This window comes from Micromonospora noduli (genome assembly GCF_003264475.1).
Classification (GTDB): domain Bacteria; phylum Actinomycetota; class Actinomycetes; order Mycobacteriales; family Micromonosporaceae; genus Micromonospora; species Micromonospora noduli.
The window spans coordinates 1-222,734 of record NZ_PYAC01000043.1; the positions used below are offsets into that span (position 1 = coordinate 1).

Consider the following 222,734-nt stretch of genomic DNA (forward strand, 5'->3'; position numbering starts at 1 on the left):
GCCGGCTGCGCGACCTGGACCAGCGGTTCCGGCCGCTCGGCCCGGACCGGCGGCGCCGGCTGCGCGACCTGGACCAGCGCCTGCCGAGGACGCGGTGCCGGCGGTGGTGGCGCAGCTCGCCGCGGCCGTCGACCGACGCGACCTGCCCGGCTACCTCGGAGCGCTGGCCGGCGCCACGGTGTGCGTCCCCCTCGCCGGAGAACCGACGCCGGACGTCGACTTCCCGTGGACGGTGGTCGGCGACGCGACCGGCGCGCCGCTGCTGCCGGTCTTCACCTCGCCGGGGGCGCTCGCCGCGTTCGCAGGGGACGGAGTGCCGTTCGTCGCGCTGCCCTGCGCCGAACTGTTCGAGGACTGGCCGGACCCGTCCTGGGGGCTGGCGGTCGACCCGGGCAGCCCCCGAGCGGTCGCCCTGGCCGCCCCGGCCCTCGCCGCCCTGCTGACGGCGAACGTCTCCACAGCCTGACGCCCTGTCCAGCCGCGACGACGCCCCCTCTCCCGCGATCTTGCAGTTGCTGTCGCGGCACAGGGAGCTTTCCACTCATCTCGGCGACAGGAACTGCAAGATCGGCGCGACGGGGACGCGGGGTGGCTCGGAGGGACGGGGCGGCACGAACCGCCCGCGGTGGCGTCGTTGGTCACTCCGGAGGGGGTGGCGAACGGCCGCTGGGCTGGGCAGCATGGAGGGCATGGACTACGAGTACGCGCCACTGCGGCTGCCGCCGAACGTCGACCGGTTGACCGCCGCGGCGCAGTTGGCGATCCAGGCGGAGTTCTCCGGATGGGAGTTGGCCCGGGTGCGGCTGTACCGGGACGGCACGCGGCAGGTGGTGCTGCGTCGTCGGCGCGTCAACCAGCCGCAGCCGGGTCTGTCGTACTGACGACCGGGCGGTGCCGCCCGAGGCCGGAGTCGGCCCCGGGCGGCACCCGGCCTAGTGCTGGTGCCCGGCGTGGTCGTGGTCGTCGTCGAGCTCCAGGAACGGGTGCTCGTCGAGCCGACCGACCAGCCGGTCGTCGGCAGCCGGCTGGAACGGGCCGACGGCGTCGTCGTCGTCGAACGACTCCAGGTCGACCGGGGTGCCCACCTCGCTGACCATGACCACCCCGTCGAGCGGCTCCAACTCGGGGACGTCCAACGCGCCGAGCGAGCCGTCACCGCTCTGCAGCAGCTCCAGCACCGCCTCGCCGACGCCCTCCACCGGCGCCGGCTCGTCGTCCTCCGGGGTGCCCTCGCGGCGGGCCGCCTCGGCCACCCGCAGCAGCGCGGCGACGCTCGGCACCCGGTAGTCACGACGCTGACGCACCGAGATCACCCGGGGGTGCGGGTCGCTGGCCTCGGCACCCTCGCCGCCGCCGAAACGTTCGTCGGCCTCGTCCGGGTCGATCGAGTCGACATCCCACGGCGTCACCTCGCCGAAGGCGTCGAGCAGTCGCTCGTCGTACGCGAAGGAGGCGTTGTTCAACGCCACGTACGCCTGCCAGACGTCGTCGTCGTCGACGCGGCCCTGCGCGGCGCGTACGGCGGCCAGGTGGTGGCGGGCCGCTTCGATCACCCGCTCGAGAGCGGCGTCCAGCTCACCATGCTGGTCGGTCATGTGGGGCAGTCCCTTCACGATGGGGAGGTTGCGCGCCGGCGGCCACCGCCGGACACGACTAGCAGGTGCGGAGGAACCGGTCGAGAACCCGCACGCCGAACTGTAGTCCGTCCACCGGAACGCGCTCGTCGATGCCGTGGAACAACGCCGAGAAGTTCAGGTCGGCGGGCAGCCGCAGCGGGGCGAACCCGAAGCAGCGGATGCCGAGCTGCGAGAACGCCTTGGCGTCGGTGCCCCCGGAGAGCATGTACGGGACGGGCCGCGCTCCCGGGTCCTCCGCGCGCAGGGCCGCCGACATGGCCTCGACGAGGTCACCGTCGAAGGTGGTCTCCAGCGCCGGCTGCCGCTGGACGTACTCGATCGCGATGTCCGGGCCGACCAGCTCGCGCAGCTGCCGCTCCAGCAGCTCGGACTGGCCGGGCAGGCTGCGGCAGTCGATGGTGGCGGTGGCCCGGCCGGGGATGACGTTGTCCTTGTAGCCGGCACTCAACCGGGTCGGGTTGGCGGTGTTGCGGATGGTCGCGCCGATGATGTTGGCGATGGGGCCGAGCTTCGCGATGGCCGTCTCCGGGTCGTCCGGGTCCAACTCGATGCCGAGCAGGTCGGAGACCTCGGTCAGGAAGGCCCGCACGGTGTCGGTGACCACCACCGGGAAGCGGTGCCGGCCGATCCGGGCGACGGCCTCGGCGAGCGCGGTGACGGCGTTGTCGTCGTGCATCATCGAGCCGTGCCCGGGGCGGCCCTTGGCGTGCAGCCGCAGCCAGTCGATGCCCTTCTCGGCGGTCTCGATGAGGTAGAGCCGCTGGTTGTCGTTGACCGAGTAGGAGAAGCCGCCGACCTCACCGATGGCCTCGGTGCAGCCGTCGAAGAGGCCCCGGTGGTTGTCCACCAGGAAACGCGCGCCGTAGTCGCTGCCCGCCTCCTCGTCGGCCGTGTACGCGAGCACGATGTCGCGCGGGGGTCGTACGCCGGTGCGCTGCCAGTGCCGCACCACGGCGAGCACCATCGCGTCGAAGTCCTTCATGTCGATGGCGCCCCGGCCCCAGAGGTAGCCGTCGCGCAGCTCGCCGGAGAACGGGCCCACCGACCACTCGTCGGCGTCGGCGGGCACCACGTCCAGGTGGCCGTGCACCAGCAGCGCGCCGCGGCTCGGGTCGGTGCCCGGGATGCGGGCCACCACGTTCGCCCGACCCGGCGCGGACTCGTGCAGGACGGACTCCACGCCCACCTCGGCGAGCTTCTCCGCCACGTACTCGGCCGCGCGGCGCTCGCCGACGCTGGTGTCGTTGTCACCGGTGTTGGTGGTGTCGATGCGCAGCAGGTCGCGGCAGAGGTCCACGACCTCTGCGGTGGGGTCGGGCAGGGCGGAGGCGGCATCGCTCGTCATCGCCTCTTCATACCAGCCCGGGCCGCTCGACAGGCCGGCGCGGGTGGGCGCATCGACGGGCCGGTTTCGCGTTGGTCGCGTTCGGGTACCGCCGCCCACGACCGTACGTCCCTGCCGGAGCTTCCGCCCGCCAGTCGAGGAGGGCACCATGTCCGCTGTTCCCCTGCCGCCGCTGCCGCCCGCGCCCGCACCCGATGAGGGTTACCGACCCGCCGGTCGCAGCATCGCCGACATCGTCGACCGGGAGCACCGGCAACTGCTGGCGCTGCTGGACCAGCTCTCCGGCCCGGACACCACGCCGCAGGAGGGGTTGGCGGTGCTCACCGCCGCGCTGTCGCGGCACCTGTCCGCCGAGGAGCAGTACCTGCTGCCGGCGGTCCGCGCGGTGCTGCCGGCGGCCACCGAGCGGGTGGACGCGGAGATCAACGCCGACGCGGCCCTGCTGAGCGCCCTGAAAGGGCTGACGGACGAGGCGCTGACCGAGATCGCCGAGCGGGTCCGCCGGCATGTCGACGGGGTGGGCGCGCTGGTCACCGAGCTGCGCGCGGTCGCGACCGAGGAGGAGCTGATCCGGCTGGGCAACCGGTTGGAGATCGCCGAGGAGGCCGCGCCGACCCGGCCGCACCCGGGCACGCCGGCCACCCCTCCATGGAACCGGATCGTGGAGCCGGCGGTCGGGGTGGTGGACAAGGTCCTCGACGCGGTGACCCGCCGGCCGACGTACCTGGCGGACCTGCCGGAGCCACCGCGCGACCGGTGACCGGCGCCCGCCGGCAATGCATTCATTATCACCGATCCGCTCGGGCTATTCCGCCAGCAGACACGTAGTCCTACCGTCACAATATGAACCTGGAGCTGCGTCACCTGCGGGTGGTCTGCGCGATAGCGGAGACGGGAAGTGTGACGAAGGCGGCCTCGGCTCTCGGCCTGGCCCAGCCGGCGCTCACGGCCCAGCTCCAACGCATCGAACGGACGCTGGGCGGCCCGCTGTTCGACCGGGACCGGCGCGGGGCTCGACCCACCGCGCTCGGTGAGCTGGTGCTGGCCCGCGCCCGGGTGCTGCTGCCGGCGATGAAGGGGCTGCAGGACGAGGCCGCCCGGCTGGCCGGGGCTGGCGACACACCGCCGTGCTACCGGTTCGGTGGGGTGAACAGCCCGATCCTGGGTCGGCTGGTGCACCGGTTGGCGGCCGAGCAGCCGCCCGCCCAGATCACCACGTACGCGTCCTGGTCGGTGGACGAGCTGGCGCAGTTGGTGGCCGGCGGTCGGCTGGACTTCGCGCTGGCCGGCGTGTGCGGCGACGCCAGTCCGTCGGCCGGGTTCGGGTTGAGCTGGCAGGAGGTCGCCGTCGACCCGGTGCTGGTGCTGCTGCCGGAAACCCATCCCCTCGCGGCGCAGGACGAGGTCCGCCTGGCCGACCTGCGCCACGAGCAGTGGGTCGCCGCGCCGGGTGACGGCTGCTTCGCCGACTGCTTCGCCGCCGCCTGCGCCCGCGCCGGCTTCACCCCCCGCAAGGTGTACGAGACCGACATCCGCGGCTGCGTCGACCTGGTGGAAGCCGGCGTGGCGGTGGCCCTGTGCCAGGCGACGTTCCGCCCCGTGAGCGGCCTGGTCACCCGTCAACTCGCCGGGACGCCGCTGCGCTGGCGGCTGCTGCTCGGCTGGCATCCGGACTCCCACGCCGCCCAGGGTGCGGCGCTGGTGCTGGAGACGGCCAAGGCGGCCTACGTCGACTCGTTGGCGCCGCACCCGGCGTACCTGGCCTGGCTGCCCCGCAACCCGGGGTTCGGCGTCCGGCACCCCACCGGGGTACGGCCGGGCTGAGCGGCCGGTATTCCCGGCCGCTGGCGGTGCGAACCGCCGTGGGCCGGGTATCTGGCGGACATGACCGACCTCTACCCGCCCGCCGACGACCGCGAACTGCTGCGCGAGGCGGCTGCCGCGCACACCGCCGCCACCCGCGAGGTGGAGGCTTTCCTGCGCCGCCTACCGGCGGTGCCCGACCCGGCCGACGTGACCGAGTACGCCAACCTGCTCACCCGAGAGGACCAGACCCGCGGTGACCGGGACGCCGCCGCCGACGCGGCGGGCCTGACCATCGCAAGCCTGGAATCCGACAAGGGCCAGTAGCAGGACGCCGAACGGTGCCGTCCCTGCCCGGGACGGCACCGTCGTGCGGTCGCTCAGCGTTCGACGAGCGGGTCGTGACCCAGGTCCAGCAGGGAGTGCCGCCAGCTGTCGTCGGCGTTGCCGCGCGACGGCTTGGCGTCCATCAGCTCGCGGATCCGCTCGACCGCCTCCCGCATCACCTCGATGTCCTCCGGGGTGAGGTCCACCTTGCGCTTGGTGAGCACCTTGAGGATCTCCCGGCCGGGCTGGGGCAGGTCGAGGTTCGGGTTCGGGCTGAACGACTCCTCTCCCGAACCCCGGGTCAGCAGCCACGTTCGCAGCTGCTCCGACGGGACGTTGACCTCGGCGTGGAAGTCCTCCCAGAGCACTTCCACCTCGGGGTCGAGCCGCGCTTCGCGTACCATCAGGTCTCCTCTCCGGGCGGCGGCCCGGACGTCTCCGGGTCGTCCTGGTCGGTCTTCGGATGCAGGCCCTCCGCGGGCACCCGCGTCCGGCGGGGGTTCGCGGTGGGCGGCGCCAGGATCGGGTCGGGATGGTCGTCCTCATCCCGGGGTTTCGCGGACTCCGCGGGCTGGTGCGGGTCCTCGTGTTCGTCCCTTCGCGCCGGCCCGCTCATCGCGGGTGTGTGGTCGTGGCGGCGGTGTACCCCCGCTCGCCCGCGGTCACGTCGAAGGTGAGTGCGCCGTCGCGGACGTCCACAGTGACCTTCTGCCCCGGCGAAATCGCCGACTCCAGCAGCATCCGGGACAGGTGATTGTCCACCTCCCGCTGGATCACCCGGCGCAGCGGGCGGGCACCGAACTCCGGCTGGTAGCCGTGCTCGGCGAGCCAGTCGATGCCGGCGGTGGTGAACTCCACCTGGAGGTCCTGGGCGTGCATCCGGCGGCGGGTCTCCTCCAGCAGCAGCGCGGTAATGTCGCGCAGCTGCTCGGCCTCCAGCCGGCGGAAGATGATGACCTCGTCGATGCGGTTGAGGAACTCCGGGCGGAAGTTCTCCTGCAGGCGGCGCATGAGCCGCTCCCGCAGCTCGTTGCTCTCCTGCTCGCTGCCCACGTCCCCGGTGCCGAAGCCGACCGAGCGCTGGGCGCCGGTGATCAGCTCGGAACCGAGGTTGCTCGTCATGATCAGGACCGTGTTCTTGAAGTTCACAGTGCGACCCTGACTGTCGGTGAGCCGCCCGTCGTCGAGCACCTGGAGCAGGATGTTGAACACGTCCGGGTGGGCCTTCTCGATCTCGTCGAGCAGCACCACCGCGTACGGGCGGCGCCGCACCGCCTCGGTGAGCTGACCGGCCTCCTCGTAGCCGACGTATCCGGGCGGAGCGCCGACCAGCCGGCTGACCGTGTGCCGCTCCTGGAACTCGCTCATGTCCACCCGGACCATCCGGTCCGCCTCGCCGAACAACGCCTCGGCCAGGGCCCGCGCCAACTCGGTCTTGCCGACGCCGGTCGGGCCGAGGAACAGGAAGCTGCCCATCGGCCGCTCCGGGTCGGCCAGCCCGGCCCGGGAGCGGCGCACCGCCTCGGCGACCGCGGTGACCGCGTCGTCCTGACCGACCACCTTCTGGTGCAGGTGGCCCTCCAGGCGCAGCAGCCGGTCGCGTTCCTCCTCGGTGAGCTGGCTGACCGGGATGCCGGTGGCCCGGGAGACCACCTCGGCGATCTCCTGCGGGCCCACCTCGGGCACCTGGGAGCCGGACGAACCGTCCTCGCCGTTCGCCCGTCGAATGTCCTCCTCCAACTCGGCGATCCGGTCGCGCAGCGCGGAGGCCCGCTCGTACTGCTCGTCGGTGACGGCCTGTTCCTTGTCCCGGCGTACATCGTCGAGTTCCTGCTCCAGCTCCCGCACGTCGGACGCGGGGGTGCGGGTGCGCAGCCGCACCCGGGCGCCGGCCTGGTCGATGAGGTCGATCGCCTTGTCCGGCAGGAAGCGGTCGGTGACGTACCGGTCGGACAGCTCGGCGGCGGCGACCAGCGCCTCGTCGGTGAAGCGCACCTGGTGGTGGGCCTCGTACCGGTCGCGCAGCCCGCGCAGGATGGCGATGGTGTCGTCGACGCTGGGCTCGGGCACCAGCACCGGCTGGAAGCGCCGGGCCAGCGCGGCGTCCTTCTCGATGCTCTTGCGGTACTCGTCCAGCGTCGTCGCGCCGATCACCCGCAGCTCGCCGCGGGCGAGGGCGGGCTTGAGCATGTTTGACGCGTCCATTCCGCCCTCGCTGCCGGCGCCACCGGCCCCGACCAGGGTGTGGATCTCGTCCATGAAGATGATCAGCTCGTCCCGGTGCGCCCGGATCTCGTCGATCACCTTCTTCAGCCGTTCCTCGAAGTCGCCGCGGTAACGGGTGCCGGCGACCAGACCGGCCAGGTCGAGCTGGACGACCCGCTTGCCGAGCAGGGTCTGCGGTACGTCGCCGTCGCAGATCCGTTCGGCCAGCCCCTCGACGATGGCGGTCTTGCCCACGCCGGCCTCGCCGATCAGCACCGGGTTGTTCTTGGTCCGCCGGGACAGGATCTCCACGGCCTGCTCGATCTCGTCGGCCCGCCCGATCACCGGGTCGATCTGGTCGTTGCGGGCCAGGTCGGTGAGGTCCTGGCCGTACTGGTCCAGGGTGGGGGTGCCGCGGTCCGGCTTCGGGCCGTTCATCGGCCCGCGCTCGGCATTGGCGGCCTGCAACGACTCCGGTTGGATCCGGCCGGCGGCCAGCATCCGCCCGGCTGGCGACTCCGGGTTGAGCGGCAGCGCCATCAGGATGTGCTCGGGGCCGATGTAGTTGGCGCCCATCGCCCGGGACAACTGATGGGCGTCGAGCAGCGCCCGCTTGGCGGCGGGGGTCAACGACAGGTTCGGCGGCACCTCCCCGCGCGGCGCGCCGTCGCCCTTTCCACCGAGGGCGTTGAGCAGGGTGTCCGGGTCAGCCCCGGCCCGGCGTACCAGGTCACGCAGCGGTTCGCGTTGCAGCGCCGCCCAGAGCAGGTGGTCGGTGTCCAGGTCGCTGCTCTGCCGTTGCGCGGCCCGCCGGGCCGCGTCGGCCAGCATCTCCCGAGCGTCGGCCGTCATCAGTCGGGTGATGTCGACCCGGTGCGGCGGTCGGCGCCCTCCCTCGCCCCGGCCGAAGTACCTGGCCAGGAATTCGTCCCACGGGTCGGAGCCGATGTCACCGGGTCCCATCATGTCTGTCCTCCGCAGTAGGGCTCGGCACGGTCGGCAGGGGCTACCCGGCGCGCGCCCCGACAAACGCCGCAGGTGGCGGAGGACCGGCGTTCCGGGAGTGGCGTCGGGTCAGGGCCGGCCGATGGTGGCAGGCTGACGGGATGGATGAGACCCCGCTGCTGATCGTGGATGGCGCCAACGTGGTGGGCTCGCGCCCGAACGGGTGGTGGCGTGACCGTGCCGGGGCCGCTGCCCGGTTGCGCGACTCGCTCGCCCCGGTGGCGACCATCGGGTTGCCGGCCCGGCTGACCGCCCCGGTGGAGGTGGTCCTGGTGGTCGAGGGTGCCGCGCGGGACGTGCCGGGCACCGAGGGCGTCCGGGTGGTCTCCGCCGCCGGCTCCGGCGACGACACTGTGGTCGAGCTGGTGAAGGGCGCGCCGCGACGTCGGCGGCTGGTGATCACCGCCGACCGGGAGTTGCGCGGGCGGGTGACAGCGCTGGGTGCCGAGGTGTACGGCCCGCGCTGGCTCCGAGAGAACCCGACCAGCAACTGAGAAATTCTCGCACTGGGACTCCCACAGATCGGACTCCCGGCACTTCCGAGGGCCTTCCGGACAGGCGGGCAGGAACACCGACAGGGCGGATGTTCTTTCGGAACCGCCGATAGGCTCTAATGGAGATCTCCCCGCCCCCAGGAGGTTCCGCCGTGGCGAGCGTCGCCGAGCTGAAGGCTGCCATCGATGTCGCCCTCCAACAGATCGGAGACGGGCAGACAGCCGTGCAGGCGGCCGGCGAGAAGCTCTCCGAGGCACAGCAGACCCTGGCCGGGGCGCTGGAGGGCAGCGGGCACGAGACGGTGGAGGCGGCCCAGGCGTCGCTGACCCAGGCCAGCCAGGAGCTGGATGAGTGTCTCGCCGCGACACTTGTCGCGGTGGAGCAGGCGCAGCTCTACGTCTCCACCCTGTAGGCCGCCATGTCCATCATCGAGGATGTCGGCGGGCAGGTCCGTGCCGCCACCGAGGAGTTCCCGGTGGCCCTGCTCGGGCAGGCGCTGGAGAAGTTCGGCCTGGCCGCGGAGCGGCTGCGCTGGGTACGACAGGAGTCGGCCAACCCGATGGGGGTGCCCGAGCTGTCCGCCGCCACCGAGCACGCCGAGAGCGCCGGCTACGCGCTGCGGGTGGCCCAGGAACAGCTGTCGGCCTACCTGACGGCGATCGGGCTCGGCGCGGACGGCGCCCCGGCACCCCGCCCCGAGCAACGCGCTCCCCGCCACGACACGCCACCGGCGTCCGGGCCCGCCACGGTCGCGCCGGAGCCGGCCGAGCAGGTGCGAATGCGCCGCTGGTGGTCGGTGCGGGTGGCCGAGCTGACCGGCGGGCGCGAGGGCACCGACGACGAACCCGACGAGCGGGTGGACGACTCCCAGGAGTTGCTGCGCCGAGTGGTGGGTGGTGTCCGCTCCGGCGACCGGGACCGGCTCCGCAGGGAGTTGCACCGAGCCCCGGCCGACGTGGGGCTGGGCCTGGCGGCGCTGGCACCGCCGCTGCTGCGCGAACTGGCCGGTGAGCTGCTCGGGCACCCGCCGCGCGCCACCGACCTCGGGCGGCTGCGCGGCGAGTTGGACGGACGCGTCCGCGACCTGCTGCCCGGGTTGCCGCCGCCGGTGCTGGAGACGCTGCTGACCCGGGTGTGCCGGATGCCGCCGCCGCGCGCCTCCGGGGAGCCGCCGCACGCCGCCGACTCCGCGGTCACCGCCGGGGTGGCGACCGGGCTGCTGCTCGCCCGCCTCGGCCGGGACCTGCCGGCCGGCGGGAGAGAACCGGCGGGCGCGGGGCAGCGAGGCGACGCGGGAAAGCCAGCGCGGGCCGGGCAGCCGGCAGGCGCGCAGGAACCGGGCGGGACCGGGCGACCAGGCGCGGCTCCCCGCGCCGGCGGTCCGGTGCAGCGGGCGAACACCGCCACCACGCAGCGCTCCGGTGGCCTGCCGCCACGCTCGGACGGGCCGCCGCCACGCCCCGGTGGGCTGCCCCCACGCTCGGGCAGCCCCTGGCGGGACGCGCCGACGCGCCGGGGCTCCGATGGCTGACCGGCGCGGTCAGCTGGCCAGCCGGGTCCGGGAAACCCTCGCCGAGGCGTTGGGCGCCACCCGTACCCGGCTGTCCGCCGCCCAGGCCGACCTGACCGCCGGGCGGGAACGACTGGCCCGGGTCCAGCGGGCGGCGGCCGCCGTACCGGCGCGGGTGGGCACCCAACGGGACCGCCGCATCGCCGAGATCGACGCCCGCTACTCCACCCGGATCGCGGAGCTGGCCCGGCGGGCCGCCGACGCGGCGCGGCAGGAGGCGCCCGGCTGCGCGGGGGCCGATTGGGCCGGGTGGGCGCCCACGCCCGCCCGCCGGGCCGAGCCGCCCGGAGCGCTGCGGATCGGCACGGTCCGGATCGACGGCGTCGACCCGGTGCCCGCGCTGGTGCCGCTGCTCGACGCCGGGCACGTCCACCTCTCCGGGGACGACCGCGCCGGCTGCGACGCGGTGGTGTCCGCGTTGCTGCTGCGCGCCGTCGGCCGCGCCGACCCCGGGGCGGTACGACTGATCGGGTACGACCCGGACCAGCTCGGCGGCGGACTGGCCGGGTTCGCTCCGTTGGGCACGGCCGGGCTGCTCACCTTCGTCGGGCCGGGAGGGCTGGGCCCACTGCTGGACGACCTGGTGGAGCAGATCCGCCGGATCAACGAGACGGTCCTCGCCGGCGAGTACGCGTCGCTGCGCGAACTGGCGGCGGCGACCGGCCGACGGCCCGAGCCGTGGCGGGTGGCGGTGCTGCTCGGTGGGGAGGAGCTGAACCGGCACGAGCGCGGGCAACTGGACCGGGTGGTGCGGGCCGGCGCCGCCTGCGGCGTACACCTGGTGGTGCGCGGTGTGCCGTTGCCGGAGGATCCGACGGTGACCCGGGTGGTGGCCGGTGTGTCCGGCGCGCGGATCGGCGGTTCAGCCGGGCTGCCGGTCCGACTGGACCCACCGCCGCCGGCGGCGCTGGTCACCGAGACCTGCCGGGACGTCGCCGCCCGGGTGAACGCGGGCCCGCCGCCGACCCCCTTCACCGACCTGCTGCCCCCGCCCGAGCTGATGTGGCGGGAGGACTCCGCCGACGGGCTGACCGCGCCGATCGGTGAGGGCCCACAGGGTCGGCCGGTGCGGTTGACGCTTGGCGACTATCCACCGCACGCGCTGATCGGGGGGCCGTCCGGCACCGGCAAGACCAACCTGATCTTCGCGTGGATCGGCGCGCTCGCGGCCCGCTACTCCCCCGCCGAGCTGGAGTTCTACCTGCTGGACTTCAAGGAGGGGGTCTCCTTCGCGCGGTTCGCGCAGGGCCGGCGCGACCCGAGCTGGCTGCCGCACATGCGGCTGGTCGGCATCAACGTCAACACCGACCGGGAGTTCGGGCTGGCGTTGCTGCGCTTCCTCGCCGAGGAGTTGCGCCGACGCGCCGACGCGGCCAAGAAACACGAGGTGACCAAGCTGGCCGAGCTGCGGGCCGTCGACCCGACCGGGCACTGGCCACGCATCGTCGCCGTGGTGGACGAGTTCCAGATGTTGCTGGCCGGCCGGGACGTGGTCGCCCGGGAGGCGGCCGACCTGCTGGAGGACCTGGCCCGCCGCGGCCGGTCCCAGGGCATCCACCTGGTCCTCGCCTCGCAGGACGTGCGGGGCATCGAGGCGCTGTGGGGCCGCCCCGCGCTGGTCGCCCAGTTCACCCTGCGCATCGCGTTGCCCAAGGCGCTGCGCATCCTCGCCGAACGAAACGACGCGGCGCAGTCGCTGCCGCGCTGGCACGCGGTGGTCAACGCCGAGTCGGGCATGGTGGAGGGCAACGAGGTGGCCCGCATCCCGTCGGCCAGCGACTGGGAGACCTGGAGCGGGTTGCAGCACCGGCTGTGGCGGATGCGGGCCCCCGACGCGGCGCCCGCCCGGCTCTTCGACGGCGACGCGATCCCCCGGCTGGCGGACGCCCCGGACTTCCGGGCGCTCGCCGTCCCTCCGGACGGGACAGCGCCCCGCAACCCGGTGGCCCTGCTCGGCGAGATCATCGACGTGCAGTCCCGCTCGGCGTCCCTGCGGCTGCCGCGTGCCCCGGGCCGCAACCTCGCGGTGCTCGGCACCCGCGTCGACGAGGCGTGCGCGGTGCTCGACGCGGCGGCCCGGTCGCTGGCCCGTCAGCACCCGCCGGGCACCGCCCGGTTCTCCATCGCCTGCCTCGACCCGGACGCCGACCCGATCGCCCGCGCCCTCTACGACGACCTGGCCGACGACGCCGCCTGGTACGACGAGGAGACCGTCGGCGAGCTGATGGCCGAGACGGCTGACGGGCTCAGCGGCCGGGCAAGCCCGCACTACCTGTTGCTGTTCGCTGTCGACGCGGCAGCGGGTGCGCTGGCCGCCCGGGTGGGTCGGCGCACCGGCCTGGAGCAGCTGCGCCGGATCATGCACGACGGGCCGGAACGACGCACGCACGTGCTGGCCTGGTGGCGCGGCGTCGCCCGGATGCGCGCCGACCTCGGTGGGCCGGCCGCCCGTACCGACCAGATCGGCGCCTGGGTGGCCCTGGACGCGCACGGCGGCGAGCTGGGCTCGTCGCTCTACCCGGGCACCGGGGGCCCGGACTGGTATCCCCGCCCCTGGCGGGGGCTGTTCTTCGACCGGGCGGTGCACCGCACCGGACAGGTGATCATCCCGTATGGACCGACACGATGAACGAACCGGTGACCAGCGAGACGTACGCGGCGCAGCTGCGGCGGCTGGCCGACCTCACCGCGCGGGTGCGCGAGCAGCGCGACGAGGCGCACACCTGGCACGAGCGGCAGTGCGTTGCCGCCGAGCGGGCCGTTGCCGAGGCGGCCGAGCAGCTCCGAAGCGCCGAGGAGGAGCTGGTCGCCGCCCGTGAGCAGCAGGAACGGGTCGACGCCGAGGTGGCCCACCTGTGGCAACAGGTCCGCTCGCGCCTCGGTGCCCGCCGCCTCGGCGCCCCGCCCGCCCCGGCGATCGGCATCGGGGCCACCGACCCGGTGCTGCTGCTCGCCAAGGCCCGTGACCTCCTCGACCGGGCCGGTCAGCCGGGCGAGCTGCCGGGCTCGGTCAACCCGCTGCTGGCGCTGTGCGGGGTGGCCGGCGGTGTGCTGGCGTACGCGCTGGGAGCCGGGGCCCGCGCGCTCGGCGTCGGGTACGGCGGGGACCTGGCGGTCGGACTACCGGTGCTGGCGCTGGTGGTGACGCTGCTCGGGCCGTTGGTCGGCCTGGTGCCGGCCCGGGTGCTGGCCGACCGCCGGCACGCGGTGCTCGGCCCGCGACCGATCACTGTGGTCCTGGGCGCCGGTCTGCTGACCACGGTGCTGCTGCTGATCCTGGGCCGCTGACCCATGCGCGGCGGGTCCCGCCGGCGCTGCCCTCTCGCCGCCTGCCGAAGGCGTGATCGACTTGGCTTCCTGGAAACCGCGCTGTCCCGGCCTCCCGGACACCGCGGTTTCCTGAAAACCGAGTCGATCAGCGCCGCGCCGCCGGTCAGGCCGGGACGAGCACGGCCTCGCGGAGCAGTCGGCGGGTCAGGGTGACCCGGTCGGCGTCGTCGGGCAGGCCGGGCAGGTCACCGACCCGGGTGACAGTGCCGGTGAGCAGCGCGCGGGCGGCCGGCTCGCAGCTCGCCGGAAGGGTGATGGTGCGGTCGAAGAGCCGCAGCGCCACCGTGTCGGAATCGTGCGGCACCAACTGCCAGCGCAGGCCGGGACGCACTGTGACCCGGGAGTCGGCGTCCAGGGTGGCCAGCGCGTCGGCCTGGGCGAGCGGTCGGATCGGCGCCGGGCGGGCCGCCGGCCAGGCCCGCTGCCGCAGTCGCGCGGCGACCGCGCCCGGGTCGGCGCGCAATAGCCAGTCCCGCAACGCCTCCACGGTCTCGGTCAGCTCCGGCTCGATGGCGTCCGGGTCGGCGACGTCGGTGCCGAACGGCAGGCTGGCCCGCAGCCGCTGGTCCTCGGCGGACAGCGCCAACAACTCCTCGACCAGGGCGTAGCGGGTGAGCGCGCGGATGCCCACGGTCAGGTGCAGGGAGCTGGCGTCCTGCGCCTGCGCGCTGTGCAGCCACCCCCGGGGCAGGTAGAGGGCGTCACCGGGGGCGAGCACCACGTCCAGCGCGGCCGGGCCCTGCGCGGTGGCACCGACCTCGTCGGCGCGACCACCCCACGGCTGCTTCTCCAGCGGGTCGGGCAGCACCGGCGGGTGGATCCGCCAATGCTTGCGGCCGTCGACCTGGAGCACGAACACGTCGTGGGTGTCGTAGTGGGTGGCGAAGCCCTGGCTGCCGGCCGGGGTCAGGTAGGCGTTGATCTGCAACGGCTGGTTGAGCGCGAGGCCCAGGTCGCGGGCGAAGTCGACGAGCGGCGGCCAGATCCGGTGCAGCCCCTGCAACACCAGTGTGGCCCCGGACGCGTACTGCTCCAGGACCCGCTCGTCGAGCACCTGGTCGCCGATTTCGGCGCCCGCGCCGCCGCCGCCGGTCCAGCGCGACGCCGCGACCAACTGGCCGTCCTTGGCGACGCGCAGGAAGGGGGTACGCAGGCCGCGCCGGCTCAGCAGCTCGTCGGCGTCGGCGGGGCTGAGCAGGTCGGTGAAGCCGGCTGGGTCGGGCAGTTCGGCGGCGCGGGACAGCAGCGGGGTGTGCCCCCAGTGCGCGGCGGCGAACTTGGCCGGTTCGACCGAGACGCAGCGGGCCAGCGCCGCGGTGGCCTCGGCGGACGGAACCGCCGGGCGGCCGTGGTGGCCGCCCGGCGGGTCGACGTAGGTCATGGCGAGCCGCTACCGGGCGCTGCCGTCAGCGCCACCGTCCTGCTGGCCCGGGGTGGCACCGCCATCGGCGGGACCCTCCGCGCCGCCATCGGCGCCACCGTCGTGCTGACCGGGAGTGGCACCGCCGTCGGCGGGACCCTCCGCGCTGCCGTCGGCGCCACCGTCGTGCTGACCCGGGGTGGCACCACCGTCGGCGGGACCTTCCGCGCCGCCATCGGCGCCACCGTCGTGCTGACCGGGGGTCGCGCCGCCGTCGGCCGGACCCTCCGCGCCGCCGCCGCCGGTGGTCTGCATGTCGTCATCGTTGAGTGCCATCGGTACTCCCTCGGGTGTGCCGCCCCGCCGTGCGCCGGGGTCCGTCGTGCTGCGGGTGGTACCCCACGCGCGATCTTCTCTAACCCTCACCGTAGACGCCGAACCGGGGCGACACGGGCAGTTCGCGAGCGGCGGCGGAGAGTGCCAGGATGGGGTGGTGATCCTGGTGGGCACGTCCGGCTGGCAGTACCGGGACTGGCGCGGCCGCTTCTATCCGCAGGGGCTGCCGCAGCGACTCTGGCTGGAGCACTTCGCGGCCGGGTTCGCCACGGTCGAGGTCAACAACGCCTTCTACCGGCTGCCCGAGCGGGACACCTTCGCCGCCTGGCGGGCGCGCACCCCGGCGGATTTCTGCGTGGCGGTGAAGATGAGCCGCTACCTCACCCACATCAAGCGACTGCGTGACCCGCAGGAGCCGGTGGCCCGGTTCCTCGGCCGCGCCACCGCGCTCGGTGACCGGCTCGGCCCGGTGCTGCTGCAACTACCACCGAACCTGCGGGCGGACGTCGAGGCGCTGGACGCGACGCTGCGACTGTTCCCGGCGCAGGTGCGGGTGGCGGTCGAGCCCCGGCACCCCTCCTGGTGGACCGACGCCACCCGGGCGGTGCTGGAGCGGCGTCGGGCCGCGCTGGTCTGGGCGGACCGGCTGGGCCGCCCGGTCGCCCCCCGCTGGCGCACCACCGACTTCGGCTACCTGCGGCTGCACGAGGGGCGGGCGCGGCCGTGGCCCCGTTACGGTCGGGCGGCCCTACGGTCCTGGGTGGGTCGGCTGACCGACGCCTTCGGCGCGGACGAGCCGGCGTACGTCTATTTCAACAACGATCCGGGCGGGGCCGCGATCGTGGACGCCGTGGCGTTCGCCGCGCTGGCCCGGCGGGCCGGGCACCCGGTGTCGCGGGTGCCCGCCGCCGCCAAGGCTGCCGACGACTGAGCCCGCCCGACGGCGGTCGGGCGGGCTCGCGGTGTCAGGCCGTCACGGCATCATCGTGGCGAGGTCCTTGGGCATGGTGTCCTTCACGTCCTGCCACTCACCCTGGGTGACATGGCGGCGCAGCGTGTCCAGCACCACCTGCGTCACCCGCTCCGGGCCGCCCTCCGCGTCGTACGGGAAGCCCTGCCGCACCTCGTAGAGGAAGTCGTCGCGGTTGAGCTTGATCGGCACGTCGGACGGCACCCAGCCGTCGAAGTAGATGCCCCGCACCAGCACCGGCAACTGCTGGGCGAACTCCACGCTCTCGCCCACCGGCAGCCGGTCGCGCAGCAGGTGCAGCACCGTGCGCAGGGCCGCGTACGACTGGTTGCGCCGTTCCTTCGGCCAGCCGTAGGCGTTCTCGATGTCCTTGAGAATGAGGTTCGTCTTGTCCAGCGAGGACTCGAACGCTGAAATCATCGAGTCAGCCATCGGTCGACCCCCGTTCCGTGGTGTCCCACCGTCGGTCGTCGGCGCGGCGCGGCGGCCCCACCGGGCCACGGCGGGCCCGCACCGGGCTGCCCTGCGGGGCGCGCCGGGCGTTGTCGGCCGTGCCGACCACGTGCAGGACGGCACCTCGCCGTCGATCCGTCACCAGTCGAACCGTCATCCCCGTCACCTCCGTGTCGTCTCCGGCGTCGGCCGTCCCCGGACGGCCGTACCCACCGCGTCCACCCTCCCCGCGGGTGGGGTGAGTCGTCCCCACCCTGATCGGGTGAGGTCAGCCGGCGTCGAGCAGACCCGCGAGGGTCTTCGCGTTGGTCTGCGCATAGTCCCGGTAGCAGTTGTTCATGAGCACGTGGGTCTGCCCGGCCTCGTCAGCCAGCTCGCGCAGCTTCGGCGCCCAGTCGGCCAACTCCCGCTTGGAGTAGTGGTAGCCGAACTTCTCGTGGATGTCCTTGCTGGTCCACTTGTCGCTGTGCCCGTGGAAACGCATGACCGCGAGGTCCGCGGTGGCGGCCAGCACCGGAGGCAGCGACGAGCGGTGGCCCTGCGGCATGTCCACGCAGACGTACGGCAGTTTGTGCTCGCGCAGGAAGGCCAGGGTCTCGTCGGCGTTGTCGCCGTCGAACCAGGAGGCGTGCCGGAACTCGTACACCGGGCGCAGCGGCGCGCAGCGCTTCGCCACCTCCAGCAGGTACTGCTTGTTGGCCCGCTTGATGGTGAACCAGGGTGGGAACTGGAACAGCAGCGCGCCCAGCTTGCCGGCCTCGACCAGCGGGTCCAGGGCGGACAGGAAGCGCGTCCACACCTCCTCGTACGACTGCGCGGGCAGGTCGTCGGGGTAGACGTTCTTCTTGTCGGTCTCCGGACGCAGGTCCTTGTAGAGCGCGCTGACCCGGGTGGGGTGCCCGGTCAGCAGGCTGAACGCCTTGATGTTGAAGGTGAAGCCGGCCGGGGTGCGCTCGGCCCACAGCCGTGCGGTCGCCTCGGCGGGTGGCGAGTAGTAGGTGGCATCCACTTCGACCAGCGAGAACTGCCGGGCGTAGTACGCCAGCCGCTTCTCCGGGGTGTCGGCGGTCTGCGGATACCACCCCGAGTCCAGCAGTGTGCGGTCGGTCCAGGACGCGGTGCCCACGAGGATGTCACCCATTGTGGAAGTCCATCGCGTCGCGGACCGACCGGCAACCGCTGGGGTGGCTCAGGCCGCCCGCCGCTCGCGAGTCTGCTTGCACGTCACACATGTGGTGGCGGACGGGAAGATCTCCAGCCGCTCCACCGGGATCGCCGCCGAGCAGCCCTCGCACCAGCCGTAGGTGCCCTCCTCGAGCCGGCCGAGGGCGTGCTCGTACTGGGCGCGGCGGTCGAGGATGGTGCGCAACAGGGACTGGGCGGTGTCCCGCTCGGCGGTCTTGGTGCCGCTGTCGGCCTGGTCGTCGCCGGCGGTGTCGCCGACCTCCACCAGCCGCAGCACCTGGCTCTGGAGCACCGCCTGGTCGTACTCCGCGGTCAGCTCGTCGTAGCGCGCCTGGAGCGACTGTCGGATCTGGTCGATCTCCGTCTGGGACCGGGTCGTACCGACCGTGTCGTGGACGAGCATCGCTGCCTGCCTTTCCTGGGCCTGTGGCTCAAGTGAACCGGGTGCCGGCGGCGCGGGGCCCCGGTCACGGTCGCGTTCGGTGCGCGGGCGATCACCAGCGCTCTGTGAGCCGGGCGAGTACCCGCCCGATCAGGCGCGCAAACCGACGAATTCTCGGTTGTTGTCAGTCGTTGCCGCCGGGCTCCACGAGCGCCGGGCGGCGGGGGTCGTCGGCGCGTACCACGACGTCGGCGAAGCTCGCCGGGACGACCTCCTCGGCGTACCGGTCGAAGGCCGGCAGCGCCCACTGCTGGGCCGGTTCGGTGCGCCGGCGCAGCGCCGCCGGGGACAACTCCAGGTGGACGGTCACGTCGAAGGGCAGGCCGCCGCCGAGCAGCAGCGAGCCGCTGACCAGGACAACGCCGCCGGGTGCCAGGTCGACGTAGCGGGCGCGGCTGGCCCGGTCGGCGTCGGCGTCCCAGAGCGACGGAAGCAGCCGGCCGCTGCCGCCGGGAGCGGCCGGGTCGAGCACCTCCCGGCGCAGCCCGGCCTCGTCGACCCAGGCCTCGTAGAAGGAGTCCGGGTTGGTGCGCCCCAACTCGAAGCGCAGCGACGCGGGGCGGAGGAAGTCGGTGGCGCGGACGTGCAGCACCGGGTGGCCCTGGGCGCGCAGCGGGTCGACCAGCGCCGCGGCCAGTTCGTCGACGCCGGCGGCGGGGGCGCCGTCCACGGCCACCCGCAGCCGCGCGGGCCCGGCGGCGGCGGTCGCGGCGCGGGTCGCCGCGTCGGCCAGCCGGCCGGTCAGCTCGGCGACGAGCAGATCGGGCGAGATGGGGCGGATGCGCACCGGACCATCCTGCCCCGCGCCGGGTACGTCGGTGCCGCCGGTCAGCCGCTGCGGTCGATGGTGACCCGGGCGTCGTCGGCCAGCCGGTAGCCGACGCCGTAGACGGTGGTCACCAGCGGCACGTCCACGCCGACCTTGCCGCGCAGCCGACGCACGTGCACGTCGACGGTGCGCACGCCGGCGTGCTCGTAGCCCCAGACGGCGTTGAGCAGTTGCAGCCGGGTGAACACCCGGCGCGGGTGGGCGACCAGGTGCAGCAGCAGATCGAACTCCAGCCGGGTCAGCGGCAGCGGTTCCTCGTCGCGCAGCACCGAGCGCGACGAGGCGAGGATGTGCAGGGCGGGAATGGTCGGGCTGATCGGGCGGGCCGGCGACCGGTTGGCGGGCGCCTGGTCGGGGCGGCGTTCGGCCGGTACCGAGCCGATGATCACGCCTTCGCCCCGCTCCAGCATCTCGCGAGCGGCCTCCAACAGCCGGCGCGCCGCCGGGGTCAGCGACTCCTCACAGGCCAGCGGGATGGACAGCGTCACGGTGAGCACGGGCGCGGCGGTGTTCGCCGGGCGACGCTGGCCGCCGGGAGGTCGACCGGGCACCGCGGGTTGGGACGTATGCCATCCGGCGCGCGACGAGGCGGGGCTGACCGACATGGTCCTCCTTGGGCTGGTCCGGGTATCTCCCCACGGCCCGGGACGCCGCTTCATCGATGCTTCCCGGCGCCTGGGCGAGGGTCAAGAGGCGGCTGCGTTGCATGAATGTGACAATTGACGAACACATCGGAGCCAAATGCTCGCTCTGCGTACGAGGCCTGATGATTACAGCAGAGTCGTCGAGATGCCCCGTTACGGGGGTCCCCGACCGGTTCACCAGGCGGTCACATCGCCGCCGGACCAGGGCTCAGCTGCTGTGATCCACGCTGATCGGGGCCTCGTCGGCCAGCCGGTAGCCGACGCCGTAGACGGTGGTGACCACCTCCGAGCCGGCCAGCTTGGCGCGCAGCCGGCGGACGTGCACGTCCACCGTCCGGGCCACCGCGTGCTCGTAGCCCCAGACGCTGGAGAGCAGTTGCAGGCGGGTGAAGACCCGGCGGGGCCGCTCGGCCAGGAACAGCAGCAGCTCGTACTCGATGCGGGTCAGCGCGATGACCCGGTCGCCCTGGCGGACCATCCGCGAGCCGGCCAGGATGCGGACGTGGTCCGGTGCGGCGGGCGGCACGACTGGGCGCGGAGCCGGTCGCGGCCCCGACGCGGGGTCCTCCACGGCACGCAGTTGACCCTCCCCCGACTCGGCCAGCTCGCCGAGCAGCTGCACCAGCCGGGCCAGCCGAGGGCTCAGCGGCCCGGGGACGAGATCGAGGGTGATGGTCAGGGTCGGGCTGGTGCGCGGACGGGCCGGCGGGCGCACGCCGGGGTGGCGGCGCGTGGGGATGGCGACGACGGACATGGTGCCTCCTGAGTGGCGGTACGCGCGCCACGCCGGGTGTGGCGTGACGGTCAGCGGCGCGCCCAGCCGGCGTTGACCGGGGACGCGAGGGGAGAGGGGTGGTGCAGTGGGGTCGGGCCGAGGGCCGGCAGGCCGGCGATCCGCCAGGCCGCGAACCCACCGACCACATCGGTGGCCCGGTGCAGGCCGACGTCCTGCAACGCGGCGGCGGCCAGCGACGAGGTGTAGCCCTCCTGACAGAGGATCACCACCGGCACGTCGTAGTCGACGGCCTGCGGCAGCCGGGCCGCGCAGCGTGGGTCGAAGCGCCACTCCAGCACGTTGCGTTCGACGATGAGCGAGCCCGGCACCACGCCGTGCGCGGCCCGCTGCGCGGCCGGGCGGATGTCGACCAGCAGCGCTCCGGCCCGGTACGCCAGGTGCGCCCGCTCCGGGTCCAGCCGGCGCAGCCGGGCCCGCGCGGCGGCCAGGATCTCGTCGATGCCCCGGGAGCCCGGTGGCGGCACGGGGGCGGGACAGTGCTCGGCGGTTATCTGCATTCTCGGTTCCTTCCGGTGACAGGGTTCGCGGTGGGCGCGGCTACCAGGACCGGCCGGCCTCGGCGACCTCGGCGACCCGCAGCCGCCCGTCCAGGAGGTGATAGCGGGTCATCCGCAGCAGCGCCGGCCGGTAGACGTGCACGCTGACCGCCGGCGCCGAGCCCCGGTTGGTCACCTGGTGCACGTGCCGGGGGCCGAAGCGGCGGCCCGCGCCGGCCGACAGCAGTCGGGGGCGCAGTCGACCGGCGCTGACCGTCTCCTCGGTGAGCACGCCGCCGACCACCCGGAACGCTCCGGAGGAGCCGCCGTGGTCGTGCAGGTCGGTGCCCTGCCCGGGCAGCCAGCTCAGCGCCCACACCTCGTGCTCGTCGCTGACGGCGAGGCGGGTGTACCAGCGCTCGGCTGGGTCGAAACGCAGCGCGACCGGCCAGCCGGCCGGGTCGGCCCATCCGGCGGCAACGGTGAGCAGGTCGGGCTCCGGACGGTGGTGCCTCATGGCGGTTCCTCGCGGTCGTTCGGCGGGATGCCCTCGTACTCTAGACGGCAAAGCCTATAGGTTTAGTAGGTAATTCCGGCTGGTGGGATGCAGAGCCAGCCGCTCGGGTGAATCAGCGCAGCACCGGCGGGTCCGCGCGGTAGCCCGGCAACGAGGGCCAGCGCACTGTCAACACCACCGACGCGCGCTCGGCGAACCAGGAATGGTCCACCCCACGGGCCCACACCACGTAGTCGCCCGGCGCGGCCAGCCGTACCGTCCGGTCCGGCAACTCCACCCGGAAACACCCCTCGACGAGTACGAGCAGAGTGGTGCGCACCTCACCGGTCGCCCACCGCGACCGGGCCTGCCCGGGCGGATGCACGCCCCACTTCACCTCGACGTCGGTGCTGTGCCGGATCTCCCCCGGCGGCGCGAAGTGCCCGAGCAGCCAACCGGCGTTGGCGGCGCCGTCGACGCCCGCGTTGCCCACGTACACCGTCTCACCCATCGGACCCCTCCCCCAGCGCGCCGGCCGAGCAACCTATCAGGACCGGTGTGGCTAACCTGGACCGGTGACCGAGAACCTCGACGCCGAGACGCTTGCGTTCGCGCACCGCATGTTCGACCTGGCCCGAGCCGGCGCCGCCGACGAGTTGGCGGCGCAGATCGACGCCGGCCTGCCGGTCAACCTCACCAACGACAAGGGCGACACGCTGCTCATCCTGGCCGCGTACCACGCCCACCCGGACACGGTGGCCGCCCTGCTCAGCCGCGGCGCCGACCACACCCGGGCCAACGACCGAGGTCAGACCGCGTTGGCCGCGGCGGTCTTCCGCAGCAGCACCGAGGCGGTCCGCGCGCTCCTCGCCGCTGGCGCGGATCCGGCACACGGCAACCCGTCGGCCGTCGAGACCGCGCGCTTCTTCGACCTGCCGGAGATGACAGAGCTGCTGCGCGTCGGCTGACACCGGCACGGCCGGCCGGTATACAGAGTCGGTGGAAGATCCTCTGCCGGAGCAGATGCGGGCCGCCGGCACCGCGCTGCTGACCGCGCTCGACCCCGCCACCCGCGAGAGCGCCGTGCACTCGTTCGACGACGAGGCGGCCCGACGCTGGCTGGAGTACCGGCCCCGACCCCGACCGGGCGTCTGCCTCGCCGAGCTCGACGTCACCGCCCGCAAGGCCGCTCACCGGCTGCTGGCCACCGCGCTCAGCCCCTCGGCGTACGCACAGGCGATGGCGATCATCTCGCTGGAGGAGGTGCTGGACCGGGCCGAGGGCTGGCAGCGCGGGCGGCACAGCGCCGACTATTGGGTGGCCGTGTTCGGCGACCCGGCGCGCGACGACCGTTGGGCGTGGCGACTCGAAGGGCACCACCTGTCGGTGAACATGACAGTGGTGGACGGTCAGGTCTCCCCCGCGCCGATCTTCTTCGGTGCCAACCCGGCCGCGGTCCGCTACGCCGGCCGGCCGGTCTCCCGTCCACTCGGTGTGGAGGAGGACCTGGCCCGAGCCCTGCTCGACGCGCTGGGCCCGGCCGAGCGGGCCGCCGCGATCATCGCCGACGAGGCGCCCGCGGACATCATCAGCGCCACCCGCGGGCGGGTCGACGCGCCGCTGGAGCCCCTCGGCGTACCGGCGGAGCGGCTGGGGCCGACCGGCCGCGCGCTGCTCGACCAGGTGGTCGCCCTCTACCTCGACCGGCTGCCGCCCGAGCTGGCCATCCGGGAGGCGACCCGACTGGACGCCGGCCCGCTGCACTTCGCCTGGGCCGGTCCGACCCAACCCGGGCGGCGGCACTACTACCGGGTGCAGGGCGACGACCTGCTGATCGAGTACGACAACACCACAGCGGACGGCAACCACGCGCACACCGTGCTGCGCCGCCCCGCCAGCGACTTCGGCGCCGACGTCCTGGCAACCCACCACCAGGCCCACCCCCACTAACCCCGCGCCCCCGCCCTCGCCGATCTTGCGGTTCCGGCGGTCGAGGTGCCCTGATAGGCGGCTTTGCGGGTGCCGAAAGTGCAAGATCGACGGGTGGGGGTGGCCGTCAGGGGCGGGTGGCCTCGATGAGGAAGCGTTGGGCGTGGGCGACGAAGGGGCCCTCGTTGGCGATGCGGTGGTGGAGGTCGCGCAGTGGTGCGCGGTAGCGGTCGACAGTGAACCCGGGCACCGTCCAGATCACCTTGCGCAGGAACCAGACCACCGCGCCGATGTCGGCGAAGGTCGCCCGCAGCGTGGCCCGGCGCAGGTCGACCACCCGCAGGCCAGCCGCTTCGGCGGCGGCGACCGCGTGCTCGGGGTGCCGCTGGGTCGGCGGCGGCAACGGCCCGAGGATCGCCTCACTGAGCTCCCGCATGGTGCCGGCCCCGATCTGCTGCGACAGGAACGTCCCGCCCGGCCGCAGCACCCGTGCCGTCTGAACCCAGTCGGTACGCACCGGATGCCGACTGACCACCAGGTCGAACGAGGCGTCGCGAAACGGCAGCGGCCCGTCCGGTGCGACCGCGACCACCGACGCGCCGACCCGACGCAGGGTCCGGCGGGCCACCTCCACGTTCGGCGGCCACGCCTCGGTCGCCGTCAGCAGCTTCGGTGGACGCGGCACTTCGGCGAGCACCTCCCCGCCGCCGGTGTCCACGTCCAGCGCCGCATCGGCCCGCGCCATCCGGTCGGCGACCAGCCGGGCGTACCCCCAGGGTGGACGCTCCTCGGTGGCCCGGCCGGCCAGCCAGTCGAAGCCCCAACCATCGACGGGCGCGGCGGCGGCCTCCGCGATCAAGTCCTCGGCGTCACGCTCAGCGGTCATGGCGGTCAGCTTCGCGGCCGGTCACCCGGCCGGCAACCCATTTGCCGCCGCCCGGTCGGGGTGTCCGCGGTGGATCTCAGCCGAAGCTCAGCCCGTGCTCTTCGAGGGCGGCCTGGAGGATCCCGAGCGCCTTCGGGCCCATGCCGTGCAGCTTGGCCAGGTCCGCCTCGGGAACGCCCGCGAGCTGACGCAGCGCGGTGTAGCCGGCACCCTGCAGGGCCCTGGTGGCGGGCGCGCCGATCTTCGGGAGCGTGTCCAGAGAGGAGGTCATCCCGGGATGGTAGACCGACCAGTCGCACGGATGCCGGCCCCGCGCACCAGGCGCACTTGCCGGCCGGACGGCGGGGCGGGCCAGGTCGGCCCCGTCTGGCCGGGTGGGGTCAGGGGCGAGTCCAGCGGGTCCGATCAGCGGGCCCGCTCGGCCGGTGGGGCCAGAGACGAGACCGCCGGCAGGTCGGGTCAGGGGCGGGCGATCTCGCCGGTGGAGCCGGCCAGCGCATCCAGGCCGCCGGACTCGGCGCGGCCGCTGTCGAACTGACGCATCAGCCGGGCGCCCAGGTGCACGCCGACCCCGCCGACGGTCAGCGCGACCAGTTCGGTGACCAGGATCGCGACCGACGCGCCGCGCTGCGGGGAGTGTGACCGGACCAGGCAGGTGAGCAGGAACATGGCGGCCATCACCGCGTTCACGAGGTTGAAGGCGACAGCGGTACGGCGGGTACGGTCGCCCGGCACGTCCCACAGGTCGACCATGCCGGCCACGGCGGTCAGCGCGGCGGCGACGAGGGCGGCGACGCCGGTCCAGTAGCCGACCTCGCCGAGGAACGCGGGCCCGCCGATCACGTCGGTGAGGTCGAAGACGGTGGCGCTGACGAAGAGCCCGAGCGGGAACGTCACCAGCATCGGTTGGATCGGGTGCCCCTGCACCCGCAGCCGGCTCTGCATCGGTCCTCCCCCAGGTCGGCGCAGCTCACCTGACCAGAGTGCTACCCGGGGCCGGTCGAGGCGAAACGATGCCGCCCGACTCGCCGCAGGCGGGGAGAACGGGCACCGTGGCCGCGCCCGTCGGCCGGATGGCCAGACCGGCGGGTGATCGACTCGGGCTTCAGGAAGTCGGGGCGTCCGCCGGCCCGTGACACCCCGATCTCCAAGAACCCGAGTTGATCACACCGCCGACGCGACCCGAGCCGCCCAGGCAGCCCACGCGGCGGACGCGACCCAGCGGCCGACGCGACCCCAGCGGCCGACGCGACCCCAGCGGCCGACGCGACCCCAGCGGCCGACGCGACCCCAGCGGCCGACGCGACCCAGCGGCCGACGCGACCCACGCGGCCTCGGCGGCCGGGGTCAGTTGTCGCGTTGGCGGGAGACCGTCCGGACCAGGCGCTCGGCCACCTCGCGCAGCGGGATGTCCAGCGACGAGGCGGCGGTCCGCAGCACGTCGAGGGCCTCGGCCGGCGGGCACCCGCGCTGCGTCATGATCACGCCGACGGCCTGACCCACCACCCCGTCGTGCAGGAGTGAGGCGTCCCGCTCACCGGCGAGGATGAGCTGTCGGTTGCGGTCGCGGACGGCGGCGAGCAGCAGGCCGGCGTGTTCGGCGAGCAGCATGGCGGTCAACTGGTGTTGCGGGGTCAACAGGTCCGGCGCGGCGGCGTACAGGTTGATCACCCCGATGACCTGGTCGTCGATGTCGACCGGTGCGGAGATCACCCCGCGTACGCCGAGGTCGCGGGCGTGCGCCGTCCAGGCCGGCCAGCGGAGCTCAGCGGTCAGGTCGGCGGCGAGGATCATCTCGCGGCGGTGGATCGCGCTCATCGCCGGCGTGTCCGGCCCGTGTCGCAGGTCGTCCAGCCCGGCCAGCCCCTCGTCGGAGGCTGCCACCCCGGCCGGCTCGCCGGCCCGCAGGGCGGTGAACCCGCACCAGCGCACCCCGGCGACGGCGTCCCGGGTGACCCGGACCAGGGCCAGCAGCGCCTCATCAAAGTCGGTCAGGGCGATCAGCCCTGCGGTCAGCTCCCGTAACAGTGCGGCTGCTTCCAGGACGCCGAGGGTGTGCACCACCGGTTCCCGCGTGTCGAGGTTCACCGGTTCGCAGCCTCCGTGCCGTCTCGCGCCTGCCCGGCAAGCATCGTCACCTGTGTCATCGTCTGCTCTCTCCCGACTCGACCGACCAGCCCTACTACCCTGGGAAACCTGGGTCGAAACGGCGTAAATCGGGGCCCCGGTCACGCGCGGAGGCGCGATCGGGGCCCCGACGGTCGGTACGTCAGCGCGAGGCGCCGCTGAGCCGCCGCCCGATCGACGCGATCAGACGGTCGAGCTCGGACCCGAACGGGTTGTCGTGCACGAGGTACGTCCAGGTGGCGGTGGGCCGGACCAGGGTGCCGTCGTCGGGCTGCCAGTCCTCATCGAATTCGGTCTCGTTGAACGTGGCGATGGTGCGGGCCTCGATCTCCGGGATCAGGTCGTTGAACGCCGGAACCGCGGCCCGGTGGAACTCGTCCAGCGGGTCGAGCCGGCCCAGGGCGCGCAGGTGCACGCCCTCGCGGACCTCCGACAGCTCGGCCAGGTGCTCGGCCCAGAGCCGGTCCAGGTGGTAGAGCGCGATCGACCGGGCGGCACGGGCGAGCAGGTCCTCGTCCATCTCGCTGGCCTTCTCGGGCTCCTTCTCCAACAGCATCACCGCGGCCACATCGCTGGTGAGCAGCCGCTCCCGGCGGGCGGCGAGGGCCTTGCGCTGCTGCTCGATCACCACGCTGTAGCGCCAGGTGTTGCGGTGGATCTCGTGGTTGACGCCCTCGGCGACCCGCTGGGCGTGCTCCACCGCGTAGTCGACCTGCTCGTCGGTCACCAGACCGTCGGCGTTCATCCGCGGCGAGGCCGGCACCGAGTCGGCGGCGTGCCGGACGACGAGGTCGTCCTCCAGGCTGACGAAGAAGACCGAGCCGCCCGGGTCGCCCTGCCGGCCGGCCCGACCGCGCAGCTGGTCGTCCACCCGGCGGCTGTCGTGCCGGCCGCTGCCGATCACGTAGAGCCCGCCCAGCTCGGCGACCCGCTCCTGGTCGGTCTGGTCGCTGCCGCCGAGGCGGATGTCGACGCCACGGCCGGCCATCTGGGTGGAGACGGTCACCGCGCCGTACGCGCCGGCCTCGGCGATGATCGCGGCCTCTTCGTCGTCGTTCTTGGCGTTCAGTACGACGCAGGGCACCCCGGCGGCGTTCAGCCCGGCGGCCAACCCCTCGGACTCCTTGACGTCCAGGGTGCCGACCAGCACCGGCCGCCCCTTGGCGTGCCAGCGCTGGATCTCGTCGATCAGCGCCTCGTCCTTCTCCGCCCGGGTGGCGTAGATGCGGTCCGGCTCGTCCTCGCGGATGCACGGGGTGTTCGGCGGGATCACCGCGACCTCGAGGTCGAAGAACTCCCGCAACTGGTCGCCGACCAGCACAGCGGTGGCGGTCATCCCGCAGACCTTCGGATAGAGCGCGATGTACGCCTGCATGGCGATGGTGCCGAGCACCTCACCCTCGGCGGTGGCGTCCAGCCCCTCCTTGGCCTCGACCGCGGCCTGGAGACCGTCCGGCCAGCGGCGGCGCTGGGCCACCCGGCCGCGCATCTCGTCGACAAGCTCGACGGAGCCGTCCCGGACGATGTAATCCACGTCACGGTGCAGCAGGGCGTGCGCGTGCAGCGCCACGTTGACAGCGGAGAGCTGCGCGACGTGCTCCTCGTCGTACAGGTCGATGCCGAGCTTGGCCTCCATGGCGGCCAGGCCGGCGGAGGTGAACGCCACGCTGCGCCCGTCCTCGGCGACCGTGTAGTGCTTGCCCTTGCGCAGGCCACGAACGAGCGCGGCGGCGGCGTGCACCGGGTCCTGCTCGCCCGGCACCGCGCCGGCCAGGACCATCGGCACCCGGGCCTCGTCGATCATGATCGAGTCGGCCTCGTCGACGATGGCGGTGGTCAGCGCGGGCTGGACCCGGTCTTCCACGTCGGTGACCAGTTGGTCGCGCAGGTAGTCGAAGCCCGCCTCGCTGACCGAGACGTAGGTGACGTCGCAGGCGTACGCGTCGCGCCGCTCCTGCGGGGTGGAGGCCTCGTTGACCCAGCCGACGGTCAGGCCGAGCAGGGTGTAGACCGGCTCCATCCACTGGGCGTCGCGGCGGGCCAGGTAGTCGTTGATGGTGAGCACGTGCACCGGGCCGTTGCCGAGCCGGACGTGCCCGTACGCGGCGATCGTGGCGGTCAGTGTCTTGCCCTCACCGGTGGCCATTTCGGCGACCTTGCCGGAGAGCAGCGACATCGCGCCGAGCAGCTGCACGTCGTACGGCCGCTGGTCGAGGCCACGGCGGGCGGCCTCACGGCCGACGGCGCAGATCTCCTCGTAACCGGCGGCGGCACCCGCGGCCGCGGTCAGCTCGGCCTCGTCGAGCGCGGTGAGCTCAGCCTCGCGCGCCTCGATCGCCGGGAGCAGTTTCTCCAGCGGAGCAAGATCCACGGTCGAGCCGGGGCGCTGGAGGAACCGCCGGAACTTGCTCTTGAACCGTTGCGACACACCCATGAGCGGCAACGGTACGCGATTCCGGGCGGCTCGCGCGGCCCGGCCGCCCGGCAAGTTGGCCTTCCTGGGGCGCGGTCAGCCGACCAGCAGCTGGTGGCTGGCGAGTTCCCGGTACAGCGGGTCGGTGGCGGTCAGTTCGGCGTGGGTGCCCACGGCCACCACCCGGCCGCCGTCGAGGACGACGATCTGGTCGGCGTCGACCACGGTGGCCAGCCGGTGCGCCACGATCAACAGGGTCCGGCGGACGGCCACGGCGTCGATGGCGCGGCGCAGCGCGACCTCGTTGCGGGAGTCGAGGTTGCTGGTCGGCTCGTCGAGCAGCAGCACCGGCGGGCCGGCGAGCAGCGCGCGGGCGATGGCCAGCCGCTGCCGCTCACCTCCGGAGAGCAGCACGCCACCCTCGCCCACCTGCACGTCGAGGCCCAGCGGGGTGCGCTGCGCCAGGTGGCCCAGGTTGACCTCGTCGAGGACGTCGCGCAATCGGTCGTCGGTGGCGTCCGGGGTGGTGATCAGCAGGTTCTCCCGCAGCGTGCCGGCCAGCACGGGAGCCTCCTGCTCGACGTAGCCGAGCCGGGCCCGCAGTGCGTCGCGGGGCAGGTCCCGTACGTCGGTGCCGTCGAGTCGGACCGCGCCGCCGCTCACCTCGTAAAAGCGCTCGACCAGGGCCAGCACCGTGGACTTGCCGGCGCCGGAGGGACCGACCAGGGCGGTCCGGGTGCCCGCGGGGACCGCGAAGCTGACCTCGTGCAGCACCGGCTCACCGCCCGGGTAGCCGAAGCCGACCCGGTCGAACTCGATCATCGGGGTCGGGCGGCGCGGAGTCGCCGTCGCGGCGGCGCGCGCCGGACTGTCGTCCGCGCCCTCCGCGGGCACGGCCAGAATCTCCTCGATCCGCTGGAGGGCGCCCAGGCCGGACTGCAACTGGGTGTACGCCCGCAGCACCTGACCCAACGGCAGCGCCAGCAGGAACAGGTACATGACGAACGCGACCAGGTCGCCGACGGAGATCGCCCCGGCGGCGACCCGTGCCCCACCGATGCCGAGCACCAGCAGGAACGCGCCCTGCACGGTGACCGAGCCGATCGGGCCGACCAACGCCTGCACCCGGGCCACCCGCAGTCCCGCCGCGTACGCCTCCCGGGCGCTGCCGGTGACGGTCTCCGTCTCCCGGGTCTCGGCGCGGCTGGCCCGGATGGTCCGGGCCGCCGAGATGGCCCGCTCCACCGCCGAGGTCATCTCGCCGATCCGCTCCTGGGCGACTCGGGCCAGCGCCCGGACCCGGCGGGCGAAGGTGGCGGCGAAGACCAGCCCCAGCGCCACCCCGAGCAGGGTGACGCCGAACAGCAGCGGGTCCAGCAGCACCATGGCCGTGCCGGCGCCGAGCACCGTCACCGCCCCGGTGACCGTCTCGAACAGCCCGGAGGTGACAACCGCGCGCAGCAGCGTGGTGTCCGAGCCGACCCGGGAGAGCAGGTCGCCGGTGCGTCGGCGGTCGTACTCGGCGATGGGCAGCCGCAGCAGGTGGCCGGCGAGCCGACGCCGGGTGCCCAGCACCACTCCTTCGGCGGTGCGTTGCAGCAGGTAGTCACGCAGCCCGCCGATCGCCGCGCCGAGCACCACGAGGGCTACCAGCACCGCCACCAGCCGGGACACCCCCTGCTCGGCGCCGATCCGCTCCAGCACCGACCGGGTGAGCAGCGGTTGCGCCAGCGACGCCGCCGAGCCGACCAGCGACAGCGCGCCGACCACGACGAGGGTGCCGCGGTGTTCCCGCAGGTACGGCAGCAACGCGGCCAGGCCGACCGACCGGCTCCCGGGGCTGCCGCCGTCCGGCCGGTCGGTCGAGGTGTCGCCGGAAACCGGCCGGTCCTGCACGGTGCTCATGTCGCGAACGGTAGCCGCCCCTGGCACGCGGCGAAGGCGGGTCAGGTCGCGAGCACCACCTGAAGCTCCTGGCGGCGACGGTCGGCCAGGTCGATGAGGAGGGCGGGCGCCTCGTCGAACGGCACCACCGCCGAGACGAGGTGCTTGCGGATCGCGTCGCCGTACGTCCTGAGCATGTCGACGGTCTCGGCGGAGAGCCGTTCGCGGTCCCAGGTGGGCGCCAGCCCACGCGGCACCCGGCCGATCTGGGCGCAGCGCAGCGACAGCCCGTTGTGGTGGAACTCCTCACCGAGGCGGACCGCGTCCGCGCCGCCCTGGTAGAAGGCGAGGTCGATGACGGTGCCCTGGGGCCGCAGCAGCCGAAGGGCGAGGTGCAGCGCCCACGCCTGCCCCCGGCACTGGAACACCACGTCGGCGCCCCGGTCGCCTGCGGTGTGCGCCCAGCGGGTCTTGAGCACCACCGCCGGGTCGTCCGCGTCGGGGTCGAGGGTTTCCAGACCGAGCGCCTCGGCTACCTGGCGGCGGTGCGGGGTGGGGTCGAGCACCACCACCGACGCGGCGCCGTTGTGCCGGGCGAACAACGCCGTCAGCAGCGCCACGACACCGGCGCCGACGACGGCGACCCGTCGGCCGCGTACCCCGTCGCCGAGCGCGCGGACGTCGGTGCCGTGCAGGTCGGCGGCGGCGTGCAGCAGACCGTTGGCGCAGATCGGGCCCATGTGGGCGACGTAGACGCCGAGCAGCGGGTCCAGGTCGTCGGGCAGCGCCACGAACCGTTCGGCGACCGGGTCGGCCAGCCAGCCGGTGCGGTGCCCGTACGTCATCGCGCCGACAGTGCCCACCGCGACGGCCGGGGTCTCGCTCTCCACCACCCGGCCGACCTGCATGTAGCCGAGTCGGGTCACCGGGTAGGGCGTGCTGGCGGCGCCCGGCTGGAACAGGCCCAGGTCGGCGTTCCAGGTGACGTTCAAATAGGGGTTCGTGCCCTTGACGTAGCTCAGTTCGGTGCCGGCGGAGACGCCGCTGAACAGCGTCTCGACCCGGAACGTGCCGGGGCGCAGCGGGGCGGCGTCCTGCTCGACGAGGTCGACCCGGCCGGGGCCGGTGACCACCACGACCTTGTCACGCATCGACCGTCACCCCGGTGGTGAGCGCCGCCGGCGTGGTCGCGGCGGCGAGCCGCACTGTGGTGCCGGTGCGGGCCGAGTCGGCCACCGCGAGGGCGAGCCGCTGGGTCGCGAGGGCCTCGGCGTACGGGACGCGCACGTCGTCGCCGATGCCGCGGACGGCGTCGACGAAGGCCCGGTCCACCGCCACCCGGGCGGCTTCCGGGTCGGCGGGGAGATGTCGTTCGCCGTCGGCGTCGCGGATCGACAGCCCGTCCTCGGTGATCGCGAGGGCCAGCCCGTCGGCGAGGATCTCCAGGCCGGCGCGGTGCTTCCAGCCGAGGACGCAGGCGGCGCTGAGCGTGCCGACCGCGCCGTCGGCGAAGCGCAGCGCGGCGGTGGTCACCGAGTCGATGTCGGCGCCGTCGACCGGCGGTGGTGTGCCGTTGCCGTACGCGGTGACCTCGGTCACCTCGCCGGCCAGCACACGGATCAGGTCGAGCACATGGGCGGCCTGCTCGACCACCGGGCCGCCGGAGCGGTCCCGCCGCGACCACCACGCCACCGGGGGCACCTTGTCCAGCCAGGCGCCGCTGACCATCCGCACCTGGCGGTCGGCGAGCAGGTCGCGGGCCTGGTCGAGCACGCTCAGGTAGCGCCAGTGGTGGCCGACTGCGGTGCGCAGGCCGCGCCGCGCGACCAGGTCGGCGATCCGCTCGGCGGTGCTCAGGTCGACCGCGACGGGCTTCTCCACGAACATCGGCACCCCGGCCTCGATCACCGCCTCCTCGGCGGGACCGTGCGCAAACGGTGGCACGCAGACGTACACGGCGTCCAGCTCGGTGGCCAGCAGCTCGGCGACGTCGGCGCAGGCCCGCCCACCGTGCTGTGCGGCCAGCGCGGACGCGGCCTCCGGCGCGACGTCCGTGACGCCGACAAGCTCGACGTCGTCGAACCCGGCCAGTACCCGCGCGTGGCGTTGTGCCACGCCGCCGGCTCCGACCAGACCCACCCGGCAGTTCCGCATTCCGACACCCCTTCGAAGACATTTCATGTGCGATGGGAGCAGTCCCCTGAGCTGTGCGCAATCAAACGTTCATCACCCGGGAACGCATTGTCGTCACCACTGTGATCAAGCTGTTGCCGAGAATGCGGTTAGCGCGTGATGAGGAATGGGAACAACCAAATTTGGTTTTTCCACGCACGAACGGAGGGGTGCCCGTGCGGGATACGACATCGAGTGTGTCGCCGGTGGTGGAGGCGTGGGCCACGTACCGGACGACATCGGCGGCGGACTGGCCGACCCGTCGGCTGTTGCGAGCCAAGGGTGAGACCCGGGTCAGCGTGGTGCTGCCGGCGCGCAACGAGGAGGCCACCGTCGGCGCGATCGTGTCGACCATCCGGGAGCACCTGATGGATCGGGTGGCCCTGGTCGACGAGCTGATCGTGGTGGATTCCCGCTCGACGGACCGGACCGCGCAGGTGGCCCGTGCCGCCGGCGCGGAGGTGGTCAGTCAGGACGCGATGACCCGGGGGTTGCCCCGGCTCACCGGCAAGGGCGACGCGCTCTGGGCCGGGCTGGCCGCCGCCGAGGGAGACGTGGTGGCGTTCATCGACGCCGACCTGCGGGAGTTCCGACCGCACTTCGTGAGCGGGCTGCTCGGCCCGCTGCTGACCGACCCGTCGGTCGACTTCGTGAAGGGCTTCTATCACCGGCCCCTGGTGGGCAGCGCCAGCGTGGAGCAGGACGGTGGGGGCCGGGTGACCGAGTTGATGGCCAGACCGCTGCTCAACCTCTTCTGGCCCGAGCTGGCCGGCTTCGTGCAGCCGCTCGCCGGCGAGTACGCGGCTCGCCGGGACGTGCTGGCCCAGGTGCCGTTCGTCTCCGGATACGGGGTGGAGACGGCCATGATGATCGACCTGCTCGAGCTGGTCGGCCTGGACGCGCTGGCGCAGGTCGACCTCGGTGAACGCAAGCACCGCCACCAGGACACCGCCGCCCTGGGCCGGATGTCCGCGCAGATCATGTTGACCGCCTGGTCCCGGCTGCAACGGCGCGGCTGGGCGACCCCCGGGTTCGCGCCGGAGTCGTTGCTGACCCAGTTCCGTCGCGGCGGTTCGGACACCTTGCCGAACCTGGACCGCGAGATCGTGGTCAGCGACGTGTCCATCGAAGAGCGCCCGCCGTTGGCCGAACTGCGCCACCGGGTGCCCCGCCGCCGGGTGGCCGCCGCGTGAGCACGAGGAGCCTCACCGTGCTGATGAACGCCGGCCCGTGGCTGTCCGTGCCACCGCCCGGCTACGGCGGCATCGAGAACGTCATCGCCACCCTGGTGCCGGAGCTGCGGCGACTCGGCGTACGGGTGGTGCTCGCCTCGGTGGGCAGCAGCACCCTGCCGGTGGACGAGCAGATCTCGGTCTTCGCCGACGGGCAGTTCGCCGCGTTGCAGCGGCCGTACAACCAGGTCTGCGGGATCGCCCAGGCGCACCTGGCCGGGGTGGTGCGGGAGTTGCACTCCCGCGACGACGTCGACCTGGTGCACGATCACGTCGAGGCGGTCGGGTTGGCCACCCTCGCCGCGATGGGGCCGGCCGGACCGCCGACCCTGCACACCCTGCACTGGGACCTGGCCAAGCACCCGGCTCTCTACGGCAGTCTGGACGGCGGCGACCGGGTCCGGGTCAACGGCGTCTCCGCGTCGCAGTTGGCCCGTGCCCCGCTGGCGCTGCGGGAGCACTCGGTGGGCCACGTGCACCTGTCCACGCCGCTCGCCGTGGACGCCGACCGGCGGCCCCGACCGGACAAGGGCGAGCACCTGCTCATCCTGGGCCGGATCAACCCGGGCAAGGGGCAGGACGTGGGTGCCCGGCTCGCGCACCGGGTCGGTATTCCGCTGGTGCTGGCCGGCCCCGTCGGCCCGTACCATCGGCCGGCTGACCTGGCCGCGGCCGGCGACGAGGCCCGGCAGAACCCGGACGTGCGGTTCTTCCTCGACGAGGTGGCACCGCACGTCGACGGTGACCTGGTCCGCTGGGTCGGCACCGTGGCCGGACAGGAGCGCGACGACCTGCTCGCCAGCGCCCGCGCGTCGCTGTTCCCGCTGCGGTGGGAGGAGCCGGGCGGCACGGCGGTCGTCGAGTCGCTCGCCCTGGGTACGCCGGTGGTGGCCACCGCCCGGGGCTGCCTGCCGGAGCTGATCGAGCATGGCCGTACCGGGCTGCTCACCACCGACGAGGAGGAGTTGGGCGACCTCGTCCTCGCCGCCGAGTTGCTCGACCCCGACGAGTGCCGGCGGGTGGCCGCGCAGCGCTTCACGCCCGCGGTGATGGCGCAGCGCTACGTCGAGCTGTACGAGCGGGTCCGGCAGTCGGCGAGCGCGCCGAGGTTGCTGCCGGCCTGACCGACGGGCGGGGCCCGGCCGGGGGTTTGCCGGTCGTGCCAGCGGGTAGCCGGCAGCGCTCATGCCCGCCGCGCGACGAGGAGCCGGGAATGGTCGGACCGATGGCGCACTCACGGGCCCGACCCAACCCGGCCGACGGCAAACCGCCGGTCCGTCGCGCGGCGGCGACGGTGGGGGTGCTGTTCCTGCTGATCGGCGTACTCGGCTTCGTGCCGGGGATCACCACCGGCATGGACGCGCTGCGCTTCGCCGGCCACGACTCGGGCGCGTACCTGTTCGGCGTCTTCCAGGTGTCGGTGCTGCACAACCTGGTGCACCTGGCGTACGGGGTGGTGGGTCTGCTGTTGGCCCGGACGGTCACCGGTGCTCGGGCGTTCCTGATCGGCGGCGGCGCGGTCTACCTGGTGCTCTGGCTCTACGGGCTGGCGGTGGACCACGACACCGGGGCGAACGTGCTGCCGGTCAACGACGCCGACAACTGGCTGCACCTGGGGCTCGGCGTCGGCATGATCGCACTGGGCGTCCTGACCGGCCGCCCCGTTGCTGACCGCCGAGCCCAAGCCTGACCTGCCGGGCCCGCCCCTGACCTGGGGTTGCGGGACGTGACCTGCCTCGCCCCGCTGTCGGTCCGGTTTGACCGGGAACGGCCTCGGGTAGTTGGCAGATCCCGACCCAGCAGCGAATTGAGGCGCCGATGTCGAGCGGGATCACCTGCGAGGTGCGCACCACCGCACCGGTGGCGGTCGTCCGGCTCACCGGTCCGCTGCATCTCGGCACGATGCGCTCCGTGCACCGGGCGCTCAGCGACGCGCTGGTCGACCAGCCGGAGGCGCTGGTGGTCGACATGGCCGGGGTGAGCGTGGAGGATCGGTTGGCGCTGTCCGTGTTCGCCGCGACCGCTCGCCGGGCCGAGGAGTGGCCGGCGGTGCCGGTGCTGCTCTGCTCCCCGTCGCCGGTCGCCGCACGATGGCTGGCCGAGTCGACGACGTGCCGGGTGCTCCCGGTGTCCGCGGACTGCGCGGAGGCGACCCGGTTGGCCGGCACGACGTCCACGCTGCGGATGCGGACCCGGCTGGAGCCGGTGGCCGGGGCCTGCCGGCGGGCCCGCGAGTTGGTCACCGAGGCGTGTGCGCGATGGAACCTGCCCGACGCGTCCGGCCCGGCCGCGTTGGTGCTCAGTGAGCTGGTGGGCAACGTGGTGCGCCACGCCGGCACGCCGATGCAGGTGACGGTGACCCTGCGCCGGCCGTATCTGCACCTCGCGGTGGTGGACGGCAGCAGCGCCCAGGCCCGTGCGGGCAGGACGGACCTGCACGCCGAGGGTGGGCGAGGGTTGATGCTGGTCCGGGAGCTGACCCAGCGGTGGGGCAGCGTGCCGGCCGGTCCGGGCAAGGCCGTCTGGGCGATGCTTCCGGCGACCTGAGCGTTCGAGGCGCTTGCGCCGGTACTGGCGATCTGACCGAAATTCCCGTCATTGGCTGGTTACATGGTGTGAGGGTGGGTAGAGCACGCCCGTCCTTTCTGCCGTCACGACGGGGTGAGCAGCCATGCCCAAGCGGGTAACCACAGAACCCGGTCGCGATCGGGGCCCGGCGATCCTGGCACCGGCCCGTTTCGGGGGGTTCCCGGGAGCGGTACGGACACCGGTCCCCGGCAACTCCCTGATCAAGTTCCTCGCCACGACCGACCACAAGCAGATCGGCCTGCTGTATCTGCTGACCTCCTTCGGGTTCTTCCTGCTGGCCGGCCTGGAGGCGATGCTGATCCGGGCCGAACTGGCCCGCCCGGGGATGCAGTTCCTCTCCTCCGAGCAGTACAACCAGCTCTTCACCTCGCACGGCGCGGTGATGCTGCTGCTGTTCGCCACGCCAGCGGCGTTCGGGTTCGCCAACTACATCGTGCCGATCCAGATCGGCGCACCGGACGTGTCGTTCCCCCGCCTCAACGCGCTCGCCTACTGGCTGTACCTCTTCGGCGGCCTCATGGTGGTCGGCGGGTTCCTCGCCCCGGGCGGCTCGGCGGACTTCGGCTGGACCGCGTACGTCCCACTCAGCAGCGTCGAGAACAGCCCCGGCGTGGGCGCGAACATGTGGGTGCTCGGGCTGGTCGTCTCCGGGCTCGGCACCATCCTCGGCGCGGTCAACCTGATCACCACGATCCTCACGCTGCGCGCGCCCGGCATGACCATGTTCCGGATGCCGATCTTCACCTGGAACATGCTGTTCACCAGCGTGCTGGTGATCCTCGTCTTCCCGCTGCTGGCCGCCGCGCTGCTGGCGCTCTCGGCCGACCGGTTGCTCAACGCGCACGTGTACGACGCGGCCACCGGCGGCCCGATGCTCTGGCAGCACCTCTTCTGGTTCTTCGGCCATCCCGAGGTCTACATCATCGCGTTGCCGTTCTTCGGCATCATCACCGAGATCATCCCGGTCTTCTCCCGCAAGCCGCTCTTCGGCTACACGGGGATCGTGCTGGCCACCATCGCCATCACCGTGCTGTCGATGACGGTCTGGGCGCACCACATGTTCGCCACCGGCCAGGTGCTGCTGCCGTTCTTCAGCATCCTGAGCTACCTGATCGCGGTGCCCACCGGTGTGAAGTTCTTCAACTGGATCGGCACCATGTGGAAGGGCCAGCTCACCTTCGAGACGCCGATGCTGTTCGCCATCGGCTTCCTGGTCACCTTCCTGCTCGGCGGCCTCACCGGCGTCCTGCTGGCCAGCCCGCCGGTCGACTGGCACACCCATGACAGCTACTTCGTGGTGGCGCACTTCCACTACGTGGTGTTCGGCACCGTGGTCTTCGCCCTCTTCGGCGGCTACTACTTCTGGTGGCCCAAGATGACCGGACGACTGCTCGACGAGCGGCTCGGCAAGGCGCACTTCTGGACCATGTTCATCGGCTTCCACGGCACCTTCCTGGTGCACCACTGGCTGGGCAGCGAGGGCATGCCGCGCCGGTACGCCGACTACCTGCCCACCGACGGCTTCACCACCCTGAACACGGTCTCCAGCATCTTCGCCTTCATCCTCGGCCTGTCCACCCTCTTCTTCATCTACAACGCCTGGAAGTCCTGGCGGTACGGGGCGATGGTGACGGTGGACGACCCGTGGGGCTTCGGCAACTCCCTGGAATGGGCCACCAGTTGCCCGCCGCCGCTGCGCAACTTCGACCGGATGCCCCGGATCCGCTCCGAGCGCCCCGCCTTCGACCTGAAGTACGGCCCGCTCGTCGCCGATCTGGGCCGCGACCTGCCGCAGCGCACCACCAAGCCGCCACAGCACTTCGCCGAGGAGTTCCGGATGGAGCATCACGCCCCGGAGTCGCCGTCCGCCGAGGGCGCGCACGGCGCACGCGACGCGGTCGACTACCAGCCGGCGCCGCGCTCCGGCGCCCGGCCGGTGGACGTGCCGGAGCCTGAGGGCGTCCGCCGGCCGAGCTTCGAGCAGAGCGACCCGCCGCAGGACGCCGAGGACGAGCCGAAGCCACACGAGCGCTGGCGCCACCCGCACAGCGACGGCAACCCCGAAGAGCACTGACCAGGGGTACGCGCAGAAGGGCCGACACCCAGCGGGGTGTCGGCCCTTCTGCCGTCCGTGTGCGTCAGTCCCGGGCCGGCGCCAGGCCGGCGGCGGTGAGCGAGCGGCGTACCGCGGGCTGGACCCGGGTCAGCCGCAGCGGCACCCCGGTCCGCTCCGCCGCGTCCCGACCGGCCATCAGCGCGGCGATCCCACCGGCGTCGAAGCCACCCGCGCCGACCAGGTCGACGACCACCTCGCTGGGCTGGCCGGTGACCGCCTCCAGCATGGCCCGACGCAGCTGGTCCGCGCCGTCGCGGTCGATCTCGCCGCCGACCTCGACCACCACCGAGTCGCCGTTCTGTTTGACCGAGATCCGGGTCTTGCCCGGGTCGGGTTCGGCGGCGCCGTTCTGCCACGGCGGCGGCGCGTCGGCGAGCATCGCCTGGCGCAGCCAGGTGAGCGCCCGCGACAGCAGCCGGGACACGTGCATCTGCGAGATGCCGAACCGGGCGGCGATCTCCGCCTGGGTCTGGTTGCCGTAGAAGCGCATCGCGAGGATCCGTCGCTCACGCCAGGGCAGTCGGTGCAGCAGGCCGCTCACCGTCACCCGGTCGTCGACCGACTCCAACGCGTTGTCCGACTCGCCGACCAGGTCCCCGAACTCGGCGGAGCTCTCCCCACCCACCGGCGCGTTCAGCGAGGCCGGGCTGTAGCCGGCCGCTGACTCCAGGGCGGCGAGGATCTCCTCCTCCGGGGTCTCCAGCCGGGCGGACAGCTCGGCCACCGACGGGGCCCGGGACAGCTCGCTGGTGAGTGCGGCGGTGGCCTGCCCCACCTCGAGGATCAGGTCTCGCAGCCGGCGGGGCACGTGCACGCCCCAGGTACGGTCCCGGAAGTGGCGTTTGATCTCGCCCACGATGGTGATCGCGGCGTACGCGGTGAACGAGCCCCGTTCGGGGTCATAGCGGTCGACGGCGTTGACCAGCCCCAGCCGGGCAACCTGCTCCAGGTCCTCCAGCGGCTCCCCCCGCCCCCGGTACCGACGGGCCAGCCGGCCGGCGAACGGCAGCGCGAAGCGCACCAGGTCGTCCCGGGCCTCCCCCCGCCGCTCCGGCGGCAGCCCGGCGATCCGGGCCGCGTACGCCATCGCTGCCGCGTCGAGATCCTCCAGACCTCGATCGGTGGGTGGTGGTGGGGTCGTGGTCGTGGTCGTGCTCGTCTGTCCGAACATCCGCGCCTCCCTCAGGAAGGTCCCCCGCCCGGATCGGGAAACCGGTCGTGCGCGTGGTCGAGCCACGCACCGGGCCGGAAAGTGGGTCAGTGACTGGGATGCCAGCGGGCGACACCGCCTCTACGCAGCGCAATCAGGCCGTCGCAGCCAGCGATGTTCCCGCTCCGTAGGTACTCAATCACGGGACCCGGGGTTCGCGAGGATGTTTCGGCGTGCTCCGTCTCAGGAGACCAACAACCCCTGGTGGCCGCCGCTGTCGCGGAGCACTGCCAGCGCCTCGGCGACCCCCAGCGGGGGCGGCGCGGGCAGGTCGTACGGCTGGGCGCGCAGCACCTCGGTGGCCCGACGGGTGGGCACCGAGGTGACCGGGTAACCCCGGGCGGTGGTGCGGTCCAGCGCCCGACGCCGCCGACCGAACCCGGCGACGGCCAGCCACTGCGGCAACCCGGCCAGCGCGGGTGAGCGCACCCCGGGCGGCTCGGGCAACACGTCCACCGAGCTGAACGCCTCGCTGCCGGCGAGCCACCACTCGGCCTCGTCGACGCTGCGGCGGGTGGCGTTCTCACACCAGTACGGCACCAGCCCCGCCCGCACCACCTGCCACGGGTCGAGCAGTCGACCGCACTCCACCACCAACCGGTCACCGGTCTTGCCGGCGCGCCGCAGCCACCGCCGGTACAGGTCGGCCACGCCCGCGCTCAGCGCCGCCGGCCGGGGCACCAACACCCGGTGCAGCGGGTGCTGGTGGCGGGCGGACCAGTCCCGCGCGGCCAACTCGAAGCCCGAGTCGACGCCGTGCTCGGCGTACGCCGACGGCACGGAAACCTCCGGCGGCTGCCACCGGGTCGCGTCGCCGCCGACGGAGCGCAGCACCTGCCGCAACGCGTGGCTGTCCGGGTGGAAGTCCACCGGGTCCAGCCCACTGCCCGGGCAGCCGACCTGGAAGCTGTGCCCCGGCCCGCGCTCCAGCACCGGCCAGGTGCGCGCGTCGCGGACCAGGAGCACTGGGGCGCCCGGCACCAGCAGGTCGGCCAGGAACCGCGCGTACGCGGCCGGCAGGGCCCTCCACGCGGCGGTCAGCGACACGGTCGCCCCGGTCAGCGCGCCACGGCTGGCCGGGCAGTGCACCTGGCGCAGGTGCAGGTCGGCGTTGCCGGCGAGCAACCGGGTGGCGAGTGCCGCGCCATGCTCCGCGGCGTCCGCCGGGCGGTCCACTCCGCCGTCGGACCAGTGCACTGTCATCTCGAAGCCCGACGGCAGCCACGGCACGCCGAGGGCCACCGCGAGGTGTGCGGCCGCGCCGTGCGGAGAGCCGATCAGCACCCCGGGGTAGCGCCGGCGGGGGTACTGGTCGACGAACCAGCGGGCCACCCTTGCGGCGTCCACCTCGTCGACCTGGGCCACTGTGAGCGCGACCCGGCCGGCGGCACGGGTGACCGCGGCACGGCGTACCGGCTCGGGGGCACCGGGGAACCGCGACGTCGGCCCGGTGTGCCCGAGGTCTGCGCAGTCGACCCCGCGTAGTGCCCGGGCGGTGGCGGCGACCAGCACCCGGGCGGAGCTGCCCGCGGCCACGACCCGGTCGCCGGCGAGACCGGCGCCATCGGCCGTGAGCCCCTTGTGCACCTTGTGCACCGGCCCCACCTTGCCTCGTTCGCTCACCACGCGGCCCGGCTTCCCGTCCCGATGGGGTTCAAACGGGGCATCACCCACCTGGCGGCACATTCCGCTGGTCAGCGGGGTGCCCCGGTCATCACCGGCGTTCGACGGCTCGGGTTTCGCCAGGGCCAGGGCGGGCACTTCCGGGGCCATGCGCACCGACGACACCAGCGAGCCCGCCGCCGCCACGATCACCCCGTACGAGGACGGACCGCTGCTGGTCCGCGGCGACTTCGCGTTGGTCACCCCGGACGGCGAGCGCATCGACGCACGGCGGGGCACTGTGGCGTTGTGCCGGTGCGGCAAGTCGGCGCTCAAGCCGTTCTGCGACGGCACCCACAAGGCGATCAACTTCCGCGCGGGCACCACCCGCGAAGGCTGACCCCACGTCGCCGCGTCGCGCAGCGAGAGGGCGCGGAGGGGCCGCACCAGAGGCTCCGCCCCTTTGATCAGACGAGCGCGGGCGGGGCCACCTCGGGTGCCGCGACAAGCGAGACCTTGGGCGGCACGGCCGGCGGGGCCGGTGCGCGCAGCGAGCTGCGGCCGGCGGCCCAGCTGTCCAGCAGGTGCGCGGCGAACAGCCGGTCCACCGCTAGCCCTGCCGCCGCGCCGAAGAGCACATCCGAGGCGAGGGCCGGCTCGACGCTTACCAGGCCACCGCACATGTCGTGTGCGGCGATCTGCTCGTGCACCGCGTCGGCCTCGACGTGCTCGTCGTAGAAGCGGGTGGCCACCTCATCGAAGCCGAGCCGGCGCAACCCGTTGCCGTAGCGACGGTTGGGCAGCGACGAGGTCATCTCGAACGCGGCCAGGTGCCCGAGCAGCGCGCCGCGCAGCCGTCGGTGCAGCCCGAACAGCGACATCAGGTTGTTGGTCGCCAACGTCACCGCCGGCGCCTCGGCGATGTGGGCGCCGTAACCGGTGTGCAGGCCCAGCCGGTCGAGGGTGCTCCGGAACAGCTCGGCGTGCATCCGGTCCAGCCGCCCGTTGCCGTACTCGTCGGTCTGGATCTCCACGAGCGCGGCCTTGGCCGGGCCACCGAGGCGGGGCAGCGCCCAGCTGTGCGGGTCCGCCTCCCGCAGGTGGTAGACGGAGCGGTGGACGACGAACTCGCGGAACTGGGTGAGGTTGGCGCGGCGTTGCAACGTCGCGGCCAGCGCCGGCCCGTCGTCGGCAGCGACCAGCTCGGCCAGGCCGGCCGCCACCCCGGCAGCGGGCACCGACGGCGCGCCGACCAGCCGACGCAGCGCCGTCTCGAATACCCGTTCGCAGCGGGCACGCACCGCCAGTAGCGTCGGCTGCCACTCCCACGACTCGTCCACCCCGAGCCAGCCCCGGTAGTGCAGCTCGTAGCAGAGGAACAGCGTCAGCTGCAGGTCCTCGTCGGTGATCGGGTCCGCCGGGTAGAGGTCGACGCCGAGATCGGCCGGCAGGTCGTGCGGCGTGTGCCGCAGAGCCTCCACGACCGCCGCGGAGAGCGGACCCCGTGCCGTCGGCAGGGTCGCGGGACCGTAGCGGCGGTCGGCGGGCTCGGACATGGGACCTCCAGCGTCGTCGGGCCGCTACTCATGCCCTGGTCCAGGGTGGCTAAACGAGGTCGTCAGCGTTCGCGGTGGCCTCCACCTGCTCGCGGACCTTCCGGGCCGGAGCGCCCTCGGCGTACAGGCCCCGCAGGTCGGCGAAAGCGGGCTCCGGCGGCGCCAGCGACACCGCCGGGTCGACGACCGCCTCCAGTACGCAGGGGCGGTCCGCGGCGAGCGCCTCGTCCCAGGCCGCGCCGACCAGCTCCGGACGGTCCACCCGCACCCCGTGCAGCCCCAGCAGCCGGGCCCACCCGGCGTACGGCACGTCGGGGCGGCGGCGGGTCGGGTCGGACGACGGTTGTCGCCCGCCACCCATGCCGTTCTGGTCCCTGTTGTTGAGCACCAGCACCACCAGCCGCGGGTCGCGCCACTGCTGCCATAGGTGCGAGACAGTGATCAGTTCGGCGAGCCCGTTGAGCTGCATCGCCCCGTCACCGACCAGCGCGACCACCGGCTGGTCGGGCGCGGCGAGCTTGGCCGCCACCGCGTACGGCAGCGCACAACCCATCGAGCCCAGGGTGCCGCACAACTGCGCGTTGACCCCCGGTGGCAGGGTGAGGTGCCGGGCGTACCAGTAGAGGACCGAGCCGACGTCGACGGCGACCGACCCGGTCCCGGGCATCCGGGCGGACAGCTCCTGGAGGACGAGCTGCGGGTTGACCGGGTCCGCGGCGGCGGCGACCCGCTCGGCGGCGACCTCCCGCCAGCGGTCCACCGAACTCTCCACGGTGGCCCGCCACTGCTGCTCGGGCCGACCACGTACCCGGCTCAGCAGCGCCCGCAGCGTCTCGGCGGCGTCACCGACCAGCGGCACGTCGGCCGGGTAGCGGGTGCCGATCCGGCGGCCATCGATGTCGATCTGGACCGTGCGCGCCTGCTCGGGCATCGGGAAGTAGTCGGTCCACGGGTCGTTGGTGCCGACCATCAGCAGCGTGTCGCAACCACCCATCAGCTCGGCGGCCGCCGGGGTGCCGACCTCGCCGAGCACCCCGGTGTGGAACGGCAACCGCTCGTCGAGCACCGGTTTGCCGAGCAGCGAGGTGGCCACCCCGGCGCCGAGCCGGTCGGCCATCTCGATGATCTCGGCGGCCGCGTCCCGACCGCCCTGGCCCACCAGGATCGCGGTCCGCTGGCCGCCGCCGAGCAGCTGCGCGGCGGCGTCCAGGTCCACGTCGTGCGGCAGGACCCGGGCCAGCGGTTCGCCGGGGGTCGCTGTGATCACCCCGGCGCCGTACGACTGCAGGTCGGGCACCAACGCCTCCTGCAACTGTCGGGGCAGCACCACGCACGTCGGGCTGCGGGTCGCCGCCGCCGTCCGGAACGCCTGGTCCAGCAGCGCCCCCACCTCGTCGGGACTGCGGCCGTACCGGACGAACTGGTTGCACACGTCCCCGAAGAGCCGGCTCAGCCCGATCTCCTGGTGCGCGCCGCCGAGCGGCCCGGAGATGTCCTCCCCGACGATGGCCACCACCGGCTTGCTGTCCAGCTTGGCGTCGTAGAGGCCGTTGAGCAACTGGACGGCGCTGGGGCCCTGGGTGGCGAGGCAGACCCCGATGCCGCCGGTGAACTTGGCGTGCCCGGTGGCCATGAACGAGGCGGTCTCCTCGTGCCGGGCCGGGATGAACGCCGGCTCGCCGCCGGTGCGGTCCAGCGCGTCGACCAGTGGAGCGATCGCCTCGCCCGGGTACCCGAAGGCGCGGGGCACCCGCCAGGCCAGGAGCCGCTCCACCACGACGTCCGCAACCGTTCGGTCAACCATTGCCGCGCCCCGGTGTGCTGGGGTCGACGTACCGCAGTACCGCGCCGACGCCGTCGGTGAGGTCGGGCGCCTCGTCGGCGCCGAGCACCGTCAGTGCCGCGTCGGTGCCCACGAGCGCCCGGACCAGTGCCGCGTCGGCGCGTACCCGCTGCGGGTCGGCCACCGACATGGCGGCCAACTGCCCCGGGTCGACGGCGATCTCGGTGGGTTGCGCGCCGATCCACAGCTCACCGTTCGCCGACGGGTCGTCCACGATGAGCATCATGTCGACCTGGTTGCGTTGCAGGGCCGAGACGACCGCGTCGAGCCCGCCGCCCACGTCCTCCTGCACGCCGAACTTGTCCAGCGCGGCGCTGATCCGCTGGTCGGCGATCTCCGCGATGGTCTGCACGGTGAGGTCGTCCAACATCGTCTGGTCGGCGCCGCCGGCCCGCGACCCGGCATCGGTACGAACCACCAGGTCCTGCCAGCGCTCCGGCATCTGGGCGGCGATCATTCCGGTGGCCCGGACGTCACCGGCGACCACCACCACGTCCGCGCCGACCCGGTCGGCCAGCTGCACTGTCGCCGCGGTGACGTCGCCGGCGTTCTGGTGCCACGCCTCCATGGCCGCCCGCTGGTAGCGCGACTGCGACCAGCCGCCGGGCTTCGCCCGCCGCAGCGGGTACTCGTCCCGCCCGGCGACGTGCGCTCGTCGGGGCACCCCGCCGGCGCTGACCGCCATCGCGTCGGCGCCGAGGCGGTCGGCGACCACACGTACCCAGGCCACCTGCTCGCCGCGTTGGGCGAGCAACGGCATCACGTGCGGCAGCGGCCCCACGTGGGCCAGGTCCCGCAGTGGCGGCGCGGACAGGTACTCGGAGAGCACCACCTGGCCGTGACTGGCGAAGAGCGCCAGGCCGTAGTCCCCGACCATCGGGTCATGACCTCGGACCACGCGGTCCAGCGCGGCGATGTTCGCCTCGTCGGCCCCCTGTTCGGCCAGGCTGCGCTCCAGGGCACGCCAGCGCAGATCCAACGCGGGATGGGCGTCCTCCGTGTCCGCGGAGGCGTCCAGATACACCGAGCACCACGGCCCGGGACGGTCGTAGAGCGGGCGCAGGAAGGACAGCTGCATGCTCGACCCCTTTCCAGCTCGGCCCCCCGCTTACCCGGGTCGCCGGGGATGTCACCTCGCGGCCGTGAGCCCGTGACCAGGTTTCATTCACGTCGTTCAACCGACGACGTCGATACGATCTGTGAACACAAGCGGACTCTCGGTGGTGGAAATGGACAGCGGACTCGATACCCGACGGATCGTGCACCCGACGGAACGAATCGTCACCGGGCGGCTGATCCGCCTGCTCGACGGCTACACCCGTGAGGTACGCATCGGTCAGCCGGTGCTGGTGGCGGTGCTCGCGGCGGCGGCCTTCGCCCGGCTGCCCGCCCTGCTTCTGCGCTCGCTCTTCTCGTTCGGCGGCGGCGGCACCCGCCGTCGCTGGAAGGAGCTGAAGCAGGGTCCGGAATACCTGGTCACCCCGGTGCGGCTACGCAACGCCGCCGGTCAGCTCTGCGAGGTGGAGCTGCACGGTCACCTGCCGCAGAGCGCCCTGCACCCGGCAGACCAGGTGCAGCTCACCCTGCGCCCGCAACGCGACCCGGAGCTGCCGCCCCGGATCGAGCGGATCGTCAACCTCACCACCGGGCAGCTGCTGACCCCGCGTACGGCGACGCTCTGGTCGCATCTCGGGCCGCCACTGCTGTTGCAGGCGTTCCTGGGCACGCTGCTGCTGGCCGGCGTCGCGGCCTGCTCCGCGCTGACCTGACCGGCCCCGGCGGGTCGGCGGTTCAGCCGACCGGGGTGGGTGTGCGGGTGGTTCGGCGGTTCAGCCGACCGGGGCGGGCTCGCGGGCCGGTTGCCGGTCGACGCCGAGCATCCCCCGGCGGCGGGCCCAGCGCTCGAAGGCCAGGGTGGCGAACGGCGGCACCGCGCTGGCCAGGGCCACCGCCGTGGCCAGCAGGCTCCACCGGTGCAGCCGGGCCACGGCAAGCACCAACAGGACGTACGCGACGAACAGGCCGCCATGGATCGGCCCGAAGATCTTGACGCCCAGCTCGTTGTCCGGCGGACCGTACTTGACCAGCATGCCGACCAGCAGGGCCAGCCAGGAGCAGGCCTCGGCGATCGCCGCCGCGACGAACAGCCGGGTCACCTTCTCGCGCATCCGCACGCCACCACCTCTCGGCCCGCAATGCTATCGGTCCGCTCTGGCTGGGCTAACAGGGCGGGCAGTTGGGTAGGAAAGGGTCCTCGGGTCTTCCCCCGCCCGCCGATCACGTGCGAGGTTAGGGGGACCAGCGGTGACGGGGTGGTGACCATGGGCGAGGACGTCGGCGTACGAACCTTCAGTCGAGAGGATCGAGCCCGGTACCGCGACAAGGTCCGCCGCTGTCTGGATGTCTTCGCCGAGATGCTGCGCGAGTCCCGCTTCGACCTCGACCGGCCGATGACCGGCGTGGAGATCGAGCTGAACCTGGTCGACGAGGCGTCGAATCCGGCGATGCGCAACGCCGACGTGCTGGCGGCCATCGCCGATGAGAGCTTCCAGACCGAGCTGGGCCAGTTCAACATCGAGATCAACGTGCCGCCGCGCCGGCTGACCGGCACCGGCACCGCCGACTTCGAGGAGTACGTGCGGGCCAGCCTCAACGCCGCCGAGGTGAAGGCCCGGGCGATCGGCGCGCACATGGTCATGATCGGCATCCTGCCGACGCTGCGCCCCGAGCACCTGACCGCCGAGACGCTGTCGGCCAACCCCCGCTACAAGCTGCTCAACGAGCAGATCTTCGCGGCCCGCGGCGAGGATCTGCCGATCGCCATCAGCGGGGTGGAACGTCTGGCGGTCACGGCCGACACGATCACCCCGGAGGCGGCCTGCACCAGCACCCAGTTCCATCTCCAGGTCAGCCCGGCCCAGTTCGCCGACTACTGGAACGCCGCCCAGGCGGTGGCCGGCATTCAGGTGGCGGTCGGCGCGAACTCGCCGCTGTTCTTCGGCCGGGAGCTGTGGCGCGAGACCCGCATTCCGCTGTTCCAGCAGGCCACCGACACCCGGTCGGAGGAGATCAAAGCCCAGGGGGTACGCCCCCGGGTCTGGTTCGGCGAACGCTGGATCACCAGCGTGTTCGACCTGTTCGAGGAGAACGTGCGTTACTTCCCGGCGCTGCTGCCGGTCTGCGATCCGGAGGACCCGGCGCAGGCCCTCGCGGCCGGTGAGGTGCCCAATCTGGCCGAGTTGCGCCTGCACAACGGCACCGTCTACCGGTGGAACCGCCCGGTGTACGACGTGTCGCGGGGCCGGCCGCACCTGCGGGTGGAAAATCGGGTGCTGCCTGCCGGCCCGACCGTGCTGGACACCATCGCCAACGGCGCCTTCTACTTCGGGTTGGTGCGCGCCCTCGCCGAGTCGGACCGGCCACTGTGGTCGCAGATGTCGTTCAGCGCCGCCGAGGAGAACTTCACCAGCTGCGCCCGGCATGGCATCGACGCGCAGGTCTTCTGGCCCGGTCTCGGCTATCTGCCCGTCACCGAGTTGGTGTTGCGCCGGTTGCTGCCGATGGCGCATCACGGCCTGGACCGGTGGGGGCTCGACCCGGCCGAGCGTGACCGGTTGCTCGGCATCATCGAGCAGCGGTGCCTGACTGGCCGCAACGGCGCGACCTGGCAGGTGGAGACTCTGCACCGGTTGGAGTCGGCCGACCACCTGGACCGGCCGGAGGCGCTGCGCGAGGTGGTCCGACACTACGTCGACCTGATGCACAGCAACCGGCCGGTGCACGAGTGGCCGATCCCCTGAGCACATACCGGATGGTCGGCCCGATCGGCGCGGGGCTCAGCCTCGCGGGGTGGGAACACCGAAGAGGTCGATGATGCCGCCGGGAAGCTGGGCGAGCAGGTCGTGCCGCTCGTCGTCGTTCAGCGCCTCGGCGACGGTACGCAACACCGCCTGGGCGTGTTGACGCACTTGGTCCGCGTTGGCGACCTGTTCGCGGTCCCCGACGTGCTTCAGGAACTCGCCGACGTCCCACCGGCGGCCCTGCGCGTTGCGGGTGACGGACCCGTTCAGCCGCTCCGGTAGCTGTGCCGCCAGGTGGTCCGCCTCCTGTCCGGCGAGCCGTTCACCGAGCACCGACAGGACGGCCTGTATGGACCGCACCGCCTCGTTCTCACCGAGGCCCGCGCGCTGTCGTACCGTGGCGATCATCTGCTCGTACTCCATGCCCCGCTCCTTCGGTCTCGTCGGCATGCCGTCGGGCCTGCCTGGGGACGAACGGGGCGAGTTCCCAGGCTCCCTGGTGACAAACGGGTCCTGCGCGGACCCGGGCTTTCCCACCGTCGGCGGGCGAGACCTCACAAAACATGCCAGTCGCGTCACCCGGGTCTCCAGCTGAGCCAGCTCGGGCCGTGTCGGAAGCCTGCCCGCTGATACAGGGGCACCGCGCGTTCGCTGGAGTGACCGTTGTCCCTTGTGGACCCCCACGCCGATTGATGCCTGTCGTAGGCTGTGGCAGCTCGCACACATCGTCTGAACACGATGAGGGGACGCCGGTGGCCACTTCTGACACAGACCCAGCCACGATCGAGGGGCCGGCGCGGGTGCCCCTGTCCCGTCGACACATGCTGCGGATGGGAGCAGCGGCCGCCGGCGGCGCGGTGCTCGTCGGCACGGCGGAGGCGACGTCGGCGCAGGCCGCGCCGGTTGGTGCGAAGCGCGTCCTGCGGGCACCGGCGCTGGCACCCGGTGACCGGGTCCGGGTCGTCTCGCCCGGCAGCACCCCCGACCCCACGAACATGGCCCGCGGCATCGAGATCCTGCGGAGCTGGGGCCTGGAGGTCGAGCTGGGCAGGCACGTCTTCACCAAATACGGCTATCTGGCCGGCACCGACGCGCAACGGCTGGCCGACCTGAACGCCGCGCTCACCGACCCGGGCATCCGTGCCGTCTTCGCCGCCCGTGGCGGTTACGGCACGCAGCGGATCGTCGATCAGATCGACGTTTCCGTTCTGCGCCGGGACCCCCGGGTGGTCGTCGGTTTCAGCGACATCACCAGCATCCACGGCAAGCTCTGGCGCGATACCGGCCTGGTCACCTTCTACGGCCCCATGGTCAACTGGAGTGACGACCGCACCGGCCCCGAGTCGGCGGAGGCGCTCCGCAGGGCGGTGATGACCACCGCACCCGTCACGATCTCCCGGGACCCGGCCGAGACAGCCGCTTCCGTTGTGGTGCCGGGGCGGGCATCGGGGCCCCTGCTCGGCGGCTGCCTGACGCTGATCTCCACCTCGCTCGGTGCGGAGGACTCCCCGAAGTTCGACGGCGCGATCCTCTTCTTCGAGGACGTGGACGAGGCTCCGTACAGCATCGACAGCATGCTGACCGAGCTGCGGCGGGTGGGCGTGCTGCGCAGGGTCGCCGGTGTGGTCATCGGCCAGATCACCAACAGTGTCGGTGAGCCGGGCGAGTGGGACGCGGCGGCGATGCTCAAGGACCGCCTGTACGACCTTGGCGTACCGGTCCTCGGCGGGCTACGGCTGGGGCATGGCGACGGGCAGCTCACCGTTCCGCTGGGCTCGCGCGCCACGATCGACGCCACGGCAGGGACCCTGACGGTGGAGCCGGGGGTCCGCCCACGCTAGGGGCTCAGACCTGCGTCGGGTCCCAGGGGGACGGGTCGTCACGCAACCGGCTGTACAGGTAGCCGTCACGCCATTGGCCAGCCCGAAACTCGCTGGCCCGCACGACGCCCTCGAGCTGGAAACCGGCCTTCTCCAGCGCCCGTTGCTCGGCGACGTTCTCCGGGTGCGTACCGGCCTGGATGCGCTGGGCGGGGCTGTGCTGGAAGAGGTAGTCGCAGAGCAACGCCTGGGCGCGCCAGCCGATGCCCCTCCCCCGCCACTGCGGCAGCAGGACGATGCCGATTTCCCAGTACGACGCCCGGCCGGCGTAACGCCCAGCGGTGTAGCTGACGACGCCGGCGGCGGCCTGCTCCTGCTCGACCTCCACGACGAGCCGTCCGTCGTCCTCGCCGAGGTAGCCGTCGACGGCGAACCGCCGTGCCGGCACCCCGGCGTCCCGGAAGCCGGCCCAGTCCAGACCGATCAGGCCCGGCTCGGTGCAGAACCGCCGGAACATCACCAGGTCGGGCTCGGCAACCGGCCGTAGCCGGACAGTGAGATCGGCCGAGACAGACATCGACATACCGCCACTCTCCATGGCGGACACGCTAGCTTGCGCAGAGCCAACGCTGGGTTCGACGCCGTGTGCACGCAGAGCGACCGGCGTTGATAGCCGAGGCTCTGGTCGGCTCCTTTGGAGCTGAATCGTTGGCGACATCACCTCCCGGCCACCCCCGCCACCCCGGCCACCCCGGCCCAGCCCGGCCCACCCCGGCCCACCCCGGCCCAGCCCGGCCCAGCCCGGCCCACGCCGGCCCACGCCGGCCCACGCCGGCCCACGCCGGCCCAGCCCAGCCCACGCCGGCCCACGCCGGCCCAGCCCAGCCCTGCCCGGCACAGCCCGGCACACGCCGGCCCAGCCCGGTCCAGCCGCCGGACTCCCCCGGCCCAGCCGCGCTGAATCGTTTGCGACATCAGCTCCAAAGGCAGCGCGCGAAGAACTCCCCCGCCGGCGGACCTGGCCGCCGGTCAGACCTTGAGCAGCACCTTCGTACAGTCGTCCTGCTTCTTCTGGAAGATCTTGTAGCCCTTCGGGGCGTCACGCAGCGGCATCCGGTGGCTGACAATGAAGCTCGGGTCGATCTCGCCGCGCTGGATGCGCTCCAGTAGCGGCCGGGTGTAGCGCTGGACGTGGCACTGACCGGTCCGCATGATCAGCGAGCGGTTCATGAACGCGCCCATCGGGAACTTGTCGACGAAGCCGCCGTACGCGCCAACGACCGAGACCACCCCGCCGGAGCGGCAGGCGAGGATCGCCTGCCGCAGCGCGAACGGCCGTTCCGTCTCGACTCGCGCGGCCTGCTTGGCCCGGTCGTACGCGTACATGGCGGCGTTGCCGTGGTGGCCCTCCAGGCCCACCGCGTCGATGCACGCGTCAGGACCCCGGCCGGCGGTCATCTCGTTGAGGGTGTCCAGCACGTCGGCTTCCTCGTAGTTGATCGTCTCGGCGTCGATGTGCTCCTCGGCCAACCGCAGCCGGTACGGGAACCGGTCGATGACGATCACCCGCTCCGCGCCGAGCAGCCGGGCGCTGGCCGCGGCGAGCAGCCCGACCGGCCCGGCGCCCCAGACGGCGATCACCTGCCCGGGTTTGATGTCGCACATCTCGGCGCCCATGTAGCCGGTCGGGAACACGTCGGCCAGCATGACCGCCTGGTCGTCGCTGATCTCGTCGGGCACCTTGACCGGGCCGACGTCGGCGAACGGCACCCGGGCGTACTCTGCCTGGCCACCGGCGTAGCCGCCGAGCAGGTGCGAGTAGCCGAAGATGCCGGCTGGCGAGTGCCCCATGATCTTCTCGGCGATGCCGGCGTTCGGGTTGGAGTTCTCGCAGACCGAGTAGAGGCCGCGCTGGCAGGACGAGCAGTGCCCGCAGGCGATCGGGAAGGGCACCACCACCCGGTCGCCGGGGGCGAGGTTGCGGACCTGCGGGCCCACCTCCACCACCTCGCCCATGAACTCGTGGCCGAGGATGTCGCCCTTGCGCATGGCGGGGATGTAGCCGTGGTAGAGGTGCAGGTCGGAGCCGCAGATCGCGGTGGTGCTGATCCGGACGATCGCGTCCCGGGCGTTCATGATCTTCGGGTCGGGTACGTCGATGACCTTGACGCTGTCGGTGCCCATCCAGGCGGTGGCCTTCATTCTCGGTCCCTTCGGAGAGCTCGGGCGGTCAGCGGCGGGACGCCGGCAGCGGCTGGGCGGGTCGCTGCATGGCCTGTTGGCGTACGGAGATGCCGTTGGGGCTGCCCTCGGAGCGGACGACCTCGCCGGTCTCCAGCACCTGCTTGAACCGGCGCAGGTCGTCGCGGACCTGCTGCTCGGGTTCCTCGCCGAAGAGCTTCGCCACCGCTCGGCCGAGCGCGCCGGCCGGCGGCGCGTAGCGCAGCTCCACCCGCACCTCGGTCCCCCGGTCGCCGGGGGCGGGCACGAACCGGACCCGGCCGGCGTTGGGCACCCGGGTCCCCGGCAGCGACCGCCAGGTGATCGACTTGTTCGGCTGGTCGTCGATGATCTCGGCGTCCCACTCGACGCGGTGCCCGGCCGGGCCACGGGCGATCCAGTGCGAGCGGCGCAGGTCGTCGGCACGGACGGACTCCAGGTGCGCCATGAACCGGGGCAGATTCTCCATGTCCCGCCAGAACCGGTACGCCTCGGCGGGCGACCGGTTCACCGTCACCGCGATCTGCATCCGGATCACCCGGGCGCGGGCCCGTCGAGCCCGCCCGACGCGCACGGCGGCGAGCACGTCGACGGCGGTGATGCCGGCGACGGCGAGGGTGGTCAGCGCGACCCGGCGGCGGCGTTCACCGCTACGGTCGGCGAGGGCCCGCCCAAGCAGTGTGAGGTCCATGGCGTCGCCGGCCACCCGGCTCCAGGCCCAGCCGGCCGGGCGGCGGCCGCTGAGCAGGCCGGCGGCGCTGCCCAACTCCCGCAGGCCGATGGCCGGAAGCACGGATCGCGCGGCCGGGGAGTCGTCCACCCCGGTCAGTCGCGCGACGGGTCCGGGCGCGACCAGCGCGCCCACTCCCAGGGCCAGGCTCAGCAGGCCGAGCGCGCTCGGCAGCGTCGCCGGCACCGGCCCGTCCAACTCCGGCAGGAGCACAGTGTCGACACGACTCATGTCCGGTCCCTTCCGGTGGGCGTCGCCGCCGGTCCGCCGGCGGGGGCGGCGGTGGTTTCCCCGCCCCCGTGACGCTATGTCGAACAGGTGCCGCGCGCGCCGGGTTCGGGGCAGAACGTCCGATGCGGGCGGTGTGAGCGGGAAAGCCTGCGGCAACGGTCGGCATCGCGACATTGACCGATTTGGATCACCTGAACGCCGTTACCGTCGGCCCAACTCGCCGCGCCGCCGGAAGGACAATCCCGTGAGCCGTGCTCTGCTGCGCCACCTGACCGCCACCATCGCCGTCGCACTGCTCGTCGGGGAGGCCGCCGCACCGGCCGCCGCGCGTACCCCCGGGTCGCCCGCGCCCGGCGGCGTCCGCACAGTGGTCCGCGACGCGACGACCGGCGCACCGGTCCCCCGGGCCTGCGCCAGGCTCGTCCCGGTGGACGCCGCTGCGTTGGCGGCGGTCAGCATCGGTGAGGACCAACTCGGACGGTACGGGGGTTGCGCCGACGAGCAGGGCGTCCTGGTGACCGGGGATGTCGCCCCGGGGAGGTACCGGCTGCTGGTGCACCCCTACGACAAGACGGCGCACGGCTTGCAGTGGGTCGGGCGGCACGGCGGCACCGGTGAGCGCGAGCGGGCACAGGTGATTCAGGTGCGGCCCGGCGTGGTGAGCAACGCGCCGGTCATCCGGCTCGACCCGCCGGGCACCGTCGTCGGAGTGGTGACCGACGCGGCGACGGGCGCGCCGATCCCCCGTGCGCTGGTCATGGTGGTGCCCTACGTGCCGCACCCGAAGTACGGCGACCACGGCCCGACCACCGACGACGACGGCCGCTACACGATCACCGGCCTCGGCCCGTACCACTGGCCCGTGCAGTTCGCCGCCGCCGGGCTGGCGACCGTGTGGTCCGGTGGGGTGGGCGGCCGGCAGCAGGCGCGGCCGGTGCGGGTCCGCGCCCAACAGACGGTGACCCTGAACCAGGCGCTGCCCGCCGGGACGCCGCTCAGCGGGACGGTACGGGTCGACGAGCTGATCACCTACGCCCAGGTGATCGCGTTCGACGCGGCCACCGGGGACCTGGCCGGTGCGGCGGACGTGGGCACCGGTTACGCCCTGCGCCTGCTCCCCGGGCAGCGGGTGAAACTGCGTTGCGACTGCGCGTACACCCCTCCGGTCTGGCACCGCGACGCCGCCGGCTTCGACGCCGCGACTGCCGTGCGGGTCCGACGGGCGCCGGTCATGGTGGACTTCAATCTCGGGACGCGCTTCTCGGCCGCACCCTGAACAGGGGCACCGCCCGGCGTTAGGAGTGCGGGGCAGCGGGTAGCCGGCATGCGCTCTTACCAGCGCCCGAGGAGGTGGGATGTCGGAGACCAGCGCCTTCTTCGAGCGGTTGACGGTCGCTGGCCAGGATCCACGGTTCAGCAAGGTCTGTGGCAGCGTGCGATTCGACATCCGCGACGACGGCAACCTGGAGCAGTGGCTGCTGGACATCGATCATGGCCGGATGCGGGTGACGCGAAGCGGTGCCCCCGCCACCACGGTGATCCAGGTGTCCGCGCAGCTCGCGGAGGCGATGGCGCGGGGCGAGGTGAACGGGCTGGCGGCGATCACCCGGGGCGAGATCATGGTCGACGGTGATCTCGCCCTGGCGTTGCGTATCGGGCGGCTGTTTCCGCGAGAGCCGGGGCGGCTTCAGCGTGAGGATCCCGACAGTGGGACGTGACCGATGAGAGACATCGCTGGCACCGTGGCGTGCATCGACGGGAACACCTTCATGGTGTCCGACGCCAGCGGCGACGTGGAATCGTCCCCGAGCACCCCGGTCGGCCTCTTCGCCGCTGACACGCGTTTCCTGTCCCGCTGGAGGCTCACCGTCAACGGCGAGTGCATGACCGCGTTGTCGGTGGACGACAGCCAGTACTTCGAGGTCACCTTCTTCGCGGTCCCGGGCGCGGCGGTGGACTACGTGGAGGCCGACGTGTCGGCCATTCGACGCAGGCGCATCGGCCCGGACCTCACCGAGTCGCTGACGATCTTCAATTACGGTGAGCGGGACATGACGCTCGACGTGCGTCTGGAGGTGGCCGCCGACTTCGCCGACATATTCGAGATCAAGTTCGACATCGGCGAGAAGAGCGGCGCGTACTACACAAACGTCGGCGAGAACGAGTTGCGCCTGGGCTACCGGCGCGGCACCTACCGACGTGAGGTCATCGTGTCGGCCAGCGAGCCCGCGGAGTTCGGCCCGGACGGCCTTGGCTTCGCGGTCCGGCTGCGCCCCGGGCAGCAGTGGTCCACCCGGTTGCAGGCCGTCATGTTGGCGCTGCGCCCGGACGGCGTCGACCTGCGCTCCGCCCTGCGGGCCCTACGGCCGGACGAGTCCACCCTGCCCACGAGCGTGCAGGCCTGGGTCGCGGCGGCCCCGACCCTGGACACCGACAGCGTCGGCCTCCAGCAGGTCTACCACCGCAGCCTGGTGGACCTGGCGGCGCTGCGCTTCGCCCCGCTCTCGCTCGGCGGGGCGAGCGTGCCAGCGGCCGGCCTGCCGTGGTTCATGACCCTGTTCGGTCGCGACAGCCTGTTGACCTGCCTGCAGACCCTGCCGGTCACCCCGTCGCTGACCCCACCGACACTGCGGATCCTCGCGTCGTTGCAGGGCACCCGGACCGACGACGTGTTGGAGGAGGACCCGGGCCGGATACTGCACGAGCTGCGCTACGGGGAGTCGGCCGCGTTCGAGGAGCAGCCACACTCCCCTTACTACGGCACTGTGGACGCCTCGCCGCTGTTCGTGGTGCTGCTCGACGAGTACGAGCGGTGGAGCGGCGACACCGCGCTGGTGATGGAGTTGGAGCAGGAGGCTCGCGCGGCCCTGGCCTGGATCGACAGGTACGCGGATCTGAACTCCACCGGCTACATCTGGTACCAGCGACGCAACCGGGCCACCGGCCTGGACAACCAGTGTTGGAAGGACTCCTGGGACAGCATCTCCTACGCCGACGGCCGGCTGCCGGGCTTCCCGAGGGCCACCTGCGAAACCCAGGGGTACGCCTACGACGCGAAGATCCGAGGGGCCCGGCTGGCCCGTACCTTCTGGGGTGATCCTGCCTTCGCCGAGCGGCTGGAGAGCGAGGCGGCGGCCCTGTACGACCGGTTCAACCGGGAGTTCTGGCTGGAGGACCGCGGCTTCTACGCCCTCGCGCTCGACCACGACGGCACTCCCGTGGACAGCCTGTCGTCAAACATCGGGCACCTGTTGTGGAGCGGCATCGTGCCACCGGAGCGGGCGCCCCGGGTGGTCGAGCACCTGATGGGTCCGGCGCTCTTCTCCGGTTGGGGGGTGCGGACGTTCGCCGAGGGGCAGCGCCGCTACAACCCGCTCGGCTACCACAACGGCACGGTCTGGCCGTTCGACAACTCGTTCATCGCGTGGGGTCTGCGCCGCTACGGGTTCGGCAACGAGGCGGCCCGCATCGCCGAGGGCATCCTTTCCGCCGCCACCTACTTCGAGGGTCGGCTACCCGAGGCGTTCGGCGGGTTCGACCGCGACACCACCAAGTTTCCGATCCGGTACCCGACCGCGGGCAGTCCGCAGGCGTGGTCCAGCGGAGCCTGCATGCTGCTGATCCGCACCATGCTCGGCATCAACCCGCACGAGGACCACCTGGCCGTGGACCCGGCGTTGCCCGCCACCTTCGGGCGGATCGCGCTCCTGGACATCCCCGGCCGTTGGGGCGAGCGCGACGCGTTCGCCCGCCAACGCCCCGACCAGCACTGACGGCACGGTCAGCCGACGGCTGGCCCGGTGGCCCGGAAGGTGCGCCGGTACGCGTCCGGCGGTACGCCGACGGTGCGGTGGAAGTGTCGACGCAGCGTCGCGGCGGTGCCCATGCCGGCCGCCTGGGCGATGGCGTCGATGCTGTCGTCGGTCTGCTCCAGCAGCTCCTGGGCGCGGCGGATCCGCTGCGTCGACAGCCACAGCAGCGGGGTGGTGCCGGTGGCCGACCGGAAGTGGCGAGCCAGGTTGCGAGAGCTCATGTTCGCCTGCCGGGCCAGGTCCTCGACGGTCAGCGGCCGGTCCAGGCGGGCCAGCGCCCAGGGAAACAGGGTGGCCAGCGGGTGGTCGTCGCGGGCCGGCACCGGGGTGGTGACGTACTGGGCCTGACCACCGGCGCGGTGCGGTGGCACGACCAGGCGGCGGGCGACCGCGTTGGCGACGGTCGAGCCGTGGTCGCGCCGGATCAGGTGCAGGCACAGGTCGATCGCGGCGGCCTTGCCGGCGGAGGCGAGCACGGTGCCGTTGTCGACGTAGAGTACGTCCGGGTCGACCCGTACCCGGGGATAGCGGGCGGCCAGCGCCTCGGTGTGCGCCCAGTGCGTGGTGGCCCGCAGCCCGTCGAGCACCCCGGCGGCAGCCAGCACGAACGCGCCGGTGCACAGCGAGACCATCCGGGCGCCCGCCCGGTGGGCCGCGCGGACCGCGTCGAGCAGGTCGGGCGGCACGTCCGCGTCGACGTCCTCCACCGACGGGACGATCACCGTGTCGGCTCGGGCGAGGCGGTCCAACCCGTCGTCGGGCGCCACCAGGAAGCGGCCGACCCGGACCGGGCCGGGGCCGCAGACCATTACGTCGTACCAGGGGTCGGCCAGGCCGGAGGGGTCGTGGGCGAAGACCTCGCAGGCCAGGGCCAGCTCGAAGTGCAGCATCCCGTCGGTGGCGGCGATCGCGACAAGGGCCATGTCCGAAACTGTACGGGGATTGGCGTTCCCGACACTGGTCGGCCGCCGACCGCTGCGGGAGGCTGGTCCCAGTCGATCTTTCGAGGGGGCAGCGATGGGTTACCGGGTGGCGGTGTTCGGGGCGTACGGGCACACCGGACGGTTCGTGATGACGGAGCTGCGCGAGCGCGGGTTCGATGCGCTGCCGGTGGGCCGCGACGCGCACCGACTGGCGGCGTTCGGGCTCGCCTACCGGGTGGCGTCGGCCGACGATCCGGCCTCGCTCGACGCGGCGCTGACCGGGGTGGACGCGGTCGTCAACTGCGCCGGCCCGTTCGCGGCGACCGCAGCCAACGTGATCGAGGCCGCGCTGCGCGCCGGGATCCCGTACGTGGACGTGGCCGCCGAGATCGAGGCCAACCTCGACACGTTCGCGCACTTCACCGAGCGCGCCCGCGCGGCCGGTGTGGCGGTGGTTCCGGCGATGGCCTTCTTCGGTGGGCTCGGCGACCTGCTCGCGACGACGGCGATGGGCGACTGGACGTCGGCCGACGAGGCGCACGTCGCGTACGGACTGAGCAGCTGGCACCCGACGGCCGGGACGGTCGCCGCGGGCGTCGTCTCCCGCGAGCGCCGCGCCGGCCGCCGGGTCCGCTACACCGGCGGCCGGTTGGAGTACCACCCCGGCGGGGAGCTGCCGAGGGTGGACTGGGACTTCCCCGCGCCGCTGGGCCGGCGCACCGTTTTCGGCGAGTTCAGCATGGCCGACGTCGTCACCATCCCCCGGCACCTGGCCATCCCCGAGGTCCGCACGTACATGACCGTCGACGCCGCCACCGACCTGGCCGCCGCGGCAGCGCCGGTCGCGGTCGACGAGCGGGGCCGGTCAGCGCAGACGTTCACTGTCGACGTCATGGTGCGTCGCGGCGACACGCACCGCCGCGTCGTGGCCAGTGGCCGGGACATCTACGCCGTCAGCGCGCCCCTGGCCGTGGAGGCGGTCGGACGCGTCCTCGATGGTCGGACGAGGACCAGCGGCGTCGCCTCCGCCGGCGAGATGTTCGACGCGCGGGCGAAAAATTGTCATCCGGAGCCGCCGTGCTGGCTGCCAGGGCACTTGTCGACCGGCCTCCTTAATTCTTTCCCCGCCAGTTGATGCAGGCCCTTGACGTGCACATACTCCTTCCGACAGAGCTTTATCGTCGACTCGAAGGAAACCACTGGTAATGCGGACTCCCCCCGCGCACGTCGCACCGCCGGATCGGGCGCGAAAGCGTCGTCGCCTCACTCGCATCACGCTCGCCTCAGCGGTCGTCGCCGCGCTGGCCGGCAGCGGCATCTACATCGCCGGCGCCCAGGCCGAAGAGGTCGCCGTGCCCGGCCGGGTGCAGGCAGAGGCCTTCGCGGCACAGTCCGGGGCGCAGACCGAGGGCACCGGCGACGCCGACGGCGGCCGGAACGTCGGCTGGCTGGCCAGCGGCGACTGGCTGCGCTTCGACGGTGTGTCGGTGACGGGCGTCGACCTGACGGCCCGGGTCGCCTCGCTCAACACCGCCGGCGGCAGTGTCGAGTTGCGCCTCGGCGCGCAGAACGGTCCACTGCTGGCCAGTTTCCCGATCGCGGGGACCGGTGGCTGGCAGAAATGGACCACCGTCACCGCGAAGGCGTCCGCTGTGCCGGCCGGCGCGCAGACCGTCTTCGCCGTCATGAAGAGCACCTCGACGTCGGACTTCGTGAACCTGAACTGGTTCACGTTCGGCCCCGCGACCGGCACGTCGCCGAGCGCCTCGGCCACGCCGAACACGTCGGCTGTCCCTTCGGCCACGCCGGGTTCCACCGCGTCCGCGTCCCCGTCGACGTCCGTCCCGCCGAGCGCACCGGCCGGCGGCTGGGTGCCCGTCGACCAGGCCAAGTGGAGCAGGGAACTGGCCGCCTTCAACGCCATCAAGCCGAAGGCGGTGCCGCCGGGCACCACCCGGGTGCCGGAGTTCCACACCGACTGCGGTGTCGCGAATTCCGCCCCGGACGACCCGATCGTCCTGCCGGGCCTGTCCGGCGCCTCGCACATGCACACCTTCTTCGGCCCGAAGATCGACGCCTTCACCACCACGGACAAGCTGTTCACCGCGGCGAACACCTGCAACGCCCCCGGAGACAGGAGCGCCTACTGGACCCCGGAGCTACGCAAGGACGGCAAGGCCGTACCGATCAAGAGCATGCGCATCTACTACGGCTCGCGGGTCAAGGATCCGTCGACCGTCAAGCCCTTCCCGCCGGGCCTGGTCGTGGTCGAGGGCGACGCCAAGCGGCAGGTCGACACTCCGAAGAACGCCGGTAGCAACCAGTTCTGGTGCGCGGGCAGCGCCGAGATCGGCCGCAGCGCCGACGGCAACTGGCCGAAGTGCGCCCCCGGCGGCAACCTGATCTTCCAGCTCGTGTTCAAGGACTGCTGGGACGGCAAGAACATCGACTCACCCGATCACAAGTCACACATGGGCGACCCGGTGAACGGCGTCTGCACCGGCAGGTACCCGGTGGCCGTGCCGGATCTCTCCTTCATGGTCAACTACGAGTCGCTGGGCGGTGACGGCCTCAGCCTCTCCTCCGGCAAGCCGTCATCCATGCACGGCGACTTCATGAACGCCTGGGAGCCGGAGCGTCTCGGTGACCTGGTGAAGTCCTGCCTCAACCAGAACGCCAAATGTGGCGTCGACACGACCTTCGCCGGCGGCTGACCACCGCCTCCGTCGTCGACGGACGGCCCCCGCTCAGGCGTGGGGGCCGTCCGTCATCGCATCACGTCAGTCAGAGATTCACGCTGACGCCGGCCGCCTTGCATGCGGCGTTGACGTCCTTGCCGGCCTTCTCGAAGGCCGGGTTGTCGGCGGCGGTCGCCGGGTCCGCCGCGGCCGCAGCCTTGGCCGCCTCGGCGGCGAACGTCCGCAGGGCGTCGGCCAGCTTGCCGTCGCCGGTCGAGGCGACAGTGGTCACCTTCTGCTCCAGCCCAGTAAGGATCTTCTTGAAGTCCGCCGCCGACGCGTCACCGGTCGTGGCGACCTTCACCATCTCGGTCCTCATCTCGTCGCTGGCCTTCTTCACCGCCTCGCAGAGCTGCTTGTCGGTCGCCGCGCCCGCCGCGGGTGACGAGGCCGCCGTGGCGGCGGCGGAGGTGGCCACCGCAGACGGGGCTGCGGAGGTGGGAGCGGGCGTGGTGGATCCGGCGGTCGTCGCCTTGTCGGCGTCGCCACAGGCGGCGAGGGCCGTCGAAACGGCAAGGATCAGCATGGCGGAGGCAAGACGGGAAGATTTCACGGACGCGGACGATAGTCGAAGTCCACACGGTGATCAATTCGCTCGGCGTCCGCCACTCCGCGTGCTGTCAGCGACGATTCACCGCCGCCCACTGGCCACCGCACGGCAACCACCTATGTGGACGGCGGGCTGGTAGGAAGAGGCGAGTTGCCTCACCTCAGGGAGATGATCGTGGCACGTTCCCACCTGTCCCGCCGTTCGCTGCTGACCGCCGGGGGCGCCGCCGCCGTGGCCCTCGGCGCGGCCGGGGCCAGTCCGTCCGCCGCCGCCGCGCCAGCCGACAACCCGGTCGATACGCCGGCCGAGGCGCTGCGCCGGCTGCAGGCCGGCAACCGGCGGTTCACCTCCGGGCACGGCCGGCACCCGCACCAGGGCCTGACCGACCTGCACCGGCTCGCCGCCGGTCAGCACCCGTTCGCCATCACCGTCGGCTGCGCGGACTCCCGGGTCGCCCCCGAGGTGCTCTTCGACCAGGGGTTGGGTGACCTGTTCGACAACCGGGTGGCCGGCAACATCGTCGACGACCTGCTGCTCGGCAGCGTCGAGTTCGCGGTGGAGGAGTTCGGCAGCCTGCTGATCGTCGTCCTCGGCCACGAACGCTGCGGCGCGATCACCGCCACCATCGACGCCATCCACACCGGCGGGACGGCGCCCGGGCACATCGGCACCATCGTGGACGCCCTGCGCCCGATCGTCGAGCCGGTGCTGGACCAGCCCGGCGACCCGGTGGAGAACGGGGTCCGGGCCAACATCGCCGCCCAGGTGCGGGCGCTCAGCGCACGCAGCACGATCATCGCCGAGAAGGTCCACGAGGGTGCGCTGCGCGTGGTGGGCGCCCGCTACGACCTGGACAACGGGCGGGTTTCCCTGGTGGCCTGAGGCCGTCACCCGATCCTGGGCCACCCGGACGGCGACGCTGGTCGGTCATCCACTGCCGCCGACCGGCGCCGCCGGTCGCGTCGCGGCCGACGGGTACGGCGGAAGTAGGACCAACCGGCCAACGGCAACGCGACCGCCCAGGCCAGCAGGAGCGGCAGGCCGATCAGGACGCCGGTCGGGGTGAAGATGTCATCCGCGCTGGACTCCCCCAGGTCAGCGGCGAACTGCCAGGGCAGGGTCGCCGAATAGCCGATCATCAGGGCGGACCCCAGCACCGTTGGCGTCAGCGGCAACCACTGTGGCACCCGACGTCCGCGCAGCCACGGCACCCACCGGGGGAAGACGAGCCCCCAGTCCTTGATGAGCCCCAGCGCCAGAACGCCGCCGAGCCCGGCGAGGACGCAGAGCAGGCCCAGGTAGAACGCGCCGGCCGGCAGACCCAGGAAACCGTCGACGGGGTGATCCCCCACTCCGGGCCCGCGACCGTGGTACCACTCGCGGAACGGGTCGGGATTGGCGAACAGCGGGATGCCGAGGATCCACGGCACGTGCAGCGGGATGAACCCCAGTACGGGGGCGATCCACGCCACGTGCCCGGCTCGGCGGGCCCAGGACGGCGGCGGTGCGGGCATGGCGTTCGTACGTGGTGTACGGGTCACGGCGTCGTCTCCATCAGTGGCGGGCGTTGGCACATCCGAGATCACCGTCGCGGAACGGCGCGACGAGCGGATCGCCGCGCGGAGGGAAATCGCCTCCCCCGCCGCAGGGATGGCGTCTTTTCGTCACGACGGTCCGTGTGACGAAAACACTTCACGGCGGCGGGTCACGCTCCGGAGGCTGGACACCATGAATGTGACAGGGCTCGACCGACCAGGCGACGGCCACCCACAGCCCCCGCCCGGGGACACCCTCGCCCGAATCACCGTCGTGGACGCACTGCGGGACAGCGCGCTGCTGCTCATCCTGCTGGTGAACATCGCGTTCTTCGGTTCCGGCTACGACTTCCACCTGGTCGACGATCCGACGCACGGCGCAGTCGACCTGCTGATCGCCGGCGCGGTGGAGCTGTTGTTCGCGATGAAGGCGTACCTGCTGTTCGCCTTTCTGTTCGGCTACAGCTTCACCCTGCAACTCGACTCCGCGGCACGGCGCGGAGTGGCGTTCCGCCCGGCGTTCCTGCGCCGGCTCTCCGGGTTGTTCGTCCTCGGCGCGCTGCACGCGGTGCTGCTGTTCCACGGCGACATCCTCACCACGTACGCGCTGCTCGGTCTCGTGCTGCTCGCGGTCCGGCGGATCGAGCCCCGCACCGCGCTGGTCGCGGCGGCGACCATCATCGGCGGCATCGCCGTCGTGGTCGGGATCGCCGCGGTCCTCGGTGCCACGCTGGTTCCGGACGAGGCCGCCGCGGTCAGCGCCGGTGCGCGTTCGACGCTGGCCCTGGGCGGCGGCCTCGGCGATGTCGTCCTGGAGCATGTGCGGTCGATGCCGGCGATGATCGGCGGTCTGGCCGTGCAGGGGCCCCTGGCGTTCGCGGCGTTCCTCGTCGGCCTCGCCGCCGGTAAGCACCGGCTTCTCGCCACCGTGCCCGCCCACCAGGACCTGCTACGCCGGTGCGAACGGGTGGGGTATCCGATCGGTCTGGCCGGCGCCGTCGTGTTCGCGGTCGGTGGTTCCACCGCGAACCTGACCGGGCTGATGGTCAGCATCGTCACCGCGCCGTTCCTGGCCGCCGCCTACGCCGCGACCCTGCTGCGCCTGTTCACGCGGCGGCCGCGCCTCGCGGGCGCGTTCGCGCCCGCTGGGCGGATGGCCCTGACGAACTACCTGGCCCAGTCGCTCATGTGCGTGCTCGTCTTCACCGGCCTCGGGTGGGGCCTGGTCGGCCGCACCGCGCCGGCACAGACACTGCTGATCGCACTGGTGATCTTCGCGGTGCAGCTGGTGGTCAGTTCGTGGTGGCTGCGGCGGTTCCGGTACGGCCCCGTCGAATGGGCGCTGCGCGCCTGGACCCACCGGGAGCGCCGCCCCAACTAGGGTGCTGACATGGTCGATCGGCACCAGGTGATGAACTTCCGGGTCCGGGCCCAGCAGCTCGACCGGGACGAGGGCACGCTCGCCGACACCGCCGTCCTGGACCTCGGCGTGCAGAACACCGGTCCGGACGGCGCCCGGTGGGCGCTGGCGGTACGCGGGGTCGACGTGACCGCGTTGTCCGACACCGATCTGGTCCTGCTGTGGACCGTCCGGGGCGCTCCCCACCTCTACCGCCGGGCCGACGTGGCGAAGGTGGCCGCCGCCGTCGAACCCAAATCCTCGGCCGACGCGGACAAGCGCATCTACGACGCCGCGAAACCGTTGAAGGCCGCCGGCATCGACACTCTGGCAGCCCTGGACGAGATCGCCGACCGGATGCGGGCCATCGTCAGCACGCCGACGGTCAAGGGGGACGTCTCCGGCCGCCTGGCCACCATGCTGCCCGAGCCCTACCTGCGGTTCTGCCGTCCGTGTGACGCCACGCACCTCTACGAGATGCCGTTCCGGCTCGCCGCCGTACGGGCCGGACTGGAGTTGCAGCTCGACACCTCACCCCCGGTCCTGCGGCGCATCACCGGGTTCAGGAAGGCAGCCGCTGCTGGTGACCGCTTCGACCTCATCCGCGCGTATCTTCGCCTGCTCGGTCCGGCCACCCCGAAACAGGTCGCCGACTACCTCGACGCACCGGTGAAGGACGTGAAGGCGCACTGGCCCGAGGATGTCATCGAGGTGAGGGTCGACCGCGAGGTGCGCTCACTGCTGGCCGCCGACGAGGGGGCGCTGGAGTCGGCCGACAGCACTGTCACCCGCCTGCTCGGCCCGTTCGACCTGTTTTTGCAGGCCAAGGACCGGGCAACGCTGGTGCCCGACGCCGCCCACGCCAAGGAGCTGTGGCCGGTGCTGGGTCGCCCCGGCGCCGTCCTGGTCGACGGCGAGTTGGTCGGCACCTGGCGTCCCCGCAAGTCCGGCAGGACGTTCACTGTCGCAGTCCAGCCGTGGCACCGGTTGTCGGACGCCACGCGTAAGGCCATCACCACGCAGGCCGAACACCTCGCCGCGTACCGCTCCGTCGCCCTCAGCGGCGTCGACTTCGGCAGCTAGTTCTCGAGGACGCTCACTCCACCGCCCAGGCGATGGCGGGCGGGTGCACCCGAGCGCAGATCGGCCCACCGACGGCATCGGTCAACCCGAGCCGGCCGACCAGCGTCCCGTTGCCCTCGTGGGCGGCGCGCAGCAGCTCGGTCGGCACGTCGGTGAACATCAACTTGGCTCGTCGGAACATCGCGAAGCCGTCCTGGGTCACCGCGCCCCAGCTCAGATAGAGAAACCGGGCCCCGGGGCGGCCGTGCACCCACGGGCCACCGACGTCGAGTGCTCCGTCGATCTCGCGGCTGGACACCTCGAAGGACCAGGTGGCGCTTGCCGCGTCGGCCGGCACCTGATCGACGACCTCGGCCTTGCGCTGAACCCCGACGTGCACGTTGCCCCGCCGCAGCGCGTCGGCCTCCGCACCGGGACGCTGACCTGGGAGATCACTGCCGTCGATCCGGATCCGCATGGCACCGACTCTAGTTAGTCGGCCGGTTGCTCGGCGGTGTCGTCGTTCTCGCCGTACTCGCCGCGGATGGGCAGGTAGTAGGCGGGCAGGAACGCGGCGATGATGACGACGCCGGCGATCGGCACGAACGCGCCGACGAGGATGCCGGAGCCGATCCAGACCAGCGCGAGCGCGAACCGGCGGCCGATGGCTCGCGCACCGAAGCGACCGAGGCCGGGGTTCAGCAGCTCGGCCCGACGGAGGTGTGCCCACACGATGTTGAAGAGGGCCGCCGCCGTCCACAGTGTGCCGCCGTAGACGACGACCGACGCACGCAGCCCCTGCTCCGCGCGCAGCGCTTCGGCGAGCAGTGACGTGGAGAACGGCAGGAACGCGATGACCATCAGGAGCAACGTGTTGAGGAACAGGACCCCCCGGTCGACATGCCGGACGCGGTCGAACATGACGTGGTGATTCACCCACACCTGCCCGATGAGCAGGAAGCTCAACGTGTACGCAAGGTACGACGGCCACAGCGCACCGAGCCCCTGGACGAGGTTCCCGAAGTCGTGGGGCGGTTGGATCTCCAGCACGAGGAGCGTCACGGCGATCGCGAAGACACCGTCGCTGAAGGCCAGCAATCGGCCCGGGTTACGGGTCAGCCGCGAAGTTTCCCTTTTGGGAGGCACGTAGCGAATTATGCAATAGGTCAGCTTTCGTCATTGGCGGAGCGGCGCCAGAACTGGCGTGGCGCGAAACCCTCACGTCGCAGCCAGTGCTCGGTGTAGACGATCCGATCCGCCTCGACGACCACGAGTGTGTCCTCGGGCGGCTCGGACAGCGCCCGCCCCCGCTCGGCGTGCTCGTTCTCCCACCGAACCGCCGCCCAGTAGTGCGCGCGGTCCGGATGCGCCGGCGAAAGCACCCTGGCCGTCCCGAACAGTTGGGCACCGCGGCTGCTGGCCAGTCCGACCAGCGGCGCGAAGATGCCGATGGACACGCGCGGGTCGGCGGCGATGTTGCGGATCTTCGGCGACCGTGGCGCGGCGGTGAAGAGCACCGCGAAGCCGAGCGGGTAGTACCGCACCGGGGTGGCCAGCGGCCCGTCCGGACCCGTTGTCGCGAGCACACACATGTTCTGCGACGACAACAGGTTGAGGAGGCGCTCCTCAAGCCGTTCACGATCGAGCCGCTTCGCTGGCATGGGCTCCGACAGCCACGGATTCGTCAACGGCATAGGACGTCCTCGATCATGGCGAGCACCCTAACCGGGTAACCCGCCGTCAAGATCGGCAGGGCGCGCCTACGCCGTCCTGCGCAGGTAGGTCTCGGCCAACTGCCGAAGGCGTGTCCGGTCGAAGCTGTCCCCGTGGCCGGGATGGACGACGGACACGTCGAGGTCGACGAGAAACTCCATGCTCCGCCGACAGCAGTTCGTTGACGTGCGGCTCCGAGATCCGGACAACGTCGCCGTCCACTTCGGCCCGCGAATACCAGTCGACCATGCCCGAGAGTGTGCCAGCGCGGCGATGCCTCTTCGACCCCGCGAATCACGGTCCGTGGTCGTCGCGATCGAGATGGAATCCGGCGGGTGCCAGGAGAAGTTAAATGATCAAGAAGAGACGGTCGGCGGGGTCCACGACCGCCGCCAGCACCGCGCCCGGTACGAGCGCCGGATCGTCCGCGTGGATCGTGTCCGCCTCGAACGGGGTGAACCCCGGCCCACTGATTCGCAGGCGGAGCTCCAGCCCGGGATTTTCGCCGTCCAGGTGGTTCGCCACCGCGAGAATCTCCGCCATCGCGGCGACGCCAGCCGCGGCCAGCCGACGCGCGTCACGGCGCGAGCGGCCCACCACCCGCCAACCGAAGACGCCGAACCCGACACCGATGGCTGTCGCCAGGACGCCACCGACCAGCAGACCCCAGAAGTCGCTGGACGATCGCGGTGGGTCCAGCGTCACGGCGGCGACGAGCAGGACCGGTCCGGGTAGGCAGATGGCCAGGAACACGAGTCGGCTGAGCAGCGCGCCGATCGGACCGACGCGCGCTTCCGCTTCGCGAGGGGCACTCGTCACCCTCGCACCGTAGTGCAGCGGCTGGCTGGTTCACTCCTCCGTCCGGGCAGGGTCGGGGAGGGTGAATCCGTCCGCGCCGGCACGCGGGAACGCCCGATCCGCCGATCTGAACGAGTACGCCATGAAAGACTCGCCCGGCTGGCGGAAGGGGCGGGGATGCAACCAACCTGGCTCGTAGCGCTCTCGTGGGCTTCGCTCGCGGTCGGCGTCGTCAGCTTCGCGGTCGTGCTGGCCGACACCTATCTCCGCGGAAACCGTCAGCCGGTCCGGGTCATGGAGATCGTCTGGCTGGTGACAGTCCTCTACATCGGCCCGGCCGCTGTCCGCCTCTACTGGAACTGGGGCAGACCTGAGGCGTTCTCTCAACGGCGGCAGGAGGATCAACCGCGACGGCCCCGCCGGGGCATCGTCGTCACCCACGTGTCCCGCTGCGGCGCGCACTGCGCTCTCGGGTTCATCGTCGCCGAGGTCGCCCTGTACGCCGTGAGATTCGACCCGGCCGAGGACCCGCTGTGGGTCGCCTACGCCGGCGACTACCTGACGGCGGTGACGATCGCCGTGCTCTTCCGGTACTTCGCCGGGCCGGGTCGCAGCCTGACGAAGGTCTGGCACGCACTGTCGAGCGTCGGCAGGATCGAGCTGCTGACCATCACCGTGTTCGAGGTGGCGTTGTTCGTGTGGCTGACCCTCGCGCATCGGGTGGTCTTTCCGGAGCTACACCTGCGACCCGACAGCCCGACGTTCTGGTTCGCCGGTCAGCTCGGGCTGATAGCCGGCTTCGTCGCGGCCTGGCCCACCGCCTCCTGGCAGCTCGGCCGAAGGCTGAGGTTCGAGCCGCGCCGACTCCCCTACGACTGAGCGGGGCCGGATCGCCGGCTCGGCTGCCCCGGCAAGGAACAAGCAGCACAAAAAACAAGCGGCAAGGAGATCACTCTCCCTGCCACTTCTAACGTATACCGCACCTGGGGGCTTGCGGCAAGACCCCGGTCGTGGCGCAGAATCGGCGGCCGGACCAGCACAAACGAGGTAACGGGGGCGCGACGTGGGTGTGTTGTCGATGGACGGGGACCGCGGCGACCGGGCAACGTTGTTGGATCTTCGAGAGGTCGACGAGACGCAGGTGTCGGTCGTCGGCGGCAAGGCCGCGCACCTGGGCGCGCTGTCCCGGATCGACGGCATCCGGGTGCCGGCGGGGTTCTGCGTCACGACGGCCGCCTTCGGGCGGATCATGGCGCAGGCGCCGTCGATCGACGATCGGCTCGATCAGCTGTCGCGCCTGAGCCCGGACGACCGGGAGGCGATTCGCACGCTCAGCGCGGAGATCCGTCGCAGCGTCGAGGAGGTCCCGGTTCCGGGCGACCTGGCGGCCGCGATCACCAGCGCGCTCGCCCGGTTCGGCGAGCAGGCCGCCTACGCCGTGCGGTCCAGCGCGACGGCGGAGGACACGCCCACGGCGTCCTTCGCCGGCCAGCAGGACACCTACCTGAACGTGGTGGGGCCGGAGGCGATCCTGCGGCACGTCAGCCGGTGCTGGGCGTCACTGTTCACCGAGCGGGCCGTCATCTACCGCCTGCGCAACGGCATCGACCACCGCAGCGTTCAGATGGCTGTCGTCGTACAGCAGATGGTTTTGCCGGATGCCTCCGGCATCCTGTTCACGGCGGACCCGGTGACGGGCAACCGGAAGGTCGCGACAGTGGACGCCAGCTTCGGCCTCGGCGAGGCCCTGGTGTCCGGCCTGGTGAACCCGGACGTCTTCACCGTGCGCGACGGCGAGGTCGTCGCCGGCACGGTCGCCGCGAAGCAGCGTGCCGTCACCGCGCTGCCCGGGGGCGGCACGCGAGAAGTGGCGATCGACAGGCAGCGGCAGGAGCAGCCGGCGCTGACGCAGGCGCAGGTGGTGCGACTCGTTCGGCTCGGGCGACGGATCGAGGCACACTTCGGCCGCCCGCAGGACATCGAGTGGTGCATGGTCGACGACGACTTCCAGATCGTGCAGAGCCGGCCGATCACCACGCTGTTCCCCATCCCGGCGGCCGATGACCAGGAGAACCACGTCTATCTCTCCGTCGGTCACCAGCAGATGATGACCGACGCCATGCGGCCGCTGGGTCTCTCCATGTGGCAGTTGACGGCCATCGCCCAGATGCTGGAGGCCGGCGGGAGGTTGTTCGTCGACGCCACCCGGCTGCTTGCCTCACCCGCGAGCCGCGCCGGTTTCCTGAACCTGGCGGGCAAGTCCGATCCGCTGATGAGGGACGCGCTGGAGACCCTGATCGACCGCGGGGACTTCGTTCCGACGCTCCCGGACACCGGCGGGCCCGGCAGGCCGACGACCGGCGGCGCGTCCACCTCGATCGAGACCGACCCGGCCATCGTCACCGAGCTGATCGAGCGCAGCGAGGCGTCCATCGCCGCCCTGCGGCGCGACATCGCGCCGGTGACCGGTACGGCGCTGTTCGACTTCCTGCTGGAGGCCTTCCAGGAGCACAAGCGGGTCCTCGGCGATCCGCTGAACATGCAGGCGATCATGGCCGGCATGGAGGCCACCTGGTGGCTCAACGACCGGCTGCACGAGTGGCTGGGCGAGAAGAACGCCGCGGACACCCTCACCCTGTCCGCCCCCGGCAACATCACGTCGGAGATGGGGCTGGCGCTGCTCGACGTCGCCGACGTGATCCGTCCGTATCCGGAGGTGGTGGCGTTCCTGCAAGGCGCACACGACGACTTCCTCGACGAACTGCCGAAGGTCGCGGGCGGGGCCGAGGCGCGCGCCGCCATCGAGGCGTACCTCGACCGGTACGGCATGCGTTGCGTCGGCGAGATCGACATCACCAGGCCTCGGTGGAGCGAACGCCCCGGCACGCTGGTGCCCGTGCTGCTGGACAACATCAAGCTCTTCGAGCCGGGCTCGGCCCGGCGGCGCTTCGAGCAGGGTCAGCAGCAGGCGCAGCAGAAGGCGCAGGAGGTGTTGACGCGCCTGCGGGCGCTGCCGGACGGGCAGCAGAAGGCCGACGAGACCGCGCGGATGATCGACCGGGTGCGGACCTTCATCGGCTACCGGGAGTACCCGAAGTACGACATCATCAGCCGCTACTTCATCTACAAGCAGGCCCTGCTGGCAGAGGCCGAGCGCCTGGTACGCGCCGGGGTGCTCACCGAGACCGAAGACGTCTTCTACCTCACGTTCCAGGAGTTCCACGAGGTCGCGCGCACGCACCGGGTGGACGATGAGCTGATCCGGCAGCGCCGGGACGCGTTCCGGTCGTACCAGGCGCTCACCCCGCCCCGGGTCCTGACCTCCGACGGCGAGGCGATCACCGGGGCGTACCGACGCGACGACGTGCCGGCCGGCGCCCTGGCCGGTGTGCCGGTGTCCGCCGGGACGGTCGAAGGACGCGCCCGCATCATCCTGGACATGGCGCAGGCCGACCTCGAAGCGGGTGACATCCTCGTCACCGCCCACACGGACCCGAGCTGGACGCCCCTGTTCGTCGGTATCGCCGGGCTGGTGACGGAGGTCGGCGGGTTGATGACGCACGGCGCGGTGATCGCGAGGGAGTATGGCCTGCCGGCTGTCGTCAGTGTGCTCGACGCCACCCGGCTGATCCGCGACGGGCAGCGGATCCGCGTGCACGGCAGCGACGGGTACGTCGAGATCCTGCCCTGACCGGCGGCGTTACAGGAGGAACGACGATGGCGGTTTCGGTCCTACGGCTGACGATCTGGGTGGCCACGGCGTCGACAGTGGTGTCGCTGGCGGGGTGCGGCAGCGGCGGCGAGGCGACCGGGGCGCGGACGACGCCGAGCCCGGAGGTGACGCTCGCCCCGTCGCTGGCCCCCGATCAGGAGTTCCGGCGGTTGGAGGAGCAGTTCGGGGCACGACTCGGGATCTACGCCGTCGACACGGGCACCGGCCGCACTGTGGAGTACCGCGCCGACGAGCGGTTCGCGTACGCCTCGACGTGGAAGGCTCTCGCTGCCGCCGAGGTGCTCGACGGCACCACCGACGCCCAACTGGATCGCGTGGTGCGGTACTCGACGCGGGACCTGGTGGCGCACTCCCCCGTCACGGAGAAGCACGTCGGTGAGGGCATGAGTCTGCGTGCCCTCGCCGACGCCGCCGTGCGCTACAGCGACAACACGGCCGGCAACCTGCTGCTGCGCCACCTTGGCGGACCGGCGGGGTTCGAGGCGAAGCTGCGCGCGCTCGGCGACACGGTCACCGACGTCGCCCGCTACGAGACCGCGCTGAACGAGGGAACACCGGGCGACAAGCGGGACACCAGCACAGCGCGGGCCCTGGCCGGCGACCTCCGGGCGTACACCGTGGGGGTTGCCCTGGAACCGGCGGACCGTGACGTGCTGCGCGCCTGGCTGCGGGGCAACACCACCGGCGCGGCGCTGGTCCGCGCCGGGGTGCCGGCCGGCTGGGTGGTCGGGGACAAGACCGGGACCGGCGGGTACGGCACCCGCAACGACATCGCGGTGATCTGGCCGCCTGACCGGGCCCCGATCGTGCTCGCCGTGCTGTCCAGCCGCGACAGGAAGGACGCCACCCCCGACGACGCCGTCATCGCCCAGGCCACCCGCGTGGTCGTCGCCCAACTGGGAGCATGAGCCCGTCAGGTCGCGGCGCGGCTGTCGTACGCGGTCTGGTGGCGGCGGATCTCGGCGTGGTGGTCGGCGGACCAGGCCGCCAGGGCCAGGACCGTGGAGAGTAGCGACCTGCCCAGGTCGGTGAGGGCGTACTCGACGCGGGGCGGCACCTCGGGGTACGACGTCCGGGTGACGAGGCCGGTGCGCTGGAGGTGTTTCAGGGTCAGCGTGAGCATGCGCTGGGAGATACCGGGGATCGCGTCGCCCAGGTCCGAGTAGCGGACACTGCCGTCGGCGAGCGTGCCGATGATCAGCACGCTCCACTTGTCGCCGACGAGGTCCAGGACCTCCCGGATGAAGTCGGCGTCCTCGTCGTTCCAGTGCGCGCAGGGCCCCGGAGCGGCTCGGACGTTGCCCCGGACGTTGGTGCGTCTGCGCCGAAGATCTCCTGCGCTCATCCCCTCACCCCTCCGCGTAGCCCGCGCTACGCACATGAATGTACCTTTTGTGGCCCTCCGATTCTGATGCATCATGGCGTTACGAACAAGAAGTGAGAATCACTGAGGAGCACCATGAAGATCGAGTTCTGGTCGGACATCGTCTGCCCGTACTGCGGGCTGATGGACCACCGGCTCCACCAGGCCCTGAACCGGCTCCCGTACGGCGATCAGGTGCGGGTGATCCACCGGTCGTTCCAGCTCCATCCCGACCTGCCCCGCGCGGGGGTCAGTCAGCGGGAGTTGATCACGATGGCGGGGGCTCCCGCGACAACCGTCGACCGGGTCCTGCGGCCCATCGAGCGGGCGGCCGAGGCGGAGGGTCTGACGCCCTACCACGCGGTGGACCGCACCCTCGGGCCGACGGATTTCGCCCACGAACTGCTCGCCTACGCGACCGACCAGGGGCGCGGCGCCGAGACCTGGACGGCGATGTTCCGCGCGCACTTCGGGCAGGCCCGCAAGCTGTGGACCGTCGAGGAGGTGCTCCACTTCGCCGCCGAGGTGGGCCTGGACCACGACGAAGCCGCCGACGCCCTGCGAAGCCGCCGCTACCGGGCCCGCGTGGCGGCCGACCAGCGCGAGGCACAGCGCCTCGGGGCACGCGGCGCGCCGTTCCTCGTCTTCGACGGCCGCTTCGCCGTTCCCGGGGCGATCGGCCTCGACGACCTGCTCGCGGTCATCGACAAAGCGTGGGCCGAGAGCCACCCGACGCCGCAGCCGCTGCCGGTTATCGGCGACACCGAGGGCATGTGCGCCCCGGACGGGTGCGCGGTGCCCGACCGCACCACCTGAGGTCCCGTTGCCCGGCCGGTGGCAGGAGATCGACTCGGGTTTCGTGAAGTCGGGGTGTCCGGGCTCCTGGGACACCCCGACTTTGATGAACGCGAGTGGATCGCCCACCCGAGCCTGGTGACGATGCTCGCCATGATCGCGGCGACGCTGGTCGGCACCGACAGCCGGGCGTCGGCCGGCACCACCGGCCCGTGGGTGATCCAGCCGTTCCGGGCCCCCGCGGTCCCGCCCGACTCTGTGACGGGTTGCCCGTCGGTGGCACCATCGGTCTGGTGAACGTTCGTCGTTTGGCGGCCGTCGACATGTACGGCAGCCGAGGAACCACCCGCCGACGGCGGATCATTCTGGCCGAATTCCTCGTCGGCGTGGTTGTCATGGTGACGTGGGGCGTCTGGCTGCTGTCGTCCTCGAACGACCTCGGCAGCCGAGCGTTCGGCCTGTGGCTGACCGGTGCAGGTCTCAACTACGCACCGCTGTCCACGTACGCGCTCATGCTGATGCGACGCGGCGCCCTCGACGCCGAACTGGCTGGCGTCGACACCGACCGGGAACTGCGCCGCTACACAGTGCTCCAGCTGTGGGTCTTCGTGCCGCTCTCGCTCGTCGTCTTCACCGTCCGCGACACACTGGCCCGGCGGAGGGCAGGGACGACAGCTCCCTGACCACCTGACCGCCGCCGCGCCGCCCGCCGGGCCGCCGCCGCCTGTGATCGACCACCGTCGCCAGCCCCTGCCCGCGCCCGGACCGCGTACCCGCGCCTGGCACGGTCACGCCGCGACGGCTGCCCTGCCCACCGGGAACCGCACGCCGGTGAGGTCTTCCGAGACAGCCCAGAGGCGTTGCTGCACGCTCACGTCGTAGGACTCGGGACTGGACGTGACAAGCCTCGGGTAGCCGCGCGACTCGCCCGGGCCGTCGGGGCCGTAGTACTGCCCGCCGAGGACGGACGGGTCGGTGGCGGCCCGCAGGGTGGGCAGCGCGCCCGCCGTCGCGGGCTGGGTGATCACGGGGGCGAGCACGGTCAGCGGTCCGCGGACGACCGCCGGGGCGTTGCGGGCCAGTTCGGTGTTGGAGATGCCGGGGTGCGCTGCCACCGCGGCGGTGGTGCCGTGCGCGGCGAGCCGGCGCTGCAACTCGTAGGTGAACATCAAGTTGGCGAGCTTCGACTGGCCGTAGGCGGCGACCCGGCCGTAGGACCGTTCCCATTGCAGGTCGTCGAAGTGGATGGCGGCGCGGATGCGGTGGCCGACGCTGCTGACGGTGACCACCCGGGAGCCGGGCACGGGCAGCAGCAAGTCGAGCAGCAAGCCGGTGAGCGCGAAGTGGCCCAGGTGGTTGGTGCCGAACTGCATCTCGAAGCCGTCGCGGGTGGTCTGCTTCGGGGTGTACATCACCCCGGCGTTGTTGATCAGCAGGTCGATCCGCGGGTGGGTGGCGCGCAGGCCGGCCGCGGCGGCGCGCACCGATTCCAGCGAGGTCAGGTCCAGTTCCCGTACGGAGACGTCGCCGTTGATCCGGGCGGCGGCGAGCTTGCCCTTCTCCGTGTCGCGTACGGCCAGCACGACCGACGCCCCGCGCTCAGCGAGCCGCCGGGCGGTCTCGAAGCCCAGCCCGGTGTTGGCGCCGGTGACCACGGCGACCCGGCCGTCCTGGCGCGGAATCTGCTGCTCGGTCCACTTCATCTCAAGCTCCTTAGGTACCGCCGGTAACTTATGCCTGAAACGATAAGGTACCGCCGGTACGCTGTCAAGGGACCGCCGGTACCTAAGCTAGGGTTGGTGTCATGACGTTCCAGCGGGCGCGCAGCGAGGAGCAGCGTGAGGTCCGACGCCGGGCCATCCTGGAGACGACCTCGGCGATGCTCGACGAGATGCCGGTGGCCGAGGTGACCCTGAACGAGCTGAGCCGGAGGGTCGGCCTGGCCAAGACGGCGGTGCTGCGCTATTTCGAGTCCCGCGAGGCGATCCTGCTCGACCTGCTGGACGACCGGACGACGACCTGGCTGACCGAACTGGACCAGGAGTTGGCCCACGGTGTCGACCTGAGCCGGCCGGCGATGGAACGGGCGGAGCAGACGGCCGACGTGCTCAGCCGGTCGCTCGCCGCCCAGACGGTGCTCTGCGATCTGTTCGGCGCGCAGGGCGGGGTGCTCGAACACAACGTCTCGGTCGAGGTGGTCCGCCGGCACAAGCGGGCCGCACTGGGCAACCTCGCGGTGATGGCCGACCTCGTCCGGCGACACCTGCCCGAGGTCGGCGACAACGCCGAACTGTTCTGCCTGAACGCCTTGATCATGGGTGGCGCGCTGTCCGCCTACACCGCGCCGCCGCCGAGCCTGCTCGCCGTCTACGAATCCGAGCCGGCGCTCGCGGTCCACCATGTCGACCTACGGACAGCCCTGCGGGTCTCCATCATCACGTCGCTCGTGGGCATGCTGCCGCGCTCCTGAGTCGGAAGCCTCTCGAGGTTTGACCGACGAGGAATTCGAGCACATCCGAGAGGGCCAGGTGTGAGTCCTCAAAGGAGTGAGGCCAGTGAAGCGACCGACTCTCGGCATACTCCTCATGGTCTTGGGCACCATCATCGGGTACGTGCTCGCCAGCACCGTCGGTGAGCGCTATCCAGACGCATTCGTGGGCACATCCGCCGCGATCATCGTCGTGGGCCTGGCTGCCGTGCTCGTGCACCTGCTGCGTCGGCGGCGGCAGCAGCGGGATTGGGGAAGCCGCGCAGGTTCGCAGGGGAGGTCACGATGCTGCGTCGTCAAGCAACAGGTGCGCTGGTCGTACTCGCATTCTTCGTGCTGATCATCGCGGCGCAGTTCGCCTGGCCGGATGTCCAACCGATCTTCCGGTACCTGGCCGGCGGGATGATCGTGGTCGGACTGCTCCTCGTGGCCGTGAGCTTTGTGCTCAGAGAAAGACGGCGACGCTCTGACGGCTGACGGTGGACGGGCTACGGCCACACCTCGTGGCACCTGGGTCGGTGCGAAACCCGGTGGCCATGAGGCTGATTGCGGTCTACCGTGGCCCGCCGTGCTCTCAAACGAACAGATAATCGGGCAGGCCCTGGACCGGATCGAGGCGGGGTACGTCTTTCCTGAGAAGGTAGCGGACATCGACGCCGCGATCCGGCGCCGTCTCTCGGCAGGCGAGTACGACAACCTGGACGGGCCGGCGCTCTGCGAGACGGTGACCGCTCACCTTCAAAAGGTGTGCCCGGACAAGCATCTGCGGCTGCTGTGGTCGGACCAGCCGCAGTCGCTGGATCCAGCCGACGAAGACGGCGGGCGGGCCGCGTTCCTCGCGCTGCTCAGGGCGGAGAACCAGGGGATCCGCCGGGTCGAGCACCTGGACGGCAACGTCGGGCTCATCGACGTGCGGCGCATCGCGTACGCCGACGAAGGCGCCGCCGCGATCGGCGCGGCCATGCAACTGGTCGCCCTCAGTTCCGCGCTCATCCTGGACCTGCGCGCCTGCTCCGGCGGAACACCGGAGGGAGCCGCGATGTGGTGCAGCTACTTCTTCCGCGACGACCAGGTGCACCTCAACGACTTCTACGAGCGGTCCACCGGCGCCACACGTCAGTTCTGGACGACCGCGCACCTGCCCGCGCCGCGCTACGCGGACCGCCCGGTCCACGTGCTCACCAGCGCGGTGACGTTCTCCGGGGGCGAGGACGTGGCGTACACCCTTCAGGCGCACGGCCGGGCCGTCGTCGTCGGTGAGACGACGCGTGGCGGCGCGCATCCGACGGCCCGCCACCCGGTCACCGAACACATCCTCGTGACCGTGCCGACCGCCCGGACCATCAACAGCGTCACCGGCACCAACTGGGAGGGCGTCGGAGTGGTCCCCGACGTACCCGTCCCGGCAGACCAGGCACTCGACACGGCACTCAAGGCCAGCTCGGGCGTGTAGGCGCGGCTGCTTCGGCGGCCGTCGCTGGTCCGCCGGCGGCAGCAGCGGGATCGCGTAGGCCACGCACTACTCTTCCGCCAAACCGCCGCGAGCCTGGTCTACTCGATGTCGACGGTGGCGCGCTGCCGTACGGCGGGACGCCGCTGCTGCCGGACAGTGCGCAGGCCGAAGTAGGCGACGCACCGGAAGCCAGGTACAGCAGGGCCTGCACGTTGAGCACGAGCACGACGCTGAGCACGTCGCCGAGCAGGCCGTGTCAGGCCGTTGCCATTCCTCGGGTGGCCAGCTCGCTGAGCGACGCGACGCCGTTGTCGCCGAGCGCCGCCCGAGCCACGGCGGGCTTGCCCAGCTCGAACACCTCGACGAGGAGCGTCGGCGATCCGGACCGGCGGCGAATCCCGTCGATCTCCTGCCGGTCAGGGTTGAACGGCAACGCCGACCATTGGTTGGCGGTCTCCTGCCAGTCGGACGAGACGGCCGCGACCAGGCCGTCCAGCAGGGTCGCGTAATCCTCCAGGCTGATCGCCCGACCCAACCCGTACCGTTCACGCAGAGCGAGAATCTCGGGCGTGGGCTTCTTGGAGGAGTAGCTGTCGTTGATTCCGAGCCACCAGTGGGCGAAGTAGGTGCCCTGGTAGCCCTGGGCAAGGTAGCGCGACCCGTCGTGGTGCACCTCGATGATGAAGTTGTGCACCTGCGGGAACTGGCAGTCGAGCAGCAGGACGGTAGCGGTGCCGACCGGCTTGACGAGCAGCGCCTTCTTGAGCGCGTCGCCGCCGCCAGTCCCGTAGGTCTCGCGCGACACGCTGGCCGGCTTTCCGCCCGCTGCGTGCAACAGCTCGCGAATCTGGAACGCCGCCATCCCGCAGTTCGCCCACCTGCGGCTCTCGTCGCGCAACGCGATCTGCGGGTCGCCGGTCTTGCCCGTACTCCCCACCGCCGCCTTGAGCTTGACCACCTCGTCGTCGTCGACGGCCTGGTCACGACGCCGCTGACTGTCGTCGGTCTTGAGCGCGGGGTCGCTATGTGCGTATCTGGTCGCGGCGGTGATGGCTTCGGCCCACGTACCGAAGCTCTGACCTGGCTTCAGCACGCTCTCCGACCAGGTCACCAAGGCACCGATCACCTCTGCCCGAAGGTCGGTGGGCAGGAGCGGTTCGATCCTGGTCAGGATGTCGCCGCACGCCTTCGCGTCGGTGTCCATGTTGGGGATCTGACCGTTCGGTGGGTAGGCGTCCTTCTCCTCCGCGATGATCAGCAACTGAGCCCTCCAATGTCCCCTGTGTACTGACCGCCCTGATGGCGAGCCGGCTTCCAGGTTGGACCCTGCGTGAGCGAGCGGACACCCAACGTCGGACTTCCGTCGGATCGCGGTTTCGCCGCTCTCCCGGTCACCGCCCCTGGCGGGCGGTCTCGCTAGAGAGGGATCGCGGGTACCGGAGGGCGCTCAGCAGGGCGGTGACGACAGCAGCCACCAGCAAGATCCTCACCACGTGGAACACCACCGCGTCGCCCGTGGAGTCCGGCGGGAAGATGTCCTTGACGAGCAGGCCGACGCCCAGTCCCAGCCCCAGGCAGGCATGCATCGCGGCCCGCAGGCGTGGAAGGGGCTGTCGGCGGCCGAAGATCCGGGGCACGGCCGTGCCCCCACGGCTCCTGACGAGCAGCACGGCGGCCATGGCCAGGTTGGCCGCCGCGCACACGACGGCCAAGACCACGTCCACGGGTTCCATGGGGCCGAACGCTAGCGCACCCATGCCCGCGCCAGCGACTGCCAACTCCGAGGCCGGCTCGCGGAAACACTGTGGCACAGCAACTCCTGCCCTAATCTATGGGTGTCGATTGCTGCCTCCAGCTCCATCGAGGAGAGGAATCCCGATCGTGAACGTCGGTAGCCGAACCCTTCCGCGACTCCTCTCCTTCCTGCTGGCCGTCGTGCTCACCACCGGCCTGTCCCTGCTCGGCGCCGCGCCGGCGGCGGCCGGGCAGACCGGCATGCGAGCCGCCGACCCCAGCGTGATCCGCGTCGGCGGCACCTACATCTCCGTCCAGTCGGTCAACGGCGGGATCGCCGTGCGGCAGGCGGCCTCTCCCGACGCGCTGGCCGCCGCACCCGCGCGGCAGGTCTGGACGGACAGCCGCAACCTCGGTGAGGTCTGGGCCCCGGAGATCGTCACCGATGGCGGCCGCTACTACATCTACTTCTCAGCGGGACGCGGCACCGCCCACCGCATGTACGCGATCCACTCGGCGTCACCGGCCAGCGGCTACACGGCCGAGCGGCAGCTCGCGCTGCCCGACGGCAAGTGGGCCATCGACGGCAGCCTGTTCACCTTCAACGGGCAGCGGTGGTTCGTCTGGTCGGGTTGGGCCGGGGACACCAACGTCGAACAGAACATCTACCTCAGCCGGATGAGCGACCCGCTCACCCCGACCGGTGGCCGGTACATCATTTCCCAGCCCCGCGAGAGCTGGGAGCGCGTCGTCGGCAACCCGTTCATAAACGAGTCACCCGAGGCGATCAGGGACCCCAACGGGCAGCTCCACATCGTCTACTCCGCCAACGGCAGCTGGAGCGACCAGTACTGCCTCGCCGACCTACGGCTGCGCGCCGGCGGCGACCCGACGTACGTGTGGGACTGGTACAAGTCGAACGGCTGCCTGTTCGGCTCGAACCGGGCCACCATGATGGCCGGCTGGGATCCGACCCTGCACGTGAACGGACCTGGTCACCACAGCTTCGTGCTGCTCAACGGCGACATCGCCACCAGCCCACCCGCCGGGCCGAGGTTCCCGCTGATGTACCACGGGGTGCCCAAGGGCACCGCGTACTCCTGGGCGAACCGCTACTGGTACACCGGCACCTTCTGCTGGTGGGGCAACACCACCTACCGCCGCGCCAACGTGCCCGGCCCGACGGCCGACACCGGGTTCAGCATCAAGTTCTTCGAGTGATCCGGACGTGAGTCTTCGTTCGTGTAGGGCTGAATCACCCACGGGCCGGAGGAGGCTGCCGCCGCCGGGCTGCCTGTCCCGCCGCGGTTCCGTGTTGCCGGCCAGTGGTGAGAGATCGACTCGGGTTCCGTGAAGTCGGGGTGTCCATGGAGCCGGGACACCCCGACTTCCGTAAAGGCGAGTGGATCGTGGGCGGCGCGCGAGTGTCAGCTGGGCGGCGGCGGACACTCCAGGACCGCGATGGAATTTCCGGCGAACAGTCCCAGGTGCGGGTGCCCGGAGAAGATCTCGACCGCCTCGTCGTGCGAGCCCGCTTCCACGATGGTGTAGGCGATCAGGGCGTCGGTGAAGTCCTCGACACCTCGCGCCGTGACCCGCTTCTTGGCGTTCACGGGAGCACCGGGGTCGACGATGGCCTTCTCGTTGGCCTGCGCCCATGACGCCCACGCGCTCAGGAACTCGGCCTGCTGCTGTTCGGTGAGTTCGGCCTTGTCGGCCTCGTCAGCCGCGCCGTTGAAGAGCGCCAGGAACCTGCCCACCCCGGCATCCTAGCGGCGGCCCGCGCAGGCCGCCGAGTCGCAATCACGACCCCGGCCGAAATGCCAGGTCGTTGACGCCTCAACAGATGGAGTACTTTCCGTCACAGGTGAAGCACTCTCTGCTTCCATACCCATCGGGCATCGTGAATGCATGAAGCTACGCATGCTCCTGATCGGGGCCTTCGCGGCCCTCCTCGCCACGCTCGCAGTGCCGTCGGCCGCCACCGCGGCCCCGGCCGACCATCCGATCGCTGGTGTCACGACGCAGTCAGCCAACCCGGCCAACGCGATCGCCTCCGACAACCCGAACGCCGGCATCAGCGGCGTCTCGTCCCAGGCTGTCGGCCCCTGCCCCTACACCGCCACCTGCGTCTACACCGACACGTACTTCGGCGGACGCATGTTCGTGCTGTACCAGTGTCGGTGGTACTCGCTCACCAACTGGAACGGCTGGGGTTCCATCTACAACAACCAGACCTGGGGCGCCTGGGCCGACATCATGGACCAGAACCGCAACCCGATCCGCGGCTTCAGCTCTGGAGTCGCCTGGGAAGCCGTCGACTTCTCGCCGGTCTGGTACATCCGGATGTGCTGATCCGCTTGCCGCGGGCGGGAGTCGGGGTTGCCCGCTCCCGCCCGCTGGGCGCTCGGCAAGCAACACCCTTCGACCGCGGCGGGACCTCTTCGGGTCCCGCCGCGGTTTCGCATTCCCGGCCGGCGGCGAGATCGACCCAGGCCTCTTCCAACCGAGCGTACCTTAAGAAAAATTAAGATCAGACTCTTGGAAGTTGAGGATTCTTAAGATACAACTTTAGGTATGACAGGACAGGCGATGGACTGGCAGGACCTGACCAGCCTGACGCGGGGGCAGCCGTTCGTCGTCGAGCGGGTGCGCCTGGCGAGCAACGGCGTCGCGATCGAGGGCGAGTTCGAGCCACCGCAACTGGCTCAGCTCAACGTCGATGATCAGGTTTTCGTCACGGCGTTCGTGCGCTGCCACGGTTCGATCAAGGAGATGGAACGCATCTTCGGGGTGAGCTACCCGACGATCAAGTCACGACTCAACCGGATCACGCAGATGCTCGACTTCGTCGAGACCGACCCGGCGCCCTCGCGAGCCGACATCATCGACCGGTTGCGCCGCGGTGAGATCACCGCACAGCAGGCGCTGGCTGAGCTGGGCGGCCCGACGTGATGCCGCAGCTGGTGACCGTCAAAGTCAACCGCCCGGACCGCCGGCCCATCCGCTTCTGGATTCCGGTGCTCCCCGTGGCGCTCGTGCTCTTCCCGGTCGTGGTCCTGGTCGTGCTGGCGGCGATCGTGGCCTGCGTCGTGTTCCGCATCGGTGTGGTGCGGGCACTCGGCGCCGCCTGGCGTGTCATCTCCGCGCTGCCCGGCGCCCGCTTCGACATCGAGCACTGCCGCACGGCCGTGCTCGTGGCTATCCGATAGGAGAGGTTCGAATGACCGAACAACGCAAGGACATCCTCGACATGCTGGCCGCCGGCAAGATCACCGCCGAGGAGGCGGAGCAGCTCATCACCGCACTCGAACGGGACCACGCATCGGCGACGGCGAGTCACGACGCCCGACCCAAGGGCAAGGTGAAGTACCTGCGGGTGGTGGTGGACGCCACCGACAACGGCGAGCCGTCGCGGGTCAACGTGCGGGTGCCACTGCAACTGCTGCGCGCTGGCGTACGGCTGGCGGCTCTGATCCCGCCGCAGGCCCTGGTCAAGGCCAACGCCTCACTCAGCGACTCGGGCGTGCCGATCGACCTGACGCAGCTCAAGCCCGAGCAGTTGGAGGCGCTCGTGGAGCACCTCGACGAGGTCACCGTGGAGGTGGATTCACCCGATGCCACAGTGCGGGTCTTCTGCGAGTAGGCGCCGTCCGATGGGACGGCCCCTCGAGAGGGTGCTGGAACACCCTCCCGAGGCTGCGCCCGCCGCAGCAGAGCACAGGTGAACTGCCAACCTGAAGTTTAGCCACTCACCAGCAAACCAGCGGAGGGACCACTCGGACGGGTGGTCCCTCCGCGCCGTCCCGCCGCTGGGCGGGGGTCAGGTCAGCGGGGACAGCCAACGACAGTGCGGCTACCCGGGTGGCTCGCACCGGCGGACGCGACGGTCCCGCCGGCCATCGCGAAGCTCGCCAGGATCGCGCCGGCCAGCGGCACGGCCACCGCGACGGCGAGGGCCCGCCGTCGATGCGACCCACCGGTCAGCACCACGATCAGCAGACCCAGCGCAAGGTCAATGACCGCGTTCCACCACGCGCCGGCCCCGTAGGTGGGGTCGGTCGCCTTGCCGGCGAACCGGGCCGCCTCCTCGAAGAACACGGCGGCCGGCAGCGCGACCCCGACGACCTGCCGCCACCCCTCACCACGCGCCCACGTCCCGCCGGTGCCGAATACCACACCGGCGAGCACGCCGAAGAACATCCAGACCAGCGACGACGGTGCCCAGAGCACCGCGAGGTCGTCGCCCTGCAGGAGCGCCGCCGCAAGGTAGTAGCTGGGCACCGCGACGACGAGCAGGACGGCAGCGCCGAGTGCGGCGCGCAGCCACCCGGACCGCACCCAGTACCCGAAGAAGAAGGCGGCCACCGCCCAGGTCGCGGTGGAGTTGCCGAGTTCCGCGACGGGATACGGCAGCCACTTGATCCAGCAGAAGTCGAGAAGGCCGAGCAGGAATCCGCCCACCACGGAGGCGAGCATCACCCCCCGGTCACCAGGTCGCATGGCCGCAGAGCATACCGAGTATGCCCCCACTGGCCTGGTCGGCCCCTCCCCACCAAGCGGCAGCCAGTCAGCCGTGCCCGAGTCGCTCTGCCCGCTGGCGAACCCGGCGTCGCGCTCCCCCGCTCCGCGCACGGTGGCCGAGGCGATGGAGATCAAGTGACATGGAGTGCTAAGCCGGCGGCGAACCGCCGCGCCTGCGGAAGACCTCACCGCAGACGTCGACGCAGTGCGCCAGCACCACGTCGGCGGTGAGCATCCCGGTCGTGGTGAACAGGAAGACCTCGCGGTCGACGCGTTCGACCGACTCGGTCCACGGCGCGGCGGTCAGCACCTGCTCGAAGACGTCAGTGCCGGGACGTGACAGGCCGAAGACGATGAGCATGCCGTCGTCGAAGCCGAGGGTCCACTCCCGGCCGTCTTTCGTGGCGACCGACAGATAGTCCGGCAGATCGTCCAGCACGGGGTCCTCTGGCAGGCGCGCGGCGGCCTCGACCGCTGCGGGCAGCCCGGTCAGAGCGTCGCCGGGGAAGACGTCCCAGCCATCACTGCTGCGCTGCGGCTCGACACCGTCGACAGCGTACGAAGGGCGGGAGCGCCGCAACCACCTCATGACTCTCACTATCGGGTAAGGGGCCCGGTTACGCCGAAGGCGGGGGTGCATGGAGCGCGTGCGGGCGCAGGCCGTCGAACAGAACGGCAAGGGTCCGGTCGATGACGGGGCTGGCGTAGTCACCGGTTTCCGCCGCCATGCTGGCGCCCCGCAGCAGGGCGAGTATCTCGGGCAGGTCGACGTCGGGGCGTACGGCGCCGACGCGTTGGGCGTCGCGCAGAAGGTCCGCCAACGCTTCGCGCATCTGCGCACGCTGGCCTGCCTGCTCTGCTTTGACATCGATCCCCGCGCTGTGCAACGCGTCCGTCAGAGTCTTCTTGCGCGCCGCGTCTGCGACGACCTGCGCGAAGAATCTGAAGAACCCGGTCTGTGGCTCCGCGGCGACGCGCAATCGGGCGGCCTCGTCAAGCAGCAGGTCCACCCGCGCCGAGACGATCGCCGCATAGAGGGCTTCCTTGGTGGCGAAGTGCCGGTACACGGTGCCGACACCCACTCCGGCTCGGCGGGCGATCTCGTCCATGCGGGCGGTCAGTCCCTGCTCGCCGAGCACGGTCTCGGCCGCCGCGAGTACCTTCGCGCGGTTGCGCGCCGCATCCGAGCGGATCATGCCGGCCTCCTCCGATCGAGCACCCTTGACGAGCGGAATCTAGGTTCCGTATCTTGAAGCGGAATGATGATTCCGATTGTACGGGGGTGGCATGCAGTACACGACACTGGGCCGATCCGGCCTCCACGTCTCCCGGGCCTGCCTGGGCACGATGAACTTCGGCACCGACCCGCAGGCACCGACGCCGGAACCCGAGGCCCGCCGCATCATCGGCGAGTTCCTCGACGCCGGCCACAACTTCATCGACACAGCAGACACCTACCGAGGTGGCACCAGCGAAGAGGTTGTCGGCCACGCCATCGCCCACCGCCGCTCCGAGGTCGTCCTCGCCACCAAGGGGGCGGCACCGCAAGGTGCCGGACCCAACAACCGTGGCCTGTCCCGCGCCCACCTGACTCGCGCCCTGGAGGCGAGCCTGCGCCGACTGGGCACCGATTACATCGACCTGTACCAGTGCCATGTGCCCGACCCGGACACCCCGATCGACGAAACCATGGCAACGCTCGATGGCTTCGTGAGCTCCGGCAAGGTCCGCTACATCGGCTGTTCCAACTTCACCGCCGCCGGAATCGTCAGCGCCCAATGGGCGGCGCAACGCCTCGGCGGAACACCCTTCATCAGCCTGCAAGCCAACTATTCTCTGGTCACGCGTGCCATCGAGGCCGAGATCGTGCCCACCTGCCAGCAACACGGGCTCGGCGTCCTCGCCTACAGCCCGCTCGGCAGCGGTCTGCTCGCCGGGCGATACCAGCGCGGCACCGCGCCGGCCACCGGATCCCGACTCGCCCAATGGGCGGCAATGCCCAGCCCGATGGCACGCGCATTCGTGACCGGTCTCCTCGCCGAGCGGCACTTCGACATCGTCGACGACGTCACCACCGTCGCCGCCGAACTGGGAACGACCACGCCAACCGTGGCGCTCGCCTGGCTCCGCAGCCGGCCCGAGATCACCTCGGTGGTCCTCGGCCCTCGCTCCGCCGACCAACTGAGCGCCAACCTCGCCGGCCTCGCATTCGAGCTGCCGGAAAGCGTCTCCACCCGGCTGGATGCGGCAAGCCAGTGCACCATCAGCCCTCCGGTCAACGGCCAGCACAACGCCGCCTGACTCAGCGACGAGACGCCCTCGCCATCCTCGCTCGCCTTCCGCCGTGGGAGGCCGTCGCGCCACCGATGTTAGGTTCGCTGACATGACTGGGCAGATCACGGCCGCGCAGTTCCACGCGGCCGACGGTGTCGAGGACTGGCGCTCCCTCTACCATCTGGTCTCGGCCTACTTCCCGACCGGTTCGCTGTCCAAGGGCATCGCGCTCGTCGATGAGATCGGCCGGCTCGCCGACGAGGCCCAGCAGCAACACCTCACCATCGACCTGCGCGACACCGGCGTCACGGTGAGCCTGAATCGGCGCGACGTCTCGTTGGCCCGGCGCATCTCGGCCGCCGCCAAGGAGCTGAGCCTCCCCGCCGACCCGACCGCCGTACAACTCATCAACGTCACCCTCGACGCACTCGCCGGCGCGGACGTGCTGCCGTTCTGGCAGGCGCTGCTCGGCTATCGGCAGATCGGCGACGACTACCTGTTCGACCCGTCGCGCCGCGGCCCGGGTTTCGGTTTGCAACCGATGGACGAGGCGCGCCCACAGCGCAACCGCCTGCACCTCGACATAGCTGTCCCGCACGATCAGGCAGAGGCTCGCATCGCCGCCGCCCTGGCCGCCGGCGGCCACCTGGTCTCCGACGCGCACGCACCCATGTGGTGGGTCCTGGCCGACGCCGAGGGCAACGAGGCGTGCGTCGCCACCTGGGTCGGCCGCGCATAGCAGGACGGCGAGCTTTCACCTCGTGAGCTCGACCAGCGTCGCCAGTCGCGCCACGCCGGCCGGCGCCGGCTGCGCGCGGGCAACATCGGCGATCACGGTACGCGCCAACGGCCGCCTACCGACCACCCCCGCGCGGGCTCATCTGGGCGCCCCTCACCAAACCCGGGCGGACCCTCAGCGGCAACCCGGGAAACGCCGGACAGGATCGAGATTCGAGCTGGTTCGAATGTCTCGGCTGCGCCGCTATCCCCAGGGTTGACTGACCTCGTCCACACCGGTGCCACCAGCACAATCACTCAGCTCCGGCAGAAGGATCCCCCAGCTAAGGAGACTCATGAAGCGACAAATCCTGGCGTTCTTCGGTGCGTTGGCGCTGGCGGCCGGCGGGCTCCTGGCCGTGGCCAGCCCGGCCCAGGCGGCGTCGTCGCGCAACGGCGTGTGCGAGAGCGGCGAACTGTGCATGTGGCAGAACAACGACCTGCGCGGCGGTCGCTACGACACCCTCTCGACCACTGCGGACTTTCGGCAATGGTCGTTCGTGGCTGCCTGCACCTCGGACTGTTCGCTGCAGGACAACGTCAGCTCGCTGCGCAACTACGACACGCAGAATGCCGTCCGCCTCTTCGAGCACGAGAACTACCGGGGCCTCTATTTCTGGCGTCAGAAGGCCAACAGCGGCCAGTCGGACGAGGCCTTGAACCTCACGCTGGACCGGGACCAGAACGGGAACAACTGGAACGACCGATTCAGCTCGTTCTGCTTCGTCTGGGCCGGCCAGCCGCAGACCCGCTGCCGGCCGTAGGACCGCATCGAGGGGCTCGCGTCGGCCGTGCAACAGCGGACAACGCGAGCCCCTCCATTCTGAGCGAGGTCTCCATGCCCACGATCCGTAGGCGATTCGCGGCCCTGGTGCTGGCCTGCCTGACCGTCGGTGCCGGTGCCGCCTGTGAACCGAGCGGGCCCGCCCAACGGCCCGCAGGGCCATCACCGGTGGCGACCATGAGCCTTCCGTTGGATCGACTGTTTCCGTCCGGGGACGAGGACCTGCTTCTCCAGCGGGCCGAGGCGAAACTTGTCGTGGCCTGCATGCGCCGGCTCGGCATCTCCTACCGGCCGCCGGAACCGCACCACACCGACCCGGCCGCCACACGGGACGGGTTGTACGGGGTGGTGGAGCACGACCAGGCGCAGCGCCTCGGTTACCACGCCGCACCCGGCGGTGACGCGGCTGAGGACAAGCCTCCACCGCCTCCGGAAAAGACGGCGCTGGCGCTGACCGGCACCCGGTTCGGCACCGACGGACCCGAGCCGGCCGGCGGCCGGATCCCTGAGGGCGGCTGCCTCGGCGAGGCGACCCGGCGCTTGGCCGAGGGCGCGCCACCGGTCGGCGAAACGCTGCTGTACGACCTGGCCGTGCGGGCCGGCCAACAGGCAGAGCAGGACGCGCGCGTTCAGGCCGGCTTCCGGGTCTGGTCGACGTGCATGGCCGGTAAGGGGTTCACCTACGCCGACCCCTGGCAGGCCAACGACGACCCCAGGTGGAGCACCGACCATCCCAGCGACGTGGAGCGCCGGACCGCGGTGGCCGACGTAGCGTGCAAGGACAGCACGGATCTCGTGACGATCTGGCAAGCCGCGATGGTGGACCACCAACAGCGCACGATCGCGAGCCGCTCCGCCGACATCGAACGCTACGAGCAGGCCAAGAGCGCCCGGCTCGCCAACGGCCGACGCGTGCTGGCCACGGGGTGAGGCCAGCCGCGACCGGCGGGTAGGTCGATCAGCGGGTGAGGCCGACCAGGTTGGCCAGTCGCGCCACACCGGCGGGCGCCGGGTGACCTCGGGCGACATCGGCGATCACGGTACGCGCCAACGGCCGGCACCGGACCTCAGCCGGCGCGACGCTGTCCGCGTCGACCAGCGCCGCGCACGTCACCCACTTGGAGGTACGCCCCGGGTGGAACCGCATACTAATGAACGGTCGGTGGGAAGGACTTACCCTTCTCCTTACTCCACTGCCACAGAGCCCTGTCCAAGGTCCTTAGGTCGGTCTCCACTCGGTCAGCTAGTGCGCTGCAAACCTCCAGGTACCGTGTGTAGCTCGACCTGCGACCCAACTCGCCATGAGCCCGTAGCGTCTCAATCGCCCGGTAGTCGATGACCGTGAACACCGATGGCTCGCAGACCGTGAGTAGCGCACTCGCTATCGGCACGCCGACACCATTGAGAAGGCTTAGGACTCGGTGCCGCAGCCGCTGAGGCGCCGCTAGCGCCATGCGCGTGACGTCTTCGATGTCGCTATCGCTGTTGCGGTCGACATACGTCGTCGATCGTGGGCTCTTCCAGCGGACCACTTCTAGAAGGTCGCGCCGGTTGTAGTAGCCCCGGTTGACCACAACGGGCCCAATCCGCCCGAAGACGTCAAACTCCCGCTGCTTCACCTGGTACCGGCCACTCCAGCGCTGCACGAACTCCTTGGTAATCGCCGCATCCGCGCTGGCGAGATCAAGCTGATGTACCGAGACCATCGTTGCTCCGTTGGTCAGTTGAGTGACAAGGGCCGCCCGACCGGGTCGGTTCGCGCTGGGCGACGTCCCGACAACCAGCCCGGAGCCTCGCCGCACGCCTGCGGCCAAGCGTGGCCCTACGACGCGCCGACCGTGAGCCCGGCCAGCATGTTCTGGTAGGCGGCAGGGTGGACGATCGGGATGCCGTACTTGCGAGCGACCGTGGCCTTACCTGACATGGTGTCCGGGTCCGCCGCGATGAGAAGCCGCGTCTTCTTGGTGACGTTGTCGCCTACGAGGAGGCCCGCCATTCGCGCCTCGTCCTCCCACTCAGAACGCGGTGGATCCATGGCACCGGTGAAGACGACTTTGTCGCCCGGCTGCAGCCGCCACTCGTTGGGACGCCGCTGGCGTGGGATGTCCGTCGCTGCAGCAGCCAACGCCTCATCGACATCTGACCGTTGGAAGCCGAGCAACTCGGCCACCTCATCCAGATCGTGTCGTTCAGAACCGGTCAGGACGCCGTCTTCGAGCGCGACTCCCGCCAGGCTCGCCAAATAGGCCCGGTGCAGGTGCTCGATGTCGACACGGGCGAGCCCGAAAGTCTCCGCCGTGGCGACAAGTGCGTCTGCTTCCGTAGCCGAGATATGCCGGTCGAGGAGCGCCTGGTCGAGGAGGGCCAGGTAGGCGTCGCTCTCAAGCTCGGGCAGCCGAGGCAGCCGGTCGACCAACCGAGCGAGGAAGTGCTGTTCCCGTTTGCCTGCTTCGCGGCGGTGAACGGCCACCACGGAATTGGCTGGTATCGGAGGCCACGGGAGACCTGCCGCTGCCATTGCTGTGGTCGCCCACGGCGGCGGGTTACCAGCCGCTTGCAGGTAATAGCTCATCAGTTGGGCGGCGGCGCGGGCGTCGTGCAAGGCCGAGTGCGCCTGGTGCGGCGGCAGTCCGGCGAGGCGACAGCAGTCGCCGAGGCTTCGACCGGCCGAAGGCAGGAAATGCGGGGCCAGCCGCATAGTGCAGAGGCCGGGTGCCTGGTCGATTGGCGCTTCGATCCCGACGCGTCGATACTCGGCATGCAGAAACGGTGCGTCGAAGGTCAAATTGTGAGCGACCAGGACCCGGCCGCGCAGCAGGCCGGCAAGGTGACCAGCCACTTGTTCAAAACCAGGTGCTCGCCGCGCTTCCGCAGCCGTGATGCCGTGGATGTGCTGTGGTCCGAGATCGCGATTCGGGTTGACCAGGCTGCACCACTCGCCGGTGGTCCGACCAGTCTCATCGAGGTGTACAACGGCGACTTCGACGATCCGATCGTGCCAACTGGTACGAAGACCCGTGGTTTCGAGGTCGATGACTGCATACATGAGTGCCCCCTACGCCGATACCGAGGAGTTGGTGTGGACGGCCTTCCGAAGCTGCGCCAACCACAGCGGCGGCAGCGGCTGCGGGTCGCCCAACGAACGCAAGTAGGTCCGGCGGTAGCGCGCCTGCTCGGTGTCCTGCCATAGCTGAGCGGTTCGTGCGACAGCGGCAGTCACTGCCAGAGCCGTCGCCGCGACCTGCGAGGCTGAGGCGAACCGGTCCTTGGCCGCCCACGCGGCTAGGTGCTCCTGGCCAGGTAACTGCGTGGGCCAAGCGAGCGGAGCAATCTTCGATTTGACGTGCGATCTGTGCTGTTCCACCGCGGTCGTGTAGGAGGACCGATGTTCGCTGATTTCTTCGAGCAGTTCAGGGATGGTGAGGATGGTGTCCTCAAGCTTTGAGAGCAGTTCGGCCGGGACGACCTCGGTAACCCTGCCGAGAACACCGATGGGTGTCTCGCGATCCCAGTCGATCAGGCATCGGTCCTGCAAGTTCCACATGATCCGACGAAGTTGCTCTGGGTTCCGTTCAATCTCGTCGAAACCGACCACCCATGCTCCGCCGGCTACTCCGGTGGGCCCCAGGCGCCACACCGCCAAGGCATCAGCACCTCCGCTGTCAGGGCCGACGGCCAAAACAGCATGACCTCGCACGCCGGGCACGTAGTCGATTGGTATGGACAGCTCGTTCTCGGACGCCTCCACCCCGATGCTCATGCACGTCCTCAGTCCTCGACAATGGGATTGTCAACGTAATCGCTCACGAGGACACCGGAAGTCAGCTATCTGGACCAAGTTGCTGTCCGGACCGCACATCGAATCGGCACTGCTGTCGACTCTCGACGAATGCCCGTTGTCCGAACGGCTACTAACGGCAGACGCCAGCCTGCGGTAGCTGTAGGTGGGATCCGGCAATATGCGGGACCGTTTTGAATCAGCAAGGATCCGTCGACACCGGCTCATCGCACGCCCGGATGCCCGCAGATCGGTCAGCGAGTCAGGCCGACCAGCGTGGCCAGTCGCGCCACGCCGGCCGGCGCCGGGTTCGCGCGGGCGATCTCGGCGATCACCGTACGCGCCAACGGCCGGCACCGAACCTCAGCCGGCGCGACGCTGTCGGCGTCCACCAGGGCCCGTGCGGCCCCGCGCAGGTCACCCACCTGGAGGTACGCCCGTGCGACATCGACCAGGTACGCGCCCCGATACTCGGCCGGCAACCGCCGGAACGCCTCCCGCCGAACCAATGTCGAGTGCCTGTGCAGCGCCTCGTCGGCGTCACCCCGTTGCGCAGCTGACAGCACCCGCGCCAGGTCGACGGCGATCGGACCGAAGCTGGTGCGGTGCGTGTCGTCGTGCCCCCGAAGGTTTGTGGCGACGCCCACGGCCCGGTCGGTCAGCTCGTCGGCGCGGCGGGCGTCGCCGCAGCCAGCGGCGGCCAGTGCGGCCTGCACCAGCAACGTCCCACCCACGGCCCGCTCCCCCTCCGACCACCCCCGGCCCTCGCCCCGATGATCATGACGTTGGCAGGTGGTTCGATCTCCAAGCGGCCCGTCAACCTCATGATCACCGGTGCGGGAGGGGGTCGGGTCGGTGGTGGGCGGGAGGATGCGGTTCGCGGCGGTGAGGGTCGCGGCCAGGGCCAGGCGGTCGCGGTTTGACGCGCGCAGCGCCTGGGCGACCGAGATGGCGGCCGTTGCCGCCAGGACCGGGTCGTCGCCGGCGGCGGCCATCGCCCGGTCGGCGGCCAGCCACCCGAGGTCGACCTCGCCGAGCTTCACCAGCAACGACGAGGTGATCCGGTACGCCTGCACCAGCACCTCCGCCGACCGCGCGCCCTGGACGGCGTCGAGCAGACCCGGCAACACCCGCACCAACTGCCCGTAGTGCGCGTGCTGGTAGGACAACCAGGCGTACCCGACCTGCCTCCTGACTTCCTCCATCGTCTGGGCCGGGGCCTGCGGGATGTCGTAGCGGGCGAGCACGGCCCGGATGTCGTCCACCCCGTCCGGAGGGCCGGCCGGCGTCGGCCGCTGCTGACCGAGCAACACCTCCGGGTCGACCCGCAGGACGTCGGCCAGTTCCTGGATCACCGAATACCGGTCCAGGGCGCGCACGCCCCGCTCCACCTTGTCCACCCAGCTCTTCGACCTGCGCAACCGGTCGGCAAGCATCTGCTGCGTCATCGACCGCCGCACCCGCCAGCGGGCCACCCGGCGACCGATCGGGAGGTCATCGTTGGTCACGCCGCCACCGCCGGTCCGGGACCGCGCGGGTCGTGTCGTCCACGGGTACGCGGTCCGCCTCGGCCTGGGCGAGGAGGCGCTGTTTGGCAGCCTCCCGCTCGGCCGCCTCGAACTGCTCGCCTCTGTTCGCTGACTCGTCGACCTGCATAGCCACCTCCGTCAACCCGGGGCGCGACGCTCAGGCTTCGCCGGCACCCAGGACACCTGCGATCAGCGAAGCGGGCTGCCGATCAACGGACCAGATGGCAAGCAGTGTGCTCGGTTGCGCTGCTCAGGACGTGGGTTGCGCAGGGTTGCGCGGGTCCCCATAGGACCGCAGCAGCCCATAGGCTCGTCACTGTTGGTAGTTGACTGATGCCTGGAGGCGGAACCATGGCGCGACCGGTGACGAACGCAGCGTTCGAGGGGCTGCTACTTGCCGCCGGCTACGGTAACGCTCACGCCGCCTTTGCTCGGCAGCTCAACCACGCCGGCCGCAATGAGGGCGCCTGGCGCTACGACGCTGCCAGCGTCTACTGGTGGTTGCGCGGTCGTCGGCCTGGCGAGCACGTCCAGGCCGCAATGGCTGAGACCCTAGCCCGCAAGCTCGGTCGCTCGGTCGGCGTGACCGAGCTGGGCTTTGGCGCGGCCGAGAGCATCAGCATGTGCGTCTACCCTGCGACCGTCGATGGGGCGATCGATACTGCCGAGCTGATCTGGACGAGGTTGGCCAAGCGCCTCAGCCAACAGGACAGCGGGGTGTTCGATAGCGGCAAAGCGCTAGAGGCGGCGCTTTGCTGGCGGTATGACCTGCCCGACAAAGCGGTCAGCCGGAGCGGCCGGCAACAGGTCACCTCCACCGACGTTCAATCGCTGTACGCGCTGGCGGACCACTTCACCGATCTTGACCGACGTCATGGCAGCGGCTCTCCGCGTACCCGTGCCGTCATGGCCGACTTCCTGGTGCGGCAGGTCTCGCCGATGCTGCAGGGGACCTACACCGATGCGGTGGGACGCGACCTCATGCGCGCAGCGGCAACACTCTCCGGCCAACTCGCCTTCATGTCGTACGACGCGGGCGAACATGCCGTGGCGCAACATCACGTGACCCTCGGCTTGCGGCTCGCCAAGGCCGCCCACGATCGGCTCTACGGCGCTCACCTGCTGGCGAACCTTGCCACCCAGGCTGTGTTCTTGGGGCACGCCCGAGAGGCGGCGCGGCTCGTCGAAGCAGCCATTGACGGGGCTAGCCGCGCACCGGCAGCCGTGCTCGCTCGGCTACATGCCACCGCTGCCACTGCCTATGGACAGTCAGGCGAGCGGCGTGCCTGCCAACTCGCACTAGCTAGGGCTGAGCGTGCTCTCGATCGGGCGGCCACAGATTCCGGCCCAGGCTGGGTGGGCTACTTCAGCCCTGCTCACCTGGCTGGAGCCGCGCTGAGGTGCCTCGGCGACCTGCATCTGTACACGCAGGCCCTTCGACACGCTCCGGACGCGCTCAACCTGGACAGCCAGAACACCCGGACGCGCGCCCTACACACCGCCCTCATCGCCATGACTCATGCCCGTGCTGGGGACACTGACGCCGCCTGCAATTGGGCCTCGAAGCTGGGGCAGCACGTTGTGGGCATCCAGTCGGCGCGCGTCCAACAACGCGTCCGCGAACTCGCTACTGCTCTCAGCCCGCAGCAGACATCGCCCCGGGTCAACGAAGTTCTGCATGCCCTCACGGGCGTGCCCGCAACCATTTAGAGCGCGAGCGCACCTGAACCTGTCCGCTAGCGTCACTGGGGTGACCTGGACGGAGCCCGCCACGTGGTACGCAAACCTGGCTTCCTTCTACGCCGCCGCCGCGGCCTTCATCACCGACCCGGCGGGCAACGTGCTGCTCGTTAAACCTACGTACCGCGATGGTTGGGCCTTCCCGGGTGGCTATGTAGACGAAGGCGAGTACCCGCATGACGCCTGCGCCCGCGAGATTCGAGAGGAGTTGGGGGTCACTATGGCGGTGGGAGACCTTCTCGTAGTCGATTGGGCATCGTCCGCCGGGCAGCGGCCGCGGGCGATAATCAGCTTTACGTTCGACTGCGGGTCCATCGCCAACCTCGAAGGCTTCGAAATACCGGGGCAGGAGTTGGACGACGTCGCCTTCTTCCCGCCCCAAGAGGCCGAACAGCGCCTTCCTGAAAGCGTCGCCACACGAGTTTATGCTGCAATGCGCGCCCGCGACCGACGCGCACCGGTATACCTTGCCGACGGCTCGGCTGTCCCAACGCCCCTCCGATGATGCAGCGGATTGCGCACCCCCTTCACGCTTCGCAGACGGGGCGCACACCCCGAAGTTATACCGCGACAATTGGAGGTTCCTCGATCATAAGGAACGAATGGAAGGCTCGATGAACTGCAAACCGCTGGTGATCGAGATTCGGCTGCAGTCGAACGGCTAAGGCCAATGCGCGCTCCATTGCAGTGCCGACCTCCGCAAACGAGAAGGTCTGAGGCCGGATCTCGACGCCCAAAAAATGAGGTAGCCACTAATTTCGCAAGTACTTGCACTCGACGCTCTTCTGAGAGTCCCGTGGATGCGAGCAAACTAAGGATTTGAGACCGCGTGAGGACTGGCCGGAAACCCCACTCAAGTTGTGCCAAGCTTCCTCGCCGTCGCCCATGGCCCTGTACTGCTCGTTATGGATCGAGCCGAAGACCTATACACGACGACCGGCGAGCAGGACCGACGTTCGAAGCGGGCAGTGCCTGTGGAGCGCCGGGACGTTCAGCAGTCAAGTCGACCAATTAGGCGATGTATTTCCTCGTAGCGTGGAAGCATGACAATTGGCTGGTCCAGTCGGTCATCATTGGAGCCGAAGAAGACTGGAACCATGAAGTGCTGAGACCGGCGTTCCAGTGCGTGTACCAGCGGTAACATCAGAGGGCCGTAATTGCTAGGCCAAAGGCAACCGACGTGTCCGACCCAAGTAACTAGCCCAACTAAGTTGTCGAGTTCGTATATTGGGTCCGGAGGTGCTGGGTAGAGTGCTGCCGCATACCATGGGTCTCCGTCAGGATCAAACCCGTGCGGCGATGTGGAGCAAAGGCGATAGATTCGTTTTTCGTTGTGGTGTGATCCGTAGATCCATCTCGCCTTTGCATCCCACCCGTCGATAGTCACGAACTCATTCGTGCTCGTGGTGGCTGCTATGGCTCGCTTGGCGCGTTTCCAGGTTATGTTAGGACCCTCCACCTTCTCGAAGGGTAGCCACGCTAGCTCAATAAATTCTTGGTCCACGCTAGACTTCCAGTCGTTGTCTATGTCTCGCATAGCGTCGTGGTGGCTCCTCCTGCTCCTGCACTCACGGTAGCCCATAGGTATAGGAGGAGTGGCATAGGCCTGGATTCCTGGCATCTTCATCAGGCTGCGCTGCGGCACCCCTTTTGGTCGGCTAGGGCACGACTCTGGCGCTTAAACCCGATAGATCGGAGTGTGCGCTTTAAGGAGCTACACGGCTGCCGGCCGCCGCGAAGCCCGGCCTACCGCTGGGTCGATTTCTAGCGGCGTTGGCAGGGCGAGCCGGTGCAGCAGACCCGATTGACCCCCTGTCCACGGGGTTGAGTCGCCAGGTGTCTCACTTCCGGCAGATGGTTGCCTGCAGTAGTTGATTGCGTGCATCCTGTTGGGCTGGGCGAGCCCGAGGAGGCACTGTGCCGGACCCCGTGTCCCCGACAAGTCCTACCGTCAGACGTCTGACCCAAGGTCTAGTAGCGCACCTGCTCGCGCAGGTCAAGAGCAGCGAGCGGCCGAATCGCGACGCGATCGACGAGGCCAACACCTACTGGTTTCGTAGGCTGCCCCAAGACAACGCGCGTTCCCGCGGACCGGTCATCATGCAGGTCGCCTACCCTCCGCCACCGGAACCACCTGTACCCCCAACAGCGCTTCGTGACCTGCTAGACGGTACGGAGTACGGCAATGCCGAAGGCCCGCCACTCCAGCTCGTGACGAACGACGGTGGGCGCGCAGCGACAGGTCCGGCAATCTCCGATTCCCTTCGGCGGGAGTACGAGGACTGGCTCGCCGTGTGGACGAAGTGGGCCGAGCAGGAGCGCCGCGTGGGGGAGCAGCGCGCCACCTACACCTACCTGGAGCGACTTCAGCGCCTGGCACAGCAACGCGGCGATACCGAGGAGCTTGTGCTCGGTGTCGGTCTCCTTACCTCCAGCGCCGCTGGCCGCTGGGCTGTTCGGCGGCACCTGCTGGTCTGGAACGCCGCCATCGTTGAGGACCCGGCGACCGACAGCCTGCAGGTCGCCTTGTCCCTCGACCAGCGGATGAAGATCGAGGACCAAGACTTTCTCATGTCTCAAGACGGATACCGCGCCAAACCCTTCGAATCTCCTTGGTTCGATACGGGAGCGCAGCTGCACCCCTTTTCGCCGGAGGTGGTGCGCCTACTGCAACTCTGGCGGCGCCGTTGCTGGGACCGTGCGCTCCACCTTGCTGACGACCGGTGGGAACCTCCGCTCCTCGACGAGGCCGACACGACACGGCTGACCCTCGCCCCAGCCCTGTTCCTCCGCCGCCGTGACCGCAAGGGACTGGAGCGGGTCTACCGCACCATCGCTGACAGCCTTGAGGACGCGGAATCTCCTACCCCCCTCGGGCTGGCGCAACTCGTGACCCCGATCGAGGCAACGGAACGCTGCAATTGGCTCAAGGGCGCGGGACGGGATCGCCCGGTCAACAGCGACGACCCGCTGTTTCCTCTCGCCAGTAACCGAGAGCAGCGCAGGGTGCTGGCCAAGCTCAGCGACGACACGACCGTCGTCGTGCAGGGCCCACCAGGCACGGGCAAGACACACACGATCGCCAACCTCATCTGCGCGCTGCTCGCCGACGGCCAGAGGCTGCTCATCACGAGCCAGAAGGACCAAGCGCTGCGCGTGCTCCGCGAGAAGTTACCCGAGTCGGTGCGGCAACTGTGTGTACTCATGACGGGCATGCAACGGACAGGAACAGACGAACTTGACCGCAGCATCACCGCGCTGTCGGAGCTGTCCTCCACGATCACCGTCGACGAGCTACATAGCGACATCACCCAACTTCGGCAACAGCGCGCCAGCCTGAGCGCTCAACTCGAGCAGACGATCCGGGGTTTGGGCGTGATCCGCGAACAGGAGTACACGATTCACCCGCCGATCGCCGCTGGCTATGGCGGCACGCTCGCGCAAATCGTCGAACAAATCAACGCCGGCCGCGATCAGCACGGCTGGATCGAACCCCTACCCACCGGCGCCTGCGGGGATGCGCCCCTGTCGAACGACCAGGCCCAACAGTTGTGGCAGCTTCTCACCTCCGCCACACCAGAACGCGCCGCACGAGCCCAGCAGTTCATTCCCGACCCCGACCAGGTTCCACACGCCGCGGACGTCGCCGCCACGATCGCCACCATCGCTCACGCTGAGCGGATCCTCGGCGCCGACCACACCGCCACTGCCTGGTCACTCACCACACTCGACGACGCCACCCTTGCTGAAATTCAGCGCCACGTCGCGGTTGCCACCGATGCCCTGGCATCCTGCGGCCTACCCGACGCGATCACTGACTGGGACCCCGCAGACTGGCGACGCAGAGCCGCGGAAGCGCTCCTAACCCGGCAAAGCCCGGCCTACTGGGAGGCCCTATTCGCCGAACTGCGAGAGGTGGAGCCCCACGTACGTGCCCTCACGGCGCTCAACGACTGCGACATCGACCTGGGCACCACACCCCTCACCGCAGCCCACCTCAGCCGCCTCTCGGGCCAGGCCAAGCGTCTGCGTAGGCACCTGGCCAATGGCCGACGCCTACGCCGCTACCTGCCCCCACGCGCCCAGCTCGACGCCACCGACCTGCTGCAAAGCTGCACGGTTGACGGCGCCCCGCCCGCCACCACCTCAGAACTGACCGCACTGTCCACCTTCCTTCAGGCCGAAACAGCCGTCACCACGGCTCTGGAAGCATGGGCCCAGGTCGGCGTTCCGACGTTCCACGGGCCGCTACGCCGTCGAGTCGCACATCTCCACGACATCTCACGCAACGCCTCGGCCCTGCGCACGCTCGCCGCAGCGCGGGACACAGTGGAGCGCCTTCTACGCAGCCACGGAATCCGCTTCGCAGTCCGCAGCCCGCAAGATTGGGACCTCCTCGTCCGCATTGGCCACAACCGAACGACTATCACCGGGGCACGGCAGGCGTCCGAAGCCATCACTGAGCTCACCAACAGAATGCAGAAATGGCGCCGGAACCCAGACGTCGCCCCCGAAGCCGCCGAGCTCAGCGTTGCTCTTGGAAGCAGCGACATCGACCGTTACGCGGCGGCCCGCCGACAGCTTGATCTGGCCAGGAGCGACAAGGACTCACAACAGCGCTGCGAACAGTTGCTCCAGAGACTCTCCGCCGCCCACCCGGCACTCGCCACCCAGATCAGCGAGAACCTCAACGATCCAACCTGGGGACACCGCCTCAACGACCTCGAAGCGTCGTGGGCCTGGAGCGCAGCAGCGGCCTACCACCAGATGATCCGGCCAACAGATACCGAGCAGATCCACGAGCAGCGCATCGGTGATGTTGAACTAGAACTCAACCGCGTGACCGCAGAGCTAGCTGGTAAACAGGCTCTGCATCACTGCCTGGAACATATAACGGAAGAACAGCGTCAAGCTCTCCAGTCCTACAAGACCAACATGGGCGCCTACGGCCGAGGGCAGGGCAAGAACAAGGACCGGTACCTCACCGCAGCGTTCGAGGCGATGAAGAACGCCCAGCAGGCCGTCCCCGCCTGGGTCATGCCCCTATCAGCCGTGATCGACACCATCACGCCACGACCCAACGCCTTTGACGTCGTCATCGTCGATGAAGCCAGCCAAGCCAGCGTCGACAACCTCTTCCTTCTGTGGCTGGCACCACGAGTCATCGTCGTCGGCGACGAGAAGCAGTGCGCACCCGGTGCCAACTACCGAAACAACGACTCCGAGGCCGTGCAAGAGAGCCTAGACCGGCACCTAGCCGACATGGCCTTGAACCTGCGCAACGGTTTCCTCCCCACCTCGAATCTCTACGAACTCCTAGCCACCCGCTTCTCCGATGTCGTTCGACTCTCCGAACACTTCCGATGCATGCCCGAAATCATCGGATGGTCCTCTGCGCAGTTCTACGACGGCAGACTTATCCCACTCCGTCAGTTCGGGGCCGACCGCCTCGATCCCCTCAGAGTCGTGCAGGTCAACGACGCCATGGAAGAGGGACAACGGGCAACCCTGCGCAATCAGGTCGAAGCCAGCGCCATCATCGATCACGTTCAAAAGATCATCGACGACCCGATGTGCCGCAACAAGACCATCGGTATCATCGCGCTGCAGAGCGGCAAACAGACTCAGATCCTTGAGAAGCTGCTCTACGAGCGCATCGACCCGGCCGACATACGCCACCGACAAATTCGAGTTGGCCAACCACCCGACTTCCAAGGCGACGAACGCGACATCGTCCTGCTTTCCATGGTCGTGACGAAGGCCAGAACGGCTCTCACCGGCCGCACCGAGCAGCGTCGGTACAACGTCGCCGCCAGTCGCGCCCGTGACCAACTCTGGCTGTTCACCTCGGTGCCCCCTAACAGCCTGAATCCCGCCGACCTTCGCCACTCCCTGCTGACCTACATGCTCCACCCTCCGGCGACCTTCACGGTCGATCCCGAGCTCGATGACGTCACCCCCGACACCCGCACCGAACCCTTCGCCTGCCTGCTGCAGCAACGCGTCTTCCTGGAGCTGCGGCGCCGCGGCTACGCCGTAGTCCCGCACTACCCCGTCGACCACCGAGCCATCGATCTTGTCGTCGTCGGCGACAACGGCCGGCTGGCCGTCGAGTGCGACACACCGTCGCGGTACCGACAACCCGAGCAGGTCCAGCAGGAACTACACCGCGAGCGAGAACTGCGCCGAGCCGGTTGGCAGTTCATTCGCATCCGGGACAGCGAATACCTGCACGACCCCGCTGCCGCCCTCGAACCACTCTGGCAGCAACTACAGCAACGAGGCATCGAACCTCGTTCACTGCCCGCAGCACCACGCCAGCAGCCACGTTGGAGACCCACAACGCTGTCCGATGACGAAGACGACCTCTAGGAGACCCGCGTGCTCGAGAGTATCGACGACAACACCCTCGATGAGATCGCCCGAATCGCTTGTGGCGGCGACGACTACCCCGTGTATCGACGTGGGGCCGAGCTGCCCAAGCTTCTCCAACAAGCCGGCTGGGAGAACGTCGCGCCCTACAACGGCGAACAGCGCCGAAGCTGGCTCACCAACCAGCTCCGTCAACGTCGAGACACACCCGGGGCCATCGATGCGCTCGTCTGCCGCCTTGCTGACCGACGTGAATACGTTCATCGCAACGAGCCCTTGGCCGCCGCCGAGGTCACCGAGCTACTCAACAGCATCCTCGCCATCGAAGGCTTCGAGATCGCACACAGCCAGGGGCGACCCGTCATTCGGCCCTACAAGCAGCCAGAGGACCAAGAGCAACAGTCACCAGACGTCATGCTCCACGTGGCCATGGCAGACATCGTCCGCGACGCCGACCTCGCGATCGTCCTTGAAAGTCGGCTCAACGAGGCACGTATCTGCGACCGCAACGGTGCCTACGCCAGCGCGATCATCATGCTCGGCAGCCTTCTGGAAGGCGTTCTCCTCGACGCCGTCAAGGCCCGCACGCCCAACGCACAAAAGCCTCTCGACAAGTGGACCCTGCACGAGCTGATCGAGACCGCCCACCATGAAAAGTGGATACAAGCCGACGTCCGCGGTTTCGCTGGAAAACTCCGCGAATATCGCAACCTCGTGCATCCCAACGCCCAGGTGAAGATCGGCCATGCTCCAGACCGCGATACTCTCAGCATGTGTTGGCCCGTGATCAACGCAGCCCTTAACGACTTGGCGGCCACCGCAACATGACACCGAGGCTGCGGCTGGCCGCTTGACGTACTCGACATGCCTCAAGAGATCCCGTGCACCAGCGAGCCCCAGCCGTCGTCGGCCGGCTGACCAGCGCAGACATCGAACCGAACGGAACTCGGAGCTACTCTGTCTCACCCCTTACGACCGTATGAGGTCATGCGAGATCAGAGCGCCACGATCGCCGCAGTCTCCGCCGGCAGCTGGATCCGGTCCCGCATCACCGTGACCCCCTCCCCCGTAGCCAACAACACCCGTCGAGCCACCCCAGGCAGCGAAACCCCCTGCCCCCGCCCAGCCAGGTTCGCCACCACAAGCGTGTCCCCCCGCCGCATCACCAAAAACTGGTCCCCGTGCTGCACAGAGACAGCGTTCAACCGAGGATCCGACAGGTCCGGCAGCGACCGCCGCAGCCCAATCAACCGCTGGTAAAAAGACAACATCTCCCGGTGCTCAGGCTTGTCCAGCTCGGCCCAGTCCAACCTCGACCGCACGAACGTCTGGGGGTCCTGCGGGTCGGGCACGTCCCCCTCCGGCCACCCGTGCGCAGCGAACTCCCGCCGCCGCCCGGTCCGCACCGCAGAGGCCAACTCCGGCTCCGGGTGCGAGGTGAAGAACTGCCAGGGCGTCGAGGCGGCCCACTCCTCCCCCATGAACAGCATCGGAGTGAACGGCGCCGTCAACAGCAGCACAGCCCCAACGCGGAGCAGCGAAGGCGAGAGAGAAGCCGAGATCCGATCCCCGGCAGCCCGGTTGCCGATCTGGTCGTGGTTCTGCAGGTACGCCACGAACCGGTGCCCCGGCACCCGAGGATCAACAGGTCGCCCATGGTGCCGGTTGCGGAAGCTCGACCAGGTCCCCGCGTGGAAGAACCCGCCGGTCAACACATCAGACAACGTCTCCAAGGACCCGAAGTCCCCGTAGTACCCCTGCCGCTCCCCCGTCAGCAACGTGTGCAGCGCGTGGTGCGCGTCGTCGTTCCACTGCGCGTGCAGCCCGAACCCACCAGCCTCCCGAGGCGTGATGAGCCGCGGGTCGTTGAGGTCCGATTCGGCGATCAGCGACAACGGCCGCCCCAGGTGCGTCGACAGAGACTCGACGGAAACCGCCATCTCTTCGAGCAGGGGAACAGCCCGCGAGTCGGGCAGCGCGTGCACAGCGTCCAACCGCAGCCCGTCGACGTGGTAGTCGCGCAGCCACATGAGCACGCTGTCGATGATGTAGCGGCGTACCTCGTCGGAGTGCGGGCCGTCCAGGTTGATCGAGCGACCCCAACTGTTGCTCTGCTCGGCGAGGTAGGGCCCGAACCGCGGCGCGTAGGCCCCGGAGGGCCCGAAATGGTTGTAGACAACGTCGAGGATCACCCCCAGACCGCGAGCGTGGGCGGCGTCGACGAACCGTTTCAGGCCGTCGGGGCCGCCGTAGGGCTCGTGTGGGGCGTACCAGCAGACGCCGTCGTACCCCCAGTTGTGTTCGCCGTTGAAGGCGTTGATCGGGAGCAGTTCGATCAGGTCGACGCCCAGCGACACCAGGTGGTCGAGGCGGTCGATGGCCGCGTCGAAGGTGCCTTCCGGGGTGAAGGTGCCGATGTGCAGCTCGTAGAGGATGCTGCCGGGCAGTTGCCGGCCGGTCCACGCGCTGTCGGACCACGCGAATTCGGCGTGGTCGTAGCGGCGGCTCGGCCCGTGCACTCCCGCAGGCTGCCACGGTGACCGGGGGTCGGGCAGTGGGGTTTCGTCGTCGTTCAGCAGAAAGGAGTAGTCGAGGCCGGCGTCGGGCACCTCGACCCGCCACCAGCCGTCGGCGGCGGCGCGCATCTCGTGGTCGGTGTCGCCGGCCAGGCGCAGCCGCACCCGCTCGGCGTCCGGCGCCCACACGCTGAATTCGGTCATCACGCAGCCTCCACGGAAGCGGTGGAAGGAGCCAGCAGAGCCACGGGATAGTCGGCCAGAAGGTCGTCCAGAGGGGTCTCCCCGCCACTGTAGACCCGGCCGGTGAACAGGTCCTTCATCTCGTGAACGGGAAGTGACAGAGCTGTGTCACACCACCCACCGGCGCGTGCCAGGCCCAGCGGCAGCCGGGTCGCCACGGCGATCGCGCCGCCCCGGTCGAAGGCCACCACGTGCCGGCCCACCCGCCCGTGCGCCGGCACCGGCCGGTAGGTGGTGAACAGCTCCGGGTGCGCCCTCCGCAGCCGCAGGGTCCGCGACACGACGAGCAGCTTCGCCGCTCCGTCAGTGTCGACCGGGGGACGCCAGCCGCCGTCGATGCGTGCCAGCAACTCTCGGCGTACGTCGAAGTCGACCGGGCGGCGATTGTCCGGGTCGACGAGGGAGTTGTCCCACAGCTCGGTGCCCTGGTAGGTGTCCGGCACCCCGGGCATGGTGAGTTGGATCAGCTTCTGCCCGAGCGAGTTGCACCAGCCGGCCGGGGTGATCGCGGCGGCGAGTTCGGTCAGCTCGTCGTGCAGGCTCGGGTCGTCGTACATCTGGTCGACAAGGGTGTGCACTGCCTGCTCGAAGGCCGGGTCGGGGTCCGCCCAACTGGTCGAGGCCCCGGCTTCCCGGGCCGCCTTCTCGACGTACGCGTGCAGCCGTTCCCGCTCGATCGGCCACGCGCCGACGGCGGTCTGCCAGAGCAGGTGGGCGAAGGCCGGGTCGGGCAGCGGCGCGTACTCCATCCAGGCTTTGACCTGCTCGGCCCAGCGGCCCGGGATCTCGCTGAGCACGGCGAGGCGGGCGCGGACATCCTCGCTGCGTTTGGTGTCGTGGGTGGAGACGGTGGTCATGCTGGCCGGCCAGCGGACCTGTTGGGCGGTGGCGAAGCGGTGGAACTCCGCGGGCGGCACCCCGAAGCGGGTGGGGCTGTCGCCGACCTCGTTGAGCGCCACGAACCGGGTCCACCGGTAGAACGCGGTGTCCTCCACGCCCTTGGCCATCACCGCGCCGGTGAGCTGCGGGAACCGCATGCCCAGCTCGTCGTTGGGGTTGCGCAGCCGGCGGGTGACAGCGTCCAGGGCGGCGGCCAGGTCGGGCCGGCGGCGGCCGGCCTCGGAGCGGGCGGCGGCGAGGTGCCGGGCGCCGTACGGCGGGTAGCCCCGGTAGACGTCGAACGCGGCGGCAATCTCGGCGAGCGCCGCGCGGGCCTGCTCGGTGGGCACCTCGGGGGCGAGGGCGGCCAGCCGGGTCAGCTCGGCGGCGAGCAGCTGGGTGGCGGCGGCCAGCTTGGTGGTGTGGGTCAGGTCCTCCCAGGAGGTGTGCTGCCCGGTGAGGCGGTTGTCCAGTGCGGTGAAGTCACCCTCGGCGTCGATGTCGATGAAGAGCCCACCGACCATGGCAAGGGCGTCGTAGCCAGTGGTGCCGTCCACCGGCCAGTCCGGCAGCTCCTCGCCGTACTCCAGGATCTTCTCCACCACGAGCCAGGCGTCCGGTGCGGCCTCCCGCAACCGGGCCAGGTAGCCGACCGGGTCGCGCAGGCCGTCCGGGTGGTCGACGCGGATGCCGTCGACCTCCCCGGCGGCGGCCCAGCGCAGGATCAGCTCGTGGGTGGCGGCGAAGACCGCCGGGTCCTCCACGCGCAGACCCGCCAGGCCCGCGATGGCGAAGAACCGGCGGTACGTCAGCTCGGCGTCACCGCGCCGCCACGAGACCAGCTCGTAGTGCTGCCGGTCGTGCACCTCCCGGGCGCTGCCGTCGCCGGTGCCGTCGGCGATCGGGAAGCGGTGCTCGTGGTAGCGCAGCTCCCCGTCGACCACCTTGAGGTCGTCGAGGGCGGCCGGGTCGTCGCCCAACACCGGCAGCAGCAGCCGGCCCCGGTCCCAGTCGATGTCGAACCAGTCGGCGTACGCCGAGTCGCGCCCTCGGCGGAGCACGTCCCACCAGGCGGGGTTGGCGGCCGGGACGGCGACCCCGGCGTGGTTGGGCACGATGTCGACGACCAGGCCGAGCTGCTTGTCGCGCAGGGCGGCCAGCAGCCGATGACGGGCGGCCTCCCCGCCCAGCTCCGGGTTGACGGCCCGGTGGTCGACCACGTCGTAGCCGTGCTGGGAGCCGGGGGTGGCGGTCAGCAGCGGGGCGCTGTAGAGGTGGCTGACGCCGAGGTCGTCCAGGTAGTCGACGATCGCGGCGGTGGCGTCCAGGTCGAAGCCGGGGCGGACCTGGACCCGGTAGGTGGCAGTGGGAGGGGTGGCCGGCATGTCAGATCGTCCTCTCCAGCACGACGAGGGAACGGTCCGGCACCCGGATGGTGCCGCCCGCGCTGATCACCGTGGCGTCGTCCGGCTCGGGTTCGGCGGTGCTGATCACCCGTTCCCACTTCTGGCCGTACTCGCTGCCGGGCATGACGAAGTCCAGCGGCGCGTCGTGTGCGTTGAAGCAGAGCAGGAACGACGCGTCGTGGTGCTTCTGGCCGTACTGGCCGCGCTCGCGGATGCCCTCGCCGTTGACGAAGAGCGCCACCGAGCGGCCGAAGTCGTTGCCCCAGTCCTCGCCGGTCATCTCCCGCCCGTCCGGGGTGTACCAGGCCAGGTCGGGCAGCGGCTCGTCGATGCCGCGCCCGTTCACCGGCAGCCCCGTGAAGAACCGGCGGCGGCGGAACACCTGGTGTCGTTTGCGGAACGCGGTGAGCGTGCGGACGAAGTCCAGCAGTTGCTCGTCGGCGTTGTCCCAGTCGACCCAGGCCAGCTCGCTGTCCTGGCAGTAGACGTTGTTGTTGCCGCGCTGGGTGCGGCCCAGCTCGTCACCGTGGCCGATCATCGGCACGCCCTGCGACAGCATCAGGGTGGCCAGGAAGTTGCGCCGCTGCTTGGCCCGCAGGGCGAGGACCGCCTCGTCGTCGGTGTCGCCCTCGACCCCGCAGTTCCAGGACCGGTTGTGGCTCTCGCCGTCGCGATTTTCCTCGCCGTTGGCCTCGTTGTGCTTGTCGTTGTAGGACACCAGGTCATTGAGGGTGAACCCGTCGTGAACGGTGACGAAGTTGATGCTGTGGAACGGTCGGCGGCCGTCGTCCTGGTAAAGGTCGGCGGAGCCGGAGATCCGGGACGCGAACTCGGCGAGGGTGGCCGGCTCGCCGCGCCAGAAGTCGCGCACCGTGTCGCGGTACTTGCCGTTCCACTCCGTCCACAGCGGCGGGAAGTTGCCCACCTGGTAGCCGCCGGGGCCGACGTCCCACGGTTCGGCAATCAGCTTCACCTGGCTGACCACCGGGTCCTGCTGCACCACCTCGAAGAAGGTGGACAGCCGATCGACCTCGTAGAACTCGCGGGCCAGGGTGGCGGCCAGGTCGAACCGGAAGCCGTCGACGTGCATCTCGGTCACCCAGTAACGCAGCGAATCCATGATCAGTTGCAGCGAGTGCGGGCTGCGCACGTTGAGGCTGTTGCCGGTGCCGGTGTAGTCGACGAAGTAGCGGCGGTCCTCCTCGCTGAGCCGGTAGTAGCTCGGGGCGTCCACGCCCTTGAAGCTCAGCGTCGGCCCGAGGTGGTTGCCCTCGGCGGTGTGGTTGTAGACCACGTCGAGGATGACCTCGATGCCGGCCGCGTGCAGCGCCTTCACCATGCCCCGGAACTCCTGCACCTGCTGGCCGGTCCGGCCCAGCGCCGAGTAGCCGTGGTGCGGGGCGAAGAAGCCGATGGTGTTGTAACCCCAGTAGTTGCGCAGCCCCAGGTCGACGAGGCGGTTGTCGTGGATGAACTGGTGCACCGGCATCAGCTCGATCGCCGTCACCCCGAGTCGGGTCAGGTAGTCGATCATCGGCGGGGAGGCGATGCCCGCGTACGTGCCGCGCAGCTCCTCCGGGATGTCCGGGTGGCGCATGGTCAGCCCGCGCACGTGCGCCTCGTAGATCACGGAGTGGTGGTAAGGGGTGCGCGGCGGCTTGTCGTTGCCCCAGTCGAAGTACGGGTTGACCACCACCGACTTCGGCATGAACGGCGCCGAGTCGGTCTCCGACATCCGCTCCGGCTCGTCCAGGTCGTAGTCGTAGACCGCCGGGTCCCACTCCACGTCACCGTCGATGGCCTTGGCGTACGGGTCGAGCAGCAGCTTGTGCGGGTTGCAGCGCAGCCCGTTCGCCTGGTCGTACGGGCCGTACACCCGGTAGCCGTAGCGCTGACCCGGCTCGATGCCCGGCAGGTACGCGTGCCACACGTAGGCGTCGACCTCGCGCAGCTCGACGCGGCGCTCCGCGCCGGTGTCCCACTCGTCGAAGAGGCACAGCTCGATCCGCTCGGCCACCTCGGAGAAGATGGCGAAGTTGGTGCCCATCCCGTCGTAGGTGGCGCCCAGGGGGTACCGCTCGCCCGGCCAGACCTGCATGTCGCTCCTTAGACCATGGTTATGTGCGCACCGGCCGAGATCGCCCGCGCGCACGCAGGTAGTGCCCCCGGCCCGGGCGCGCCAATCCATCCTTTCAGGCGGTGGGCGAAAACCGCCCGTCTGATGCGCGCTACACCGATCGGGTGTCCTCCGTCACGATGACCCTTTTCGAGATGCGTTCTCGGGTCCGATGCACTTTCCTTGACCGGGGACAAGCGTTCGCGCGTGCCCGCCAGGCCCTCGGCCACTCCTTACACCTCTCGCTCCGCCGCCACTGACGCCGGCGCGTACCACCATGCATGGACGGAGATTGATGTGACACTGCGGGTCGACGAGCAGCTCCCTGCCACCAAGGACCGGGCCCACCGGCCCACAGTGACCTCCCGGCCCCCCGCGCAGTCCGGTCCCACCGCGCAGCCCGGCACGCCCATGCCGGCGCAGTCCGGCCCCGGGGTGCCCCCGCAGACCCGCCGCATCCTCATGCTGTCCTGGGAGTACCCGCCGGTGCTCGTCGGCGGTCTCGGTCGACACGTGCACGCCCTCTCCGTCGCCCTCGCCGCCGCCGGCCACGAGGTCACCGTCGTCACCCGCCACAGCGAGGGCGCGCCCCTGGAGGAGTACGCCGACGGTGTGCGCATCCTGCGCGCCCCCGAGGACCCCGTCACCTTCCCCCTCGCCACCGGCTCGCTGCTGGCCTGGACCATGGCCTTCAACCACACACTCACCCGCACCGCCCTGCGCGCCACCCAGGCCGGCTCCTACGACGTCATCCACGCCCACGACTGGCTCGTCGCGCACACCGCGATGACGTTGCGCGACCACCTGGACATCCCGCTGGTCAGCACGATCCACGCCACCGAGGCCGGCCGGCACCAGGGCTGGCTGCCGGAGGAGATGAACCGCACCATCCACGGCGTCGAGCAGTGGCTCAGCAGCGAGTCCAACCGGGTGATCGTCTGCTCCGGTTACATGCGCGACGAGGTGAACGCTCTCTTCGGCGTACCGGCCGGGCGGGTCGACGTGGTCGCCAACGGCGTGGAGCCACACCGCTGGCGGGTGCCCGCGCGTGCCGTGGCCGCCGCCCGCGCCCGCTTCGCCGGGAACGGCCCGCTGGTCACCTTCGCCGGGCGCCTGGTGTACGAAAAGGGCGTCCAGCACCTGATCGCCGCGCTCCCCCGGCTGCGCGAGCGGCACCCCGGGCTGCGTGCCGTGATCGCCGGTGACGGCCCGTACCGCGCCGAGTTGGAGGCCGAGGTGCACCGCCGCGGCCTCGGCGGCATGGTCACCATGCCGGGCTTCCTGGGCGGCACCGACCTGCCGGCGCTGATGGCCGCGTCGGACTGCTTCGCCGTGCCGAGCATCTACGAGCCGTTCGGCATGGTCGCCCTGGAAGGCGCCGCGGCCGGCGCTCCCCTGGCAGTCGCCGCCACCGGTGGCCTCGGCGAGATCGTGGAGCCGGGCGTCACCGGGATGACCTTCCGCCCACACGACCCGGACAGCCTGACCGACGCCGTGGACGCGCTGCTGTCGGATGCCGACCGTTCCCGCGTCATGGCCCGCCGCGCCCGCCGGATGGTCCACGACCAGTACGGCTGGGCCGCGATCGCCCAACGCACCGCCGCCAGCTACGCCGCCGCCATCCACCACGACGCCGCGTTCACCGCCGAGCGCGCCGAGCAGCGGATGTCGCAGGGTCGCGCCCTTCCGGCGCTGCCCGAGGGCAACCTGCTCGCCGCCGCCGGCCTGCGCTGACCCTCGCCGTCCAGGCCCGATTCCGGCTCGGCCCGGACTCGGGCCTGGCTCCGGCCTGGCTCGGGCTCGGGCCTGGCTCCGGCCTGGCTCGGGCTCGGGCCTGGCTCCGGCCGGGCTCGGGCCTGGCTCGGGCCTGGCTCGGGCGGGGTTGATCGACTCGGCTTTCTTGAAATCGGGGTGTCCCGGTGCTGGGGACCCCCCGACTTGCGGTTGATCGACTCGGCTTTCTTGAAATCGGGGTGTTGCGGCGCTGGGGACCCACCGACTTCCTGAAAGCCGAGTCGATCATGTTGTGGCGAGCGCGCCGCGCTGCCCGGCGGGGACCGGTCGGGCCTGCCAGAATGTGCGGATGTCTCGTCCTGTCGACGCCCTGGATGCCAGCTTTCCGATCGCCGCCGCAATCGCGCTGGACCTGATCCGACGCCCCGAGGTGACCGAGCAGTGGCCGAGCCCGAGCGCGCTGCCACACCTGTCGGTGGGTGGCCTGGCGTGTCACCTGGGGCGTCAGGCGGTCCGTGCCGCGGAGCTGCTGCCAGCCCTGAGCGATCTGCCTACCCTGGAGTCGGCCGACAACCACTACGAGCGGGCCGCCTGGGTCACCGAGGGTTCCCCGGACAAGGCCTCCGTCGCCTCCGGCCCCGACGAGGCCGACGCCGCACGCGGGCCGGCCGACCTGCACGCCCGTTCCGCCCAGGCGCTGGAAGAGGTCAGCGACCTGCTCTCCCGGGGTGCCGCCCGTGACGTCGTGCCGATCCCGTGGCAGGGCTGGGCCCTTCCGCGCAGCGAGTTCCTGCTCACCCGTCAGTTGGAGATCGTGGTCCACTCCGACGACCTCGCGGTGAGCATCGGCGTACCCACGCCGGAGTTCCCGGCCGGCGTCTTCGACCCGGTACGCGACCTGCTGGTCCGCCTGGCCGTGCGTCGCAACGGCCAGTCCGCGCTGATCAGCGCGCTGAGTCGCAGCGAGCGAGCCCGGAACATCTCCGCCTTCTGACCGCCCGCCCCGTCGCCGACCAGCCGGCCCAGGACCGCTCGGGGCCCGGGGCCGCTCGGGGCCCGGCACCGCTCGATGCCCGGCACCGCCCGATGCCCGGCACCGCTCGATGCCCCGGCACCGCTCGATGCCCCGGCACCGCTCGATGCCCCGGCACCGCTCGATGCCCGGGACCGGGAGGCCTGGGCTCGGGGCCGCCCGGCGCTAGGGCTCGGGGCCTGCCCGGGCACCACGGGCCTGCCCCCCCCGGCGTCACCCCGCCCGTGATCGACTCGGCTTCCTGAAAGTCGGGGTGTCCCGGCCCGAGGAACACCGCGCCTTCAAGGAACGCGAGTCGATCACGGGCGGGACGGGGCAGCTCGGCGCGCGGAAACGCGGCAGGCCGCCGACCCGGAGGGTCGACGGCCTGCTGGCGAAGCGAGGAGCGGGTCAGCGCTCGCCGAAGGGGACGTAGTCCCGCTCGGCGGAGCCGACGTAGACCTGCCGCGGACGGCCGATCTTGGTCTCCGGGTCGTTGATCATCTCGCGCCACTGGGCGATCCAGCCGGGGAGCCGGCCGAGCGCGAAGAGCACCGTGAACATCTTGGTCGGGAAACCCATGGCCTTGTAGATCAGGCCGGTGTAGAAGTCCACGTTCGGGTAGAGCCGACGGGAGACGAAGAAGTCGTCGGCGAGGGCGATCTCCTCCAGCTCCATGGCGATGTCCAGCAGCGGGTCGGGCTTGGCCATCCGGCCCAGCACGTCCTGCGCGGCCTTCTTGACGATCGCCGCCCGCGGGTCGTAGTTCTTGTAGACCCGGTGGCCGAAGCCCATCAGCTTGACGCCGTCCTGCTTGTCCTTGACCTTGCGGACGAAGGACCGGACGTCGTCGTCGCCGGCGTGGATCTGCTGAAGCATCTCCAGCACCGCCTGGTTCGCGCCACCGTGCAGGGGGCCGAACAGCGCGTTCACGCCGGCCGAGACCGAGGCGAACAGGTTGGCGTTGCTGGAGCCGACCAGGCGGACGGTCGACGTGGAGCAGTTCTGCTCGTGGTCGGCGTGCAGGACGAAGAGCATGTCCAGCACCTTCGACATCACCGGGTCGACCTCGTACGGCTCCGCCGGCACGCCGAACGTCATCCGCAGCAGGTTGTCCACGTACCCCAGCGAGTTGTCCGGGTACAGCAGCGGCTGACCGATGGACTTCTTGTACGCGTACGAGGCGATGGTGGGGACCTTCGCCATCAGCCGGACAGTGGAGATCTCCACGTGCTCGGAGTCGAACGGGTCCAGGCTGTCCTGGTAGAAGGTGGACAGGGCGCTCACCGCGGACGAGAGCACCGCCATCGGGTGGGCGTCCCGGGGGAAGCCGTCGAAGAAGCGGCGCATCTCCTCGTGCAGCAGCGAGTGGCGCCGAATCCACTCGGTGAACTCGGTCAGCTGCTGCTCGGTCGGCAGCTCACCGTAGATGAGCAGGTAGGAGACCTCCAGGAAGGAGGACTTCTCGGCCAGCTGCTCGATCGGGTACCCCCGGTAACGCAGGATGCCCGCGTCGCCGTCGATGTAGGTGATCGCGGATGAGGCAGCGGCGGTGTTGACGAAACCGGGGTCGTACGTGGTCATCCCGGTTTCCTTCAGCAGCTTGCTCACCCCGATACCGGCGGGGCCCTCGACCGCAGGATGCACCGGCATCGACAGCTGCCCACCGGGGTGATCGAGCTTGACTTCCGTCATGTGGTTCCTCGCTTCGCCGGCAGATCTACGTTGAATTGCCTTCGCTTCTACCGTAATTGCGGCTCGGGGGACAACGCCCGCCGTGGTTCGGCGGTGAGGTATGCGTCACCCGATTCCCGACCGGGCGGCCGGGAAACCCGGTATCCCGTCAGACGGGACCGGACCGCACCGACCCTGGGAGCCAGGCCGGACCGACCCCGGAAGCCAGGTCACGACAGGGTGAGGCGTCGCAGCGTACCGTCCGTCGCGACCTGGAAGACGTCGAGCTGGTTGGTGCCGGCGTGGAACAGCTTGTCGTCGGCGAGCAGCGCGGCGAACCGGCGTCCGCCGGGGTCGGCCGGCACCACCGGGACGACGGCCCCGATGCGGCCGTTGACGGCGACGGCGAGGAGGGTGCCGTCCGGGATCCGGTCCGGGACGTCGCCCCAGACGAGTGCCGGGAGGGTGCCGGTGTCCGGGTCCGTGGCGGTGAACGCGGCCAGGTCGGCGACCCGGGCGCTGCCGGCGGCCGGGCCGGCGCGTACCTCGGTGCCGACCAGCGGGTGGGGTGTCGGCAGGGGCGGCGGGGCGGGCACGCCACCGGGGAAGGTGACCGGTTCGCCGGGGCGGTCGTAGAAGTGCTTCGTACCGTCGGTGCGGGGGGCCTGCCGGGCGGAGCGCCCGTCGACCCGCCAGGGCAACCGGACGCCGGCCTCGTCGGCCACGGTAGGCAGCAGGTCGACGTGTTCCCAGTTGCGGTCGTCCACCCGGCCGGTCTGCTGCCGGGGTTCCTTGACGAACGTCGGCACCCAGGCGACCTCGCCGGCGGCGGCCTTGATGGCGTCCATGCCCCGGCCCTGCGCGCCGGCGCGGAAGCTGACCCCGTGGTCGGCGGTCACCACGACGAGGGCCTGGTCGTAGAGGCCGTTGGCGCGCAGCGTCCGCAGCGTCTCGCCGATCAGCCGGTCGGTGTAGCCGAGTTGGGCGAGGTGCCGCTGCCGGGCCAGGTCGACCCACCCGGCGCCGTCGTTGGGCAGGTCCTCGGGGGCGTCGTAGCGCGCCCCGGACGGCAGGTACGCCCACGGTGAGTGCGGCATCAGCAGGTGCAGGAAGTGCAGGGTGGGCCGGGTTGTCGGCTTCAGCCCGGCCAGGAAGTTGGTGAACCGGGCCGGTTGGTTGTCGTCCAGGCTGTCCCAGCGGAACTTCGGGTCGGCCGGCACCGGTTCGGCGGCGTCCAGGCCGGCTTCGGCGCGGGTCTGCTCGCGGTAGGAGTCCTCCGGGTCGACGGCGCTCTCCGTCGGCCCGGCGACCCGGCCGAGCAGCTTGCCGGTCTCCCGGGCCAGCACGCCGAGCCCCTGCTCCGGGGTGACCGGCTGCTCGCAGCGACTGGGCGGGCAGAGCCGCGTGATGCTCTCCTCGGCTCGGATGTCGTACAGGCCGCCGAAGGCGGTGAAGATGTTGTCCGGGTACTGCGAGTAGTGCGGGGCGACCGGCTTGGCCGGGTAGCGGCCGGTGAGCATCGCCGGCAGCGCGTTGGGCGTCCACCCGCTGACGCCGGTGGAGTTGCGGTACCAGGTGGAGCTGCCGGCCAGCTCGGCGAAGTGCGGGTACCGCCCGGCGTCGATCTTCCCGTCCGCGCCGAGCAGGCTGACCAGTGGCAACTCGTCGAGGATCAGCATGACCACCGGCGGGTGCACGACCGAGCCCTGCGCCGTGCCGGCCGCGCCGCCGTCGCCACGCGGCAGGACCACCGCCGAGGTGGGCGAGGCGAGCAGGAAGAGTGCCACGAAGGCCACCGGGCCGGCGGCGGCCAGTCGCAGCACCCGGCCCGGCGCCCGCCACCGCCGGTGCGCGGCCGCGCCGGCGGCTCCGATCAGCACTGCCACCAGCAGCAGCGGTACGCCCCGAAGTGGCGTGACGTGTCGGCCCACCTGCACGGCGAGGGCGGCGACCAGCAGCCCGACCAGCGCGGTGTGGGTGAGGGCGCGGGCGGTCCGGCCGGCCAGTCGGCTGAGCCCGCCGAGCACTGCCACCGCAACTGTGGGGAGCACCGTCACCAGGGCGAGCAGCAGCAGGATCTGGGCCGGGTCGGCGCGGTGGAAGAGGAAGAAGTCGGGGCTGCGGCCGAGGACGTCCAGCAGTGGCTGGGTGACCACGAGACCGACCAGCGCGACGATCTCCAGCAGCCGGCCCAGCTCACCTCGCCAGCCCCGGTCCCACCGCGGTTCAGCCACCCATCACCGTCCGGTAGAGCGTGCGGGTGCCCGAGGGCAGTTCCAGCCGATCGGTGATCCGCCCTCGGGCGGCGAGCAACGTCTCGAAGGTGTCGCGTCGGTAGTCCGGGAAGAGACCGGCCGGCTTGTTGGCCAGCAGCCGCGTCGCCATCGGGTCCTCCGGGTGGACGAACTCCACCACCACCGCGCCGCCCGGCGCGGTCAGCCCGGCCAGCCAGTCGATGACCTCCGGCAGCGGCACGTTGCGCCCGATCGCGAGGTGGTGCACCACGGCCAGGGCGAGCACCACGTCGGCGGACGCCCGCTCGGCGAAGCCGGCCCGCTCGACGCCCCGCCAGCCGCCACCCGGCGAGGGGTCGGCCAGGTCCAGCACCAGCGGCAGGATGCGGCGCTGCCCCTCGGAGCGCAGCTGTCGGTACAGCTCGTCGACGACTGCGGGGTCCTGCTCGACGGCTACCACGTAGTCGGCGTGCCCGGCTGCCAGCCGGGAGTACCGGCCGTCGTTGGCGCCGAGGTCGAGCACCAGGCGGGGACGGGTGCCGGCGGCGACCGCGACGGCCACGAACTGTTCCTTCGCCACCCGGTCGCGGGCCGAGTAGCCGCACGTGCGTTGGTAGTCCGACCAGTGGCTCTCGGGCGGGCGGCGGTCCAGCTTGCGGACCAGTTTCTCGATGCCGCGTACGGTGGCGAGCAGCAACTCCCGGGAGAAGCCGGCGGCCCGCAGTTGGTCGCGTACGTCGGTGGTGCTCGCGGCGGCGTTGCTCTGCTGCATGGCGCCGTGCAGGTGCAGGTGGGTCAGCACGCCGGGGCGCAGCCGGCGGGCGCCGTTGAACAGTGGCCGCAACTCGTCGGCCTCGATGCCGTCGACCCGGGCGCGCAGCCACGGTTGGAAGTCGACGCCCAGGTGGGCGGTGAGCATCAGCGGGTAGAGCACGGTCTGGCAGAACTGCCGGTAGCCGGCCCACGGTTCGCCGTCCCGGACCGGCTCGAAGGAGCCGATGTCGATGAAGACCGGCTGGGCGCCGCGCCACTGGAGGTTGTACGCGGAGCCGTCCTTCGTGGTGAAACCCTCGCCGAGCGCGGCGGTCAGAATCTCCAGGTGCAGCAGGGCGGCGTCGCGCAGCATGCTGAACGACCACTCGTACGGGTGGGAGACGAACGGGATGCGCTCGTGGCGCAGCACGGCCGCCCACGGCGTTCCGGTCGCGGCCGGAACCAGGGTAGGCGGGGCGTCCTCGGTGGCGCAGACCTTGCGCGCGGCGACGAGCGCCGGGAAGAACGTGCTGCCGGTCAGTGCCCGCCAGTGCTCGGCGGCCTGGGGGTCCAGCCCGCGCAGCACCTCGTCGCCGACGTGGAAGACCCGGTTGGCGGGGTCGCGGAAGGAGGCCGGCTCCGGCCGTACCTCGGTGGGTGAGATCGCCATCGTCGTGGTTGGCCCGCTCAGCGCTGGTCGGTGGGTTGCCGGCGGAACCGGTCGACCAGCCGTCGCCAGTAGAGTTTCGCGGCGACCGCGGCGCCAGCCACCCCACCGACGACCGCCTGCACGATCAGGCTGCCGGACCCCGCGTCCAGGTAGGCCAGATGTTCCACCGATCGCTCCTTGCCCTCGCCGCCTCGACACCGGCGTCCCAGGGCGTACACCGATGAGGCTTTTGACCCAGAAAGCCGGACTTGTCCCTCACCGTACGCCGGTCGTCGTCGCTGTCGCGGGCACATCGGCGTACTCCCAGCCGCACCACAGAATGCGGCCGGGACGGCCGTCGACGCCGGTACGCTGCGCACGTGCCCTGGATGATCGTGGACGCGCCGCTGGACTCCTCCGGAGCCGGGCGCGGCGAGGAGCGGGCCCCGGCCGCGCTGCGCCGCGCCGGCCTGCGCGAGGCCCTGGCCGCCGACGACGACGGGCAGATCGACGAGGCGCGGTTGCGCGACCCGAACCGCGACCCGGCAAGCGGGGTGATCGGCGCGGCGGGCCTGGTCCGGGCCGGCGGCGCCATCGCCGCGCGGATCGGCGCGTTGATCGCGGACGGCCACCGGCCACTTGTGCTCGGCGGCGACTGCGCGATCCTGCCCGGCGTCTGCCGGGCCCTGCCCCCGGCGACCGACCTGTGGTTCGTCGACGCCCACCCGGATTTCCTCGACGGCACGACCTCACCGACCGGTGAGGCCGCCGACATGGATCTCTCGGTGGTCACCGGGCACGGCCCCGCCGCCGCTGTCGGCCCCGGCGGCGCGCTGATCGAGCCCGGCCGCGTCCACCTGCTCGGGCACCGCCCGGCCACCGACGAGAGCAGCCGGGTCGAGGCGGCCCGGATCGACCCGGCCATCCACCAGATCAACGCCGCCGAGTTGCGGCGCCGGGGCGCGGCGACGGTCGGCGCGAGCCTCGCCGCCGACGGGGACGGACCGGCCTGGCTGCACCTCGACCTGGACGTGGTGGACCCGCGAGACCTGCCCGCGGTGACCTACCCCGAACCGGACGGCCCGCGCTGGGCGGATCTGATCGCGCTGGTCACACCGTTGGCCCGCGCCGACCGGCTGCTCGGGATGAGCGTGACCGACCTGAACACCGACGAGGACCCCGACGGGCGGCACACCCGACGCGTCGTCGAGGTCCTCACCGAGATGCTGGTCGGCTGACCGGCACCGGTGTGCCGTGCGGCGACTATGCGTCAGCTGTGGGATTCGGCAGCCGGACGGTGAAAAGGGTCCGACCTGGACGGCTCTGCACCCCGACCGTGCCGTGGTGGGCCTCCACCACCGCCGCGACGATCGCGAGGCCGAGGCCGGTGCTGCCGTGCGCGCGGGATCGGGAACTGTCGCCCCGGGCGAACCGCTCGAACATCTCCGGTTGCAGCTCCACCGGCACCCCCGGCCCGTCGTCGGCGACGGTGAGCACGGCACTGGCGGCGTCGACGGCCAGTGTGGTGGTGACAGTGCTGCCGGGCGGGGTGTGCACCCGGGCGTTGGTGAGCAGGTTCGCCACCACCTGGTGCAGCCGGGCGGCGTCGCCCGGCACCCGGATCGCCACCTCGGGCAGTTCGAGCTGCCAGCGGTGTTCGGGACCGGCGACGTGCGCGTCACTGACCGCGTCCACCACCAGGGCGGTCAGGTCCACCGGTTCGACAGCCAGCGGCCGGCCGGTGTCGAGGCGGGCCAGCAGCAGCAGGTCGTCGACGAGGCTGGTCATCCGGGTGCTCTCCGACTCCACCCGGCGCAGCGCGTGCGCCACGTCGGCGGGAACCTCGTCACGGCCACGCCGGGCCACCTCGGCGTAGCCGCGGATCGCCGCGAGAGGCGTCCGCAGCTCGTGGCTGGCGTCAGCGACGAACTGGCGTACCCGGGTCTCGCTGGCCTGCCGGGCGGAGAGCGCGTCGGCGACGTGGCCCAGCATCCGGTTCAGCGCCACGCCGACCTGACCGACCTCGGTGCGCGGGTCGGTGTCGGCGGCCGGGACCCGGACGGCGAGCGCCACCTCCCCCCGGTCCAGGGGCAGCTCGGTGACGCGGGTGGCGGTGGCGGCCACCCGGTTGAGCGGTCGCAGGGTCGCCCGCACGATCAGCGCGCCCGCCACACCGGCGAGCAGCAGCCCGACGGCGGCCACCCCGACCTGTGCGGCGACCAGCGCCCAGACGGTCTCCTGGACGCCGGAGAGGGGGATCGCGACGACGCGTACCCGCCCGTCCCAGTACTGGCGGGCAACGGCCCGGTAGTCACCGCGATCGCCGAGGTCGACGGTGCGCGGTCTGGCGTCGACCGGTAGGTCCGCCAGCACGGCGACCTCCCCCACCGGGACGGACTGCTCGTCGGGGAACGGGTCGGCGCTGGAGGCGCTGTTGGTAAGGGTCCGGGCGCTGGCCACGCGGCCGTCGGTGATCTCGGCGACCACCGCGCCGGACGGCAACCCGCGCGGGATACCCGGTCCGTTGCCGGGAAACGCCGGCCGTCCCGGCCGGTCGCCCCGCATGGCCGTGGCGGGGGCCAACTGGGCGTCGAGCCGGTCGATCAGGAAGTGCCGCAGCGCCACAGTGGTCAGGCCACCGATGGCGACGCTGACCAACGCCAGCAGCGCGAGCAGGGCGAACACCAGTCGGGTACGCAGGGAGCGCCCGGCCAGCCACCGACGGGCGGCGCGCAGCGGGTGGCGCCTACTCGGCGGGTTTGAGGACATAACCCGCGCCGCGCAGCGTGTGGATCATCGGCGCGCGGCCGGCGTCGATTTTCTTGCGCAGGTACGAGATGTACAACTCCACCACGTTGGCCTGGCCACCGAAGTCGTAGTTCCACACCCGGTCGAGGATCTGCGCCTTGCTGAGCACCCGGCGCGGGTTGCGCATCAGGTAACGCAGGAGCTCGAACTCGGTAGCCGTCAGGGTGACGAGCTGGCCGGCCCGCCGAACCTCGTGGCTGTCCTCGTCGAGGCTGAGGTCACCGACGGTCAGCACCGCCTCCTCCCGGGCCGCGATCGCCAGCCCGGAACGGCGCAGCAGCGCGCGCAGCCGGGCGATCACCTCCTCCAGGCTGAACGGTTTGGTGACGTAGTCGTCGCCGCCGACGGTCAACCCGGCGATGCGCTCCTCGACAGCGTCGCGGGCGGTCAGGAAGAGCACCGGCACGGTGGGGGCGTGCTCGCGCAGCCGGCGCAGCACCTGGAAGCCGTCCAGGTCGGGCAGCATCACGTCGAGCACCACGGCGTCCGGCTGGAACTGTCGGGCGGTGCCCAACGCGGCCATGCCGTTGCCGGCGGTGCGGACCTGCCAACCCTCGTAGCGCAGGGCCATCGACAGCAGGTCGGTGAGCGTGGGTTCGTCGTCGACCACCAGCACCCGGACGGGTTCGCCGTCGGGGCGACGCAGCTCGATCCGGCTCGGCGCGGCCTGCCCGTTCATGACCATGGGCCCCATGGTGGCCGCCACGCCTGTGCCGCGCCCCTGCGGAAGCTGTGCGCGAGCTGTGCGGCCGGGCCGACGCGACGCCGGCGACGCCACCGGTCAGCCCCGCCTCGTGGTCACTCGGACACCCCGTACGCGTCCGTGCGCACGAACCGCATGCTCCAGCCGCCGGCCTCGTCGGGCCGGTCGCGCTCGTAGAGGTGGTCGGGGCCGGGCTGCACCGAGCCCGTGCCGTCCGGGTGACGCATGATCCAACGCTGGGGCGGGGCGCCGTCCGACCCGGCCGGCAGCAGCCGGACCAGGCCGTCCGCGGGCCCACCGACGAAGCGTACGGTGACCTCGCTCATCGCGGCGTCCCCTCGGGTGACCGTGCCGGCACAATCGGTGACACCGGCTCTGGCTCGCAAGCTACCGCACCCACCGCCGTGGCGCAGCGAGGTGCGGGGGGCCGTCCGCCCCGAATCGGGCTCCGGTTTGCCCAGCTCGGCGCTCGGGTACCGGCACCTCAGCACCCGCCGTCGGCGGGGCGAGGACGAGGAGCGGTCGATGCGGATGCTGGACGGGCGGTACCGGCTCGAACAGCGCATCGGTGTGGGCGGGATGTCCGAGGTGTGGCGGGCCTACGACCAGGTGCTGGACCGGCCGGTCGCGGTGAAGCTCCTCTCGCCCGGCCGCGACGATCGGGACGGCCCGGTGGACCGGATCCGGGCCGAGGCACGGTCGGCTGCCCGGCTGGAACACCCCAACGTGGCCAGCGTGCACGACTTCGGCACCTCCTCGACGTGGCCCGGCCGACCGGTGCCCTACATCGTCATGGAACTGGCCGAGGGCGAGACGCTCGCCGTGCACCTGCGCGCCGGTCCATTGGACTGGCAGATCGCGGTGCGGGTCTGCGCGGAGGTCGCCGCCGCGCTCGCCGCCGCGCACGCCGAGGGCATCGTGCACCGGGACGTCAAGCCGGCCAATGTCATGCTCACCCCGGCCGGGGTGAAGGTGCTCGACTTCGGCATCGCCATCGCCGCCGGTACGCCGGACCCGATGCCGACCGGGATGGTGCTGGGCACCCCGGCGTACCTGGCACCCGAACAGCTGGACGAGGCACCGGCCACCCCTGCCGCCGACATGTACGCCCTGGGCGTGCTCCTCTACTACAGCCTCACCGCCCGCCTGCCCTACCGCGCGGCGACCGCCAGCGAACTGCTGCTCGTCCGCCGCCGTCAGCCACCGGAACCGCTGCCCGACATCGCCGGGCTCCCGCCGGAGGTCGCCGAGCTGTGCCACTCCTGCCTCGCCGACGACCCCGAGCAGCGTCCGACCAGCCTGGTCGCCGCGCTGCTGCTGGCCGAGGCGGTGGACGCCCGGGTGTACGTGCCGATGACGATCCCGACGACCCGCCGGGCGGCCCCGACGTCGCCGTGGACCGAACGGGCCGCCGCGGAGGCCACCGAGGCGGTGGCGCTGGTGGACGAGCCGAACCTGCCCGCCGGGCGCTGACCGGACGACACACTGCGTTTCGCCGCGCGGCGAAGGGGTAGCCGGCCTGGTGAGCGACGGGAGAAACGCGATGCCGGATCAGAGTTCCTGGCTGCGTGAGGCCACAGCGACCGCCGAGGGCGGTCACGTACGCACCGACGATGGCGGGCTCTCCACCGCGCTGGCCTCACCGCTGGCGCCGCACTGCACCGGGCTGACCCCGGAACAGTTGCTGGCCGCGGCCTTCGCCTCCTGCCTGCATCACGCGGCGGTGGAGGTGGCCGGGGAGATCACCGACGAGGCACACACCGTGCAGGTCCGCGCGGAGGCGAAGCTGGGACGGGACAACGACGGTCGATACCGGGCCGACGTGCACGCGGAGATCTCCTCAGCCGGGCTGAGCCGAGATCAACTGGCCGACCTGGTCGAGTACGCCGACCGGCTCTGGCCGTTCTCCAGCGGCGACGCCAGCCGACACCGCCTGACCGTCACCCCAGCCGAGAACGGCCGACACTGACTCCACGCACGCCCCACCGCGCCGATCTTGCACCTTCGGTCGTCGATATGAGGGGCATGCCCCTATGTCGCGACAGCAAGTGCAAGATCGCCGAGGTGGGGGTACGGGGGCCGGTTGGTGGAGGCGTGCCTCGGTTGTTCGGCTGAGTCCTGAAGTTTGCCGGAGGTGCAGCTGGCGGAGTGGCGGGGCGACCGCATTCACCCGGCAAGTCGGGAATAACCGTCTGGAGCGATCCGCGAGGTTGATCTACTTCGCTCGTGTTTTGCCCAATAAAGTCGCCATGATCAGGGCAAATTGTGGCGCATGCCACCGTACGGGCTGGTGGCATCGGGCATTCAGCTCTTTAGCCTCGTCAGGTGCATCCCGACGACCCCTCCGCCCAGAAGCTGACCGACGCGCGCCCGAGCACCCCGTCGGACGACGCCGCATCAACCGAACGGACGACCGGCCGTCACCGCGCTCCCGACCCGTCGCGGCGTGCCCTGCTGCGCTCGACCCCGGTACGGGTGGCGCTGGCCACCGGTGTCACCTGCTGCCTCAGCCTCGTCGCGGTCGCCACCGCCAGAGGCAACGACGAAGCCCCCCGTACGGTTGAGCCGCTCGCCGAGGCGGTGGCCGACCGCGCCGCCATCGCCGACGAGCGCGCCTCCCGGTCACTGGATCGCGACGCCGCCCCCGCCCGGGTCCTGCCCAGCCCGACGGCGAAGCCCACGCCCACTCCCACCGCCGTCCGCAAAAAGGCGCCCAAGAAGCCGGTCAAGCCGCGCCGCCCCCGGCCGGTCGCCGGCCTCGACCAGGCACAGATGGACAACGCGAAGATCATCGTGGACGTCGGCCTGGAGATGAAGATGCCGCGCCGCGCCCTGGTGGTGGCACTGTCCACGGCCATGCAGGAGAGCAACCTCTACAACCTGGCCAGCGACGTCCTCCCGGAGTCGGCGGAGTACCCGAACCAGGGCAGCGGCTCCGACCACGACTCGGTCGGGCTGTTCCAGCAGCGGCCCAGTAGCGGCTGGGGCACTGTGGCCCAGCTGATGCGCCCGTCGTACGCCGCGCGGGCCTTCTACACGGCGCTCAACGAGATCCCCGGCTGGCAGGACATGAGCGTCACCGCCGCCGCCCAGGCCGTGCAGATCTCCGCCTACCCGGATGCGTACGCCCAGCACGAGGACCGGGCGACCACCGTCGCGGCGGCGCTCACCGCCTGAGCCAGAAGGGCACCACGCCCGCGCGCCTCAGCGACGGCCCGGCGGTGGCTCCGCGCCCGCGTCCGGGCCGCCGACCCCGACCCGGCTGCCCGGCACCCCGGCGGCTGCGGTGGGAGTGTCGGCGGGCACCTGGTCGACCGTCACCTGGCTGAGGATCTCGTCCACCCGCACCTCGCGCCGTCGGCGAGCGTCCAGCGCCGCCTCGAAGTCACGTCGGGCCTGCACGGCCTCCGCGTACGCCCGCTCCCGCACCCGTCGGGCCTCCTCGCGGGCCTCGTCCAGCTCGGCGCGGGCCTGGGCCCGGATCTCGGCGGCCTCGCGCCGCACCGCGTCACCGGCGTACCGGGGGGCGGCGACGTCGCCCAGATCGAGTCGCTGCAGGAGCCCACTGAGCCAGGCTGCCTCCTGGCGGATCTCGTCCCACTCCCGGGCCGCCCCGGCCGCGCCCTCGGCCCGCGCCGCGAGCCGGGACAGCCGGATCCCCAACTCGTCCAGGCAGTAATCCACCTGTCGCTGGTCGTAACCGGTCTCAACGACGGAGAACCTCATACTGTCGCCCCCCCAGGCAGCTGCTGTTACTTCCCCACCTGGATCCTCGGCCGCGACCGCTCGCGCCGAGGGGGTTCGGGAAAAATGTTCAGCATGCGCGCGGGTGGCGCGGGCCTCAGGTGCGCTTGGGCAGCACGACGACCCGGCCGAAGAACTCGTCGATGCGGCGAACCACGTCGTTGAAGTCGTCCAGGTCGATCGGCTTGGTGACGTACGCGTTGGCCTGCAACGTGTAACTGCCGACGATGTCGGTGTCGGCGTTCGAGGTGGTCAGCACGACGATCGGGATGGTCCGCAGATCCTCGTCCTGCTTGACCGCCCCGAGCACCTGCCGACCATCCATCCGCGGCATGTTCAGATCCAGCAGGATCACGTCCGGTCGGCGGGCCTGCTCGTGCCGGCCCTCGGCGCGGAGAAACTCCATCGCCTCCTCGCCGTCGCTCACCACGTCGATGATCTTGTCGACGTCGGAGTCCGCCAGCGCCTCCTCGATCATCAGCACATCACCCGGGTCGTCGTCGACCACCAGGATGCGTACCGGCTGCGGGCTGTCTACGCCCATCACTACCTGCCTCGAAGTCGGCGGGGACGGGACCCTGACGGTCACCGCGTTGGCGGGGGAAATGCTGGCGGGGAAATCTAGCCCATCATGAAGCACTGCGGGACGCGGGGTCGACCGACTCCGGTTCGTAGCGCAACACGTCGGCGAGACCGGTCACGCGCAGCACCCGCTCGACCCTCCCGTGGGCGCCGGTGAGCCGGAGCCACCCCCCGTCGGCCGCCGCCTGATTGTCACCCCGGACGAACACGGCCATCCCGGTGGAGTCACAGAACGTGAGGTCGGTCAGGTCGAGCAGGACCCGGGTCTCGCCCGCCGCGGTGAGCCGGTCGAGCGCGGCGGTCAGCTCGGGGGCGGTGCTCAGGTCCAGCTCGCCCACGAGCCGCAGGCAGGCGCCACCACCGTCGCGCTCGACGTAGTTGACGCTGAACGTCACCGTTCTCCCCCTCGCTCCACCCTCGGGTGGGACGTTTGCAGTCCGGCAAGTATACGCAGAGCTGACTCGTCCGCCGCCGAGCGCGGTGATCGCTCCGGGTGCCACCAGCGGGTCGGTCAGCGGGCGGTGGCGGGCAGCGCCGCGCATCCCAGCGCCAGCGCCCGCGCCGCCCGGGGGAAGTCCCGCAACGCGGCGGCGTAGTGCTCCAGCGGCAGGACGATGGCCCCGGCGGGCACCCCACGACTGCCCAGAATCCCCGACAGCCACTCCACGAACTCCGTGAACAACGAGGGGTCGTCCACGTAGACCGCCGCGGCCAGGAAATCCACTATGTGGCCCAGGTCGCTCACTGTCGCGTCAAGCTGCGCGGCGGTGTACGCCCGTGCCGCCGGCACCCGCTCCCGTAGCTCCGCCAACGCGCTGTCGATCAGCTCACCGCGACGGCGCACCAGGCTGGCGTACTCGTCGTCGGCCAGGTGGGCCAGCCGCGCCGGCGGCGCCCCGCGCAGCGCCCGCTCGTCGGCGATCAACTCCGCCGCCGAGGGCGCGTCCGGTGCCCAGGCCACCCCGAGCCGGCGCGCCCACCGGCCGTCCGTGCCGAACCCACGCCCGCCGACTACCACCGGCACGTCCGAGCGGCGGCAGGCCTCGATCATCCGGTGGGCGTACGGCAGGCGCATCGGCAGTGCGCATGCCAGCGCGACCGCGTGGGCGTCGTAGCGGTGCAGGTACGACACGAGGTGCGCCGCGGGCACGCTGGCGCCCAGGAAGGTCACCTGCCACCCGCGTAACCGCAGCACCTCGGCCACCAGCCGGGGTGGCAGCGCGTGCCACTCGCCGTCCATGCAGGCGACCACGACCCGGCCGCCGGTCGGCCGCGCCTTGACGTGCGCGGAGACCGCCGCCACCACCTGCTCGCTGATGTGGGTGGCCGCGTGCTCCTGGGCGACGCTCCACTCGTTGCGCGCCCACCGCTCGCCCACCTCGGCCTGGGCGGGCGCGACCAGGTCGAGCAGCACCCGCTCCGCCGGGACGCCCGCGTCGAGCAGGCCGATCGCCAGGTCGGTCGCGGCGTACTCGTCGGCGTCGGCGAGGTGGTCCAGGTACCCGGAGTACGCGTCGGCGAGATCGGTGGTGGCCGTGGCGGCGGTCACGCGTCAGTCTCCTCTGTCTGGTCGATGCCGGCGGGCACCGAGTGCAGGTGCCGCGCCCCGCGCCCGCTCAGGCCGGCCGCCCGCAGCGCCAGCACGGCGATGTCGTCGTGGTCGCCCTGCGCCAGCCAGTCGCAGGTGATCTGCTCGACCCGTTCGGCCAGGGCCGGCGCGGGCATCCGCTGGCAGCCGGTCAGCGCCGTGACCAGCCGCTCGGGGCCGAACTGCTCGTCTCCGCGCCGGCCGCCCCGTGCCTCGGTCACGCCGTCGCTGTAGAGCAGGCAGGTCTCGCCCGGCGCCAGCCGCACTGTCACCTCTCCGACGCGGGGGTCGGGCACCACCCCGATCAGCATGCCGCGTAGCGGCACCGTCTCCACCTCACCGGAGGCGCGCAGCACCAGTGGTGGCAGGTGCCCGCCGCCGGCCATGGTGAGGGTGAGGCCACCGTCGCGTTCCGGGCGGGCCACACCGAGCACGATCGTGGCGAAGCGGCCCTGGCCGTGCGCCTGGGTCGTCTCCAGCAACGCGTCGTTGAGCAGCCGCAGCAACCGCGCCGGGTTCGACTCCAACCGGTGCAGCGCCTGGAGGCACTGGCGCAGTTGGCCGGTGAAGACGGCGGCTTCGACACCCTTGCCCGACACGTCGCCGAGGAAGAACACCGAACCACCGTCGGTGAGCCGGTGCGAACCGTAGAAGTCGCCGCCGATGCGCAGCCCCGCCTGCGCGGGCCGGTACGCGGTGCCCCACTGCACACCGACGGCCTCGGCCGGCTCGACCGGCAGCAGGCTGGCCTGGAGGGTGTCGGCCACCTCGGCCTGGTCGCGGTAGAGCAGCGCGGTGGTCAACGCGGCGCCGGCGCGGGCCGCGAACGCCCGGACCAGCTCCACGTCGTCCTCGTCGTACCAGCGGGTGGCGCGACGGGCCACCAGCAGCACACCGACCGGCTCGTCGCGCCCCGGCAGCGGGACGACCCGGGCAGCGCTCTCGGTGCCGGCCAGCCCCGGCAGCCAACCGGCGTCGACCGCCTGCTCGACCAGCCAGTCCACCGCGTGCGGCTCGGCCCCGGTCAACCCGTCGGCGATGGCGGTCGGCAGCTCGCCGCCGGCCAGTACGCCGCTGTCCACCGTCGGCACCTCGTCGTCGGTGCGTGAGGCCCGCCACCAGCGGGCGCGCCCGGCCCGCGGGGCGAGCACCAGCACCGCCACCTCGGCCAGGGTCGGAACGGCGAGTCGGACGACCGCGGCGGCGGCCCGGTCGGGGTGCAGTGGGTTGCCCAGCTTGTCGCCGACCACGGCCAGGAATGCCGAGCGGGCCCGTTCGGCGAGCAGCGCGTCGGCTCGGCTGACGCTGTCGGTGACGTCCTCGACGTACCAGCAGCAGCGGTCACCGGAGAGCGGCACCTGGCGCGCGGTGAGCCGGCGCCCGCGATGGGTGAAGCTCCCGGGGACGCCTTCGCTCAACCCGGGCACACCGGCCGCGCTGAGCAGTTCGCCGGGCGTCACCTCGGGCAGCAACCGCTCAGCCACCGGGCTGACGTGCCGCACGACGCCATCGGCGTCGCAGACCACCAGCCCTTCCCTGAAGTGCTCGACGACCTCTAACCAGTCAGGGGTGGCCTGCCCCCGGTCGGGGGCCAGCGGCGGCAGGGCCGCGGTGGGGCGGCGAACGTCGGCGGACCACGCCGAGGGTCGAGTCGTGCTCGGCGTGGAGAGCCGTCCGTCGCCTGGGTCCCAGTCCCTGACGTCGGAAGCAGTCACCAGCTGAGCCTCACTCCTTGTCGTTCACCGAACCCGTGCCGGAACCGGCGTCCACTGTCAAAACTCTCCAGCCACCCTACGCCGGAACCCGGAAAGCGGCATCTCACGGCAGGTGACGGACACCGCCACGGCGGGGGTGTCGGACGAGGGACACGAGGGCGCTTCGCCGCCCCCGCTTTGCGTTTTGTCGCTGGACAAGGAAAATGGTGGGATGCCCGATCAGCTGTTGACCATCGAGACAACCCGGCTCGCCGCCGGGAACGTCCGACTCCGGCTGACCGGCGAACTCGACTACGACAGCGCGCCCGACCTGGTCGCCGCGGCGGCCGAGCTGCGCGGCGACGGTGACGCCCCGGTTCTGGTCGACCTGACCGGGGTGACCCTCTGCGACTCCTCCGGGCTCAGCGCGCTGCTGATGGTGCACCGGGCCGCCGGGGCGATCCGACTGACCGGGGTCAGCTCTCAGCTTCAGCGGATGCTGGACCGCACGGGCCTGAGTGAGTTGCTCGCCGAGGCGTACGCCGACGACGACGTGCGCGCCATCGGCTGACCCATAGGCCACCCCCGGGAAGCGGAACGGGGTGGCCCCCGACCCTGGGACCTGGGGTCGGGGGCCGGAGGAATGTCTAGGGTGCCGTCATCGGCTGGAGCCGGGGGCCGTCCTCACGCAGCTCGCCGATCGGGGCCGGGTCCACGTCCTCCGGCTCCCCCGAATCGGGCGTCTGGTACAGGTAGCGGACGAACTGCCCACCCGCCTCGTTGTCGTCCGCGCCGGGCCATTGACCGATGCAGTCCATCCCGATCACCTCGCGGCCCGTTCCGTCGGCCTCCTCCAGCAGCGCCCACAGGCTCACCGGGTAACACCTGGTGAGCTCGGGTGTGAGCTGCCAGCGGGCGTACCAGCCGGGTCGAGCGGGGACGATCTCGACAACTTCCTTCATGACGACCTTCCTTCCGCGTACCTCGGAAGAACTCCGGTCCTGACCCGATCGTGCGGGCCGTGCGGGTGAGCACCCCTCACCCCCGCCGGATGAAGCGTGGCGCAGGCCCGTCCGACCCGGCCGGCGGCCTCCGTTTCCTTCTCGGGGACGGCGGGAAGGCGACTGGCGCAGCCACGATCCCCAGCGGAAGGGATGCCACCATGCGCAAGCAGATGGAGGGCGACAACCAGAGGCGCCGGGCACTGGCCCGGCAGGCCCGGGAGCAGAATCGCCAGCCCAGCGAGATCGGTGCCAGCCTGAGCGCGTCCAAGCAGCTCACGAGCCTCGACGCGGGTAAGCGGGCCGGCCCGCCAGCGGCCGGAACGCACAAGTCGGACAGCACGCGCGGCGGGCCGGCACCGCCGCCGGTCGGTAGCGCCGACAACCCGCGACCGCAGCCGTCCCCGCCGAGCGGCGCGGCCGGTGTGAACAGCGTGGGCTACCACGACCTGGTCGACGAGGTCCGGCGTCGCGCCGGGGTCGACTTCAAGACCGCCAAGGTGGGCACCGAGGCGACAGTGTTGGTCCTCGCGTTCGCCCTGGAGGCCGCCGAGCGGCAGCGGCTGCTCGCAGCGGTGCCGGCGTCGCTGCACGACGTGCTGCCCGTCGACGGCATCGAACGGCACCAGGACCTGCCCGGTTTCCTGGCCGAGGTGGGCCGGATCAGCGGCAACACCCCGGAGCAGGCCCGGTACCAGGCCGAGGCGACGATCGCCGCGCTCGCCGAGCAGGACGGCGACCTGGTCGAGTCGTTGCACGTACCCGACGGGTTGCGCGACCTGTTGAACCCGCCGGAGGCCGGCGGCGGCCTGGTGGGCGCCTCCACCACCACACCCACCCTGGACGCCGACGAGATCAGCGCGGCGCTGGACGACCTGCCCTACTGGGCCGGCGACAGCCAGGGCCTCTACCGGGTGGTCGCACTGCCGCCCGACAACCTGGACCGGGTGCTCGCCCGGCTCGACCGGCTGCGCCAGGACAACGGCCGCGGCCCGAGCATCGGGCGTCCGGGCGACACCGCCGCCGTGTTGACAGTGCGGACCAGCCAGGCCAACGGGGTCACCGCGCTCGACGTGGACCTCGCCCGCCAGATCGACGACGCGATCGACGAGGTGGGGGCCGGGATGGCCGGCGGCTGACCGGCCACCACGACGCCGTCGGGCCGGCGGACCGGGGGCGACCCCGCTCCGCCGGCCCGTCCGCCGTGCCGGGTGCGCCAAGGGCTCGGCTAGCGTGCCGGACATGAACCGCGCTGCCGACCGGCTGGAACTGGTCGCCGACCCGGTCCGCCGGACCGGGCGGACATTGCTGTCCGCCGGGGTCGAGCAGTCGTACGTGGATGTCGAGGATCCCCGACACCTGCACTTCGAGTACGTCCGGCGGATCGCCTCGGCGGTGGAGGTGGCGGCCCCGGCCGGCGCCCCACTGAACGTCCTGCACCTCGGTGGCGGCGCCTTGACGTTGCCCCGCTGGCTGGCCGCCACCCGGCCCGGCTCCCCGCAACGGGTCGTCGAGCGGGACGCTGCGGTGGTCGACCTGGTGGCCCGGGAGTTGCCGCCGCTGCCGCCGGAGGTGCGGGTGGAGGTCGCCGACGCCCGGGACGCCCTGACCAGCACCCCGGACGGCCGGCACGACCTGGTGATCGCCGACATCTACCGGGCGGCCCGGATGCCCCGGCACGTACGCACCGTCGAGTTCGCCGCCGAGGTGGCCCGCGTCCTGCGCCCCGACGGCTTTTACCTGGTCAACGTCACCGACCTGCCGCCGCTGGTCGGCACCCGGGTGCAGGTGGCCACCTTGCGGGCGATCTTCGCCGACGTGTGCGTGGTCGGCGACCGGCGGATGTTGCGCGGCCGCAGGTACGGCAACCTGGTGCTGGCCGCGACCTCCCGCGCCGGCGGGCTGCCGGTGGCCCGGCTGGCGGTGGCCGCACTGCGTGACCCGGTGCCCGGCGGGCTGCTGCACGCCGCCGCGCTCGACACGTTCGTTGCCGGCGCCCATCCCGTCGCCGACGCGGACGACAACTCCCGCCACTGATCGCCGTTGTGCCCGCAATGCCGGGTTTCCGACGGTCCGCGCGGGGAAGGCCCGCCGGATGAGCGACGTCGACGATCGGGCGACCGGCCGCCGGACTCTGATCGTGATCGGTCTGGTGCTGGCGACAGCGCTCGCGCTGGGCTTCGTGTACGCGACCCGCCGGGTGCTGGTCTGGGCGGTGGTCGCCGCGTTCTTCGCCGTCGCGCTCAAACCGCTCGTCGACCGGCTGCAACGCCGTTTCGTCCGGCGTCGGGCGCTGGCCACTCTGCTGGTGTTCCTCGCCGCGTTCGTACTGCTGGTGATCCTGGCCGCGCTCATCCTGGTGCCGTTGTTCGGGGAGTTGGGCCGCTTCGCCGACCGGGCGCCCGAGCTGTTACGGGAGGCCCGCGCCGGACAGGGCCCGGTGGGGCAGGCGCTGGAGCGCACCGGGGCACGCCGCTACGTCAGCGAGCACTCCGAGCAGCTGCGCGACCTCGGCGGCCGGCTGCGTCAACCCGCGGTCGGTGTGCTGCGCGGCGTCGTCGAGTCGGTCGCCGGGCTGGTCACTGTCATCGTGCTGGCGTACCTCATGGTGTTGGAGGCACCGCGGCTCACCCGCGGCCTGCTCGCGGTGGCCGGGGACGGTCAGGGCGAGCGGCTGCGCCGGGTGGGCCGGGAGGTCTCACGCACCGTCACCGGCTACCTCACCGGGAACCTGCTGATCAGCGTGATCTGCGGGGCGTTGACCTTCGTGGTGCTGACCCTCACCGGGGTGCCCTTCGCGGCGGTGATCGCCCTGCTGGTGGCGGTGGCCGACCTGATACCGCTGGTCGGGGCGACCCTCGGCGCGGTGATCGCGGCCGGTGCCGGTTTCCTGCACTCCCCCACCGCCGGGGTGGTGGTGCTGGTCTTCTTCGTTGTCTACCAACAGCTGGAGAACCATCTGCTCCAGCCGCTGATCCTGTCCCGCGCGGTCCGGCTGAACCCGTTGACGGTGCTGGTCAGTGTGCTGCTCGCGGCGGAGCTGGCCGGTCTGCTCGGCGCGCTGCTGGCCATCCCCGCCGCCGGCATCGTCCAGACCCTGCTGCGCGAGTACGGCCCGCGCCGGGTGCGGCCCGCGCCGCCGGCCGGTCCGGCCGCGCGGTCCGCACGGCCGGCCGGCTCCACCGACTGACCGTCGCACGTGCGGCCGGTGCCGCCACCGGCCTGCCCTCCGACGACCAGGCGGCCCGCTCAGCGGGACCGGGTCGCGACCTCGGGTGTGGTGCTCTCCAGCGGCACCGCGTTGGCCGGCACCAGCCCCAACTGGACCGCGGACCGGGTCAACGCGGCGTCCAACGCCCAGTCGGCGCTGACCCGCGTGCGGTTTCCCGGCATCGCCATCAGGTGGTAGGCCCGGGTGACCGCCTTGGCCGGCAACCCGCCCAGGTTGACGTGCAACGGGTTCGCCGCCGCGTCCTTGCCACCCAGGTCGACGACCCAGCCCAGGTCGTGGTGCTTGTACGGCTTACGCCGGCCAAACCCGTACGACGCGGCGATGTTGTACGCCGCGCGCTTGCCCTGCCGCTGCGCGTGCTGGGCGGTCATCCCGCACACCTTGCCCGGGTTGACGAGGTCCGGCACCGCGGCGGCGTCACCGCACGCGTACACCTCCGGATAACCGGGAACGTTGAGGAACTCGTCGGTGACCAGTCGACCCCGGTCGGTCCGCAGGCCCAGCTCGTTGACGAACGGGTCGGGGCGCACCCCCACACACCACACCAGGGTGCAGGTCGGCACGTACTCGCCGTCGGTGAGCTTCACCCCGTCGCAGGTCGCCTCGGCCACCGAGGTACCCATCCGCACGTCCACCCCACGCCGGTTGAGCACCTTGTGCGAGGTGTCCGACATCCGCTTGTCCAACTCCGGCAGCACCCGGGACGCCACGTCGAGCAGCATCCAGCGGGGCCGGACGGTGAGCCGGGGCCGCTGGGCGTGCAACGCGTCGGTGAACAGCTGCCCGTGGGCCGCGACCTCGGTGCCGGTGTAGCCCGCCCCGACCACCACGAACGTGGACCGGGCCTGCTGCTCGGCCGGGTCTTCGGCCTGCTCGGCCAGCTCAAGCTGCCGGACGATGTGATCATGCAGGTAGACGGCCTCGGGGAGGCCACGGAAGCCGTGCGCGTACTCGGTCACTCCCGGGATCGGCAGCAGCTTGTTGACGCTGCCCACGGCGAGCACCAGCCGGTCGTACGCCAGCCGGTTCTTCTCCCCCTCGGCCTGGGTGAAGCCGACCCAGCGGTTCTGCAGGTCGACGTGGTCCGCCTCGCCGACCACCACCCGTACGCCCTTCAGCGTCCCGGTCAGCGGCACGGCGATCCGTTTGGGCTCGACCACCCCGGCCGCCACCTCGGGCAACAGCGGCAGGTACAGGAAGTAGTCGGTGGAGTTCAGCACCACGATCTCGGCCCGGTCCCGGGCGATCCGGCTCAACGTCTTCGCCGCGTGGTAACCGGCGAACCCGGCCCCCACGATCACCACACGAGGTTTCGTCATTGCGGGCCGTTTCCCGTCGAGGCCCGCGACAAACGTCCTAGGCGCCAGCCGTGCTCAGCTCGGCTGAAGCCGGACGTGGCCGCTGGTGCACACCGCCTCCACGCCCCACTCCTGGCCGAAAGCCCGTACCCGGTCGGCCGTGATCCGCCCCAGCTCCTCGGGAATGTCCGGGTCGAGCGCCAAGCGCCCGTCGATCGGGTTGAGCCCCAGCATCGCGCGGACCAGGGCCAGCGGGGTGCCCGCCGCCCACGCCTGCGGGCTGCACGCGGTGGGGTACGGCACCGCGAACACCATGCGCTCGCGCGCGAATCCGGTGAGCGCCTCGGGCAGACGGTGACCGAACTGCTCCGCCGCCTCGAACAACGCCAGGCTGATCCGGTTCGCCTCGGCCCGGTAGCCGTAGCGGGCCAGGCCGAGCGCGGCGATCGAGTTGTCGTGCGGCCACACCGTGCCGAGGTGGTAGCCGACGGCGTTGTAGAGCGACTCCTCGCGCGACAACGTGCGGATGCCCCACCCGGAGAACATGTCCGGCGACATCAGCTGTCGCACCACCGCGTCGGCCCGCTCCCTCGGCACGATCCCGCTCCACAGCAGGTGACCCATGCTGGAGGTCTTCGCGTCGACAACGTTCTTGTCGCCGTCCAGGGCGACCGCGTAGTAGCCGCCCCGCTCCTCGATCCAGAAGTCCCGGTTGAACCGCTCATGCAGCGTGCCGGCCTCGTCGCGCAGCCGCCTCGCCAGGGCCCGGTTGGCCAACGGACCGTCGAACAACTCCGCCAGGCGGATCTTCGCGTCGTAGGTGTAGCCCTGGATGTCGCTGGTCGCCAGCGGCAGCACCGGGATGCGCCCATCGGCGAAGCACACCCCGTCCGGCGAGTCCCGCCAGCACTGGTTGCCCAACCCCTCCGGGGAGCGCGTGCCGTACTCGACGTAACCGTCGCCGTCCCGGTCGCCGTACTCGTCGATCCAGCGCAGGGCGGCCAGCGCGTTGTCCCGTAGGCGGCGGACCGTCTCGTCGTCGCCGGTCCACCGCCAGTACTCGGAGAGCAGGATCAGCCACAGCTGGGTGGCGTCGGCACTGCCGTAGTACGGGCCGTACGGCTTGGTCCCGTTGCGGGTCAGCTCGCCGCTACGCACCTCGTGGAGGATCTTGCCGGGTTCCTCGTCGGTGAAGTCGTCACACCTGTCGCCCTGGAGCCGCGCCAGCGCGAGCAGGGCCCCCTTGGCCAGCGTCGGCCCGGCGACGAGAGTCTGGTACGCGGTGATCAGGGTGTCCCGGCCGAAGACGGCGAGGAACCACGGAAGCCCCGCCCCCGGCAGCATGATCCGCTGACCCTTGACCTCCAGGTCGAGGCGCAACGCGGCGAGGTCGTCCCGGGACCGTCGCACGGTGCGCTCCAGGGCCTGGTTGTCGCCGCGCAGCACGGCCCGATCCTCGGTCCACCGGCGCAGCGGATCGTCGGCCCGGCCATGGATGACGTCGGCGATGTCTCCGCGAACCGGCTCGACCACCCCCACCCCGGACGGCAGTGGCACGTGCAGGTCGACCTGCCACTGCTCACGCGGGCGCAGCTCAAGGTCCCAGATCAGCTCGTCGCCTTCGACCCGGTCCGCCGGCGCTTGGCAACACACCCGGGTCTGCACCCGGAAGTCCCCGTTGCGGTACGAGAAACACAGCTCGGAGCCGTCGGCCGCGTGGTCGCGGGTGATCTCGGCGGACCGGTCCCGGACCACCGACTTGACCTCGAAGAGGTCGGCGAAATCGACGCCGACGGCCAGCCGCAGCTCCACCCGGACCGGCTCCGGCCGGAACGAGCGCAGCTCCACCCGCTCGTGGAAGCCCTCGCCGACGTACCGCAGCCGTTCCACGCCCAAACTGTTCGGGGGCAGCCCGGGCAGGTCGGGGTTCGTGAGCACGTACTGCGCGGAGTAGTGGTCGATGGTCTCGGCGCGCAGCGCCAGCAGCTCGCTGCCGTTGACGGTCAGCGTCCAGCAGCTGAGCAGGCGGGTGTCCAGGTGAACCAGACCCCCGATGCTGCCCGGGGGCACGTCGCCAAGCGAGTTGGCGTAGAGGAAGGTGGGGCCGCTGAGCACCGCGAGGGAGTCGGGGCCCAGCTCTGGTGGCATGGACCGTTGATCTCCGGCCTCGTTGGCCGCAGCGACCATGCCGGGGGTGGGGTTCGCCGGGGTCGCACGCACAACAGCCATGACACCCACCGTAGGAAGGCCGTACACCAGGCGTCATCACCCACTCCGGGTGAAAGCTCGTCGCCGCGTCCGCCTACCAGGGGAAATCATGAGACCTGAACCTGGTGCCGACAGCTCTCCGGCGCGGCCGCCCCGTTGGAAGCAACCATTCCCGACCCTCCGGAGCAAACAGGCGCGCGGCCGGGCCGGCGGTCAGGCGGGATTTGGTGCGGTGATAGCCCAGCGCTCGTGGTCGCGCCAGGCGCCGTCGATGAACAGGTAGTCCGGGGAGAAGCCCTCCAACCGGAAACCCAACTTGCGGGCCACCCGCCGCGACGGCTCGTTGCCCGGTTGGATGTTCGCCTCCAGCCGGTGCAACCCGACCGAGGTGAACGCGTGGTCGATCACCAGGGCGGCGCCCGCCGAGGCGTGCCCGGTCCCGCTGTACGGCAGGAACGCCGCGTACCCCAGGAAGCCACCACGCAGCGCGCCGAGCACGATCCCGCTGATGTTCACGTAGCCGGCGATCTCGCCGCTGGCCCGGTCGCAGATCAGGTAGCCGGCGCTGTCGCGGCGACGGATCCGGCGCAGATAGTTCTCGTACTCCTCCGGGTTGGCCGGCGCGGCCAACCAGGGGTGGTGCAGGTCCCGACTGCGCCGCGCGGCGGCGACGAACTCGTCCGAGTCGGTGGGCCGGGGTCGCCGGATCGCGGCGGGGCCACCGGTACGCAGGTATCTCACGGCGGATCACTCTGACCGACGGGTGCCGCCGTTGTCCAACCGGCCGTCGGGTGGGTGGGCGCCGGCCATGCTAGCGGGACGTAAGCACTGTGAACTCCTGACCATCGGGGTCGGCCAGCACCAGTCGGCCTGCCCCGCCCAGGTCGGTGTCGACCTGGGTCGCCCCGAGCGAGAGGAGCCGGTCGACCTCGGCCTGCCAATCGCCGTCGACACCCGGGGCGAGGTCGAAACGCACCCGATCCCTGCCGCCGTTCGGCATCAGCGGTGGGCCACCCCAGCTGATCTTCGTGCCGCCGTGCGGCGACTGGATCGCGGTCTCCTCGCCCTGGTCCCAGACCAGCGGCCAGCCCAGCGCCGCACTCCAGAAGTAGCCGACCGCCTGCGACCCGTCGCAGGCCAGCGCGCCGACGAAGCCGCAGCCGGCGAGGAAGTTGTTGCCCGGTGCGATGACGTCGAACTCGTTGCCCTCGGGGTCGGCGAGCACCACGTGATCGATCTCCGGGCCCTGCCCGATGTCGGCGTGCCGCGCACCGAGATCCAGTGCCCTGGCCACCGTCTGCCGCTGGTCCTCCAGCGAACTGCTGGTCAGATCGAAGTGCATCCGATTCTGGACCACCTTCGGCTGCGGGTTCGGGGCGAAGCGGATGTGGTACCCGTTGTCGTTGGCGGGTAGGAGCAGGACGCCCTCGTGGGGATCGTCGACGATCTCCCGCCCCAGGAGCCCGGACCAGAACTGCGCGAGCCGCAGAGGCTCACTCGCGTCGAAGCTGATCGCGAACAGGTGTGCAGTCATCGCTGCGCTCATCTCCCATCGGACCGGACGCCGTGACAGCCGTCGGAGCGGGAGCCTAAGGCTGTGCCCGGTCGACCGCACCCGAGTTTCGGGTCATGCGGTGAGGTACGCCGCCGCGGTGCGGGCGCGGGGCGTGGCCGGTTGTCGGGATGCTTCATCCCCTGTAGGGCGGGGCCACACCCCAGCCCCGCACGCCGGCCCGCAGCAGGTGAAAGACCGTCGGCGGAACGTGCGGCGTTGTGATCCACTGGCCCGGTGAGCCGAACCCCCTCGATCCCCCCGGCCGACATCCAGGAGCGACTGTCGCGGGAGCTGAACGTCTGGCTGTGCACGGTGCGGCGCGACGGGTCCCCGCACCTGACGCCGGTCTGGTTCGTCTACCTTTCCGCGACGTTCTGGGTCGGTTGCGAGAGCCGCAGCGTCAAGGCCCGCAACGTCGTGGCCGACCCACGGGTGTCAGTGGCTCTGGAGAACGGCAACGCGCCGGTGGTGGCGGAGGGCGCCGCCCGCGTGCACCGAAGTGGATTCCCGAGCCCGGTCGTGGAGGCGTTCGCGCGCAAGTACGACGGCTGGGACGTCGGCCGGCAGGTCGGCCCGGACAGCGAGCGGGTGCTGCTGGAGATCCCCGTCCGGCGGTGGCTGCTCGCGGGCACCGCGCAGTGAGTCGTCGATGCGAGAATCGGCCGGTGGAGAACGAGCTGACGACGGCCCTGGCGGGCGTCCGGGACGCGTTCGCCCGGTACCCGCGCCGTGCGGTGCTCGACGGTTGCCCGCACTGCCGGGGCTCGGTGCTGGTCGACGAGCACGACCTGTTCTCACTGACCATCAGCCTCGGCAACACGGTCGGCAGTCGGGCGGACGTGAAGGCCCTGCTCCCCGTACTCCTTGAGCGCCTGCTCGGGTCCGACGACCTGGAACCGACCATCGTCCTGGGTAAACTCCCCCGTCAGGAGTGGCGCACCTGGCCGCGGGTCGAGCAGGAGGCCGTCGACGCATACCTCGACGCGGTGTGGCGCTCGTTGCTGGCGGACCACCCGGCGCGGCTCGGGTCGTTCAGCGATCCGGCGACCTTCCTCGACGCGGCTAGCGCGGCCGGCAAGCGCGTCGAACGATTCCTCGACGTCTGGGACGCCACGCTCACCTCGTCGGCGGACCGTCACCTGGCCGAGATGGTCGCCAGGCTCAACTTCGCCAAGCCGAAGCCGAGCGTCCTCGGCGACTGGTTACGTCGAGCAGAGACCCGCGAGCGTCTGCACCGCGCGTGGGAACGTGATTACGACGCGCCATGGGCCGACGGCCTCGCCCAGGCCTACGATCTCCTCCGCCACTAACCGGGCCCTCGCTTTGTGACCGGACCACGTGCACCCGACCGAGCCGACGTCGATCAGAAGCGCCGTGACGAGGAGGCCGAATGGATACCGAGTCGCAGGACCCCGTCGTCGTCGCGCTGTCCAGCCTGGTGCCGGCTGGTGTCGACAGTGGCCGGCTGACCAGGGAGTCCGGCCGACAGTTGCGGTGGGTGGCAGCCGGCAGCGCCACGCCACCGGTCGTCCTGGTCTCCGGGGCCGGCGAGGTGGGGCTGGACTGGGCCGTCGTCCTCCCCTCGCTGGCCGAGAGGTCCCGCGTCATCGCCTACGACCGAGCCGGTCTGGGCGCCAGCGACCCCACCTCGCGGCTGACACTGGACTCCCAGGTGCGCGACCTCGTGGCACTCCTGGACGACGTCGGCCCCGCCGTGCTGGTCGGTCACAGCTGGGGCGGGCTGCTCGCCCAACTAACCGCTTTCGCCAGTCCCGACCGGACGCTCGGCCTGGTCCTGCTCGATCCGTTCCACGAGGACAGCACAGCAGAGGTGCCACTGGCTCTCCGTGTCTCATCGAATCTCCTGCTCAACGCCATTCCGGTGCTCAAGGCCATCGGGCTCTTCGATCGGATCGCGGCGAACATGGGCCGCACGCTCGCTGAGCGCTGCACCGACGACCTGGAAATCCAGGCATTGATCACCGAGGCGTACCGGGCCAGCTATCGCACGTTCGGTCAGGTCACGACGATTCGGGCGGAGAACCGCCTCGCCAACACCTGCACCCGGGAGGTGCGCGCCGCGCGTGCGACGTCGGCCGCCCCCGACGTACCGATGAGAATCCTGACCGCGAGCCGCGGCAAGCCCGCTGCCCTACGACAGCGCTCCGGTGACCTCGCCGACCAGACCGCAGCGGTCTTCGCACGCGGCGTCCACGTCGTGGTGCCCGACAGCGGCCACTACATCCACAAGGACCAACCCGCCGCCGTGGTCGACGCCGTGCGCGCTGTCCTCGCCCAGGCCAACCCGTAGCGGGACCGGGTCAGTGCCGCTGGACCGCGGACCGGGCGAACCACGGGGTGAGCCACGGGGTGAGCGCGACGAGACCGACGGCGAGGGCGGTGATGACGGCCTGCCCGATCCGGCCCGGGGTGACGCCGCCCGCCGGGTCCAGCACGTAGTTGGCGTACCCGTTCGCGGTCGCGTCCGTCACCAGCACCGCGCAGCCCAGCACGAGCCCCTGCACCCGTCGAGCGGCCAACAGCAACGCCGCCAACGGGTCCCACAGCGTCAGGGACGTGAAGTACAACGTCAGCCACCCGGGCAGGTCGAGCTGCGGGCCGAACTGGGGCAGGAGCAACTGCACCACGTGCACCGCGGTGCCGTAGGCGAAGACCAGCACGGCGACAGCCACCACGCACCGGACCGCGAGCGGCACACCACGCCATCGACCGGCGCTCATCCGGCCATGGTGCCTCAGCCGGGCGAGCGTTCCGTCAGAGCGGGCCGGGGAACGTCTGCTCCATCGGCATCGGCACCTGGAGGTAGGTGGTGCCACGCATGTCCAGCCAGGCCCGGTCCGGCCCGCGCACCAGACGCACCATCACCTCCTCACAGGAGGGGCAGCGGGCGACGAGGCCCGGGGCGTGCGAGTAGACGTGCAGGCTGGCCATCGAGCCGGTCGTCCCGCAGTTCTCACAGCGGCCCATCGCGCTGCTCAGGTCGACGGTGAACAGCTCACGCATCGGGCCGTCGAGCATGTTGCCGTCCAGGTACGACATCTCGGTCATCGAATCTCCTCGACACTGCGTGAGTGAGCGGGTGGTCAGCCGGTGGGGCCGAAGCGTTCGGTCTTGACCCGGCGCGACGGGTGACCCAGCCCTACCAGCAGGTCGGCCACGGTCTCCACGAACGCGGTCGGGCCGCAGACGTAGGTGAGTGGTTCCAGGTCCGGTGGCCACCCGTGCGTGTTGACGTCGGCGAGCCCGATCCGGTGCGGCTCACCGCGCCAGCCCTCGGGCGCCTCACGGGTGTAGACGTACGCGACGTCCAGCCCGAAGTCGTCGCGGACCCGGCGGCGCAGTTCGTCGGCGTAGATCACGTCACCGGGGGTGCGCACCGAGTAGATAAGCCGGAACGGCGCCTTGCTGCCCACCGCCCGCCGCGCCCGGATCATCGCCATCAGCGGCACCACGCCGGAGCCGCCGGCGACCAGTTGCACCGGCGCGGTCTCCTCGGGCCGCCAGATGAACCAGCCACCGAGCGGTCCGCGTACCTCGATCGGGTCGCCGGCCCCGAAGACATCGATGAGGTACGGCGACACCTCGCCGTCGTGCACCCGCTGCACTGTCACCTCGATGCGCGGCCCTCCCGGCCCGTCCACGGCCGGCCCGGCGATCGAGTACGACCGGGCCGCCTGGTAACCGTCCGGGGCGGTGAGCCGCAGGTCGACGTGCTGCCCGGGCAGGTGCCCCGGCCACTCCGGCACCTCCAGCACCAGGGTCTGCGCGGTCGGTGTCTCCACCCGGCGCTCCACCAGCCGGCCGACCTGCCAACGGTTGGGCGTACGGCGCTGGTTGCTCGTCGCCACGGCGCGCTCAGTCACCCTGGTACCGCTGTTCGCGCCACGGGTCGCCGTAGTCGTGGTACCCGGCGGTCTCCCAGAACCCTGGCTCGTCCATCGTCTTGAGCCGGAGGCCGCGCACCCACTTTGCGGACTTCCAGAAGTACAGGTGCGGCACCAGCAGTCGCGCCGGCCCGCCGTGCTCGGCGGGCAGCGGTGCGCCGTCGAAGGTGTGCACCACCCAGGCCTGGCCGCCGCGCAGGTCGTCGAGCGGCAGGTTGGTGGTGTACCCGCCGTAGGAGTGCGCCAGCGCGAAGTGCGCCCCCGTGTCGACGCCGGCGAGCAGCGTGTCCAGTGAGACGCCCTGCCAGTTGGTGCCGAGCTTGGACCAGCGGGTGACGCAGTGGATGTCCACCATCGGCGTCTCCTGCGGCAGGGCCATCAGCTCCTGCCACGACCACCGGTGGTCGCTGCCGTTCTCGGTGGAGATGACGAACTCCCAGGTGTCCAGTGACACCCGGGGCGTCGGGCCGGCCGAGAGCACCGGAAAGTCCTCGGTCAGATACTGGCCGGGTGGCAGGGCCGGCTCCTGCGTTCGGGGCCGACCCTGAAAGCCCGGTGACACGATTCCCATTGCACAGTCGTACCACCCGCGCCGGTGGGGGCGGGAGCTTTCCCGCGTACCCCGTCGTCAGTCGGCGCGGCGCGGTCAGTGCCGCTCCGCGACGACCTTGCGGTCCTCGGGCAGGTCGCCGCCCCGGGTGGCGCGCAGGCTGGTCACCGTGACCACCACCAGCACACCGATGATCACGCCCAGCGAGGCCAGGGTGGGGATCTGCGGCACGCTGTCCCAGATGCCGTGCGCCCAGTGCAGACCCAGCTTGAGGCCGATGAACGCCAGGATGATGGCCAGGCCGTAGCTGAGGTGCACCAGCCGGCTCAGCGCCGCGTGCAGGACGAAGTAGAGCGCCCGCAGGCCGAGCAGGGCGAACGCATTGGTGGCGAACACCAGGTACGGGTCCTCGGTGATGCCGTAGACCGCCGGCACCGAGTCGACCGCGAAGACGACGTCGGTGGCCAGCACCGCGACCACCACGAGGGCGAACGGCGTGAGTGCCCGCTTCGCGCCCTGCCGGACGGTCATCTTGGTGCCGTGGTAGTCGTCGACCACCGGCATGACCTTGCGCAGCAGCTTCACCGAACGCATCTTGTTGATGTCGACTTCCTGCTGATGCCCGGACATGGCATCGCGCAGCAGCTTCACCGCGGTGGCGATGAGGATGATCGCGAAGAGCAGGAAGGCGAAGTCGAGGGTCTGCAACGCCGCCGCGCCGAGGGCGATGAAGACGGCCCGCAGCACCAGCGCGCCGGCGATGCCGTAGAGCAGCACCCGCTGGGCGAGCACAGCCGGCACCGCGAACGCCGCCAACAGCAACATGAAGACGAAGAGGTTGTCGACCGAGAGCGACTTTTCCACCAGGTAACCGGTCAGGTATTCAACGCCCTGCTGGGAGCCGAAGCGGGACCAGATCCAGCCGCCGAACGCCAGCGGCAGCGCTATGTAGAACGCCGACCAGCCGATGGCCTCCCGCATGGACACCTCGTGCGGGCGACGGGTGACCAGGAAGTCCAGCACGAGCAGCAGGAGGACCCCGATGATGGTGACCGCCCACAGCGTGGGCGTGCCCACCGACGACAGGTCACTGGCGGCGGACAGATACGACACTTGGCTCATGTGGGGTCTCCTCGAACACCGTCATGTTCGAGGTCTCCTTCACCCACCACCTGGTGGGCAACCACCCGAGGCGCGCCGGGCGCGCCGTACTGACCGGAATGGTTCGTGGGAAGTACTCCCCTCGCACGACAAGGTTAGGCCAGGCGCAATCGCCACGCCAAGCGGGACATCGATGGTTGCCCTGGTAAACCGCTGTGTGTGCGTGGTACGAGCGCTGTCAGCCGCGGCGCAACGTCGCGCCAGGGGCCATCGCCTGCTCGATCAAGCCCCGATAGTCACGTGGCAGTTGGGTCACCACGTCATCGAACTCACCGCCGGTGATCGCCTCGCGCAGGGTGGTGAAGACCGCCCGACTGGCGTCCTCGGCGGCGGCCTCCCGCACACCGGCGCGCAACGCGACCCGGGCGACGAACTCCGCCGCGCCGAACCGGTCCGCCTGCTCGGTGCTCGGGCTCGGTTTGAGCACGAGTTGCAGCGGTTGGGGCAACTGGGCGGCCAGGTCCAGGACCTCACCGCCGGTCAACCGCTCGGCGAACGTCTCCAACACGGCCCGGGTCAGCTCGACCGCCCGCTCGGACGACGTGGCGGTGCGCTGGGAAACCTGGTCGATGAAGGTGTCGTAGTTCATCGCGTACTCCCTTGGGCTCGCGTTCGGCGTCTGCGGGTACCCGCGGCGGCCGAGGAGAAACGGCGCCGGTTTCCTCCGCCGGGCGGGCGTGACCGGCCGGCGGGCGGGTAACCGCCGCCGGTCGTCACCACATCGATGCCCGAGGGAGCCCACGCCATGGCGAGCTACGCCGACGTCCTGCAGTACCTGTCGAGCCTGGACTACCCGGCCGAGAAGGACGACGTGGTCCGCGAGGCCGAACGGGAGGGTGCCCCGCCGGACGTGTTGAAGGCGCTGCGCGCCCTGCCGCCGGTCGACTACGCCAACGGGACCGAGGTGGCCCGGTCGGCCGGGATCGAGGCGGCGCCCGAGGTCGGCCCCGCCCAGCGGGCCGAGCAGGCCCGGGACAAGCACAACCGGGTCTCGCAGCACCTGCGCGGCATCTGACCCGGCGGTGGCGCCCACCACCCCGGCCCGGGAGCGTCCCGAATGACCCAGACCGGCCCCGACCGGCCAGCGGACGTGCGTTTCCCGGCTGCGAAGCAGCTCGCCGTGGTGGCGGTGGTCGGCGTCATCGCCGGCTGCGTCTTCGCGCTGCTGCTGCCCCTGCCGCTCGCCGCGCTGGCCGGCTGGGACGTGGGCGCGCTGAGCTGGCTCGTGCTGGTCTGGCACAAGATCTGGCCGATGGACGCCGAGCGGACCGCTCGACTGGCCGTCCACGAGGACCCGAACCGGGCGATCCGGGACGTCCTGCTGCTCGTCGCCTGCCTGGCCAGTCTGCTGGCTGTCGGGTTGGTGGTGGCCAGCGCGCAGAGCGCGCCCCCCGGGATCGCCCGGGAGCTGCACAGCGGCGTGGGCGTGCTCAGCGTGGTGCTCTCCTGGTTCGTGGTGCACACCGTGTTCGCCGCCCGGTACGCCCGGATCTACTACACCGGCCCGGACGGCGGGGTGAACTTCAACCAACCCGAACCGCCGCGCTACTCCGACTTCGCGTACGTCGCGTTCACCATCGGGACGACGTTCCAGGTCTCCGACACCAACCTGACCAGCAACGAGATGCGTCGTACGGTACTGCGCCACTCGATGGTGTCGTACCTGTTCGGCGCGTTCATCATCGCCGTGACCGTGAACCTGCTGGCGGGTCTGGCGCGGTGAGAGGGACTTCTCAGCCGGCCGCGCGGTCCCCCGGAGCGTGACACGGGGCGGGGCCGATCGAAGGGCCGGGACAGGCGGGCGCCCCTGGTCACGAACCGCGACCCAGGGCGCCACGCAAGCCTGCCCAGGCGGTGAACCGCATCCGAACCGGTCGCGGTCACCAGGCGGTGGAGGCCCGCCCGAACCGAGCGGCCAGCACTGCCGGGTCCAACCATACGGCAGAACATCCTCCGTTTGGTCAGAATTTGAGGAAGTGTGGGCCAGGGCACGTCACGGCCGACCGGTCACCTCCGCGTACCGATGCTCAAGGTCGACCCGGGCCAACGCCCCGACCAGCCAGGCCAACTGCTCGGACTCGCCAGTGGCCAGGCCGGCCAGGTCGTCCGCCGACCTGCCCAGCCCGAGCCGGCGCGCGGCAGCCAGCGCCCGCCGGTCGGCGACCGGGGCCACCTCCCGCCACAACGCCTGCGCCTCGCGGAGAAACAGGTCGACGACCTGATCGTCCACGCCCGGAAGCTCGGCCAGCAGCGCCCGCTCCCGGACCGGGTCGTGGTGCGCCACAGCCCGCAACCGGCGCAGATCACCCCGGTACCGCTCGACCACCGTCCGAGCCAGGTCACCCAGCACAGCGGCCAGCACGTCCACGTCACCGCGCTGGCCGCTGGCGCGCAGCACCCGGACCCGGTCCTCGTGCAGCGAACGCGCCAGCCGGGCCGCGCTGTCCCACCCCTCGTCGCGCACCGCCCGCGCCCCGTCCAACGCCCGCCGGAAGTCACCACGACGGGCCAGCAGCACCGACAGGTACAGCACCTGGAACAGGCTCGCCGGGTTGTTGGTCACCCGGAACCCGTACTGCTCGGCGAAGCCCCGGCCGCTACCGGCGAGCCGGCGCGCCAGACGTTTACGGTCCTCCACAGGAGTGATCAAACTGGTCGCCATGCCGGCGACTACCCGCGCCACCGGGGGTCACACCGGCCGCACGTGCCCGTCACCCGTGCAGGCCGCCGGTGCGGTCGCGGGCCTTGAGGCGGGTCGTGGGCAGAGCGGGCGCCGGCAGCGGCGGTGCCGAATCCTCGGCGACCACACCGAAGCGCCCGTCGCCGGCCATCCAGTCCTCCCGGGCGGCGGCGATCTCCTCGTGCGACCGGCCCACGAAGTTCCACCACATCACCAACGGCTCCTCGAACGGCGTACCGCCCAACAGCAGCAACCGGGCCCCGGCCCCGCCACGCACTGTCAGCTCCCGGCGGCCCGAGCCCAGATACAGCAGCGCCCCCGGCTCGAACCCGACCCCGGCCGCCTCCGCGGACCCGGACATCGCCAGCACGGCGTACTCGAAATCCGGCCGCAACGCCATCGTCGCCGGCGCCTCGCCGCCCAACTCCAGCTGCACCCCCACCAGCGGGGTGTGCACCACCGCCGGTGACCGCTCCCCGGCGAACTCGCCGACCAGCACTGTGACGTCCAGATCGCCGTCCCGCCAGCGCGGCAGGTCGGCGTGGTGCGCGAAGTCGGCCGCTCCGGCCCGCGCCGGGTCCGGCAGAGCCACCCAGAGCTGCACACCGTGCATCACCGGCGGATGAGTGGCCGGCGAGCGCTCCGAGTGGGCGATACCGTTCCCGGAGGTCATCACGTTCAGCTGGCCGGGCATGATCGGCTGCACGTTGCCGAGGCTGTCCCGGTGCAGAATCTCGCCGTCGAGCAGCCAGGTCACCGTCTGCAGCCCGGTGTGCGGGTGCGGCGGCACCTCCATACCGGGCCGCTGCGCCACATCGTCCGGGCCGAAATGATCCACGAAACACCACGCGCCGACCATCCGGCGGGCGCGCTGCGGAAGCAGCCGCCGCACCGTGGTGTACCGACCCAACGGCACGTCGTGGCCGGGCAACAACACACTGCCGGGATCGACGTCGGCCACGCCAGGCGGTCGGGTCTGCGCCAGCATTGATTCAGTACGCTCCACCGCCCGACTGTACGCGCACGCCCATTCGCGACCGCGGTGCTTCCAACCAGGGCGGCCGGGGTTCACCAGCTCGTGGCTGTGGGGCTGGCCCGGCGTGGGTGGCTTCCGGTGCGGGTGGCGTCCGGTGCGGGCTGGCCCGGCGTGGGTTCACCGGTGGCTGGAGGAGACCAGCACGCTGTTGGCACCGGCGACCAGGTCCAGGTACAGGCGCTCCGCCGACCGGTCCCAACCCGGCGTACCCAGCACCGAGCCCGCGGCCACCCCATCCCAGCGGTCGTCGCGTACCACCACCGAGCCGGCACCGGCTCCCGCCCGAACCCGTACCGGTGTCTCCCCCGGGACCCGGACGTCGAGCTGGCTGGTCCCACCGGTGAGTCGTACGGTCAGGATGCTGGCGGGCTGGTCTGAGCGCGGGCCGGTGGGGTCGCCGGGGCGGGCAGGGGTGATCGGTGGCAGGAGAATCTCGGTACGGCTGGAACCACCGGCGAGCTCCACGCCCAGCAGCCGGGCCCGGGTCAGATCCAACACCTGACTGCTCACCCCGCCGACGAGGTGCAGACGCCAGGCGACCCGCTCGTTGAGCAACACCCGGACCGCCCGTGGCCCGCGCGTCCCGGACTCCACGAGGTCGAGCCGCACGGTCTCCCCCCGCACCGCCGGTCTGCCCGCCACACCCGAGCCGGCCGGGGTACCGATCCGGTACAGGTCATCGCCCAACTCGGCCACCCGCAGCTCGAACGAGGACAGCCCATCCGCGAGCACGAAGGTGCCCTCCTGCCGACCCGCCAGCGGCGCTGTCAACGTTTGCTCGGCAGCAGCACCGGCACCACCGCGGCGACCCTCAGCCGCGTCCGGATCAGCGACGCCCCCCGGACGGCCGCCGTCATCGGGGCGAGTGCCGTCCGGGCGAGTGCCGTCGGGTTGGCCGGAGTAGGTCATGCCGAGGTGGTCGGGATCGGCAACGATCACGGCCACCGCTACCGCTCCCAGGAGCAACACGACGGCGGCAGCGGCCACCAGCAGGCGAGCACCGGTGGACCACCGTCGCGGTGCGGCCTCACCGGACGGCTCCGACTCCGGTTCGCGATCCGCGCCGTACCCCACTGCGGCCATGCCTGTGTCCCTCCGCCGGTCCCCGTCCTGGGGTACGTACCCGCCGGCCGATCGGATCACTCGGCGCCGACCACGTCACTCCGCTACGTCGCCAACGTAGATCTTGGACAGTTTCCGTTCGCGCGGAACGGAAACTGTCCAAGATCTACAGACAACCACCGACCAGACGACGCCGCTTGCCTCCGCCAAGGACCTGTGAAGGGCGGCATCCCCCCAGCCCGGCGGCCAACGACCAACGGCCCCGCGACCAACGGTCCCACAGCTGGCTGCCCCACAGCCGGCGGCCGGCAGCCAGCAGCCACGGGCCAAGGGCCCCGCAGCGACCAGCGACCAACGAACGAGGACGGCGACTGGTGAATGGTGAACGTCGATCAGCGACCGGCTGGAGCAGAAAGGCCGCTGGCCGGCACCCCGGGTTGCGGGTGCCGGCCAGCGGTCGGTGTCGTGCGGTGGTGCTAGTGCGATGGTGCTGTGGTGCGGGTCAGCTGTTCCAGTACTGGCCGACCAGGTCGGCGGCCTGCTGCTCCCACTGGGCGTAGGCGTCCGGGTAGGCCGACACCTGCACGGTCTGCGCGGCGTCGGTCAGCGGCATGTCCTGCCACCCGTCAACCTGCTTCAAACCCTTAAGGAACGCGGTCGTCGAGTACTCCGGGTTCGTGATCTGCTCCGGCGTACCCCAACCCGAACTCGGGCGCTGCTGGAACAGGCCCAGCGAGTCGTGATCGTTCATGTCGCCCAGGTGACCCAGGTTCTCCAACTTCGACTCCTGCAGGCTCGTCGCGATCGAGATCACCGCGGCCCGCTCCGGCAGACCGGCCTTCTTCGTCGCGGCGATGATCGCCTTCACGTTCGCGGTCTGCTCGTCGTTCAGGGTGATCCGGGACTGCTCGCCCTCGGTGCCGTGCGGGATCAGCTTGCTGGTGTCGGGCTTGTCGGCCTGCACCGCTACCGCGACGGGCTTGGCGTCGACCGGGTTGGCCACGTGGGCGATCGGACCGGCGAAGACACCACCGGCGAACGCGAGACCAGCAACAGACAGCATGCTCTTACGGAAGATCGTGTTCATGAGGGGTAGCTCCTTCGGGGGTAGAACACCCGCACCGCCAAAGGGGGGCGGCGGTGATGGGTGTGAGCACCTCGTCCGGCGCTGCACAAACAAAGGGGAAAAAGTTTGGGGGGTGGCGCCCGTGTTGGGCGCCGGGCGGCGACCTGCGAGCGGGGGGCTCGTGGCGCCGGGTCCCTGTGTAACGACCCGGGGGCCAGGGTCATTCCGGGGGTGGCCCATCCATCGGCACCCTCATCGTGGCGGTGCCCGTCGGTCGTTCGCTGGGGGTTGTAACGACCGGGGGGCCGGGGTCATTCCGGGGTTGGCCCACCCGTCGGCACCCTCATCGTGGCGGTGCTGCGGTCGTTCGTGGGGACTGCAACGACCGGGCGCGGGCTGGCATTCCGTCCTGCGCGACAAGCCCCCAGGGGTCGGGCGGCGGGTCGGTGGTACTGCGATCGTCAGGGTATGTAACGACCCCGACCCGGCCATGATTCCAGCCTGCGGGTGCGCCCGGTCACCACCCACAAACCCCCACCAACGGACAAATAACCCACGCGACGCAGGGCCGAACCGGGCCTCGCCGGATGATCCACTCGGGTTCACGGAAGTCGGGGCATCCGGGACTCCGGGACACCGCGACATCAAGGAACCCGAGTCGATCACGAATGAAACGACCGGCCCACAACAGCCAATGCCGTCAACGTTCACGCACCGGTTGGCCGGCGGGAAGGGTGGACGGAGGTGAGCGGACGCTACGGGCGGTTATTGGCCTGTCAGGCGGGAGCGCACCTTTTCGGCGCAGGCGTCCAGTGCCGTCTGCGCGTCCAGCCCGAGGCTTTCGATGGCCACCAACGCGGTGAAGGCGACGTCGGCCAACTCCGCCGCGACGTTCTCGCGGGTGTGGGTGACACCCTTGCGCGGATTCTGCCCGAGCAGACCGATCCAGGCAGCCGAGGCCTCTCCCGCCTCCTCGGTGAGCTTGAGGATGCGGCAGGTCAGCTCGGTCTGCCCGGTGCCGTTCGCCGCGTCCAGCCAGCCGCGTGACGCTCGGGCCGCCGCCCAGATCGACTCGTCCACGACGACCAGTCAACCCGATCGGTCCACCGGCCCGAACGACCGGGTACGGCTGGACAATCGTGTTGACCGGCGGATCAGCGAACCCATTGACACTGGTCGACGGCGGTTCTAGGTTCAGGACGCTACCGGCCGGTAGGCAACCGTCCCGCTGGTCGCCCCCGGGCGACAACCGTCCGATGGGGAGCATCGATGCTGTCCACACCCGTTCGTACCCTCCGCCGCCTGCTCGCCGCCGCTGCGACGCTGACCCTCGCGGTCGGACTGGCCGGTGCCGCGCCGGCCAGCGCCACCGGTCGTGACGCGAGGGGCGGCGAGCCGCTGCCCGGCTACACCATCGAGAATCCGCCGTTGGCGCCGCTGGTCGTGGGCGGCAAGCCGACGACGGTACGCCAGGGCGTGCACCGCCACGCCGGGTACATCATCGAGGTCCCCGCCCGGTGGAACGGCGACCTGGTGGTGTGGGCGCACGGCTACCGCGGCCAGGGCACTGTGCTCTCGCCGGAACCGCCGGCGTTCGGGCTGCGCCAGCGCCTGCTGGAGCAGGGGTACGCCTGGGCGTCGTCCTCGTACGACCGCAACGGCTTCGACATCCGCTCCGGGGTGCTGGGGACGAAGGATCTCGCCGACCACTTCGGGCGGACGGTCCGCCGGCCGCAGCACACGTACGTCGCCGGGGTGTCGATGGGCGGGTACGTCATCGGGCGTTCACTTGAGCAGTACCCCGGCTTCTACGACGGCGCGTTGCCGATGTGCGGTGTGCTCGGTGATCAGACGCTGCTCGACTTCTACCTGGACTACAACCTGGTCGCGCAGGCGCTCGCCGGGGTGCCGGCCTATCCCACGCCGGCTGACTATCTGACCAACGCGGTGCCCCGCATCCAGGTGGAGCTCGGCCTGGCCGGGCTGACCCCCACCGGGCCGGACACCACCACCGAGCGGGGCAAGCAACTGCGGGCGATCACGGTGAACCGTTCGGGCGGGCCGCGTCCGGGAGCCGACGCCGCGTTCGCGGTCTGGAAGGACTTCCTCTTCTCCATCAGCGTGCCCACCGGGAGCGGCAACTCCCCAGCCCAGCGGCCCGGTCAGCTGTCCACCAACCTGCTCACCCGCTACACCCCGAACAGCCCGGTGAACGTCAACGCGACAGTGCAGCGGGTCGCCCCGGAGAACCTGCGGCAGCGGCTCCTGCCGACGCTGACCGAGGTGCCGCGGATCGCCGGCCGCCCGACCGCGCCGGTGCTCAGCCTGCACGGCCTCGGCGACCTGTTCGTACCGTTCAGCATGGAGCAGGCGTACGCCACCGACGTGGCGCGGCACGGTCGCAGCAGGCTGGTGGTTCAGCGGGCGATCCGGGCCACGCAGCACTGCGAGTTCACCCCGGCGGAGGCCGGCGCCGCCTGGGACGACCTGGTGTCCTGGGTACGCACCGGCAAGCGCCCGGCCGGCGACACCGTGACCGACCCGGCGGTGGTGGCCCGACCCGACTACGGCTGCCGGTTCAGCGACCGGGACGCGTACGCGGCCGGGGTCGGTACCCGCCGCCTCTACCCGGCCTGCTGAGGTACGCGGACACGAAGAACCGGCCGGCTCCCGTCGAAGGGAGCCGGCCGGTCTCGTGTGCGGGTGTCACCAGAGCTGCTGGACGATGTCCGCCGCCTGCTCCTCCCACTGCGCGTACGCGTACGGGAAGGCGGAGACCTGCACGGTCTGCGCGGCGGTGGTCAGCGGCAGGTCCTGCCAGCCGCCGACGTTCTTGAGCGCGGAGAAGAACGCCGTGGCGGCGTACTCCGGGTCGGTGATCTGGTCGGGCGTGCCCCAACCGGACGACGGACGCTGCTGGAACAGGCCCTGCGAGTCGTGGTCGTTGTACGCGCCGAGGTGGCCGAGGTTGTACAGCTTCGACTCCTGCAGCGAGGTGGCGATGCCGATCACCGCGCCCCGGTCACCGACGCCGGTCTTCTTGGCGGCGTCGACGATGGCCCGGGCGTTGGCCAGCTGCGCGTCGTCGAGCGGTACGCGCGACTGCGCGCCCTCGATGCCGTGCGGGATCAGCTGGGCTCGACTCGGCTTGCCGGCCGGCGGCTTGCCGGTGGCGGAGCCGGTGGTCAGGCCCGACTCGACGGGCTGCTCATCCTGGCGTGCCGAGGTGGCGGCCTTGCCGGTGGCGAGGTCGATGGCGGCGACGGCGCCCTGGTGCGGTCCGGAGGTGACCGGGGCGGCGGCTGCGGTCGGCGCGAGCGCCAAACCGCCGAGGGCGGCAACACCCGCCACGCTCAGCGCGGTCTTGCGGTACGAGTCCTTAGCGATGGCGGGGAGCCATCGAGTGAAGTCGGCCTTCACGATGGTTGCCCTTTCGATCGTGCGAAGCGCTCCGGGGTGAACGCTCCTCGGGAGATGACCGCGGAAAAGGGTTTGGGCTCCGGCGGTACGGGGGACACAACCGGGTTCACCTGTCGGGCATTCCGGAATTGCCCGAGGCTCAGCCCGGTGCGGTCCCGGTCACGCGCAGAGTCGGACATGGCGGCCCTGCCGACATCAGGCCAGACAGCCGTGACGCAGGGTGTTTTCGGAACTTAGGGGCAGACGGCGCGCCTACAGGTAAGCAGAGCAAAGGGGCAATGCAAGGCGATGGGGACTCAGCTGCCGCCGTCACCTTCGGGCTCCGCATCCCGCGTCCCGACGCCCTCGTCCGGAGTGAGGAGCTCCTGGAAGATGGTGATCTGGAGCCCGGCGGGGGCGTCGAGGCGGGAGTTGAGTGACTGCCACGGCGTACGCGTCGGCGGCGCGATCTCGCTCGCACCGGCGGCCACCAGTCGGGCGGTCGTCGCCTCCGTGTCGTCCACCTCGAAGGCCACCCGGATCCGCGGCGCGACCTGCCGACCCACCTCGACCTCATCGATCAGGCGTTTCTGTGCGGGGTTGGCGATCTCCAGGGTGGCGCGTCCGGCGTCCAGGATCACCACCCGGGCATCCCCCTCGCCGCTGAACGCCGCCTCCTCCGGCAGGCCCAGCGCGTCGCGAAAGAACGCGACGGCGGCCTCGTGGTCGGTGGCCTCCACCACGAGGCGCAGCTGACGGACGGCGGGGGCGGGCGAGTCGGCGGCCATGAACGGGATCCTAGCGGCGCGACCGGGGCTAGGTTGGGACCGTCCAGGAGGGAGCGACGATGGTCGAGGCAGTGAGTGACGACGCGTACCTGCTGCACCCGGTCGGCCGGGTCGCCTCGTCGCTGACCGACGCGGCGAGCGCACCACGGCAGGGCGACGAGGGCGCGCCGACGGCGTGGCTGGTCTTCGACCCGCAGGTCGAGCGGGCCGTGCGTGACCTGCGGGTCGGCACGGAAATGCTGGTGCTGACCTGGTTGGACCGTGCCCGGCGTGACGTGCTCGCGGTGCACCCACGCGGCGACGAGAACCGTCCGGAGACCGGGGTGTTCAGCACCCGCTCACCGCACCGGCCCAACCCGATCGGGCTGCACCGGGTGCGAGTCCTGGCGGTGGACGGGCTGCGCGTCGAGGTGGCCGACCTGGAGGCCCTCGACGGCACCCCGATCCTGGACGTCAAACCGGTGCTGGGCGCGGCCGACGAACGCTGAAGCCCGTCGACCACGCCAAAACACCAGCAGACCGTCGACCAATGCCAGCGCGTCAGCAGGCCGACTCGTCAGCCTGATCTGAGACGCCCGCAGGGGTGTCAGTGGCCGCGGTCCAGCCACTCCTGCAGGTGCGGGGCCTCCGCGCCGATCGTCGTGTCGTCGCCGTGGCCGGTGTGCACGACCGTCTCTGCGGGAAGGGTCAGCAGGCAGGTGCGGATCGACCGGACGATGGTGTCGAAGTCGCTGTACGAGCGGCCCGTAGCGCCCGGGCCACCGGCGAAGAGCGTGTCGCCGGTGAACACCGCGCCCAGCTCCGGCGCGTGGAAGCTGCACGCGCCGGGGCTGTGCCCGGGCGTGTGCAGCACCCGCAGCGTGGTGCCGCCCACCTCGATGCTCTGCCCGTCGTGCAGCTCGCCGTTGGGCGGCAGGTGCGGGTGGACCATGTCCCAGAGAACCCGGTCGGCGGCGTGCAGCAGCACCGGCGCGCCGGTGGCCTCGGCCAGCTCGGGCGCCACCCGGACATGATCGTCGTGGGCGTGGGTGGCCAGGATCGCCCGGACCTGCCGGTCGCCCACCAGGGCGAGGATCGCCGCCACGTCGTGCGGCGCGTCCAGGACGACGCACTCGCGGTCGTCACCGATCACCCAGACGTTGTTGTCCACGTCGAAGGTCTGCCCGTCCAGGGAGAACGTGCCCGAGGTGACCGCGTGGTCGACGCGGGCGGTCACGGGAACACCACCACCGAGCGGAGCACGTCGCCGTGGTGCATCCGGTCGAAGGCGTTCTCGACCTGGTCGAGGGCGATCTCCTCGGTGACGAACGCGTCCAGGTCGAGCCGGCCCTGCAGGTACAGCTCGGTGAGCATCGGGAAGTCCCGGCTGGGCAGGCAGTCGCCGTACCAACTGGACTTGAGGGCGCCGCCACGTCCGAAGACGTCCAGCAGCGGCAGCTCGATCTGCATCTGCGGGGTCGGTACGCCGACCAGCACCACAGTGCCGGCCAGGTCGCGAGCGTAGAACGCCTGCTTCCACGTCTCCGGTCGGCCCACCGCGTCGATCACCACGTCGGCGCCGAAGCCACCGGTGGCGGCACGGATGGCCTCGACCGGGTCGGTCTCTGAGGCGTTCACGGTGTGCGTGGCACCGAACTTGCGGGCCCAGTCGAGCTTGCGGCTGTCCGTGTCCACCGCGACGATCGTGGTGGCGCCGGCGAGGAGCGCACCGGCGACCGCCGCGTCCCCGACGCCCCCGCAGCCGATCACCGCGACCGAGTCGCCCCGGGTGACGTTTCCGGTGTTCATCGCCGCGCCCAGCCCGGCCATCACCCCGCAGCCCAGCAGACCCACGGCGGCGGGTCGGGCCGCCGGGTCGACCTTGGTGCACTGCCCGGCGTGCACCAGGGTCTTCTCGGCGAACGCGCCGATGCCCAGCGCCGGGGCGAGTTCGGTGCCGTCGGTGAGCGTCATCCGCTGGGTGGCGTTGTGGGTGTTGAAGCAGTACCAGGGCCGCCCCCGACGGCAGGCGCGGCACACCCCGCAGACCGCCCGCCAGTTCAGCACCACGAAGTCCCCCGGGGCGACGTCGGTGACGCCCTCGCCGACCTGCTCCACGATGCCCGCCGCCTCGTGACCGAGCAGGAACGGGTAGTCGTCGTTGATGCCACCCTCGCGGTAGTGCAGATCGGTATGGCAGACCCCGCACGACTGAATCCGGACGATCGCCTCACCGGGACCGGGATCGGGCACCACGATGGTGGTGACCTCGACCGGCGCGCCCTTGCTGCGGGAGATGACTCCCCGGACTTCCTGGCTCACTTCGCCTCCTGCTGGTGGTCTGCGGCAGGGGCCGGGCGCCGGGTGGGCGGGTGTGCCACGGGCTCGGCGGTGGGCCCCCGGCGAACCTACCGCGACCACCACGGCCAGCCCAGCCGGCCCGGCGGGTTATCGCGGGCGGTCCGGGGTACGCGGGCCGCATTCGACAACGGCCGACGGGAGTGACAATGAAATCCGCGCACCTGCCACTGCGGGTCAGTATCGGCGCGTACTTTCTCAACTCGGGTCTTGGCAAGCGCACTCTGGAGGGCACCGCCGCGGAGGGCTTGCACGGGATGGCGGTCGCCGCCATGCCCCAGCTCGGTCAGTTGGAGCCGGCGCGCTTCGCCAAGCTGCTGTCGTACTCGGAGATCGCCCTGGGGGCCGCGTTGATCGCGCCGTTCGTCCCGGCGCCCCTGGTCGGGCTCGGCCTGACCGCGTTCGGCGCGGGTCTGGTGCAGCTGTACCTGAAGACGCCGGGGATGCGCGAGCCCGGCAGCATCCGCCCGACCCAGCAGGGCGCGGGGCTGGCCAAGGACGTCTGGCTGGTCGGCGCGGGGCTGACCCTGGTGCTGGAGGGGCTGACCCACGGCCGTCGGCTCGGCTGACCGCGGGCGGCCGGAGAAGCTGCGGTGAGCCAGCCTCGGTCGGTGCGGCCGTTCTACCGGCCGATGCGGCCACGTCGTCGTGACGAGCCGCACCGGGCGGCCACGCCGCTGGAACTCTTCTTCGACCTGTGCTTCGTGGTGGCCGTGTCGCAGGCCGCCACCAACCTGCACCACGCCGTCTCCGAGGATCAGCTCGTCCACGCGCTGACCAGGTACCTGACGGTTTTCTTCGCGATCTGGTGGTCGTGGATGAACTTCACCTGGTTCGCCTCGGCCTACGACACCGACGACGACCTCTATCGGATCGCGACGCTGGTCCAGATCGCCGGCGCGTTGATCATCGCCGCCGGAGTGCCCCGGGCGTTCACCGACGGCGATTTCAGCGTCATCACGTACGGCTACGTGGTCATGCGGATCGCGCTCGTGGTGCAGTGGTGCCGGGCCGCCGCCGGTGACCCGGCGCACCGCCAGGCAGCCCGGCGGTACGCGATCGGCGTCACCGTCGTCCAGCTCGGTTGGCTGCTCCGGCTGGCCCTGCCGCCGAGTTGGGGGACCGCGGCGTTGCTGCTGCTGATCGTGGCCGACCTGCTGGTGCCGGCGGTGGCCGAGCGGCCGGGCATGACCCCCTGGCATCCGCGACACATCACCGAGCGGTACGGGCTGTTCACCCTGATCGTGCTCGGTGACGTGGTGCTGGCCACGTCGGTGGCCATCCAGACCGGGGTGGATGCCGGCGACCGCCAGCTCTGGTCGCTGGCGGCGGCGGCCACCGTGATCGTGTTCGCCCTGTGGTGGCTTTACTTCGATCGGCCCATCGAGGCGCCCGGCCGGCTGCCGTACTCGCTGGTCTGGGGCTACGGCCATTACCTGATCTTCGCGGCGGTAGCCGCGGTCGGCGCGGGTCTGAGTGTTTCGGTGGACCACGAGCGGCACCTGGCGCACATCTCGGGAAGGACCGCCGGGTACGCGGTGGCCGTCCCGATCGCCGTCTTCCTGCTCACCGTCTGGGTGCTGCACGTACGTCGGCAGCAGCACGGCGCGGTGGTCGTCGCCTTCCCGGTCGTCGCGCTGCTGGCACTGCTCGCACCGCTCGGTCCGGCACCGGTGTACGCGATGGCGGCGCTGCTGGTCGCCCTCGTGGCGTTGACCATCCTGTGGCGCCGCCGCGACGTGGGATCGAGCGCGACGGTGACCGACCCGGCCTGAGCCGCGCTCACGCCACCTCACGGGCCGGGTCGACGGGGGTGTCGGCGGGGCGTTGCGCGGGGACGGCGGGAGCGGGCGGCGCAGGGCGGACCACGCCCCGGTTCAGGCCGGTGACCAGGAGCCGGTTGTACGAGGCCGGCATGACCCGGGCCAGCAGGTCGGGCAGCTTCGCCGACCAGCCGATCAACACCCGACCCCGACGCCGCTCGACGCCGCGCAGGATCACCTCGGCGGCCCGCTCCGGCGCGATGGTCAGCAGCTTCTCGAACTGCGCCCGACCGGCCGCGTACTCGTCGTGGGAGACGCCGCTGCCGATCCGGGCGTTCTCGGTGATCCGGGTGCGGATGCCGCCGGGGTGCACCGAGGTCACCCCGATCCCGTCGTCGACCAGCTCGTGGCGCAGCGCCTCGGTGAAGCCGCGTACGGCGAACTTGCTCGCCGCGTACGCGGTCTGCCCGGCCGGCGCGATCAGCCCGAACAGGCTGGATATGTTGACCAGGTGCGCGCCCGGCTCGGCCCGGAGGGTGGGCAGCAGCGCGTGGGTCAGCTGCGCCACGGCCCGGAAGTTGACGTCGATCACCCAGCTGAACTCGTCGAACGTCACCTGGTCGAACCGACCGCCGAGGCCCACGCCGGCGTTGTTGATCAGCAGGCGTACCCGGGGGTGCCGCTGGCCGATCTCCGCGGCCACCTGGGCGGTGGCGGTCTGGTCGGCGAGGTCCACCAGGTACGTGGCGAGCTGACGATCCGGGTGGTCGGCGCGGATCGCGGTGGTGACCGCGTCCAGCCGCTCGGCGTCACGGTCCAGCAGGACCAGATCACTGCCTCGGCGGGCCAACGCGTGGGCCAGCGCGGCGCCGATGCCACTGGCCGCCCCGGTGACCACGGCGGTCGCGCCGGCGAAGTCGAACCTCTGCACGATCCTGCTCCTCTGCTGGCGGTTACCGACGCTCGGACGCGACGGGAGGTCGGGTGCGGTCGGGCACGGGCATCTCGCCGGCCCGCGAGAACCGCACCCCCTCGTCGGTGAGCCGACCGTGCCGCATCAACAGCACGTCGCGGGCGTAGTTCTGGTGCAGCCGCCACGGCGTGGTCGCACCCTGCTTGGGCAGCGTGTCGACGGCGCGCAGCACGTAGCCGGAGCGCAGGTCGATCAGTGGCACCCGCTCGGCGTCGGGCGGTGGGAGCGGTGTGACGACCTGCTGGCCGGTGCGGTCCAGGTGCCGCAGCAGCCGGCAGACGTAGCCGGCGACCAGGTCTGCCTTGAGCGTCCACGACGCGTTGGTGTAGCCCAGGGTCAGCGCGAAGTTCGGCACGCCGGAGAGCATCATGCCCTTGTAGGCCACGGTGTTCGGCAGGTCGACGTCCACGCCGTCCACCCGCAGCGTCAGGCCACCGAGGGCGAGCAGGTTGAGCCCGGTCGCGGTGACCACGATGTCTGCGGGCAGCTGCGCGCCGGAGGCCAGTCGGACACCGGTCGCGGTGAACGTGTCGATGGTGTCGGTGACCACCGACGCGGTGCCGTCGCGCACCGCCGTGAACAGGTCGCCGTCGGGTGCCACGCAGAGCCGCTGGTCCCACGGGTCGTAGCGGGGCGAGAAGTGCCTGTCGACGTCGTACCCCACCGGGAGCCGGCCCCGCGCGGCCCGGCGCAGCACCCGCTTCACCAGGCCGGGCGCACGCCGGCTGAGCTGGAAGTTGACTGTGGACAGCAGCACGTTCTTCCAGCGCACCACCGGATACGCGGCCTTCGCCGGCAGCCAACGCCGCAACGCGTCGGCCAGGGGGTCGCGGGCGGGCAGCGCCAGAACGTACGTCGGTGAGCGCTGGAGCATTGTCACGTGCGCTGCCCGCTGCGCCATCGCCGGCACCACTGTGACAGCTGTGGCGCCGCTGCCGATCACCACCACCCGCTTGCCGGTGTGGTCGAGGTCGTCGGGCCAGTGCTGCGGGTGCACCAGCCGCCCGGCGTACGCCTCGACACCGGGCAGGGGCGGGGTGTAACCCTCGTCGTAGCGGTAGTAGCCGGCGCAGGCGAAGAGGAACGAGCAGGTCAGCACCACGATCTCGGCGGTGTCGGTGCGCTGGGCGTGCACCGTCCAGCGGGCGGTGTCGCTGTCCCATTCGGCACGCAGCACCCGGTGGCGGAAGCGGATGTGCCGCGGCACGTCGTACTCCCGGGCGGTCTCCCGCACGTACTCCCGGATGGTCGTGCCGTCGGCGATGGCCTTCGGCGCGGTCCACGGCTTGAACGAGTAGCCGAGGGTGAACATGTCCGAGTCGGAGCGGATGCCTGGGTAGCGGAACAGGTCCCAGGTGCCGCCTATGGCGTCGCGCGCCTCCAGCACCGCGTACGTCTTGTCGGGGCAGTCACGACGAAGGTGACAGGCGGCACCGATGCCGGACAGGCCGGCGCCGATGATCAGCACGTCGACGTGGTCGGAGGCCATCGCGTTCCTCCATCCGGGGCGGTGATCGGACCCTAACACCGCACCCGAACGGCCGGAAACTACGCGACAGCCCCTAGTCGGACGCTCGGGTGAAGGTCATGATCCAGTTGGTCTCCCAGGTCTGCTCGCCGTCGACCGAGAACGCCTGCTCCCAGCGGGCGGTGGTCGCGCTGATGCCCGACCAGATGAACCGGCACCGGACCGGGCGCCCCTCGTGCTGGTCGTCGGCGTAGAAGTGGCCGACCCCGTCGACGAAGCGGCCCACCATCGGCGGGAGCCCCAGCACACCGGTGTCGCTGCTCATCCAGTAGATCGACCACTCCTGCCGGACCGGGTCGAAGATCCGGATCGTGGCGCCAGCGGAGCCCTTGGTCGGGAACGTGATCTCGTCGAAGTGACCGCCGCCGGCGAAGAAGCCGTGCGCCACCGACACCCCGGGGAATTCCTCCCACTCGTCGGACCCGACCAGCCGCTTGCGCAGCCGGCGGTTGACGACGTTCCAGGTGCCCACAAAGAAGTCGAAGTCGCCCATCAGCGGCCCACCGGCCCTTCCGCTCGCGTGTCACGCAGATAATTGATCAGATTCGGACTCTCCGGCAGCAGCATGTGCCGGACCCAGGCGGCCCGCTCGTGTTCCAGAACCGCCAACTCCCAGACGCACCCCACCGCCGGGCGGCCCAGGTGGACGAAGTGTGCCGGGTCGTCGTCGGGACAGTCCAGCGCCGGCTGCCCGGCCGCGGCGACGCGGACCTCCACCGCGTTGTCCCACACCCAGGTGTACGCCAGCAGATAGGCACCGGTGTCCGCGCCCCGGTGCAGCACCACCCACCCGGCGGCCGGGGTGCCGTCGTCGACGATGTCCGCCAGGAGGTCGGGCAGCAGGTCGTACGCGGCCTTCTCCACCTCGGGTTCGATGGGTCGCTCCGGCTGGTCTATGTGGTAGCGCTTGAGTTGCCGGCCGCCGATCAGCACTGGTCCGGGCGTTCGTAAATCCTTGTCGCGAAATGCCATGCCGGGACGGTAGGACGGGTCCCCTGACAACTAGTGTCAGTGAAGTGCGGGCTTCTCGACTTCTCTCCGTCCTGCTGCTGCTCCAGTCGCACGGGCGGCTGACCGCCGCGCAGCTCGCCGAGCGGTTGGCCGTCTCGCCCCGCACCATCTACCGGGACGTCGAGTCGCTGCACGCCGCCGGCATCCCGCTCTACGGCGAGGCCGGGCACACCGGCGGCTACCAACTGGTCGACGGCTGGCGGACCCGGCTGACCGGGCTGACCGCCGGGGAGGCCGACCGGCTGTTCCTCGCCGGGCTGCCCGGCCCCGCCGACGAGTTGGGCTACGGCGACGTGGTGGCGGCCCTGCAACTCAAGCTGCACGCCGCGCTGCCCGCGCCGCTGCGCGACCGGGCGACCCGACTGCAACAACGCTTCCACCTGGACACTCCCGGGTGGTACGCCGACGGCGACGCCTCCCCCGAGCTGGCCCGCACGGCCGAGGCGGTGTGGCGGCAGCACCGCGTGGAGGTGCGCTACCGGGGCTGGAACGGCGAGGTGACCCGGGTCCTGGAGCCGTACGGCCTGGTGCTCAAGGGTGGCCGTTGGTATGTGGTGGCCGACCAGCCCGGCCGGGGCGCGCCGGCGACCTACCGGGTCAACCAGATTCTCGCGTTGACCCCGCTGGCGCAGGAGTTCGACCGACCCGCCGACTTCGACCTGCCGGCCTGGTGGCGGGAGCACGTGGTGCAGTTCCGGGCCCGGCTGCACCGCGACGAGGCCCACGTCCGGCTCTCCCCCGCCGGGCGGGAGCGGTTGCGCGAGGTCGGCAGCGACCCGGTGGTGACCGCGATGGACAGCAGCGCCGGGCCACCGGACGCGCGCGGCTGGGTGACCGCGGTGCTGCCCATCGAGTCGCTCACCCACGCCCACGGTGACCTGCTGCGCCTCGGTGCCGACGTCGAGGTGCTCACCCCGGTGGCGCTGCGCGAACGGCTGGCCGCCACTGCCGCCGGGCTCGCCGCGCTCTACTCCCCCGCCTGAACAGCCCCGACCGTCTCCACAGTGGAAGGGTCGGGGGCGTCGATTGTCGTCACGGTGTGCCACCCTGGGACGGTCATCAATGGTCACCGGAGGTGAGGGTCACGTTACGGCTACGCGCACTGGTCGCCGTCCCCGGCACCGGGCCGGTGACCCTGGACGTTCCCGCCGGCACACTCGCCGCCCTGGTGGCGCCGCCCCGGTTCGGCACGGCGGTCGCCCGGGTGCTGGCCGGGCTGGCCCCGCCGGTGACCGGTCGCGTCCTCGTCGGCGACCGGGACGTCACCAGCCTGCCCCCGCCCCGCCGGCAGATCGGCTACGTGCCCGCCGGTGGCGCGCTGCTGCCGCAGCTCACCGTGCGGCGCAACATCGAGTACGGCCAGCGCAAACGCGAACGGGTGCACGAGGTGGCGAACGACTGGACGGCCACAGTGGTCGACCGGCTGGAGTTGGCGCTCTCCCTCGCCCTGCTGCCGCACCAGATCTCCGACGCCCAGCGCTTCCGGGTGGCGCTCGCTCGAGCGGCGGCCTGCCTGCCCGAGGTGATGGTGGTCGACCTGCCGGCCGGTTCGGCGGGCGACAGCCGCCTCGGTGACCTGATGCCTCGTCTCTCGCCGCCGGACGCCCCGGGGGTGGCGGTGCTGGTCTGCACCGCCGACCCGGCGACCCTGGCCGAGATACCGGTGCGGCACGAGCTGGTCACCGAGCCGAGCGAGGCGGCCCGATGAGGCCGGCCGCCCGGGTGAGTCGCCGTACGCTGCTGCGCGCCGCCGCCGCGGGCGCCACCGCCCTGGCCGCTGGCTGCTCCGGCGGAACCCGGTCAGTGCAGGTCGCGGTGGTCTGGAGCACCAGTGAGCTGGACCGATTCCGCGAGGTCGTCGCCGGCTACCCCGCCCAGGTGCAGGTGATCAGCGCCGGCAACGACATCGACGCGTTCCTGCGTGCCCGACACCTCGCCGGCACCAGCCCGGACGTGGCGATCCTGCCGCGCCCCGGCCTGGTCACCGAGTACGCCCAGCGCGGCTGGCTGAGCCCGGTGCGCGCGTCCACCGAGTACGCCGTACCCGCCGGGTTGGGCGAGCTGCTGACGGCCGAGGGCCAGCGCTACGGCGTCTGGGTCAAGGCGGCGCACAAGTCGCTGGTCTGGCACCTGCCCTCGATGCTGCCCGTGCAGCCGGCCAACTGGGACGCGCTGGTCCGGCAGACCCAGGAGCTCGGGGCGCTCGCCCGGCGCGGCGGCGGGCCGGCGCCCCTGGCCATCGGCGCCGCGGACGGCTGGGTGCTCACCGACTGGTTCGAGAACGTGCTGGCCGACGTGGCACCCGAGAGCTACAACACCCTGGCCCGGCCGGACGCCGACTGGCAGGGCAGACCGGTGCGCGAGGCGCTGGACCGGCTCGCCGGGCTCTGGAGCATCAACGGGGCGTTCGTCGGCGGCGGCCGTCGTGCCCTGCTCACCCAGTACGAGGAGTCGGTGATCCAGGTGGTGCACACGAAGCGGGCGGTGATGCTCGTCGGAGCCGACTTCACCGCCGACGTCGCCGACCCGTTCCAGCGCGGCCCGGAGGCACCTGTCACGTTCCGGTTCCCGGGCGCTCAGCCGGGCGGCGGCCCCCTGATCGTCGGCGGGGACGCGGCCGTGGCGTTCGCCGACGCCCGGGGTGGAGTCGAGCTTGTCGAGTGGCTCACCAGGGCCGACTCGTTCCAGCCGTGGCTGCGCGACGGCGGCTACCTCTCGCCCAACACCAACGTCGCGATCGGCAGCTACCGGGACCGCGTCGGCCAGGGTCTCGCCGAGGAGATGCGGGCGCCCGGCACCCTGCGTTTCGATCTCTCCGACCAGCTGCCCGGCGCGTTCACCGGCTCGGACGGGGTCGGCATCTGGCGGATCATGCAGGGCTTCTTCGCCGACGTCACCGACGGGGTCCGCGCCAGTGAGGCGATCCGCCGGGCCACCGGCCTGCTCGCCGCGGCGGCCCGCAGCGCGGGGGGCGGCCGATGAGCCAGGTGCGGGTCCTCGGCGAGCTGGCAGTCCTCGACGACGTCGGTCCAGCCCGGCGGGGTCGGGCCTATCCGGCGGCGGGGGCCACGTCGGCCCTGCTGCTGCCGGCTGCGGTGCTGCTCGGCGGGCTGGTGCTGTGGCCGGTGCTGCGGACCATGCACGCCAGCGTCACCACCGACGGTCGCTGGGTCGGCGCGGCGCACTTCCGGACCGCGCTCGCCGCCCCGGGCACCGGCGCGGTGGTCGGCAGGACGGTCCTCTGGGCCCTGCTGGTGCCGGCGGTGGTGACGGCACTGGGCTATCTGCTCGCCGCCGCGTCCCGCCGCTCCCAGGAGGGCGGCCTGGTCCGGTTGATCCTCCTGGTGCCGGTGGCGTTGCCGCTGGTCGTCACCGGGGTCACCTTCCGGCTGATGTACGACCCGGACCCGAGCCGGGGGCTGGCCACCCTGGTCGCGACCCGACTGACCGGCCGCCCGGTCGAGGACGCGCCGCAGTTGCTCGGGCCGGGGATGGTCACCGTCGCGTTGATGTCGGCGTTCGTCTGGGCCTGGGTCGGGTTGGCGGTGCTGGTCTTCCGGTCCGCGCTGGACGCGGTGCCGCCGAGCCTCGCCGACGCGGTCCGCGCCTACGGCGGTACGCGTCGCCATGTGCTGTGGGACGCGCAGTGGCGGCCACTGTTACTGCGGACGACCGCTGTGGTCTTCGCGTTGGTGGCGGTCGGCACCAGCCGCACGTTCGATTTGATCCTGGTGATGACCCCCGGCTCGGTCCGCGAGGAGGCCTCGGTGCTGGCGCTGCGGATCTGGCAGACGTCCGGGGGCACCACCACCACCACCGGCGACGGCGCCGCGCTCGGCGTGGTGTGGCTGGTGGCGGTAATCGGCGGGATCATGGTGGCCGCGCTCTTCGTCCGGCAGGCCTGGCCCCCGCCGCGCGTCGAGGCGGCACCGGAGCCCGCCCCGCTCGCCCCGCCCCGGCGGGTGTTCCGGCTGCTCGCGGCGGGTGCCGCGATCGCCTGGCTGGTGCCGCTGGCGGTGCTGGTCGCCACGTCGGCGCACGGCCGGGTGGACGCCGCCGCGCGAGGCTGGTGGTCGGCGCCGCCGAACGGCGAGTCCTACCGCAACCTGGTCACCGGCACCGAGCTGTGGCGCACGTTGGGCTTCACCCTGCTGCTGGCCACCGCGGTGACCGCCACGGTGCTGGTGGTCGCGCTGCTGGCCGCGTACCCGTTGGCCTGGTTGACCGGACCGGCCGCACAGGCCACCGGGCTGCTGCTGCTGGCGGCCAGCGTCGTGCCGATCCAGGTCATCGCCGGGCCGGTCAACGAGGTGCTGGGCCTGGTGCTCTCCTCCGGCACTGCCCAGGGCCTGGCCCTGGTGCACATCGCGCTGGGCGTGCCGTTCGCGGTGCTGGTGCTGCGCAACGCGTTCGCCGACCTGCCGGTGGAGCAGGTCCGCGACGCCCGGTTGGGCGGGCGTCGGTGGTGGCACACCCTGCGCCGGTTGGCCCGGCACAACCTGTCGGCGGTGGTGGCGGTCTCCGTTCTGGAGTTCGTCCAGGTCTGGAACGACCTGGTGGTGGGGCGGCTGTTCGGTGGGCCGGGGTCATCGCCGCTCGGGCCGTTCCTGGCCGAGCAGACCCGCAGCTTCGTGAGCAACAGTGGGGCGCTGGCCGCCAGCTCGGTGCTCGCCTCGGTGCTGCCGGTGGTGCTGGTGGTCCTCTCGCGACGGCACCTGGTCGCCGGGCTCGTCTCCGGGGGCGTGCGGTGATCGGGCCGGGTGGTTCGCGTGGCGGCTCGCGCTGGCCGGCGCTGATCGCGATCGGCGGCGTGGTCGGCAGCGTCCTCGCCAACGTGGCCAGCAACCTGGCCGGCAATGTCCTCTCCGAACTGGCGGCCAGCGTGCTCGGGCCGGTGACCATGGTCCTGGCCTCCGGCGGCGTCATCGGTTACGTGGTGTACGAGGTGCGCCGCCGCCGCGCCGGCCGGGAGGTCGACCCCGAGCCGACGGAGGTGCTCACCACCCCCGCCGCCGGGGCGCCCAATCTGCCCTACACGGCCGAGTTCACCGGTCGTGAGGAGCACGTCGACGCGCTTGTCGGTCTCCTCGCCCGGGAGCACGCGGTGGCGGTTCTGGGCCGACGCGCGGTGGGCACCTCCGCGTGCGCGGTGCAGGCCGCGAACGAGTGCCGGGAGGATTTCCCCGACGGGCAGTACTACCTGGACCTGCGGCGGCGCGGCCGACCCCGCTCGGCCCGGCAGGTGCTCACCGCGCTGGCCCGGATCCTGGGCACCGCCCCGCCGACCTCCGGCCGGCCGGACGCGCTCGCCGCCGCCGCCGACGCGCTGCGCGGTCAGCTCGACGGTCGCAAGATCGTGCTCGTGCTGGACAACGTGGACCGTCCCGACCAGGTCCGGCCACTGTTGCCGCCCACCGCCCGCACCTGCCGCCTGCTGCTCGCCGGTGGTCCGGCGCTGGTCGGTCTGGAGGGTGTGGTCGCGCACTGGATCGCCGAACCGGGCACGTCCGAGGCGGTGGAGCTGTTCGCGACGGCGGGCGGGGCCGCGCCCGCCGCCCGGGTCCGTCGCGCCGACCCGCGCACCGATCCAGCGGTACGCGAGATCGTCGACCTGTGCGGGCGGCAACCGCGTACCGTCCGCGCGCTCGGTTACCGCACCGCTCAGCACGGCTGGCGGCACTCCGACGTGCTGGACGCGCTGCGCCGCGCCGTGCAGACGCCACCGCACCAGCGGCTCGCCGTCTCACCGGCGGCCCGCCTGGTCACCGAACGGGACATCGCTTACCGGGTGTTGCCCCGCCAGGCCCGACGGTTGTACCGGCTGATGTCACTGGTTCCCGCCCCGGTGGACCGGCCCACCATCGCCGCGCTGGCCGGACGGCACCCCGACCTGGTGACCGCACTGCTCGACCGGTTGGCCGCGGCGGCGTTCGTGGTCGGCGCGCCCGGCGACCGGTACGAGATCCGCCCCCTGCTGGCCGGCAGCGCCCGACTGCACCTGCGGGACGCGGATCCGGTCCGGGCCCGGGTCGCCGCGCAGGCCCGACTGACCCGGCACCTGGCCCGCCGGGCCGAACGGCACGCGGCCAACCTGGCGGTGCTCGGCTCCCCGGGGGACCGGGAGTGGTCACTGCCGCTGGACGACGACCCGTACGGCTGGTTCGACCTGCACCAGGAGCTGCTGCTGGCGGTGGTGCGGGTGCCGGCCGGCGCGAAGGAGACACTGCCCCGCCGGGTCCGTCGGTGGTGGTTCCGGTTGGCAGTGGCGCTGTGTGGGTGGCTGGCGTACGCCGAACGGCTCGACGAGTGGGAGCAGGTCTGCCGCACCGTGCTGGCCACCCCGACCGCCGACGACCGTCCGGAGATCGCCGGGTGGGCGCACAACGAGCTGGGGGTGCTGCGTCGACGCCGGCACGACCCGCAGGGGGCGGCGGCCGCGCTCACCCTCGCGGTCAACGAACGGGGGCGGCGGGGCAACGCCCAGGCGCGGATGAACCTCGGCCTGGCCCTGCTCGACCTGGGGCAGCTCGACGACGCGGTGGAGCACCTGGAGATGTCCCGCCGACACCGCTCCGGCGCCGACCGGGCCGGGCACGCCCTCACCGAGCTGGGCCTGGGCGCGGCCCAACTGGCCCGGGGCGAACCGGACACCGCGCACCACCACCTGGTCCGGGCGGCCAACACGTTCCGGTCGGTGGGCGACGCGCGCGGGTACGCGGCGGCGCTGACGAACCTGGTGCTGGTGCACGCGGCGCTCGGCGAGCACCTGGACGCCGCCCAGGCGTGGCGGGCCGCGCTACGCGAGTACGAATCGGTCAACGACCCGACCAGCCGGGCGACGGCGCTGCTCAACGCCGGGGCGACGCTGCTGAACAGCACGCCGGGGCAGGCGCGGACGGCGTACGAGCTGTTGGCCGAGAGCCGCCGGCTGCGCGAGGAGAGCCGACCGACCGCCGGGCTGGCGCGTACCCTGCTCTACCTGGGTGACGCCTGCGCCGCGCTGGGTGACCAGGCCGACGCGCGGCGGCACTGGGCGGACGCGGCTGCGGTGGCCGAGGAGGTCGCCGACGCCCAGGGGTTGGCCGCCGCCGACGCCCGACTCGAAGACGATGCCAGCGACCGCGTGACGTAGGTCGCCCACGGTGGCCGCTGGCACAGGTCTGGGAGACTGGACTCTAGATTTGCTTTGTTACTCATTGTTGCCCAAACTGAGCAATTATGGGCGGGTTATATCGCATTTCGGAGTTCGCGGAACGCATTGGTCGCTCCGCGAGCACGGTGCGCCGATGGGAGGCTGAAGGCCGGATTGTCGCCAGACGTACCCCCACCGGCCAGCGGTACTTCGACGAGTCCGATGTGTGCGCCGTGCTCACTCCCGGTTTTTCGCGAGACGACCGGAAGGTGATCGTTTACTGTCGGGTGTCTTCCGCTGGACAGTAAACGACCTTGCGTCGCAGCGCACCGCCATGGAGACGTTCTGCCTAGCCCGAGGGCTGGCCGTGCACGAGTGGGTCAGTGAGATCGGCGGTGGTATGGATTTGCTGCGGCCCAAGCTTCTCAACGTCATGAGCCGAGTCAAGGCCGGGCAGGTGTCGACGCTGGTCATCGCCCACGAGGACCGGCTGGCCCGGTTCGGCTTCGACTATCTCGCCTACGAGGCTGAGGTGGCCGGATGTGAGCTGTTGGTGACCAACCAGGAATCGCTGTCACCGCGGGAAGAGATGGTCGCCGACCTGCTGTCGATCGTGCACAGTTTCTCAGGTCGGCTCCATGGCCTGCGCCGATACGAGAAGCCGATGAAGACCGACGACTTGACCGGGGGTGCCCGGTGAAGACCACCCGGATCGCTTACTCGCAGCGACTCAACGTCGGCAAGTATCGTGCGCTGGCCGAGCAGGCCCGGCGACTCGGGCGGGTACGCAGTGAGGTTTGGCGCCGCTACGGCTCCGTGGCCGGGGCAGGGCTGACGGACCGGCAGGTCCGCGACCAGTGGTTAGCCGAGGGCACACACCGACGGTTCGAGGTGCTGGCCAACGCGTGGAAAGAGACCGTCCGTGACGCGATGGCCGACATCACCGCCAGCCGGGAGTCGGCGAAGGCGGTGGTACGTCGGGCGGTTGGGCGTCATACCGCAGACCCCGCCGCGCGCAGACGGCTGTTGGGGCTGCTCAAGACCAACAAATGGTCCGGCGACGCGTACCTGGCCCGGCAGATGCGCAAGCACTGGCGGCGCGGGCACAACCACACCCACAACCAAATCGTGGTGCGCGCCGACAAGCACCACACCCATGTCGACGGCAACGGCCTTCTGTGGCTGGCTGTGCCGGGGCTCGTGCGGCGTCAGCTCGTGCGTATCCCGCTGAATACCACCATCGCGCCGAGGGGCACGCTGCGGCTGATCCTGCGCGGCGACCGGGTCGAGGTCCACTACCAGATCGACGCCGCCACCATGAAGACCTCACAGCGTCCGTGCGGCGGAGCGACGATCGGCGTGGACAAAGGCTACACGGAGGTACTGACCGACTCCGACGGCAACCACCACGGCGCACGCCTCGGTCGGTTACTGACAACCGAGTCGGATCGGATCAAGGAACGCAACCGCCGCCGGGCGAAGCTGCGTTCGATCGCCAACAACGCCGCCCGACGCGGCGACCAGGCCAAGGCGGACCGGATCAGCCAGAACAACCTGGGCACCGTCAAGCGTGACCGGCAGGCCGCCCGCCACCGGGCACAGGTCCGCACGGAGATCTTCACCGCTGTACATCGAGTCGTCGACAAGGCCACCGTCGTCGTGGCCGAAGACCTCACCAAGACCTTCGCCGGGCGTAAACCGCTCGGCAGGGACACCAACCGACGCCTCGCCGCGTGGACCAAAGGAGTCACCGCCGAGGCACTGGCCAGCGTGTCGGAGCGCAGAGGTTCTGCGCTCGTGCACGTCAACGCCGCCTACACCTCACAAGTCTGTCACCGCTGCGGCTGCCTCGGCCGCCGCGCCGGGGACCGGCTTCACTGCACAGTGTGCGGGGTGGTGTGGCAGGCCGACGTGAACGCCGCGATCAACGTCCTGCAACGACACGGTGACCCCGACATCACCCTGCGCACCCCGCATAACTTGGTGAAGCAGATCGTGCAGACACGGGCCGATCGCCACCGGAGCAGACTGCCGCTCCCGGACTTCAGCCCAGCCCTGCTGAGCGAAGAGCGAATCATCCGGAAGTCTCACCCCGATCAGGTGTGAGCAACAAGAAGGAAGCAGACTCTGTGATCGTGGACGCGCTCTCGGTACGGGGACTCAGTCGCAACTTCGGCAACCTGGTCGTGCTCGACGAGGTGAGCTTCACGCTCCCGGCGGGCCGGATCGCTGTGGTGCTGGGCCCGAATGGCAGCGGCAAGACGACTCTGCTGCGCTGTGTCGTCGGCGCCGACCGGCCGGACGCGGGTGAGGTGCTCGTGCAGGGCCGCCGGGCCGACGAGACCGATCCTCAGGTGCGGGCGCTGGTGGCGGCCGCCCTGGACGACATCGACTTCTTCCCCGACCTGTCGGTGGTCGAGCACCTGGAGTTGGTCGCGTACGCCCACGGGGGTGACGCCGAGCCGGTCGAGGAGGTCCTCGCCGAGCTGGGTCTGGAGACGGCCCGCGACCAACTGCCGGTGACGTTGTCCAGCGGGCAGCGCCGCCGGCTGGCGCTGGCGTCCTGTTTCGTCCGGCCCCGCCGGGTGCTGATCCTGGACGAGCCCGAGCAGCGGCTGGACGTCCGCGGGCGACAGTGGCTCGCCGACCGGCTCCTGCGGGAACGGGCGGCGGGCACGGCCGTGCTGTTGGCCTCGCACGATCCGGAGCTGATCGACGCGGTGGTCGACGAGCGCATCGAGATCGGCAAGTGACCGCGGCGCCGGCCACGATCGCCGACACGCCGGTCGGGGTGCCGACCGCCCGGCAGGTGCGAACCCACCTGCGCAAGGCCCGCAGCCGGCACCACGACCATTCCCTCGGTGACGTGCTCGGCGACGCGTACGTCATGGTCCTGTTCGTGGGCATGTACGGCTGGTTCGCGATCAGCGCCAGCCGCGATCTGCTGGACTCCCCCACCGTGGGGCAGGCCGAGCCGGGGGTGCGCTGGTGGCTGGCGGTCGCCGCGCTGCTGGCCGGCGCAGGGCTGGCCTGGCGTGGTCTGCGCGCGCTCGGCCCGCTGCTGGTCACCCCGGCGACGCAGAGCTGGGCGACCAGCGCGCCCATCGACCGGCGGGCCTGGCTGGCGCCGCGCTTCGTCCTGTTGCTGCTGGGCTCGGCGGCCGGCACCGCGGCGCTCGGAGTGGCGGTGGCGGCGCTCGGTGGGGTCAGCGAACCGTCCGCCCTGGGCTGGGCGGCGGCGGCCGGCGCGGGGTGGGGGGCAGCCGCGCTGGCGCTCAGCGTCGTCGCCCAGAGCAGCCGGTCGGGGCGACGCTGGCCGACGGTGGTCGGGGCGGTCCCGATGGTGGCGGCGGCCGTGATCACCGCCCTGGTGGTGCTCGTCGGTCGCCTCGGCGACGGGCTGCCCCGGCCGGCGACGACACCGACCGTCGCGTTGTTCGCCGCCGCGGTACCCCTCGTAGGCGTCGGCATGATCCTCGCGGTACGCGCGCTGCCCCGGGTCGACCGGGCCACCCTGACCACCGGCGCGCAGTTCGCCAACGCCGCCGCAACGGCCACGATCCTGCTGGATCCGAGCCTGCTCGCCGGCCTGGTGGAGAGCCGCCGCTGGCGCCGGATCGGCCGGGTCCGCAGCCGCCGGTTTCGACCCGGCCCCGGCTGGTGGGCGCTGCTCCAGGCCGACGTACGCCGGTTGCGCCGTCATCCGAGCGCCGTGCTGATCTGGGCGGCGCTGATCGGGGTGCAGTACGCTGCCGCGCTCGCCCTGCCCGGGTTGGCCGGGGCCGCGCAGGTGGTGTTCGCGTACCTCGCCGTCAACCGGCTGACCGGCGGTCTGCGGTCGGTCAGCCGCTCACCCGGGCTGCGTCGGGCGCTCGGTGGCAGCGACAACCTGCTGCGCGGGATCCACGTGGTGGTGCCGGCTGTCGGCGCGGGCCTGTGGTGGTTGCTGACCCTGCCGACCGTCGACCCGGGGCCGGCTTGGCTGGCGCCGACGCTGGCGCTGGGGGTGGTGGCCGCCGCGTTCCGGGCCGGCACCCGCCCGCCGATCGACTACGGCGGCGCGACGGTCAACACGCCGTTCGGGATGATCCCGGTCGACCTGATGCGTCAGGGGTCACGGGGGCCTGCGCTGCTCGCCATACTGGTCCTCGTCCAGCTGTTCCTGGGCTGAGCCGGCTCATCCGCCCGGTCGGCCCGGGGCCCGATCACGGCACCACTCGGCGGCGTGTTCGGAGCGGCTGTCGTTTCCGTCCAAGACAGCGCCGCGACCGCGATCTAGCGTGGACCCGGCAGCCCGCTTCCGAGCATGAGGAGACACACAATGCGCGACCTGGTCTACACCGGCTTCATGTCGCTCGACGGCGTCGTGGACTCGCCCGGCGGCGGGCCGGGTGAGGAGCACCGCAGCGGCGGTTGGGTGTTCAAGGACCTCGAGTTCGTCCCAGAGGCCTGGTCGCTGAAGGGCGAGGAACTCGCCGACACGACGGCGTTGATGTTCGGCCGTCGCAGCTACGAGGCGTTCGCGCCGGTCTGGCCCGGTTCGGAGGACCACGCCGACTACAAGGACCTGCCCAAGTACGTGGTGTCGAGCACGCTGTCCGACGACGCGCTCGTCGACGGGTGGGGGCCGACGACGATCCTGCGCTCGACCGGGGACGTCGCCGCGCTCAAGCAGGGCGAGGGCGGGGCGATCTTCATCCACGGCAGCGCGGAGCTGGCCCGGCGGCTGTCCGATGAAGGGCTGATCGACCAGTACAACCTGCTCGTCTTCCCCGTGCTGCTCGGTGCCGGCAAGAGCCTGTTCGGCCGGGCCGACCGCGACAAGCACATGCTGACGCTGCGGGAGTCGGAGAGTTACTCCAACGGGATCCTCAAGGTGATCTACGACGTCAAGCGCTGATCCAGGTCGAGGGCTATGGCGCCGCCGGTGCCCTCCCGCAGCTGCCGGACGGTGCGTCCGACGTAGGAGCGCAGTGCCCGGGCCAGGTGCGGCTCGTCGAAGTAGTCGAGCTTGGCGACCACGTCGGCGGCCGGGTCGCCGGTAGCCAGCAGCTCCGCCGCCGTACGGGCCCGCTCGATCTGGCGGACCGCGCCGCGCGTCAGGCCAGTCGCGGCACGGAACCGACGTTCGACGGTACGCCCCGAGACGGCCGGACGGTGGCCGCGCAGCAGCTCGGCGACGAGCAGGTCACGGACCACGGTCCCGGCGCGGACGAGGCTGTCGACCAGGGCCTCGGCGTCGTCGGGGCCGGGCATCTCCCAGCGCGCGCCGTCCAGTCGGAACGTCCGGCGCGTGGTGTCGGGGAGCTCGATGCCGCCGTCGACCAGCGTCGGCGTGGGCAGAGCCCGCAACGAGGTGCCGACGGCGAACTCGATGCCGGTGAAGGCCGCGCCCTCCGGCACCGGCGCCGTGCTGGTCCGGGTCTCGGGACCGGTGATGCTCGCGTACGTCCGGCCAGCCTGCTCCCAGAACACCAGGCCCCAACGCACCCCTGCCACGGACGTCATAGTGGTGACCTGCTCGCTCGTGCAGGTCCACACGGTGTCGACCCATGGCGAGTCGGACCCGCGCGTCTCGAACCGCAGTCCCACTGGCGAAGGATACGCCGGCGAGCACGGTGGACCGGGTGCTCCTAGCCGGAGCCGAGCGCGGCGGCGACAGCGGCGACGCCGTCCTCGATCTCGGTGGGCGTACGGGCCGCGTAGCCGAGCACCAGGCCGGGCCGGTACGGCCGCTGGCAGTGCCAGGACAGCGGTTGCACCTTCACCCCGCGCGCCAGCGTCGCCGCCGCCAGCTCGGTGTCGACCACTGTGTCGTCCAGCGTGATCATGAGGTGCAGGCCGGCGGCGGCGCCGTGCACCGTCGCCGACGGCAGCACGCGGGTCAGCGCGGCGATCATGGCGTCCCGCCGGCGGATGTGTCGGCGACGCAGCAGCCGCAGATGCCGCTCGAAGGCGCCGGAGGTCATCAGCTCCGCCAGCACCAGTTGCGGTAGCACTGCGTTGCCCAGGTCGGCGTTGCGCTTGGCGGCGACCACGGCCTCGCGCAGCCGCGTCGGCACGAGCAGCCAGCCGACCCGCAGGGCGGGGGCGAGCAGCTTGGAGACGCTGCCGGCGTAGCAGACCTGCTCGGGCAGCAGGCCACGCAGCGCCGGCACCGGAGGACGGTCGTAGCGGTGCTCGGCGTCGTAGTCGTCCTCGATGATCAGACCGCCGGTCCGCGCCCAGGCGACGAGTTGGCGGCGGCGGTCGCCGTCGAGCACCACACCGGTCGGAAACTGGTGCGCGGGGGTGAGCATCACGGCCGGTACGCCGCTGGCGCTCAGCTCCTCGACCCGCAGCCCGGCGTCGTCGACGCTGATCGGCGGGGTGTCCATCCGCCAGTTGTTCAGGTGCTGGCGCACCCCGAGCGAGCCCGGGTCCTCGACGGCGATCCGGTCGACGCCGGCAGCGGTGAGTGCCTGGGCGAGCAGCCCGAGCGCCTGGGAGACGCCGGCCACGATGATCACCTCGGCGGGGTCGACGCTGATGCCACGGTTACGGGCCAGCCAGGCGGCGACTGCCTGTCGCAGCGCGGGCGTGCCGCAGGGGTCGCCGTAGCCGAGGTCGGCCGCGGCGAGGCGGCGCAGCACGCTCCGTTCCGCGCGCAGCCAGTCCGCACGGGGAAAGGCGGCCAGATCGGGTACGCCGGGCGTCAGGTCGATGGTCGCGTGCGCCGCGCGTACCGCGTCGAAGATGTCGGTGCCCGGTGCCGGCGGGAAGGTCGTGACCGGTGCCGGCGCGGCGGCCGCTGTGGGTGTGGGCGCGGCCGGCGCGGCGACGACGACAGTGCCGGCCCGGCCCCGACCGGCGATGTGCCCCTCCTCGGTCAGGCGCTGGTACGCCTCGGTGACCACGCCCCGGGAGACACCGAGGTCGGCGGCGAGCACCCGGGTCGGGGGCAGCCGGTCACCGACCGGCACCCGTCCGTCGGCGATGGCCTGCCGCAACCTGTCGGTCAGCCAGTCGGCGCGTCCGCCCGGGGTCGCGTCGCTGATGGCCAGGTGCAGGAAGTCGGACCCGGCCGATATGGACCTCTCGGGCGCGTTCGCTTTGGCTCTGCCCATCGGACCATTGTGGCAGCAGAGTGAGCAGGAGCCAGACCTGCCAACTCCGCCGGAGGACGATCGTGACCATCCCGTTCCTGATCACCACGCTGATCGTGGTGGTCACCCCCGGCACCGGGGTGATCTTCACGCTCTCCGCCGGCCTGTCGCGGGGTGCGCGGGCCGGGGTGCTGGCGGCATTCGCCTGCACGCTGGGGACGTTGCCCCATCTGCTGGCCGCCATGACCGGGCTGGCCGCGCTGATGCAGACCAGCGCCGTGGCGTTCGAGACCGTCCGCTACCTCGGCGTCGGCTACCTGCTCTACCTGGCCTGGTCCATGGCGCGCGACCGCGACGCCTTCGCGGTGACCACCGACGCCCCACCCCGCTCGGCGATCCGGGTGATCGTCTCCGGGGTGCTGGTCAACCTGCTCAACCCGAAGCCGACGATGTTCTTCGTCGCGTTCCTGCCGCAGTTCGTGGACACCACGGCACCCGGCTCGACCCGGGCGATGCTCGGCTGCGGCGCGGTGTTCATGCTGCTCACCTTCGTGGTGTTCAGCGGCTACGGCATCTTCGCGGCCCGGGTACGCGACCGGGTGCTGACCCGACCCCGGGTCACCGACTGGCTGCGCCGATCCGCCGCCGGCACGTTCGTCGCGCTCGGCGTGACCCTCGCCCTCACCGAACGATAGGGCCACAGTGCAGTTCGAACATTCTCCGCGGCTTCGCGACGCGTACCCCGACCTGGTCGCCGGTGTGGTGCAGGCCGCCGGGATCACCGCCACCGCCGACGTGGCGGCACGCACGGCCGCTCATCTCGCCGAGGCGCGGCGGCGGTTGGCCGGTGGGGCCGAGAGCGGGTTCCCGGAGATCCAGGCGTGGCGGCGGGCGTACGCGGCGATGGGGTTGCGGCCCACCAAGTACCGGTGCGCCGCCGAGGCGCTGCTGCGTCGGCTGCGCCTGGACGGCGAACTGCCCCGGGTGCACCCACTCGTCGACCTCTGCAACGCCATCTCGGCCGCGTACGCCATCCCGGTCGCGGCGCTCGACCTGGACCGGGTCGACGGCGACCTGGTGGTCCGGCCGGCACACGGCGACGAGGCGTACCTGAGTTTCGCGGGCGACACCGAGCATCCCGAGCCGGGCGAGGTGACCTTCGTCGACTCCGCCGGGCGGGCACACGCCCGACGGTGGACGAACCGGCAGAGCGGCTGGTCGGCCGTACGGGCGGGCACCTCGTCGGTGCTGATCGTCGCCGAGGCGCTGCACGCTGGCGGCGGGCCGGCCGTGACCCGACTGGTCGCCGACCTCGTGACGGAGCTGACCGAGGGGTGGTCCGCTCCGACGGCCGCCGCGGTGCTCACCGCCGCCGCGCCCCGTTTCCGCACCCCGGCGGCGGATGACGACCGGGGTCAGGCGGTGTCGCCGGGCAGCAGGTGACGGTAGCCGGGGATCGTCTCGGCGAACCAACCCGCGACACTGGCCAGACCGCGGTCGTTGAGCTGCGCGTCGTGGATCGGGTACGCCGCCGCCGCACCCACGGCGCCGGCGAACCGGATCGCCTCGTCGAGGCGCAGCCAGGACCCCTGAGCCGGGACGAGCAGGGTGCGCACCGGCTCGTCCGGCACATGCAGGGCGTCGCCCGGGTGGTAGAGCTCGCCGCCGATCAGGTAGCCGAGGTTCGGGCAGTCGGGCTGCCCCTCGTGGATCGCGGCGTGCCGGCCACCGTGCGCGCTGACCGGAATGCCGGCCGCCGTGAACCGCTCGCCCGCACGGACCCGGGTCACCGGCAGCGGGGCGAGATCCGGCAGGCGGGCACCCTCCGGCGCGTACACGGGGACACCGAGACCGGCGAGCCGCAACACGTCTATGTGGTCGGTGTGCTCGTGGGTGACCAGGACGGCGTCCGCGCCGACCAGGGCCCGCGGCTCGCTCCACGTCCCCGGGTCGATCACCAGCACCCCACCGTCGTGCTCGACGCGGACACAGGCGTGCGTGAATCGGGTGATCCGCATCAGGCGACGGTACGCCGCCGGCAGATGGGTCGTGGTCCTCGTGGCGGTTGGGCCGGCCCTGCCGGGGTAGTGCGGCAACATGCCACAGCGATACGAGAACTACCCGAGGATCGCCGTCGTCACCGGTGCGGACTCCGGCATCGGCAAGGCTTGCGCGGTGGCCCTGGCCGAGGCCGGCTTCGAGATCGGCATCACCTGGTACGGCGACCCCGACGGCGCGGAGCGGACGGCCACCGAAGTCCGCGCGACGGGACGGCGTTGCGAGGTCGCCGAGGTGGACCTGACCCGACTGCCGGACGCGGCGGCGGTGGTGGACGAGTTGGCCGACCGGCTGGGCGGCATCGGGGTGCTGGTCAACAACGCCGGCACCGGGGCCTCGACGCCGTTCGTCGACACCGGGTGGGAGCAGTGGCGCGAGGTGCTCGCCGTCGACCTGGACGCGCCGTTCCTGTGCTCCCAGCGGGCCGCGCGACGGATGCGGGCCACCGGCGCCGGCGGGCGGATCATCAACATCACCAGCGTGCACGAGCACGCGCCCCGGGTGGGCTCCGCCGCGTACTGCGCCGCGAAGGGCGGGCTCGGGCTGCTGACCCGGGTGATGGCCCAGGAGCTGGCCGCCGACGGGATCACCGTCAACGCCGTCGCCCCGGGCGAGATCGCCACGCCGATGACCGGTCAGGAGGATGTCGACCCGTTCACCCAGGAACGGCCCGGCGTGCCGCTGGGGCGGCCTGGCGACGCGCGTGAGGTGGCCGCCGTGGTCGCGTTGCTCGCCTCCCCCGCCGCCAGCTACGTCACCGGCGCGTCCTGGCCGGTCGACGGGGGCATGCTGCTGATGGGTCCCCAGGCCGCGGCGTTGACGAACGACGACTGGCGGTCGGTCTGAGCGGCACCGGCGTAGTGCCCGGTGGTCAGGCCTGCTCGCGGTCTCCCTCGTCCAGCCCGCCACCCTCCGTGGTCGCATGACTCCGTTACCGTCACCTATGAGCGGTGGAGCGGGTCCGGGCGGCGAACCAGCCGCTCGGAGAACGGGACAGCGCCCAGCAAAGCGGGTACGTATCCTCCGAACTCCGGTGATCAGCAAGCGGCGGTGGGGCCGACCGACGGCGGAAGGGGACCGGATGCCCGGGTGGGCTGGTCGGGGCGGGCGGCAACGACGCGCCTTCGTCGTCGGTGGGGCACTCTTCGCGATCGCCGTCGTCATGTTGCTGGCCGCCTGGCGCAGCACCGGCTTCCTCAGCGACCTGCTGCTCAACCTCGGGGCCAGCGTGGTCCTCGCGGCCATCTCGTACGTCATTTTCGACCCGTTGTTCGAGGAGGCCCGCAAGGCGCGGGTGCAGGAGCACCTCAGCTTCGACCAGCAGGCGTTCGTGACACGGCTGCACCGCTCCGGGCGTCGGGTGCGCATCCTCGACACCTGGACGATCCTGCTGGAGCAACGGCACCGGGAGGACACCCTGAGCGCGGTGCGAGCGGCGCTGGCCAACGGCGCCCAGGTGCAGTTGCTCCTGCTCGACCCCGACTGCACCGCCGCCCAGCAACGCTCCGAGGAGCTGGAACGGCAACGGGTGGACGTGCCCCGGCAGATCCGCACCAACCTGCGCCACCTGGCCGCGTTCGCCGAGGCGCTCGACTCGCGGCTGCGCCACCGCCTACAGGTCCGGCTCTACGACGCGTCCCCGTCGATCCAGCTCTACCAGTGGGACGGGCGGGCGCTGATCTCGTTCTTCCCGATCGGCAAGTTGTCGTTCAACGTGCCGCAGCTCGAGGTGGACATGGACAGCCCGTGGGGCGGGTTCGTGCACGCCCGGTTCGAGGAGCTGTGGGAGCACGAGCAGGCCACCCTCGACCTGGAGAGGTACTGGTCGGTCACGGTCACACTGCGCCACGACGAGTCGGACGTGGTCGAGGTACGCGTGCCGTTCGTGACGGTGGACGGGCAGCACTACGTCGACTGCCGGGGGTTCCGGGTGACCGGGCCGCTGACGGTGCGAGCCGTGCTGCCGCCCCGCGCGTCCGGGGCGGCGCCCGGCGTGTTCGCCCTGGCCGAGCCCGCCGACAGGGACCGCACCCCGGTCGCCGTGGTGAAACGGCACTTCGACCAGAAGTACGGGCACGACGACGGCGAGCGGGACGTCCGCCGACTGGTGCCGCCACCGGGCGATGCCCGTACCCCGGCGCCCCGCCCCGCGACGGCCGGTGACACACACGCACGGTGACCCCCGACCGACCCGTGGGTTCGGCACAGGAAACAATGGTGGTCCACCCTCATCGCCAGGAGGACCGTCGGCGTGTCACACCGCACCGCACCGCCGTCCGGGGCGGCGCAGCTGCGCGCCGACTGCGGACGCTGCTTCGGGCTGTGCTGCGTGGTGCCCGCCTTCGCCGCGTCGGCGGACTTCGCCATCGACAAGCCGGCCGGCTCGCCCTGCCCCAACCTGCGCCCCGACCACCGCTGCGGCATCCACACCGAGCTGCGGCAGCGTGGTTTCCCCGGCTGCACGGTGTTCGACTGCTTCGGGGCCGGGCAACAGGTCGCCCAGGTGACCTTCGGCGGGCGGGACTGGCGGGACGCGCCAGAGACGTTACCGGCGATGGCGGAGGCGTTCGCGGTGCTGCGACCGCTGCACGAACTGCTCTGGTACCTCACCGAGGCGGTGGCGCTGGGCCCGCCAGCCGACCTGCGCGCCGAGCTGGAACGCGCCCGCGCCGAGACGCTGACGCTCACCGAGGGTGACCCGACGCAACTTCGCGCGGTGGACGTCGCCGACCACCGGAACCGGATCAACCCGCTGCTGTCCCGGGCCAGCGACGCGGCCCGCGCCCCCGGCGGCGCCGACCGGCGGGGCGCGCACCTGCTCGGGGTGGACCTGCGTAGCGTCGACCTCCGCCGGGCAAACCTGCGCGGAGCGCTGCTCATCGGCGCCGACCTGCGCGGAGCGGACCTCAGCCTGGCCGACGTCACCGGCGCGGACCTGCGCGGCGCCGACCTGCGGGGCGCGGACCTGCGGCGCACGCTCTTCCTGCACCAGGCCCAGCTGGACGCCGCCCGGGGTGACGCCCACACGCGGCTGCCGCAGACGCTCACCCGGCCGGCGCACTGGACGGCGCTGCCGCTCACCCCGGTCCGTCAGCCGGCCCGCTCCCCCGCCCGTCGGGGCCGTCGCCGCTAGGAACGGCCCGACCCGGTCCGCCGCACGCTCCCGTCAACTCCTGGAAGCCGGCATGGACCGGGCACTGTGGGCAGCGGGCGCGGTCGCAGAGCCGGCAGAGGTGGGCCAGGCTGCCGGCGTCCGCCACCTCGTCGTGCAGCAGAGTGCGGGCGATGTCGGCGAGCTGGGCGCGCTGCTCGACGGTCAGCGGGGCGAGCAGCGCGGTCAGCACCTCCTGCCGGGCGCGCAGGGTCCGGGCGGCGACCGCCGTGCCCTCGGTGGTGAGGTGCAGGGCGCGGCTGCGCGCGTCGGTGCCGGGACGCCGCTCCACCCAGCCCTGTTCCCCGAGCCGCCGGACCAGGTGCGCGACGCCGGGCTGGGTGAGCCCCAGCACCTGGCCCAACCACTCGGCGGTCACCCCCGGCTGGTCCTTGAGGACGACGAGCGCCTCGGCGAGCGCGCCGCCGGCCCCGACGGACGCGCTGACCGACGCCCGCATCCGCGAGCCGACGAGCAGGGCCAGTGCGCCGAGCAGGTTGGCCGAGCCGTCCTCGGGTAGATTCATAAGTTGTGAATGTACCCCGTCGGGCGATGCTGCTCATCGTGTTGATGACGGTGGCGCAGCTACCTGTCGCACTACGGCAACTGCTCGTCGTGCTGCTCGGCCACCAGAACACCGGTAGCTTCGCCACCGCCGGCGTGGCCAGCGCCGGCTGCGGGATCGGGCTGGCGGTCACCGCGCCGCTGGTCGGCCGACTCCTGGGCCGGCTCGGTGCCCGGCCGGTGCTGCTCGCCACCGGCCTCGCCCATCTGCTCGCCCTGCTCGGCCTGGCCTTCACCACCGAACCGGTGGCGTTCGTGGCGCTGGCCACCGTCGCCGGGCTCAGCACGCCACCGGCGGTCGGCAGCGGACGCGCCCAACTGGCCCGGCTCGTCGCCCCCGCCGCGCTGGCCCGCGCGTACGCGGTCAACGCCGTCGGGCAGGAGGTGCTCTACGTGGGCGGCCCCCTCGCTGTGACACTGAGCCTGCTGATCAGTGGACCCACTGCCGCACTGCTCGCCTTCGCCGTGATCGGCAGCGCCGGGCTGCTCGGCATGGTCGCCGTGCTTCCACCGCGCGAGGCCGACCGGCAGCCTCGCGGGAAGGGATCCGCGCTGCCCGGCCAGGCCACCCGCCGCACCGTCGTCGGCACCCACATCGGTTACATGATGGGTATCGGCGCGATGTGGGTGCTGGTGCCCGCGTTCGCCACCACTGTCGGGCACCCGGACCAGGCCGGGCTGCTGGTGACCATCTGGTCGGTGGGCAGCCTGGCCGGTGGCGTGCTGCTGGCGAGCCGGGGGCGGCCCGGCAGCCCGGCGACGGCGTACCTGACGATGCTCGGCACCTTGGCCGCCACCTCGGTGGCGCTGCTGCTGCCACGCAACGTGCCGCAGATGGCCGTCGCGCTGGCGGTCTTCGGTCTCGCGCTGGCACCCTTCCTCGCCGTCACCGACGAGATCCTCGCCCGGTCCACCCCGGCGGTCCGGCTCCCCGAGACGTACGGGTGGTTGCAGACGGCCGGGCAGCTCGGCATCGCCGCCGGCTCCGCGACCAGTGGCGTGGTCAACGACCACCTCGGTAACACCTGGGCGTTCCTGGTGGTGGTCGGCGCGCTCGGGCTGGCGCTGGTCGTCGCGCTCAGCCGCCGCCGGACGCTGCGGCTGCCGTCCGCCGCGCCGCAGGCCGAGACGGTCGGGTCGGCGGTCCCCGCCGGCGGGTCAGGTTTCGGCCGGGACGACGCCGGGTAGCCAGCGCCGACGCGAACCGGCATCGACGGGGGGCACGGCGTGGGCTACCGAAATCGCCAGGGTGAGCAGCCGGGCGACCCGCAGCACAGCGAGGACGAGGTTGGCCAGACGCCACTGGTGCAGGTCGAGACGGACACCGAGGTCCCCGCACCGGCGGACACCGACGTCCGGCCGGACATCGTGACCGAGCCCGACAACTCGGGCGTCGCCGGTGGCTCGTCGGGCAGCAGCGGCGGCGGGTCGAGCATGCCGGGGCACCCCGACGCGACCCGCTGATCCGGGCTCAGCGGCTGGTCAGCGCACCCCGCGCCTCGGTCATGCCCTTGTTGGCGAGCCCGTCGGCCCGCTCGTTCTCCGGGTGGCCGTTGTGCCCCTTGACCCACAGCCAGGTGACCTCGTGCCGCTCGCAGGCCGCCTCCAGCCGCTGCCACAGGTCGGCGTTCTTCACCGGCTGCTTCGCGGCGGTCCGCCAACCGTTGCGCTTCCACGACGCCAGCCAACTGGTGATGCCGTTGCGCACGTACGTGCTGTCGGTGTGCAGCTCCACGGTGACCGGCCGGTTCAGGCTCTCCAACGCCTGGATGGCCGCCATCAGCTCCATCCGGTTGTTCGTGGTGGGCGTTGCCTCACCGCCGCACAGCTCCCGCTCGTGATCGCCGTAGCGCAGCAGCGCACCCCAACCACCCGGACCGGGGTTGCCACTGCACGCCCCGTCGGTCCAGATCTGCACGCCCCTGCCGGCCGCCGCGTCCACCATGCCCGGCAACCTACCGGGCGCGGACGTCATCCTCCCCGCTCGGGGGGCCGCCGCGCCGAGCCGTCGGCGCTGAACCCACCACCGCGGGTGGGATGGCCGGCGCGGGCCGGGTGGGGCGCACCCGGTCGCGGACCCGGTGTACGGCGTCACCGGCGGTCGCGGCGATCATCGGCCACAGCCGGGTCGAATTCATGATCACGACCTCCTCGGCCGGAGTGGTGCCGCCGTCGAGGAAGCGCAACACCCGCTCGGCCGGGTTGCGGTCGAAGAGCCGGTCGAAGAACTCGGGACCGCCCACCCCGCCCCGGTCCAGCGCGCGCAGCGCCACCGCGTCCATCCAACGGTGCCGGCGCGGGTACGCCGGCGCGGGCACCGGCGCGCGGCCCGCGGCGAGGGCGCGGGCCACCTGATCCGCCTGGCGGTACATGGCGGAGAAGGTGAAGCCGGTGGAGGGGCGGGTCGCGCCACCGGCCGTACCGAGCCGGACCACGCGGGGAGTGGGCCGGGCCGGGAACGGCGCGTCGGTCATCGGGATCACCCCGTTCTCCACCTCCCGCACCCGCAACCCGGTCGGATCCAGCCCGAGCAGATCCCGGTAGCCGGCCAGCGCCGCGTCGTACCCGGCGTCGGTGAGCAGGTCCGGCGAGAACTCGGTGTACTCGACCAGGGCGTAGCGGTCGCTGACCGGCAGCACGTACCCGAACGAGACGCCCCGGGGCGGCTGCGGGGTACGAAAGTCCATCAGCACCGCACGCATCGGGTCGAACACCGGCCGGTCGGCCTCCAGCCACCACCCCCGGAAGTGCTGCAACCAGGTCGTTCGCCCCGCTCGGGCCGGCGGTCGGGGGCGGGAGTCGAGCACCCAGCCGGCCCGTACGCCGCGCCCGTCGCCGGTACCCACCAGCACCCGGTCGCCGTCGTCGCGCACCGTCTCGGCGGGCGCGACGATCCGGGTGGCGTCGAGGCGACGCTCGGCGTCGGCAGCCCGGTCGTAGACCGGGCCGGAGCGGAGCATGGCGTACCGCAGCGGGGTGAGGTCCAGGACGCGGCGACGCGCCGCCGTCGCCACCTCGACCTGCTGCCAGCTCGCGCTGAGCAGCGGGTCCAGGTCGCTGTCCGGGTGACCCCAGAATGCCCAGGTGCGGTCCTGACCGCGTCGGCGCACCGGGTCGACGATGGCGATCCGCAGATCCCGGACATCGTGGCGGTCCAGTGCGGCGAGCAGCAACGACGCGGCGCCGCCACCACCGAGCAGCGCGAGGTCGACGTCGAGCGGCGCGGAGTCGGTCACCCGCACCACGCTGCCACACCGTCGCGCGTCACCACCGGATGGGCCGGAACGGCGCTCAGGCCACCGGGGCGGGCGACTCGACCGGGGGCGGCTCGGCGAACGCGCGCGCCACCGCGGCGCGGTTGAAGACCCGCCAGGTGGCGGCGGAGACGCCGATCGCCACCACCAACCCGACCCAGTACGGCGCGGTGATGCCGAATCGGGCGGCGAGCAGCCCGCCCAGCAGTGCGCCCACGCAGTTGCCGCCCGCCGCCACGAAGAGGTTCGTGCTGGCCACCCGGCCCTGCAGGTTCGGTGGGGTGAGTCGTTGGCGCAGTGAGTTCGACACGATGTTCCACAGCCCGCCGTGCACGCCGAAGGCGAACAGCGCGAAGCCGACCACGATGGTGCTGCGGGACGCGGCCAACGCGAGGTGCAGCCCCGCCTCGACGAGCAGGCCGATCCGGATCGTCCAGGTGGCGCTGATCCGGGCGATGATCCGGTCGCCGAGGAGAGCGCCGAGCACCCCACCGGTGGCCATGCAGGTGAAGAGGAGGCCGTAGCCGACGGACCCGAGTCCCAGCCGCTCGCCGGCGAGCAGCACCAGCACCGCGAGCGCGGCGGTGAGGGTCACGTTGAGCAGACCGATCAGCACGGCCATCGTGCGCAGCAACCGTTGGTTGGCCAGCCAGCGCAGTCCTTCGACGATCTCGCCGCCCATCGATCGGGTACGGCGTGCCTGCGTGTCTCCGATGGCGGCCCGGAAGTCCCCGCCGATCAGCGCCACCAGTACGGCGCTGAGGGCGTACGTGACGGCGTTGACCAGGAACGGGCTGCCCGCCGAGAGGGCGAACAGGAAGCCGCCGAGCGGGCCGGCGAGCATGCTGTGCATGAGGGTGGCGCCGCCGCTGAGCCAGCCGTTGGCACGCTCCAGGCGGTGCCTCGGCACCATGACCGGAACCATGGCCTGGCTCGCCGCGCGGAACACGATCTCACCGGTGTTGACCAGGAACAGCACCGCGAACAGCAGCACCACCCCGCCCCGGCCGCTGAGGATCGCCGTGGCCAGAACGGCGAGCGCGACCACCCGGACCAGGTCGATGACGATCATCAGGCGGCGCCGGTCCATCCGGTCCACCAGCACCCCGCCGGGAAGGGCGAAGAGCAGCCACGGCAGCCACGCCACTGCGGACGCCCCGGCGACCACGAGCGGGTCGTCGGTACGCGACGCGACGAAGAGCGGCGCGGCGACGGTGGCCAGGCCGCTGCCCAGGGCCGAGAGCGTGCTCGCCGCCCAGAGTTTGGCGAACACCGTTCCCAGGCCATCTCCCACGTTCCGTGTCACGGCGAGCGAACCTACCAGCGTCTCCCCTGGCCGCCCGGGGATTTATCCCGCCGCCAGAAGACCGCTGGCGGCCGGGTTGACAGGCAACCCATTGGTTGCCTAAGTTGACAAGCAACCGAATGGTTGCCTGTTGCGGGGAGGGTCGATGGACGACGCGTTCCGGGCACTGGCCGACCCCAGCCGGCGTCGACTGTTGGACCGGCTCAACGAACGCAACGGCCAGACCCTGCGGGAGCTGTGCGACGGGCTGGCCGGCACCCGACAAGCCGTCAGCAAGCACCTGTCGGTGCTGGAGGCGGCCAATCTCGTCACGACCGTGCGGCGCGGCCGGGAGAAGCTGCACTACCTCAACGCCGCCCCGATCAACGCCATCGCCGACCGGTGGCTCAGCCGCTACGACCGCGAGCGCGCCGCCACCCTGGCCGACCTGACCACCGCATTGGAGCGACAACCCATGGAGAGCCCGACCTTCGTCTACACCACCTACGTCACCACCACCGCGCAGCGACTGTGGTCCGCGCTCACCGAACCGGCGTTCACCCGTCGCTACTGGGGTGGAGTCGCGCTGGTTTCGGACTGGCAGGTCGGGTCACCCGTGCTGTGGCAGGACGCACCGGACGCCGAGCCGCGCGACCTCGGCCAGCGGGTGCTCGTCGCCGAGCCGTACCGTCGTCTCTCCTACAGCTGGCACGGCTTCCAGGCCGAACACGCCGCGCACTTCGGCTGGTCCGCCGAGGAGCTGGCCGCCCGGCTCGGTGAGCGCCGGTCGAAGGTGACCTTCGAGATCGAGCCGCACAGCGGGTCGACCGTCCGGCTGACCGTCATCCACGACGACTTCTCCCCCGACAGTGAGATGCACCGGGCGATCAGCGGCCACCTCGACGGCAGCGGCGGCTGGCCGGAGCTGCTGGCCAGCCTCAAGACCCTGCTGGAGACCGGCGAGCCGATGCCCGACCCGACCCAGGCCCAGGCCCGCTGACCCGAGCGCGGATCGCGCCGGCCAGGTGGTGCATTTCCGCCGTCGTCGGCAATACCTCGCCATCGGCCCAGCGGCGACAGCCCGGCCGGAGCAGACATCGATCGGAGCACCGGTGCCGGTCGGGCCGTCCGGGCCTTTCCGCAGCTCTCCCCGCCTTCGGGTGGACACGTGACGGCAACGAGGATTTCTCATTTTCACCTGATCGAGGACCCAACCCACCTAGTGTTGGGCACACCGGTGCTAGTCACGGAGTTGGCCACCCGAACGACGTCCCACGCAGTCAGCGGACGAAAAGTGAGGGAAGACGCGTATGAAGGTCTCAACAGCACTCTGCTCGGCGGCGCTCGGCGTGGGCCTCGGCACGCTCCTGCTGCCGGGCGCCGCACTGGCCGACACCACTGTGTCACCGGCCACCACTCCGGTCGGTGGGACCGTCGTGCTCACCGCGACGACCTGCAACCCGAAGTCGGGTGACGCCCTCTTCCGGGTCACCGGCCCCAACCGCGACCAGAACGTCCGATCCACCACGGCCGCCGCCGGTGGCGGGCTGAGCGCCGAGCTCTTCACCGCCGGGTTCACCCTGGGCACGTACACGGTGGCGGCGACCTGCGGCGACGGCAGCTCGGCCGGCACCGCCACCTTCGCCGTCACCCCGATCGGCGGCGCGCCGGCCGGCTCCGGCGGCGACAACCGTGACACCGGCGCTCTCGCCGCCGGCGGCACGCTGCTCGGCACCGCCCTCGCCGGCGCGGTGATCCTGATCCGCCGGCGCCGTCCGGTGTCCACTGTCGCCTGATCGGCGACCGTTCCATCCCTGAGACGGGTGCCCGCGCCGGTGACACCGGTGCGGGCACCCCGACGATCCGGTACGGAGGTGCACACGTGCGGTGGCGGCGGACCCTACCGGCAGCGGTCGCCCTGCTCGGCGTGACCGGGCTCGGGCTGATCACCGTCGGCCTCACCGCCGACCCGGCGCGGCCACCACGACCGTCGGCCGACGCGCCGGCCCGCATCCACCCCGCACCGGACCTGGCGCCGCTGCCACCCGCCGCGCCGGTCCGGGTGCAGATCCCCGCCATCGACGTACGCGCCGACATCGTCCCCGTCGGCGCCGACGCCGCCGGGGTGCTGGAGGTGCCACCGCTGGACCGGCCCACCCTCGCCGGCTGGTACCGGCACGGGGTCAGCCCCGGTGAGACCGGCAACGCCGTCCTGGTGGGACACGTCGACGCACCGTCCGGCCCGGCGGTCTTCTTCGACCTCGGTCGGCTCCGCGCCGGGCAGCAGGTACAGGTCACCCGCGCCGACGCACGGGTCGCCACGTTCACAGTGGACGACGTCCGGGCGTACCCCAAGGAGCACTTCCCGACCACCCTGGTCTACGGCCCGGCGGACGCCGCCGGGCTGCGCCTCATCACCTGCGGCGGCCGGTTCGACGCCGCCACCGGCAACTACGTCGACAACGTCGTCGTCTTCGCCACCCGCACCGCCTGAGCCGCGCCGCCCGCCTGAAACCGGACCGCTCGCCTGAGCCGTGCCGCAGGCCCCAGCCGCCCGCACCGCCCGAGCCGCCTCCCCGCTGTCGGGAGCCGGACCCCGCTCGGCAGAATGCGATGGCACCATCCCCTGATCGGGACGGTACGCCGGCGACGGGGAGGCACGCGGTGGATCAGCGACCGGTACGGGACCGGACCGGTCGAGGCGTACGCGCCCTGGCCCGGCGACTGCTCGGACGGGTCGAGGGCCACTCTCCCACCCCTCGCCGGTCCAACCCGGACGCCGTGGTCGACTGCGCCGTCTACGTCAACGGCCGGCGGGAACCCGGTCAACCGCACTACGCCGACGCGTACGCCCGGGCGCGGCACGGCCGTGACGCGTTCGTGTGGCTGGGACTGCACGATCCCGGCCCGGCGGTGCTCGCCGCGGTCGGGCAGACCTTCGGCCTCGACGAGCTGACCGTCGAACAGGCGCTCGCCGACGGGCACCGACCCACAGTGCAGCGCCACGGGCCGGTCACGCTGCTGGTCCTGCGCACGGCCGGGTACGTGGAGCACGACGAGCTGACCGACACCTCCGAGGTGATCGACACCGGGGACGTCATGGTGCTGCTCGGCGACCGTTTCGCCATCACTGTGCGGCACGGCGCCGCCGGGGCGCTGCGCAGCGTCCGCGCCGACATCGAGCGCCGCCCCACGCTGCTGGCCGCCGGACCGTGGGCGGTGGCGTACGCGGTCTGCGCCCGCATGGTCGACTCCTACCTGGAGGTGGCCGGGCACGTGGAACGGGACCTGGAGCGCGTCGAGGAGGCGGTGTTCGCCCGCGACCGCACGACCGACATCCAGCACATCTACCAGCTCAAACGCGAGGTGGTGGAGTTCAAGCGGGCGGTCCTGCCATTGCAGGCACCGATGCGTACGCTGCTCGAACCCGACGGCCCGCCCCGCGCCCTGCACCGCTGGTTCGTCGACGTCGACGGCCGGCTGAGTCGGGCGGTGGATCGGGTCGCCGCGTACGACGACCTGCTCACCTCGATCGTCCAGTCGCGACTGGCGCAGCTCGCCGTCGAGCAGAACAACGACATGCGCAAGATCGCCGCCTGGGCTGCCATCGCGGCCACCCAGACCGGCATCGCCGGCATCTACGGCATGAACTTCAATCACATGCCCGAGCTGGCCTGGCGCTACGGCTACGCCGGGGCCCTCACCCTGATGGCGGCGGCGGCCCTGTTCCTGTACCGGCTCTTCCGCCGCTCCGGCTGGCTGTGAACCCCCGCCGACGGGCTGCTCAGCGGCGCGCGGAGAGGAAGGCGCGGATGTGGTCGCGGGGTTTGTCGGTCAGCTCGGGGCCATGGGTGAAGGCCGCCAGGTCGTAATCCAACTCGCCGAGGACGTGCGCGGTCTCCCGGGTCATCTGGAAGTCGCTGCACAGCCACTTCATCGGCCACCGGACGCCGAGCACGTTGAACAACGCGTCCCCGGTGATCAGCAGGCGGGTCGGCTCGTGCAGCAGCGACACATGCCCGGGCGAGTGCCCGGGGGTGTGCACCACCCGCAGGCCACCACCGACGTCGAGCAGGTCCCCGTCGGCCAGCGGCTGCGCCACCTCGACTGCCGGAAACCGGCCGCTGTTGAGCCGGGCGAAGAGCCGCCCGCCGGTCACTGTCGGGTCGCTGACCGGCGCGCGACCCGCCTGGGCGTACGGCAGGTCGGCGGCGTGCGCCGCGACCGGCGCGCCGGTGCGGCGGGCCAGCTCCGCCGCTCCGCCGGCGTGATCGGGGTGCGCGTGGGTGAGCACGATCCGGGTGACGTCCGCCGGCGCCTTGCCGATCGCCGCGAGCCCGCGCACGATCCGGGCCGGCGCCTTGGCCAGCCCGCAGTCGACAAGCGTGACACTGCCGTCGTCGTCGACGAAGGCGTACGAGTTGACGGCCGAGCGGCCCACCGTCGGGATACGCCAGACGTTCGGGGCCAGTGGCACCGCAGGGGCTCGCGTCATGTCGCGAGTCTAGGAGCGATCGTCAACTGTCGTTCTCGACCGACCGGCGGCCCGCCTGGGTTGACGGAGCGCTAACCTCGCGCGGGTGATGTGGCAGCGGTACGTGGCGATCGGCGACAGCACCACCGAAGGGCTCGACGACCCGGACGGCGCCGGCGGCTACCGGGGCTGGGCCGACCGGTTCGCCCTGGCGGTGGCCCGTGCCCAGGGGGGTCTGGAATACGCGAACCTGGCCATCCGTGGCCGGACCACCGCGCTGATCCGGGCCGAGCAGCTCCAGCCCGCCCTCGACCTGGCCCCCGACCTGGCCACCGTGGTCGCCGGCATGAACGACGTGCTGCGCCCCTCCTTCGACGCGGACCAGGTCGCCGGGGATGTGGCGGCGATGCAGCAGGCACTGGTCGGGCAGGGGGCCACCGTGCTGACCTTCACGATGCCGGATCCGGCACCCGTCATGCCGCTGGCCCGGCCGCTCCGTGGTCGCATGCTGGCGCTCAACGAGGCGCTGCGAGCCGCCACCGCACGGACCGGCGCCACCCTCCTCGACCTGGGCGCGCACCCGGTCTCCTCCGATCCCCGGCTGTGGAGCGACGACCGGCTGCACGCCAACAGCGCCGGGCACGAGCGCATCGCCGCCGCACTGGCGTACACGGCGGGTCTGCCCGGGTTCGACGACTCCTGGACGCGGCCGTTGCCGCCGGCACCCCGGCGCCGCCGCGGCGAGGTGTTCGGCGCCGAGCTGGCCTGGACCCGCCGGCACCTGCTGCCCTGGATCGCCCGGCACCTACGCGGCCGCTCGTCGGGCGACGACCGGGTGGCCAAGCGGCCGGTGCCGCTGCCGGTGCCGCTCGACTAGGTCGGGTGCGGCAGGATTAGCGACGTGGGTAAGGGTGCGGGACGTCGGCGGGCGAATGCGACGACGGGACGGGTGTGCCCGTGCGGCTCCGGCCGGGCGTACGCGGACTGCTGCGCGCCGGCGCACGGCGGCGACGCCCCGGCGACGGCCGAGGCGTTGATGCGCTCCCGGTTCAGCGCCTTCGCCCTCGGCGACTCCGGTTACCTGCTGCGCAGCTGGCACTCCTCGACCCGGCCCGCCTCCCTGGAGCTCGACCCGGGGCAGCGGTGGACCCGACTGGAGATCGTGGAGACCGAGCGGGGCGGCCTGCTCGACACCGCCGGCACGGTGACCTTCCACGCCCACTACCGGGACGCGGGCCGGCCCGGCACGTTGACCGAACACAGCCGGTTCGTCCGCGAGAACGGCCGGTGGGTCTACCTCGACGGTGACCAACCCTGACGGCTGTTTGGGCGTAGGATGACGTCGGCGTAGTCCTACGCCGCACCTCCCTCCCGGCGCTCACGCCGCCGGCAACGCGGAGGCAAAGGGGGCCTTGAGCCCTCGGGACGTGGTGCCACATGCCCCACTCCGGCGGGGTCGGCGGGAGCGTGAGTCCCGGTGACCGTGCCGTTGACCGGGAGCATGTGATGACCACCCAGAGATCGTTCAAGGCCCGGGTTCGAGCCCGGATGGAGAAGACCGGCGAGAGTTACACCACCGCCCGCCGGCACCTGATCAATCGGGCCGCCGAGCCGGCGTCCACCGCCGCGTCCCCGCCAGCGCCTACCGAACCGACCGCCGCGGCTGCCGTGGCGCAGACCGAGCGGATCGCCGACGATCTGATCCGCGCCCGGACCGGCCGCGGCTGGGACGAGTGGTTCGCAGTGCTCGACGCCGCGTCCGCCACCGAGTGGACGCACACCCGGATCGCCCGTCACCTGGCCACCGAACACGAGGTGCCGGGCTGGTGGGCGCAGACCATCACCGTCGGGTACGAGCAGTCACGCGGCCTGCGTGCGCCGGGTCAACGACGCGGCGGTGGCTTCGAGGCCAGCGCGAGCCGGACGGTGGCCGTGCCGGCGCTGCGGTTGTTCGAGGCGTTCGCCGACGAGACGGCACGCGCCCGCTGGCTGCCCGACGTCGAGGTGCGCGTCCGCACCGCCACCGCGCCGCGCATCTTCCGGGCCGACTGGGCCGGTGGCCCCACCCGGATCGTGGTCGGCATCGACGCTGTCGGCGAGTCAAAGGCCCGGGTCAACGTCCTGCACGAGAAGCTGACCGGAGCCGAGCAGGCCGCGGAGCTCAAGGCGTACTGGCGGGACCGGCTCGCCGCACTGAAGGTGTTGTTCGAAACGGACGGAGACCACCGATGACCATGACATTCATCAACCTGCCGGTGCGCGACCTGACCACCGCCACCGAGTTCTACCGGGCGATCGGCTTCACCAGCGACCAGGCCGAGCCGGACGGCGACAGCATGGTGCTCACCGTCTCCGACACCACCCGGCTGGTGCTGCACCTCCGCTCGGGCTTCGAGGCGTACACCGGGGTCGCCACGACGGACACGGCGACCAGCCGGGAGGTCATCGTCGGGCTGTCGGCGTCGAGCCGGGGGCAGGTCGACGAACTGGTCGACCAGGCGGCGGTCGCCGGTGGGGAGTCGCTCGGGCCGGGAATGGCCAACGGGCCGATGTACATGCGTGGCTTCCGCGACCTCGACGGCCACCAGTGGTCGTTCCTGCACCTGGCCCGCTGACAGTGCGGCCCGGCGGCGGCCCGAAAAGGCCGCCGCCGGGCCCCGGTCAGTCCGGGCCGCCCGACACGACCGCGGCCACGCCGGCGGGCACGGCCGTCCGGCGCCGACGGGTCAGCAGCACCAGCGCCACCACGAGGTACGCCCCGGCGGTCAGCGCGAACGCCACCGCGTTGCCGGCCGCCGTGGCGAGCAGACCGTAGCCGGCGTACGTCACGATGATCAGCACGTCGGTGGCCATCCCGGCCAGGGAGGTGACGGTGGCGCGGCTGGTGCCGGTGATCCGGGCCTGGAGCCGCGCGTCGGCCAGCACGGTGGCCAACTGCGCGGCGCCGAAGGCCACCGCGAGCAGGATGAACCCCGCCGGATGCCGGAGCAGGGCACCCGCGGCCAGCGCGACGCCGACCAGCCCCAGCAGCGCGGCGTAGCCTCGGCTGCCCAGCCGCTCCCCCGCCGGGGCGAGCAGCCCGCCGACTGTCACTCCGGCCCAGAGCAGCAGCAACAACAGGGGCACGGCCTGCGCCCCGACGCCGGTGTCCAGGGCGAGCAGCGGGGTGTACTCGTCCAGAGCACCCCAGTCGGCGGCGACCACGGCCACCAGCAGCACGGCCGCCCGTACCGGCGGACGGGTGCGGACCTGTGACACTCCGGCCCGCAGCGTGTCCCACCACCCCAGGTCACCATCGTCGTCCGGGCTCGCGGGCGGGGCGGTGTCCAGCTCGTCCGGCCGGGATGGTGCGGCGCCCACCGGCCGGGCGGCCATCGCCGGCTCCGCGACCGGAACGCGTACGGCGGCGGGCGCGCGGTGTTCCGGGAAGCGGGTGGCGACGATCGTGGCGAGCAGGCAGGCGAGCACGCTGGCCGCGCCGACCACCGGGTACCCGCCGACGGCGAGCACCGGGCCGGCGAGCACTCCGGAGACCACCACGCCCAGCACGCCCGCCGTCCGCGCCCGCCCGAGCACCCGGGCGTACCGGCCGACAGCGCCGAGCCGGTCCAACTCGGTCCAGACCAACGCCTCCAGCGCACCGGAGACCAGTGCGCCACCGGCGCCCCAGAGCAGGAAGCCGACTGCGAAGGCCGGGTACGACGGCAGCAGCACCCAGAGCGCGAAACCGGCTGCGGCCACCAGCGGGGCGAGGCACAGCAGCAGCCGGCGGGACAGCACGTCGGCCCAGGCGCCGGAGGGCACCTCGAACAGGATGCCGGCGGCGGACCAGATGACGAAGAGCGACGCGATCTGCCCCACCGACAGCCCGGTGTCGGCGAAGAACACCACGTACAGCGGGTAGAGCAGGACGAGGTCACTGAGGAACGCGTACCCGTAGAGGGTCGCCGTCAACTGACGGACCGCCGGCTCGGGCACACGCGAAGCGATGGGGGTCATGGGGCCTTCCCGTGGGAGTGGAGACGGACACCGGACGTGCGGTGCCCGTGGTGGCCCACGGGATCGGCCGACGCTGCTGGATCAATGTCGCCAGGTCATGCCCGCGATGCTAGACAACCGACGCGGCCGCGGCCAGCGCTTTCGGCGTGCCGGGAAGCGCGACCGTGCCGGGTGAGCGAGGCGGGGCGGGTGAGCGAGGCGGGGCGCACGACGAGGGGCGGGGCGGGATCAGATCGATCCCGCCCCGCCGCCGTACCGCTGGTGTCAGCGCCGGTCGACCGGCGGAATGACAGTGGTGGTCTCACTGTCGTCGCTGGTGCGCTGCCCGGGCACCGAGCGATCGGTGCCGCCCGTGACCACCTGGGTGGCGTCGGGGTCGGCGCCGGCGCCCACCACCTGCGTGACGTCTGAGTCGGTCGAGCCGCTGACCACCTGGGTCGTGTCGTCGGTCGCGGAGGGCCGGGCCGGCGTCGGCGTAACGTCGTCGACGGCGCTGCGATTGACCACCTGGGTGGCGTCGGAGCTGACCGGGAAGTGGACGACCTGTGTGGCCTCCGGGTCGGTGGGCCGGGTCACCACCTGGGTGGCGTCGGCGTCGGCGGGCCGGGGCACCACCTGGGTGGCCTCCGCGCCGCTGGTGGTGGCCGACCGGCGGGCCAGCTCGGCCTCGGCGTCGCGGCGACCGGCCCGGTACGCCTGGGCGTGCTCGGCGATCAGCTGCGACTCCTGCTCGGCGCGGGTCAGCCACGACTCCCACCGACTCTGCATCGGACGGATCAGACCGCCGCCGACACCGACGACGAGGATGCCGCCGATCGTGGCCAGCACGGCGATCAGCACGGGAGTGGTGACCGCGGTGGCCACACCGATCTGGTTCAGCGCCGCGATGACACCGAGGCCGAGGATGAACACCGAGGCGATGGTGGCCAGCACCCGGCCGTACGACAGGCCGCCGAGCGCGCCACTGATGATGTCCTTGACCGCGTTGGCGATGGCGGCGGCGACCACGACGATGACGATCGCGACGAAGGCGCGGGGCAGCCACGAGATCACCGCGCCGAGCAGGTCGGAGATCGGGTTCGGGCCCCAGATGCCGAAGGCGAGCTGAAGGGTGAACAGCAGCACCGCGTAGTAGACGAGCTTCGCGACGATGTCACTGGCGTCGTACCGGGAGCGGCTCAACGCACGGCGGATGCCGCCGCGTTCGACGGCGCGGTCGAAGCCGACCCGTTCGAGGACCTTCTCCACGATCTTCAGTACGGCCTTGGCGATCAGCCATCCGGCCACCAGGATCGCCAGGAAGGCGACGGCCTTGGGCAGGAAGAGCATCACCGAGCGGAGAGCGTCGCCCACCGCGTCGCTGACGTTGTCACTCATCTGGTCATTCCTTAAGTGGGGCAGCCGGAACGGTCAGCCCCGACCTACCCCCGACCCGACGCGCGGAAACGCCGACCAGGCAGGGCCGCCCTCACGACCGGGTGCTGGTGAGCGAACAGCACGCGGCCGCGCGGATGTGGAGTGCCCCGAACCCGCCCTCGCCGTCGAGGATCTGTACGTGGTGATGAGGTGTGCGTGTTGCGGTGTTACCTGTCCTCGGTGCTGGGCTGCGTCGTGCGTGGGGAGTCGAACCCCGCGCTGCCCACCGCGCGCCAAGAAGGGTGCCGGGATTGCAGCCCGGCCCTGTGTGTACACGCCTCCACGACGGCTACCTGCTCCACATCGCTGCTGGAGTCACTCAGTCCAGCAGGTCAGCCTCCCAGTTGGTGCGCTGAATCCGCACCTCGAGCTCGCGCAGCTGCCCGGCGAGCCCGTCGGCGCGTTCCCGAAGCTCGGCGACCGGCAACGCGGCGAGCATCTTCAGCTCGGAGCGGAGCTGCCGGGCCAGGTGACCACGCCCGCTGCCGGCTGCGGCGTCGGCGGCCGCCGTGACGGCCGCGTGCCGCAGTCGCAGGACGTCCCGCCGGGCCAACGCGTCGGTGAGCGTGCCCAGGTCGTCGACCGGCACCGTGGCGTTGGTCCGGTTGATGCGCCGGATCAGCGTCTCCAGGTTGTCGAGAACCTGGTCCAACTCCGTCATGAGCACCGCGGCGTCCTCCGGAGGCAGCTCGCCCTCCTGGTACCGGGCGCTGCCGTTGATCCGGGCCCGCAGCTGCTCGACCCGTCGTGCCGCCTCGGCGCGTTCGGTCAGCGCCTCACCAAGTTTCATCTTCCACCCCCGAGTCAGCGGCCAGGTTAGCCGAACGTTGATCTTTCGGCCGACCGGTTTTCGGGCTGCCCGTCAGGGGTGGGCGCCCTCTAGCGCGCGGACGAGTCTTGGCAATATTCTCCGGAGTACGTGCGGCCACTGGAGCTACTTTTCATCCCCCCGCCGTCGGCCGCAGGAGGAGATGCAATGCACGTCGACCATTCCGAAGTGGATCGCCGGACGCTGCTGCGGGCCGGTCTCGGCGCCGCAACGGTCGCCGTCGTCGGGAGCGAACTCGCCTTCCCGGGCGCGGCGCACGCCGCGCCGGGCACCGACCTGGACTGGATTATCAGCTGTGACGAGTGGGCCGCCCGCCCGCCGAAGGACCCGCTGTCGGTGAGCGCCATCGCCACCAACAAGATCATCGTGCACCACATGGCGTTCCCGAACGTCACCGACTACTCCCGCGAGCAGGCGGTCAAGCTGGCCCACGACTGCCAGGACCTGCACATGGACGGCAACGGCTGGTCGGACACCGGCCAGCACTTCACGGTGAGCCGTGGCGGGTACGTGCTGGAGGGCCGCCGGGGCAGCCTGGAGCGCCTGGAAGCCGGCGACCGGCAGATGATCTCGGCGCACTGTCCAGGTGAGAACGGCCGGGCCATCGGCATCGAGAACGAGGGCACCTACGTCACCGAGACGCCACCCGAGGCGTTGACCGACTCGCTGGTCAAGCTCTGCGTCGCGATCTGCCGGCAGTACGGGCTGCACGCGCACGACATCTTCGGCCACTGGGACTTCCGCACCACCCAGTGCCCGGGCGCGGCCTTCTATCGGCAGTTCCCCGAGCTGCGGCGGCGGGTGCACGCCGCCCTGGGCACCAGGCTCGGTGACGTGCCGGCGCGTCGCTGGCCGGACCTGTGGCGTTTCGTCAACTCCCCCTCGGTCCGGGTGGTGCAGCACCTGCTCGCCCACCGGGGCTACCCGGTGACCGTCAGCGGCACGTTCGACGCCGCGACCGTCGCGGCAGTGCAGGACTGGCAGGCCCGCAACGGCATCGCGGTGGACGTGGACGCCACACTCACCACGCCGACCTGGGAGACCCTCGCGCCGGAGCTGGACCAGCACGCCGCCGGAGCGCCGGTCACGGCCGTGCAGGAAATCCTCGCCACCAAGGGGTACGCAGTCACCGTCACCGGGGCGTACGACCACGCCACCCGGAGGGCGGTGCAGGACCTTCAGGCGCTGCACGGTCTGCCCCGCAACGGCAAGCTCAGCACGAGCACGTGGTGCACCGTCGTTGGCGGATCGGTCCGCGAGTCGTTCCGGCACCGCTGAGCGCGTGGTGGCGGTGCGCGGCCCACGCCCGCACCGCCACGAGCCAGCTCACCGGTTTGATCCGCCGCCCGGGCGGAAAGAGTCCCGGGCATGACCTGGGCCCGTCGAGCCGTACCCGCTGTCGCCGCCGCCGTCGCGGCCCTCGCCGCGCGGGATCTGATCCAGCGCGACCACGCGTTGCTGCGCAACTTTCCGGTCCTCGGCCGGGCCCGCTACCTGTTGGAGACGATCGGGCCGGAGCTACGGCAGTACATCGTGGCCGGCAACAACGAGGAGCGACCGTTCACCCGCGACCAGCGCCGCTGGGTGTACGCGTCGGCCAAGCAGGAGAACAACTACTTCGGTTTCGGCACTGACAACGACATCGAGTACACCCCCGGGTACCCGATCATCAAGCACCGCACGTTCGGTCGTGCCGTGCCGCCGTCGTCACCGACCGCCGGGCACGACGTGCGGTTGCCCTGCGCGAAGGTGCTCGGCGCGGCACGGGGACGCGCCCGGGCGTTCCGACCCGAGTCGGTCGTCAACATCTCCGGGATGAGCTTCGGCTCGCTCTCCGGCAACGCCATCACCGCGCTCAACAAGGGGGCGGCGCTCGCCGGCTGCCTGCAGAACACCGGCGAGGGCGGCCTGTCGCCGTACCACCGCAACGGTGGTGAGCTGGTCTTCCAACTCGGCACCGCGTACTTCGGCTGCCGCGACGAGCACGGCCGGTTCAGCCTCGACCGCCTGAAGGACCTGGTCGCCGGCGCACCGGTGCGGGCACTGGAGATCAAGCTGAGCCAGGGCGCCAAGCCGAGCCTCGGTGGGCTGCTGCCCGGGGCGAAGGTGTCCGCCGAGATCGCCGCCACCCGGGGCATCCCGGCCGGTCAGGACTGCGTCAGCCCGTCCCGGCACGCCGAGTTCTCCGACTGCGACAGCCTGCTCGACTGGGTGGAGTTGCTGGCCGCCGAGACAGGACTGCCGGTCGGCATCAAGTCGGCGGTCGGTGACCTGGTCTTCTGGCAGGAGTTGGCCACCCTGATGCGGGACACCGGCCGGGGTGTGGACTTCGTGACGATCGACGGCGGCGAGGGCGGCACCGGGGCCGCGCCACTGATCTTCACCGACTCGGTGTCACTCCCGTTCCAACAGGGCTTCTCCCGGGTATACAAGATCTTCGCCGAGCACGATCTGCACGAACAGGTGGTCTTCGTCGGCGGCGGCAAGCTCGGCCTGCCGGACAACGCCATCGTGGCGTTCGCGCTCGGCTGCGACCTGGTCAACGTCGGTCGGGAGGCGATGCTGGCGATCGGCTGCATCCAGGCGCAGAAGTGCCACACCGACACCTGCCCCACCGGCGTCGCCACCCAGAACACGTGGCTCGCCCGGGGCCTGGACCCGACGTTGAAATCGGTCCGGGCGGCCAACTACCTGCGGACGCTGCGCCGCGACCTGACCAAGGTCGCCGAGGCCTGCGGCGTCGAACACCCCGGCCTGATCGGCACCGACGCCGTGGAGATCCTGGACGGCCGCACCGGCTCCACCCCACTGCACCAGGTGTACGGCTACCGGCCCGAATGGGGACTGCCCTCGCCCGCCGACCAGGCGGAGATCATCCGGCTGATGATCCCGGAGGCACCCCAGGGCGGCAGCGCCCCACCCTCCGCCACCGCCGTCGGCTGAGATCGCGCCCGACCTGGCCCGGCCTGGCTCGAACCAGGCCTGGCCGCTAAGCCACCCCGGCCACCGACCGGGCCCAGGCTCCGGCACGCCAGCCACCGACCGGGCCCAGGCTCCGGCACGCCAGCCACCGACCGGGCCCAGGCTCCGGCACGCCAGCCACCGACCGGGCCCAGGCTCCGGCACGCCAGCCACCGACCGGGCCCAGGCTCCGGCACGCCAGCCACCGACCGGGCCCAGGCTCCGGCACGCCAGCCACCCCGACCGGGAGGCATATTCGCTGATGAGCGATATACCTGTGAGTCATAAATATGACTCAGAGGTATAGCCCGTTTTCGCGACATGCCCTCCAGCCGCCGCCGATGCGGCAACAGCCCCGGCTCAGCGACCGACCGGCCCGCGCCGCTCCGGCATTGCTCGGCGGTGCGGTGCTGGGCGCGTGGCCTGCCGCGACACCTCGCGGACATCCTGACGATCGCCGCCAGCGCCTCGGGTGGGGCGGGCCGAGGACGCCGCGTCGTCCGGCTTTGACGGGATAACGCGTGGAGCCGCTGCCGAGGGCACCCGTATGGTGGCGCGGTGCTGATCAGACGCGAGACACCCGCTGACGTCGACGCCATTCGGGCGGTGCACTCCGCAGCCTTCGCCAAGGCCGACGGCGGTGACGGCGTACCGGTCGAGGCGACCCTCGTCGACGCGCTGCGCGCCGACGAGGGCTGGCTGCCCGCGTACTCCCTGGTGGCGACCGATTCGGACGGCCAGGTCGTCGGTCACGTGGTGGCCACCCGCGGCCGGGTGGGTGGTGCGCCGGTGGCGCTCGGGCTGGGGCCGCTGGGCGTGCTGCCCGACTGGCAGCGGCGGGGGGTCGGCAGTGCGTTGATGCACGCCGTGCTCGGCGCGGCCGACGCGCGGGACGAACCGCTGGTGGTGCTGCTCGGGCATCCCGACTACTACCCGCGCTTCGGGTTCCGGCCGGCCGTCGAACTGGGCGTCACCCCTCCGCAGCCGTGGGGGCCGCAGTACTTCATGGCTCGCCCGTTGCACGCGTGGCGCGAGTCGATCCAGGGCGAGTTCCGCTACGCCGGCCCGTTCGACGACCTGTGAACCGACCCGCTATCCGTCGGCGGCGCGCCACCGACCTGGACGGCTGCGTCGCGGCGCTCGCCGTGGTTCACCGGGCCGACGGGTACCCGCTGAACTGGCCCGCCGACCCGCACCGCTGGCTGCGCGAGCCGCACCCGGCGCGAGCCTGGGTCGCCGTTGATGCCGACGCGGCCGTTGTCGGACACGTGGCGGTGCATCGGATCCCCGAGAAGGTGGACGGGCCGCCCGGCCGGCCGACGGCCGAGGTGGCTCGTCTCTTCGTGGTGCCAAAAGCCCGTGGGTTGGCGCTGGGCAGCGCGCTGCTGAACCGGGCCCGCCAGTGGGCGGACAAACGCGCAACGGATCTGGTGCTGGAGTTGGCCGCCGATGGCACCGCGGCCGCCGCGCTGTACGAGCGCGCAGGATGGCGGTGCGTCGGCACCACCACGGCACCATGGGCCGCACCCGACGGCAGCCCGGTGTCGCTGCGCCACTACACGCTGCGTCACCGCGCGCCGGGCTCCGACGTCGCACCGGCCAGCACCGCCAGGCGACGGGCGAGCCGGCCTGCGGCCTCGCGCAGCTCCGGAGGCTCCAGCACCTCCATCTCGTGATCCAGGCGGGCGAGGTGCGCGGCGAGCCAGTCCAGGTTGTCGCCGCCGACGACCAGCACGGACCATCCGTCGCGGTCGTCCTCGACCCGCCCCACCTGTGGTGGGACCACCTCCCGCAACCGCTCCGGTGGGGCGTGCACCCGCACCCGGGCGAGGTAGCGGTACGGCGCCCCGGTCACGGCCCGCTGCACGAAGGCGACCGGATCCGGGTGCTGGCGCGCCGGGAAACGCCAGGTCGTCGCCACGGCAGCCCGCATCCGATCCAGCCGGAACGTCCGCCAGTCGGCGCGGTCGACGTCCCAGGCCATCAGATACCAGCGGCGGCCGGTCGTGACCATCCGGATCGGCTCGACCGTCCGTTCCCGCTCACCAGCGTCTTGGCCGGGATAGTGGAATCGAACGCGTACCCCGTCCCGACAGGCCCGGGCGAGTGTCACCAGCAGCTCCGCGTCGATCTCGGCGACCGGGCCGATGAGGGTGTCGGTGGAGCCGTGCACCGCCCGTACCTCGGCGCGGAGCCGCGACGGCATCACCTGGTCGAGCTTCGCGAGTGCCCGCAGCGCCGCCTCGCTCGCCCCGGCGATCGTGCCCCCGGAGGCGAGGCGCAGGGACACCGCCGTGGCGATCGCCTCCTCGTCGTCGAGAAGCAACGGCGGCAGCCGGGTGCCCGCACCGAGTTGGTAGCCACCGCCGACGCCCGACACCGCGCGCACCGGGTAGCCGAGCGTCCGCAGACGCTGCACGTCGCGGCGCACGCACCGGCCGGTGACCCCCAGCTCGGCGGCGAGTTCGGCGGCCGTCCAGGACAGTCGTCGTTGCAGCAGCGCCAGCAGGCGCAGCACCCGCTCGGTCGTCGCCTCGACGGTCACCCGTCGATCGTTGCACGGATAGCGGAACAACCCTGTCCGCTATCCGCGAGAGGCTGGGATCATGACCGATCAGAACAGGAAGCAGGGATCCGCCGTGACCCGCGACGTCCAGATCACGTTCGACTGCGCCGACCCGGCGCGGTTGGCCACGTTCTGGGCCGAGGCGCTCGGTTACCAGGTGCAGGCGCCACCCGGAGACTTCGAGTCGTGGGACCAGGCGCTGGAGGCGATGGGTGTGCCGCCGGAGAACCGCAACGACGCGTCGGCGGTGGTCGACCCCGAGGGCACGCGGCCACGGCTGTTCTTTCAGCGGGTGCCGGAGCACAAGCAGGTGAAGAACCGCGTCCACCTCGACGTACGCGCGGCCCCCGGGCTGGAGGGTGACGAGCGGATGGCGGCCCTGGAGGCCGAAGCCGAACGGCTCGTCTCGCATGGTGCCAAGCGGCTCAGTCGGCACGAGCCCGCTCCCCCGTTGGGCGCCGGTCATCTCATCATGGCCGACCCCGAGGGCAACGAGTTCTGCCTCGACTGATCGGACGTTCCCCCAGCTCACTGCCGCACTCGCCGGACGCCATGCGAACATGTGTACGTGTCGCCCGGCGCCAGCATCCTGCACGCCGACCTGGACGCGTTCTACGCGTCGGTCGAGCAGCGCGACGACCCGCGCCTGCGTGGGCGGCCGGTGATCGTCGGTGGCGGCGTGGTGCTCGCGGCCAGCTACGAGGCGAAGGCGCGGGGCGTCCGCAGCGCGATGGGCGGCCAGCAGGCGCGAAGGCTGTGCCCGGACGCGATCGTCGTGCCGCCGCGGATGTCGGCGTACACGGCGGCGAGCCGCGCGGTCTTCGAGATCTTCCGGCAGACCACACCGCTGGTCGAGGGGCTCTCCATCGACGAGGCGTTCCTCGACGTGGGTGGTCTGCGGCGGCTGGTCGGGCCACCGGCCGAGATCGCCGAACGACTGCGCCGGGAGGTCCGCGACCGGGTCCACCTGCCGATCACGGTGGGGGTGGCCCGCACGAAGTTCCTGGCCAAGGTGGCCAGCGGCGTGGCGAAACCGGACGGCCTGCTGGTCGTCGCACCGGACGCCGAGCTGGCGTTCCTGCACCCGCTGCCGGTGGAACGGCTCTGGGGCGTCGGCCCGGTCACGGCCGCGAAGCTGCGCGAACGCCGGATCCGTACCGTCGGGGAGGTGGCCCGCCTCGGTGAGGCGGCGCTGGTGTCGCTGCTCGGTGCGGGCGCCGGCCGGCACCTGCACGCGCTGGCGCACAATCGCGACCCCCGGGCGGTGCAGGTGGGGCGGCGGCGCGGTTCGATGGGCGCGCAGCACGCGCTGAGTCGCAGCCCGCACGCTTCGACGGAACTGGACGCCATCCTCGCCGGCCTGGTGGACCGGGTCAGCCGGCGGATGCGGACGGCCGGGCGGTCCGGCCGCACCGTGGTGTTGCGGCTGCGCTTCGGCGACTACACCCGGGCGACCCGCTCGCACACGGTGGGTAAGGCGACGGCGGACACGACGCCACTGCTCGCCGCCGCGCGTGCGCTGCTACGCGCGGCGCTGCCCGAGATCGATCGCCGTGGCATCACCCTGATCGGTGTCTCCGTGGGCAACCTCGACGACAACCCGGTCCAGCCTGAGCTGCCGTTCCAGCCGGACCCAGGGTCCCATCTGGACGCTGCGGTCGACGCGGTCCGCGACCGGTTCGGATCAGCAGCGCTCACGCGGGCGATATTGCTCGGCCGGGAGCCGGGCGTGGAGATGCCACTTCTGCCGGACTGACCGATAAGCGTGCGGCGTCCACGACCGAGCTGCGATCAGAGACACATCACAGCAGGTCGGCGGTTTAGCCGGCGGCTGACGGGTGACCCTTGGGGGGTACAGCCTGACGAGGGGGGCCCACCATGTCCGACGACACCAGCAACCGACCGAGTCGCACCGCCGAGCGTCCGCACGACGTGACCGACCCGCTGCTGTGGCAGTTGGCAATCGACGTGCTGAGCGCACACGAGCCGGACGACGAGGGCCAGTGCCGCAACCTCCAGTGCGCCGGGCAGTCCTGGCCGTGCGCGGCCCGCACCGGCGCCGAGCACTCGCTGCGACTGGCGCGCAGCACTCCCAGCTCCGTCGAGGTGACCATCGACGGCACTGACAGCGAGGACGTCGACACGGACGGGCGCCGCGACGCAGCGGTGCCAGCTGCGCGCTGGGGCTGGAACGCCGGCCCCGCAGCGTCGCACCGAGGGGCGAAGACCGCCTCCGCGGCGTGACGGGCCACCAACATCTGAACTGATCCGCACCGCACAGGCGAACGCTCGGCCGGTTGTCCGGCCGAGCGTTCAGCTGTCGTGGCAGAGCCAGGCCACTTTGCGCCGCAGCAACTCCCGATGCCCGGGCGCCTCGTACGCCCGAACGTCCACGGCGGGCTGTGGGCTTCCGGTGATCCGGGAGCCCACAGCCGAAGAGGTACACCTACAGGGTGCGGGCCAGCCGGTCGGCGAGCGTCCGGGTGAAGCGGGCCGGGTCGGTCAGCTCACCGCCTTCGGCGAGCACCGCCAGGCCGTAGAGCAGCTCGGCGGTCTCGGTCAGGGCGGCGGTGTCTGTGCCCTGCTCATGGGCCTTGCGCAGCCCGGACACCAGCGGGTGACCGGGGTTGATCTCCAGGATCCGCTTGGTCGTGGGGATCTCGTGCCCCATCGCCCGGTACATCTTCTCCAGGGTCGGAGTGAGGTCGTGGGCGTCGCCGACGACGCAGGCCGGTGAGGTGGTCAGCCGCGACGACAGGCGGACCTCCCGGACGCTGTCGGTGAGGGTGGTCCCCAGCCAGTCGAGCAGCCCGGCGAACTCCTGTCGCTGCTGCTCGCGCTCGGCCTCGGCCTGCTGCTTCTCCTCGTCGGTGTCCAGGTCGATCTCACCCTTGGCGATCGAGCGCAGTGGCCGACCGTCGTACGTGCCGACCCGCTCGACCCACACCTCGTCGACCTGGTCGGTGAGGAGCAGCACCTCGTGCCCCTTGGCCCGGAACGCCTCCAGGTGCGGAGAGTTCTCGATGGCGGCCCGGGACTCGCCGGTGGCGTACCAGATGTCGCTCTGGCCGTCCTTCATCCGCGACACGTAGCCGGCCAGGTCGGTGGGTTCGGCCGGGTCGTTGGTGGACGCCACCGACAGGATGTCCAGCAGGGTGTCGCGGTTGTCGGTGTCGTCGATCAGCCCTTCCTTGACCACCGCGCCGAACTCGGTCCAGAAGGTGCGGTAGCGCTCGGCGTGGTTGGCCTTGAGGTCCTTGACCGTGGCGAGGACCTTCTTGACCAGGCGGCGGCGGACGATCTGGATCTGCCGGTCCTGCTGGAGGATCTCCCGGGAGATGTTCAGCGACAGGTCGTGCGCGTCGACCACGCCCTTGACGAAGCGCAGGTAGGTCGGGACCAGCGCCTCGCAGTCGTCCATGATGAAGACGCGCTTGACGTAGAGCTGGACGCCACGGCGGCCCTGCGGGGAGAACAGGTCCAGTGGGGCGTGGCTGGGCAGGAAGAGCAGCGCCTCGTACTCGAAGGTGCCCTCGCCCTTCATGTGCACGACCTCGAGCGGGTCGGCCCAGTCGTGGCTGACGTGCTTGTAGAACTCGTTGTACTCGGCGGCGTCGACCTCGTCGCGGGGCCGCGCCCAGAGCGCCTTCATCGAGTTGAGGGTCTGCACCTCGCGGGTGGCGGCCTCACCGTCGGCGCCCTGGCGTTCGACGCTCATCCGGATCGGCCAGGCGATGAAGTCGGAGTAGCGCTTGACGATCTCGCGGACGGTCCACTCGGCCGTGTAGTCGTGCAGGTTGTCCTCGGTGTCGGCCGGCTTGAGGTGCAGCGTCACAGTGGTGCCCTGCGGCGCCTCGTCGACCGCCTCGATCGAGTACGTGCCCTCGCCGGTGGACTCCCAGCGGGTGCCGCCGGTCTCGCCGGCCTTGCGGGTCAGCAGGGTGACCCGGTCGGCGACCATGAACGCGGCGTAGAAGCCGACGCCGAACTGGCCGATGAGGTCCTGCTTGGCGTGGGCGTCGGCGGACTCGCGCAGTTGGCGCAGCAGCTCGGCGGTGCCCGACTTGGCGATCGTGCCGATCAGCTGGACGACCTCGTCGCGGGTCATTCCGATGCCGTTGTCGCGCACGGTGAGGGTGCGGGCGTCGCGGTCGATCTCCAGGGCGACGTGCAGGTCGTCGGTGTCGGCGACGAGGTCCTTGTCGACGAGGGTGGCCAGCCGGAGCTTGTCCAGTGCGTCGGACGCGTTCGAGATGAGTTCCCGCAGGAAGACGTCCTTGTTCGAATAGATCGAGTGGACCACCAACTGGAGGAGCTGACGCGCCTCGGCCTGGAATTCCAACGTTTCGGCCTGGTTGCTCACACCGTCTCCCATCTCGGCTCGTGCGAAGGTTCGCGGAAAGGATACGAGTCGTCACGGGTCGGGGTGTGAGCGCGTCCGGGTCGTATTCCCGATCCGGCCGGCCAACCCCGTGAGATGGCTGACTTTGCTCAACAGAAGTCAGGTCGGCTAACGTGACGGCCATGAAGATCGCTGGAAGCACCGCCCTCGTCACCGGCGCCAACCGTGGCCTCGGCCGGCACCTGGCCGCCGAACTCCTCGCCCGGGGCGCCACCGTCTACGCCGGCGCCCGCAACCCCGACAGCGTCGACCTACCCGGCGTGACGCCGGTCCGCCTCGACATCACCGACCCCGCCTCGGTGGCCGCCGCCGCCGAGCTGGCCGGCGGCGTGAACCTGCTGATCAACAACGCGGGCATCGACACCCGGACCGACCTCCTCGACGGCGACCTGGACCTCGTCCGGCTGGAGCTGGAGACCCACTACATCGGCACCCTGTCGACGATCCGGGCGTTCGCGCCGGTCATCGCCGGCAACGGCGGCGGAACGATCCTCAACGTGCTCTCGGTCCTGTCCTGGTTCGGCTCCCCGACCCACGCTGCCTACAGCGCCGCCAAGTCCGCCGAGTGGGCGATGACCAACGTGCTGCGCGTCCAACTGGCCGACCGGGGCGTCCGGGTCGCCGGCCTGCACGTCGGATACCTGGACACCGACATGGCCGCGGACATCACCGGCCCGAAGTCGGACCCGGCGGCGATCGCCCGCATCGGCGTCGACGGCGTCGAGGCCGACGCGTACGAGATCCTCGCCGACGACCTCAGCCGCCAGGTGCAGGCCGGGCTGGCCGGCGGCGTCGCCGCGCTCTACCCACAGCTCCCCTGACCCACCACGCGACGGGCCGCCACCGGAAGAACCGGTGGCGGCCCCTTCCCGGGTACGCGGTCAGCTCGCCTGCAACGTCACGTCATCGATCACGAAGGTGGTCTGCAACGACGAGTCCTCGGTGCCGGTGAACCGCAGCGTCACCGTCTGCCCGGCGAACGCGCCCACGTTGAGGCTGCGCTGCACGTAACCGGTCGCGGCGTTGAGATTCGAGTACGTCGCGAGGGTGGTCGAACCCGCCTGCACTGTGAGCCGGTCGTACGCCGTGGAGCTGGTGGTCTCGGCGGTGTCGATGTGCAGCCAGAACGACAGCGTGTACGTGGAGCAGCCGGCCGGCAGGGTCACCGACTGCGACAGGCTCTCGGTGCGGGTGGTGCCGAACCCGTTGAGCCACGCCTTGTACGACCCGGTCCGGGCCGGCTGGCCGCTGGCGTTGGTGATCACGCCGGAGGACGCGGTCCACGGCGTGCTGCCGCTCTCGAAGCCACCGTTTGCGACCACCTGGCCGCCGGTGCAGGTCGGGGTGCCGCCGCCCACGGCGAGCTGCCACAGCGCGTACGCGACACCGTCGGCCGCCCGGTTCAGCACTGTGGCGCTGACGTTGGCGGTGGTGTCGCAGGACCGGTGGTAACACGGGTCGTACGCGGAGTTGGCGGTGCCGCCCCACTTGGCGGCCTGGGCGCTGGTCTTGCGGGCGCTGGCGCCGGCGGCGTAGCCCGAGGTGGGGATGCCGGCCTGCTGGAAGTAGTAGTCGTCGGAGCGGCCCTGGCCCTCGACGTTCTCCTCCGGTTGCAGGCCCAACGAGTCCCAGTACGCCTTCAGCGGCGCCGCCGTGGTCGAGGTGACCCGGTTGATGAAGTACCCGCCGTTGGTCGAGCCGACCATGTCGAAGTTGTAGTAACCCTTGATGTAACCGCGCTGGGTGGCGCTGAGCGAGTTGACGTAGAACCGGGAGCCGTTGAGCCCCTGCTCCTCGTCGGTCCACCAGGCGAACCGCACCCGTTTGGTCACTGTCGGGTTCTGCGCGGCCAGGACGAGGGCGTTCTCCAGCAGGGTCGACGAGCCGGTGGCGTTGTCGTTGATGCCCGGGCCGGCCGAGACGCCGTCCAGGTGCGCGCCGAACATGACCACCTGGTCGGCCGGGCCGCCGGGCCACTCGGCGATGAGGTTGTTCGAGGGGTACCGGCAGCTGGAGCAGTACTGCTCGCTGACGGTGTAACCGGCCGACTGGAGCCTGGTCTTGACGTAGTTGAGCGAGGCGGTGTAGCCGGCGGAGCCGGCCCGTCGGTTGCCACCGTTGCTGGTGGCGATGGCGTTGAACTGGGTCAGGTGCGCCTGGACGTTGGTGATGGAGATGTCCGGCGCGGCCAACGCGGCGGCGGACGCGGCGATCGGCCGGGTCACCGTCGTGGCGGTCGGAGGTGACGCGGTCGCCGGTTGGGCGGCCAGCGGCACCGTCATTCCGGCGAACACGGCGAGCGCGATTCCCGCGCTCAGCGTTCTGCCTCTCATGGGGGCTCCTCGGGGTTGGAGAGAGATACCCGAGACACTGACAGATATCTATTTCTTGAGCATCGGTCGTTCGTCCCGAACCGCCGCCGGTTCGACGGTGGGTACCGGCGTCGGCACAGGTGAGTAGAGGTGTCAGGATGGGTAGGTAACGCGGCAGGGGTCGTCGGGCCCGGAACGGGGGCTTGCGATGGGGTCGGATCGAGCGTGACGCGACCCAGCATTGACCTGTTCGTCGGCGGCGGCGACACCGGGCGGTTGATGGCACAGCTGGACTGGGCCGGCACCCCGCTGGGCCCGGTCGGCGGATGGCCGCAGAGCCTTCGCGCCGCCGTCCGGATGGTGCTCTCCTCCCGGTATCCCATGCTGCTGCTCTGGGGCGAGAGCTACTCCCAGCTCTACAACGACGCGTACTCGGCGCTGATCGGCGACAAGCACCCCGCCGCGCTCGGCGACGACGTCCGGGTGACGCTGGCCGAGGGCTGGCACGTGCTCGCCCCGCTGATCGAGGAGGCCATGGCGACCGGCGTGGCCAGCTGGGTCCCCGCGCTGCAACTGCTGCTGGAGCGGGCCGGCTACCGCGAGGAGGCGTACTTCAGCGTCTCGCACGCCCCGGCCCGCGACGACGACGGCAGCACCGTCGGCGTACTGACCGTGTGTAGCGAGGTCACCCAACAGGTGGTCGGCGAACGTCGGCTCCGTCTCCTGCGCGACCTGTCAGTGCTCGGCGACGGACGCACCGTCGACGTGGACGCCACCGGCGCTCGGCTGATCGACGTGATCGACGGCCACCCCCTGGACGTGCCGTTCGCCGCCATCTACCTGCGCGACGGCACGGCGCTGCGCCGGGTCGCCTGCACCGGCGGCGACCAGGGGCACGCCCGGGCCCTGCCGGACGCCGTCGAGCTGACCGACCCGGGCCCGCCCGCGTACGCCTGGGGGCTGGCGGACGCCGCCGAGGGCCGGGCGACCCAGGTGACCCACGTCGCCGACCTGCTGCCGCTGCCCGCCGGCCCGTGGAACGATCCGGTCCGCACCGCGCTGGCGCTGCCGCTGCCCTCCGCCGACGAGGATCAGCCGCTCGGCGTCCTGCTCGCCGGAGTCAGCCCCAGCCGAGGGCTCGACGAGGGGTACCGCTCCTTCCACCAACTGCTCGCCCAGCAGATCTCCGTGGCGTTGCGCAACGCCCAGGAGTACGAGGAGGAGCGGCGCCGGATCGAGGCGATGGCGGAACTGGACCGGGTCAAAACCGACTTCTTCGCCAACGTCAGCCATGAGTTCCGCACCCCGTTGACCCTCATCCTCGGCCCGCTGACCGACGCCCTCACCGACGCCACCGCCCCGTTGCCGGCGGTGCAGCGGGAGCGGGTGGAGACCGGCTGGCGTAACGCCACCCGGCTGTTGACGCTGGTCAACAGCCTGCTCACCTTCTCCAGCCTGGAGGCCGGGCGCGCGCGCAGCGACGCCCGGGTGGTCGACCTGGCCGCGCTGACCGCCGAGCTCGCCGGGGTGTTCCGGGCCGCCGTCGAGCGGGCCGGGCTGACTCTCGAGGTGAGCTGCCCACCGCTGCCCCGGCCGGTCGCTGTCGACCCGGTCAACTGGGAACGCATCGTCACGAACCTGCTCTCCAACGCGCTGAAGTACACGTTCATCGGCCGCATCCGGGTCACCCTCGACGCCGACGACGAGGAGGTGCGCCTCACCGTCGCGGACACCGGCATCGGCATCGCGGAACGGGACCTGCCAAAACTCTTCGAACGCTTCCACCGGGTGCGGGGCGCGCGCTCGCGCAGTCACGAGGGCACCGGCATCGGCCTGGCCCTGGTGCACGAGTTGGCCCGGCTGGAGGGCGGCGACGTGCGCGTGATCAGCCAGGTGGGCGTCGGCAGCAGGTTCACCGTGACGCTGCCCTGGTCGGCGGCGCATCGCACAGCGGTCACCGGGCCGGCGGTGGACGGGCGGGGTGACGCGGCCCGCGCCGCCGTCGAGGAGGCGATGGGCTGGCTCACCGAAGCGGACGACGTGCTGACCGAGCCCGATCCCGCGTCCGGGCCGGCCACGGACGAGCTGGCCGGCGCCCGGATCCTGCTCGCCGACGACAACGCCGACATGCGGGCGTACCTCACCCGGCTGCTCGCCGGGCAGGGCTGGCGGGTGCGGGCCGTCACCGACGGCCGGCAGGCCCTCGACGAGATCCACCGTGATCCACCAGACCTGGTCCTGACCGACGTGATGATGCCGGTGCTGGACGGCTTCGACCTGGTGCGCCGGCTACGCGCCGACCCGACGACCCGGACGATGCCGGTGCTGGTGCTCTCCGCCCGCGCCGGTGGGGAGGCCAGCGTGGAGGGCCTGAGCCTGGGCGCCGACGACTACCTGGTCAAACCGTTCGCCGCGGCCGAGTTGATCGCCCGGATCCGGGCCAGCATCCGCCGAGCCCGCGACCGTTCCCCCGCCGCGGTGATCGGCAGCGACCCGACGACGGGCACTGTCCCTGCGCCGTCGGCCCGACCTGCCCCGGTCGGGCCCGTTCCGCCGACCCCGGTGGTCGAACCCGTCCGCGACGCGTCCGTGGTCGTGGAGGGGCCGGCCGACCCGGACGGGCTGGGTGACCTCCTGGACGTCGGATGGACGTACCCGTCCGCACCCACCTCCGCCGCCGCGATGCGTCGGGACGTCCGGGGCTCACTGGGCGAGCTGGACGTCGACCCGGACGTGCTGGAAGATCTCCTGCTCGCCGCCTCGGAGGCCATGAACAACGCCGTCGAGCACGCGCAGCGGCCCAGCCGCCCGGAGGTGCGGGTGCGCGTCCAGGTGGGTGGCGGTCTGGTCCGGATCTCGGTACGAGATTTCGGCACCTGGCGGGACCGCCGGCCGGCGATGGACCGGGGGCGCGGCGCGCTGCTGATGAACGCCTACGGCGACGTGCGGCTGGTCTCCACCGCCGAGGGGACGACTGTGACCATCGAGCGTCGACTGGCCTGATCGCCGGCGGCGCGTCAGAGTCGGCGGCCGCTGGCGTCGCGGGCGATGATGCCGTCCAGCCGCTCCCCCGGAGTGAGCCGCGCCGGGTCGAACCAGAAGATCAGCACCTGCTTGTCGCCGCTCCATGGCGCCACTCGGGCGTCGACCTGCCGACCGTCGACGGTGCCGATGATCCGCTTGGCGGGGCCGACGAAGTAACCGAAGGTGGGCACCGGCGCGGCGAAGCGCTCGTCGTAGCCGATCTGGTGGAACCCGGCGCTGCGGTCGCTACCCTCCACGTCGTTGACCAGGATGTCGGTGCTCAACGAGCCGTCCGGAGCTTGGCGACCGGCGGCCAGTCCGATGGACACCTCGGGTTCGCCGGGCACGGACACCGGGACGAAGTAGTAGACCCGACGCTCGGCGCCGTGCCGCACCCCGCTGTCCACGATCTGGCCCAGCGGCTTCGGTGGCGGCTCGTCGCGGCCCACCGTCGGCGGTGGCGTGGAGCCCAGCGACTTCTCCGCCCACGGCGAGACACCGACCGACGGTGGAGCGACGGCGACCGGCGGTGGGTGCTCGGTCGGCGCCGGATCGCCGGGCCCGGACGCGCCGACCGCCACCACCACGACCACGGCGGCCAGGCCGGTCGCGAGCGACGCCGCCCCGGCTCCGGCGACGCGCCGACGGGTACGCAGCCGACGCCCCTCGCGCATCACGGTGGTCAGGTCGAGCACGGCGTCGGGGCGCTCGGTCGCCCGCATGGCGTGGCGGAGCCGGTCCAGCTCGCTCATCGGCGCGCCTCCTCATCGGCCGTGCGGGGCGCGGCGGTGCGCAACTTCTCCAACGCTCGCGAGCTGGTGCTCTTGACCGTGCCGACGGATACGGAGAGTTCCCGGGCCACCTGCGCCTCCGGCAGGTCGAAGTAGTAGCGCAGGACGACGATGGCGCGCTCCCGGGGACTCAGCGCACCGAGGATGGTGATCAACCAGCGCCGGGTGGCCACGTCGTCGGCCACATCGCCACGCCGTTGCTCCGGCACCGCGTCGGTCGGGTACTCCCGCATCGGCCGTCGCCACCCGTCGACCAGATGGTTGACCAGCGTGCGGCGGGCGTACCCGTAGGCGTCGTCGTCGTGGATCCGCGACCACGACGCGTAGGTGCGCACCAGTGCGGTCTGCGCGGCGTCCTCGGCCTGATGGTGGTCACCGGTCATCAGGAACGCGGCGTGCACCAGTCGCGCGGACGCCGCCCGCGCGAACTCGACGAAATCCGCGTCACCCCGCGCCACCGCGAACCCTCCCCGTGCCACAGAGCTAGAGACGGGCGAGGTCGGCAAAAGGTTGAGCCCTGGGTCACATCAACTTTTCGCCACTGTCACCCGTCTTCTCCTCCGCGCCGCCGCCGAGCGACGCGCGAGGGGAGAGACATGTCGACGAAGGCTACCCGCCGATGGGGTCGCGCCTCGATGGCGTCGCTGCTGGTGGTGGCGCTGCTCACCGGGTGCGGCCTGCCCGCCGCCGGGCAACCCGCCACCGACCCGGTCGCCGCCGGGCCGCTGCCCGATGGACCGGCGACACCTGTCGGTCGGCCGACCGGGGCCGCCGAGGTCCGACCCAGTTCCGCGCCCGTCATCCCGGTCAGCTACCCCGCCACCGGCGGTAACCGCTGGTCGGTGGCGCCCGGCGAGACGACCCCCGGGCGCGCGACGGCCGGCCGGTTGCTGCGCTACCGGGTCGCCGTGGAGCGCGACATCCGGGGCCTGCCGGCGAAGGACATCGCCACGGCAATCACCACGACGTTGAACGACCCACGCGGGTGGACGGCGGGCGGGGCGTGGCGGTTGCGCCGGGTCGGTGCCGGCGAACCGACCGACTTCACCATCTACCTGGCGACCCCCGGCACCCGCGACACCCTCTGCCAGGACGTGCCGGACGCCTACACCTCCTGTCGCAACGGTGGCCGGGTGGTGCTCAACGTGGCGCGCTGGGTCAAGGGGGTACCGGGTTACGGCGCGACAGTGGAGACCTACCGGCAGTACATGGTCAACCACGAGGTGGGGCACAAACTCGGGTACGGCCACGAGCGGTGCCCCGGACGGGGCCGACCGGCACCGGTGATGCAGCAGCAGACACTGGGCCTGCACGGCTGCACCGCGAACGCCTGGCCGTACCCGAAGGGAAAGGCCCGCTACAGCGGGCCGGTCGGGGCGTACGACGACGCGATCCCCCGGCGTGAGGGCGCGTACTCGGCGTCGTGAGGACGGCGTGCCCTCAGGTTTGCCGACGGCGCTCCTGTTCGAGTCGCTCGTCCTGCCGGCCCATCTCGTAGATGGCGTTGAGACTGGTCGGCAATCGGCTGACGTTGTCGGGCACCGGGCCGGAATCCGGCTCCGGGCCGGAATCCGGTACGGGTCCGGGGTCCGGCCGGGGCGCGGCGACGGCAGGAACCGGGGCCCGGCGGCGCAGGAGCAACAGCGCCAGCACCGCGAGGACCGCCACGACCAGCAGGTACGACGCGGGTGGCCAGGCATTGCGGGTGGGGCTGGCGAGCGCCGGCGGGACGGTCGGCGCGGGGGTGTCGCCGTCACGCGGCGGCACGGCGGCCTCGCGGGTGCCGGTGCCCTCCCCGGCGGTGCGGCGATCGGATGCTGCGGGTGCGGGGACACCACCACCGCCCGCCGACCGGGCTGGCTTGGGGATCGTGATGGGTTCCGCCGGGCTGGGCCGACCGGCGACCGGTGGCCGACTCGGCGTGGCCGCCCCGGTGGGGGTGTCACTCGGCGTCGGAGCGGCACTCGGCGTGTCGCCACCGAGCAGATCGTCGACGATCCGGCCGACGCCGCCGACTATGTCACCGAGCGGATTGGTGGTGGCCGACGGGGACGGCGCGGGTGCGAGGGCGAGAGTCAGCGCGAGAACGACGACGGTAGGCATGACGCCACCTCCGATGTGCCGATATGCCACGCACCGTACCGCATCGTGGGATCGCGTGGGTGACACCGGCACACCGGGGCGGGGACGCCTCTGGCGCTCGCCCCCGCCCGCGAATGTCGCTGATGGTCAGACCGGCAGGCCACCGACCTGAGTGGAGATCCACGGTCGGATCGACGGCAGGTCGACGTAGATGGACGGACCGGTGGCGCAGGTGGAGTTGTTGTTGCCGGCCCGGCTCGTGGCGCCGATCAGGTTCCACACTCCGTTGACCCGGCGCACCTGCGGACCACCCGAGTCGCCGTAGCAGGCGCCGGAGTTGCCGTTGGTGTTGTTGGTGCAGATCTCGTACGGACCGTTGATGCCGGAGCACCGGCTGTCGGCCACGATGGACGTGTCGAGTTCATTGGCCACCGCCGGGGCCGAACCGCAGCCCCGCGGGGCGCAGGTCTGGCCCCAGCCGATGATCCGGGTGGCGGTACCGACCGCGCCGGAGGTGCTCGGGATCGGGGCCGGCGCGTACGTGACCGAGCTGGCCAGTTGCAGCAACTTGACGTCGACGCTCGGGTGGTTCACCGCCCGGGTCACCCGCACCACGGTCCCGCCGCTGGAACGGTTGATGCTGCCCACCCGCACCGAGGACGGCGTCGAACAGTGCTTGGCGGTGACCGCCCAGTTGCCCTTGATCAGCGTGCCGGTGCAGCCGGAGACGTACACCATGAAGGGGTAGTTCTCCGTGGCCGGTCGGCCGCCGACCACCAGCGGGCTGATGTCCGAGGCGCCGTTCCAGGTGTACGTCGTGCTGGCCGGCGCGGCCAGGGTGCCGGCGAACAGCGAGTTCACCCGGCTCGCCTCGGCGGCGCTGGGGTTCGCGTTGCGGCAGGAGACCGGTGCGCTGCTGCCGGACATCAGATCGGAGCAGAGGCCGGTGCGCCGGTCCGGCAGGCCCAGGATGTGGCCGACTTCGTGGGTGGCGATGCGGGTGCGGTCGTAACCCTGGTTGACGGCCGTGCGGCCCATCCAGATTCGGCCCGAGCCGAGACCGGTCGGCTGCGCGCGGGGCCAGCCGTCGTCGACGTAGATGGTGATGCTGGCCGGGGTGCCGGCCAGGAGTCGGACGTTGCTGACCCGGCTGTTCCAGATCTGCGCCGCCTGGTCGAAGTTGGTGCGGAACTCGCCGGTCCGGCTCGCGTCGTAGTAGACGGTCCGGACGGCGGCGGCCGGCGTACCGGTGGCGAGCTGCATCCCGGCCGCCGCCAGGATCGCCGCCAGCATGGCCAGCGCCGCGCGTCTCAGTTGTCCTCGGAACATCGGGTACTCCCCTGCGGTCGTCCGGCGGCCGTCGGCCACCGGTTCATCGATGCACGTAGATATTAATGTGACGGCGGTCGATGTTCGGCATAGCGGAAGCGTCATACCGGCGACGTGGACGCTGTTACCCAGCGGTTACGCCGCGGCGAAGCGCCCGTGCCGGGGCCGGACGACGGTGGCGGCAGAGGGTCACCGGCAGCGCCGCCGCGACGTGACCCCGGTACCGAACGGAGAAACCACAATGAGGATCAGGAGCGCACTGACCGCGTTGGCGGTCGTCCTCGCCGGGCTGGTCGCCAGCGCCGGCAGCAGCACCGCCGCGGGCACCACGACCGCAGCGGCGTACTGCGGGATCACCTGGGGCAGCGCGGAGAAGGCGGCCGGCGCGCTGAGCGGCGCCCCGCTGGTCGACGTACGGACCGGCCGGCACGACTGCTACGACCGGGTGGTGTTCGAGTTCAACGGCCCGGTCGACGGTTACGCGATCGGCTACGGCGAGACGTGGACCGAGGGCGAAGGGTTGGCGTTGTCGCCGTACACCGCCGGCGGGGCGCTGTTGCGGGTCTCGCTGCGGGCCCCGGCGTACGACGACGACCACCTGGGCACCGTGCCCTATGCGGTCGGCGAGCACGTGGGGAACCTGCTGCGCTACCCCACGCTGCGTGACGTGGTGTTCGGCGGCAGCTTCGAGGGCTACAGCACCTTCGCCGTCGGCGTACGGGCGCGGTTGCCGTTCCGGGTACTCGTGCTCGCCGGTCCCGGCACCCACAGCCGGGTGGTGCTCGACGTCGCCCACCAGTGGTGACCGGAGCCGGCCGATCCGCTTGGCCGTCCGCCGAGGTGAGGCGGACGGCCAGGCGAGGCACTAACCCGGCTGGGCGCGGCGCGCCGTAGCGAACCGGCGTTGGTAGGCGGCCGGGCTGATCGACAGCTTCCGGGCGAAGACCCGTCGCATGCTCTCGTAGCTGGGGAAACCGGCGAGGGTCGCGGCCTGCGTCGCGCTGTGGCCCTGATCGAGCAACGCCCTCGCCATGTCGAAGCGGATGTTCTCCACGTAGCGGGCCGGCGTGGTGGACAACTCGTCGTGGAAGAGTCGGGTGAGCTGCCGGGTGCTCACGTTGAGGTGTCTGGCGAGTTCGGTGAGCGAGTGCTCGCCACGCGGGTTCGCCGTCACCACGTCGGTGATCGTCCGCAGCGCCGCCGAGCGGGGCGGCGGTCCCTGCAGCGGCGCGGAGAACTGGGACTGGCCGCCCGCACGCTGCATGTACACCACCAGGGCGCGTGCGACGTCGCGCGCCAGGTCGGGCCCGTGGTCCTCCTCGACCATCGCGAGCGCGAGGTCGATGCCGGCCGTCACCCCTGCCGAGGTGTACGTGGTGCCGTCGCGAACGTAGATCGCGTCCGGCTCGACGCGGCACGCTGGATAGCGGGCGGCGAGCTCGTGCGTGACCTGCCAGTGCGTGGTCGCACGCTTCCCGTCGAGGACACCAGCGGCGGCGAGCACGAACGCCCCGGTGCAGATCGAGGCGACCCTCCCCGCCACCGCCGCCGGTAGGCGTACGGCGTCGGCGAGGTCGGCAGGCACCTGGGCGCGCGGAAAGTGGTCGGACCCGGCCACCAGGAGCGTGTCGAGGGCGGGCTCGGCAGCAACGGCACCGTCAACCGCCATCCGGACCCCGAGACTTGATGTGACATCCGCGCCGGTCGGCGACAACAGCACGATCCGGTAGTCGGCGCCGAAGCGGTTCGCCTCCTTGAACACCTCCGCCGGCCCGGCGACATCCAATAACGTCACCCCGTCGTAGACGAAGATCGCGACGCGATGCGGACCGGTGTTCAGCACCGCTCATTCGTAGCACGCCGTTACCGACCGTGAACCGTGTCCGGATATGAGGGATTCCTGGCCGGACGAGGGCGGCGGCGTACGACGATCGGTGGGCAGCATGGAGGACGTCAGCACGTCAGCAGACTGCCGAAAGGTCGGAGGACATGTCAGAGGTCATCGGGGGGTTGGAGATTCCTGAGACGGCGGCGGTAGCCGCAGCGACCAGGCACATCCAGGAGACCACCAGACCGGTCATTTACCACCACTCCCGGCGGGTTTTCCTCTTCGGTCTGATTCACGCTCGCAGGCTTGGCGTGACACCGGACCCGGAGCTGCTCTATCTCGCGGCCATGTTCCACGACACCGGCCTCCTGACCCCGTTCTCCGACGTCGAGCAGCGCTTCGAGATCGACGGCGCCGACCACGCGCGCGCGTTCCTTCTGGGCCGGGGTTTCTCGACCGCCGCCGCCGAGACCGTGTGGACGGCGATCGCGCTGCACACCTCGCCGGGTATTCCCGATCGGATGGGTCCGGAGATCGCCACCACGTACCTCGGCGTCCTGACCGACGTGCTCGGCCTCGGTCTGGACGGGCTGGAACACGATCAACTGGGCGACATCCTCGCCGCCCACCCACGCGGGGACTTCAAGAACGAGTTCCTGCGCGCCCACGTCGACGGGCTGAAGAACCGCCCGGAGACCACGAACGGCACCGTGAACTCCGACATCCTCGAACACTTCATTCCCGGCTTCCAGCGCGTGACGACTGTCGAACGCATCGTCGGTTCGCCCTGGCCGAGTTGATTGGACGCCCATGCGAGCGATCACCGTAAGCGACCGTGACGCGGGTGTCGGCGGGCTCACCCTGACCGACATGCCGTACCCCCATGCCGCGGAGAACGACGTCATCGTGCGCGTCCACGCCGCCGGTTTCACCCCGGGCGAACTCACCTGGCCGGCGACGTGGACCGATCGCGCCGGCCACGACCGGACACCCAGCATCCCCGGGCACGAGCTGTCCGGAGTCGTTGTCGAACTCGGTTACGGAACCACCGGGCTCACCGTGGGCCAGCGGGTGTTCGGGCTGACCGACTGGGCGCGCAACGGATCCCTGGCCGAGTACACGGCGGTGGAGGCTCGCAACCTCGCTCCGCTCGCGGCCGACATCGACCACGCCGTGGCTGCGGCGCTGCCCATCTCCGGACTGACCGCATGGCAGGCACTGTTCGACCACGCCCACCTCGCGCCGGGCCAGACCGTCCTGATTCACGGTGCCGCGGGCGGCGTCGGCTCGATCGCCGTTCAACTCGCCCGGGAGGTGGGCGCCCACGTGATCGGCACCGGCCGGGCCGACGACCGTGACCTCGCGCTCGCTCTCGGCGCGCAGACCTTCGTCGACCTGGACGCCGACGACCTGCACCAGGTCGGCGAGGTGGACGTGGTGCTCGACGTCATCGGCGGCGAGATCCTCCAGCGGTCGACCGACCTGGTACGCCCGGGCGGCACCGTCGTCACCATCGCCGCGCCGCCCACCGTTCAGCCGAAGGACGGGCGAGCCGTCTTCTTCGTCGTCGAGCCTGATCGCGTCCGGCTGATCGACCTCGCCCAGCGTCTGCGCAGCGGACGGCTCAAACCCATCGTCGGCGGCGTCCGGCCGCTGCACGAAACGGCCTCGGCGTTCGCCCGTCACCAGCGCGCACCGGGCAAGACGATCATCCAGGTCGCTGACGAACAGTGACTCAGACGTGCAGGGTGGGTCGGTAGACGAGCTCCTGGGTGCGACCGTCGAGGGTCCGGCTCTCGATCAACTCCAGGTCGAAGTCGGCCGCTCCCTGGAAGATCGGCTCGGTGCCGGTCTGTCCGGTGATCACCGGGAAGAGCGTCACCTGGACGAGGTCGACCAGCCCGGCGGCCATCAGCGCCCGGTTCAACGACAGACTGCCGTGCGATCGCAGGGGCACGGCGGACTCCTCCTTGAGCCGGGCGACGACGGCGACCGCGTCACCGCGCACGACTGTCGCGTCCGGCCAGTCGAGGGGACCTTCCAGCGTGTTCGACACCACGGTCGCCGGGAGGTTCCTCATCTGGGTGACCCAGGCGTCGCGGACATCGGACTCCTCGGTGCTCGCGGCCAGCATCTGCGCGAACACCCGGTACGTGTTGGCCCCGAAGACCATGCGCTGCTCCGCGCTGTACACGGACAGGCGGTGTGCGAGCAGTTCGGAGCCCTGCTTACCCCAGTAGCCGCCCCAGTTGCCGCTGGTGGTTCCGAAGCCGTCGAGGCTGGAAAAGACGTCGATGGTGTAGGTAGCGGTCATGATGTTCTCCGTTCACGGGTGAGTTCGGTACGACGGGTCTGCAGGTAGGCGCGCTCGGTCTCGTTGGTGGCCAGTGCCGCGGCCTGGTCGTAGGCGGCCATGGCCTCGTCGTTGCGTCCGAGCCGCGCGAGCAGTTCGGCCCGGGTGGCGGGAAGCCGGTGATAGCTCGGGAGGTCGATGCCCTCCAGCGCGGCGAGGGCCACCGCCGGCCCGTGCACCTCGGCGACGGCGACCGCACGGTTGAGCGCCACGACCGGGGTCGGCGCGAGAGCGAGGAGCTGGTCGTACAGCGCCAGGACCTGCGGCCAGTCGGTGGCGGCACCGTCGGTGTGTACAGCGCTGATCGCGGCCTGGATCTGGTACGGGCCGGGCCGGTTACGGCGCAGGCAGCGGCGGACCAGGTCGTGGCCCTCGGCGATGAGCGGCCGGTTCCACAGTGATCGGTCCTGGTCGGCCAGCAGCACCAGGTCGCCGGTCGGGCCGAGCCGGGCCGGGCGGCGCGCCTCGGTCAGCAGCAGCAGGGCGAGCAGGCCCAGGACCTCGGGCTCGTCGGGCATCAACGCGGCGAGTTCGCGGGCCAGCCGGATCGCCTCGGCGCACAGGTCCGTTCTGATCAACGGGCCGGCGGTGGACGCGTAGCCCTCGTTGAACATCAGGTAGAGCACCGCGAGGACGGGCGGCAGCCGGTCTGGCAGCTCATGTTCGGCCGGCACCCGGTACGGGATGGCGGCGTCGCGGATCTTCTTCTTGGCGCGCACGATCCGCTGGGCGACTGTCGCCTCCTGGACCAGGTAGGCACGGGCGATCTCCGGTACTTCGAGGCCGCCCAGCAGGCGCAGGGTGAGAGCCGTCCGCGCCTCCGGAGCCAGCGCCGGGTGACAGCAGGTGAAGATGAGTCGCAGCTGGTCGTCGCGCACCGGTCCCACCTCCGAGGGCTCATCCTGGTGATACAGCAGCAGGGCCTGGGCGTGCCGGGCCTCGCGGGTCGACTCCCGGCGAAGACGGTCGACGGCACGGTTGCGTGCGGTGGTCACGATCCAGGCCCCCGGGTTCGGCGGCAGGGTCTGCCACTTCTGCAGCGCCGTGGTGAAGGCGTCCTGGACGGCCTCCTCGGCGAGGTTGATGTCGCCGAGGAGGCGGGCCAGGGTGGCGACGCAGCGGCCGTACTCCGCGCGGTAGATGCTCGCCAGGTCCATGTCGGGGAGACCGGCTGCCGGTCAGGCCTGGGACAGGTCGTCGAAGGGGCGCACCTCGACCGGGCCGCAGGCCGCCGCGCACCTCTCGGCCCAGGCCAGCGCCGCGTCCAGGTCCGCGCACTTGATGACCCAGAACCCGGCGATGTGCTCCTTCGTCTCGGCGAACGGCCCGTCGCTCATGGCTGTGGTGCCGTTCTCGACCCGGACGACGGTGGCGCTGTCCGGCGAGGTGAGTCCCCCGCCGAAGACCCAGGCGCCCGCGGCCTGCATGTCGTCGTTGATCCGGCCGGTCTCCCTGAACATGGCCTGCGTCTCCTCGTCGGACGGCGTCGGTGCGCCCTCGACGAAGTGCACGGACAGCAGGTACTGCTTCATGATGGTCCTCCGGTAGCTCGGTGGGATAGGAACAGGTCAGGCGGCCAGGCGGCACGCGACGGCGGGGATCACGATCGCGGCCGCGACGAGGTGGGTGAGCATCAGCAGCGCCTTGGTGGCCGCCCCGGCGTCGGCGATCACGTCCGGCACCAGGGACAGCACCGTCAGCACCACGGTCGTGCGGACGAACGTGAGCCGGGGGCGTCGGGCGAAACGTGCCAGCGACGCGGCGATGGCCACGCCGATCAGCGAGAAGACTGCGGTCAGCACGCCGAACCCGGTCACGGGGATCGGGGCGCCTCCCAGCTCGAGGCTGATCCCGGCAAGGTGTCCGGCGGCGGCGACGGTCATGGTGGCGGCGCTCGCAGCGGCCGTGGCGACGACACCGGTCCGGATCACCGCACCGACGGTCGACGCGGTGGCGCGGGTCGTGTTCGCAGTGGCGGTCATCGTGCCCTCCAGTGGGTGTGCGGCCCGTTGCGATGCCGGGCTCTCACCAGGGCTACGAACTGAACCGCTCCCAATCGACAGCACGCCCACAATTTTTGTCGACGAGTTCTGACTTCGGCGTGAGACGACGGAGTCTCGGGACATAGCGGACGAGCCCGACCACCGATTCTCGCAGCTCGACCGGCCGCGGCACCGCACGCCGCTCGGCGTGCGGTGCCGTTGGGTGGGTCGTCATTAGGTCCCGTAGGAGGTCACCGCGGTACCCGTCGGCCTTGCCGTCGTTCCACCAGCCCACGTCCTCGGGCTCGGCGTTGGCATCACCAGACTTCAGAGCGTGCGCTGGTATTCCTCCCAGGTCCGCTTCGGGCTGACCGCCGGCCCATCATCGACACCCCGGTTGGCGAGGCCGTTACGACCGAGGTAGTAGTCGCCGGCCTGGTTCTGCGCACCGGTCGACTGATCGGTGTCGGAGAGCGCGATGGCGTGGATGTGGTAGCCCCAGTCCCCCTGGGCCGGGGTCCGCAGCCACGCGGCAAAGCCCACAGTGCGCAGTCGACGCAACACGTCCGTCCGGACCGCCGAGGAGAGACCGCTGACCGACAGGTCGAGCGCGCCGCCGCCGTCGTGCGTGCCGGCGGAAGCGCCCACACCGCTGCTGTACGAGCCCTGCGTGATGCCGAGCTGGCGGCCGAGCAGGCGTTCGGCCTCGAACAGCATCGACCTGGTGCGGGTGTTGACCTGCACACCGCGCAGGGTCACCACGCTGCCGGGCGAGATCGCTCTGACCACTGTGTAACGGCCCTCGCCGAGCGACCGCAACGACGACGGGCCGGGCAGACCTGTCGCGTCGAGACCGGTGTAGCCCAGCGACCGCTGGTACGCGGCGTACGCAGTGATCGTGCTGGTGCCGAAATGCCCGTCGACGTACGCCGACGAGAGCAGCCCTCTCGCCTGGAGTGCGCGCTCCACCAGCAGGACGCTGTCCTTGGCCCCCTCGGTCAGCGCGGTGTCCGGCCGACGCGGGTCGATCT

228 protein-coding genes and 4 pseudogenes (1 of these 232 running past the window's edge) are annotated in these 222,734 nt (G+C 71.6%); 110 read left to right on the plus strand and 122 right to left on the minus strand.

The genetic code is table 11. The features are described 5' to 3' along the window. The first annotated feature begins 94 nt into the window (after positions 1-94). Together MED15_RS31430 and MED15_RS31435 are read left to right on the plus strand one after the other, a co-directional pair. Complete coding sequence (locus tag MED15_RS31430) at positions 95-466, plus strand: SseB family protein (RefSeq protein ID WP_112603535.1); 372 nt, start codon at positions 95-97, stop codon at positions 464-466. Between the two features lie 223 nt (positions 467-689). Next, positions 690-881, plus strand: a complete 192-nt coding sequence (locus MED15_RS31435; RefSeq protein WP_013734349.1) for a DUF5703 family protein — start codon at positions 690-692, stop codon at positions 879-881. A gap of 51 nt (positions 882-932) precedes the next feature. Here the strand turns inward: MED15_RS31435 and MED15_RS31440 are convergent, their stop codons facing one another. Together MED15_RS31440 and MED15_RS31445 are read right to left on the minus strand one after the other, a co-directional pair. After that, on the minus strand, positions 933-1,595 hold the full coding sequence (locus MED15_RS31440; protein ID WP_091408864.1) for a hypothetical protein: 663 nt from the start codon (positions 1,593-1,595) through the stop codon (positions 933-935). Positions 1,596-1,653: 58 nt separating this feature from the next. Then, a complete protein-coding gene (locus MED15_RS31445) occupies positions 1,654-2,982 on the minus strand; it encodes a M20/M25/M40 family metallo-hydrolase (protein WP_091408443.1) in 1,329 nt (442 codons plus the stop codon). 148 nt (positions 2,983-3,130) lie between these two features. Between MED15_RS31445 and MED15_RS31450 the strand changes: the two genes are divergently transcribed. The 3 genes from MED15_RS31450 to MED15_RS31460 all read left to right on the plus strand — a co-directional run bounded on the left by MED15_RS31450 (position 3,131) and on the right by MED15_RS31460 (position 5,112). After that, the gene (locus MED15_RS31450; protein ID WP_112587424.1) at positions 3,131-3,742 is read left to right on the plus strand and encodes a hemerythrin domain-containing protein; all 612 of its coding nucleotides are present in this window, start codon (positions 3,131-3,133) and stop codon (positions 3,740-3,742) included. An 83-nt stretch (positions 3,743-3,825) separates the two neighbouring features. After that, complete coding sequence (locus MED15_RS31455; protein ID WP_112726365.1) at positions 3,826-4,806, plus strand: LysR family transcriptional regulator; 981 nt, start codon at positions 3,826-3,828, stop codon at positions 4,804-4,806. A 60-nt stretch (positions 4,807-4,866) separates the two neighbouring features. Beyond that, positions 4,867-5,112 (plus strand): hypothetical protein, encoded by a 246-nt coding sequence (locus tag MED15_RS31460; RefSeq protein WP_112737685.1) that lies wholly within the window; start codon positions 4,867-4,869, stop codon positions 5,110-5,112. Positions 5,113-5,165: 53 nt separating this feature from the next. Here MED15_RS31460 and MED15_RS31465 read toward each other — a convergent pair whose 3' ends face one another. Genes MED15_RS31465 through MED15_RS31475 form a run of 3 tightly spaced genes read right to left on the minus strand, consistent with a single transcriptional unit; the run spans position 5,166 to position 8,283 of the window. After that, the gene (locus tag MED15_RS31465; protein ID WP_112700615.1) at positions 5,166-5,516 is read right to left on the minus strand and encodes a DUF3140 domain-containing protein; all 351 of its coding nucleotides are present in this window, start codon (positions 5,514-5,516) and stop codon (positions 5,166-5,168) included. Beyond that, a complete protein-coding gene (locus MED15_RS31470) occupies positions 5,516-5,728 on the minus strand; it encodes a hypothetical protein (RefSeq protein ID WP_112587428.1) in 213 nt (70 codons plus the stop codon). Before MED15_RS31470 ends, MED15_RS31465 begins: the two co-directional genes overlap by 1 nt. Further along, a complete protein-coding gene (locus MED15_RS31475) occupies positions 5,725-8,283 on the minus strand; it encodes an ATP-dependent Clp protease ATP-binding subunit (protein WP_112587430.1) in 2,559 nt (852 codons plus the stop codon). The genes MED15_RS31470 and MED15_RS31475 overlap by 4 nt, the downstream gene beginning before the upstream one ends. 140 nt (positions 8,284-8,423) lie before the next feature. Here MED15_RS31475 and MED15_RS31480 point away from each other — a divergent pair, with 140 nt between their 5' ends. From MED15_RS31480 to MED15_RS31500, 5 genes are all read left to right on the plus strand, one after another. After that, positions 8,424-8,816, plus strand: coding sequence for a PIN domain-containing protein (locus tag MED15_RS31480; RefSeq protein WP_112737687.1), 393 nt, complete (start codon positions 8,424-8,426; stop codon positions 8,814-8,816). Positions 8,817-8,968: 152 nt separating this feature from the next. Continuing rightward, positions 8,969-9,229 (plus strand): hypothetical protein, encoded by a 261-nt coding sequence (locus MED15_RS31485; protein ID WP_112737689.1) that lies wholly within the window; start codon positions 8,969-8,971, stop codon positions 9,227-9,229. Positions 9,230-9,235: 6 nt separating this feature from the next. Continuing rightward, entirely contained in the window at positions 9,236-10,348 is a 1,113-nt protein-coding gene (locus MED15_RS31490; protein ID WP_112737691.1) for a hypothetical protein, read from the plus strand. Then, positions 10,341-13,016, plus strand: a complete 2,676-nt coding sequence (locus tag MED15_RS31495) for an FtsK/SpoIIIE domain-containing protein (protein ID WP_112737692.1) — start codon at positions 10,341-10,343, stop codon at positions 13,014-13,016. Before MED15_RS31490 ends, MED15_RS31495 begins: the two co-directional genes overlap by 8 nt. Continuing rightward, positions 13,013-13,675, plus strand: a complete 663-nt coding sequence (locus MED15_RS31500; RefSeq protein ID WP_112700635.1) for a hypothetical protein — start codon at positions 13,013-13,015, stop codon at positions 13,673-13,675. Before MED15_RS31495 ends, MED15_RS31500 begins: the two co-directional genes overlap by 4 nt. Before the next feature lie 145 nt (positions 13,676-13,820). On the opposite strand, the gene MED15_RS31505 is transcribed toward MED15_RS31500, so the two are convergent. Further along, on the minus strand, positions 13,821-15,098 hold the full coding sequence (locus MED15_RS31505) for a cupin domain-containing protein (protein ID WP_112737694.1): 1,278 nt from the start codon (positions 15,096-15,098) through the stop codon (positions 13,821-13,823). A gap of 9 nt (positions 15,099-15,107) precedes the next feature. Beyond that, a complete protein-coding gene (locus MED15_RS31510) occupies positions 15,108-15,413 on the minus strand; it encodes a hypothetical protein (protein ID WP_091408405.1) in 306 nt (101 codons plus the stop codon). A 157-nt stretch (positions 15,414-15,570) separates the two neighbouring features. Between MED15_RS31510 and MED15_RS31515 the strand changes: the two genes are divergently transcribed. After that, positions 15,571-16,344, plus strand: a complete 774-nt coding sequence (locus tag MED15_RS31515) for a DUF72 domain-containing protein (RefSeq protein WP_208646754.1) — start codon at positions 15,571-15,573, stop codon at positions 16,342-16,344. A 42-nt stretch (positions 16,345-16,386) separates the two neighbouring features. On the opposite strand, the gene MED15_RS31520 is transcribed toward MED15_RS31515, so the two are convergent. The 10 genes from MED15_RS31520 to MED15_RS31565 form a co-directional block, all read right to left on the minus strand. Continuing rightward, positions 16,387-16,815, minus strand: a complete 429-nt coding sequence (locus tag MED15_RS31520) for a DUF2267 domain-containing protein (protein WP_112587442.1) — start codon at positions 16,813-16,815, stop codon at positions 16,387-16,389. Next, entirely contained in the window at positions 16,808-16,993 is a 186-nt protein-coding gene (locus MED15_RS31525) for a hypothetical protein (RefSeq protein WP_112587444.1), read from the minus strand. Before MED15_RS31525 ends, MED15_RS31520 begins: the two co-directional genes overlap by 8 nt. A 111-nt stretch (positions 16,994-17,104) precedes the next feature. Then, complete coding sequence (locus tag MED15_RS31530; protein ID WP_112737698.1) at positions 17,105-17,977, minus strand: DUF72 domain-containing protein; 873 nt, start codon at positions 17,975-17,977, stop codon at positions 17,105-17,107. A 48-nt stretch (positions 17,978-18,025) separates the two neighbouring features. Continuing rightward, positions 18,026-18,424, minus strand: a complete 399-nt coding sequence (locus MED15_RS31535) for a TraR/DksA family transcriptional regulator (RefSeq protein ID WP_091408390.1) — start codon at positions 18,422-18,424, stop codon at positions 18,026-18,028. Positions 18,425-18,587: 163 nt separating this feature from the next. Beyond that, the gene (locus tag MED15_RS31540) at positions 18,588-19,250 is read right to left on the minus strand and encodes a nucleoside/nucleotide kinase family protein (protein WP_112737700.1); all 663 of its coding nucleotides are present in this window, start codon (positions 19,248-19,250) and stop codon (positions 18,588-18,590) included. A 41-nt stretch (positions 19,251-19,291) separates the two neighbouring features. Then, complete coding sequence (locus MED15_RS31545) at positions 19,292-19,897, minus strand: winged helix-turn-helix domain-containing protein (protein ID WP_112587450.1); 606 nt, start codon at positions 19,895-19,897, stop codon at positions 19,292-19,294. 247 nt (positions 19,898-20,144) lie between these two features. Further along, positions 20,145-20,690, minus strand: a complete 546-nt coding sequence (locus MED15_RS31550; protein ID WP_112698316.1) for a winged helix-turn-helix domain-containing protein — start codon at positions 20,688-20,690, stop codon at positions 20,145-20,147. A 50-nt stretch (positions 20,691-20,740) separates the two neighbouring features. Then, complete coding sequence (locus MED15_RS31555) at positions 20,741-21,229, minus strand: rhodanese-like domain-containing protein (protein ID WP_091408377.1); 489 nt, start codon at positions 21,227-21,229, stop codon at positions 20,741-20,743. Between the two features lie 40 nt (positions 21,230-21,269). Next, complete coding sequence (locus MED15_RS31560) at positions 21,270-21,725, minus strand: cysteine dioxygenase (RefSeq protein WP_112737702.1); 456 nt, start codon at positions 21,723-21,725, stop codon at positions 21,270-21,272. A gap of 112 nt (positions 21,726-21,837) precedes the next feature. Then, on the minus strand, positions 21,838-22,215 hold the full coding sequence (locus MED15_RS31565) for a signal peptidase I (protein WP_112587457.1): 378 nt from the start codon (positions 22,213-22,215) through the stop codon (positions 21,838-21,840). A gap of 109 nt (positions 22,216-22,324) precedes the next feature. On the opposite strand from MED15_RS31565, the gene MED15_RS31570 reads away from it, so the two are divergent. Further along, positions 22,325-22,672: an ankyrin repeat domain-containing protein gene (locus MED15_RS31570; RefSeq protein WP_425271097.1), complete on the plus strand. Its 348-nt coding sequence runs from the start codon at positions 22,325-22,327 to the stop codon at positions 22,670-22,672. Positions 22,673-22,703: 31 nt separating this feature from the next. Continuing rightward, a complete protein-coding gene (locus tag MED15_RS31575) occupies positions 22,704-23,654 on the plus strand; it encodes a DUF3500 domain-containing protein (protein WP_181518493.1) in 951 nt (316 codons plus the stop codon). A gap of 106 nt (positions 23,655-23,760) precedes the next feature. Here the strand turns inward: MED15_RS31575 and MED15_RS31580 are convergent, their stop codons facing one another. From MED15_RS31580 to MED15_RS31620, 8 genes are all read right to left on the minus strand, one after another. After that, positions 23,761-24,519 carry a class I SAM-dependent methyltransferase gene (locus MED15_RS31580; RefSeq protein WP_112737706.1) on the minus strand — a complete coding sequence of 253 codons (759 nt, stop codon included), beginning with the start codon at positions 24,517-24,519 and terminating at the stop codon, positions 23,761-23,763. A gap of 76 nt (positions 24,520-24,595) precedes the next feature. After that, complete coding sequence (locus MED15_RS31585) at positions 24,596-24,790, minus strand: helix-hairpin-helix domain-containing protein (RefSeq protein ID WP_112698320.1); 195 nt, start codon at positions 24,788-24,790, stop codon at positions 24,596-24,598. Positions 24,791-24,978: 188 nt separating this feature from the next. Beyond that, the gene (locus MED15_RS31590; protein ID WP_112737708.1) at positions 24,979-25,464 is read right to left on the minus strand and encodes a DUF2231 domain-containing protein; all 486 of its coding nucleotides are present in this window, start codon (positions 25,462-25,464) and stop codon (positions 24,979-24,981) included. Positions 25,465-25,866: 402 nt separating this feature from the next. Further along, the gene (locus tag MED15_RS31600) at positions 25,867-26,607 is read right to left on the minus strand and encodes a GAF and ANTAR domain-containing protein (RefSeq protein WP_112587468.1); all 741 of its coding nucleotides are present in this window, start codon (positions 26,605-26,607) and stop codon (positions 25,867-25,869) included. 181 nt (positions 26,608-26,788) lie between these two features. Next, on the minus strand, positions 26,789-29,080 hold the full coding sequence (gene secA2, locus MED15_RS31605; protein ID WP_112587470.1) for an accessory Sec system translocase SecA2: 2,292 nt from the start codon (positions 29,078-29,080) through the stop codon (positions 26,789-26,791). A 75-nt stretch (positions 29,081-29,155) separates the two neighbouring features. Further along, positions 29,156-30,964 (minus strand): ABC transporter ATP-binding protein, encoded by a 1,809-nt coding sequence (locus tag MED15_RS31610; protein WP_225855329.1) that lies wholly within the window; start codon positions 30,962-30,964, stop codon positions 29,156-29,158. 41 nt (positions 30,965-31,005) lie between these two features. Next, complete coding sequence (locus MED15_RS31615) at positions 31,006-32,094, minus strand: zinc-dependent alcohol dehydrogenase (RefSeq protein WP_112737710.1); 1,089 nt, start codon at positions 32,092-32,094, stop codon at positions 31,006-31,008. Further along, positions 32,087-33,097: a Gfo/Idh/MocA family protein gene (locus MED15_RS31620; protein ID WP_112587474.1), complete on the minus strand. Its 1,011-nt coding sequence runs from the start codon at positions 33,095-33,097 to the stop codon at positions 32,087-32,089. The genes MED15_RS31615 and MED15_RS31620 overlap by 8 nt, the downstream gene beginning before the upstream one ends. Positions 33,098-33,324: 227 nt before the next feature. Between MED15_RS31620 and MED15_RS31625 the strand changes: the two genes are divergently transcribed. The 5 genes from MED15_RS31625 (at position 33,325) to ctaD (ending at position 39,010) form a co-directional block, all read left to right on the plus strand. Then, on the plus strand, positions 33,325-34,308 hold the full coding sequence (locus tag MED15_RS31625) for a glucosyl-3-phosphoglycerate synthase (RefSeq protein WP_225855332.1): 984 nt from the start codon (positions 33,325-33,327) through the stop codon (positions 34,306-34,308). A gap of 23 nt (positions 34,309-34,331) precedes the next feature. Beyond that, on the plus strand, positions 34,332-35,471 hold the full coding sequence (locus MED15_RS31630) for a glycosyltransferase (RefSeq protein WP_112587928.1): 1,140 nt from the start codon (positions 34,332-34,334) through the stop codon (positions 35,469-35,471). A gap of 89 nt (positions 35,472-35,560) precedes the next feature. Then, positions 35,561-36,037 carry a DUF4383 domain-containing protein gene (locus MED15_RS31635; protein WP_112730844.1) on the plus strand — a complete coding sequence of 159 codons (477 nt, stop codon included), beginning with the start codon at positions 35,561-35,563 and terminating at the stop codon, positions 36,035-36,037. A gap of 128 nt (positions 36,038-36,165) precedes the next feature. Further along, the gene (locus MED15_RS31640) at positions 36,166-36,894 is read left to right on the plus strand and encodes an ATP-binding protein (RefSeq protein ID WP_112587478.1); all 729 of its coding nucleotides are present in this window, start codon (positions 36,166-36,168) and stop codon (positions 36,892-36,894) included. 124 nt (positions 36,895-37,018) lie between these two features. After that, positions 37,019-39,010 (plus strand): aa3-type cytochrome oxidase subunit I, encoded by a 1,992-nt coding sequence (gene ctaD / locus MED15_RS31645; protein ID WP_112587480.1) that lies wholly within the window; start codon positions 37,019-37,021, stop codon positions 39,008-39,010. 64 nt (positions 39,011-39,074) lie between these two features. Here ctaD and MED15_RS31650 read toward each other — a convergent pair whose 3' ends face one another. Together MED15_RS31650 and MED15_RS31655 are read right to left on the minus strand one after the other, a co-directional pair. Then, positions 39,075-40,223, minus strand: a complete 1,149-nt coding sequence (locus MED15_RS31650) for a SigB/SigF/SigG family RNA polymerase sigma factor (RefSeq protein ID WP_112587482.1) — start codon at positions 40,221-40,223, stop codon at positions 39,075-39,077. A gap of 222 nt (positions 40,224-40,445) precedes the next feature. Beyond that, the gene (locus MED15_RS31655; RefSeq protein WP_225855330.1) at positions 40,446-41,888 is read right to left on the minus strand and encodes a hypothetical protein; all 1,443 of its coding nucleotides are present in this window, start codon (positions 41,886-41,888) and stop codon (positions 40,446-40,448) included. A 145-nt stretch (positions 41,889-42,033) separates the two neighbouring features. Here MED15_RS31655 and MED15_RS31660 point away from each other — a divergent pair, with 145 nt between their 5' ends. Next, positions 42,034-42,264: a CDGSH iron-sulfur domain-containing protein gene (locus MED15_RS31660; protein ID WP_112587484.1), complete on the plus strand. Its 231-nt coding sequence runs from the start codon at positions 42,034-42,036 to the stop codon at positions 42,262-42,264. Between the two features lie 67 nt (positions 42,265-42,331). Here MED15_RS31660 and MED15_RS31665 read toward each other — a convergent pair whose 3' ends face one another. From MED15_RS31665 to MED15_RS31675, 3 genes are read right to left on the minus strand one after another with little or no spacing between them, the layout of a single operon-like run. Beyond that, positions 42,332-43,420: an iron-containing redox enzyme family protein gene (locus tag MED15_RS31665; RefSeq protein ID WP_112587486.1), complete on the minus strand. Its 1,089-nt coding sequence runs from the start codon at positions 43,418-43,420 to the stop codon at positions 42,332-42,334. Between the two features lie 49 nt (positions 43,421-43,469). Beyond that, positions 43,470-45,224: a thiamine pyrophosphate-binding protein gene (locus MED15_RS31670; RefSeq protein ID WP_112698326.1), complete on the minus strand. Its 1,755-nt coding sequence runs from the start codon at positions 45,222-45,224 to the stop codon at positions 43,470-43,472. Beyond that, the gene (locus MED15_RS31675) at positions 45,217-46,341 is read right to left on the minus strand and encodes a baeRF2 domain-containing protein (RefSeq protein ID WP_112602006.1); all 1,125 of its coding nucleotides are present in this window, start codon (positions 46,339-46,341) and stop codon (positions 45,217-45,219) included. The genes MED15_RS31670 and MED15_RS31675 overlap by 8 nt, the downstream gene beginning before the upstream one ends. A gap of 142 nt (positions 46,342-46,483) precedes the next feature. Between MED15_RS31675 and MED15_RS31680 the strand changes: the two genes are divergently transcribed. Then, entirely contained in the window at positions 46,484-47,032 is a 549-nt protein-coding gene (locus MED15_RS31680) for a hypothetical protein (protein WP_181518497.1), read from the plus strand. A 60-nt stretch (positions 47,033-47,092) separates the two neighbouring features. Here the strand turns inward: MED15_RS31680 and MED15_RS31685 are convergent, their stop codons facing one another. Beyond that, positions 47,093-47,431, minus strand: a complete 339-nt coding sequence (locus MED15_RS31685; RefSeq protein WP_112602008.1) for a DUF3817 domain-containing protein — start codon at positions 47,429-47,431, stop codon at positions 47,093-47,095. A 153-nt stretch (positions 47,432-47,584) separates the two neighbouring features. On the opposite strand from MED15_RS31685, the gene MED15_RS31690 reads away from it, so the two are divergent. Continuing rightward, positions 47,585-49,063 carry a glutamate-cysteine ligase family protein gene (locus MED15_RS31690; RefSeq protein ID WP_112730856.1) on the plus strand — a complete coding sequence of 493 codons (1,479 nt, stop codon included), beginning with the start codon at positions 47,585-47,587 and terminating at the stop codon, positions 49,061-49,063. Between the two features lie 36 nt (positions 49,064-49,099). On the opposite strand, the gene MED15_RS33710 is transcribed toward MED15_RS31690, so the two are convergent. Further along, positions 49,100-49,486 (minus strand): DUF2267 domain-containing protein, encoded by a 387-nt coding sequence (locus MED15_RS33710; RefSeq protein WP_167457772.1) that lies wholly within the window; start codon positions 49,484-49,486, stop codon positions 49,100-49,102. A gap of 329 nt (positions 49,487-49,815) precedes the next feature. Between MED15_RS33710 and MED15_RS31700 the strand changes: the two genes are divergently transcribed. Continuing rightward, on the plus strand, positions 49,816-50,904 hold the full coding sequence (locus MED15_RS31700) for a S66 peptidase family protein (protein WP_244220646.1): 1,089 nt from the start codon (positions 49,816-49,818) through the stop codon (positions 50,902-50,904). A gap of 4 nt (positions 50,905-50,908) precedes the next feature. On the opposite strand, the gene MED15_RS31705 is transcribed toward MED15_RS31700, so the two are convergent. The 4 genes from MED15_RS31705 to MED15_RS31715 form a co-directional block, all read right to left on the minus strand. Further along, positions 50,909-51,466: a GNAT family N-acetyltransferase gene (locus tag MED15_RS31705; protein WP_112726352.1), complete on the minus strand. Its 558-nt coding sequence runs from the start codon at positions 51,464-51,466 to the stop codon at positions 50,909-50,911. A gap of 134 nt (positions 51,467-51,600) precedes the next feature. Further along, positions 51,601-51,858 carry a hypothetical protein gene (locus MED15_RS33315; RefSeq protein ID WP_146766763.1) on the minus strand — a complete coding sequence of 86 codons (258 nt, stop codon included), beginning with the start codon at positions 51,856-51,858 and terminating at the stop codon, positions 51,601-51,603. A 54-nt stretch (positions 51,859-51,912) separates the two neighbouring features. Further along, positions 51,913-53,085, minus strand: coding sequence for a zinc-dependent alcohol dehydrogenase (locus MED15_RS31710; RefSeq protein ID WP_112587503.1), 1,173 nt, complete (start codon positions 53,083-53,085; stop codon positions 51,913-51,915). Positions 53,086-53,113: 28 nt separating this feature from the next. Then, on the minus strand, positions 53,114-54,064 hold the full coding sequence (locus tag MED15_RS31715; RefSeq protein ID WP_112587505.1) for an SRPBCC family protein: 951 nt from the start codon (positions 54,062-54,064) through the stop codon (positions 53,114-53,116). A gap of 244 nt (positions 54,065-54,308) precedes the next feature. On the opposite strand from MED15_RS31715, the gene MED15_RS31720 reads away from it, so the two are divergent. The 3 genes from MED15_RS31720 to MED15_RS31730 all read left to right on the plus strand — a co-directional run bounded on the left by MED15_RS31720 (position 54,309) and on the right by MED15_RS31730 (position 57,837). Continuing rightward, positions 54,309-55,340, plus strand: a complete 1,032-nt coding sequence (locus MED15_RS31720; protein WP_167457773.1) for a carboxypeptidase-like regulatory domain-containing protein — start codon at positions 54,309-54,311, stop codon at positions 55,338-55,340. Positions 55,341-55,419: 79 nt separating this feature from the next. After that, positions 55,420-55,782 (plus strand): SCP2 sterol-binding domain-containing protein, encoded by a 363-nt coding sequence (locus MED15_RS31725; protein WP_112587509.1) that lies wholly within the window; start codon positions 55,420-55,422, stop codon positions 55,780-55,782. Between the two features lie 3 nt (positions 55,783-55,785). After that, positions 55,786-57,837, plus strand: coding sequence for an amylo-alpha-1,6-glucosidase (locus MED15_RS31730; protein ID WP_112737716.1), 2,052 nt, complete (start codon positions 55,786-55,788; stop codon positions 57,835-57,837). 8 nt (positions 57,838-57,845) lie between these two features. Here the strand turns inward: MED15_RS31730 and MED15_RS31735 are convergent, their stop codons facing one another. Then, complete coding sequence (locus MED15_RS31735; RefSeq protein WP_112587513.1) at positions 57,846-58,799, minus strand: helix-turn-helix domain-containing protein; 954 nt, start codon at positions 58,797-58,799, stop codon at positions 57,846-57,848. A 94-nt stretch (positions 58,800-58,893) separates the two neighbouring features. Between MED15_RS31735 and MED15_RS31740 the strand changes: the two genes are divergently transcribed. Together MED15_RS31740 and MED15_RS31745 are read left to right on the plus strand one after the other, a co-directional pair. Next, positions 58,894-59,934 carry a saccharopine dehydrogenase family protein gene (locus MED15_RS31740; RefSeq protein ID WP_112737718.1) on the plus strand — a complete coding sequence of 347 codons (1,041 nt, stop codon included), beginning with the start codon at positions 58,894-58,896 and terminating at the stop codon, positions 59,932-59,934. A 70-nt stretch (positions 59,935-60,004) separates the two neighbouring features. Next, the gene (locus tag MED15_RS31745; RefSeq protein ID WP_112737720.1) at positions 60,005-61,513 is read left to right on the plus strand and encodes a DUF1996 domain-containing protein; all 1,509 of its coding nucleotides are present in this window, start codon (positions 60,005-60,007) and stop codon (positions 61,511-61,513) included. A 70-nt stretch (positions 61,514-61,583) separates the two neighbouring features. Here MED15_RS31745 and MED15_RS31750 read toward each other — a convergent pair whose 3' ends face one another. Beyond that, positions 61,584-62,090: a hypothetical protein gene (locus tag MED15_RS31750; RefSeq protein ID WP_112737722.1), complete on the minus strand. Its 507-nt coding sequence runs from the start codon at positions 62,088-62,090 to the stop codon at positions 61,584-61,586. A gap of 165 nt (positions 62,091-62,255) precedes the next feature. Between MED15_RS31750 and MED15_RS31755 the strand changes: the two genes are divergently transcribed. Next, a complete protein-coding gene (locus tag MED15_RS31755; RefSeq protein ID WP_244220647.1) occupies positions 62,256-62,969 on the plus strand; it encodes a carbonic anhydrase in 714 nt (237 codons plus the stop codon). A gap of 5 nt (positions 62,970-62,974) precedes the next feature. Here MED15_RS31755 and MED15_RS31760 read toward each other — a convergent pair whose 3' ends face one another. Continuing rightward, on the minus strand, positions 62,975-63,628 hold the full coding sequence (locus tag MED15_RS31760) for a hypothetical protein (protein ID WP_146754497.1): 654 nt from the start codon (positions 63,626-63,628) through the stop codon (positions 62,975-62,977). Positions 63,629-63,815: 187 nt separating this feature from the next. Between MED15_RS31760 and MED15_RS31765 the strand changes: the two genes are divergently transcribed. Both MED15_RS31765 and MED15_RS31770 read left to right on the plus strand, forming a co-directional pair. Beyond that, positions 63,816-65,003, plus strand: coding sequence for a DUF418 domain-containing protein (locus tag MED15_RS31765; RefSeq protein ID WP_112737724.1), 1,188 nt, complete (start codon positions 63,816-63,818; stop codon positions 65,001-65,003). Positions 65,004-65,012: 9 nt separating this feature from the next. Next, positions 65,013-66,104 carry a winged helix DNA-binding domain-containing protein gene (locus MED15_RS31770; protein ID WP_112737726.1) on the plus strand — a complete coding sequence of 364 codons (1,092 nt, stop codon included), beginning with the start codon at positions 65,013-65,015 and terminating at the stop codon, positions 66,102-66,104. 13 nt (positions 66,105-66,117) lie between these two features. Here the strand turns inward: MED15_RS31770 and MED15_RS31775 are convergent, their stop codons facing one another. From MED15_RS31775 to MED15_RS31790, 4 genes are all read right to left on the minus strand, one after another. Then, positions 66,118-66,561, minus strand: a complete 444-nt coding sequence (locus MED15_RS31775; protein WP_112737728.1) for a DUF5990 family protein — start codon at positions 66,559-66,561, stop codon at positions 66,118-66,120. A gap of 14 nt (positions 66,562-66,575) precedes the next feature. Further along, positions 66,576-67,181 carry a TMEM175 family protein gene (locus MED15_RS31780; RefSeq protein ID WP_244220648.1) on the minus strand — a complete coding sequence of 202 codons (606 nt, stop codon included), beginning with the start codon at positions 67,179-67,181 and terminating at the stop codon, positions 66,576-66,578. Positions 67,182-67,249: 68 nt separating this feature from the next. Continuing rightward, positions 67,250-67,777: a pyridoxamine 5'-phosphate oxidase family protein gene (locus MED15_RS31785; protein WP_112602015.1), complete on the minus strand. Its 528-nt coding sequence runs from the start codon at positions 67,775-67,777 to the stop codon at positions 67,250-67,252. Positions 67,778-68,144: 367 nt separating this feature from the next. Further along, positions 68,145-68,615, minus strand: coding sequence for a hypothetical protein (locus MED15_RS31790; RefSeq protein ID WP_112587529.1), 471 nt, complete (start codon positions 68,613-68,615; stop codon positions 68,145-68,147). 156 nt (positions 68,616-68,771) lie between these two features. On the opposite strand from MED15_RS31790, the gene MED15_RS31795 reads away from it, so the two are divergent. From MED15_RS31795 to bla, 3 genes are all read left to right on the plus strand, one after another. Then, positions 68,772-69,473 (plus strand): DUF4396 domain-containing protein, encoded by a 702-nt coding sequence (locus tag MED15_RS31795; protein ID WP_112587531.1) that lies wholly within the window; start codon positions 68,772-68,774, stop codon positions 69,471-69,473. Positions 69,474-69,672: 199 nt separating this feature from the next. Next, positions 69,673-72,285 (plus strand): rifamycin-inactivating phosphotransferase, encoded by a 2,613-nt coding sequence (gene rph, locus MED15_RS31800; protein ID WP_112737896.1) that lies wholly within the window; start codon positions 69,673-69,675, stop codon positions 72,283-72,285. Positions 72,286-72,311: 26 nt separating this feature from the next. Then, complete coding sequence (gene bla, locus MED15_RS31805; RefSeq protein WP_112730408.1) at positions 72,312-73,235, plus strand: class A beta-lactamase; 924 nt, start codon at positions 72,312-72,314, stop codon at positions 73,233-73,235. A gap of 5 nt (positions 73,236-73,240) precedes the next feature. On the opposite strand, the gene MED15_RS31810 is transcribed toward bla, so the two are convergent. Further along, a complete protein-coding gene (locus MED15_RS31810; protein WP_112730410.1) occupies positions 73,241-73,672 on the minus strand; it encodes a winged helix-turn-helix transcriptional regulator in 432 nt (143 codons plus the stop codon). A gap of 114 nt (positions 73,673-73,786) precedes the next feature. Here MED15_RS31810 and MED15_RS31815 point away from each other — a divergent pair, with 114 nt between their 5' ends. The 3 genes from MED15_RS31815 to MED15_RS31825 are packed head-to-tail and all read left to right on the plus strand — an operon-like array spanning position 73,787 to position 75,168. Further along, on the plus strand, positions 73,787-74,506 hold the full coding sequence (locus MED15_RS31815) for a DsbA family oxidoreductase (RefSeq protein WP_112602019.1): 720 nt from the start codon (positions 73,787-73,789) through the stop codon (positions 74,504-74,506). A 54-nt stretch (positions 74,507-74,560) separates the two neighbouring features. Further along, a complete protein-coding gene (locus MED15_RS31820; protein ID WP_112737730.1) occupies positions 74,561-74,782 on the plus strand; it encodes a hypothetical protein in 222 nt (73 codons plus the stop codon). Beyond that, on the plus strand, positions 74,779-75,168 hold the full coding sequence (locus MED15_RS31825) for a hypothetical protein (protein WP_146766764.1): 390 nt from the start codon (positions 74,779-74,781) through the stop codon (positions 75,166-75,168). Before MED15_RS31820 ends, MED15_RS31825 begins: the two co-directional genes overlap by 4 nt. Positions 75,169-75,273: 105 nt before the next feature. On the opposite strand, the gene MED15_RS31830 is transcribed toward MED15_RS31825, so the two are convergent. Continuing rightward, positions 75,274-76,188, minus strand: a complete 915-nt coding sequence (locus MED15_RS31830; RefSeq protein ID WP_112730418.1) for an SDR family NAD(P)-dependent oxidoreductase — start codon at positions 76,186-76,188, stop codon at positions 75,274-75,276. Positions 76,189-76,289: 101 nt separating this feature from the next. Here MED15_RS31830 and MED15_RS31835 point away from each other — a divergent pair, with 101 nt between their 5' ends. From MED15_RS31835 to MED15_RS31845, 3 genes are all read left to right on the plus strand, one after another. Further along, positions 76,290-76,955 (plus strand): TetR/AcrR family transcriptional regulator, encoded by a 666-nt coding sequence (locus tag MED15_RS31835; RefSeq protein ID WP_112602023.1) that lies wholly within the window; start codon positions 76,290-76,292, stop codon positions 76,953-76,955. A 303-nt stretch (positions 76,956-77,258) separates the two neighbouring features. Then, on the plus strand, positions 77,259-77,450 hold the full coding sequence (locus MED15_RS33320; RefSeq protein ID WP_146754499.1) for a hypothetical protein: 192 nt from the start codon (positions 77,259-77,261) through the stop codon (positions 77,448-77,450). A 91-nt stretch (positions 77,451-77,541) separates the two neighbouring features. Further along, positions 77,542-78,426 (plus strand): S41 family peptidase, encoded by an 885-nt coding sequence (locus tag MED15_RS31845; RefSeq protein WP_112730422.1) that lies wholly within the window; start codon positions 77,542-77,544, stop codon positions 78,424-78,426. Between the two features lie 256 nt (positions 78,427-78,682). Here the strand turns inward: MED15_RS31845 and MED15_RS33895 are convergent, their stop codons facing one another. Further along, positions 78,683-79,687, minus strand: coding sequence for a hypothetical protein (locus MED15_RS33895; protein ID WP_181562477.1), 1,005 nt, complete (start codon positions 79,685-79,687; stop codon positions 78,683-78,685). Between the two features lie 130 nt (positions 79,688-79,817). Then, the gene (locus MED15_RS31855; RefSeq protein ID WP_146766765.1) at positions 79,818-80,159 is read right to left on the minus strand and encodes a hypothetical protein; all 342 of its coding nucleotides are present in this window, start codon (positions 80,157-80,159) and stop codon (positions 79,818-79,820) included. 148 nt (positions 80,160-80,307) lie between these two features. On the opposite strand from MED15_RS31855, the gene MED15_RS31860 reads away from it, so the two are divergent. Beyond that, complete coding sequence (locus tag MED15_RS31860) at positions 80,308-81,381, plus strand: glycoside hydrolase family 43 protein (RefSeq protein ID WP_244220649.1); 1,074 nt, start codon at positions 80,308-80,310, stop codon at positions 81,379-81,381. Positions 81,382-81,587: 206 nt separating this feature from the next. Here the strand turns inward: MED15_RS31860 and MED15_RS31865 are convergent, their stop codons facing one another. Then, on the minus strand, positions 81,588-81,920 hold the full coding sequence (locus MED15_RS31865) for a YciI family protein (protein WP_112602027.1): 333 nt from the start codon (positions 81,918-81,920) through the stop codon (positions 81,588-81,590). A gap of 151 nt (positions 81,921-82,071) precedes the next feature. Here MED15_RS31865 and MED15_RS31870 point away from each other — a divergent pair, with 151 nt between their 5' ends. The 4 genes from MED15_RS31870 (at position 82,072) to MED15_RS31885 (ending at position 83,806) form a co-directional block, all read left to right on the plus strand. After that, on the plus strand, positions 82,072-82,515 hold the full coding sequence (locus MED15_RS31870) for a hypothetical protein (RefSeq protein WP_146752881.1): 444 nt from the start codon (positions 82,072-82,074) through the stop codon (positions 82,513-82,515). Between the two features lie 222 nt (positions 82,516-82,737). Further along, on the plus strand, positions 82,738-83,115 hold the full coding sequence (locus tag MED15_RS31875) for a DUF2089 domain-containing protein (RefSeq protein WP_208646756.1): 378 nt from the start codon (positions 82,738-82,740) through the stop codon (positions 83,113-83,115). Then, on the plus strand, positions 83,115-83,372 hold the full coding sequence (locus MED15_RS31880) for a hypothetical protein (RefSeq protein WP_112737735.1): 258 nt from the start codon (positions 83,115-83,117) through the stop codon (positions 83,370-83,372). Before MED15_RS31875 ends, MED15_RS31880 begins: the two co-directional genes overlap by 1 nt. Before the next feature lie 11 nt (positions 83,373-83,383). Then, positions 83,384-83,806, plus strand: a complete 423-nt coding sequence (locus MED15_RS31885) for an SHOCT-like domain-containing protein (protein WP_112737736.1) — start codon at positions 83,384-83,386, stop codon at positions 83,804-83,806. 182 nt (positions 83,807-83,988) lie between these two features. Here the strand turns inward: MED15_RS31885 and MED15_RS31890 are convergent, their stop codons facing one another. After that, positions 83,989-84,663, minus strand: a complete 675-nt coding sequence (locus tag MED15_RS31890) for a DUF6518 family protein (RefSeq protein ID WP_112737737.1) — start codon at positions 84,661-84,663, stop codon at positions 83,989-83,991. On the opposite strand from MED15_RS31890, the gene MED15_RS33715 reads away from it, so the two are divergent. After that, complete coding sequence (locus tag MED15_RS33715; RefSeq protein ID WP_167457775.1) at positions 84,662-84,823, plus strand: hypothetical protein; 162 nt, start codon at positions 84,662-84,664, stop codon at positions 84,821-84,823. The two genes, MED15_RS31890 and MED15_RS33715, sit on opposite strands and share 2 nt — an antisense overlap. 9 nt (positions 84,824-84,832) lie before the next feature. On the opposite strand, the gene MED15_RS31895 is transcribed toward MED15_RS33715, so the two are convergent. Both MED15_RS31895 and MED15_RS31900 read right to left on the minus strand, forming a co-directional pair. After that, positions 84,833-85,273 (minus strand): hypothetical protein, encoded by a 441-nt coding sequence (locus MED15_RS31895; protein WP_112602033.1) that lies wholly within the window; start codon positions 85,271-85,273, stop codon positions 84,833-84,835. A 28-nt stretch (positions 85,274-85,301) separates the two neighbouring features. Continuing rightward, positions 85,302-85,880: a TetR/AcrR family transcriptional regulator gene (locus MED15_RS31900; RefSeq protein ID WP_112737738.1), complete on the minus strand. Its 579-nt coding sequence runs from the start codon at positions 85,878-85,880 to the stop codon at positions 85,302-85,304. Between the two features lie 91 nt (positions 85,881-85,971). Between MED15_RS31900 and MED15_RS31905 the strand changes: the two genes are divergently transcribed. The 4 genes from MED15_RS31905 to MED15_RS31920 all read left to right on the plus strand — a co-directional run bounded on the left by MED15_RS31905 (position 85,972) and on the right by MED15_RS31920 (position 89,449). Continuing rightward, positions 85,972-86,985 (plus strand): aldo/keto reductase, encoded by a 1,014-nt coding sequence (locus MED15_RS31905; RefSeq protein WP_112737740.1) that lies wholly within the window; start codon positions 85,972-85,974, stop codon positions 86,983-86,985. A gap of 82 nt (positions 86,986-87,067) precedes the next feature. Next, on the plus strand, positions 87,068-87,697 hold the full coding sequence (locus MED15_RS31910; RefSeq protein WP_112737742.1) for a VOC family protein: 630 nt from the start codon (positions 87,068-87,070) through the stop codon (positions 87,695-87,697). Between the two features lie 334 nt (positions 87,698-88,031). Beyond that, entirely contained in the window at positions 88,032-88,499 is a 468-nt protein-coding gene (locus MED15_RS31915; RefSeq protein WP_112587568.1) for a peptidase inhibitor family I36 protein, read from the plus strand. A 197-nt stretch (positions 88,500-88,696) separates the two neighbouring features. Continuing rightward, the gene (locus tag MED15_RS31920) at positions 88,697-89,449 is read left to right on the plus strand and encodes a hypothetical protein (RefSeq protein WP_146758866.1); all 753 of its coding nucleotides are present in this window, start codon (positions 88,697-88,699) and stop codon (positions 89,447-89,449) included. 28 nt (positions 89,450-89,477) lie between these two features. Here MED15_RS31920 and MED15_RS31925 read toward each other — a convergent pair whose 3' ends face one another. The 6 genes from MED15_RS31925 to MED15_RS33720 form a co-directional block, all read right to left on the minus strand. Continuing rightward, a complete protein-coding gene (locus tag MED15_RS31925) occupies positions 89,478-89,666 on the minus strand; it encodes a hypothetical protein (protein ID WP_244220650.1) in 189 nt (62 codons plus the stop codon). A gap of 1 nt (position 89,667) precedes the next feature. Beyond that, entirely contained in the window at positions 89,668-90,225 is a 558-nt protein-coding gene (locus MED15_RS31930) for a hypothetical protein (protein ID WP_112587572.1), read from the minus strand. A gap of 116 nt (positions 90,226-90,341) precedes the next feature. Continuing rightward, entirely contained in the window at positions 90,342-91,565 is a 1,224-nt protein-coding gene (locus tag MED15_RS31935; protein ID WP_112737744.1) for an exonuclease domain-containing protein, read from the minus strand. Between the two features lie 9 nt (positions 91,566-91,574). After that, positions 91,575-92,279: a DUF6218 family protein gene (locus MED15_RS31940; RefSeq protein WP_146766766.1), complete on the minus strand. Its 705-nt coding sequence runs from the start codon at positions 92,277-92,279 to the stop codon at positions 91,575-91,577. A gap of 272 nt (positions 92,280-92,551) precedes the next feature. Beyond that, positions 92,552-93,805, minus strand: a complete 1,254-nt coding sequence (locus MED15_RS31945) for a helix-turn-helix domain-containing protein (protein WP_112587578.1) — start codon at positions 93,803-93,805, stop codon at positions 92,552-92,554. Further along, the gene (locus MED15_RS33720; RefSeq protein WP_167457776.1) at positions 93,792-93,953 is read right to left on the minus strand and encodes a hypothetical protein; all 162 of its coding nucleotides are present in this window, start codon (positions 93,951-93,953) and stop codon (positions 93,792-93,794) included. The genes MED15_RS31945 and MED15_RS33720 overlap by 14 nt, the downstream gene beginning before the upstream one ends. A gap of 224 nt (positions 93,954-94,177) precedes the next feature. Here MED15_RS33720 and MED15_RS31950 point away from each other — a divergent pair, with 224 nt between their 5' ends. From MED15_RS31950 to MED15_RS31965, 4 genes are all read left to right on the plus strand, one after another. After that, positions 94,178-95,536, plus strand: coding sequence for an NsdA family TPR-like regulatory protein (locus tag MED15_RS31950; protein WP_146766767.1), 1,359 nt, complete (start codon positions 94,178-94,180; stop codon positions 95,534-95,536). 40 nt (positions 95,537-95,576) lie between these two features. Beyond that, positions 95,577-96,071: an NUDIX domain-containing protein gene (locus MED15_RS31955; protein WP_244220651.1), complete on the plus strand. Its 495-nt coding sequence runs from the start codon at positions 95,577-95,579 to the stop codon at positions 96,069-96,071. A gap of 1,412 nt (positions 96,072-97,483) precedes the next feature. Beyond that, positions 97,484-101,938 (plus strand): AAA domain-containing protein, encoded by a 4,455-nt coding sequence (locus MED15_RS31960; protein WP_146766768.1) that lies wholly within the window; start codon positions 97,484-97,486, stop codon positions 101,936-101,938. A gap of 9 nt (positions 101,939-101,947) precedes the next feature. After that, positions 101,948-102,766 carry a hypothetical protein gene (locus tag MED15_RS31965; RefSeq protein ID WP_112737751.1) on the plus strand — a complete coding sequence of 273 codons (819 nt, stop codon included), beginning with the start codon at positions 101,948-101,950 and terminating at the stop codon, positions 102,764-102,766. Positions 102,767-102,933: 167 nt separating this feature from the next. Here the strand turns inward: MED15_RS31965 and treZ are convergent, their stop codons facing one another. The 3 genes from treZ to glgX are packed head-to-tail and all read right to left on the minus strand — an operon-like array spanning position 102,934 to position 109,080. Beyond that, complete coding sequence (gene treZ, locus MED15_RS31970; protein ID WP_112737900.1) at positions 102,934-104,658, minus strand: malto-oligosyltrehalose trehalohydrolase; 1,725 nt, start codon at positions 104,656-104,658, stop codon at positions 102,934-102,936. Beyond that, positions 104,658-106,961, minus strand: coding sequence for a malto-oligosyltrehalose synthase (gene treY, locus MED15_RS31975; protein WP_112737753.1), 2,304 nt, complete (start codon positions 106,959-106,961; stop codon positions 104,658-104,660). The genes treZ and treY overlap by 1 nt, the downstream gene beginning before the upstream one ends. 1 nt (position 106,962) lies before the next feature. Further along, on the minus strand, positions 106,963-109,080 hold the full coding sequence (gene glgX, locus MED15_RS31980; RefSeq protein ID WP_112676522.1) for a glycogen debranching protein GlgX: 2,118 nt from the start codon (positions 109,078-109,080) through the stop codon (positions 106,963-106,965). Between the two features lie 429 nt (positions 109,081-109,509). On the opposite strand from glgX, the gene MED15_RS31985 reads away from it, so the two are divergent. Continuing rightward, positions 109,510-110,832, plus strand: coding sequence for a glycosyltransferase family 4 protein (locus MED15_RS31985; RefSeq protein ID WP_167457784.1), 1,323 nt, complete (start codon positions 109,510-109,512; stop codon positions 110,830-110,832). A 349-nt stretch (positions 110,833-111,181) separates the two neighbouring features. Then, positions 111,182-111,826, plus strand: coding sequence for a maleylpyruvate isomerase N-terminal domain-containing protein (locus MED15_RS31990; protein ID WP_112737755.1), 645 nt, complete (start codon positions 111,182-111,184; stop codon positions 111,824-111,826). 429 nt (positions 111,827-112,255) lie between these two features. On the opposite strand, the gene MED15_RS31995 is transcribed toward MED15_RS31990, so the two are convergent. The 4 genes from MED15_RS31995 to MED15_RS33725 form a co-directional block, all read right to left on the minus strand. Beyond that, the gene (locus MED15_RS31995) at positions 112,256-113,539 is read right to left on the minus strand and encodes a citrate synthase (RefSeq protein ID WP_112587594.1); all 1,284 of its coding nucleotides are present in this window, start codon (positions 113,537-113,539) and stop codon (positions 112,256-112,258) included. Positions 113,540-113,748: 209 nt separating this feature from the next. Further along, a complete protein-coding gene (locus MED15_RS32000) occupies positions 113,749-115,752 on the minus strand; it encodes a sulfatase-like hydrolase/transferase (protein ID WP_112737757.1) in 2,004 nt (667 codons plus the stop codon). Further along, positions 115,745-117,175, minus strand: coding sequence for a class I SAM-dependent methyltransferase (locus MED15_RS32005; protein ID WP_112737759.1), 1,431 nt, complete (start codon positions 117,173-117,175; stop codon positions 115,745-115,747). Before MED15_RS32005 ends, MED15_RS32000 begins: the two co-directional genes overlap by 8 nt. A 17-nt stretch (positions 117,176-117,192) precedes the next feature. Beyond that, a complete protein-coding gene (locus tag MED15_RS33725) occupies positions 117,193-117,342 on the minus strand; it encodes a hypothetical protein (protein WP_165947858.1) in 150 nt (49 codons plus the stop codon). A gap of 201 nt (positions 117,343-117,543) precedes the next feature. Between MED15_RS33725 and MED15_RS32010 the strand changes: the two genes are divergently transcribed. Then, positions 117,544-118,392, plus strand: coding sequence for an arginase family protein (locus MED15_RS32010; protein ID WP_112587600.1), 849 nt, complete (start codon positions 117,544-117,546; stop codon positions 118,390-118,392). Positions 118,393-118,417: 25 nt separating this feature from the next. Here the strand turns inward: MED15_RS32010 and MED15_RS32015 are convergent, their stop codons facing one another. The 3 genes from MED15_RS32015 to MED15_RS32025 all read right to left on the minus strand — a co-directional run bounded on the left by MED15_RS32015 (position 118,418) and on the right by MED15_RS32025 (position 120,991). Next, positions 118,418-119,923 (minus strand): sensor histidine kinase, encoded by a 1,506-nt coding sequence (locus MED15_RS32015; RefSeq protein WP_112587602.1) that lies wholly within the window; start codon positions 119,921-119,923, stop codon positions 118,418-118,420. Continuing rightward, complete coding sequence (locus MED15_RS32020; protein ID WP_372494781.1) at positions 119,901-120,641, minus strand: response regulator transcription factor; 741 nt, start codon at positions 120,639-120,641, stop codon at positions 119,901-119,903. Before MED15_RS32020 ends, MED15_RS32015 begins: the two co-directional genes overlap by 23 nt. Positions 120,642-120,760: 119 nt before the next feature. Then, positions 120,761-120,991 carry a hypothetical protein gene (locus MED15_RS32025; RefSeq protein ID WP_112587606.1) on the minus strand — a complete coding sequence of 77 codons (231 nt, stop codon included), beginning with the start codon at positions 120,989-120,991 and terminating at the stop codon, positions 120,761-120,763. Between the two features lie 199 nt (positions 120,992-121,190). On the opposite strand from MED15_RS32025, the gene MED15_RS32030 reads away from it, so the two are divergent. From MED15_RS32030 to MED15_RS32040, 3 genes are all read left to right on the plus strand, one after another. Then, positions 121,191-122,138 carry a serine/threonine-protein kinase gene (locus MED15_RS32030; protein ID WP_112587947.1) on the plus strand — a complete coding sequence of 316 codons (948 nt, stop codon included), beginning with the start codon at positions 121,191-121,193 and terminating at the stop codon, positions 122,136-122,138. Positions 122,139-122,208: 70 nt separating this feature from the next. After that, positions 122,209-122,634 carry an OsmC family protein gene (locus MED15_RS32035; RefSeq protein ID WP_030332593.1) on the plus strand — a complete coding sequence of 142 codons (426 nt, stop codon included), beginning with the start codon at positions 122,209-122,211 and terminating at the stop codon, positions 122,632-122,634. A gap of 356 nt (positions 122,635-122,990) precedes the next feature. After that, entirely contained in the window at positions 122,991-123,842 is an 852-nt protein-coding gene (locus tag MED15_RS32040; RefSeq protein ID WP_167457777.1) for a hypothetical protein, read from the plus strand. A gap of 27 nt (positions 123,843-123,869) precedes the next feature. Here the strand turns inward: MED15_RS32040 and MED15_RS32045 are convergent, their stop codons facing one another. The 5 genes from MED15_RS32045 to MED15_RS32065 all read right to left on the minus strand — a co-directional run bounded on the left by MED15_RS32045 (position 123,870) and on the right by MED15_RS32065 (position 128,294). Next, complete coding sequence (locus tag MED15_RS32045) at positions 123,870-124,391, minus strand: ATPase (protein WP_112587608.1); 522 nt, start codon at positions 124,389-124,391, stop codon at positions 123,870-123,872. A 115-nt stretch (positions 124,392-124,506) separates the two neighbouring features. Continuing rightward, on the minus strand, positions 124,507-124,953 hold the full coding sequence (locus MED15_RS32050; protein ID WP_112587610.1) for a response regulator: 447 nt from the start codon (positions 124,951-124,953) through the stop codon (positions 124,507-124,509). Positions 124,954-125,038: 85 nt separating this feature from the next. Further along, positions 125,039-125,386 carry an STAS domain-containing protein gene (locus MED15_RS32055; RefSeq protein WP_112587612.1) on the minus strand — a complete coding sequence of 116 codons (348 nt, stop codon included), beginning with the start codon at positions 125,384-125,386 and terminating at the stop codon, positions 125,039-125,041. A gap of 116 nt (positions 125,387-125,502) precedes the next feature. Further along, on the minus strand, positions 125,503-126,540 hold the full coding sequence (locus MED15_RS32060) for a cobalamin B12-binding domain-containing protein (protein WP_112698373.1): 1,038 nt from the start codon (positions 126,538-126,540) through the stop codon (positions 125,503-125,505). Further along, positions 126,537-128,294: a PP2C family protein-serine/threonine phosphatase gene (locus tag MED15_RS32065; protein WP_112587616.1), complete on the minus strand. Its 1,758-nt coding sequence runs from the start codon at positions 128,292-128,294 to the stop codon at positions 126,537-126,539. Before MED15_RS32065 ends, MED15_RS32060 begins: the two co-directional genes overlap by 4 nt. Positions 128,295-128,505: 211 nt before the next feature. On the opposite strand from MED15_RS32065, the gene MED15_RS32070 reads away from it, so the two are divergent. Next, entirely contained in the window at positions 128,506-128,844 is a 339-nt protein-coding gene (locus MED15_RS32070) for an STAS domain-containing protein (protein WP_112737761.1), read from the plus strand. Positions 128,845-128,920: 76 nt separating this feature from the next. On the opposite strand, the gene MED15_RS32075 is transcribed toward MED15_RS32070, so the two are convergent. Beyond that, the gene (locus MED15_RS32075; RefSeq protein ID WP_112587620.1) at positions 128,921-129,235 is read right to left on the minus strand and encodes a hypothetical protein; all 315 of its coding nucleotides are present in this window, start codon (positions 129,233-129,235) and stop codon (positions 128,921-128,923) included. A gap of 200 nt (positions 129,236-129,435) precedes the next feature. Here MED15_RS32075 and MED15_RS32080 point away from each other — a divergent pair, with 200 nt between their 5' ends. The 3 genes from MED15_RS32080 to MED15_RS32090 all read left to right on the plus strand — a co-directional run bounded on the left by MED15_RS32080 (position 129,436) and on the right by MED15_RS32090 (position 132,464). Further along, on the plus strand, positions 129,436-130,413 hold the full coding sequence (locus MED15_RS32080; protein WP_112587622.1) for a DUF2267 domain-containing protein: 978 nt from the start codon (positions 129,436-129,438) through the stop codon (positions 130,411-130,413). A gap of 103 nt (positions 130,414-130,516) precedes the next feature. Next, positions 130,517-131,311 carry a spermidine synthase gene (locus MED15_RS32085; protein ID WP_112587624.1) on the plus strand — a complete coding sequence of 265 codons (795 nt, stop codon included), beginning with the start codon at positions 130,517-130,519 and terminating at the stop codon, positions 131,309-131,311. A gap of 58 nt (positions 131,312-131,369) precedes the next feature. Then, entirely contained in the window at positions 131,370-132,464 is a 1,095-nt protein-coding gene (locus tag MED15_RS32090) for an AI-2E family transporter (RefSeq protein WP_112737763.1), read from the plus strand. A gap of 59 nt (positions 132,465-132,523) precedes the next feature. Here MED15_RS32090 and MED15_RS32095 read toward each other — a convergent pair whose 3' ends face one another. The 4 genes from MED15_RS32095 to MED15_RS32110 form a co-directional block, all read right to left on the minus strand. Then, the gene (locus tag MED15_RS32095) at positions 132,524-133,825 is read right to left on the minus strand and encodes an NAD(P)/FAD-dependent oxidoreductase (protein WP_112587628.1); all 1,302 of its coding nucleotides are present in this window, start codon (positions 133,823-133,825) and stop codon (positions 132,524-132,526) included. 54 nt (positions 133,826-133,879) lie between these two features. Further along, the gene (locus MED15_RS32100) at positions 133,880-136,033 is read right to left on the minus strand and encodes an amylo-alpha-1,6-glucosidase (protein WP_112698377.1); all 2,154 of its coding nucleotides are present in this window, start codon (positions 136,031-136,033) and stop codon (positions 133,880-133,882) included. A gap of 192 nt (positions 136,034-136,225) precedes the next feature. Then, complete coding sequence (locus MED15_RS32105) at positions 136,226-136,753, minus strand: GNAT family N-acetyltransferase (protein ID WP_112737765.1); 528 nt, start codon at positions 136,751-136,753, stop codon at positions 136,226-136,228. Positions 136,754-136,823: 70 nt separating this feature from the next. After that, on the minus strand, positions 136,824-137,546 hold the full coding sequence (locus tag MED15_RS32110; RefSeq protein WP_112737767.1) for a VOC family protein: 723 nt from the start codon (positions 137,544-137,546) through the stop codon (positions 136,824-136,826). A gap of 255 nt (positions 137,547-137,801) precedes the next feature. Between MED15_RS32110 and MED15_RS32115 the strand changes: the two genes are divergently transcribed. From MED15_RS32115 to MED15_RS32125, 3 genes are all read left to right on the plus strand, one after another. Continuing rightward, positions 137,802-138,209, plus strand: coding sequence for a pyridoxamine 5'-phosphate oxidase family protein (locus MED15_RS32115; protein ID WP_112737769.1), 408 nt, complete (start codon positions 137,802-137,804; stop codon positions 138,207-138,209). A 23-nt stretch (positions 138,210-138,232) separates the two neighbouring features. Then, positions 138,233-138,877, plus strand: coding sequence for a hypothetical protein (locus MED15_RS32120; protein ID WP_112737771.1), 645 nt, complete (start codon positions 138,233-138,235; stop codon positions 138,875-138,877). A gap of 80 nt (positions 138,878-138,957) precedes the next feature. Then, a complete protein-coding gene (locus tag MED15_RS32125; protein ID WP_112737773.1) occupies positions 138,958-139,878 on the plus strand; it encodes an alpha/beta hydrolase in 921 nt (306 codons plus the stop codon). 10 nt (positions 139,879-139,888) lie between these two features. Here MED15_RS32125 and MED15_RS32130 read toward each other — a convergent pair whose 3' ends face one another. The 6 genes from MED15_RS32130 to MED15_RS32155 form a co-directional block, all read right to left on the minus strand. Further along, positions 139,889-140,308 carry a hypothetical protein gene (locus MED15_RS32130; RefSeq protein WP_112737775.1) on the minus strand — a complete coding sequence of 140 codons (420 nt, stop codon included), beginning with the start codon at positions 140,306-140,308 and terminating at the stop codon, positions 139,889-139,891. 34 nt (positions 140,309-140,342) lie between these two features. Then, the gene (locus tag MED15_RS32135) at positions 140,343-140,636 is read right to left on the minus strand and encodes a DUF6510 family protein (protein WP_091408116.1); all 294 of its coding nucleotides are present in this window, start codon (positions 140,634-140,636) and stop codon (positions 140,343-140,345) included. 35 nt (positions 140,637-140,671) lie between these two features. Continuing rightward, on the minus strand, positions 140,672-141,451 hold the full coding sequence (locus MED15_RS32140; RefSeq protein WP_425271096.1) for a ferredoxin reductase: 780 nt from the start codon (positions 141,449-141,451) through the stop codon (positions 140,672-140,674). Continuing rightward, the gene (locus MED15_RS32145; RefSeq protein WP_112587644.1) at positions 141,444-142,043 is read right to left on the minus strand and encodes a sulfite oxidase-like oxidoreductase; all 600 of its coding nucleotides are present in this window, start codon (positions 142,041-142,043) and stop codon (positions 141,444-141,446) included. The genes MED15_RS32140 and MED15_RS32145 overlap by 8 nt, the downstream gene beginning before the upstream one ends. A 75-nt stretch (positions 142,044-142,118) precedes the next feature. Next, the gene (locus MED15_RS32150; RefSeq protein WP_112698384.1) at positions 142,119-143,144 is read right to left on the minus strand and encodes a TerC/Alx family metal homeostasis membrane protein; all 1,026 of its coding nucleotides are present in this window, start codon (positions 143,142-143,144) and stop codon (positions 142,119-142,121) included. A gap of 217 nt (positions 143,145-143,361) precedes the next feature. Then, positions 143,362-143,772, minus strand: coding sequence for a DUF2267 domain-containing protein (locus MED15_RS32155; RefSeq protein WP_112587649.1), 411 nt, complete (start codon positions 143,770-143,772; stop codon positions 143,362-143,364). A 156-nt stretch (positions 143,773-143,928) separates the two neighbouring features. Here MED15_RS32155 and MED15_RS32160 point away from each other — a divergent pair, with 156 nt between their 5' ends. After that, positions 143,929-144,198 (plus strand): DUF2795 domain-containing protein, encoded by a 270-nt coding sequence (locus MED15_RS32160; protein ID WP_112587651.1) that lies wholly within the window; start codon positions 143,929-143,931, stop codon positions 144,196-144,198. A gap of 42 nt (positions 144,199-144,240) precedes the next feature. Then, positions 144,241-144,906: a DUF1345 domain-containing protein gene (locus MED15_RS32165; protein WP_112587653.1), complete on the plus strand. Its 666-nt coding sequence runs from the start codon at positions 144,241-144,243 to the stop codon at positions 144,904-144,906. A gap of 270 nt (positions 144,907-145,176) precedes the next feature. Here the strand turns inward: MED15_RS32165 and MED15_RS32170 are convergent, their stop codons facing one another. The 5 genes from MED15_RS32170 to MED15_RS32190 form a co-directional block, all read right to left on the minus strand. Further along, positions 145,177-145,845, minus strand: coding sequence for a hypothetical protein (locus tag MED15_RS32170; RefSeq protein ID WP_112623406.1), 669 nt, complete (start codon positions 145,843-145,845; stop codon positions 145,177-145,179). A gap of 49 nt (positions 145,846-145,894) precedes the next feature. Then, positions 145,895-146,869 carry a pirin family protein gene (locus tag MED15_RS32175; RefSeq protein ID WP_112737779.1) on the minus strand — a complete coding sequence of 325 codons (975 nt, stop codon included), beginning with the start codon at positions 146,867-146,869 and terminating at the stop codon, positions 145,895-145,897. A gap of 147 nt (positions 146,870-147,016) precedes the next feature. Beyond that, positions 147,017-147,982, minus strand: coding sequence for a hypothetical protein (locus MED15_RS32180; protein WP_244220652.1), 966 nt, complete (start codon positions 147,980-147,982; stop codon positions 147,017-147,019). Between the two features lie 481 nt (positions 147,983-148,463). Continuing rightward, positions 148,464-149,048, minus strand: coding sequence for a hypothetical protein (locus MED15_RS32185; RefSeq protein ID WP_112737781.1), 585 nt, complete (start codon positions 149,046-149,048; stop codon positions 148,464-148,466). Positions 149,049-149,792: 744 nt separating this feature from the next. Then, positions 149,793-150,107, minus strand: coding sequence for a MazG-like family protein (locus MED15_RS32190; RefSeq protein WP_112587659.1), 315 nt, complete (start codon positions 150,105-150,107; stop codon positions 149,793-149,795). Between the two features lie 189 nt (positions 150,108-150,296). Between MED15_RS32190 and MED15_RS32195 the strand changes: the two genes are divergently transcribed. Beyond that, complete coding sequence (locus MED15_RS32195) at positions 150,297-151,667, plus strand: alpha/beta hydrolase family protein (protein ID WP_112737783.1); 1,371 nt, start codon at positions 150,297-150,299, stop codon at positions 151,665-151,667. Positions 151,668-151,733: 66 nt separating this feature from the next. Here MED15_RS32195 and MED15_RS34840 read toward each other — a convergent pair. The 3 genes and pseudogenes from MED15_RS34840 to MED15_RS32205 all read right to left on the minus strand — a co-directional run. Then, a pseudogene (locus MED15_RS34840) lies at positions 151,734-152,174 on the minus strand (hypothetical protein); the annotation flags it as partial. 80 nt (positions 152,175-152,254) lie between these two features. Then, positions 152,255-152,447: pseudogene (locus MED15_RS34845) on the minus strand (hypothetical protein); the annotation flags it as partial. Between the two features lie 296 nt (positions 152,448-152,743). After that, positions 152,744-153,214 (minus strand): VOC family protein, encoded by a 471-nt coding sequence (locus MED15_RS32205; RefSeq protein WP_112737785.1) that lies wholly within the window; start codon positions 153,212-153,214, stop codon positions 152,744-152,746. Between the two features lie 59 nt (positions 153,215-153,273). Here MED15_RS32205 and tsaA point away from each other — a divergent pair, with 59 nt between their 5' ends. Next, positions 153,274-153,702 (plus strand): tRNA (N6-threonylcarbamoyladenosine(37)-N6)-methyltransferase TrmO, encoded by a 429-nt coding sequence (gene tsaA, locus MED15_RS32210; protein WP_112676490.1) that lies wholly within the window; start codon positions 153,274-153,276, stop codon positions 153,700-153,702. Positions 153,703-153,800: 98 nt separating this feature from the next. Here the strand turns inward: tsaA and MED15_RS32215 are convergent, their stop codons facing one another. Continuing rightward, on the minus strand, positions 153,801-154,430 hold the full coding sequence (locus MED15_RS32215; RefSeq protein ID WP_091406551.1) for an MBL fold metallo-hydrolase: 630 nt from the start codon (positions 154,428-154,430) through the stop codon (positions 153,801-153,803). Beyond that, entirely contained in the window at positions 154,427-155,515 is a 1,089-nt protein-coding gene (locus MED15_RS32220; protein WP_091406553.1) for an S-(hydroxymethyl)mycothiol dehydrogenase, read from the minus strand. The genes MED15_RS32215 and MED15_RS32220 overlap by 4 nt, the downstream gene beginning before the upstream one ends. A gap of 185 nt (positions 155,516-155,700) precedes the next feature. Here MED15_RS32220 and MED15_RS32225 point away from each other — a divergent pair, with 185 nt between their 5' ends. Both MED15_RS32225 and MED15_RS32230 read left to right on the plus strand, forming a co-directional pair. Then, positions 155,701-156,120, plus strand: a complete 420-nt coding sequence (locus tag MED15_RS32225; protein ID WP_112587669.1) for a hypothetical protein — start codon at positions 155,701-155,703, stop codon at positions 156,118-156,120. A 24-nt stretch (positions 156,121-156,144) separates the two neighbouring features. Further along, positions 156,145-157,326, plus strand: a complete 1,182-nt coding sequence (locus MED15_RS32230; RefSeq protein WP_208646757.1) for a low temperature requirement protein A — start codon at positions 156,145-156,147, stop codon at positions 157,324-157,326. Between the two features lie 7 nt (positions 157,327-157,333). Here MED15_RS32230 and MED15_RS32235 read toward each other — a convergent pair whose 3' ends face one another. From MED15_RS32235 to MED15_RS32250, 4 genes are all read right to left on the minus strand, one after another. Beyond that, positions 157,334-158,245, minus strand: a complete 912-nt coding sequence (locus MED15_RS32235) for an SDR family NAD(P)-dependent oxidoreductase (RefSeq protein WP_112587671.1) — start codon at positions 158,243-158,245, stop codon at positions 157,334-157,336. 22 nt (positions 158,246-158,267) lie between these two features. Next, on the minus strand, positions 158,268-159,776 hold the full coding sequence (locus tag MED15_RS32240; protein ID WP_112737787.1) for a flavin-containing monooxygenase: 1,509 nt from the start codon (positions 159,774-159,776) through the stop codon (positions 158,268-158,270). Between the two features lie 73 nt (positions 159,777-159,849). Then, complete coding sequence (locus tag MED15_RS32245; protein WP_112587674.1) at positions 159,850-160,308, minus strand: hypothetical protein; 459 nt, start codon at positions 160,306-160,308, stop codon at positions 159,850-159,852. Continuing rightward, positions 160,308-160,787, minus strand: a complete 480-nt coding sequence (locus MED15_RS32250; protein ID WP_112737789.1) for a hypothetical protein — start codon at positions 160,785-160,787, stop codon at positions 160,308-160,310. Before MED15_RS32250 ends, MED15_RS32245 begins: the two co-directional genes overlap by 1 nt. A gap of 44 nt (positions 160,788-160,831) precedes the next feature. On the opposite strand from MED15_RS32250, the gene MED15_RS32255 reads away from it, so the two are divergent. The 10 genes and pseudogenes from MED15_RS32255 (at position 160,832) to MED15_RS32300 (ending at position 172,858) form a co-directional block, all read left to right on the plus strand. Beyond that, the gene (locus tag MED15_RS32255; protein ID WP_112737791.1) at positions 160,832-161,809 is read left to right on the plus strand and encodes a helix-turn-helix transcriptional regulator; all 978 of its coding nucleotides are present in this window, start codon (positions 160,832-160,834) and stop codon (positions 161,807-161,809) included. A gap of 92 nt (positions 161,810-161,901) precedes the next feature. Further along, positions 161,902-162,534, plus strand: coding sequence for an ATP-binding cassette domain-containing protein (locus MED15_RS32260; protein ID WP_167457778.1), 633 nt, complete (start codon positions 161,902-161,904; stop codon positions 162,532-162,534). After that, positions 162,531-163,808: a type 2 periplasmic-binding domain-containing protein gene (locus MED15_RS32265; protein WP_112737793.1), complete on the plus strand. Its 1,278-nt coding sequence runs from the start codon at positions 162,531-162,533 to the stop codon at positions 163,806-163,808. The genes MED15_RS32260 and MED15_RS32265 overlap by 4 nt, the downstream gene beginning before the upstream one ends. Continuing rightward, positions 163,805-165,577, plus strand: a complete 1,773-nt coding sequence (locus MED15_RS32270) for an ABC transporter permease (RefSeq protein WP_112737795.1) — start codon at positions 163,805-163,807, stop codon at positions 165,575-165,577. The genes MED15_RS32265 and MED15_RS32270 overlap by 4 nt, the downstream gene beginning before the upstream one ends. Further along, positions 165,574-167,958: a tetratricopeptide repeat protein gene (locus MED15_RS32275; protein WP_112587687.1), complete on the plus strand. Its 2,385-nt coding sequence runs from the start codon at positions 165,574-165,576 to the stop codon at positions 167,956-167,958. The genes MED15_RS32270 and MED15_RS32275 overlap by 4 nt, the downstream gene beginning before the upstream one ends. Before the next feature lie 86 nt (positions 167,959-168,044). Then, a pseudogene (locus MED15_RS32280) lies at positions 168,045-168,658 on the plus strand (IS607 family transposase). Next, positions 168,655-170,064, plus strand: coding sequence for an RNA-guided endonuclease TnpB family protein (locus tag MED15_RS32285; protein ID WP_112587689.1), 1,410 nt, complete (start codon positions 168,655-168,657; stop codon positions 170,062-170,064). Before MED15_RS32280 ends, MED15_RS32285 begins: the two are co-directional and overlap by 4 nt. A 29-nt stretch (positions 170,065-170,093) precedes the next feature. Further along, on the plus strand, positions 170,094-170,711 hold the full coding sequence (locus tag MED15_RS32290; protein WP_244220653.1) for an ABC transporter ATP-binding protein: 618 nt from the start codon (positions 170,094-170,096) through the stop codon (positions 170,709-170,711). Further along, the gene (locus tag MED15_RS32295; RefSeq protein WP_112587693.1) at positions 170,708-172,129 is read left to right on the plus strand and encodes a DUF6297 family protein; all 1,422 of its coding nucleotides are present in this window, start codon (positions 170,708-170,710) and stop codon (positions 172,127-172,129) included. The genes MED15_RS32290 and MED15_RS32295 overlap by 4 nt, the downstream gene beginning before the upstream one ends. Before the next feature lie 150 nt (positions 172,130-172,279). Next, positions 172,280-172,858, plus strand: a complete 579-nt coding sequence (locus tag MED15_RS32300; protein ID WP_112587695.1) for a dihydrofolate reductase family protein — start codon at positions 172,280-172,282, stop codon at positions 172,856-172,858. On the opposite strand, the gene MED15_RS32305 is transcribed toward MED15_RS32300, so the two are convergent. Both MED15_RS32305 and pdxR read right to left on the minus strand, forming a co-directional pair. After that, complete coding sequence (locus MED15_RS32305) at positions 172,840-173,550, minus strand: helix-turn-helix domain-containing protein (RefSeq protein WP_112587697.1); 711 nt, start codon at positions 173,548-173,550, stop codon at positions 172,840-172,842. The two genes, MED15_RS32300 and MED15_RS32305, sit on opposite strands and share 19 nt — an antisense overlap. Before the next feature lie 41 nt (positions 173,551-173,591). Beyond that, on the minus strand, positions 173,592-175,064 hold the full coding sequence (gene pdxR, locus MED15_RS32310) for a MocR-like pyridoxine biosynthesis transcription factor PdxR (protein WP_112587699.1): 1,473 nt from the start codon (positions 175,062-175,064) through the stop codon (positions 173,592-173,594). Positions 175,065-175,126: 62 nt separating this feature from the next. On the opposite strand from pdxR, the gene MED15_RS32315 reads away from it, so the two are divergent. Beyond that, on the plus strand, positions 175,127-175,738 hold the full coding sequence (locus MED15_RS32315) for a LysE family translocator (protein ID WP_091406584.1): 612 nt from the start codon (positions 175,127-175,129) through the stop codon (positions 175,736-175,738). Positions 175,739-175,745: 7 nt separating this feature from the next. Beyond that, positions 175,746-176,486 (plus strand): B3/B4 domain-containing protein, encoded by a 741-nt coding sequence (locus MED15_RS32320; protein ID WP_112737797.1) that lies wholly within the window; start codon positions 175,746-175,748, stop codon positions 176,484-176,486. Here the strand turns inward: MED15_RS32320 and MED15_RS32325 are convergent. Next, on the minus strand, positions 176,459-177,061 hold the full coding sequence (locus MED15_RS32325; RefSeq protein ID WP_112737906.1) for an MBL fold metallo-hydrolase: 603 nt from the start codon (positions 177,059-177,061) through the stop codon (positions 176,459-176,461). The genes MED15_RS32320 and MED15_RS32325 overlap by 28 nt on opposite strands. A gap of 79 nt (positions 177,062-177,140) precedes the next feature. Between MED15_RS32325 and MED15_RS32330 the strand changes: the two genes are divergently transcribed. From MED15_RS32330 to MED15_RS32340, 3 genes are all read left to right on the plus strand, one after another. Next, positions 177,141-177,947: an SDR family oxidoreductase gene (locus tag MED15_RS32330; RefSeq protein ID WP_112587703.1), complete on the plus strand. Its 807-nt coding sequence runs from the start codon at positions 177,141-177,143 to the stop codon at positions 177,945-177,947. A 235-nt stretch (positions 177,948-178,182) separates the two neighbouring features. Further along, positions 178,183-179,280 (plus strand): DUF5919 domain-containing protein, encoded by a 1,098-nt coding sequence (locus MED15_RS32335; protein ID WP_112737799.1) that lies wholly within the window; start codon positions 178,183-178,185, stop codon positions 179,278-179,280. A gap of 72 nt (positions 179,281-179,352) precedes the next feature. Next, positions 179,353-180,234, plus strand: coding sequence for a pentapeptide repeat-containing protein (locus MED15_RS32340; RefSeq protein ID WP_112737801.1), 882 nt, complete (start codon positions 179,353-179,355; stop codon positions 180,232-180,234). Here the strand turns inward: MED15_RS32340 and MED15_RS32345 are convergent. After that, positions 180,179-180,778: a MarR family winged helix-turn-helix transcriptional regulator gene (locus tag MED15_RS32345; protein WP_112733061.1), complete on the minus strand. Its 600-nt coding sequence runs from the start codon at positions 180,776-180,778 to the stop codon at positions 180,179-180,181. The genes MED15_RS32340 and MED15_RS32345 overlap by 56 nt on opposite strands. Before the next feature lie 5 nt (positions 180,779-180,783). Here MED15_RS32345 and MED15_RS32350 point away from each other — a divergent pair, with 5 nt between their 5' ends. Together MED15_RS32350 and MED15_RS32355 are read left to right on the plus strand one after the other, a co-directional pair. Next, positions 180,784-182,004, plus strand: a complete 1,221-nt coding sequence (locus MED15_RS32350; RefSeq protein ID WP_146766769.1) for an MFS transporter — start codon at positions 180,784-180,786, stop codon at positions 182,002-182,004. 39 nt (positions 182,005-182,043) lie between these two features. After that, positions 182,044-182,280, plus strand: a complete 237-nt coding sequence (locus MED15_RS32355) for a preprotein translocase YidC (protein ID WP_091406602.1) — start codon at positions 182,044-182,046, stop codon at positions 182,278-182,280. Positions 182,281-182,287: 7 nt separating this feature from the next. Here MED15_RS32355 and rnhA read toward each other — a convergent pair whose 3' ends face one another. From rnhA to MED15_RS32370, 3 genes are read right to left on the minus strand one after another with little or no spacing between them, the layout of a single operon-like run. Continuing rightward, complete coding sequence (rnhA, locus tag MED15_RS32360; RefSeq protein ID WP_091406604.1) at positions 182,288-182,761, minus strand: ribonuclease HI; 474 nt, start codon at positions 182,759-182,761, stop codon at positions 182,288-182,290. A 10-nt stretch (positions 182,762-182,771) separates the two neighbouring features. After that, on the minus strand, positions 182,772-184,052 hold the full coding sequence (locus MED15_RS32365) for a lycopene cyclase family protein (RefSeq protein ID WP_112737908.1): 1,281 nt from the start codon (positions 184,050-184,052) through the stop codon (positions 182,772-182,774). A 55-nt stretch (positions 184,053-184,107) separates the two neighbouring features. Beyond that, positions 184,108-185,376: an MFS transporter gene (locus MED15_RS32370; protein WP_244220654.1), complete on the minus strand. Its 1,269-nt coding sequence runs from the start codon at positions 185,374-185,376 to the stop codon at positions 184,108-184,110. Between the two features lie 145 nt (positions 185,377-185,521). Here MED15_RS32370 and MED15_RS32375 point away from each other — a divergent pair, with 145 nt between their 5' ends. From MED15_RS32375 to MED15_RS32390, 4 genes are all read left to right on the plus strand, one after another. Then, positions 185,522-186,355, plus strand: a complete 834-nt coding sequence (locus tag MED15_RS32375) for an ArsR/SmtB family transcription factor (RefSeq protein ID WP_112587713.1) — start codon at positions 185,522-185,524, stop codon at positions 186,353-186,355. A gap of 310 nt (positions 186,356-186,665) precedes the next feature. Beyond that, positions 186,666-187,151, plus strand: coding sequence for a hypothetical protein (locus MED15_RS32380; protein ID WP_091406610.1), 486 nt, complete (start codon positions 186,666-186,668; stop codon positions 187,149-187,151). Positions 187,152-187,237: 86 nt separating this feature from the next. Continuing rightward, on the plus strand, positions 187,238-187,849 hold the full coding sequence (locus MED15_RS32385; protein ID WP_112726290.1) for a class F sortase: 612 nt from the start codon (positions 187,238-187,240) through the stop codon (positions 187,847-187,849). 170 nt (positions 187,850-188,019) lie between these two features. Then, positions 188,020-189,120, plus strand: coding sequence for a magnesium and cobalt transport protein CorA (locus tag MED15_RS32390; RefSeq protein WP_112737808.1), 1,101 nt, complete (start codon positions 188,020-188,022; stop codon positions 189,118-189,120). Between the two features lie 19 nt (positions 189,121-189,139). Here MED15_RS32390 and MED15_RS32395 read toward each other — a convergent pair whose 3' ends face one another. Then, entirely contained in the window at positions 189,140-189,850 is a 711-nt protein-coding gene (locus MED15_RS32395) for an MBL fold metallo-hydrolase (protein ID WP_112602486.1), read from the minus strand. Positions 189,851-189,938: 88 nt separating this feature from the next. Between MED15_RS32395 and MED15_RS32400 the strand changes: the two genes are divergently transcribed. The 4 genes from MED15_RS32400 to MED15_RS32415 all read left to right on the plus strand — a co-directional run bounded on the left by MED15_RS32400 (position 189,939) and on the right by MED15_RS32415 (position 192,444). After that, on the plus strand, positions 189,939-190,706 hold the full coding sequence (locus MED15_RS32400) for an SGNH/GDSL hydrolase family protein (protein ID WP_112737810.1): 768 nt from the start codon (positions 189,939-189,941) through the stop codon (positions 190,704-190,706). Between the two features lie 24 nt (positions 190,707-190,730). Continuing rightward, positions 190,731-191,147, plus strand: a complete 417-nt coding sequence (locus tag MED15_RS32405) for a YchJ family protein (RefSeq protein WP_112737812.1) — start codon at positions 190,731-190,733, stop codon at positions 191,145-191,147. Between the two features lie 188 nt (positions 191,148-191,335). Next, entirely contained in the window at positions 191,336-192,061 is a 726-nt protein-coding gene (locus MED15_RS32410) for a DUF4287 domain-containing protein (RefSeq protein WP_167457779.1), read from the plus strand. Then, positions 192,058-192,444, plus strand: coding sequence for a VOC family protein (locus MED15_RS32415; RefSeq protein ID WP_146766770.1), 387 nt, complete (start codon positions 192,058-192,060; stop codon positions 192,442-192,444). Before MED15_RS32410 ends, MED15_RS32415 begins: the two co-directional genes overlap by 4 nt. Positions 192,445-192,490: 46 nt before the next feature. On the opposite strand, the gene MED15_RS32420 is transcribed toward MED15_RS32415, so the two are convergent. The 3 genes from MED15_RS32420 to MED15_RS32430 form a co-directional block, all read right to left on the minus strand. Then, positions 192,491-193,828, minus strand: a complete 1,338-nt coding sequence (locus MED15_RS32420) for an MFS transporter (protein ID WP_112737816.1) — start codon at positions 193,826-193,828, stop codon at positions 192,491-192,493. 264 nt (positions 193,829-194,092) lie between these two features. Then, positions 194,093-195,205 carry a mechanosensitive ion channel family protein gene (locus MED15_RS32425; RefSeq protein WP_112737818.1) on the minus strand — a complete coding sequence of 371 codons (1,113 nt, stop codon included), beginning with the start codon at positions 195,203-195,205 and terminating at the stop codon, positions 194,093-194,095. Between the two features lie 358 nt (positions 195,206-195,563). After that, positions 195,564-196,034 carry a DIP1984 family protein gene (locus MED15_RS32430; protein ID WP_112587734.1) on the minus strand — a complete coding sequence of 157 codons (471 nt, stop codon included), beginning with the start codon at positions 196,032-196,034 and terminating at the stop codon, positions 195,564-195,566. Positions 196,035-196,220: 186 nt separating this feature from the next. On the opposite strand from MED15_RS32430, the gene MED15_RS32435 reads away from it, so the two are divergent. From MED15_RS32435 to MED15_RS32450, 4 genes are all read left to right on the plus strand, one after another. Then, the gene (locus tag MED15_RS32435) at positions 196,221-197,351 is read left to right on the plus strand and encodes a peptidoglycan recognition protein family protein (RefSeq protein WP_112602493.1); all 1,131 of its coding nucleotides are present in this window, start codon (positions 196,221-196,223) and stop codon (positions 197,349-197,351) included. A 90-nt stretch (positions 197,352-197,441) separates the two neighbouring features. After that, positions 197,442-199,016, plus strand: coding sequence for an FMN-binding glutamate synthase family protein (locus MED15_RS32440; RefSeq protein ID WP_112602494.1), 1,575 nt, complete (start codon positions 197,442-197,444; stop codon positions 199,014-199,016). 576 nt (positions 199,017-199,592) lie between these two features. Beyond that, positions 199,593-200,117, plus strand: coding sequence for a GNAT family N-acetyltransferase (locus MED15_RS32445; RefSeq protein WP_112587741.1), 525 nt, complete (start codon positions 199,593-199,595; stop codon positions 200,115-200,117). After that, positions 200,114-200,710 (plus strand): GNAT family N-acetyltransferase, encoded by a 597-nt coding sequence (locus MED15_RS32450; RefSeq protein WP_112698413.1) that lies wholly within the window; start codon positions 200,114-200,116, stop codon positions 200,708-200,710. The genes MED15_RS32445 and MED15_RS32450 overlap by 4 nt, the downstream gene beginning before the upstream one ends. Here MED15_RS32450 and MED15_RS32455 read toward each other — a convergent pair. Next, positions 200,602-201,579 (minus strand): helix-turn-helix transcriptional regulator, encoded by a 978-nt coding sequence (locus tag MED15_RS32455; RefSeq protein WP_112587745.1) that lies wholly within the window; start codon positions 201,577-201,579, stop codon positions 200,602-200,604. The two genes, MED15_RS32450 and MED15_RS32455, sit on opposite strands and share 109 nt — an antisense overlap. A gap of 61 nt (positions 201,580-201,640) precedes the next feature. On the opposite strand from MED15_RS32455, the gene MED15_RS32460 reads away from it, so the two are divergent. The 3 genes from MED15_RS32460 (at position 201,641) to MED15_RS32470 (ending at position 203,844) form a co-directional block, all read left to right on the plus strand. Continuing rightward, positions 201,641-202,111: a VOC family protein gene (locus MED15_RS32460; RefSeq protein ID WP_208646759.1), complete on the plus strand. Its 471-nt coding sequence runs from the start codon at positions 201,641-201,643 to the stop codon at positions 202,109-202,111. Positions 202,112-202,168: 57 nt separating this feature from the next. Further along, entirely contained in the window at positions 202,169-203,356 is a 1,188-nt protein-coding gene (gene dinB, locus MED15_RS32465) for a DNA polymerase IV (RefSeq protein WP_112698445.1), read from the plus strand. A 122-nt stretch (positions 203,357-203,478) separates the two neighbouring features. Next, complete coding sequence (locus MED15_RS32470; RefSeq protein ID WP_112698414.1) at positions 203,479-203,844, plus strand: hypothetical protein; 366 nt, start codon at positions 203,479-203,481, stop codon at positions 203,842-203,844. A 202-nt stretch (positions 203,845-204,046) separates the two neighbouring features. On the opposite strand, the gene htpG is transcribed toward MED15_RS32470, so the two are convergent. After that, positions 204,047-205,975, minus strand: coding sequence for a molecular chaperone HtpG (htpG, locus tag MED15_RS32475; RefSeq protein WP_112737820.1), 1,929 nt, complete (start codon positions 205,973-205,975; stop codon positions 204,047-204,049). 149 nt (positions 205,976-206,124) lie between these two features. Between htpG and MED15_RS32480 the strand changes: the two genes are divergently transcribed. Continuing rightward, entirely contained in the window at positions 206,125-206,823 is a 699-nt protein-coding gene (locus tag MED15_RS32480; RefSeq protein ID WP_112587750.1) for an SDR family oxidoreductase, read from the plus strand. Between the two features lie 60 nt (positions 206,824-206,883). Here MED15_RS32480 and MED15_RS32485 read toward each other — a convergent pair whose 3' ends face one another. Beyond that, on the minus strand, positions 206,884-208,335 hold the full coding sequence (locus MED15_RS32485) for a M28 family peptidase (RefSeq protein WP_112698416.1): 1,452 nt from the start codon (positions 208,333-208,335) through the stop codon (positions 206,884-206,886). Positions 208,336-208,539: 204 nt separating this feature from the next. On the opposite strand from MED15_RS32485, the gene MED15_RS32490 reads away from it, so the two are divergent. Next, positions 208,540-211,317 (plus strand): ATP-binding protein, encoded by a 2,778-nt coding sequence (locus tag MED15_RS32490; RefSeq protein ID WP_112737822.1) that lies wholly within the window; start codon positions 208,540-208,542, stop codon positions 211,315-211,317. A gap of 14 nt (positions 211,318-211,331) precedes the next feature. On the opposite strand, the gene MED15_RS32495 is transcribed toward MED15_RS32490, so the two are convergent. Both MED15_RS32495 and MED15_RS32500 read right to left on the minus strand, forming a co-directional pair. Continuing rightward, on the minus strand, positions 211,332-212,090 hold the full coding sequence (locus MED15_RS32495) for a hypothetical protein (protein ID WP_112587756.1): 759 nt from the start codon (positions 212,088-212,090) through the stop codon (positions 211,332-211,334). Next, positions 212,087-212,587, minus strand: a complete 501-nt coding sequence (locus tag MED15_RS32500) for a SigE family RNA polymerase sigma factor (protein ID WP_112587967.1) — start codon at positions 212,585-212,587, stop codon at positions 212,087-212,089. The genes MED15_RS32495 and MED15_RS32500 overlap by 4 nt, the downstream gene beginning before the upstream one ends. A gap of 138 nt (positions 212,588-212,725) precedes the next feature. On the opposite strand from MED15_RS32500, the gene MED15_RS32505 reads away from it, so the two are divergent. Next, on the plus strand, positions 212,726-213,556 hold the full coding sequence (locus MED15_RS32505) for a DUF3152 domain-containing protein (protein WP_112698418.1): 831 nt from the start codon (positions 212,726-212,728) through the stop codon (positions 213,554-213,556). A gap of 13 nt (positions 213,557-213,569) precedes the next feature. Here the strand turns inward: MED15_RS32505 and MED15_RS32510 are convergent, their stop codons facing one another. From MED15_RS32510 to MED15_RS34855, 3 genes and pseudogenes are all read right to left on the minus strand, one after another. Further along, the gene (locus tag MED15_RS32510; protein ID WP_112698419.1) at positions 213,570-214,232 is read right to left on the minus strand and encodes a hypothetical protein; all 663 of its coding nucleotides are present in this window, start codon (positions 214,230-214,232) and stop codon (positions 213,570-213,572) included. Positions 214,233-214,358: 126 nt separating this feature from the next. Further along, positions 214,359-215,063, minus strand: a complete 705-nt coding sequence (locus tag MED15_RS34850) for a S1 family peptidase (protein ID WP_425271098.1) — start codon at positions 215,061-215,063, stop codon at positions 214,359-214,361. Between the two features lie 3 nt (positions 215,064-215,066). Continuing rightward, positions 215,067-215,645 (minus strand): annotated as a pseudogene (locus tag MED15_RS34855) (snapalysin family zinc-dependent metalloprotease); the annotation flags it as partial. 136 nt (positions 215,646-215,781) lie between these two features. Here MED15_RS34855 and MED15_RS32520 point away from each other — a divergent pair. Next, positions 215,782-216,345, plus strand: a complete 564-nt coding sequence (locus tag MED15_RS32520; RefSeq protein ID WP_112737824.1) for an AMIN-like domain-containing (lipo)protein — start codon at positions 215,782-215,784, stop codon at positions 216,343-216,345. Between the two features lie 60 nt (positions 216,346-216,405). Here the strand turns inward: MED15_RS32520 and MED15_RS32525 are convergent, their stop codons facing one another. Continuing rightward, positions 216,406-217,383 (minus strand): GlxA family transcriptional regulator, encoded by a 978-nt coding sequence (locus tag MED15_RS32525; protein ID WP_208646760.1) that lies wholly within the window; start codon positions 217,381-217,383, stop codon positions 216,406-216,408. A gap of 146 nt (positions 217,384-217,529) precedes the next feature. Here MED15_RS32525 and MED15_RS32530 point away from each other — a divergent pair, with 146 nt between their 5' ends. Both MED15_RS32530 and MED15_RS32535 read left to right on the plus strand, forming a co-directional pair. Further along, positions 217,530-218,168 carry an HD domain-containing protein gene (locus tag MED15_RS32530; RefSeq protein WP_112698421.1) on the plus strand — a complete coding sequence of 213 codons (639 nt, stop codon included), beginning with the start codon at positions 217,530-217,532 and terminating at the stop codon, positions 218,166-218,168. A 70-nt stretch (positions 218,169-218,238) separates the two neighbouring features. Then, a complete protein-coding gene (locus MED15_RS32535; RefSeq protein ID WP_225855081.1) occupies positions 218,239-219,102 on the plus strand; it encodes an NADP-dependent oxidoreductase in 864 nt (287 codons plus the stop codon). Between the two features lies 1 nt (position 219,103). Here MED15_RS32535 and MED15_RS32540 read toward each other — a convergent pair whose 3' ends face one another. From MED15_RS32540 to MED15_RS32560, 5 genes are all read right to left on the minus strand, one after another. Then, positions 219,104-219,682 carry a dihydrofolate reductase family protein gene (locus MED15_RS32540; protein ID WP_112737828.1) on the minus strand — a complete coding sequence of 193 codons (579 nt, stop codon included), beginning with the start codon at positions 219,680-219,682 and terminating at the stop codon, positions 219,104-219,106. Beyond that, positions 219,679-220,878, minus strand: coding sequence for an RNA polymerase sigma factor (locus MED15_RS32545; RefSeq protein ID WP_112587770.1), 1,200 nt, complete (start codon positions 220,876-220,878; stop codon positions 219,679-219,681). The genes MED15_RS32540 and MED15_RS32545 overlap by 4 nt, the downstream gene beginning before the upstream one ends. 21 nt (positions 220,879-220,899) lie before the next feature. Then, positions 220,900-221,253 carry a YciI family protein gene (locus tag MED15_RS32550; protein WP_112737830.1) on the minus strand — a complete coding sequence of 118 codons (354 nt, stop codon included), beginning with the start codon at positions 221,251-221,253 and terminating at the stop codon, positions 220,900-220,902. A gap of 36 nt (positions 221,254-221,289) precedes the next feature. Further along, positions 221,290-221,703 (minus strand): DUF6069 family protein, encoded by a 414-nt coding sequence (locus tag MED15_RS32555; protein WP_112737832.1) that lies wholly within the window; start codon positions 221,701-221,703, stop codon positions 221,290-221,292. Between the two features lie 327 nt (positions 221,704-222,030). Next, positions 222,031-222,734: the 3' portion of a peptidoglycan-binding domain-containing protein gene (locus MED15_RS32560; RefSeq protein WP_208646761.1), read on the minus strand. 124 nt of this gene lie beyond the right edge of the window; the window shows 704 of its 828 coding nt (coding positions 125-828); its start codon lies beyond the right edge, outside the window; the stop codon is at positions 222,031-222,033.

Bases quoted from the DNA above. Each gene is read 5' to 3' on its own strand.
- MED15_RS31435 (WP_013734349.1), top strand. From the start codon at position 690: ATGGACTACGAGTACGCGCCACTGCGGCTGCCGCCGAACGTCGACCGG.
- MED15_RS31440 (WP_091408864.1), bottom strand. From the start codon at position 1,595: ATGACCGACCAGCATGGTGAGCTGGACGCCGCTCTCGAGCGGGTGATC.
- MED15_RS31445 (WP_091408443.1), bottom strand. From the start codon at position 2,982: ATGACGAGCGATGCCGCCTCCGCCCTGCCCGACCCCACCGCAGAGGTC.
- MED15_RS31450 (WP_112587424.1), top strand. From the start codon at position 3,131: ATGTCCGCTGTTCCCCTGCCGCCGCTGCCGCCCGCGCCCGCACCCGAT.
- MED15_RS31455 (WP_112726365.1), top strand. From the start codon at position 3,826: ATGAACCTGGAGCTGCGTCACCTGCGGGTGGTCTGCGCGATAGCGGAG.
- MED15_RS31460 (WP_112737685.1), top strand. From the start codon at position 4,867: ATGACCGACCTCTACCCGCCCGCCGACGACCGCGAACTGCTGCGCGAG.
- MED15_RS31465 (WP_112700615.1), bottom strand. From the start codon at position 5,516: ATGGTACGCGAAGCGCGGCTCGACCCCGAGGTGGAAGTGCTCTGGGAG.
- MED15_RS31470 (WP_112587428.1), bottom strand. From the start codon at position 5,728: ATGAGCGGGCCGGCGCGAAGGGACGAACACGAGGACCCGCACCAGCCC.
- MED15_RS31475 (WP_112587430.1), bottom strand. From the start codon at position 8,283: ATGATGGGACCCGGTGACATCGGCTCCGACCCGTGGGACGAATTCCTG.
- MED15_RS31480 (WP_112737687.1), top strand. From the start codon at position 8,424: ATGGATGAGACCCCGCTGCTGATCGTGGATGGCGCCAACGTGGTGGGC.
- MED15_RS31490 (WP_112737691.1), top strand. From the start codon at position 9,236: ATGTCCATCATCGAGGATGTCGGCGGGCAGGTCCGTGCCGCCACCGAG.
- MED15_RS31495 (WP_112737692.1), top strand. From the start codon at position 10,341: ATGGCTGACCGGCGCGGTCAGCTGGCCAGCCGGGTCCGGGAAACCCTC.
- MED15_RS31500 (WP_112700635.1), top strand. From the start codon at position 13,013: ATGAACGAACCGGTGACCAGCGAGACGTACGCGGCGCAGCTGCGGCGG.
- MED15_RS31505 (WP_112737694.1), bottom strand. From the start codon at position 15,098: ATGACCTACGTCGACCCGCCGGGCGGCCACCACGGCCGCCCGGCGGTT.
- MED15_RS31510 (WP_091408405.1), bottom strand. From the start codon at position 15,413: ATGGCACTCAACGATGACGACATGCAGACCACCGGCGGCGGCGGCGCG.
- MED15_RS31520 (WP_112587442.1), bottom strand. From the start codon at position 16,815: ATGGCTGACTCGATGATTTCAGCGTTCGAGTCCTCGCTGGACAAGACG.
- MED15_RS31525 (WP_112587444.1), bottom strand. From the start codon at position 16,993: ATGACGGTTCGACTGGTGACGGATCGACGGCGAGGTGCCGTCCTGCAC.
- MED15_RS31530 (WP_112737698.1), bottom strand. From the start codon at position 17,977: ATGGGTGACATCCTCGTGGGCACCGCGTCCTGGACCGACCGCACACTG.
- MED15_RS31535 (WP_091408390.1), bottom strand. From the start codon at position 18,424: ATGCTCGTCCACGACACGGTCGGTACGACCCGGTCCCAGACGGAGATC.
- MED15_RS31545 (WP_112587450.1), bottom strand. From the start codon at position 19,897: ATGTCGGTCAGCCCCGCCTCGTCGCGCGCCGGATGGCATACGTCCCAA.
- MED15_RS31550 (WP_112698316.1), bottom strand. From the start codon at position 20,690: ATGTCCGTCGTCGCCATCCCCACGCGCCGCCACCCCGGCGTGCGCCCG.
- MED15_RS31555 (WP_091408377.1), bottom strand. From the start codon at position 21,229: ATGCAGATAACCGCCGAGCACTGTCCCGCCCCCGTGCCGCCACCGGGC.
- MED15_RS31560 (WP_112737702.1), bottom strand. From the start codon at position 21,725: ATGAGGCACCACCGTCCGGAGCCCGACCTGCTCACCGTTGCCGCCGGA.
- MED15_RS31565 (WP_112587457.1), bottom strand. From the start codon at position 22,215: ATGGGTGAGACGGTGTACGTGGGCAACGCGGGCGTCGACGGCGCCGCC.
- MED15_RS31570 (WP_425271097.1), top strand. From the start codon at position 22,325: ATGTTCGACCTGGCCCGAGCCGGCGCCGCCGACGAGTTGGCGGCGCAG.
- MED15_RS31580 (WP_112737706.1), bottom strand. From the start codon at position 24,519: ATGACCGCTGAGCGTGACGCCGAGGACTTGATCGCGGAGGCCGCCGCC.
- MED15_RS31585 (WP_112698320.1), bottom strand. From the start codon at position 24,790: ATGACCTCCTCTCTGGACACGCTCCCGAAGATCGGCGCGCCCGCCACC.
- MED15_RS31590 (WP_112737708.1), bottom strand. From the start codon at position 25,464: ATGCAGAGCCGGCTGCGGGTGCAGGGGCACCCGATCCAACCGATGCTG.
- secA2 (WP_112587470.1), bottom strand. From the start codon at position 29,080: ATGGGTGTGTCGCAACGGTTCAAGAGCAAGTTCCGGCGGTTCCTCCAG.
- MED15_RS31610 (WP_225855329.1), bottom strand. From the start codon at position 30,964: ATGAGCACCGTGCAGGACCGGCCGGTTTCCGGCGACACCTCGACCGAC.
- MED15_RS31615 (WP_112737710.1), bottom strand. From the start codon at position 32,094: ATGCGTGACAAGGTCGTGGTGGTCACCGGCCCCGGCCGGGTCGACCTC.
- MED15_RS31620 (WP_112587474.1), bottom strand. From the start codon at position 33,097: ATGCGGAACTGCCGGGTGGGTCTGGTCGGAGCCGGCGGCGTGGCACAA.
- MED15_RS31630 (WP_112587928.1), top strand. From the start codon at position 34,332: ATGAACGCCGGCCCGTGGCTGTCCGTGCCACCGCCCGGCTACGGCGGC.
- MED15_RS31635 (WP_112730844.1), top strand. From the start codon at position 35,561: ATGGTCGGACCGATGGCGCACTCACGGGCCCGACCCAACCCGGCCGAC.
- MED15_RS31640 (WP_112587478.1), top strand. From the start codon at position 36,166: ATGTCGAGCGGGATCACCTGCGAGGTGCGCACCACCGCACCGGTGGCG.
- ctaD (WP_112587480.1), top strand. From the start codon at position 37,019: ATGCCCAAGCGGGTAACCACAGAACCCGGTCGCGATCGGGGCCCGGCG.
- MED15_RS31650 (WP_112587482.1), bottom strand. From the start codon at position 40,223: ATGTTCGGACAGACGAGCACGACCACGACCACGACCCCACCACCACCC.
- MED15_RS31660 (WP_112587484.1), top strand. From the start codon at position 42,034: ATGCGCACCGACGACACCAGCGAGCCCGCCGCCGCCACGATCACCCCG.
- MED15_RS31665 (WP_112587486.1), bottom strand. From the start codon at position 43,420: ATGTCCGAGCCCGCCGACCGCCGCTACGGTCCCGCGACCCTGCCGACG.
- MED15_RS31670 (WP_112698326.1), bottom strand. From the start codon at position 45,224: ATGGTTGACCGAACGGTTGCGGACGTCGTGGTGGAGCGGCTCCTGGCC.
- MED15_RS31675 (WP_112602006.1), bottom strand. From the start codon at position 46,341: ATGCAGCTGTCCTTCCTGCGCCCGCTCTACGACCGTCCCGGGCCGTGG.
- MED15_RS31685 (WP_112602008.1), bottom strand. From the start codon at position 47,431: ATGCGCGAGAAGGTGACCCGGCTGTTCGTCGCGGCGGCGATCGCCGAG.
- MED15_RS31690 (WP_112730856.1), top strand. From the start codon at position 47,585: ATGGGCGAGGACGTCGGCGTACGAACCTTCAGTCGAGAGGATCGAGCC.
- MED15_RS33710 (WP_167457772.1), bottom strand. From the start codon at position 49,486: ATGGAGTACGAGCAGATGATCGCCACGGTACGACAGCGCGCGGGCCTC.
- MED15_RS31705 (WP_112726352.1), bottom strand. From the start codon at position 51,466: ATGTCGATGTCTGTCTCGGCCGATCTCACTGTCCGGCTACGGCCGGTT.
- MED15_RS33315 (WP_146766763.1), bottom strand. From the start codon at position 51,858: ATGTCGCAAACGATTCAGCGCGGCTGGGCCGGGGGAGTCCGGCGGCTG.
- MED15_RS31710 (WP_112587503.1), bottom strand. From the start codon at position 53,085: ATGAAGGCCACCGCCTGGATGGGCACCGACAGCGTCAAGGTCATCGAC.
- MED15_RS31715 (WP_112587505.1), bottom strand. From the start codon at position 54,064: ATGAGTCGTGTCGACACTGTGCTCCTGCCGGAGTTGGACGGGCCGGTG.
- MED15_RS31725 (WP_112587509.1), top strand. From the start codon at position 55,420: ATGTCGGAGACCAGCGCCTTCTTCGAGCGGTTGACGGTCGCTGGCCAG.
- MED15_RS31730 (WP_112737716.1), top strand. From the start codon at position 55,786: ATGAGAGACATCGCTGGCACCGTGGCGTGCATCGACGGGAACACCTTC.
- MED15_RS31735 (WP_112587513.1), bottom strand. From the start codon at position 58,799: ATGGCCCTTGTCGCGATCGCCGCCACCGACGGGATGCTGCACTTCGAG.
- MED15_RS31740 (WP_112737718.1), top strand. From the start codon at position 58,894: ATGGGTTACCGGGTGGCGGTGTTCGGGGCGTACGGGCACACCGGACGG.
- MED15_RS31745 (WP_112737720.1), top strand. From the start codon at position 60,005: ATGCGGACTCCCCCCGCGCACGTCGCACCGCCGGATCGGGCGCGAAAG.
- MED15_RS31755 (WP_244220647.1), top strand. From the start codon at position 62,256: ATGATCGTGGCACGTTCCCACCTGTCCCGCCGTTCGCTGCTGACCGCC.
- MED15_RS31765 (WP_112737724.1), top strand. From the start codon at position 63,816: ATGAATGTGACAGGGCTCGACCGACCAGGCGACGGCCACCCACAGCCC.
- MED15_RS31770 (WP_112737726.1), top strand. From the start codon at position 65,013: ATGGTCGATCGGCACCAGGTGATGAACTTCCGGGTCCGGGCCCAGCAG.
- MED15_RS31775 (WP_112737728.1), bottom strand. From the start codon at position 66,561: ATGCGGATCCGGATCGACGGCAGTGATCTCCCAGGTCAGCGTCCCGGT.
- MED15_RS31785 (WP_112602015.1), bottom strand. From the start codon at position 67,777: ATGCCGTTGACGAATCCGTGGCTGTCGGAGCCCATGCCAGCGAAGCGG.
- MED15_RS31795 (WP_112587531.1), top strand. From the start codon at position 68,772: ATGCAACCAACCTGGCTCGTAGCGCTCTCGTGGGCTTCGCTCGCGGTC.
- rph (WP_112737896.1), top strand. From the start codon at position 69,673: ATGGACGGGGACCGCGGCGACCGGGCAACGTTGTTGGATCTTCGAGAG.
- bla (WP_112730408.1), top strand. From the start codon at position 72,312: ATGGCGGTTTCGGTCCTACGGCTGACGATCTGGGTGGCCACGGCGTCG.
- MED15_RS31810 (WP_112730410.1), bottom strand. From the start codon at position 73,672: ATGAGCGCAGGAGATCTTCGGCGCAGACGCACCAACGTCCGGGGCAAC.
- MED15_RS31815 (WP_112602019.1), top strand. From the start codon at position 73,787: ATGAAGATCGAGTTCTGGTCGGACATCGTCTGCCCGTACTGCGGGCTG.
- MED15_RS31830 (WP_112730418.1), bottom strand. From the start codon at position 76,188: ATGAAGTGGACCGAGCAGCAGATTCCGCGCCAGGACGGCCGGGTCGCC.
- MED15_RS31835 (WP_112602023.1), top strand. From the start codon at position 76,290: ATGACGTTCCAGCGGGCGCGCAGCGAGGAGCAGCGTGAGGTCCGACGC.
- MED15_RS33320 (WP_146754499.1), top strand. From the start codon at position 77,259: ATGCTGCGTCGTCAAGCAACAGGTGCGCTGGTCGTACTCGCATTCTTC.
- MED15_RS31855 (WP_146766765.1), bottom strand. From the start codon at position 80,159: ATGGAACCCGTGGACGTGGTCTTGGCCGTCGTGTGCGCGGCGGCCAAC.
- MED15_RS31870 (WP_146752881.1), top strand. From the start codon at position 82,072: ATGAAGCTACGCATGCTCCTGATCGGGGCCTTCGCGGCCCTCCTCGCC.
- MED15_RS31875 (WP_208646756.1), top strand. From the start codon at position 82,738: ATGACAGGACAGGCGATGGACTGGCAGGACCTGACCAGCCTGACGCGG.
- MED15_RS31880 (WP_112737735.1), top strand. From the start codon at position 83,115: ATGCCGCAGCTGGTGACCGTCAAAGTCAACCGCCCGGACCGCCGGCCC.
- MED15_RS31885 (WP_112737736.1), top strand. From the start codon at position 83,384: ATGACCGAACAACGCAAGGACATCCTCGACATGCTGGCCGCCGGCAAG.
- MED15_RS33715 (WP_167457775.1), top strand. From the start codon at position 84,662: ATGGCCGCAGAGCATACCGAGTATGCCCCCACTGGCCTGGTCGGCCCC.
- MED15_RS31890 (WP_112737737.1), bottom strand. From the start codon at position 84,663: ATGCGACCTGGTGACCGGGGGGTGATGCTCGCCTCCGTGGTGGGCGGA.
- MED15_RS31895 (WP_112602033.1), bottom strand. From the start codon at position 85,273: ATGAGGTGGTTGCGGCGCTCCCGCCCTTCGTACGCTGTCGACGGTGTC.
- MED15_RS31900 (WP_112737738.1), bottom strand. From the start codon at position 85,880: ATGATCCGCTCGGATGCGGCGCGCAACCGCGCGAAGGTACTCGCGGCG.
- MED15_RS31905 (WP_112737740.1), top strand. From the start codon at position 85,972: ATGCAGTACACGACACTGGGCCGATCCGGCCTCCACGTCTCCCGGGCC.
- MED15_RS31910 (WP_112737742.1), top strand. From the start codon at position 87,068: ATGACTGGGCAGATCACGGCCGCGCAGTTCCACGCGGCCGACGGTGTC.
- MED15_RS31915 (WP_112587568.1), top strand. From the start codon at position 88,032: ATGAAGCGACAAATCCTGGCGTTCTTCGGTGCGTTGGCGCTGGCGGCC.
- MED15_RS31920 (WP_146758866.1), top strand. From the start codon at position 88,697: ATGAGCCTTCCGTTGGATCGACTGTTTCCGTCCGGGGACGAGGACCTG.
- MED15_RS31925 (WP_244220650.1), bottom strand. From the start codon at position 89,666: ATGCGGTTCCACCCGGGGCGTACCTCCAAGTGGGTGACGTGCGCGGCG.
- MED15_RS31930 (WP_112587572.1), bottom strand. From the start codon at position 90,225: ATGGTCTCGGTACATCAGCTTGATCTCGCCAGCGCGGATGCGGCGATT.
- MED15_RS31935 (WP_112737744.1), bottom strand. From the start codon at position 91,565: ATGTATGCAGTCATCGACCTCGAAACCACGGGTCTTCGTACCAGTTGG.
- MED15_RS31940 (WP_146766766.1), bottom strand. From the start codon at position 92,279: ATGAGCATCGGGGTGGAGGCGTCCGAGAACGAGCTGTCCATACCAATC.
- MED15_RS33720 (WP_167457776.1), bottom strand. From the start codon at position 93,953: ATGCAGGTCGACGAGTCAGCGAACAGAGGCGAGCAGTTCGAGGCGGCC.
- MED15_RS31950 (WP_146766767.1), top strand. From the start codon at position 94,178: ATGGCGCGACCGGTGACGAACGCAGCGTTCGAGGGGCTGCTACTTGCC.
- treZ (WP_112737900.1), bottom strand. From the start codon at position 104,658: ATGACCGAATTCAGCGTGTGGGCGCCGGACGCCGAGCGGGTGCGGCTG.
- treY (WP_112737753.1), bottom strand. From the start codon at position 106,961: ATGCCGGCCACCCCTCCCACTGCCACCTACCGGGTCCAGGTCCGCCCC.
- glgX (WP_112676522.1), bottom strand. From the start codon at position 109,080: ATGCAGGTCTGGCCGGGCGAGCGGTACCCCCTGGGCGCCACCTACGAC.
- MED15_RS31985 (WP_167457784.1), top strand. From the start codon at position 109,510: ATGCCGGCGCAGTCCGGCCCCGGGGTGCCCCCGCAGACCCGCCGCATC.
- MED15_RS31990 (WP_112737755.1), top strand. From the start codon at position 111,182: ATGTCTCGTCCTGTCGACGCCCTGGATGCCAGCTTTCCGATCGCCGCC.
- MED15_RS31995 (WP_112587594.1), bottom strand. From the start codon at position 113,539: ATGACGGAAGTCAAGCTCGATCACCCCGGTGGGCAGCTGTCGATGCCG.
- MED15_RS32005 (WP_112737759.1), bottom strand. From the start codon at position 117,175: ATGGCGATCTCACCCACCGAGGTACGGCCGGAGCCGGCCTCCTTCCGC.
- MED15_RS32010 (WP_112587600.1), top strand. From the start codon at position 117,544: ATGATCGTGGACGCGCCGCTGGACTCCTCCGGAGCCGGGCGCGGCGAG.
- MED15_RS32015 (WP_112587602.1), bottom strand. From the start codon at position 119,923: ATGTCCTCAAACCCGCCGAGTAGGCGCCACCCGCTGCGCGCCGCCCGT.
- MED15_RS32020 (WP_372494781.1), bottom strand. From the start codon at position 120,641: ATGAACGGGCAGGCCGCGCCGAGCCGGATCGAGCTGCGTCGCCCCGAC.
- MED15_RS32025 (WP_112587606.1), bottom strand. From the start codon at position 120,991: ATGAGCGAGGTCACCGTACGCTTCGTCGGTGGGCCCGCGGACGGCCTG.
- MED15_RS32030 (WP_112587947.1), top strand. From the start codon at position 121,191: ATGCGGATGCTGGACGGGCGGTACCGGCTCGAACAGCGCATCGGTGTG.
- MED15_RS32035 (WP_030332593.1), top strand. From the start codon at position 122,209: ATGCCGGATCAGAGTTCCTGGCTGCGTGAGGCCACAGCGACCGCCGAG.
- MED15_RS32045 (WP_112587608.1), bottom strand. From the start codon at position 124,391: ATGAGGTTCTCCGTCGTTGAGACCGGTTACGACCAGCGACAGGTGGAT.
- MED15_RS32050 (WP_112587610.1), bottom strand. From the start codon at position 124,953: ATGGGCGTAGACAGCCCGCAGCCGGTACGCATCCTGGTGGTCGACGAC.
- MED15_RS32070 (WP_112737761.1), top strand. From the start codon at position 128,506: ATGCCCGATCAGCTGTTGACCATCGAGACAACCCGGCTCGCCGCCGGG.
- MED15_RS32075 (WP_112587620.1), bottom strand. From the start codon at position 129,235: ATGAAGGAAGTTGTCGAGATCGTCCCCGCTCGACCCGGCTGGTACGCC.
- MED15_RS32080 (WP_112587622.1), top strand. From the start codon at position 129,436: ATGCGCAAGCAGATGGAGGGCGACAACCAGAGGCGCCGGGCACTGGCC.
- MED15_RS32085 (WP_112587624.1), top strand. From the start codon at position 130,517: ATGAACCGCGCTGCCGACCGGCTGGAACTGGTCGCCGACCCGGTCCGC.
- MED15_RS32090 (WP_112737763.1), top strand. From the start codon at position 131,370: ATGAGCGACGTCGACGATCGGGCGACCGGCCGCCGGACTCTGATCGTG.
- MED15_RS32095 (WP_112587628.1), bottom strand. From the start codon at position 133,825: ATGACGAAACCTCGTGTGGTGATCGTGGGGGCCGGGTTCGCCGGTTAC.
- MED15_RS32100 (WP_112698377.1), bottom strand. From the start codon at position 136,033: ATGGCTGTTGTGCGTGCGACCCCGGCGAACCCCACCCCCGGCATGGTC.
- MED15_RS32110 (WP_112737767.1), bottom strand. From the start codon at position 137,546: ATGACTGCACACCTGTTCGCGATCAGCTTCGACGCGAGTGAGCCTCTG.
- MED15_RS32125 (WP_112737773.1), top strand. From the start codon at position 138,958: ATGGATACCGAGTCGCAGGACCCCGTCGTCGTCGCGCTGTCCAGCCTG.
- MED15_RS32130 (WP_112737775.1), bottom strand. From the start codon at position 140,308: ATGAGCGCCGGTCGATGGCGTGGTGTGCCGCTCGCGGTCCGGTGCGTG.
- MED15_RS32135 (WP_091408116.1), bottom strand. From the start codon at position 140,636: ATGACCGAGATGTCGTACCTGGACGGCAACATGCTCGACGGCCCGATG.
- MED15_RS32145 (WP_112587644.1), bottom strand. From the start codon at position 142,043: ATGGGAATCGTGTCACCGGGCTTTCAGGGTCGGCCCCGAACGCAGGAG.
- MED15_RS32150 (WP_112698384.1), bottom strand. From the start codon at position 143,144: ATGAGCCAAGTGTCGTATCTGTCCGCCGCCAGTGACCTGTCGTCGGTG.
- MED15_RS32155 (WP_112587649.1), bottom strand. From the start codon at position 143,772: ATGAACTACGACACCTTCATCGACCAGGTTTCCCAGCGCACCGCCACG.
- MED15_RS32160 (WP_112587651.1), top strand. From the start codon at position 143,929: ATGGCGAGCTACGCCGACGTCCTGCAGTACCTGTCGAGCCTGGACTAC.
- MED15_RS32165 (WP_112587653.1), top strand. From the start codon at position 144,241: ATGACCCAGACCGGCCCCGACCGGCCAGCGGACGTGCGTTTCCCGGCT.
- MED15_RS32170 (WP_112623406.1), bottom strand. From the start codon at position 145,845: ATGGCGACCAGTTTGATCACTCCTGTGGAGGACCGTAAACGTCTGGCG.
- MED15_RS32180 (WP_244220652.1), bottom strand. From the start codon at position 147,982: ATGGCCGCAGTGGGGTACGGCGCGGATCGCGAACCGGAGTCGGAGCCG.
- MED15_RS32185 (WP_112737781.1), bottom strand. From the start codon at position 149,048: ATGAACACGATCTTCCGTAAGAGCATGCTGTCTGTTGCTGGTCTCGCG.
- MED15_RS32195 (WP_112737783.1), top strand. From the start codon at position 150,297: ATGCTGTCCACACCCGTTCGTACCCTCCGCCGCCTGCTCGCCGCCGCT.
- MED15_RS32205 (WP_112737785.1), bottom strand. From the start codon at position 153,214: ATGGCCGCCGACTCGCCCGCCCCCGCCGTCCGTCAGCTGCGCCTCGTG.
- tsaA (WP_112676490.1), top strand. From the start codon at position 153,274: ATGGTCGAGGCAGTGAGTGACGACGCGTACCTGCTGCACCCGGTCGGC.
- MED15_RS32225 (WP_112587669.1), top strand. From the start codon at position 155,701: ATGAAATCCGCGCACCTGCCACTGCGGGTCAGTATCGGCGCGTACTTT.
- MED15_RS32240 (WP_112737787.1), bottom strand. From the start codon at position 159,776: ATGGCCTCCGACCACGTCGACGTGCTGATCATCGGCGCCGGCCTGTCC.
- MED15_RS32245 (WP_112587674.1), bottom strand. From the start codon at position 160,308: ATGGGCGACTTCGACTTCTTTGTGGGCACCTGGAACGTCGTCAACCGC.
- MED15_RS32250 (WP_112737789.1), bottom strand. From the start codon at position 160,787: ATGGCATTTCGCGACAAGGATTTACGAACGCCCGGACCAGTGCTGATC.
- MED15_RS32265 (WP_112737793.1), top strand. From the start codon at position 162,531: ATGAGGCCGGCCGCCCGGGTGAGTCGCCGTACGCTGCTGCGCGCCGCC.
- MED15_RS32270 (WP_112737795.1), top strand. From the start codon at position 163,805: ATGAGCCAGGTGCGGGTCCTCGGCGAGCTGGCAGTCCTCGACGACGTC.
- MED15_RS32300 (WP_112587695.1), top strand. From the start codon at position 172,280: ATGCGCGACCTGGTCTACACCGGCTTCATGTCGCTCGACGGCGTCGTG.
- pdxR (WP_112587699.1), bottom strand. From the start codon at position 175,064: ATGGGCAGAGCCAAAGCGAACGCGCCCGAGAGGTCCATATCGGCCGGG.
- MED15_RS32325 (WP_112737906.1), bottom strand. From the start codon at position 177,061: ATGCGGATCACCCGATTCACGCACGCCTGTGTCCGCGTCGAGCACGAC.
- MED15_RS32330 (WP_112587703.1), top strand. From the start codon at position 177,141: ATGCCACAGCGATACGAGAACTACCCGAGGATCGCCGTCGTCACCGGT.
- MED15_RS32335 (WP_112737799.1), top strand. From the start codon at position 178,183: ATGCCCGGGTGGGCTGGTCGGGGCGGGCGGCAACGACGCGCCTTCGTC.
- MED15_RS32345 (WP_112733061.1), bottom strand. From the start codon at position 180,778: ATGAATCTACCCGAGGACGGCTCGGCCAACCTGCTCGGCGCACTGGCC.
- rnhA (WP_091406604.1), bottom strand. From the start codon at position 182,761: ATGGTGGACGCGGCGGCCGGCAGGGGCGTGCAGATCTGGACCGACGGG.
- MED15_RS32375 (WP_112587713.1), top strand. From the start codon at position 185,522: ATGGACGACGCGTTCCGGGCACTGGCCGACCCCAGCCGGCGTCGACTG.
- MED15_RS32380 (WP_091406610.1), top strand. From the start codon at position 186,666: ATGAAGGTCTCAACAGCACTCTGCTCGGCGGCGCTCGGCGTGGGCCTC.
- MED15_RS32395 (WP_112602486.1), bottom strand. From the start codon at position 189,850: ATGACGCGAGCCCCTGCGGTGCCACTGGCCCCGAACGTCTGGCGTATC.
- MED15_RS32400 (WP_112737810.1), top strand. From the start codon at position 189,939: ATGTGGCAGCGGTACGTGGCGATCGGCGACAGCACCACCGAAGGGCTC.
- MED15_RS32410 (WP_167457779.1), top strand. From the start codon at position 191,336: ATGACCACCCAGAGATCGTTCAAGGCCCGGGTTCGAGCCCGGATGGAG.
- MED15_RS32415 (WP_146766770.1), top strand. From the start codon at position 192,058: ATGACCATGACATTCATCAACCTGCCGGTGCGCGACCTGACCACCGCC.
- MED15_RS32420 (WP_112737816.1), bottom strand. From the start codon at position 193,828: ATGACCCCCATCGCTTCGCGTGTGCCCGAGCCGGCGGTCCGTCAGTTG.
- MED15_RS32425 (WP_112737818.1), bottom strand. From the start codon at position 195,205: ATGAGTGACAACGTCAGCGACGCGGTGGGCGACGCTCTCCGCTCGGTG.
- MED15_RS32430 (WP_112587734.1), bottom strand. From the start codon at position 196,034: ATGAAACTTGGTGAGGCGCTGACCGAACGCGCCGAGGCGGCACGACGG.
- MED15_RS32435 (WP_112602493.1), top strand. From the start codon at position 196,221: ATGCACGTCGACCATTCCGAAGTGGATCGCCGGACGCTGCTGCGGGCC.
- MED15_RS32440 (WP_112602494.1), top strand. From the start codon at position 197,442: ATGACCTGGGCCCGTCGAGCCGTACCCGCTGTCGCCGCCGCCGTCGCG.
- MED15_RS32460 (WP_208646759.1), top strand. From the start codon at position 201,641: ATGACCGATCAGAACAGGAAGCAGGGATCCGCCGTGACCCGCGACGTC.
- MED15_RS32470 (WP_112698414.1), top strand. From the start codon at position 203,479: ATGTCCGACGACACCAGCAACCGACCGAGTCGCACCGCCGAGCGTCCG.
- htpG (WP_112737820.1), bottom strand. From the start codon at position 205,975: ATGGGAGACGGTGTGAGCAACCAGGCCGAAACGTTGGAATTCCAGGCC.
- MED15_RS32480 (WP_112587750.1), top strand. From the start codon at position 206,125: ATGAAGATCGCTGGAAGCACCGCCCTCGTCACCGGCGCCAACCGTGGC.
- MED15_RS32485 (WP_112698416.1), bottom strand. From the start codon at position 208,335: ATGAGAGGCAGAACGCTGAGCGCGGGAATCGCGCTCGCCGTGTTCGCC.
- MED15_RS32495 (WP_112587756.1), bottom strand. From the start codon at position 212,090: ATGAGCGAGCTGGACCGGCTCCGCCACGCCATGCGGGCGACCGAGCGC.
- MED15_RS32505 (WP_112698418.1), top strand. From the start codon at position 212,726: ATGTCGACGAAGGCTACCCGCCGATGGGGTCGCGCCTCGATGGCGTCG.
- MED15_RS32510 (WP_112698419.1), bottom strand. From the start codon at position 214,232: ATGCCTACCGTCGTCGTTCTCGCGCTGACTCTCGCCCTCGCACCCGCG.
- MED15_RS32520 (WP_112737824.1), top strand. From the start codon at position 215,782: ATGAGGATCAGGAGCGCACTGACCGCGTTGGCGGTCGTCCTCGCCGGG.
- MED15_RS32530 (WP_112698421.1), top strand. From the start codon at position 217,530: ATGTCAGAGGTCATCGGGGGGTTGGAGATTCCTGAGACGGCGGCGGTA.
- MED15_RS32535 (WP_225855081.1), top strand. From the start codon at position 218,239: ATGCCGTACCCCCATGCCGCGGAGAACGACGTCATCGTGCGCGTCCAC.
- MED15_RS32540 (WP_112737828.1), bottom strand. From the start codon at position 219,682: ATGACCGCTACCTACACCATCGACGTCTTTTCCAGCCTCGACGGCTTC.
- MED15_RS32545 (WP_112587770.1), bottom strand. From the start codon at position 220,878: ATGGACCTGGCGAGCATCTACCGCGCGGAGTACGGCCGCTGCGTCGCC.
- MED15_RS32550 (WP_112737830.1), bottom strand. From the start codon at position 221,253: ATGAAGCAGTACCTGCTGTCCGTGCACTTCGTCGAGGGCGCACCGACG.
- MED15_RS32555 (WP_112737832.1), bottom strand. From the start codon at position 221,703: ATGACCGCCACTGCGAACACGACCCGCGCCACCGCGTCGACCGTCGGT.